This is a genomic window from Antiquaquibacter oligotrophicus (genome assembly GCF_020535405.1).
GTDB classification, from domain to species: domain Bacteria; phylum Actinomycetota; class Actinomycetes; order Actinomycetales; family Microbacteriaceae; genus Rhodoglobus; species Rhodoglobus oligotrophicus.
Genome location: NZ_CP085036.1, coordinates 458803 through 686002 on the forward strand (window position 1 = coordinate 458803; position 227200 = coordinate 686002).

Genomic DNA, 227200 nt, shown 5'->3' on the forward strand with positions numbered 1-227200 from the left:
GCCCACCGGAGTGGGCGAGGAGGAATCGATCACCGACAGAACTCGGAGCCTGAATCCGCGCGCCTGCCGCCGAGGGAACGAATTCGCTCAGATCGATCGAGCCCTGCTCCGTCGTCACCGTTCTGGACGCCGAGTTCCACAGGGCCCAGCGGTCGGCGACCGAGGTCAGCGTCAGGGAGCCTGGCACCGCCTCCACCTGTACGGACCCCACGGTCTGAGCGACCTCCGATGAGCTCGCCTCGAGTCGGTACAGGGCGCCGGTTGCGGCGGCCCAACCGAATAGCGTTCCGTCCGGTTCGACGGTGACAAGAGCATCGGGGCCGAGTTCTAGGACGGCCGGGGCCTGCGAATCGAATCCGGCAACATCGTCAACGGGTACGACCCAGACACGACCCGACCCCGCCTCGAAGATGACGGTGTTTGGTCCCGCTGTCCACACTTCCGGGCGCTCAGGTGGGAGCACAACGCTGTCGACGGATTCCGACGTAGCAGGGTCGATAACCTCGAGGCGCGCCTCCGATCGATCCACGAGCAGCACGGAGGAGCCATCCTGGACGACCGAGAGGTCGCTTCCGGTCGTGGGGACAACCGAGTTCAGTTCGAGGATTTCGGTATTCGCACGACCGATTGCCTGCTGGGCATTGTTTGGCACCCAGACGGACCCGTCACCCAGGTCGAATCGTTGAGCCGTGTAGCCCGTCGACACGATGGCCACACCCGCGATGAGTGCAGCGATGACCGTCCCGCTCGCGACACTCGCTGTCAGCGATCGGTGAGAAGAGAACCATTGCCTGATCACGGAGCACCCACTATTCCGGCACGTCCGCACACTTTTGAGCGCTCGGGGGACCTACTCTGCCCGCGCTGTTGACGGCGACGGTGATACACACGCGATCGCCCGGCTCTGCTGCCACAACAAAGGTGCTTGTCCTCTGCTGCACCGGCGGGGCCGAATCCGCCGAAACCTGGAACGTATCGGCGGATCCGATGCCCGGATCTGACCAGGAGAATTCGACGGTGTCACCCTCGACGCGCGCCTCGATGTCCGATACAGCCAAGGTGCCGGTTCCCGCCGACTGAACGAGGATGACCGTCGCGAACACACCGAGCCCGACAACGAGCGCGGCGACTCCGACAAGAGCCCACGCGAGCGCCGTCAACCCGCGGCCCGCGACGGGGCGCAAAGAGTTGCCACTCGGCGCTGCGACGGGGTCTTCCTTGATGATCGTGCCGACGGAACTGAACTCAGTGTCGCCACCGCGACGGCGACGGCGCCGCTGGGCAACCGACGATGGTGTGGGGTTGCCTCCCTTGATGACCGTGCGGTCTTCGAGATCGGCGACAGTCGAGGACGCCCAATCGTCCACGGCGATCTCGATGGGTGTCTGTGCGACACCCATCTCGCTCTCAACGCTCTGCAGTTCGCGCACGAGTTCCATGACGCTCGCCTGTCGGGACTCGGGACGCCTCGACATCGCTCGCGCCAGTGCTCGCTCGAGCGACGGAGGAACGTCGGGCCTGCCGATGGGCAAGACCTTCGCGCGATTGATCCGAGAGATCAGATCGGCGGATTTATTGGATTGACCGGGAACCTCGAACGGGGAGCGTCCGGCCAGAAGCGAATACACCGTGGCTGCGAAGGCCCACACCTCACTCGCGATGGTGCCAGCCGTCTCATCCATGAGCACTTCGGGCGCCGACCACGGTATCGACATGCCGACGGCTTCCCGCTCACCGGATTCGGCGAGCGTCGCGGCGATTCCGAAGTCCGAGAGAACCGGATGCCCGTAGGCCGTCACGAGGATGTTGGACGGCTTGATGTCCCGGTGGAGCACACCGGCGCGATGCGCGGTCTCGATGGCGCTTCCGATTTTGACACCGATCCGCAGCACGTCGGCCACGGGGAGCCGCTCGCTGCGATAGCGCTGACTGAGCGACGAGGAACACAACTCCATGACGAGATACGGCCGACCGTCGGACGACACCCCAGCCTGGTACACGGTGAGGATCGACGGATGCGCCGACAGCTGCGCCATGAGATTCGCCTCCGCTTGGAACATCTGGCGAACCTGATCGTTGACCACCTCGGCGAGCATGACTTTGACGGCGACCTGTCGTCGCGGCATGTTCTGCTCGAAAAGGAACACGTCGGCGAATCCACCGGACCCGAGCACGTGCACGTGCGAGAACCCCGGGAGGATGGGTGGTTGAGAGGGCAGTCTGCGCGCCACAAACACCCCCTGGACACTCCGGACGACTTCCCTAGTGTAAGTCGCCGTATTCCAGGCGCGGGCCTGTGTCCTCTGAAATGAGGACACAGCAGTCCCCCCACTTCGGGGCTAGGGCGACACTTCCGCCCGAGGTTGGGTGTCCTCGAAGTCCGACGGCTCCGGCGCAGACAGCACATCAACGACAATCGCCGTGATGTTGTCCCTGCCACCTTCGGCGAGCGCGGCATCGATGAGGGCCCCCGCAGTCTCCTCCGGAGATAGCCCGGCCGCGAGGTGCAAGCGGATGCGATCCGCGGAGACTTCCTTGGTCAGCCCGTCGGAGCACACGAGCAAGCGCAGGCCCGTTCTGGCGGGAATCATCCAGTAATCCGCCATGGGCGGCACACCGAACCCGACCGCGCGTGTGATGACGTTGCTGTCGGGGTGGAACTCGGCGTCCTCGGCAGACAGTGCACCGGACTCGATGAGTTCCTGCACAACCGAGTGGTCCACGGTGACCTGTGTGAGCTCGTTGCGCTCGAAGGCGTAGACCCGGCTATCGCCGATGTTGAAGACGGCGAAGAATGGGTCTCCCGATTCGAGGACGAGTACCGCCCCGGTTGCCGTCGTGCCAACGCCGAGAAGACTGTCCGCCGCGATCACCGTAATGTCGTCGGTTGCCGCGGTGAGGGCTCGCTCAACGTCGGCGAGCGTAGTGAAATCTCCGACGACCGTTTCGGCGAGACGCTCGACAACCGCAGCACTCGCGAGGTCGCCGGCGGAGTGACCGCCCATTCCGTCGGCTACAACAAAAGCGGGAGCCTGTGCGAGAAAGCTGTCCTCGTTGGCGGTGCGCCGCTTGCCCGTGTCCGTCGCGGCCGCCCACGAGAGTGTCACGACGCCGTCCGAGCCGGGAACCGCGACAGTGTGAGCGATCGCGGACGCGCCGATCTCCGTCACGCGTGTGCCCCCGTCATTCCCGTGGCAACCGGAGTGGGCGCCACTACGTATACGACGATATCGTCTCCGAGGTCGATGCGTGTGCCAGCTGACACGGTGACGGACTCGCGCTGGCGAAGGGTGCGCGGCACAAGCCCCGGTACGTGGACTACCGTCCCGTTGGTTGATCCGAGATCGGTCACCACGATGGCGCCGCCCACCTGTCTCAGCTCGACGTGGGTGGACGAGACCTCTCTTCGGGGAGATTCGACGGTCACCAGTCGCGGTGGCAGTCCCGTGATGATTCTCGGAGCGCGAGGGCGCCGACCGATGAGGCTCGGAACGTCGAGCGGGATGAGAGCACCCGCTTCGCCGATGCGAATGGCGAAGTGTCGCGAGGATCCGCGCGGGGCGGACGTGAGTTTCGGGGGCGCGGGAGCGTCGGGAGGCGGCGATTCCTGAGCGGACTGCTGCTGCGGGGGCGCATCTTCCACGGGCTGGCTCGCGGGGCGAGGACCGCGCACGACCGTGTCATCGAGATCGGTGCCATCAATGGATGGCGACGTCCCTCGCACACGGATGACCGTGTCGTCGAAGTCCTCGGTCATGACGTCAGCTTAGGCAGTGCGGAAGGAACGTGCGTCAGCCGATGAACGACATGACGTGCTTGATCCTCGTGTAGTCCTCGAATCCGTAGCTCGACAGGTCCTTGCCGTATCCCGAGTGCTTGAACCCACCGTGCGGCATCTCGGCAACAAGCGGAATGTGCGTGTTGATCCACACACATCCGAAGTCGAGGTGCTTGGCGAAGCGCATGGCACGGGCGTGATCCTTCGTCCAGACACTCGACGAGAGGCCGTAGCTGACACCGTTGGCCCACTCCAGTGCCTGCTTCTCGTCCGTAAAGCTCTGGACGGTGATGACGGGTCCGAAGATTTCGTTCTGGATCGCGTCATCCGTTTGCTCGAGACCCGAGACAATAGTCGCCTCGAGAAAGTACCCCTTGTCACCCTGACGCTTGCCGCCGAGCTCCACGATTGCGTGGTCGGGAAGGGCATCGATGACACCCGACACACGCTCGAACTGGCTGGCATTGTTGACGGGACCAAACAGGATGCCGTCGTCGCTCGGAGCACCCGTCTTGGCATTGTCACGGGCCCAGGCGACCATGGCTGCGACAAATTCGTCGTGAATCGACTGGTGCACGAGCACACGGGTCGCGGCCGTGCAGTCCTGGCCGGCGTTGAAGTACCCGGCGATGCCGATGCCCTCGACGGTGGCTTCGATGTCGGCGTCTTCGAAGACCACAACGGGGGCCTTGCCACCCAGCTCCAAATGAACCCGCTTGAGATCGGATGCGGCAGCCTTCGCGACCTCCATACCTGCGCGCACCGAGCCCGTGATCGAGACCATCTGCGGAGTGCGGTGATCGATCATGCGGGCGCCCGTGGTCCGGTCTCCCGTGATGACGTTGAGCACACCGGGCGGAAGGAACTCGGCCGCGACCTCCGCGAGGAGGAGTGTCGACGATGGCGTCGTGTCACTCGGCTTCAGCACGGTTGTGTTTCCCGCGGCGATCGCCGGTGCGAACTTCCAGACGGCCATGTTGAGCGGGTAGTTCCACGGAGTCACCTGGCCGATAACGCCGATGGGCTCGCGACGGATGCTCGACGTGTGGTCCTTCATGTACTCGGCCGTCGCCATCCCGGAGAGGTGGCGAGCCTCACCCGCGAAGAAGCGGATCTGGTCGACCGAAAGCATGATCTCGTCCTCGACGAGGGATGCCCGGGGCTTGCCGGTGTCCTTCGATTCGACATCGGCGAACTCTTCGGCGCGGGCCTCCATGGCATCGGCGATACGGAACAACGCGAGTTGTCGCTCGGCGGGAGTCGTCTCCCCCCACTCCTCGAACGCGGCAGCGGCCGCCGCGAACGCGTCATCGACATCGGCCTGGCCGGACACCGGCGAGCTCGCGTACTGCTCCTCCGTGGCGGGGTCGATGACGGCGAAACTCTCGTCGCCCTTGGCCGATACGAACTGACCGTTGATGAAGTTCTTGATCTCCGATGCGCTCATGGCACTAACCTAACGCGCGCGTCGGCCGTGGGCCACCCTCCTGGCTATCGATTTCAGCAGAAAAAGTGCTCGACTCGTGCGGAATCGCTTGTATGCAGCCTTTCTCGCTGACAGAATCAAGCCATGAGCGCTGCTCCCCGTCCTTCGACGTCCAAGCCGGTACAGCTCGACGATGTCTCCAAGGGCATCATCGAGCAATTGCAGAACGATGGACGCCGGTCCTACGCCGAGATCGGCAAGGCGGTGGGGCTGAGCGAGGCGGCCGTCCGGCAGCGGGTCCAGAAGCTCACCGAAGCGGGAGTGATGCAGGTCGTCGCTGTGACCGATCCGATGCAGCTGGGTTTTTATCGCCAAGCGATGGTCGGAATCTGCGTCACCGGCGACACCACCCGCGTCGCCGAGCAATTGGGCCAGCTCGCAGCGGTCGATTACGTCGTTCTGACGGCTGGCAGTTTCGACATTCTCGCCGAAGTCGTGTGCGAGAACGATGACGACCTCATCGACCTGCTCAACAAACAGATCCGCAATATCGAAGGCGTGCAGTCGACAGAGACCTTTGTGTACCTCCGACTGCACAAGCAGTTCTACAACTGGGGAACTCGCTAGGTCCCTGACGAAACAGAAAGAACGATAACCATGGCCGACATCGACGAGGCCTCGCTCCAGCAGAAGGCCAAAGACCACCTCTGGATGCACTTCTCCCGGCAATCCGTGATGGAGGACGGTCACGGCGTGCCCATCATCACGCGCGGTGAAGGTCACCACATCTGGGACTCCGCCGGGCGAAAGTACATCGACGGCCTGAGCGGCCTCTTTGTCGTCAACGCGGGGCACGGCCGACGGCGCCTCGCGGAGGTCGCTGCCCGGCAGGCGGAAGAACTCGCGTTCTTCCCGATCTGGTCGTACGCGCATCCGAGTGCCATCGAACTCGCCGATCGCCTCGCGGACTACGCTCCCGGCGACCTCAATCGAGTTTTTTTCTCCACGGGCGGCGGCGAGGCCGTTGAGACGGCCTTCAAACTCGCGAAGTACTACTGGAAGCTCCAGGGACGACCAACGAAGCACAAGGTCATCTCGCGCTCCATCGCCTATCACGGCACCCCGCAGGGTGCTCTCGCAATCACGGGCATCCCCGCGATGAAGGAAATGTTCGAACCGGTCACCCCTGGCGGCTTTCGGGTGCCGAACACCAACTTCTATCGGGCCGAGGAGATGGGTTTTGTGCCGTCCGGTACCGGAGACGACGAGTACGAGTTCGGGCAGTGGGCCGCGGGGCGCATTGAAGAGATGATCCACTTCGAGGGCCCGGAGACCGTCGCAGCAGTCTTCCTCGAACCGGTGCAGAACTCCGGTGGATGCTTCCCCCCGCCGCGAGGCTACTTCGAGCGGGTGCGCGAAATCTGCAACAAATACGACGTGCTTCTCGTCAGCGACGAGGTGATCTGTGCATTCGGGCGCATCGGTCAGGTTTTCGCGTGTGACGCGTACGGCTACGTACCCGACATGATCACGTGCGCGAAAGGGATGACGAGTGGCTACTCCCCCATCGGTGCCACCATCGTGTCCGACCGGGTGTATGAGCCCTTCCGTCACGGCAACACCGCCTTCTATCACGGCTACACCTTCGGCGGACATCCGGTCTCGGCAGCGGTCGCCCTCGAAAACCTCACCATCTTCGAGGAAGAGGGTCTCAACGAGCGTGTTCGCGAGAACTCGCCACTGTTCCGTGCAGCCCTCGAGCGTCTGAACGATCTCCCGATCGTCGGGGACGTGCGAGGCGACGGGTACTTCTTCGGAATCGAACTCGTCAAAGACAAGGCAACAAAACAGACCTTCGACGAGGACGAGTCGGAGCGGCTGCTGCGAGGTTTCCTCTCCAAAGCCCTGTTTGATGCCGGTTTGTACTGTCGAGCAGACGACCGCGGTGATCCCGTGATCCAGCTGGCACCGCCGCTGACCATCGGTCCCGCCGAGTTCGACGAGATCGAGGGGATTCTGCGCGGGGTCCTCACGGAGGCATGGACGCGGCTGTAGGGCGCTACCGAGGTCTCAGCTTCTGGCACGACTCTGTACCGGACGACCTCACGCCCCGAGCGCCGCTCCCCGGCGACATCGACGCCGATGTCGCCATCATCGGTGGAGGTCTCACGGGTCTCTGGACGGCGTGGTACCTGCTCGATCGCGACCCGACACTTCGCGTTGTTGTACTCGAGAAGGAGGTCGTCGGATTCGGCGCGTCGGGGCGAAACGGCGGATGGTGCAGTGCCCTCTTCCCGCGCAGCACCGAATCGCTCGTACGCGCTCACGGCCTCGAGGCCGCGCTGGCCATGCGCAGGGCGATGATCGAGACGGTCGACGAAGTTGGCCTGGTCACGGCATCCGCTGGCCTGGATATCAACTACGTCAAGGGTGGCACCGTCGCGTTCGCGCGCTCTGCCGCGCAGTGGCGATCCGCCCAGGATGAGGTGGCGGATGCCGCGCGTTACGGCGTCGATCAGCTCGAGCTCTGGGGGCCCGAGAGAGTTCGGGCGGCGGGAGCTCGCGGCGCGAGCTTCGATCCGGCGTGCGCCCGCATCCATCCCGCTCGGCTCGTTCGGGGACTGGGGCGCCTCCTTGAGGGCCGCGGGGCGACGATCTTCGAAGGCACCGAGGTCACCGGTTATACGGCCGGGGAGGTCACGACGGCGGGCGGGCGCGTACGGGCCGAGACGGTCGTGAGAGCCCTCGAGGGCTATACGGCCTCACTTCGCCAAGATCATCGCGCGATTCTCCCCCTGTACTCGCTCATGATCGCGACCGAACCGTTGAGCGAGGCCGTGTGGGATGAGATGGGCATCTCGCACGGCCAGACCTTCACCGACCATCGGCACCTCGTGATCTACGGTCAGCGCACCGCCGACAACCGGATCGCCTTCGGGGGACGAGGCGCCCGATACCACTGGGGCAGCGCGATTCGCGACGGATACGATCGTGTGGATCGTGTGTTCGATCACCTCTCCAACACGCTCCGATCGCTCTTTCCCGGGATCGGGTCGCCGGAAGTCACACACCGCTGGGGCGGTCCACTCGGTGTCCCGCGGGATTGGCACGCCTCGGTGACGTGGGACCGTCGCACGCGCATCGCCACCGCCGGTGGTTATGTGGGTGATGGGCTGAGCACAACAAACCTCGCGGGTCGCACACTCGCCGATCTCATCGTCGGACACTCGACAAACCTGACACGACTTCCCTGGGTAGACCATCACTCGCCGACGTGGGAACCCGAACCACTGCGGTTCATCGGAGCGAATGCGGGTCTCCTCGCCATGACCGCGGCCGACGCGGAAGAGCGGGTGACAGGAAAGCCGTCCATCGCGGCTCGGGTGATGGCACCGTTGGTCGGTGGCTCCTAAAAATTCTCGTTGACGCGTCCACTTTTTTGGGAATGTTCTCAAACTCCATGTACTTGCATGGAAGTATGACTATCACCACGGACATCCATCCCCAGTACACCGTCGGCACCTGGAAGCTTGACCCCACCCACTCCGAGGTTTCCTTTTCGGTCAAGCACCTCATGATTTCGAAGGTGCGCGGCACGTTCGAAACCTTCGACGTGACGATCGTGACGGCCGAGAACCCGGCAGACAGCACCATCGACGCCACAATCGACGTGGCATCGGTGAACACCGGTGTCGAGGCGCGCGACCAGCACCTTCGTACGAGCGATTTTTTCCTCGTCGAGGAGCACCCCGAGATGGTTTTCCACTCGACCGAGTTCACGGGAACCCCTGACAACTTCACCGTGACCGGAGACCTCACCCTTCGCGGCGTGACCAAGCCCGTTGTACTCACGGGAGAGTTCGGCGGACTCATCGTTGACGGATACGGACAGACGAGGGCCGGAGCGACCGCGACAACCAAGATCAACCGCCACGACTTCGGCGTCAGTTGGAACAACGCGCTCGAGGGTGGCGGCGTCACCCTCGGAGACGACGTGACCATCAATCTCGACCTTCAGGTAGTTCTCCAGCCGTAGCGGCTTCTCGTCGGGGTCGAGGGCGATCCTCGGCCCCGACGAGTTCTACGGCTCCTCCCCCATCGAGCAGGCGTGACGTCGATCCTCAGGTCCGATATCCGCGAGAAGCACGTCGGTTGAGGGCGTTAGCCTCGTCCCATGCCCAGCCGAACCCTTCGTCCAAGTCCACCTCCGTTCCTGCGCCGAATCGACTCCCCGATCGGCCGTATCGAGATCGGTAGCGACGGTCAGTCGATCGTGTCGCTCTCGATCGAACGCGACGGACATCTGCCGTGGGAAGAGAAAGACGAGGCGAACGCGCCCGTTCTCGACGGCGCAATAACGCAGCTTCGCGAGTACTTCGTGGGGCAACGTCGCGAGTTCGATCTGCCCGTTGTTATGGTGGGCACCGAGTTCCAGCGGTCCATCTGGGATCAGCTGTCGAACGTTCCGTTCGGCGAGGTGGCATCGTATGGCGAGCTCGGCATTGCCACCGGTCGAGCGACCGCCGGTCGCGCCGTCGGCGGAGCGGTCGGCGCCAACCCCATCCCCCTTATCGTGCCGTGCCATCGTGTGCTCGCCTCGAACGGCAAGATCACCGGATACAGCGGAGGCAACGGCATCCCCACCAAAGTGTGGCTCCTCGACCACGAGGGGATACCGCATCTGTGAGCGGCGTCACGGTGGGGGCCGACGGAATTTCACGCTGCGCGTGGGCCGGGAACGACTCGGAATACCTTCGCTACCACGACGAAGAGTGGGGCTATCCCCTCCACGGTGACCGGCCGCTCTTTGAGAAGATTTCGTTGGAAGCGTTCCAAGCTGGTCTGTCCTGGATCACAATTCTCAAACGTCGAGACGGTTTTCGCGCCGCGTTTGACGGCTTCGACGCCGCGATCGTGGCGGGCTACGGCGAGGATGACATCGCACGACTCATGGCGAACGAGCGCATCATCCGTAATCGCGCCAAGATCCTTGCCACCATCGGCAACGCACGGGCTACGCGTCGACTCGCGGAGGAGGGCGACAACGCGCTCGACGAACTCATCTGGTCCTTCGCACCGCCCGAGCGTGCAAAGCGACCATCATCGCTCGCCGAGATTCCTGCTGTGACCGCCGAGTCCACTGCCCTCAGCGCCGAACTTCGCGCCCGCGGATTCCGATTCGTCGGCCCCACAACGATGTACGCACTCATGCAATCGGCAGGACTCGTCGATGATCACGTCGTGGGATGCTTCCGAGCCCGCTAAACCGCGACGAGCTCCAGCTCACCCTCGCGACCGCGCTCCAGCCGATGACCCGAGCCGTGTGCCCATTCGAGCAAACTCTCCGCGGTCGGATGCTCGACCCCAGCCTCGACGATCGCCCGAACGAACTCGCCCTTCGCCTTCTTGTTGAAGTGGCTGAGTGCCTTTCTGCGGCCGTCGGCGCCCTCGCTCACCACGCGCACATAAAGCCCGTCGGACGACACCGGGCCGAGCGCGGCGTACGCCTCAGAACGCAGGTCGATCACGAGGCCGCGGCGTAGCGCAAGAATCTCCGAGATAGGCCCACGCCAAAGGCCCCGCAGGGGTGTCTTCGGAAGTCTCGAATTGTGCGAGAGCCGATACGCGGGAATCCGGTCGTCGGCCGACAGCAGCCCAAAGAGAGCCGAGTGAATCGCGACATGCTCGCGCGCGAACGCACGCGCCGCGTCACTCAACTCGCCGGCCGCGAGTCCGTCGTACAGCACGCCGGTATAGCGATCGATCGCCGGCATCGTTGCGGAACTCGTGAGGGCACGATTGCGCTCCACCTCAATACCCTGCTGAGGACCGAGCCCGAGAGCGGTGAACGAGCGTTCCGAATCGGTCGAGAGTTCAACGAGCGCCGACACTGCGCGAGATCGCGGCTCCGTCAGTTCCGGGAACGACAGCGAGCCGAGATCGAGCGGAAGACCGTCGCCTCCGTCACGCTTCGTCTCGGACGGAGGAAGAAGGACAAGCACCTAGGACTGGAGAAACGCGACGGCGCGTTCGACGTTGGTGCCAAGAGGCTCGACCGAATCCAGAGTGATGCGTGCGATCGCAGCGCTCTCCCCGGTCCACTCGGAGTAGTCGTCGAGACTCTGCTCGACCGCGTTCCACGTGAGCTGAATGTGCGGCATACTCCGCCGCCACGATTCGATCCGCTCGCGGTGCAAGTCGGGGTCCGAGCAGACAACCTCGATGAACCGGATGGGCTCGCCGGTGCGAGCAGCCAGGTGCACCCATTGCTCGCGAGCGGGGGCAACCGCGTTCACCGCATCGATGAGGACTCCGGTGCCAGCCTCCAGCACGCGCTCCGCGAGCGTTTCCGCCACGAGATATGCCGCGAGACCGGTTGGCTGGTCGCTCGCGATCCCCGCTTGAAGGATCGCCGTCTCGATCGGGTCGACCGGCACGACGGGGATGCCCAGACGGCTCGCCACAACCTGACCGATCGTGGACTTACCAGTGCCGGGCAAACCCGCCATGACCACAAGCATGACTAGACCGTAGTCGCCAATTCGGCGTCGCGCGCGACAACCGTGACCGTGTCGTGCTCGACCGAAAGGAATCCATCGTCGGCGCTCGCGCGAACAACGCTGCCGTCGACCGTCGTGACACGGACCTCACCGGTCGCGAGGATCGCGAGAAGAGGCTCGTGACCGGGCAGGATTCCAATCTCACCCTCGGTCGTGCGCGCGATGATCTGCTTCGCCTTGCCCGACCACACCTCGTGGTCGGCAGAGACAACGCTCACGGTGAGTTCGGCCATGATTAGCCGTTCTCCTTCTGGATGCGAGCCCACGCCTCTTCGACGTCCGAGATCGCACCGACGTTGAAGAACGCCTGCTCTGCCACGTGGTCGAAGTCACCGCGAACGATCGCGTCGAACGACTCGATGGTCTCCTTGAGCGGAACGGTCGAACCCTCGACACCCGTGAACTTCTTGGCCATGTAGGTGTTCTGCGAGAGAAACTGCTGGATGCGGCGCGCACGCGACACCGTGATCTTGTCCTCTTCGGAGAGCTCGTCGACACCGAGGATGGCGATGATCTCCTGGAGTTCCTTGTTCTTCTGCAGGATCGCCTTGACGCTGGTCGCGACGCGGTAGTGGTCCTCACCCAAGTAACGGGGGTCCATGATGCGGCTCGTCGAGGTCAGGGGGTCCACCGCAGGGTAGAGACCCTTCGACGCGATCTCACGGCTGAGCTCCGTGGTCGCATCGAGGTGCGCGAACGTCGTTGCCGGAGCCGGGTCGGTGTAGTCGTCAGCAGGAACGTAGATCGCCTGGAGCGACGTGATCGAGTGACCACGAGTCGAGGTGATGCGCTCCTGAAGGAGACCCATCTCGTCGGCGAGGTTCGGCTGGTATCCCACGGCCGACGGCATACGACCGAGAAGGGTCGACACCTCGGAACCGGCCTGCGTGAAGCGGAAGATGTTGTCGATGAAGAGCAGAACATCCTGCTTCTGCACGTCACGGAAGTACTCGGCCATCGTGAGCGCGGAGAGCGCGACACGAAGTCGCGTTCCCGGCGGCTCATCCATCTGACCGAAGACAAGTGCCGTCTTGTCGAAGACGCCCGCCTCTTCCATCTCACCGATGAGGTCGTTGCCCTCACGGGTGCGCTCGCCGACACCGGCGAACACGGACACACCACCGTGGTCCTGCGCGACGCGCTGAATCATTTCCTGGATGAGCACGGTCTTACCGACACCGGCACCACCGAAGAGGCCGATCTTTCCACCCTGCACGTAGGGGGTGAGGAGGTCGATGACCTTGATGCCGGTCTCGAAGAGCTCGGTCTTCGACTCGAGCTGGTCGAATGCCGGGGGCTTGCGGTGGATCGGCCAGCGCTCGGTAATCTCGAGCTTCTCGCCGGGCTCACCGTTGAGCACCTCACCGATGACGTTGAACACCTTGCCCTTGGTGATGTCGCCAACGGGAACCGTGATCGGCTCGCCCGTGTCGCGCACCTCCTGGCCACGAACGAGGCCGTCGGTCGGCTTCAGTGCGATGGCGCGGACCAGGTCGTCACCGAGGTGCTGTGCTACCTCGAGCGTGATCTCCTGCGTGCCCTCACCGAGAGTGACGGTGGTCTTGAGCGCGTTGTAGATGCCGGGAATCGCGTCGTGCGGGAACTCGATATCGACAACGGGGCCGGTGACGCGCGCAATACGCCCGACGCCGGTCACTGCGCCGGCCTCTGGGGCCTTCTTCGTAGCGGTAGCCATGATCTGTTCTCTTCCTTGTATGAACTACTTCGCCGAGGCGAGGGCGTCTGCGCCGCCCACGATCTCGGAAATCTGCTGGGTGATCTCGGACTGGCGCGCGTTGTTGGCCAGCGTCGTGTACGTCTTGATGAGCTTGTCTGCGTTGTCGCTCGCGGCCTTCATCGCCTTCTGCGTCGCGGCGTGCTTAGCAGCGGCCGACTGGAGCATGGCGTTGAAGATGCGGCTTTCGATGTAGACGGGAAGCAGGGCATCCAGCACATCGCCAACTTCGGGCTCGAACTCGTAGAGAGGCAGCACTTCGCTCTCGGCGGGAGCCTCAACACCCTCGACGACCTCGAGCGGGAGGAGGCGGACAACCTCGGGCTCCTGGACCAGCATGCTGACAAAGCGGTTGTAGACGATGTGAATCTCGTCGACTCCGCCTTCGCTGGCAGGCTGAAGGAACTTGGCCACAACCGCGTCACCGATCTCTTTCGCAGTAGCGAACTCCGGAGAATCCGTTCCCCCGGTCCAGATCTGCTCCGCATCACGACGACGGAAGGCGAAGTACCCGGCGGCCTTACGACCGACGAGGTAGTAGACGACCTCCTTGCCCTCACCCTGCAGGCGCGCAGCGAGCTCGCCTGCCTCGCGAAGCACGTTCGCGTTGAACGCTCCCGCGAGACCACGGTCCGAGGAGAAGATGACGATCGCGGCGCGATCGATCGTCTCCGGCTCGGTCGTCAAGATGTGGTCGACGTTCGAGAAGGTCGCGACCGCCGAGACCGCGCGCGTGACGGCACGGGAGTAGGGGCCGGATGCCGCCACCCGCTGCTGCGCCTTCTGAATGCGCGACGCGGAGATGAGCTCCATGGCCCGAGTGATCTTCTTGGTCGTCTGGGCAGCACGGATTTTCTGCCGGTAGACCCGAAGTTGCGCTCCCATGTCTTACTTGCTTTCCCTTGAGTGTGGTTGCCGGTTGATAATCAGCGCTTTTGCTTGACGATGCGCTCTTGCTCGATCTCCTCGGGCTCGATCTCCTCGAAGACCTCGGTACCCACGGAGTTCAGCGGCTTGCCCTCACCGGTCTGGAACTCGAGCTTGAACTTGTCGACCGCCGCCTCGAGCTCAGCAACCGTGTTGTCGTCGAGGACGTTCGTGTCGCGGAGGGTGTCGAGCACCTTCGTGTTGCGGCCCAGGTAGTCGTGGAGTTCTGCCTCAAAACGAAGGATGTCCTCAACCGGGACCTCGTCGAGCTTGCCGTTCGTGCCTGCCCAGATCGAGACGACCTGCTTCTCAACCGGGAACGGCGAGTACTGCGGCTGGCGGAGCAGCTCGGTGAGGCGTGCACCGCGAGCGAGCTGACGGCGGGACGTGGCATCCAGGTCGCTTGCGAACATCGCGAATGCCTCGAGCGAGCGGTACTGGGCGAGCTCGAGCTTGAGTGTTCCCGAGACCTTCTTGATCGACTTGACCTGAGCGTCACCACCGACGCGCGACACCGAGATACCGACGTCCACGGCGGGGCGCTGGTTGGCGTTGAACAGGTCGGACTGAAGGAAGATCTGGCCGTCGGTGATCGAGATCACGTTGGTGGGAATGTACGCGGAGACGTCGTTGGCCTTGGTCTCGATGATCGGAAGACCGGTCATCGAACCCGCACCGAGCTCGTCGGAGAGCTTGGCGCAACGCTCGAGCAGACGGGAGTGCAGGTAGAAGACGTCACCCGGGTAGGCCTCACGTCCCGGCGGACGACGCAGGAGGAGCGAAACGGCGCGGTAGGCCTCGGCCTGCTTCGACAGGTCATCGAAGATGATGAGGACGTGCTTGCCGCCGTACATCCAGTGCTGGCCGATGGCCGAACCGGTGTAGGGGGCGAGGTACTTGAACCCGGCGGGGTCGGATGCCGGAGCAGCAACGATCGTTGTGTACTCCATGGCGCCGGCCTCTTCGAGCGCACCCTTGACGGCCGCGATCGTCGAGCCCTTCTGACCGATGGCGACGTAGATGCAACGAACCTGCTTGTTCGTGTCGCCCGACTCCCAGTTGGCCTTCTGGTTGATGATCGTGTCGATCGCGATGGCCGTCTTGCCGGTCTGGCGGTCACCGATGATGAGCTGGCGCTGGCCGCGGCCGATCGGGATCATGGCGTCGATGGCCTTGATACCGGTCTGCATGGGCTCGTGCACACTCTTACGCTGCATGACGCCGGGAGCCTGGAGCTCGAGCTCACGACGACCCTCCGACGCGATCTCGCCGAGACCGTCAATGGGCGCTCCGAGCGGGTCGACTACGCGGCCGAGGAAGCCGTCGCCGACGGGAACGGAGAGGACGTCACCCGTGCGGGTAACCTCCTGGCCCTCCACGATGCCGGTGAACTCACCGAGCACGATGGCGCCGATCTCGTTCTCGTCGAGGTTGAGGGCGAGGCCCGCTGTTCCGTCCGCGAAGCGGAGGAGCTCGTTGGCCATCGCGCCCGGGAGGCCCTCGATGTGGGCGATGCCGTCACCGGCATCCACGACGGTGCCGACCTCGGTCGCCGCCGCCTTGCCGGGCTCGTACGCCTTGACGAAGTCCTGGAGCGCATCGCGGATCTGATCCGGGCTGATGCTGAGTTCTGCCATTGTGGTTGTGCCTTCCGTGGAAAGTGACGGCCGCTAGGACGCGAGCCGAATCCTGAGGTCTGTGAGGCGGGTGGAGACGCTGCCGTCGATGACATCGTCACCGATCTGAACGCGGAGACCGCCGATGATCGAGGGGTCGATGACCTGGTTGATGAGCAGGTCGCGACCGTGCTGCTTGGCCAGACCGGCACGAAGGCGGTCGAGCTGAGCTGCGCTGAGAGGGGCTGCCGACACAACAGTCGCGACGGAGAGGCCCGCCTCATCCGCGACGATGGATGCGGCGCTGCGCACGAGTTCGCCGATGCGACGGCCACGCGGCTGCTGCACGAGGTGATTGACGATCGCGACGGTCTGCTTGCTCGCGCCGCCGAGGAGCGAAGTCACCAGGCGTGACTTCGACTCGGGAGAACCGAGCTTGCTGCCGACGGCGAGTTCGAGTTGTGCATCCGACGACACCGCGGAGCCGAACGAGAAGAGCTCGTTCTCGACCGAGACACCCTTGGCTGCCGATCGAGCGGCCGCGCGAATGGCGATCTCCTCGATCCCGGAGAGCAGGTCGTCCTGCGTCGACCAGCGCGACCCCGCGATCTCCGCGAGGAGCGTGACGGCAGGAGCCGAAAGTGAGGAGAAGAGGCTCGAAATAACGGCCTTCTTGTTCTCAGCGGCAGCCGCCGGGTCGGCGAGCACGGCGCGCAGTTGCGCCGACGTGCCGATGACCCGTCCGGCCTCGAACAGGTCGTTCGCCGTCGTCAGGCCGTCAGTGGAGGGCACGGCCGACAGCGCGGACCGCGCGGCCTCCAGTGCTTCCCTCGTCGCTGAACCCATTTACTTCGCCTTGCTCTTCTCGTCGTTCTCCAGGTCGGCCAGGAACTGGTCGACGAGGGCTGCAGCCTTCTTGTCGTCGCTCAGGCTCTGCCCGATGACACCCGATGCCAGGTCGATCGCAAGCGATCCGACCTCGGTGCGCAGGGATGCGACAGCTGCCTGACGCTCTGCCTCGATCTGGGCCTGAGCCGTCGCGGTCACGCGCGCGGCCTCGACCGACGCCTGCTCCTTGAGCTCAGCGATGATCTTGTTGCCGTCGGCGCGAGCCTGCTCACGAATGGCGGCAGCCTCGGCGCGACCCTCCGCAAGCTTCGCGTTGTACTCCTCGAGGGCGGCGGCAGCTTCGGCCTGAGCGATCTCGGCCTTCTTGATGCCGCCTTCGATGGCCTCCGCGCGGGCATCCAGCGTCTTGTTGATCGTGGGAAGGAACTTCCACACGAAGAAGATGAGGATGATCGCGAAGCAGACAGCGGACCAGATGATGTCGTAGACCGCCGGGATCAGCGGGTTCGGCGACTCTTCTGCTGCTGCGGCGAGGATTGCGGTGAGCATCCTTGCCTCCTTTGCGGGTACTGAGGCTTACGGGAAGGGGATGAAGGCGACGGCGATCGCGATGAACGCCAGGGCCTCGGTGAAGGCGATACCGAGGAACATGAGGCCGGTGAGGCGACCCTGCAGCTCGGGCTGGCGGGCGACCGACTCGACGGTCTTGCCAACCACGATTCCCACGCCGATGGCGGGGCCGATGGTCGCGATGCCGAAGGCGATCGGGGCGATGTGACCTGTCAGTTCAGCGAGGTTCACGAGTGTTTCCTTCCGTGGATATGACCTTGGCGGTTGCCAGGGCCGGCTTAGTGCTCTTCAGCCAGCGCGAGCTGGATGTAGACGGCGGTGAGGTAGGTGAAGACGTAGGCCTGCAGCACGGCGACGAGAAGCTCGAAGATCGTGAAGATGAAGCCGAAGGCGAGGGTTCCCGCACCGAACAGGGTGAAGGGCAGGTCGGTCGAGAAGAAGAAGAACTGCGTCGCCGAGAAACACAGCACGAGCAGCATGTGGCCCGCGACCATGTTCATGAGAAGACGAATCGAGAGGGTGACCGGCCGAAGGATGAAGGTCGAGAGGAACTCGATGGGCGTGATGATGAAGTACAGCGGCCACGGCACACCCGACGGGAAGAGCGAGTTCTTGAAGAACGCGCCGGGGTGCTTCTTGATTCCCGCGTACATGAAGGCGACGTAGGACACGATCGCGAGCACGATGGGCAGACCGAATACCGAGCTACCGGCGAGGTTGATACCCGGGATGATTCCCGTGAGGTTCATTCCCACGATGAAGAAGAACATCGTCACGAGCAGCGGAAGGAATCGCTTGCCGTCCTTCTCTCCGAGGGCGCCGTAGACGATGTTGTCGCGCACGAAGCCGTAGGCGAACTCCAGCACGGACTGACCGCGACCCGGGATGACCTTCATTCGACGAGTGCCGAGCCAGAACAGCAGCAGCAACACGGCGACAACGAAGAACCGGATCAGGATGACACGGTTGATCTCGAAGACCGTGCCCTCGAAGAAGATGACAGGCGGGAAGAAATCCTCCAGCGAGGGCCCGTGGAACTCTCCGCCGGATCCGTCATCTGTGGCGAACGGGGCGAGGAGAGTGAGAGCGTGGTGTAGCAGCGCTATCTCCGAAAATCGGGGCGTGTTACCACGCGGCGATGAGAAGGGGGATGTTCGCGTCAAACACTATCAAGAGATAGCGCCCTGACCCAATCGGGGACGCATTCACTATTACTTAGGGGTCGTGCGCGATTCATTCGAGGGATCACCGGGCAACGGGACGTCCCCGACGTAGGGCACTCGCGCCCCAACGAAGGCGATGACATCGACCACCAGGCTGCCGATGACGGCCGCGAGGATCGCGAAGAAGAACACGAGCGGCTCGAGGAAAGGCTGGCCCCGCAGCAGCAGCAGGATCGCGATGAACAACACGAACTTGATGAGCCAGCCGCCGAGAACGATGCCGAAAAACAGGACGCTCGACGGCTCGTTTTTCGTGACCTTCGCGCCAACGACGATCGTGGCGGCCGTCAGAGCCATGAACAACGCCGTGAGACCGGCTCCGAGCAGTCCGGAGACGAGGCCGGGTGTACCCGCGACGAGGAAGCCCACGATCGAGCCGACAATGGCGATCGCCACCGTGAGAATCGCACCGAAGACGAGGGCGCGAGCAAGGATGGTCGCGGATTTCATGATGTGGCCTTTCGGGGCGCGGTTTGGGGTGCCGTGGAGTCGAGGTCGAGATCATCGTCGGATTCGGATTCGGATGCAGCGTCGAGACCGTCGAAGCGCGCATCATCCGACCCCTCCTTCGCCGCTGCCTGGGCGGCGAGCTCGAGCGCCTTGTGGCGACTGAGCGGCGCGAGCGTGATCACGGTGCAGATGGCGAGGCCCACGGCAATGAACAGCGTGGGGAGATACCAGGGCAGAAACACGTAGCCGAGGGACCCGACCGCCACCACGAGAGTCCAGCCGTAGAAGAGCAGCACGGCGTGGAGGTGCGAGTGCCCCATGTCGAGGAGGCGGTGATGCAGGTGCTTTCGGTCCGCGGAGAAGGGCGACTTGCCAGCCCTCAAGCGGCGGACGATGGCCATCCCGAAATCCAGCAACGGCACGATGAGCACAGCGAAAGGCAGAAGGATCGGAATGTAGGCCGCTAGGAAGTAGGCGTTGAAGATATCCGGTTGCGCGATGATGCCGGGGTCAACGGCACCGGTCACCGAGATGGCAGATGCCGCCATGAGGAGTCCGACCAGGAGAGCTCCAGCGTCACCCATGAACAACTTGGCCGGGTGGAAATTGAGCGGCAGGAAGCCGATACACGCGCCAATGAGCACCGCGGTCGTGAGCGAGGCGAGATTGAAGTACTCGGTCTGCGCTCGCGCCTGCAGGATGTAGACGTACACGAAGAACACACCGTTGGCGATGAGTGCGACACCGGCAACGAGACCGTCGAGACCGTCGATGAAGTTGATCGCATTCATCACGAGCACGATCGCCAAGATCGTGATGATGAGGGACACGTAGGGCGAGACAATCACCTGGCCGCCGATGGGCAACGTCGACAGCTGGAAGCCCTGCCAGGCGAGGAGACCGGCCGCAATGATCTGGCCGGCGAGTTTGGTGAGCCAATCCAGATCCCACAGGTCGTCGGCGACACCGAGGAGCACGATGATGAGGGCAGCACCGAGAAGGCCAAGCACCGGGGCCGGGTCCGCGTACACGAGGCTCAGTTGTGGGATGAACGATGCCGCACCGAAGGCGGCGAGCACACCAAGAAACATGGCGACGCCACCCAACCGGGGCGTAGGCGTCGTGTGAACGTCACGTTCCCGGATGCCCGGATAGAGCTTGTACTTCGTCGACAGACGCCAGATCAACCACGCGAGCCCGAAGGTCACGACGGCCGAAATGCCCGTCACGAGCACGTAAAAAACTATTCGCACCGGTCCCCCAGGATCGCCCGGATGTCCGACGACGGGATGGCACCCTCCCGCACGATGCGCGCGCGCCCACCGGGAGTGCTGAGGCCCGTGGCATCCACGATGGTGGAGGCCACCGTTCCGCCGAGGCCGCCGTCGAGGTAGACGGCAACCGAGTCGCCGAGCATCCGTTCCGCTTCTTCTGCCGTCGTCGCGGCGGGGTCACCGGTCGTGTTGGCGCTGGAGACGGCAAGGGGGCCGGTCTCCGAGAGCAGTTCGAGCGCGATCGGATGCGACGGCATCCGCAAGGCGACCGTGCCCTTGGTCTCGCCCAAATTCCAGTTCAGGGTGCTGCGTGCGGTGAGGATCACGGTGAGCCCTCCGGGCCAGTACTCCGCCACGAGCGCTCGCACCTCGTCGGGGACCGACTCGGCGAGGGCATCGAGTGTGGGAATACCCGGAATGAGCACGGGAGGCGGGGCAGCAAGCGTGCGGCCCTTGGCGGTAACGAGCTTCTCCACGGCGCTCGGCGAGAACGCGTCGGCGGCGACTCCGTACACGGTGTCGGTGGGGATAACGACGAGATCGCCGCGGCCGATGGCCGCACGCGCCAAGCGCATGCCGGTGAGAAGTTCAGCCTCCACCGAGCAATCGAAAACTGGGGCCATGGTGCCCTCATCGTACCGGCAGGCGCACCGAGGGACCTGTGACGGCGCCCACTGCTGGCAGACTGATGGGGCCGTGGACTACTACTTCTTCGATCTCGACAAGACGCTGTACGCGTACGATTTCCGCCGACGACTCCCTGCGCTGGCCGAGCTCACCGGCTCGAGCCAGTACCACCTCGCCCGTTCGTGGTGGGCAGACGGGTACGAAGCACGCGCAGAGGTCGGCGAGTGGGGAACGGCCGACGAATACCTCGACCACTTTGCACTCGTCACGCACACACGGAGGCTGTCGCTCGAGGAGTGGGCATCGGCGCGGGCTCGAGCAATGACACGCATCGACGGCAGCGTCGCGGCGCTCAGGAGGGCCTCACAGCTCGGAGCGGTGTCGCTGCTCTCCAACAACCCCGCGGCGACCGCGGCCGCACTCCCCCTGCTGGTGCCCGACGTCATCGAGATACTCGGGGGCAACGTGCTCGTGAGTTCCTCGCTCGGAGCAAAGAAGCCCGACGAACTCGCCTACCTCCGCGCGCTAGGCGCGTACGGCATCGAATCGAAGGATGCCTTCTTCGCCGACGACTCCGCAGCCAATTGTGCGGGTGCAGCCGCCGTCGGGATCACCGCACACCACTTCACTCAGCTCAACGGCGTTTACCAGACAGACGCTCTGCTCACCGCGATCGAGGAGTTCGCCGCCCGATGACTCTGCTGTTCATCTTCGACATGGACGACGTGCTGTACGACTACGACTGGAGTGTGCGGATGCGCGCACTCACCGATCTGACGGGCCACGACCTCGCCGAGCTGCGGCGACGATGGTGGCATGACGACGGCGAGTGGGCAGCGGAGGCTGGCCGCTTCGCGTCGCCGGATGACTACCTCGACGCGGTGCGCCGTGCGCTGGAGTTCGACATCGACGAGGACGAGTGGGTGCGCATCCGCGGAGCCGCGATGACGCCGTTCCCGGAGTCGATCGACGCCGTACGCCGCGCGGCCGAGCTCGGGCAGGTCACACTCCTCACCAACAACGGACCGCTCATCTCCAAACACCTGCGCACGGTTGCTCCCGCGCTGACGGACGTGTTCGGCGAGCACCTGTTCACCTCCAGCGACTACGGAGCGCGCAAGCCCGAGCGGGAGGTGTTCGAGCGCGTACTCGAGTCGTATGGTGTGCCGGCATCCGACGCCTTCTTCGCTGACGACCTCGCCATCAATATCGCGGGTGCTCGGAGCGTTGGCATCACCTCGCACCTTTTCACGGAACCGTCCGGCATGCGCCGGGCAATCGAGGAGTTCGCCGCCGCGCACGCGTGATGGCGCTGCGAGCAGCAGATTTGGTTGCGCGAAGGTTTGGGTTCGTCGCGCTCGTATGAACTCACGCGCAGTGAACAAACCTGCGCGCGCGGTGCGACGCTGAGCGACGTCCCCGTGGTTAGCGGAGGGCCGTCGTCGCTCGGTCGCGGCCGGTGAGGTCGCGGTGGTGGGCTACCGCGGTCCACCCGTCCGCGCTGAGGAGCGCGGCGATCGGCGCGGCCTGCAACTCGCCGTGCTCGAGAACGAGAGTGCCACCCGGGCGGAGCAGGTCCAGCGCCCGACGCGAAACCTGCCGCACGACATCCAGGCCGTCCTCGCCGCCGTAGAGGGCTAGCTCCGGATCGTGGAAACGAACCTCCGGATCGCGCGGAATAGCGCGCTGCGGGATGTAGGGGGGATTCGAGATGACGACATCCACGAGACCGTTGAGTTCGGGGAGAGCCTCGGCAAGGTCGTGGAAGACGGGAGTGGCGTTGTCGGCACCGACGGAGCGGAAGTTCTGGCGCGTCCACACATACGCCTTGGGTGATACTTCGACCCCGAAGACCCGCGCGTGCGGAACTTCCGTCGCCATAGCTAGAGCGATCGCGCCGCTACCCGTGCCCAAGTCGACAGCGACGGGCTCGGCGGATGCAACGGACCGAAGAGCATCGATGGCGTACTGCACCACGACTTCCGTTTCGGGCCGAGGCACAAAGACCCCGGGACCGACCGCCAGTTCGAGTGAACGGAAATATGCCACACCGGTGATGTGCTGCAGAGGCTCCCGTGCTGCGCGGCGCTCAACGAACTCAGCGAACGCGATCGCCTCGTCGGGGCCGAGGGCGGCCTCCGTGATAACGCGAGCCTGAACACCACCCCGGCTGATGCCCAGCACGTGCCCGACGAGGAGTTCGGCATCCACGCGCGCACCGGGCACTCCGGCACTCTCGAGGATCGCGGTGGCGCGGTCTACGGAATCTCTGAGGTTCATTGCGGGAAGGGCGAGCGCCCGTGGGGTTCGGGTTAGGAGTCGTTTCCGAGGTCGGCGAGACGCGCTTCCTCGTCCGCTGTGATGCAGGACTGGATGACGGGCTCGAGCGCGCCGTTCATCACGGCGTCGAGGTTGTAGGCCTTGTATCCGGTGCGGTGATCGGCGATGCGGTTCTCGGGGAAGTTGTACGTGCGGATACGCTCCGAGCGATCCATCGTGCGAATCTGACCCTTGCGGAACTCGGCGGCCTCGGCGTCGGCCTTCTCCTGGTGGTGGGCGAGGATGCGAGCGCGCAGGACGCGCATCGCGGCCTCACGGTTCTGGAGCTGGCTCTTCTCGTTCTGCATGGCCACGACGATCCCGGTCGGGAGGTGCGTGATGCGCACCGCAGAGTCCGTCGTGTTGACGGACTGGCCACCGGGGCCGCTCGAACGGTAGACGTCGATCTTGAGATCGTTCTGGTTGATCTCGACCTCTTCGGGCTCGTCCACCTCGGGGAAGACGAGCACGCCGGCAGCCGAAGTGTGAATGCGGCCCTGCGACTCCGTCGCGGGCACACGCTGCACGCGGTGGACACCACCCTCGTACTTGAGGTGGGCCCACACACCCTCGGCGGGGTCGCTCGAGGTGCCCTTGAACGCGACCTGGACGTCCTTGATGCCACCGAGATCGCTCGAGGTCTGCTCAATGATCTCGGTCTTCCACTTCTTCGACTCGGCGTAGTGGAGGTACATCCGCAGGAGGTCACCGGCAAAGAGCGCCGACTCGGCACCACCCTCGCCCATCTTGATCTCCATGATGACGTCACGGGAATCGTTGGGGTCGCGCGGGATCAGGAGGCGTCGAAGCTTTTCCTGTGCCACTTCGAGCGATTCGGTCAGACCGGGGATCTCGGCTGCGAAGGACTCGTCCTCCGCCGCCATCTCGGTGGCAGCGGCGAGATCATCCGTCAGCTGGTTCCACTCGCGGTACGCGGCAGCGATGCGCGACAACTCGGCATAGCGGCGGTTGACCTTTTTGGCCCTGACCGGGTCTGAGTGGAGATCGGGGTCAGCGAGCTGGCCCTCTAGCTCATCATGTTCGGCCAGCAGCGGTTGCACTGACTCGAACATGACTAGTCCTCCTTGTGACCGTTGGTGCTCGGCATCGACTTCTGCACGAGCATGAGGAACTCGACGTTCGACTGAGTCTCCTTGAGCTTGCCGAGAACGATCTCGAGCGCCTGCTGCTGGTCGAGACCGGCAAGGGCGCGACGCAGCTTCCAGGTGACCTTGACCTCTTCGGCGCCGAGCAGCATCTCCTCGCGACGAGTACCAGAGGCGTTCACGTCGACGGCCGGGAAGATGCGCTTGTCGGCAAGGTGACGCGACAGGCGAAGCTCCATGTTGCCGGTGCCCTTGAACTCCTCGAAGATGACCTCGTCCATCTTGGAACCGGTCTCGACCAGGGCCGTGGCGATGATGGTGAGCGAACCACCCTCCTCGATGTTGCGAGCAGCACCGAAGAAGCGCTTGGGCGGGTAGAGCGCCGACGAGTCGACACCACCCGAGAGAACACGACCGGATGCGGGTGCCGAGAGGTTGTACGCACGACCGAGTCGAGTGATCGAGTCGAGGAGCACAACAACATCGTGGCCGAGTTCGACGAGACGCTTGGCACGCTCGATGGCGAGCTCGGCGACCGTGGTGTGGTCTTCGGCCGGACGGTCGAAGGTCGAGGCGATGACCTCACCCTTGACCGTGCGCTGCATGTCGGTGACCTCTTCGGGGCGCTCGTCGACGAGCACAACCATGAGGTGAACCTCGGGGTTGTTCTTGGAGATCGCGTTGGCGATGGCCTGCAGCACGAGCGTCTTGCCCGCCTTGGGCGGCGAGACGATGAGTCCGCGCTGACCCTTACCGATCGGCGACACGAGGTCAATGATGCGGGTCGAGAGCTTCTGCGGCTCCGTCTCCAGGCGCAGACGCTCCTGGGGGTAGAGCGGGGTGAGCTTGCCGAACTCGACGCGGTTCGCGGCTTCCTCGACGGCCTGGCCGTTGATCGAGTCGATCTTCACGATCGCGTTGTACTTCTGGCGGCCCTGGCCCTGCTCGCCCTCACGCGGCTGGCGGATGGCGCCGACCACGGCGTCTCCCTTGCGCAGGTTGTACTTCTTGACCTGGCCGAGCGAGACGTAGACATCGTTGTTGCCCGGGAGGTAACCGGTGGTGCGCACGAAGGCGTAGTTGTCGAGAACATCGAGGATGCCCGCGACGGGGATGAGGATGTCGTCTTCGGTGATCTCGGGCTCGAAGTCGTCGGCGAGGGCTCCCCCGCGTCCGCGCTTGCGGTCGCGGTACCGGTTACGGCCGGAGCGCTCCTGCTGCTCGGCATCCACCTCAGAGCGCTGCTGGCCCTGCTGGCGGTTGTTCTGGCGCTCGCCCTGCTGGCGATCGTTGTTGCGATCGTTCTGCTGGCGGTCGCCGTTGCGATCACCCTGCTGGCGGTCACCGTTGCGATCGTTCTGCTGACGGTCACCGTTGCGGTCGTTCTGCTGACGGTCACCGCGGTCGCCGCGATTGCGGTTGCGACCGCGGCCGCGACCCTGGGTGTTCTCACCCTCGGCGTCGTCGGAGTTGTCGCTCTCGGCGGGCGGTGTGTGCCCGGTGGGACCCTCGGGAAGTTCGATACCCAGGTCGGTGGTGACGAGCTTGGACGCGCGGCGAGGAGCGATCGCCTCGGCGGGAAGATCGACGATCGGGGCACCCGCGAGCACGGGCGCGGCGGCGATGACCTCGGTGTCAGCGCTCGTCACTCGGCGGGAGGTGCGCTTACGTGCGACCGGCTCGGCCGCGGTCTGCGACGGCGCAGTCTCGCCGGCGGGCTGCTGAGTGTCGGCGGGCTGCTCCGTCGTGGCAGGCTGCTCCGTGGCGGTGGGCTCGGTGCTCGCACCGGTGGACGGGGCGCCGTTCTCGGTGATGGCCTTCACGAGCTCGCCCTTACGCAGCTTGGAGGCGCCGCTGATGCCGAGCGAAGCGGCGAGAGTCTGAAGCTCTGCGAGTTTGAGGGTGCTCAGGTTGGACGTGTTGACGTCGGTCACGATGTGTGGGGTTCCTTTCCCCTGCGGGTATGTGATTCATCCCTGCGGGAGAGCTGATCGCTGCCCACCGCGAGCGAGTGCACGGGAATGGCGGGCGGAGCGAGGGTGATGGTGCGTAGTGAGGGAGTGTCGGCTAGGCCGGTTCTGCTACCTCGTGCGAAAACACTGTAGCACCTTTGAAGTCCACGGCGAGCATCAGGGCCTCCCAGGGGTTCGCCGACTGCTCCGAGACGAGCTCCGCCGCTCGCGCGCGCTGCGACGGATCACTTCCGAGAACGAGGATCGAGGGTCCTGCGCCCGAGACGACAGCCGCGAGACCCTGCGAACGCAACAGCCGGACGAGCTCGTTGGTCTCCGGCATGGCGCTGGCTCGGTAGTCCTGATGCAGTCGGTCCTCGGTGGCTTCAAGAAGCAATTCGGGGCTCTGGATGAGCGCAGCGATCAGCAGGGCGGACCGCGACAGGTTGAAGACGGCATCCGCATGCGGAACCGACTCGGGCTGCAGGCTCCGAGCCAGCGCCGTCGACATGGTCGCGGCCGGCACGAGCACAACGGGCGAGACACCGCGATGGACGATGAGTTTCTTGGCGCGCGGTCCGTCCGGGGTGACCCATGCAATGGTCAGGCCGCCGAAGATCGCGGGTGCGACGTTGTCGGGATGCCCTTCCAGCTCGGTCGCGAGCGTAAGCAGATCGTCGGAGTCGATGTCGACAACACCCTCGAGCAGCCCCTTGGCGGCCATCACACCGGCGACGATCGCCGCACCGGACGAACCCATGCCCCGCCCGTGAGGAATCGCGTTGTGCGCGACCAGGCGAATGCCGGGCATCGGGATCGAGTAGTGATCGAACGCGTGCTTGATCGAACGGATGACGAGATGCGAGTCATCCGTCGGAACCTCGCCCGCTCCGACGCCGTGCACCTCGATCTCGACCCCGGACTCGATTGCCGTGACATCGAGCTCGTCGTAGAGCGCGAGAGCGAGTCCGAGCGTGTCGAAACCGGGCCCGAGGTTGGCCGACGTGGCGGGCACACGAACGTGAACCGAACGACCGACGAGGCTCGTCATCAGCCGACGAGTCCCAGAACGGAGGCGACCTCTGCCGTGTCGACCGGCACGATGGTGGGTGTCACATCGTCACCGCTCGCGGTCTTGAGCGCCCACTGCGGATCCTTGAGACCGTGACCGGTGACCGTGAGCACAACCGTCGAATCCTTCGGGATGGCTCCGGCCTCGGCACGCTCGAGCAGTCCGGCGACACTGATCGCCGACGCCGGCTCAACGAAGATGCCGACCTCGGCCGACAGGATGCGGTGCGCCTCGAGGATCTTCTCGTCGCTGATGGCACCGAAGTAGCCGTCGCTGTTGTCACGGGCGGCAAGGGCCAGTTCCCAGCTCGCCGGGTTGCCGATACGGATGGCCGAGGCAATCGTGTCCGGATTCTTGACGATCTCGCCCGCGACGATGGGGGCGCTACCCGCGGCCTGGAAACCGAACATCCTCGGCATCTTCGTGGTGGCACCCACGGCGAGCTCCTCGGTGTAGCCACGGTGGTATGCCGTGTAGTTACCGGCGTTGCCGACGGGCACGATGTGGAAGTCCGGCGCGTCACCGAGAACCTCGACGACCTCGAAAGCAGCCGTCTTCTGTCCCTCGATGCGGTCGTTGTTGACCGAGTTGACGAGGTGGACTGGGTAGTTCTCGGCGAGTTCGCGAGCGATCTCGAGACAGTCGTCGAAGTTGCCCTGCAACTGAATGAGCTGACCGTTGTGGGCGATGGCCTGGCTGAGCTTGCCCATGGCGATCTTGCCCTCGGGAACGAGCACGGCTGCCGTGATGCCCGCGTGCGCCGCGTAGGCCGCGGCGGACGCCGACGTGTTACCGGTCGAGGCGCAGATGATGGCCTTCGCTCCATGCTCGACAGCCTTGGACACGGCCATCGTCATCCCGCGATCCTTGAACGACCCGGTGGGGTTCATTCCTTCGAACTTGACCCACACATTCGCGCCCGTTCGACGGTTCAGCGCCGCAGCGGGAATGAGCGGCGTGCCGCCCTCCCCGAGGGTCACGATGGGGGTCGCCTCAGAGATGTCGAGGCGGTCGGCATATTCGCGGAGAACTCCGCGCCACTGGTGGGCCACGTTCTGGTTATCCTTCAACTCGCAGGACGGATACGACGCTGGAGACGACAGGACTCGCCGCGAGCGACGTCACGGTCGCGGCCAGAGCTGACTCGGCCGCTTCGTGCGTAACAATGACAAGGGTAGCGGTGGGTCGCGAGCCCTCCTGACCGTCTGGCACGGTTTGCGACACCGCTTCAACGGAAACGTCGTGCTCACTGAAGAGCTGTGCGATGGTCGCGAGCACACCCGGCTCGTCTGCCACCTCGAGGATCACGTGGTACCGCGTGGTCGCGCTGGAGATGGGCAGAATCGGCAGGTTTGCGTGAGTCGACTCTGCGACTCCGGGGCCACCGGCGACGTGACGTCGCGCCGCGGAGACGACATCGCCGAGGACGGCCGATGCCGTGGGGACACCGCCGGCGCCGGCTCCGTAGAACATAAGGCTGCCCGCGGCCTCTGCCTCGACGAAGACCGCGTTGTTGGCTCCGTGCACCGCAGCGAGCGGGTGCGACAGCGGCACGAGCGCGGGATGCACGCGAGCAGACACACCCTCGACCCCGTCAGCGTCGATCCGCTCGCATACGGCCAGGAGCTTCACGACGTACCCGGCCTCGCGCGCGGAGAGGACCTCGTCGCGGGTGAGCGCGGTGATGCCCTCGCGGTGCACGGCATCCAGTGGAACTGTGGTGTGGAAGGCGAGGCTCGCAAGGATCGCGGCCTTCGCCGCGGCGTCGTAGCCCTCGATGTCCGCGGTGGGATCGGCCTCCGCGTACCCGAGCCTTGTCGCCTCGGCGAGCGCCTCCTCGAGGCTGTCCCCCTGGGTGTCCATGCGGTCGAGAATGTAGTTGGTCGTGCCATTGACAATGCCGAGGATCCGTTTGACCCGGTCGCCGGCGAGGCTGTCGCGAAGCGGTCGGATGATCGGAATCGCCCCACCGACGGCCGCCTCGTAGTACAGCTGGGCGCCAACCTGCTCTGCGGCCTCGAAGAGTTCGGGACCGTGGCTCGCGAGCACCGCCTTGTTCGCCGTGATGACGTCGGCACCCGACCCGAGCGCCCCGAGGATGAGGGTGCGGGCCGGCTCGATTCCGCCGATGAGCTCGACAACGATGTCGGCACCGAGGATGAGGGCATCCGCGTCGGTCGTGATCAACTCACGTGGGATGTCAGTGTCGCGCGCCGCATCCGGGTTGCGTACGGCCACTCCGACGAGCTCGAGTCCGGCTCCCGCGCGTGCGGCGAGCTCCTCGCGGTGCTCCAGCAGAAGACTTGCGACTTGGGACCCAACGGATCCACCGCCCAGGACGGCTACTCGGAGGTTTCGGTATTCGATCATTCTCGCTCCAGGTTCGGTGCGGGCGCGGCGGCGATGCCGGCATCCCGCGAGAGAAGGTCGGACTCGGTTTCGCCGCGGACGATCACTCGCGCGCGACCATCGCGCACGGCCACGACGGGTGGCCGCGCGAGGTAGTTGTAGTTGCTGGCCATCGCCCACCCGTAGGCGCCTGTTGCCGGAACCGCGAGCAGGTCATCGGGTGCCACATCCGCCGGAAGGTACTCGGCGTGCACAACGATGTCGCCCGACTCGCAATGTTTACCGGCGACCCGCACGAGGGCTGGCTCAGCGCTGGAGAAGCGACTCGCGATGCGGGCTGAGTAGTCTGCGCCGTAGAGGGAGGGGCGGATGTTGTCGCTCATCCCACCGTCGACGGAAACGTACTTGCGCACCGCGCTCGACTGCTCCGCCTGCTCGGGCTGGCCGGGAACCGTGACCTCGACGTCCTTGATCGTGCCGACGCGGTACAGCGTCGTGGTCGAGGGGCCGATGACGGACCGCCCCGGTTCGATGGCGACGATCGGCACGGGGACCCCGAACGATGCGGCGCCCTCCGCCACGATGTCGGCGAAACGCTTCGCGATCTCCTCGACGTCGAGAGGCTCATCGACCGAGGTGTAGGCGATACCGAAACCGCCGCCCAGGTTGAGTTCTGGAACGGGACCACCCTCGAGGAGTCGAGCGTGCAGGTCGAACAGGCGGTGGGCGGCCTCGGCGAAGCCATCGGACTCGAAGATCTGCGAGCCGATGTGCGAGTGGAGCCCGAGGAACTCGAGTTCGGGGTGCGTACGGATCTGCGCCACAACGGCGGGGGCATCCGCGAGCGGGATGCCGAACTTCTGGTCCTCACGGGCGGTCGCGAGGTATTCGTGGGTCGAGGCGTGGACTCCGCTGTTGATGCGAAGGCGGACGCGCTGGACGACTCCGCGCCGGGCAGCGGCCTGCGCTACACGCTCGATTTCGACGACACTGTCGATGACGATCGCACCGACACCCACCTCGACGGCACGGTCGATCTCGGCGAGGCTCTTGTTGTTGCCGTGCAGGCCGAGCCTGGCAGCGTCGACGCCCGCAGCGAGAGCCACCGCGAGCTCCCCGCCACTCGCGACATCGATGTTGAGGCCCTCCTCGGTCACCCACCGAGCGACCTCGGTCGACAGGAACGCCTTACCCGCGTAGTAGACCTTCGCGGAGCTTCCGACCCGAGCGAACTCGCGGTCGAAGGACGTGCGGATGCGCGAGGCACGGGTGCGGGCATCCGCCTCGTCCACGACGTACAGGGGTGTACCGAACTCGGCCGCGAGGTCGGATGCCCGTACCCCGGCGATCACGAGTTCACCGCTGGAGTCACGCGAAGCACCCATCGACCACACGTTCTCGGGAAGCGCGTTGGCGTCCGCGGGCACACGCAGCCACGACGGCGCGAGCGGATTGCTGGACACGATGACCTCACGAGGCGGTTCGAACGGGTGAGGCGAGCGGACCCGGATTGGTCCCTGAAGCCGCAACCAGTGTACCGGGGCGTCGCGACCCGTGACGGCGCTAAGGGCAGGTGCCCGTCTGTAGCAGCGCCGGATCCCCGAACGCGATACCGTCACCCTCGATCGTCGCCACGAGATCGCTTCCCTCGACGGCCACATCGGTCACCGAGAACGCTGCGGGCAGCGAGTCGGCGATACAGAAGGTCTGCGAATTCAGGAGACTGCCCGCCAGACTCGAGACGAGGGGGTTGGACCGCAAGTCATCAACTGAGATCGCCTGACCCTCGAGGGTGATCGTCTCCGGGGAGAACGCGATGCCGCCGTCGGCCGCCGACGGCGCCAAGCCGATGGAGACCGGGAGTTGCACCAGCACGAGGTCGAGCGTTGTAGTGACGGTGATCAACCCTCCCCCGAGTTCAATCGACTCGAGGTCGATGCCGCTGAGGTAGGACGAGAGTGTCTGAACGCCCGACTCGGGGATACGTACGTCGATGCGCAGGGCATCCGTCGGCTGTGTCTCGTCGAGCGGGATGCCGCGCGCACTCACCTCGGCAGAACCCGACACCCCTCCGACGACGAACTCGGGGATCGTCGCATCGATCTCCGTCATGCGGCCGGCGAGCGCCTGCAGGAGCACGGGGCCTCCCCCGACCCGCACGTCGATGGGCGTCGACGGGTCAACGGGCAAGGACTCGAGGATGCGGTCGCGCACGTAGTCCTGGGCATAGGCCCGCGCGAGCGATTCGCCGACGATCGCGGCCACCGCGAGGAGCACGACAACGACGAGCAGGCCGATGAGCACACCAACACCCCGTCGCTTGCGGCGTGGCGCCGGCACCACGATCGTGGGGCCGGGTTCACGCGCTGCGAGGGGCTCGGTCATGTCACATGCGTTCTGGGGCGGTTACGCCGAGCAGGCCGAGCGCGTTGGCGAGCACCTGGCCGACAGCGTCGTTGAGCCACAACCGCGTGCGGTGCACATCGGTGATTGGTTCGTCGCCCTGCGGGGTGACACGGCAGCTCGAATACCAGCTGTGATAGGCGCCGGCGAGCTCTTCGGCGTACCGGGCGACACGGTGCGGCTCCCGCAACTCCGCCGCCTGGCGCACGATACGCGGGAACTCGGCAAGAACACCGAGCAGAACACTCTCGGACTCGTGGCTCAGCAGACTCGCATCGAACGCCGAGCGGTCGACGCCGTACTCTGCCGCGTTCCGAGCGACCGAGTGGGTGCGCGCATGCGCATACTGAACGTAGAACACCGGATTGTCCGGGGTGTGCTTGCCCCAGAGCTCGAGATCGATGTCGACTTGGGAGTCGATGGATGACCGCACGAGCGCGTATCGCCCGGCATCCACTCCGACCGCTTCGACCAGATCCTCGAGCGTCACAACCGTGCCAGCGCGCTTCGACATCCGCATGGGTTCGCCGTCACGTACGAGGTTTACGAGCTGACCGATGAGGATCTCCAGGTTGACGTAGGGTTCGTCGCCGAAGGCCTTCGTCATCGCCATGAGTCGCTGCACGTAGCCGTGGTGGTCGGCACCGAGCATGATGAGGTTGCGCTCGAAACCGCGCTCGCGCTTGTTCAAGTAGTAGGCGAGATCACCAGAGATATAGCCGGCCTCGCCATCGGACTTGATGACAACACGGTCCTTATCGTCGCCGAAGTCGGTCGAGCGGAACCAAACCGCGCCGTCCTTCTCGTAGATCGTGCCGAGGTCGCGCAGACGCTGGATGGCCCGCTCCACCGCTCCGGAGTCGTGCAGTTCGTTCTCGTGGAAGTAGACGTCGAAGTCGACACCGAAATCGTGGAGGCTCGCCTTGATGTCGCCGAACATGAGCTCGACGCCGACCGCGCGGAAAACCTCCTGCTGTTCCTCGCGCGGAATGTGGAACAGGTCTCCGGGGTAGTCGGCGATCACGCGAGCAGCGATATCGGAGATGTACTGACCGCCGTACCCGTCCTCGGGCGTTGGCTCGCCGAGCCAGCTTGCGAGAAGGCTGCGGGCGAAACGGTCGATCTGGGCGCCGTGATCGTTGAAGTAGTACTCGCGCGTGACGTCGGCACCCTCGAACTCGAAGATACGCGCGAGGCTGTCACCGACGGCAGCCCAACGGACCCCGCCGATGTGAATCGGCCCAGTGGGGTTCGCGGAGACGAACTCGAGATTGATGGGGACTCCCGCGTAGAGGTCGCCGCGCCCGTAGTCCGCGCCCTCCTCCACGATGCGCTTGGCCAGCGCACCGGCGGCCGCCGCGTCGAGGGTGATGTTGAGAAAGCCGGGGCCCGCGACATCCGCCGACGCAACACCATCGATGGCGCGGGCGCCGGAAGCGATCTCCTCGGCGAGTTCCCGCGGGTTCACGCCGAGGGGCTTCGCCAACCGCATCGCGATGTTTGTTGCCCAATCACCGTGTTCCCGATTACGGGGCCGCTCGAGCGGAACGTCCGTGGGGGCCAGATCCGAACCGCGGTCCGCAACGACCTTCTGGACGACAACGAGAAGGGCGGAGGAGAGCTCGGCAGGATTCACGATCCCCAAGAGTACCGCCCAGCCACGGCATGTCGTCGGGCCTGGCGACGCGCGGCCAACCTGCCCCCCGCCACGGTGCGGGCGGGTGAGGATGAACGCATGTTCTCCGTGCGCGCAGCGATCGCTCTCCCCGTGCTGGCCATCACCGCGCTCACCCTGAGCGCCTGCGTTCCCACCCAAGAACCGAGCGACCGCCCGACGCCGAGCGCCTCCACGACGCGCACCCCCGGTGCCGCACCGTCGAGCACTCCCACTCCGACACCCACCCCGGACGGGCCGATTCCGTATTCGGTTTCGTGCGACGAGCTCCTCTCCCCCGACACGCTCTACGGTCTCGACCCCAACTTCTCGTCGCTCGGACCAGCCGAACCCGCGGCCGGATCTCTCGCCGCGACGGCTGTCGCCGACGGCGGAACCGCGTGCCGGTGGATCCACGAGACGAGCTCGGTCACCATCGACATCGCGGTCGCTGAACTGACACCGGATGCCGCGGCCAGCCGCCGGGCATCCGCCGACGCGTCCGGCACGGCCGTTGCCGACTTCGGCGACGCCGGGTACTTCGCGAGCGACAGCGGAGCGCAGGTCTTTCGCGGGCCCTACTGGATCACGGTGTCGTCGAGCATGTTCGCGTCGGCCGCGGATGCCGCACCGTTCGTCAACGCGGTGACCGCCGGCTACTGACGCTTCCCGTCAACCGAGCTGAACCGGCTGCTCACCATCGTCGTACGGGAGCTCATCGACCACGGCGAGCACCTCCATGGTGAGCAGCGTCAGGTCTGACCCGTGGTTGGTGAGGAAAGCGACATCCGCCGCGTCCCGGCCCGTCGAGATGCGGAGCATGCTCTGGCGGGGAGCCAGTCTCGTTGCATCCACGAGCCACCACTGACCGTCGATGTGGGCTTCAACGACGGCATGGAAGTCCATGGGTGAGAGGCCGGGGGCGTAGACGGCAACCATGCGCGCCGGGATGTCGAGCGCGCGCAGGAGGGCGATGACCAGGTGGGCGTAGTCCCGACATACTCCGCGGCGGTCGGCGAGGGTCTGGACGGCACCGTCGGTGGGTTCGCTCGAGCCGGAGACGTAGGTGAGGTGCGAACTGACCCAGTCGACGACGGAGGTCAGCAGCGCGTGTCCGGACAGTCCCGAAAAGGTTTGTCGCGCCATGGGTGTGAGGCTGTCCGATTCGCAGTAGCGGCTCGGCCGCAGGTACCGGATGAGATCGAGGCGATCCGTCGGCGCTGGTTCTGCTCGCCCCTCGACCTCCAGGCGGTAGTCGACGCTGAGTCGACCGGGTTCGGCGTCGGCGACGTGGAGCCGGCTTCCGTGAGTGTCGATGAGTTCATCCACGGCGAGCGCCGCCGTCGAGAACTCGAGATTCTCCGCGCGAATGGCCGCGCCCTGGGCTGCGGCAATGCCGAAAACCAGGTTGGTGGCGCCGCCGAGTTCAAGGTCGAGGTGTACTGCCACATTCCTGATCATGGGTCGATACTGTCACGGGGATCGCCCAGCACTCGGCGCTGGTACTGTGGAGTCACCCTGGCCCCCATAGCTCAGGGGATAGAGCGTCTGCCTCCGGAGCAGAAGGCCGCAGGTTCAAATCCTGCTGGGGGCACCAATGGGAGAGGCTCCGCCCAGAGGGTGGGGCCTCTTCCCATTTGTACCGTTAGCCGGACGCGAGGCTGTTCCTGGGGTCCCCCGCCGCGCCGGTTCCGGCGCACGGCGCAGCCGTGTGACGGCCGTGCCGGTGGGGAGTCAAATCCTGCTGGGGGCACCAATGGGGAGAGGCTCCGCCCATCGGGTGGGGCCTTTCACCTTTCGGAACACTCGCACCACCTACTTACGCGCCGCGAGCACCCTTCCCACGGTGATGAGGAGCACAAGGTCGAGCACTCCGACCGCAATGAGGGTGATGCCGAAGAAGATCGCGTAGGCGATGGTGACGCCGTCAGCGAAGAGGATGACGAGCACCCCGGCGAGGGCGATGAGGATGCCGATGACGATCGTCACCCCCGAACCGTTGCCGCGCGCCGTGTCGATGAGGGTTGCGACCCCCTCGAAGATCCACGAGACACCGATGAGGATGACGATGAAAACCGCGGTCTCGAACGGGTTGCGAATGACGATGACCCCCGCCGCGAGAATGACCGCACCAAGGATGAAGTTGGCGGCCTTCCCGCCTCCGTTGAGGTCTTTGTCGATGAAGCCCTGAACGATGCGGATGATGCCCAGAATGACGAAGTAGATACCGAGGATGACCGCCAGCACGTTCACCGTCGATTGGGGCCAGACGAGCACGAGGATGCCGAGGATGAGGGCCGCGGCGGCGCGCAACCCCCACACGATCCGTGTCTGACGGAAGAACCCGGTCAGTTCAGTTGTGCCTGCTTGTCGTGCCATGGCCAGCCCCAGCCTCTCGTCGCGGCCCGCGTCGATGCGGACCGATGCACCACACGTTAGCGCTCGCCGAGCATCCTGACGCCTCTGTCACACAACGTTTTCGCCGAGCTGTGCGTCTTATCGAGTGTGAGTACAACGGTGACGGCACGCGCCGGTACGGTGTCGGGAGCGACTGGGGTTCCGAGGAGGGGCGGCGTGACGACGGATGAGGCGAGCCCTCCCACGTGGGAGCAGGTTGTCACGCGTCTCGTGGCCGACCGTGGCGACGCCCTCACGAGGTACGCCTTTCTCATCTGCGGCGATCGGGACGAGGCATCCGATCTCGTCCAAGACGCGCTCGTCAAAACGTTCGGGCGGCTGCGCAACGGCTTCAGCATTGCCAGCGCCGAGGCCTACGTGAGACGCACCATTCTGAACAGCTACCTAGACGCGGGGCGGAGAGTTTCCCGCTGGCGTCGCATCGCTCACCTGGAGGCCACGCCGGAGCAGGACGACGCGCGCACGGGCGGTGTCGACTCGCACATCGACGTGCAGGCGGAGTTGCGCAAACTCGCGCCGCGCGAGCGCGCGTGCGTCGTGCTGAGGTACTACGAGGATCTCAAGGTCGATGACATCGCCGAATGGTTGGGCATCAGCCCCGGAGCCGTAAAGCGGTACCTGAGCGACGCGCTCGCCAAGCTGGCGGTCTCCATGTCGGATGAGGAGGTGACACGGGATGCGCGATGAGGATGATCTCCGCAAGCTCCTCGCGGGGGCGGAAGCACCCGGAGGGCTCGACGCGAACGCTGTGATCGCTCGTAGTCGGCGCCGCAGGCTGCCCCGCCAACTGGCCGCTGGCGGGATCGGTGTGCTCGCCCTTGCCGGAGTGGGCGTGGTGGCCGTCAACGCCTCACTCCTCGCGCCCGTCGGCTCGTCGGGTGGTGCTGATTCCGCCGTGATGAGCGAGGAGTCCGGCGACCTGGAGACGATGAAGCAGTTTGGTGCGATCGAGTCGCTCGCGTGCGGCGCAGCAGTGGACAGCGTTCCCGCGGCGGCGAGCGGGTTGGAGCTCACGAGCACGTTCCCGGCAGTGGCATCCGTCGACGACGGTACGGTGCCGGGCCGTGTCGCCGTCACGAACACGTCGACCGAATCCGTGTCCGGGGTGTTGACGACCGCACCGGTCGCGGCCCTTGCTCAGGCGGGCGTGATCGTCGCGGTCGGCTCACCCGAGTACACCGGTACGGATGTGGATCTCGCCGGCGGCGAGTCGATCGACCTCGCAGCATCCCTCGCCCTCACCGGATGCTCGAGCGAACCGCTCGCGCCCGGGAGCTACGACATCGTGGTCGCCGTCGATTTTGCGCCCGCGGGCGTCATCGCGGCGCCGACCGTCGCAATCACCTTGGAGTGACCGTCGACAGTGGTGGCGATTTCGCCCCGGCGGTAGGTTTCTAGCACGGTCGCGATTGTCTCGATCCCGTCGGTCGACCCCACACGAAAGGCACGATTCATGGCCAAGCAGTCCATCCTCGGTCGCATCACCCAGCTCCTCAAGGCAAACATCAATGCGCTCCTCGATCAGGCGGAGGACCCGCAGTTGCTCTTGGACCAGTTGGTGCGTGACTACACGAACTCGATCGCGGAAGCCGAGAGCGCCGTCGCTCAGACCATCGGCAACCTGCGTCTCATGGAGCAGGACCACGCGGAGGATGTCGCAGCCGCCGAGGATTGGGGCCGCAAGGCTCTCGCGGCGAGCGCCAAAGCCGACGAGCTGCGCGCGGCAGGCAACACCACCGACGCGGACAAGTTCGACAACCTCGCCAAGATCGCACTCGGCAAGCAGGTCTCGTCGGAGAACGAGGCGCGCAACGCGGAGCCGACTATCGCGTCGCAGACGGCCGTCGTCGAACAGCTCAAGAAGGGCCTCGACGGCATGCGGTCGAAGCTCAACGAGCTCACCTCCAAGCGGGACGAGCTCGTCGCTCGCGCCAAAACGGCCGAAGCCCAGAAGCAGGTGCACGAGGCGATCGGATCCATCGACCTACTCGACCCGACGAGCGAGATCAGCCGCTTCGAAGACAAAATTCGTCGCGAGGAAGCGAAGGTACTCGGCCACCAGGAGCTCGCGGCGTCCCGCCTCGACGCCCAGTTCGAGTCCCTCGAAGACCTGAGTGCGCAAGCCGAGATCGAGACCAGGCTCGCGCAGCTCAAAGCGGGAGGGAGCCCGAAGGCGGTCACGTCGGGCGAGTGAGTCGTGCCGTCGACCTTTCTCATCGTTCCCCAGTGGCAGGGCTCGGGATCGTCTCGGGCCATGCGGCTCGTCGATGGTGCCGAAACGATCTCCGGCGACCTGCCGTCGAGCACAACAGCGCGCGTCGAGGTACCGCTCGAGGCAGGTGACGCGCTCGGTTCGAGCGTTCTTCGATTGAGTTCCCTGACCACCGTCGCCGAGCGTGTTCGTGAACACGTGACTCGGGCGACCGACCCGGTCATCGTCATCGGCGGAGACTGCGGAATCGAAGCCGGGGCCATAGCGCCCGTCATCGCGCCGGATGTCGCGGTGGTCTGGTTCGACGCCCACCCCGACCTGAACACTCCAGAGTCGAGTCCTTCTGGCGCGTTCGGCGGCATGGTCCTGCGCACGCTCCTGGGTGACGGCCCCGCGAACCTGGTGCCCGCAGCGCCACTCTCACCCGAGCGCGTCATCCTCGCTGGAGCACGAGCATTCGACGCACACGAGGAGGAATACCTCGACCAGACCGCCATGGCCGTGCTCGGGCCAGAGCAGGTGACCGCCGCGCGACTCCTGGAGGCTGTCGAAGCGACGGGCGCGAGCCGCGTTTACGTGCACATCGACCTCGACGTTCTGGACCCGGCGGAGTTCGAGAGCCTCACCGCTCCGCAGCCGTTCGGGGTGCCGACGAGAGAGTTGGTGGCGGGCATCCGGGCACTCACGGAACGGTTCGAGCTCGCGGGGGCCGGTATCACCGCCTTCGCGCCGGCGAACGCTATGGATGCCGCGGACGACATGCCGACCGTGTTGCGTCTCATCGCTGCCCTGACATCGCGGCGCTCGACCTAGGCTGAGGCCATGTCTGACGAATACGACGTCATCGTGATCGGGGCCGGCGCCGTCGGCGAGAATGTGGCGGACCGGGCCGTGCAGGGCGGACTGACCGCCGTTCTCATTGAGAGCGAGCTGGTCGGCGGGGAGTGCTCGTACTGGGCGTGTATGCCGTCGAAGGCGCTCATCCGCAGCGGCTCGGCTCTCCGCGCGGCGCAGCGCCTCGAGGGTGCGCGGGAGGCAGTGACGGGGGCGCTCGATGCGAGCGCCGTGCTCCACCGTCGATCGCGGATCGTTCACGACTGGGACGATTCGAGCCAGGTCGAGTGGGTTGACGGGGCGGGCATCTCCCTCGTGCGCGGTCACGGCCGGATCGTCGGCGAGCGCACCGTCGAGGTCACGGATAGTTCGGGAACCACCACGACCCTGCGCGCGCGGCAGGCGGTGGTGGTGAGCACGGGCTCGGATCCGCTGCTTCCCGATATCCCAGGGCTTCTCGACGCCAACCCGTGGACCGCCCGAGACGCGACGAGCGCGAAGGTTGTTCCCCCGAGCCTCGCGATCATCGGCGGTGGCGTTGTCGCGGTGGAGATGGCGACGGCGTACGCGAGTTTTGGTACCACGGTGACCGTTTTCGCGCGCAGCGGTCTGCTCTCTCACGAAGAGGATTTCGCGGGAGAGATGGTGGCGGACGGTCTGCGCGAGCTCGGCGTCGACATCCGTTCGACCTCGCCGAGTCGTGTCGAGCGCACGGATGCCGGAGTCGTTCTGCACTCCGACGGCGATCCCGTCACCGCGTCTGAGGTGCTCGTGGCCACCGGTCGTGTGCCCCGCACGACGGACATCGGGCTCGAGTCTGTTGGCCTGAAGCCTGGCGAGTGGATCGAGGTGGATGACACGCTGCGGGTGCCCGGTATCGATTGGTTGTACGCAACCGGCGACGTCAACCATCGCGCTCTCCTCACCCATCAGGGCAAGTACCAGGCTCGCGCTGCCGGCGACGTCATCGCGGCGCGCGCGAAGGGTGCCGAGGTGGATGACGCACCGTGGGGTCGCCATGTCGCGACGGCCGATCATCTTGCCGTTCCCCAGGTGACGTTCTCCGACCCGGAGGTCGCCTCCGTCGGGCTGACCTCCACGCGAGCGGAGAAGGAGGGATTGCGCGTCCGCACCGTCGACTACGACCTCTCGTGGGTTGCCGGCGCCACGATTCAGGCCGATCACTACCGAGGCAAGGCCCGCATGGTCGTGGACGAGGATCGCAAGGTCATCGTGGGAGTGACGTTCGTAGGACAGGACGTCAGCGAACTCGTCCAGGCGGCGACGATGGCCATCGTCGGCGAAATCCCGCTCGATCGGCTGTGGCACGCCGTTCCCGCCTACCCGACCCTGAGCGAGATCTGGTTGCGGTTACTCGAGACCTACGGCCGCGATTCGTGAGGCAGGGGCTTCTCGTCCGGCTATCTCGTGTGCGCTGGCTCCGCGCAGTGCTGTTGAGTCGTGTTGTGGCATTGCCGGGGTACTGGTTCGCGACCGCCATGGGTTTCGTGTGGGGTGCCCTCCTCAGCGGATTCCGAATCTCGCGGCGTGGTGGTGTTGTTGTCGCTCGAGGGATGCCCGGCTGGGCGTTCGGGCGAGGTGGCACCACGATCGGCGCCGTCTACCTCACGTCGTCGACCCTGTCGGATTCTGTGCTCGAGCACGAAGCGGTGCACCGTGCCCAGTGGCGTAGGTATGGTCTCGCCTTCATCCCGCTCTATCTGATGGCGGGACAGGACCCCCTAAAAAATCGCTTCGAGATCGAGGCTGGACTCGCGAAGGCAGGATACCGATGACACGTGTGGCCGTCGTGACGGGTGCCAGCTCGGGTATTGGAGCGGTCGCCGCGAGACGCCTGTCAGAGAACGGTTTCGAGGTAGCCGTGGTGGGGAGGAACCCTGAACGAACCCTCGCGGTGGCATCCGACATCGGAGCGCGATCGTTTCTCGCGGACTTCGACGATCTGAGCTCGGTCAGGCGTTTGGCCTCCGAGCTACGCGACGCGTACCCGACGATTGACGTACTAGCCAACAACGCTGGCGGTCTCATTCACACGAGGGCTACCTCGACCGATGGGATCGAGCGAACGATCCAACTCAATCTGCTGGCGCCGTTCCTCCTCACGAACCTCCTCCTGCCGCAGCTCACCAAGGCCCGTGTCATCTCGACGGCGAGTATCGCCAATCGCTTCGGCAACCTGCGACTCGACGATCTGCAGTGGAGACGACGCCCGTGGTTCGGCGGTTGGCGAGCGTACGGCACAAGCAAGATCGCCACGATCGTCTTCGCGCGGGAACTCGCGGAACGCACGGGCATCGAGTCGTACTCTTTCCACCCCGGATACGTCGCGACGAGTTTTGCCGCGGAATCGCCGCTCATGCGCGCGGGCAACCGCATCACCCCAGGGCGGATCGCCATCACGGCCGAGGAGGGTGCAGTGCCCCTCGTCGAACTGGCGACCGCGGCATCCCTCGACGTCCCGAACGGAACCTACTTCGACAGGCTTCGACCGTTCGGGCGAGTCCACCGCTCAGGCAGAAAGCCGGGAGTCGGCTCTCGGTTGTGGCTCGAGGCGGAAAAGCTGACGGGGCTCAGTTCGAGCTGAGGAGTCGCGCCGGCCCCTGCGAGGCGATCCACGCGTAGACGGTGCTTTCGGTGAATGCGGAGATGGGAAGCATCTCGCTCAACCACGCGTCGACGGAGCGTGCCAGGTCCTGACCGCGATCGCGGCGAAGCCACGTGACCGTGAAACGTCCTGGTGCCTCGAGCACCTCGATCTCGGAGTCCGACGACACCTCGACAAAAACTTGGCCGCGTGCCGTGACAGGCAATTGCGACAAGATGGCGCGCAATTCGGGGAGCGCGCGCTCGTCACCTGCCAAGAGCAAGCGGTGGGCAGCTGCGGCGTCCCACGAGGCGGGAAGGGGGGAGGTCATATCCCTCTCAGTATAGGCATGCCTTACCTAAGACGTATAGACCCCATCACCACCCGGGAGGGTGACGATAATGCCAGCCGATACGTCGTTCGAGCTGCGCACCGAGTGCGAGCAGCACGTCCTCGCCACCCGGACGCCCGATGAGTTGAACACCCATGGGAAGTCCGTCGGCCGTGAGGGACACCGGCAGGACGATAGCGGGAAGGCCCGCCACGTTCACGAAACTCGTCCACGGTGTGTATTCGACCTGCTGGTCGAAGTTGCGCACCGGATCGACAGCGTCATACCAGCCAATCGGTCGCGGCGTGAGCGCCAGTGCGGGTGTGAGAACCGCATCGAAGGGCGCGAACTGACGGATGATTCGGCGCTCGTATCCCGACAGCCACGCGAGCGCCTCCGCGAGGTCTCGCGCGCTCAAGGCTCGACCGCGTTCGACGAGCCAGCGGGTCAGCGGCTCCAGCAACTCCAACCGCTCCCCCTCGACGGGGACTCCGGCCGCGGACGCCTGCCAGATGATCGAGAAGTGCTCCCCGTACGGCTCCGGCTCAAGGGAGAGCGACTCGAGGCCGTGCCCGATGGCCTCGAGGTGTGTCGTGGCGACGGTGAGGGCATCCGTCGCCTCGGGCGAGACATGAATGTCGCGACTGGTGTCCCACGGGGAACTCGTCATGACGGCGAGCTGGAAGCGCCCCTCCCCGCGAGTAGCCGCACCCAACCATGGCCCCTCATCCCACGTCGGCGGACCGACCGACCACGGCGACGGCCCGGCGATCGCGTCGAGGATGAGAGCTACGTCGGCGACACGTCGCCCCAGGGCCCCGTAGGTCACCAGGCCGGCAAGACTCGTAAAGCCCGACCCCGACGGCACACGCCCCCTCGATGGCTTGAGTCCAACGAGTCCGGTCGCGGCGGCAGGGATACGAATCGACCCCCCGCCGTCGGAGCCTGGGGCGACCGGGAGTAGACCTGCGGCCACCGCGGCCGCCGCTCCCCCACTGCTTCCGCCCGCTCCGAGGTGCGGGGCCCACGGGGTACGCGTCGGCGCGGACACCATCGATTCGGTGTGGGAAGCGAGACCGAACTCGGGGGTCGCGGTTTTACCGAGGCTCACCGAGCCCGCGTCATCGAGCACGGTGGTGATCTCGTCGGAGACCTCGGGCACGAAGTCTGCGAACGCTCGAGAGCCAAAGGTGGTCGGCACCCCAGCACGATTCCAGAGGTCCTTCTCCGCGAGGGGTAAGCCCCACAGTGCCGCCGCGCGGGGGGTGCGCTCAAGATCTCGCGCGTGGGCGATGGCATGTTCCGCCGTCACCGTCGTGAACGCTCCCAGGCCTGCGTCCTTCTCGGCGATGCGCGCGAGGTAGTGGCGCGTGAGTTCTTCGGGAGTGATGGTCCCCCGTCGAAGCGCATCGAGCTGCTCGATCGCGAAGAGGTCGTGCAGCTCGGACATTCTTCGAGCCTAGGACTTGACAGCATCCTTTCTACCTGGTTAGTTAGTCAGTGAAGTAACTAACCACATAACCGAGGAGGCGCGATGGACGACGGGAAACCGATCTTCACCCAGATCGCCGAGCAGCTCGAAAACGACATCATCGCTGGCACCTTCCCAGAAGAGACCCAGGTGCCATCGATCAACGAGTTCGCCGGGTTCTACCGCATCAACCCGGCCACAGCCCTGAAGGGGGTGAACGTCTTGGTAGACGCCGGCGTCCTCTACAAGAAGCGCGGAATCGGGATGTTCGTGGCCGAGGGTTCACGTTCGCGGCTCATCGCCGAGCGGCGAGCCCAGTTCTCGACCGACTACGTGCGGCCACTCGCTGTCGAAGCCCAGAAGCTCGGCATCTCCGTGGACGAACTGACCGACATGATTCGAAAGGAAACAGCACAATGACCGACCACGTGATCGAGGCCAACGGTCTCACGAGGAGGTTCGGGTCGCTCACCGCAGTTGACGGCGCCACCTTCACCATGGATGCCGGCAAGATCTACGGTCTTCTCGGCCGCAACGGCGCCGGCAAAACAACCCTCATGCAGCTCATGACGGGGCAGGACTTTGCGACCGATGGCACGGTTCGGGTGTTCGGTCAGTCGCCCGTCGAGAACGCGAGTGTTCTCCAGCGCACGTCGTTTATCAAAGAAAGCCAGCGCTACCCGGACGACTTCCGCGTCAAGCATGTCTTCCGAAGCGCACCGTGGTTCTTCGCGAACTGGGACGCCGAGTACGCCGAGCGGCTCATCGACGATTTCCGACTGCCCACCACCCAGCGTGTGAAGAAGCTCTCTCGGGGCCAGCTCTCCTCGATCGGTGTCATCGTCGGACTCGCGTCGCGCGCTCCCCTCACGTTCTTCGACGAGCCGTACCTCGGCCTCGATGCTGTCGCGCGGCAGATCTTCTACGACCGTCTGCTCGAGGACTATGCCGAGCATCCGCGCACGATCGTGCTCTCCACACACCTCATCGACGAGGTGGCCGATCTTCTCGAGCACGTGCTCGTCATCGACCAGGGGCGCATCATCATCGACCAGGCGGCGGAGGACCTGCGCGGCACCGCCACAGCCGTCGTCGGCACGTCGACCGCAGTCAACGCGTTCGTCGAGGGACGCGAGATTCTGCAACGCGACGGGATCGGCGGACTTGCCTCCGTAACCGTGGCCGGCCTCAGTGAAGCCGATCGCGCAGCCGCAACGGCGGCAGGTCTCGAACTGACCGCCGTGTCGCTGCAGCAACTCATCGTCAGAAGGACCACCACCGTGAATGAACTGGAGCAGAGCGCATGAGCACCATCACCGCACCCAGTGCCGTCGGCCCGCTCGGCCGCATCGTCAACGTCGTCAAGCTGAACACGGTCAACCCGTGGACGACGATCACCCTGCCGTGGATGATCCTTGGCTTCATCTTTCTGGCCAATCTCGTCATCTGGATGATCATTTTCGAGTCCGTCGGGCCCGAGAGTGTCGCGGACGTGGCGGAAGGGCTCCAGTATTCGGGGGCCACGACGTGGATCTTCGTCTACATGATGATTGTGGCGATCCAAGCCATTAACCTGACGTTCCCGCTCGCTCTCGGCTACGGCGTCACGCGACGTGACTTCTGGCTCGGCAGCGGATTGACCTTCATCGCACTGTCGGCCATGTACTCGATCGGACTCACAATCCTGTCGATCATCGAAGAAGCCACGGGCGGCTGGGGTCTCCACGGGCGTATGTTCACGGCCGTCTGGTTCGGCGAGACCTGGCCAGAACGCCTCTTCGTGTTTTTCACGCTCTTTATGGTCGCGTTCTTCTTCGGAGCCGCGATCGCCACCGTCTACGTACGCTGGAAGTCCAACGGAGTATCCGCGTTCTTCCTGGTCCTGTCGGTGCTGCTCATCGGGGCCGCCGCGCTCGTGACGTTCACGTCGAACTGGCCCGCGGTCGGACACTTTTTTGTCACCACTGGCACAACGGGAGTAATCGCGTGGACCTACGTGATCACCCTGGCCTCGGCGTTGTTCGGTTACCTCATCCTTCGACGGGCCACACCGAAGGGCTGAGGGGCACGCGAGACGGATGCCCGGCGTGAGCGATCGCGCCGGGCATCCGTTCTGTGCGAGAGGATCGAGGCATGGGCTACCTGTTCCTCGCACTGGCCATCGCCGGAGAAGTCATCGCGACTACCTTTCTGAAGTTCACCTCGGGTGATCGCGCCGTGTGGTGGGCTTACCCGATCGTCGGGGTCGGATACGTCTTCGCCTTCTGGATGCTCTCGCTCACGCTGAATCGAGGTGTTCCACTCGGCATCGCGTACGCCGTCTGGGCCGGGGTCGGTGTCGTTCTCGTCGCCATCATCAGCTGGCTTGCGTTCGGTGAGCTTCTGACGTGGCCGCAGGTAGCCGGAATTGCGCTCATTGTCGCCGGCGTCGCACTTCTCGAACTCGGCGGCAAACACGCCTGACCTGATGGCTACTTGAGGGATTTCTGCAGGAGCACGGTTCCGAGCCATCGGCCGAACTTGAATCCGACCTTGCCCATGTGGCCGATCTCTTTGAAACCGAAGTCTTTGTGAAGCGCGATGGATGCGTCGGCACCCTTGTCTGCGATCACCGCGATGATCTCCTTGATCCCCGCGGCTCGTGATCGATCGATCAGCTCGCGGAGGAGCACACGGCCGAGGCCCTTCCCCGTGGCGGCTGGCCCGAGGTAGATCGAGTTCTCGACGGTGTAGCGGTAGGCCGCCTTCTCCTTCCACGGGTACACGTAGGCGTACCCGAGGAGCTGACCTTTTGGATTCTCGGCCACGATGAAGGGCATCTTCTTTTCGGTGACCTTCGCGAACTTCTTACGCAGTTCACGCAAGGTCATTGCCGACTCATCGAAGGTGACCGTCGAGTTCATGACGTAGTGGTTGTAGATCTCGAGCACGTGCGGCAGGTCGCGCTCGGTGGCTTCTCGGACCGTGTACTCGAACGGCGTTTCGGGCACCGCACCCGGCCGCAAATGCGGGGGCAGCGTGCGTCGCGTGCTGTATTCCTCTTCGAGCACGGACTCTCCTCCCTCGGCCTGCTTCGAGCCTACGTGCAAAGTGTGGCCGCCGGGCTCGGGTCAGCTGACGTCTTTACGCCATGTCGTGAGCGAACCGGCCACCGCGATCACCACCGCGTAGGCGGCGAGCACGAGTCCGCCCTGCCACCACTCGAGTGGCTCGGTGCCGGTGGACGTGCCGCCGAGCGATGTGAACACACTCGCACCGACGAGTGCGTCGCTCGCTGCGCCGGGAAGGAACTTGCCGACCTCCGCTGTCCAGTCAATGAACGACGTACCGAAACGGAGGATGGGTTCGACAAATTGTGTGAATGCGAGCACAACGACGATCGACGCGACCTGGTTGGGAATGAGTGTTCCGAGTCCGACGCCGATGGTCGCCCACAGCGCCATGGCCAGCACCGCCCTGGCGGCGAGCAGCCACGTCTCCTGATCACCGAGCCCGGTCTCGATTCCGAACGCTCCCAGAATCGGAGCGCCCAGGCCGATGGATGCCACGAGCCCAGCGACACCGTAGAGCGCTCCGGCGACCGCGAGCACAACTGCCTTGGCCCCGAGCACCACTCCGCGTCGCGGCTGTGCGAGGAACGTCGGGGTCACCGTCTGGTAGCGGAACTCGCTCGTCACGGCCAGCGCGCCGAGGATGAGCGGAAACGCGTACCCAACGGCGGTGACCGAACTGTAGACGATCGGGGGAAGGAGGTCGGCGGGCAGCGCCGGCGCTCCCGGTGTTGCCGTCTGATCGCTGATCGCGCCAAAAATCCCGGCGACGAGGGCCGCGGTGAACGCGACATAGACGACAAGAATGAGCAGGAGAATCCACCACAGCCGCACCGAGGTGAGCTTGAGCATTTCGGATCGGAGCGCAGCGATCACGGGGTGACCTCCGAACTCGTCGTGGGCGGCACCGGTGTGGGCTCCGGGTAGCCCGGCGGTGGCGCACCCGCACTCCCCTGCGCCGGATCGGGGGCGGGGGTGACGAGGCTGAGGAAGGCATCCTCGAGTCCGGCCCGCTCCGCGACGAGAAGGTTCAGCGGGATGCCCGCCAGAAGTGCCAGCTTCCCCACCTCTTCGGCTGTCGCCCCGCTCACGACCAGCGCGTCGTCTGTGGGGCGCACGTCGAATCCGGCCACGGCGAGCGCCGCGGCCAGGCCGCGACGATCGGCAGCATCGACGCGCACCGCGCTGTCGCTGTCGAGTGCATCGAGTGAGCCCTGGTAGACGGCGCGTCCGCGCGAAATGATCACAACCTGGTCGACGCTCTGCTGGACTTCGGAGAGCACGTGGGAGGACACGAGCACCGTGCGGCCCTCCGCTGCGCGATCGCGGAGGAAGCCGCGCATCCATCGGATGCCCTCGGGGTCGAGTCCGTTCGTCGGTTCGTCGAGCACGAGCACGCCGGGGTCGCCGAGGAGTGCCGAGGCGAGTCCGAGACGCTGGCGCATTCCCAGGGAGAACCCACCGACGCGGCGGTCCGCGTAGGTCTGCATTCCCGCGAGGGCGAGCACCGCGTCGACACGCGTCGAGGGGATGCCCGCCGCTGCCGCGTAGACGGCGAGGTGTTTGCGAGCCGTGCGGCCGGGGTGGAAGCTCGACGCCTCGAGCGCGGTGCCGACAGTCGCGAGGGGTCGTTCGAGGTCGCGGTACGCGGTACCGCCGAATGTCGCCGAGCCGCTCGTCGGCCGCACGAGACCGAGCAGCATCCTGAGGCTCGTGGTTTTGCCCGCGCCGTTCGGTCCGAGGAACCCCGTGACGACTCCCGGCTCAACGCTGAAGGTGAGATCACTGACCGCGGCCACGGCGCCGAAGGTCTTGGAAAGTCCGGAGAACTCGATCGTTGTTCTATTCGGCATAGAACAACTCTATCGACCTGTCAGGTGAGCCGCCAGTCGACGGGCGAGCCTCCCGCAGCGACCAGGAGTTCGTTGGCTCGCGAGAACGGGCGCGATCCGAAGAATCCTCCGTGAGCAGAAAGAGGGCTCGGATGTGCCGATCGGATGATCGGGGTGTCACCCAGCATGGGCTCGAGGGTCGCGGCATCCCGCCCCCACAGCACAGCGACGAGCGGGCCGCCGCGCGTCACGAGCGCGCGAATCGCCGTCTCCGTCACACGCTCCCAGCCCTTGCCGCGGTGTGATCCTGCGGCCCCCGCCCGCACCGTCAACACACGATTGAGCAACATGACCCCGCCCTGCGCCCACGCGGTCAGATCGCCGTGCTCGGGCGGCTCGATGCCGAGATCGTCTCGGAGCTCCCGATAGATGTTCTGAAGACTCCTCGGCACGGGACGCACGTGCCGGTCAACGGCGAAGGAGAGCCCGATCGGATGCCCGGGTGTCGGGTAGGGGTCTTGCCCGACGATGAGCACCCTGACCTCGCTCAACGGATACGTGAACGCGCGGAGGACGTTTTCGCCGGCAGGAAGGTAACGGCGACCGGCCTCGGTCTCCGCTCGGAGGAAGTCGCCCATCCTCGCAATGTCGTCCGCGACGGGCTCGAGCGCTGCGGCCCAGTCCGGAGTGACGAGCTCGCTGAGCGGCTTCGGTGTCACGGTCAGGCGTCGAGGACGATGCCCGACGCTGCCTCGTCCGCGGTCACCGGCGGGAGCGCCGACCACGGGAACACGATCCACCGATCGGTGCGCCGCCACGTGTAGTCGGGTTCGTGAACGGTGCCGGGCTTCGAGTAGAGGCACACCGTGCGAACCTCGGCACCCGCCGTCTCGAGCAGACCCACGACCATGGCGAGAGTGCGACCCGAGTCGGAGACGTCATCAACCAGAAGCACGCGCTTGCCCACGATCGACGCCTCGTCGAGGAGCGGCGGAAGCATGATCGGCTCTGGTAGGCGCGTGCCGACACCCGTGTAGAACTCGGCGTTGACCGCGCCGCAACTCTTGATCCCCAACGCATAGGCGATGCCACCGGCGAGCAGCAGACCGCCGCGAGCGACCGCGACGACGAGCTCCGGCCGGTAGTCGCTGCGGATGACGTCGGCCGCCAGTTCGCGGGATGCACTCCCGAAGTCGTTCCAGGTCAGGATTTCGCGTGCCTCAGCAGTCATGAGACCACGCTACTGCGGCGCGAGACCTACTAGCATCCGTTCATGTCTGTCGTACGCGGTCGGGCCGGAGCCATCACCTTCGCCCTAGTGGGCTATCTGTTCCTCGTCGAACTCGTGAGCGGAATCCTCCAGGGGTTTTATGTTCCCCTCATCCCCGACCTCGTGGAGCATCTCGGAATCCGCGACGCCGACTTCAACTGGTTCGAGGCGGCACAGTTGCTCCTCAGCGCGATCGTTGTGCCCTTCCTCGCCAAACTCGGCGACATGTATGGCCACAAGAAGATTCTCCTCGTGTCCACGGCGCTCACTGCCGCGGCCACGTGGGCCCTGGCCTTCACGGGTGACTTTACGACATTCCTCATCGCCTGGGCGCTGCAGGGTTTTTACGTCGTGTGGCTGCCGCTCGAGGTTGCGCTCATCTTCGACAGGGGGCGCGCGACCGGTACGGCGGCATCGCAGACGAGACGCGCTGCCGGCTATCTCGTTGTCGCCCTCGAGGCTGGCGCCATCCTTGGCGCCCTCGGCGGCGGTCGCATTTTCGTGGCGCTCGGCGGCGATGTCCAGACCACACTTATGGTCCCCGCCATCGCCGTGACACTCGTCTTTTTCGCCATCGCCTTCGGCGTGCCCGAGTCGACCCCCATCCCCGGTCGGCGCCTCGACTTCGTGGGCTTCGTGGTGCTCACGCTCGGACTTCTCCTCATCACCTCCGGCCTGACCTTCCTGCGCATCAACGGACCCGGCGCGTGGTGGGTCTACCTCCTCATGGCCGCGGGCGTGCTCGTCTTCGTCCCGTGGGGTCGGTTCGAGTTGCGGCAGAAGGACCCCGCCATCGACCTGCGTGTGTTGCGCCAGCCGTCGATGTGGCCGATCCAGCTCACGGCGGGACTCGTCGGCATCAGCATCCTCGGCGCCCAGGCACCCCTGTCGACGTTCGCGGGGACCGACCCGGAGAACGGTTTCGGCCTGGGGCTCGACGCATCCGAAATCTCGTACATCATCGGCGCCTACCTCGTCTCGATGATCATCGGAGCGTTGATCTTCCCGGCACTCTCGCGATGGACGAGTCCGCGTATCGCCCTCATCGTCGCGACGTTTTTTGTCGCCGTGGGCTACCTGCTCTTCCTCCCGAACCACACGACCGTTGTCGGTGTCTTCATCAACATGGCTATCGCGGGTCTCGGTTCGGGCGCCCTCGTCGGGGCACTTCCCGCTGCCGCCGCGGCCGCAGCACCACGCGGCCAAACGGGTGTGGCGACGGGTCTCACCAACACGACAAAAACGATCGGTGGATCGTTCGCGTCTGCCGTGTTCGCCATCGTGCTCACGGCTGGTGCGGCGAGCGCCATCTCGGAGACCGCATCGAGCCTCACGGGCTACCTCACCGTGTTCGCCATCTGCGGCGGTGCCGCCGTTGTCGCGGCCGTTTTGCTTTTCCTCGTGCCGAAGTTGGCCTTCGCCGACGTCGACGTTGACGAGTACGCGGGCTACGTGGACGAACCCGAGAGCTAAGCCTTCGGCGTGAGCGTGCCGCGGACCACCTTGTGCGGCGCCGCCTGAGCGACCGGCTTGATGGTCACGAGGTCCAGATCGACAAAGGGCGGAAGCTCGATGGAGTGCACGATCGCCTCGGCAATGTCCTCCGCGTAGAGCGGGTCCGGCACGTTGTCGTAGACCGCGTCGGCCCGCTGCTGATCGCCGCCGAAACGCACGAGAGAGAACTCCTCGGTCTTGACCATGCCGGGGGCGATCTCGATGACCCTGATCGGCTCCCCGGCGAGCTCGAGCCGCAGAACACCGGTGAGCGCGTGCTCCGCAAACTTCGCAGCGTTGTAACCACCGCCGCCCTCGTAGAGCACGTGTCCAGCAATCGAGGTGACCATCACGATGCTCGCCGTCGAACCTTCCTCGATACCGGCGCGCAGGAGCGGAAGGAGGGCGGATGTGACGCGCTTGGTGCCGACCACATTGACCTCGAACATCCGCAGCCAGTCGTCGGCGTCGCTGTCCTCCACGGAGGCGAAGCCGAACGCACCGCCAGCATTGTTGATGAGGGCGTGAACTCCGCCGGTCGATGCGACGTGATCGCGGAGCGCGTCCACGTCGGACTGGTCGGTGATGTCCGCCACGAACGCTTCGGCTCCGGTCTCTGCGGCGAGCGCCTCCAGTCTGTCCGCCCGTCGCGCCACGGCAACCACGAGCCATCCGTGCTGACGGAGGAGTCGAACCGTCGCGGCCCCGATTCCCGAACTGGCCCCGGTCACTACTGCGCGTCGCTCTCCCATCGCCCCAAAATACCGCGGATAGGCTGGGCCGGATGACCGAGACTTCCACCACGACGTCGGCCCCCGTCACGCGACGTGTGCCGTTCTGGGACAACGCGCGCTTCGCCGCCGTCACCCTCGTCGTTATCGGTCACGGCATTCAACGACTCACGCCGGCCGACGACACGGCACTCGTCGTCTATCTACTGATCTACTCGTTCCACATCCCCGCATTCGCGATCATCAGCGGCTACTTCTCGGCCTCGGGGCCGCCTACGGTTCGCCACATGAAGCGGGTGCTGACCGACCTGATCCTGCCTTACCTGATCATGGAGACGATCTGGACGATCGTGCAGTTTGTCGTGGAGGGTCGGCGGGAGTTCAATCCGACGACCGCCAGTTGGACACTCTGGTTCCTTCTCGCGTTGGCGATCTTCCGACTTGTACTCCCCTACCTCGCTCTGCTCCGGTGGCCACTGCTGTGGTCGGTGGTGCTCTCGATCGGTGTCGGCTACCTACCCAACGTCGACTCGACGTTCTCCCTGTCCCGCGCGATCGGACTCCTGCCGTTTTTTGTCCTCGGCTGGAAACTGAAGGAGTGGGGGCTGGTGGACCGTTGGCGCCTCGCGGAGAGGGTGCCGTGGGCCCTGCGCGCAGCCTCGATCGGGGCGTTCGTGGCGTGGACAGCTGTGCTCATTGTCTTCATCCAGCCATTCCGCGACGCCGATCTGCGCTACTGGATGTTCTACCTCGATCCCTACGTAGACCTCGGCAACTCCGAGTGGTGGGCCGGGCTCCTGCGCCTCGGACTCATCGTGGTTGCCGTCATCCTCAGCGCCGCATTCCTCCTTCTCGTACCGCGATCGGCCTCGTGGATCAGCACACTCGGCCAGGGGACGATGTACGTCTACCTGCTGCATAGCTTTGTGCTGTATCCGGTTCGCGAAAGCGGCATCCTGAGCGGCGACGTCGCGTCGCCGTGGGTTCTCATCGCCGTCATCATCGGATGCATCGGAGTGTCGATCGTTCTCGCCACGGCGCCAGTACGCACGATCTTCCGGCCGCTCATCGAGCCGCGCGCGACCTGGCTCTTCCGCAACGACAAGACGACGTAGACGGCCCTGTTACGCCGCGTGTCACCATCCGTTGACCACCCCGCGGCGCCTACCTAGGCTCGCTGTGCGACGGGCAAGCCGCCGCCCGTCCCCAGGATTCCTAGGAGTACACATGTCTGACTGGAAGTTTGAGACCAAGCAGGTTCACGCCGGGGCCAAAGCCGACCCCACGACGAACGCACGCGCAACCCCGATCTACAAGACGACGTCGTACGTCTTCAACGACACTGCTCACGCGCAGAACCTGTTCGCGCTCGCCGAGTTCGGCAACATCTACACGCGTCTCATGAACCCGACGACCGATGTCGTCGAGCAGCGGGTTGCCGCGCTCGAGGGCGGGACCGCGGCTCTCGCCGTGGCATCCGGCTCGTCCGCCATCACGTACGCGGTTCTGAACATCGCCAGCGCCGGCGACCACATCGTCTCGTCATCGTCGATCTACGGCGGAACGTACAACCTGTTCAAGTACACCCTCGCCAAGCTCGGCATCGAGGTCACCTTCGTCGAGAACCAGGACGACGAGGCAGAGTGGCAGGCCGCCGTACGACCCAACACGAAGCTGTTCTTCGCCGAGACCATCGGAAACCCGAAGATCAACATCCTCGACATCGCCAAGGTCGCGGGTGTCGCGCACGAGAACAACCTCCCGCTCATCGTCGACAACACGATCGCGACCCCGTACCTGATCCGTCCGTTCGAGCACGGCGCAGACATCGTCGTCCACTCGGCCACCAAGTTCCTCGGTGGTCACGGAACGGTCATCGCCGGTGTCATCGTCGACGGCGGAAAGTTCGCCTGGTCGGAGAACGTCGAGAAGTTCCCGGGCCTCACCGAGCCCGACCCCAGCTACCACGGTGCCAGCTACACGGGTGTTCTGGGCGACGCCATCGCATACGTCATCAAGATCCGTGTCCAGCTCCTGCGCGACACGGGTGCTGCCCTCTCCCCCGACAGCGCTTTCGCGCTCATCCAGGGAATCGAGACCCTCAGCCTGCGCATCGAGCGTCACACGCAGAACGCCCAGGAGATCGCGGAGTGGCTCGAGAACCACCCGGATGTCGCGTCCGTCAACTACTCGGGCCTGCCCTCGAGCCCGTGGTACGCCGCCGCAAACAAGTACGCCCCCAAGGGTGTCGGCGCGGTGCTCTCCTTCGAGCTCAAGGGCGGTGTGGACGCCGGTCGCGCCCTCGTTGAAAGTGTCGAGCTGTTCAGCCACCTCGCCAACATCGGCGACGTGCGCAGCCTCATCATCCACCCCGCGTCCACGACGCACTCGCAGCTGACCCCCGAGCAGCAGCTCACCACGGGCGTCACGCCCGGCCTCGTGCGCCTCTCCGTCGGCATCGAGAACGTCGAGGACCTCAAGGCCGACCTCGAGGCCGGATTCGCTGCGGCCCGCAAGGTCGCGGCGGCCAACGCCTCCGCCTAATCCTCCTCACGGCCAGAGCCCCGACGCGTAACATGCGTCGGGGCTCTGGCCGTTTCGGGGATACTTGACTCGACATGGACTGGCAGACCCCCGAGGACACCGTTCCCTCAGCCTTCATTACCGAGGCGAACGCGCGATCTCTCGCAGGCAAGCCTCCGGTGACCGGCGCCTGGCGCGAGGGAGACCCCGCCGGCAACCGGCAGTTCGCCTCCATCGGGGCCATGACGCTCGAGCGGGGCGGCGAGCTTCCCGTCGTCCGTGTCGCGTACGAGACCTTCGGCACGCTCAACGCCGACGGCAGCAATGCGGTCCTCGTGGTGCACGCCCTGACGGGCGACAGTCACCTCGTGGGAGACCCGGGGCCCGGGCATCCGACGGGCGGCTGGTGGAACGGCATGGTCGGGCCGGGCAAAGCGATCGACACCGACAGGTGGTTCGTCGTCGCTCCGAACATGCTCGGCGGCTGCCAGGGCACCACCGGTCCCGCGTCGTTTGCCCCCGACGGACGCGAGTGGGGTTCGCGGTTCCCCTTCGTCACGATCCGTGACCAAGTGGCGGCGCAGGTCGCGTTGTCCGATGCTCTCGGGATCTCGCGGTGGGCCGCCGTCATCGGCGGGTCGATGGGCGGCATGCAAGCCCTCGAGTGGGCGATCGAGCATCCAGAACGCGTCGAGCGACTTGCTTTGCTCGCGGCACCCGCCATCTCCAACGCCGACCAGATCGCCTTGAACTCGGTTCAACTCGAAGCCATCCGTATGGATCCCGCGTTCGCTGGCGGCGACTACTACGACAGCGACGAAGGGCCACATCAGGGGCTCGCCCTCGCCAGGCGCATGGCGCTTCTCAACTACCGCTCCCCGACGGAACTCAACGATCGTTTCGCGCGCAGTTGGCAGAGCGGCCTCAACCCCATGGGTGGCGGCGGCCGGTACGCCGTGGAAAGTTACCTCGACTACCACGGCAATAAGTTCACGCGCCGATTCGATGCCAATAGCTACCTGACCGTTGTCGAGGCGATGAGCTCTCACGACGTTGGGCGTGGGCGAGGCGGCACCGTCGAGGCGCTTCGCCGCGTGACCGCGCGGACTCTCGTCCTCGGCATCGACTCAGACCGACTCTTCCCTGTCAGCGACCAACAACACATCGCGGCACACATATCGGGGAACATCGACGGAACCGAACCCCACGTGATCAGTTCGCCCTTCGGCCACGATGGCTTCCTCATCGAGGACGCGCTCGTGGGCTCTCAACTCAAGAGGCTTTTGCGCTCCTAGACAGGTTTGTACCCCGATGTCGGTGTGCCACCCCCACGTGTGGGGGATCGCTATGCCAGCATGAGCGCAATGGACCTCATCGCCAAGGAGCGCGACCGCCTGCTCCAACGCACCGCACGCGTTTACGGTGTGAGCTTCACCCTGGTCTCCCTCGTGTGTCTCACCCTGCCGGGCAGCGTCGACATCGTCACGTGGATCCTGTGCGCTCCCCTATACGCGGTATTGGGGTTCTGCCAGTTCCGCATCGGCCGCAGCCGCTCCCTCGGATGGGTTGTGCTCGGGATGGGTGCCGGCGTCGGCATCGTCTTCGTCATCACCGGCCTCAGCACGGTTGGGCCCGGGCCCTCCGCGATCTCGGCGGTAGCGCAATTAGCGGCCGGTTCTCTCGCCTCCTTCGCCGTTGTCCTCACGACGGATGCCCTCCGCAGGGTCGTGCTCGGTGCATCCTTCATCGTGGTCAGCGGCTCGACGGCCCTGGCTCTCGCTCCGTACCAGGGTCCTATCAGGACGCTCGCACTCCTGCTCCTGGGGTGGGCGATCGCGACAATCATCGGCGCCTGGGTGAGCGCGGCGGTGCCTCAGGCGGCGAGGAGTATCGCGAGCATCGGTCGCGCACACCGGGCGGAACGCCACGCGAGCGAGACGGAGGCGCAGCGTCGGCAGGGCGCCCGTCTTCTGCACGACACGGTGCTCGCGACGCTCACGCTGCTTGCTCATTCTGGTGTCGGAGTTTCACCGGTCGCCCTCCGCGAGCAGGCTGCCGATGATGCCAGGCTCTTGCGCCAGCTGCGGTTGGGCGCGACGCCTTCTCCCCAGTCCTCGGGGGTGTACCAGCTCGAGTCGACGGAGGACACGGTCCTCGGCACCACGCTCGAGTCGGTGAAGCAACGCTTCGGCCGCATGGGGCTCGAGGTCAGTTGGCACGGCACGGGACAGGTGCTGCTGCCGAGCCACGTGCTCGACGCGTTTTTGTTGGCGCTCGCCGAGTGCCTGGAGAACGTACGACGCCACTCCGGGGTGACCGAAGCACACGTGACGATCACCGATGACGAAACGACCGTTCGCGCGATGATCACCGATTCAGGGGTCGGGTTCGACCTCGACGACGTCGATTCGGCGAGGCTCGGCTTCAAGGAGTCGGTAGTCGGTCGCCTGCGGGAGGTTGGGGGCCGAGCGAGGCTGTTCTCCTCCCCCGGTGCCGGTACGACGGTTGTGCTCGAGGTTCCGAAATGACGATCCTTCCCGAGGAGAACACGCTCGGCGTGGTTGTCGGTCGGGCCGCGCGGCGGCGCGAGGCCGATGCGACTCGACGTGTCATCCGGGCGGCCGCACCGCATCGCTCGAGCCTCGGCACGGGCTTCATCGGCATCGGTGCCACGATCGTGCTTGCCCTCCGTGCCCTGTACGGCCTCGGCTGGTTTATTGGCTTATGGCCGACCTACCCGAACCCCTATCTCGCGCTCGCGGCGTGGCTTGTACTCGCTGTCACTCTCGTCGCGGGCTTCGTGGCCATCCGTGTGCTCGGTGAGTTGCCGACGTGGGCATTTGTGCTCTTCGTGTCTGGCCTCGGGGCTGCGATGTCTCTCGATCTCGCGGCGATCTGGGAACTGCATGACGTCGGACACTACGCGACCGCCGCGGTGACCGCGGTCATGGGCTTGCTCGTCGCACTCACCACTCGCCGGACAGGGGATCTGATAGTCGCGACCGCAACGCTCGGTGCGGGTTTGCTTTCGGCGATGATCGTTGGCACGTCATGGAGCGCCGACACGGCGAGCGCCCAGGTGACGGCACTGGCCTTCGCGGTCTTGCCGTCGGCCATCGGCATCGTGCTCATCTCCGGTTTCCGCCGACTCGTTCAGGTCGAACTGGACAGGGTACTTGTGCAGAGCACCGTGTCCGCGCCGCGGTTCGCGGTCGGGATGCTCGCCTCGGAGGAACTCGCGCGCCTCGACCTCGCCGCTGAGGAACTGCTCGACTCCGTCGCTACCGGCCGGGTGCGTCTGCCTCTCGACCCGAAGTCGGCGTCGGTCGCGGCATCCCTCGCCACCGAGTTGCGACTGCACCTCATCGAGGGCCGACGCGAGACATGGCTCTTCCACGCCATCTCCGAGTCCGATCTGCTCGGCAAGTCCGTCACTCTCGTGGACAGGGGAAGCCTCGCCGGACTGCTCGACCCCGCCCAGCGCGACGGTCTGCTGTCCACCACGTGGCTGCTGGTTGCCGACCATTCGGCGAGGTCGAATTCGCCGCGAACGGTGAAGCTCACCATCGGCCCGGCCACATCATCCGTCGATACACCCTCCGGCAAAATCCGGGTGCCCATCGTCATCACCACGACGGGCGTGCCGCGAAACCGCGTCGACCCGGCGACGTGGGAAGCTATCGGTCGCGTGGGCAACTACAGCGACTCGACAGAAAACCAAAGCCTTCGAGTGGATGTCAACGCACTGGTTGACAATCCCGCCGACCAATAAGAAGACCGCTGAACCAAGGGATGGGGACCTCACGTGACTGACACTGCGATTCGACTCGCGCTCGTCGACGACCACAAGATGCTGCTGGGAGCGCTGACCGAATGGATCCGCAATGCGGCAGCCGACATCGACATGGTTGCTGCCGTGGCGAGTTGGCCGGAGCTCACGATTCACCCGGAGTTTCCCGTCGACGTTGTGCTCCTCGACCTCGATCTCAAAGACAACATTCCTGTCTCCCTCAAGATCAACACACTCAAAACGATGGGTGTGAAGGTTGTGCTCATGAGCACCTACTCTGAGCCGAACGTCGTGCGCGAGGCCCTCGCCGCTGGTGCCCTCGGCTACCTCGTCAAGAGCGAGGATGCCGACATGATCGTCGAGGCCATCCGTGCAGCAGCCAAGGGCGAGCCGTTCGTCTCAGCCGAACTCGACCTCGCGCTCAGCGCTGGGGAGGTCGGCGGGGCCCCCAAACTGAGCGCGCAGGAACGCCGTGTCATGGCTCTCTACGGTGGCGGCGAACCGGTCAAGGCGGTCGCGTACCAGTTGAGCATCTCCGAGGAGACCGCCAAGTCCTACCTCAAGCGCATTCGTGAGAAGTACCGTGTCGCCGGTATCGACGTCGGAACGAAGGTCGCCCTACGTAAGCGGGCGATCGAGGACGGCATCCTCCTCGAGGGCGACACCCCGCGCCAGTTCTGATCGAGCCGCTCGGCGCTCGACCAGAACACTCGTGACGGCGAGGGCGACTCCCGGCACAACGAGGATGAGCCCAACCCACGTTGGCGAGAGGTAGCCGAACCCTGCGGCGATGGTGACACCACCGAGGTAGGCCCCGAGACTGTTGCCGATGTTGAGGGAGGCGTGGTTGATGGCAGCGGCGAGCGACTGGCCGTCGCCCGCGACATCCATGAGCCTCGTCTGAATCGCGGGCGAGAGTGCGGAGGCCGCAACACCCACGAGAAACGCGAAGAAAAACAGCCCGACCGGCGAACTTGCGGTGAGTGCGAGACCCGCGAGAGAGACTCCGAGAGCGGCGAAGCAGACAAAGAGCGTGCGGATGACGCTGCTGTCGGCACCGCGGCCACCGAGGAAGTTGCCGATCGTCATGCCGATGCCGATCGCCACCAACACCCACGGAACCACAGTCGCGTCGAGTCCCGCGACGGATGTGACGACCGGAGCGATGTACGTGTAGACCGCGAAGAACCCGCCGAAGCCAATCGAGCCGACGAGAAGGGCAAGCCATACCTGGGGACGCCGGAAGATCGTGAGTTCACGGCGGACCGTCGCTGCCGGATCCCCCGGCTGAAGGGGAACGGCGAGAAGTACCGCGAGGAACGTCGCCGCGAAGACCGCTGCGACCACGAGGTAGGCGATACGCCAGCCGGCGACCTGCCCGAGGTAGGTGATCGTCGGTACACCGATGACGTTGGCGATGGTAAGCCCCGAGAGGACGAGGGCCACTCCCCTACCCCGCTTGCCGGGACCCATGAGGGAGGCAGCGACGAGCGCCGCGATGCCGAAGTAGGCCCCGTGAGGAAGGGCCGCGAGGAACCGGGCAGCGAGCACAAGTTCGAAGGTCGGCAGAACGGCCGCCGCCAGTGTTCCGAGCGTGAAGAGAGCCACACAGCCGAGTAGGAGTTGTTTGCGCGGCAGTCGCGCAGCGAGGGCGGCGATCGTCGGTGCGCCGACCACAACACCGAGGGCGTAGGCGGAGATCAACCAGCCCGCTTGCGCGTTGGCCCGCTCGTGCGACACCGACCAGATGTCGGGGAGGAGGTCGGCGGCGAGGTCGGGCAACAAACCCATCGCAACGAACTCGGTGAGTCCGATGCCGAATCCACCCAGGGCAAGGGCGAGGAGGGCGAGACGAACGCGGGTGGGACTCAATGACATGCAGGGGCCGATCGGGGGTAGGGGCAGAGACCGCTCCCCGTCGAGCTAGCCAAGTCTACGACTCGAGAACGAGCCGATCAGTCGAGCTGGGCCTCACGCTCGAGGGCCTGCTCGAGACGCTCCACCTTGCCGATGAGCTCCCCCGTGTGACCGGGTCGAATGTCGGCTTTCAGTACGAGTGAGACGCGTGTGCCGAACGCGCCGACGGCATCCGTCGCGTCCTTGATGACGGCGAACACTTCGTCCCATTCGCCCTCGATCGTTGTGAACATGGCGTCCGTGTGATTGGGCAACCCGGATGCCCGCACCACGGCCACCGCGGCGGCAACGGCGTCGTGTACCGAATCACCTCCGCCGGCTCCACCGCTCGGTGCTACCGAGAACGCTACGAGCATGATTACTCCTTGTCTGCGAGCACCACGCCCGCGAGGGTCGAGGGTCGCTGCAGTGCGACCTCCGTGCTGGTACGGGCTTCTCGTGTGGACGTGACGATCGCGTGGATCGCCCAACCGAGCACCACAAAGTAGAGGACGTTTCGTGCGGTGATGACCGAAAGCATGGGCACGTCGAGTGCGAGAAGCCAGCCGTAGAAGTACGGGTAAATCAGTTGGGTGAGCGCCGCGATGATGACGGCCAGAGTGGCGGGGACTGCGAAGGACCGACCAATGCCGGAGGCGTGGGCGACGAGCCCAACGATGATCGGCACGGCGAACCACGCGACGAACTGGGGTGAACCGACCTTATTGAAGGCGATGAGCGCCGTCACGAGGGCGAGGGATCCGGGCGCGAGCAGGTCACTCGGGTGTGCGCCCGCCCTCACGGCTCGAATCATAAGCAGCGCGACAATCGCGACGGCTACGGCCATGAGGGGCGTCATGATGGCGGCAGCGGCACTCGAGCCCGGGCCGAGTACCTGGAAGGTGAGGATGTCGTCGTCGTAGTACACGAGGCTTCCTGGTACCTCGGCCCTGGCCATCCACATCCAGATTGTGCTCACGGGCGCCTCCACCTGCAGACCCCGCCCGGTCTGCTCGGTGACGAAGCTCAGGACGCTGCCGCCCCCACCGAGGGCGATCGCGCCGAGCAACACGACAAGTGTCACGAGGACCGCGCCCAACACCACGCGCGCCCGCTCGCGCAGCGCGATGACACACGCCAGAACGAGGGCCGCCGGCCACACCTTGATCCAGGCCGCGACCGCGAGGAGCGCTCCGCCCAGCAGGGGCCTGGCGACAACGACCAACATCGCGACGATGGCGACAGGCACCGTTATCGAGTCGATACGACCCACCGCGATCGGACCGAGGCACAGGAGGAAGGCAATCCACCACCACGCGGCGACGCTGCGGTCACGACGGCGACCCCACCCGATGAGCACACCGAAGGCGACGGCATTGAGGATGCCGACGATCCACAACCACGTCACCGCGTACAGATCGAAGCCGAGCGCTGTCGCACCGATCATCGGCAAAATCGCGAGGATCGGGTACACCCACACCGAATCGATCCCGACCCAGAACCCGTTCTGGAACGCCTGCTCCATCCAGAACTTGTACACGAGCGTGACGTCGCCGAGCGGCAAACCCCACGCGGTCAGGCCGATGAACGCGAGCAGAACGTTGGTGCCGACGAAGGCAACCGCGAGAACGATGGGGTGTGTGACGAAGGCCCGGATGCCCGTGGCCCTGGACAACTCGGGCGCGGCATCCGTCATGTGAGCCAAGCGTAATCGGTAACAAATCGACCGATGACCGGGCACCACTGCGGTGTGCGGGAAGATGGGAAGCACAGCATCCCTGACCCAGCACCCAGAAGGAGACCCGATGTCACTGAATCCTGCGTCACGCATCATCGCCGGTGTCGGAGCCGCCGCCCTTGCCGCCAGCCTCGTCGCCTGCGCCCCGGCCGCCGCACCGAGCGAGTACGTCACCGAAGGCAAGCTGACCATCGGCACCGGTGAGCCCGCCTACTTCCCGTGGGTGCTGGAGGATGCCCCCGAGTCGGGTGAAGGATTCGAGGCCGCCGTCGGCTACGCCGTCGCCGAAGAGCTCGGCTTTGCGGCCGAGGACGTCGTGTGGGTGCGCACCACCTTCGACGAGGCGATCGCTCCCGGCCCCAAGAACTTCGACTTCAACCTGCAGCAGTTCTCCATCACGGAGGAGCGCGCCGAGAACGTCGACTTCTCCTCGCCGTACTACGAGACCACGCAGGCGATCATCACGGTCGCCGGTTCCCCCGCAGCCGACGCCACCTCGGTCGCCGACCTGGGGGATCTCCTCATCGGCGCGGCGACGGGCACCACGAGTTTCGCTGCCATCGAGCAGCAGATCGCTCCCACCGCGGGCGCGCAGGCCTTCAATACCAACGATGACGCCAAGCTCGCGCTCGAGAGCGGACAGGTCGACGCGATCGTCGTCGACCTGCCGACCGCCTTCTACCTCACGGGTGTGGAACTGACGGACGGCGTGATCGTCGGACAACTCCCGCTCGAGGATGGCACGGGCGACCTGTTCGGTCTCGTGCTCCCCAAGGACAGCCCGCTCACCGAGCGTGTGAGCGCCGCCGTCGATGCCCTGCGCGACTCCGGTGCACTGGCCGACCTCGAGTCTGAGTGGCTCTCGGAGTCGGTGTCGGTGCCCGTGCTGCAATAGCTTTTCGTAGGTGACCAACGACGAGGCCCGTGCGCCCAGCCCGATTGAGCTGGAGCGCCGGGCCTTTCGTCGTCGGCAGAGCATCCGCTCGGTGCTGATCAGCGCGATCTCGACGATCGTGCTCGCCGTTGTTCTATGGCTCACCGTCATCAACACCCCAGGCTGGGCTCAGGTGCAGCGCACCTTCTTCGACCCTGAGGTGTTTGTCGCCTCGATCCCTCGCGTGTGGGATGGCTTTCTGCTGAACCTGAGGGTGCTGTTTTTCGCCGTCATCGGTGTACTCATCGTGAGCCTCCTGTTGGCGGTGCTGCGCACCCTCCGCGGACCGGTGTTCTTCCCGCTCCGCGCCCTGGCATCGGGATACACCGACCTCTTCCGCGGGATTCCGCTCATCATCGTCCTCTACCTCGTGGGTTACGGGATCCCCGGTCTGCAAGGGCCTACGGGAGCACGCATCCCCGCGGCCGTGCTCGGTACCATCGCGCTCATCCTCGTGTACTCGGCTTACGTGTCCGAGGTGTTCCGCGCGGGTATCGAGGCCGTGCATCCGTCTCAACGCCTTGCGGCACGCTCCCTCGGTCTCAGCCACGGCAAGACGCTCCGCCTCGTTGTGCTTCCGCAAGCGGTGCGCAAAGTGACACCCGCGCTCATGAACGATTTCATCGCCATGCAGAAAGACGTGGGGCTCATCTCCGTGCTGGGAGCGGTGGATGCCGTCCGCGCTGCCCAGATCCAGGTGGCGCAGTACTACAACTTCACGCCCTACGTGGTGGCGGGCCTACTTTTTGTTGTTCTCGCCCTGCCCCTCATCCGGCTGACCGACTGGTACTCCGCGAGGCTCCGTGCCCGCGAGCAGGTGGGGAGCATCGTATGAGCACGGATGCCGTGCTCTCCCTCAGGGGGATCCACAAGTCCTTCGGCGACCGAACCGTGCTCCGCGGTATCGACCTCGACATCGCCGCGCACGAAGTTGTCGCCCTCATCGGTGCGAGCGGATCCGGCAAGTCGACGCTCCTGCGCACCGTCAACCTCCTCGAGCGGATCGACGACGGGCAGATCTTTCTCCGCGGCCAGGACATCAGCGATCCGCGTGTCGCGGTCGATACCGTGCGCGCCCGCATCGGGGTTGTCTTTCAGCACTACAACCTGTTTCCGCACCTCTCCGTTCTCGACAATGTGACACTCGCCTCGCGGCACGTCTTCGGCACCTCCCGGTCGGCCGCCGAGAAACGCGGGCGCGAACTCCTGGCACGCATCGGCCTCGCCGACCAGGCGGACTCCTTCCCCGATCGGCTCTCCGGGGGGCAACAGCAGAGGGCCGCCATTGTGCGTGCGATCGCGACCTCCCCCGAGCTCCTCCTCCTCGACGAGATCACGAGCGCGCTCGACCCCGAACTGGTCGCCGAAGTACTCGACCTCGTGCGCGAACTCGGCGACGAAGGCACGACCATCCTCATGGCCACACACGAGATGGCCTTCGCGCGGGACGTCGCCGACCGGGTCGTGTTCCTTGACCAGGGCCTCATCGTCGAAGAGGGAAGCGCCGAACAGGTTTTCAGCTCACCACGCAACCCACGAACGAGAGAGTTTCTGTCGCGCTTCCTGACGTGAGCCTGCCGCGCTACTGGCGCACCAGGTCGGCGACCACACTCGGCAGCTGAGCGCACAGATCGAGGATCGTGAGTGGGCCGCCGGCGCTCGCGCGCGCGGCGGCGTGACCGTGGATGAGTGCAGCGGTCGCCGCGAGCCGGGCGGGGAGTTGCTCGTCGGCTGCGGCATCCGTCGACCGCGTCGCGAGGAGAGCTCCGAGCACACCCCCGAGCGCGTCACCCGCGCCCGCGGTCGCGAGCCAGGCAGGGGCGCCCGTGACGGAAAGGGCGATACCGGGGCCCGCGACGTACGTTGTTGTGCCCTTCAGGAGCACCGTTGCGCCCAGCTCATCGGATGCCCGGCGAGCCCACGACGCGGGCGCGAGAGCAACCTCCCCGGGGTCGGTATCGAGGAGCCGCGCGAGTTCGCGGAAGTGCGGCGTGAGCACAACCGGGGAGGTCGCGTGCCGCACGAGATCGAGAGCCCCGCCGTCGAGCACCGAGGGAACACCCTCGTCGAGCGCGGCGATGAGGGGGGCATCCTCGCGGTGGTCGGCATCCATGCCCGAACCGATGAGCCACGCCTGCACGCGACCCGGAGCGGTCACGGCCTCTGGCCTGCGCTGGAGCACGAGGTCAGAGGGGCGCGCGGGGCCGACGTAGCGGACCATCCCGACGCCCGTGCGAAGTGCGGCCTCCACCCCCAGGACGGCGGCGCCCGGGTACCGATCGGATCCCGTGCGGATGCCGAGAACCCCGCGGCTGTACTTGTCATCCTCGGGGCGGGGCACGGCGATGACCGATGCTGCATCCGCGCTCGTCCATGCCGTGAAGTCGGTCACCTCACTCACGATAGTTTGAAGTGATGACCTCCCTCTTCACCCCGCTGACGATTCGTGACACCCAGTTCCGAAATCGACTATGGGTCGCACCCCTCTGCCAGTACTCCGTCGATCAGCAGGACGGCGTGCCCGTGGATTGGCACCTCGTGCACCTCGGCAGCTTCGCACTGGGTGGAGCCGGGCTCGTTATGACGGAGGCGACCGCCGTGAACCCGGAGGGACGCATCTCACCTCAGGACACCGGCATCTGGAACGACGAACAGGCGCAGGCCTGGGAGCGAATCGTGCGCTTCATCCGCTCGCAGGGTGCGGTCGCCGGAATTCAACTCGCCCACGCCGGACGCAAGGGTTCGACGTGGCTCGAATGGGACGAGCGGCACGGCACCGTGCCCGCGTCGGAGGGCGGCTGGGAACCCGTCGCACCCTCGGCGGTACCCTTCCCCGGTTACGCGACCCCGCGAAGCCTCGATACGGACGAGATCGACGACATCGTCACCGACTTCGTTGCCGCCGCGCGTCGATCACTCGATGCGGGCTTCCAGTTGCTCGAAATCCATGCCGCGCACGGGTATCTGCTCCACGAGTTTCTGTCGCCGCTGTCGAACCTCCGGGAGGACGAGTACGGCGGCCCGCTGGAGAATCGCGCACGACTGCTCCTACGTATCGTGCGAGCGGTGCGCGCCGAGGTCGGCGAGGGTGTGCCGATCTTCGTGCGCTTCTCCGCGACGGACTGGGCCGACGACGGGTGGGAAGTCGAGCAGACCGGGACCGTCGCCGGGTGGGCAAAGGATGCCGGCGCCGACCTGTTTGACATCTCCTCCGGGGGACTCCTCAGTGGGGTTCACATCCCCACCGGACCGGGATATCAGGTGCCGTTCGCGGAGCGAGTCAAGGATGCAGCCGACGCCGATGTGAGCGCAGTCGGACTCATCACCACCCCGCAGCAGGCCAACGAGATCGTGTCATCCGGTCGCGCCGACGCCGTCATGATGGGTCGCCAACTCATGCGAGAGCCGCACTTCGCGTGGCGCGCGGCGCACGAACTCGGAGCGACAGTGGAGTACCCGCCGCAGTACGAGCGGGCGCGCTGGAGGTAGCACGGTCATCCGTGGCGTCACCTGCGCTGGGTGGCGTCCTGCACCTCACCGACGAGTTCCTCGATGATGTCCTCGAGGAACACCACGCCGAGCGTTGCACCGTTTTCATCGAACACGCGCGCGACGTGAACACCGACGCGACGCATCGTGGCCAGGGCATCCTCGAGGTCCGTGTCGCGGAAGATCGAGATGAGCTGACGGATGCGCTTGGGCGGCACCGGTTCGGAGTACTCGTCCTCGTCGAGATCGATGACGTCCTTGAGGTGGAGGTACCCGGTCGGTTCACCGTTGTCATTGACGAGGATGTACCGCGAGAACCCGCGCTGGGCGACCGCCTTTTCGAGGTCGACCGGTGCGGCATCCTCGGGAAGGGTCGTCAGCGAGTCCATCGAGACGAGGATGTCCTTGACCTTCTTCGACGTGAACTCGAAGGCCGCCGTGAGCGTGCCACCCTCGTCGCGGAGCATTCCCTCACGCTTGGACTGGGCGACGATCGTCGCCACCTCGTCGAGCGTGAAGACACTCGTTGCCTCGCTCTTCGGTTCGACGCGGAAGAGACGCAGCACACCGTTCGCGGTCGCGTTGAGCCCCGCGATGATCGGGTTGAACACGCGTGCGATAAACACGAGCGGCGGGGCCAGAATCAGCACCGCGCGGTCGGGTAGCGAGAACGACAGATTCTTGGGCACCATCTCGCCGAAGACCACGTGCAAGAACGACACAAGCAGGAGCGCGATGATGAACGCGATTGTGCTGATGACGTCCTCCGACCATCCGGTGAGCGCGAGCGGGTACTCGAGCAGGTGGTGGATGGCCGGCTCCGAGACATTCAGGATGAGCAGCGAGCACACGGTGATACCCAGCTGACAGGCCGCCAGCATGAGCGTGGCGTGCTCCATCGCCCACAGCGCGGTCTTTGCCGCGCGGGAGCCGGCCTCCGCGCGAGGCTCGATTTGGGAGCGGCGCGCCGAAATAACCGCGAACTCCGCCCCGACGAAGAAAGCGTTCGCCGCGAGGAGCACAAAAAGCCAGGCGATTCCCCACCAGTCCATCAGCGCTCACCCTCCGCGAGTTCCTCGACCGGTCGCGGCGTGAACCGCACGCGGTCGATGCGGCGACCATCGAGGCGTTCGATGCGGAAGGTGCCGAGGTCGATCTCGACCTCGTCACCCGCCACCGGTAGACGGCCGAGCTCGCTCATGAGCCATCCCGCGACGGTCTCGTAGGGACCCTCCTCCGGCACGGCCACACCGGTTCGCTCGCGGAGCTCATCGGGGCGAAGGATGCCGGGGAACGTAAACCAGTCGCGTGAGCGCACGACGTCGGGTTTGCTCCTGTCGTGCTCGTCGGAGACTTCGCCGACGAGTTCCTCCACGAGGTCCTCGAGGGTGGCAACCCCGGCCGTTCCGCCGTACTCGTCGACGACAACAGCCATCTGGTAGCCGCGCCCGCGGAGCTCGGCGAGGAGGAAGTCGAGCTTCATCGTCTCGGGCACACGGAGGGCATCCGACTGCAGAGCGGATGCCGGGACCTCCGCCCTTTTCTCCCGTGGCACAGCCACGGCCTGCTTCACGTGGACGATGCCCACGACGTCGTCGACGGAGCCGTCGATCACGGGGAATCGCGAGAGCCCCGTCGTGCGCGCGAGCTCGATGACGTCCTGCGCAGTGTCTTTACGGTCGACGAAGGCAAGGCGCGGACGCGGGGTCATGACGTCTTGAGCGGTCAGATCGGAGAACGCGAGTGTGCGTGCCAGGAGTGTCGCGGTGTCGAGTTCGAGGGATCCCTCACTCGCTGAACGGCGCACGAGGGACGCGAGTTCCTCGGCACTCCGCGCTCCGGACAGTTCTTCCTTGGGCTCGATACCGATGCCACGGAGCACCGCATTGGCGGTGTTGTTCAGGAGCGCAACCGCGGGACGGAACACCGTCGTGAAGAGCACCTGGAACGGCACAACAACTTTGGCGGTCGCGCGCGGAATCGACAGTGCGAGGTTTTTGGGTACGAGCTCACCCACGATCATCGACAGCAGGGTCGCCAGCGTAATGGCGAGAATCGTTGCCACGACGCGTGCACCGCCCTCGCCGAGGGGAAGGGCCGCGAGCGGCACAGCGAGCCACGTGCTGAGCGCCGGCTCGAGGGTGTAACCCGTGAGCAGTGTCGTCAACGTGATGCCGAGCTGTGCGCTCGAGAGGTGGGTCGAGGTGTGCTTGAGCGCCCCGATGGTCATGCCGAGACCGCGCTCACCCCGTTCCTGTCGAGCTTCGAGATCGGAGCGGTCGAGATTGACGAGGGCGAATTCGGATGCAACGAAGAATCCGGTTCCGACCGTGAGCGTGATGCCGATGGCCAGCATGATCCACTCATACATCGTGGACACCGCCAGCCGGACTGGGTGAGGGAGGGTCATCCATAGGTAGCTGGATTCTACAGAGTTTCTCTCGGGACGCGCCTAACGCGGTCGTTTGAGCAACGCGCGGCACCTCCGAAGGGGTGCGGGTTGCGCAAAGTACCGCGCATCGCTTTTCCACCGGGGCAGGCGTCTCGGTGTTCGGCGGGACCTGAGCGGAGGCGCGCGGCGTGGTTCGCTCGTCCGCGTTCGGAGGGGAGCGTACGTGGATGCCGCGACGTGGAACGCGGCGGGCCCTCGAGCCCGACACATCCTGAGCCTGAAATCGGCTGCCCACGCCGCCCGCGTTCCCCTCGTGTTTTCACATGTCTCTGCCGCGGCCCTCTGGGGGCTTCCCATACTCGGACAGTGGCACGGATCCCCCGTTCATCTCGTTGTCGGTACGTCGACGGGAGGCCGATCATCGCGAGGGATTCGCCGCCATTGCGTCGACATGACGCTCGCGGCGACAGCGGTCGTGCATGGTTTACTCGCAACGTCGATCGAGCGAACCCTCATCGATCTTGCAGTTTCGACGCCCTTCGCCTCCGCCGTGATGGCGTGGGATTTCGCCATCGAGCATCCGTCTCCTCTGACGACGAAGGAGAACATTCGCGGTGAGTTGGAGCGTCTGGCAATTACTCGGGGACGCAAGCGGATCGAAACCGTTCTCGCCTTCGCCGTAACCAATAGCGGCTCACCCGGCGAGTCCCTCAGTCGAGCGAGGTTCCTCGAACTGGGATTCCCTGCGCCCGCCCTCCAGGTGAAGTTCCGTCACCACACCGGCGTCGTTGACAGGGTCGATTTCGACTGGGAAGAGTTCGACCATATCGGCGAGTTCGACGGCCTCGGGAAGTACCGGAACCCGCGATTCATGTCGGGTCTGACGGCGGAGGAGGTCGTGATCCGCGAAAAGCAGCGCGAGGATCGCCTGCGGACCAAGCGCTCGCACGTCACTCGGTGGGAGTGGGCGGATGCCCTGCATCCGGAACGTCTGGCGGCGATCCTCACCGACGCGGGCCTCCCGCGCCGGAGAGTGCGCGCCTAACGCGGTCGTTTGAGCAACTCGCGGCACCTCCGAAGGGGTGCGGGTTGCGCAAAATACCGCGTCACCACGAGACGTACCGCGTCACCACGAGACGGGCAGCGCCTTGCCCTCCTCGTAGCCGGCGGCCGATTGGATGCCCACGAGGGCGCGCTCGTGGAATTCCTCCAGCGATGTCGCACCCGCGTAGCTGAACGAGCTACGCACACCAGACGTGATCATGTCGAGGAGATCCTCGAGGGAGGGGCGCAGCGGGTCGAGGTAGATCTTCGAGCTGGAGATGCCCTCCGCGAAGAGGGTCTTGCGCGCCAGTTCGTAGGCATCGAGTCGGTCGAAACGCTCCTTGACGGCCTTGGTGGAGGCCATCCCCCAGCTTTCCTTGTAGGCGCGCCCCTGGTCGTCGACGGCGAGCGTGCCCGGCGCCTCAATCGTGCCCGCGAACCAGGATCCGATCATGACGGATGCCGCACCCGCAGCAAGAGCGAGTGCAACGTCGCGGGGGTAGCGCACTCCGCCATCCGCCCACACGTGGGCTCCGAGCTTGCGGGCCTCTTCCGCGGTCTCCAGCACTGCGGAGAATTGCGGACGACCGACCGCCGTCATCATGCGTGTTGTGCACATGGCGCCCGGCCCCACACCGACCTTGATGATGGTCGCTCCCGCCTCGACGAGATCACGTACCGCTTCTGCCGTCACGACGTTGCCGGCCACGATGGGCACACCGAGGCCGAGGGCTGCGACCTCGCGGATGGCGCGAACCATCCCCTCCTGGTGGCCGTGCGCGGTGTCGATCACGATGACGTCCACTCCGGCTTCGATGATCGCGCGCGCTTTGCCTGCCACATCGCCGTTGATCCCGATGGCCGCGGCGACTCGCAACCGGCCCTGGTCGTCGAGGGCCGGTGTGTACAGGGTGGAGCGGAGCGCGCCCTTTCTGCTGAGCGTGCCGACGACTTTGCCCTGGTGGAGCACGGGAGCGAACTCGATCCCCGCCTCCACCATGAGGTCGAAGGCGGCACGGGGACCGGTGAGTTCATCGACGTCGATCGAAGGACCCTGGGGTCCGATGAGGTCGCGGATGGGGGCATCCGGTAACGCGTCCGCGAGGCGCTCGGCGGGAACGGCCCCGAGGTAAGTGCCCGAGGCATCGTGCACAACGAGTCCGTGCCCGGCGATGGGTGGCAGCTGTTCGCGGGCCTCGGCCACGGTGGTGTCCGCGAGGAGGTCGACGGCGGCGTCCCACCCCACCGGTTGGGCCTTGACCCAGCGGATGGCCGCATCGAGGTCCTGGGGGTGCATGTCCTGCGGCAGCACCCCGAGACCGCCCCGCCGCGCAAGGGCTGCGGCCAGCCGCGGCCCCGTCACCGAGTTCATGTTGGCGGAGACGATGGGGATGCTCGCGCCGGTGCCGTCGGTGGGTGCGAGCGACACGTTGAGCCTGCTCCCGACATCCGATCGCGACGGCACCAGGAACACGTCGGAATAGGTGAGATCGTGCGTCGGAGTCGTCTCGTAGAAGCGCATGGTCACACGCTACTCGCAGGCCCGCAAGGGCAGCCGAGACTCAGGAAAAACAAGTACGCTAGACGCCGGTGTGTTCTGCGCCAGAAGCACCGTAAGTCAGTCGCGACGAGAGAACCGGAAGTGGGCGGTCGGCTGTGTCAAGCCAAATGACCGGAATTGCTCCGGAGGGTGATTCCTCCGGCGAATTCGGGGCCAACGAGTGGCTCGTAGATGAAATGTACGAGCGCTACCTTCAAGACAAGAATTCGGTTGACCAGAGTTGGTGGCCGATTCTCGAGAACTACCACCCGTCGGTTGATCCGACACCCACGGGCGCGATTCCCGTGGTGGGCCAGCAGGCGGCGGCACCTGAGCCGCCCGCGTCTGAGTCCCCGGTCGAGGCCGACTCGCAGGTCGGCGGCGAGGCGCAGATCCCCGACGAGGTGACGGATGCCGCGGCCGCCGAGCCTACGCCGGAGCCGGCACCGGCTCCCGCTTCGGAGCCCGCTGCCACGACGGGCTCGCAGCCCGTGTCGCGCACCACTTCGGCACCGGCTCAGCCGCAGCCGATCCCGGCGGACGCGCCAGCGACCTCCCCCATCCCGGCTCAGACCGCGAAGCCCGAAGACGATGCCGAACCCGAGAACGCGGTCGCTGTTCTCAAGGGTGCCGCCAAGAGTCTTGCGGCGAACATGGACGCGAGCCTCACGGTGCCCACGGCCACGAGTGTTCGCACCATCCCCGCCAAGCTCATGATCGATAACCGCATCGTGATCAACAACCACATGAAGCGGGCGCGCGGCGGCAAGGTCTCCTTCACCCACCTCATCGCGTGGGCGATCGTGAAGACGCTCAAGGAGTTCCCGAGCCAGAACGTCTACTACGACGAGGTCGACGGCAAGCCTGCCGTGGTCACCCCGGCGCACATCAATCTCGGTATCGCGATCGATATCCCCAAGCCCGACGGCTCTCGCGCACTCGTCGTCCCCGGCATCAAGCGTGCGGACACGATGGGCTTTGGCGAGTTCCTCGTCGCCTACGAGGACGTCGTGGCCCGTGGCCGCTCCGGCAAGCTCACGGCCGCAGACTTCCAGGGCAACACCATCTCGCTCACCAACCCGGGCGGCATCGGAACTGAGCACTCGGTTCCGCGTCTCATGAAGGGCGCGGGATGCATCGTCGGTGCGGGTGCCCTCGAGTATCCGGCCGAGTTCCAGGGCGCGAGCCCCAAAACCCTCGCCGAGTTGGCGATCGGTAAGACGATCACCCTCACGAGCACGTACGACCACCGCGTCATCCAGGGTGCCGGGTCGGGCGAGTTCCTCAAGAAGATCCACGAGCTCCTCATCGGCGAGCGGGACTTCTACCAGGAGATCTTCGCGGCACTGCGTATTCCGTATGACCCGATCCACTGGGCATCCGACATCAACGTCGACCTCGCCGACAACGTCGACAAGACGGCGCGCGTGCAGGAGCTCATCAACGCGTTCCGTGTGCGCGGTCACCTCATGGCCGACACCGATCCGCTGGAATACCGCCAGCGTTCGCACCCGGACCTCGACATCTCGAGCCACGGCCTGACCTTCTGGGATCTCGACCGTGAGTTCGTCACGGGCGGATTCGGCGGCAAGCGCACGATGCTGCTGCGCGAGATCCTCGGTGTTCTTCGTGATTCGTACTGCCGCACCATCGGACTCGAATACATGCACATCCAGGACCCGGCGCAGCGTCGCTGGTTCCAGGAGCACGTGGAGCAGAAGTACACCAAGCCCGGCCACGACGAGCAGCTGCGCATCCTCGGCAAGCTCAACGAGGCCGAGGCCTTCGAGACCTTCCTGCAGACCAAGTACGTCGGCCAGAAGCGCTTCAGCCTCGAGGGTGGGGAGTCGCTTGTCGCCCTCCTCGACGCGGTACTGCAGAACGCCGCGACCGAGAGCCTCGAAGAGGTCGCCATCGGCATGGCCCACCGTGGTCGCCTGAACGTGCTCACGAACATCGCGGGCAAGACTTACGGCCAGATCTTCCGCGAGTTTGAGGGCACCCAGGACCCGAAGACCGTCCAGGGCTCCGGGGATGTGAAGTACCACCTCGGCACCGAAGGCACCTTCACCGCGGCTGGCGGCGAGAAGATCCCGGTCTACCTCGCAGCCAACCCTTCGCACCTCGAGGCTGTCGACGGTGTGCTCGAGGGCATCGTTCGCGCCAAGCAGGATCGCGGACCGATCGGCAGCTTCGGAGTTCTGCCGATCATGGTTCATGGTGACGCTGCCATGGCCGGTCAGGGCATCGTCGTCGAGATCCTGCAGATGTCGCAGTTGCGTGCCTACCGTACGGGCGGCACCATCCACATCAACATCAATAACCAGGTCGGTTTCACCACACCGCCGAAGGAGGGTCGCACGTCGACCTATTCGACGGATGTCGCGAAGACCATCCAGGCCCCGATCCTCCACGTCAACGGGGACGACCCCGAGGCTGTCGTGCGTGTTGCGGAACTCGCCTTCGCGTATCGCCAGGCATTCCACCGCGACGTCGTCATCGACCTCATCTGCTACCGCCGACGCGGGCACAACGAGGGCGACGACCCGTCGATGACGCAGCCGCTCATGTACAACCTCATCGAGGCGAAGCGTTCCGTGCGCACCCTGTACACGGAGGCCCTCGTCGGTCGTGGCGACATCACGCAGGAGGAGTACGAGGCCGCTCACCGCAGCTTCCAGGACAACCTCGAGCGCGCGTTCGCCGAAACCCATGCGGCCCAGACCGGATCGATGCCGGTGATCACGGCGGACGGCGAAGCGGTCGCAGACCTCGAGAAGCCGGATTCGCAGCGCGGAGAGACCCTCGCCGGCGAGCCGGAGTCGACGGGTGTGCCGGAGTCGGTCATCCATCTCATCGGTGACGCACAGGACAACCCGCCAGCCGGTTTTACCGTGCACCCGAAGCTCCAGGCCTTGCTCAAGAAGCGCGTCGACATGAGCCGCAACGGCAACATCGACTGGGCCTTCGGCGAACTCCTCGCGCTCGGATCCCTCCTCGTCGAGGGGACCCCGGTGCGTATGGCCGGGCAGGACACCCGTCGCGGCACCTTCGTGCAGCGCCACGCCGTGCTCCACGACCGTCAGAACGGCCAGGAGTGGCTTCCGCTGGCCAACCTCACCGAGAACCAGGCGAAGTTCTGGATCTACGACTCGCTGCTCAGCGAGTACGCGGCGATGGGCTTCGAGTACGGGTATTCGGTTGAGCGCGCGGATGCCCTCGTGCTCTGGGAGGCTCAGTTCGGCGACTTCGCCAACGGTGCCCAGACGGTCATCGACGAGTTCATCTCCAGCGCCGAGCAGAAGTGGGGCCAGCGTTCGAGTGTTGTGCTCCTGCTCCCCCACGGTTACGAGGGACAGGGGCCCGATCACTCGTCCGCGAGGATCGAGCGCTACCTCCAGCTGTGCGCCGAGAACAACATGACCGTGGCGCGGCCGTCCACCCCCGCGTCGTACTTCCACCTTCTGCGTCGTCAGGCGTACGAGCGTCCGCGCACGCCGCTCATCGTCTTCACTCCGAAGGCGATGCTGCGCATGCGCGGAGCCACGAGCGACGTCGCGGAGTTCACGTCGGGCAAGTTCGAGCCGATCATCGACGACACACGGGTCGCCGACAAGGCAGCGGTGAAGCGTGTGCTTCTCACGGCCGGCAAGATCTACTACGACCTCATCGCGGAACTCGACAAGCGCCAGATCGACAACATCGCCGTGGTGCGGATGGAGCAGTTCTACCCGATCCCGGGAGCCTCGCTCAACACCGTGCTTCAGCAGTACCCGAACGCCGACCTGGTGTGGACGCAGGACGAGCCCGAAAACCAGGGTGCGTGGCCGTTCCTGTGCCTCGAGGTCGTGCGGCACCTGAAAGGTCGCACCATCAAGGTGGCATCGCGCCCGGCATCCGCGTCGCCTGCGACCGGATCCTCGAAGCGCAGCGCCATCGAGCAGGCCGACCTCATCGACCGGGCGCTCTCGATCTAAGCCGTCGTCGCTCGCGGGGGGCCTGAACCTAAATCCTCGGTCGCAGGCTCCCTCGGCGCTGGCGTCGCGGAAACGCTAACGCGTTTCTCCCAGCTCCAGCGCGCCGGTCGGAACGATCTCCTTGCCGAGCGGGGCGAGCGAGATGGAGATCATCTTGAAGTCGGCGAGCGCCAGCGGAATGCCGATGATGGTGATCGCCAACGCGACACCGGAGACGATGTGCCCAATCGCGAGCCAGAGCCCAGCGAAGATGAACCAAATGACATTGCCGATAAACGAGAAAGCCCCCGCGGTCGGCTTCTGGACAACCTGGCGACCGAACGGCCACAGCACGTAGTTGGCCATGCGGAATGAGGCGATGCCCCAGGGGATGGTCACGATCAGGATGCAGCAGATGATGCCAGCGAGAACGTAACCGAGGAAGAGCCAGAAGCCCGAGAACACCAACCAGATGATGTTCAGGAGCGTCTTCACCGAGCGCCCTCCAGCCGGGCGAGGATCGCCGCGCGCAACTCCTCCGGTGCCTTCTCTTGGCAAGCCTTCTGCATCTTCATCGTGAGTGTGATGCCGATGAGGTGCTCGGTGGAGCAGTCCTCGCAGTTCTCGAGATGGTCGGTGATGTCCTGGAAGTCCGTTGGGGACAGCTCGCGGTGCAGATACTCTTCGAGTTCGGCCTTGGCTTTGTCACATCCGCAGTCGGTCATTTCGTGCTCCTGGGAGAGGTGGGGGCGGCAGCGATGCCGCGTTCACGTGCGTAGTCGGAGAGAAGGTCGCGCAGCATCCGTCGTCCTCGGTGCAGGCGGCTCATCACGGTTCCGACGGGGGTCTTCATGATGTCGGCGATCTCCTGGTAGGAGAACCCTTCGACATCGGCGAGGTACACCGCGAGCCGGAAATCCTCGGGTACCGCTTGGAGGGCATCCTTGACGGCGCTATCGGGGAGGTGGTCGATCGCCTCGGCCTCGGCCGATCGAGTCGACAACGACTGGGTCACCGACTCGGCACCACCGACCTGCCAATCCTCGAGCTCATCAACGCTCCCCTGGAACGGGTCGCGCTGCTTTTTGCGATACGAGTTGATGAAGGTGTTGGTCTGAATCCGGTACAGCCACGCCTTGAGGTTGGTGCCCTGCTGGAACTGACCGAATGCCTGATAGGCCTTGACGAAGGTCTCCTGCACCAGATCTGCCGCATCCGCCGGGTTGCGCGTCATCCGCATTGCTGCGGCATACAGCTGGTCCATGAACGGCAGAGCTTGCTCCTCGAACAGGTCCCTCAGGTCACCCTGCTCGTCATCGCCACCCGGTGTTTCTGTAGTCATCAGCGACCAGTCTAGGTCGCCGACCACATCGGGCAGCGGCTCCGCGAGCGGTGCGAGCATGCGTCGGACTCCTTTCGTGGTCGTTCAGGCCGATACTCTGGTAACCGATGCAGGTCTTCAGGTATTCCGGTCCAGAGTTCAGCCCCTACGGCGATGACGAGCTCGTCGCAACCGACGACACAGGCACCTGGTCGGCACCCACCGCCAGCGGCCCTCTGGATGCTCGCCTGCAACTTCCCGGATCCAAGAGCCTCACCAACCGCGAGCTCGTCCTCTCTGCCCTCGCGGCGGAGCCGACACTCATCCGCCGACCGCTGCACTCGCGTGACTCCGCGCTCATGATCGAAGCCCTGCGCAACCTCGGCACCACGATCGAGGAAGTCGAGGGTGACGGCGAGTTCGGCAGCGATCTTCTCGTCACCCCGGGCGAACTGGTCGGCAGCTCGACCATCGACTGCGGTCTCGCTGGCACCGTCATGCGTTTCGCGCCGCCGGTCGCGGCCCTCTCTCTCGGTCCGGTCGTCTTCGACGGCGACGCGAGCGCCCGTCGTCGGCCCATGCGCACGATGATCGACGCGCTTCGCACTCTCGGTGTCGACGTCAACGACGACGGTCGCGGCGCACTGCCCTTCAGCGTGTACGGAACCGGAGCGGTCGAAGGAGGCGAACTCGAGATCGACGCATCCGCCTCCAGTCAGTTCGTGTCGGGCCTGCTGCTGTCGGCCCCGCGCTTTACCAAGGGGCTGCGACTTCGCCACGTGGGCGAGCATCTGCCGAGCATGCCGCACATCGAGATGACGATCGAGTGCCTCGCCGCCCGCGGCGTCACCGTCGAGTCGCCCGAGGTGGGTGTGTGGACCGTCGCACCGCAAACGATCCGCGGCGGGGAGATCGCGATCGAACCAGACCTCTCCAATGCGGCCCCGTTCCTGGCCGCCGCCATCGTCGCCGGCGGAACGGTCACCGTCGACGGGTGGCCGGATGCGACAACCCAGGTCGGCGCTCATCTCGAGCACATCCTCCCGTTGTTCGGCGCCACCGTAACGCGGGGTGACGGCTGGCTGACCGTCGACGGCGGTGCCGGTCTCCTCGGGGGCAAAGACATCCCCGGAATCGACCTCGACCTCTCCGCGGGTGGAGAACTGGCCCCCGCCATCGTGGGGCTCGCCGCTCTGGCCAGCACACCCAGTCGCATCACCGGCATCGGGCACCTCCGCGGACACGAGACCGACCGTCTCGCAGCTCTCGCTGCCGAGATCAACGGCCTCGGTGGCTCGGTCACCGAACTCGACGACGGCCTCGACATCACACCGGCGCCGTTGACGGGTGGCCTGTGGCACACCTACGAGGACCACCGGATGGCGACGACCGGCGCCATCATCGGACTCGCCGTTCCGGGGGTCGTGATCGAAGACATCACCACCACATCCAAGACGCTCCCCCAGTTCGCCGAACTGTGGACACAGCGCACCCTCGTCTCGCCGAGCGGTCAGACGGAGACTCTGTAGCACCATGAGCTGGCTCACCGACTCCGACGACGAGGGCGACTGGGCGGAGTACGACGAGTCGGATGCCCGCGTGCGCCCGAACCCGAAAGGCAACAAGCCGCGCAGCAAACGGCGCCCCGACCACAGCGACGCGGTACCTGGCCGCGTGTTCAGTGTTGACCGGGGGCGCTACGGAGTGTGGGTGGGTGAAGGCACCGCCGAGGAACGGCAACTCGTCGCGACCCGAGCGCGCGAGCTCGGGCGTAAAGCCATCGTCACAGGCGACCGCGTCGACCTCGTCGGCGACACGTCGGGAGACGAGGGTTCCCTCGCCAGAGTGGTGCGCATTCAGCCCCGAACCACACTTCTGCGCCGCAGCGCCGACGACACCGACGCCGTCGAACGTGTGATCGTCGCCAACGCCGATCAGATGCTCATCGTGGTCGCGGCCGCGAACCCGGAGCCCCGTCCACGGCTCGTGGACCGGTACCTCGTCGCGGCCTACGATGCGGGCATCCATCCGATCCTGTGTGTGACCAAGACCGACCTCGCCGACCCGGCAGAGTTTCTCGCGAACTTCGCCGGACTCGATCTGACCATCGTGACGAGCCGCTCCGACGACGTGCCCGTCGACGAACTGCGGCAGCTGCTGGAGGGACACACGACTGTTGCCGTCGGCCACTCCGGTGTCGGCAAATCGACACTCGTGAACGCCCTCGTACCCGATGCGAATCGGGCAACGGGTCGCGTCAACGACGTGACGGGACGCGGCAGGCACACGTCGTCGTCCACGGTGTCGTACCGGCTGGGCAGCGGATGGATCGTGGACACCCCCGGTGTGCGCTCCTTCGGACTGGGCCATGTCGACCCCGCGAGCATCCTCGCGTCCTTCACGGACCTCGCCGCCCTCGCCGAAGACTGCCCCCGTGGGTGCACACACCTGCCGGATGCCCCAGACTGCGCGATCATCGAAGCCGTCGAGCGCGGCGACCTCGGCGAAGCGGGGCGCGAGCGACTCGATTCGTTCCAACGCCTCATCGCTACGCTGGGATCGTGACCGACACCGCGCCCCAGTACACCCCAGCCGACGACCTCTCCCTCGCCCTGTCACTCGCGGGCAACGCAGACCTCATCTCGCTCGAACGATTCCGGTCGGTCGATCTCGTCGTCACCACCAAGCCGGACCGCACGCCCGTCACCGATGCCGACCAGGCCGTGGAGCGCAGCATCCGAACCGGCATCGAAGCCGCACGGCCCCACGACTCGATCCTCGGCGAAGAATATGGAACACAGGGATCCGGCAGCCGCCAGTGGATCATCGATCCGATCGACGGCACCGCGAACTTCCTCCGCGGAGTGCCCATCTGGGGCACCCTCATCTCGCTGGCGGTCGACGGTGTTCCCGTCGTGGGAGTCGTGAGTGCACCCGCGCTCGGGCGACGCTGGTACGCGGCAACCGGCCTCGGCGCGTGGGGCATGGCTCACGGCGAAGAGCCGGAGCGACTGCGGGTGAGCGGAGTGACCGAACTCGCGGATGCCTCGCTGAGCTACAACAGCCTGCAGGGCTGGGACGGCGAGGGCCGGATCGACGACGTCATCGCGCTCTCTCGCGCCGTGTGGCGGTCGCGGGCAATCGGCGACATGTGGTCGTACATGTTGCTCGCGGAGGGCGCGCTCGACATCGTCGGCGAGTTCGACCTACAGCCCTACGACATGGCGGCGCTCATCCCGATCATCGAAGAAGCGGGGGGCCGCTTCACGTCCGTCGATGGACAACCGGGACCCTGGTCGGGATCCGCCCTCGCAACCAACGGAGTGCTCCACGAAACCGTGCTCGCGGCATTACACTCGCGGTAGAACGACGATTCCTCCACACGCATAAGGGGCACCGGTGGCGACGACAATTCTGGGTAGCATCGCGGCGCGCAGCCTTGCGGCTCTCGCACTCATCGGCGCATCCGTCGCCCTCGCCGGCTGCGCACCCACGGCGCCCCAGAACACGGAGACATCCGCCCCAGAAGAGGTGGAGACGGATGCCTTTGCCATCGCCGTCGGCGACTGCCTCAACGACATGGGCGAAGGCGAAGTAACAACCATCCCCAAGGTGGACTGCGACGAGCCACACGAAACCGAGGTATACGGCTCCTCGACCATCTCCGACGGCGACTTCCCCGGCAACGACGCCATCGTCGCGCAAGCCGACGTCGACTGCACCGAACTCTTCGCCAACTATGTGGGAGCGGCAGCCGAAGACTCGAAGTACTCGATCGGGTACTACTTCCCCACCGAAGAGAGCTGGGAAAACGGGGACCGCGAGATCCTCTGCTACGTCTTCGACGAAGCAGGGCGAATCACCGGGTCCGTGATGGGGGTTGCGGAGTAGGTTTTGCGCTGCGCGACCCGGGGGCGGCGTGTCGAGATGGGGGAATGGATCCCCGATTGGTCGCGTGGAGATGGGGGGAATTGACTCCCCGCCGGCACGGCCGCCACGTTGCTACGCAACGCGTCGGAACCGGCGCGGCGGGGGCCCCAAGAAGAGTTCGCGCGACCCCGCAACGCGACAACGACCCTTGACCCCCGCCCCCGGCGGGGGTCAAGGGTCGTTGTGGAGATGGGGGGAATTGAACCCCCGTCCACTGCTGTAATCCTGCGCCTTCTACGGGCGTAGCTTGTGAAAGCGTTCTACTCGGCCCCGACCTTTGCCACAAGCACCTAAGTCGACAGGCCCAGCCCTAGTGCAAGTCCCGCGCGGTCCCAAGGCGTAACCGCGCAGCAATCCCTCTAGATGACGTCAGGACCCGGATAGAGGGCATCCCCGGGCTGACGGTCTCTTTTAGTGGGTAAGGAGACTACGCCGCGAGGGCGAAGTCGGCCTTAGCCGAGACAGTGCTCTTAGTATCGGCACTTATTGGTTTACAGAGATCGTTAACGAGATAACTCTGCATCCTCGACCCGCTTCTCGCAGTTTTGCAGGCAATGTCGAAACCGATCATCCCCGTGCGTGGGTCGTTGTCGCGCTGTGGAGTTGTCAAACAACCGCCAACCATCGAAGGGAAGGCGGCCTTACAGTTTACGCCTGTTCTCGCAGCAACGCTATGCGAGTATGTGCACGCATCCATCGCACCAACTCTGGAGGACACGTGGCCGACACCATCATCACCGTGCAGGGCGAACATTCGGCCTGGTATCCCGCCGAGCGCGCCACCGTCTCCGCATCCGTCCACGCGTGGGGCGACACACGCGAGGACGTGTTTCAGCGGGCGACAACCGCGACGGAGTCGCTCCGCGCTCTCGTCGAGCCGCTGCACAACACGACGTCGGGACCGATCACGTGGTGGTCGTCGGATTCGGTGCGTGTGTGGACGGAACGACCCTGGAACAACGAGGGCGCCCAACTGGATCCCGTCTTTCACGCGGCCGTCGACTTCTCCGTCAAGTTCAGCGACTTCGGCGCACTCGCGGAGTGGGTGGAGGCCGCAGCATCCATTCCGGACACAGCCATCGGCGGCATCCAGTGGGATCTGACCGAGGCGACACGAACGTCGGTCACCACCGAAGTGCGCTCGCGAGCGGTGAAGGATGCCGTCTCCAAGGCCGCGATCTTCGCGCAGAGCATCGGGCTCGGCTCGGTCAAAGCCATCGCCCTCGCCGACCCGGGGATGCTCGGCGACCCGGCAGGAGTCGCCGGCGGGATGCCCGCCCCCATGCTCCGCGGGGCGATGAAGGCGTCCGCCGATTTCGGTGGGGCTCCGGCCCTTGCCCTCAAGCCAGAGGAGATCGCGGTTTCCGCTGTCGTCGACGCGCGGTTCGTAGCGAGCTAGGGTTACTCCCCCATGTTGTTGCGGGAGCGCATGGCACGTTCGGCCTCCCGCTTGTCCTGACGCTCGCGGAGGGTCTGACGTTTGTCGTACTCGCGCTTACCCTTGGCGACCGCGATCTCGACCTTCGCGTTGCCGTCGGAGAAGTAAATCGACAGCGGCACGAGAGTGTAACCACCATCCTTGATCTTGTTGGCGATCTTCACGATCTGCGCCTTGTGGAGGAGCATCTTGCGCTTGCGACGCGGAGGGTGGTTGTTCCACGAACCCTGGTTGAATTCGGGAATGTGGACGGCATCGAGCCATGCCTCACCGCCGTCGATGAAGCCGTAACCGTCGATGAGGCTCGCGCGACCCTGACGCAGCGACTTCACTTCCGTGCCCGTCAGTACGAGGCCCGCCTCGTACGTGTCCTCGATGAGGTAGTCGTGGCGAGCCTTGCGGTTACTGGCCACAACCTTCTGGCCGCGTTCCCTGGGCATGATCGTCTCCGTGTGATGGTGCTCGGTGCGAGCAGCCGTTCAGTCTACCGGAGGGTCAGACGTAGTCCACGTCTCCCGTGTCCTTGCTGATCAGCAGGGCGATAAGCGTGATCACACCCATCGCGGAGAGGTAGACGCCCACGAGCACGGGACTTCCCGCGGCGGCGGCCCACAGGGCGACCGCGATGAAGGGCGCGACTGCCGCACCGAGGATGCTCGACAGGTTGTAACTGATCGCCGAACCCGTATAACGAACGTTGGTCGGGAAGAGCTCCGGCAGCACAGCAGCCATCGGGCCGAAGGTCAATCCCATGAGTGTGAAACCCAGGATGAGCAGCGCCATGACGCCAACGATCCCGCCGCTGAACAGCGGCACGAAGAGGAAACCGAACACGATGATCGCGATAGTTGTCGCGATGAGGAGCCTGCGCCGACCCCACCGTTCGGCGAGCGGCCCCGAGATGATCGTGAAGGCACCGAAAAACAGCACACCGAGGATGAGCATGAGGAGGAAGTCGTTGCGCGTGTAGCCAAGGCCCGCGGTCGCGGCATCCGTCGGCGTCGTGCCGAAGGTGAGCGTGAACGTCGTCATCAGGTAGAAGAGCGTGTAGGTGGCGAGCATGATGAAGGTGCCCAGGATGAGCGGACGCCAACTCGTGCGGAACACGCGGGCCAGCGGCACCGCCGCGACGTCGCCCTGGTCCACCACTTTCTGGAACGCCGGGGTCTCGACGAGTTTGAATCGAACGTAGAGCCCGACAACAACGAGGATCGCGCTCGCGAGGAAGGGCACACGCCAACCCCACTCGATGAAGTGGTCGTTGTCCATCGTCGAGGCGAGCACAAGAAAAACACCGTTGGCGAGGATGAATCCGATCGGTGCGCCCAGCTGAGGGAACGTGCCGTAGATCGCGCGTTTGCCGGCGGGGGCGTTCTCGGTCGCCAGCAGGGCCGCACCGCTCCACTCGCCACCGAGGCCAAGCCCCTGGGCGAAGCGCAGGAGCACGAGGAACGCGGGGGCGAGGATCTCCCAGCCGGGAGTCAGCGCGGTCGGTAGTGCGCCGATGAGAACCGTCGCGACACCCATCGTGAGCAGCGAGGCGACAAGTGTTCCCTTGCGACCGATGCGGTCACCGAAATGGCCGAACACGATAGACCCGATGGGACGAGCGATGAAGGCGACCCCGAAGACGGCGAACGACGCGAGGAGCGCGACCGTCGGGTCCTCGTTGGCGAAAAAGAGCGTCGGGAAAACGAGAACGGCTGCTGTCGCGTAGACGTAGAAGTCGTAGAACTCGATCGAAGTTCCGACGAGACTCGCGACGATGACACGGGAACGCGGGTTCGTCTGCGTCGTGGACATTTAGACCTTCAGATAGCGACTGATGGCGACACCCGCGGATGCCGCCGCTAACGCCGCACCCACGATCACCAGGATCGGCACAACGATCGCCGCATCACTCACACCCACGAGAGTGGTGGTCGCCTGGAGCGTCGACTGCAAATAGCCCTGCACGAAGAACTGCACGATAGCCACGATCGCGCCGCCGGCAAGCAGCGAACCGATGAGGGCAGCGAAGACCCCCTCCAGGATGAACGGTGTTTGGATGAAGCGATTGGATGCGCCGACGAGCCTCATGATGCCGAGCTCTCGTCTGCGCGAGAAGGCGCTCAGCCTGATGGTGGTCGCGATGAGGAGGACGGCGGCGATAAGCATGAGCGCGGCGACACCGATCGCCGTGTAGCTCGCCGCGTTGAGGACCGAGAAGATCTGGTCGAGGTAACCACGTTGATCCTCGACGTTTTGCACGCCGGCGGAACCGGACAGACTCTCGATGAGGATGTCGGCATCCGCCGGATTGATCAGGTTCACGCGGAAGCTCTCGTTGAGCGTCTCCGGCGTCACGAACGCTGCGATGGGGCTGTCCGCGAACTGGTTCTGGAAGTTCTCGTACGCCTGCTCGTGGGTTTCGAACTCGTAGCGCTCGATGTAGGGAGACAGGGCGGGACCGTCGAGCTGGTCCTGAACCGCAGCGATCTGGGCATCCGTCGCCGCCGTCTGCGTGCAATTGCCGGTGGTGTCGACGTCGGTGCACATGTAGACCGCGACCTGGGCCCGGTCATACCAGTAGCCCTTCATCTGACCGATCTGCATCTGCAGGAGGATGGCCGCACCCACGAAGGTGAGCGAGATGAAGGTCACGAGCACAACCGAGATGACCATGCTGACGTTGCGACGCAGGCCGTTGGCGACCTCGCCGAGAATCAGTCCGACCCTCATGATGCGACCTCCGTGGCGGGACGCTGCACGGGCACTGCCTGGGTCTGGTAGCCGCCCTGGCGCTCGTCGCGCACGATCTGACCGCTCGTGAGCTCGATGACGCGGCGCTTCATCTGGTCGACGATGCCGGCGTCGTGTGTGGCCATGACTACCGTGGTGCCGCCGAGGTTGATGCGCTCGAGGAGGGTCATGATGCCCGCGGAGGTGGCGGGGTCAAGGTTACCCGTCGGCTCGTCGGCGAGCAGGATTGCAGGCTTGTTCACTACTGCTCGGGCGATGGCAACACGCTGCTGCTCACCACCGGAGAGTTCGTGCGGGAGGCGCCCCGCCTTGCCAGCGAGGCCGACCATCTTGAGGGCATCCGGAACGGCCTCCTGAATGAAGCCGCGCGATTTGCCGATCACCTGGAGCGTGAAGGCGACGTTGTCGAAAACTGTCTTGTTGGGGAGCAGACGAAAGTCCTGGAACACGACGCCGAGATTGCGGCGGAAGTACGGAACCTTGCGGCTGGCCAGTGTGTTGAGGTGCTGGCCGAGCACGTGGATCGCGCCGCTGGTCGGCGTCTCCTCCTTGAGGATGAGACGCAAGAAACTCGACTTGCCGGAGCCGGAGGCACCGACGAGGAAGACAAACTCCCCCTTCAGTATCTCGAGGCTGACGTTGTTGAGCGCTGGCCGCGAGGTGCCGGGGTATGCCTTGGTGACGGAATCAAAGCGAATCATGACGGGGTCAGCCTAAGTTGACGTATCAAAATCCGCCGCAACGACACCCGCTCGCCGGTATTTCCCAGCAACTCGGCCGCTGTGCTCAGTGCAGCCGACTCACCAGATCGACAACCTCGTCACGCGTCAAGTAGTCGGGAAACGCTCGGCGGCTCGAGCCAAAGGGGTTGTCGGGGAGGGCGATGGACGTTTTGGGGATGATCGTAAGCAGTGTCGCGCGGGTGAGCGCGGGCATCCGCTCCTCTCCACTCAGCGGCACAAGAAACTCGAACCGCTCGCGCGCCGAGAGTCGAAGCCACGCGGTGCCGTCATCATCGAGCCGTCGCGCGCGGTCCACATCCTGGACATCGACGATGCGTCGTCCACGCCGCAGCCGGAAGGTGTCCAGATCAACCTCCACGGCTCCCCCCTCGGCGAACAACCAGGCGATCAGCTGAAACGGGAGGGTGAAAGGCAAGAGGAGAACGTCGACGAACGTCGCGGCACCACGTGAGAGTTGGGCAACACGCTTGCTCCCCTCAAGCGGCACCCACTCGGTCATTTCAGCGAAGCGACGCGAGCGGCAAGTGTGTGCGGGTCGGCCACAAAATCGGTGACTTCCGCCCGCGACAGGGCGGGCCTCACGGCCTGCGGAGGAATCGAGGTGAGGGGAATCAGTTGCAGGAGCAGCTGTCGCGTGACCTCGTGCAGCACGGGGCGGGCACCGTCGTGCAGGAGGATACGAGCCGAGAATCCGGATGCCGCATCCAACACCAACACGAGTGCGCCGTCGTAGGTGCGCTCGAGGGCGGCGGAAACGAACTCGCGCAGCGGAGCAACCTCACTACCGCGTCGGATCAGTTCCTGCTCGAGATTCACGCTGAGGGGTCGCGCAACGACCAGGCCCGTGGAGGTGCCCGGCAACATCGTCCATTGCCCGCTCATCACGTCAGTCCTCGACCGCTCGCTTGCGCCACTTGATGCCCGCTGCGATGAAACCGTCGAGGTCGCCGTCGAACACGTCGTCGGGTTTGGACACCTCGTACTCGGTGCGGAGATCTTTGACCATCTGGTACGGAGCGAGCACGTAGGAGCGCATCTGGTCACCCCAGCTCGCCGTGATGTTGCCTGCGAGTTCCTTCTTCGTCGCCGCTTCCTGTTCGCGCTGGAGGATGAGCAGTCGCGACTGGAGCACGCGCATTGCCGCGGCGCGGTTCTGGATCTGGCTCTTCTCGTTCTGCATCGATACGACGATGCCCGTCGGGAGGTGGGTAATACGCACTGCGGAGTCCGTCGTGTTGACCGACTGACCGCCGGGGCCGCTAGAGCGGAATACGTCGACGCGGATATCGGACTCGGGGATGTCGACGGTTGTCGCCTCTTCGAGAAGCGGGATCACCTCGACCGCCGCGAAACTCGTCTGGCGCTTGCCCGCGGCTCCGAAGGGGCTCATACGCACGAGGCGATGGGTGCCGGCCTCCACGCTGAGCGTGCCGAACGCGTACGGGGCATCAACCTCGAAGGTCGCGGACTTGATGCCCGCCTCCTCCGCGTAGCTTGTGTCCATGACGGTCACGGGGTACTTGTGCTTCTCTGCCCAGCGAAGGTACATACGCAGCAGCATGTCGGCGAAGTCCGCGGCATCCACACCGCCGGCGCCTGCCCGGATGGTGATGACGGCAGGCTTGTCGTCGTACTCGCCGTCGAGGAGGGTCTGCACCTCAAGGTCACCGAGGGTGGCGGAGATCGCGGCGAGCTCGGCACGCGCGTCGGCTGCGGCCGCGGCATCCTGCTCCTCGTTGGCGAGCTGAACCATGATCTCGAGGTCATCCAGACGCGACTCGATGCTCGTGATACGCGCGAGTTCCGACTGGCGGTGACTGAGTGCGCTCGTGACCTTCTGCGCCTTCTCCGGGTCATCCCAGAGGTCGGGCGCACCGGCCTGCTCGCTCAGGCTGGCGATCTCCTTCTGGAGTGCCTCGACCCCGACAACGCTGCGGATGTCCGCGAAAGTCGAGCGGAGGGCGGCGATGTCGTCTGTGATGTCCAACTCGTCCATGTCCCGCCCAGCCTACCGGGCGGCGCCTGGGCGGAAGCCGGAGCGCGACCGAAACCCGCGCTACCAGAAGGCTGTTCGCGCGGTCGAGGTCACCTCGAGGCGTAGTCCCTCCCTCACGAATGGGGCCAGCACTGGCGGTCGCCACTGGGCAGACACGGTGACGGTGGCGCTTCGCCCGTCCGAGGTGGCCGCATTCTCCACTCGGAGATCCTCGAACGCGTCCCTCGGTGTTGCGCCCACGTAGTCGGTTACGGCCGCGAGAACCGTTTTGTCGACCAGCACCGGTCGCACGGTGTCCTGGTTGACGATCACGGAGTCGAGTTCGAACGACTCGGCACCGGCGAGCGCCGCACCGTCAGCGAGAGTAAGGAGGCGTTTGCGTTCGATGTAGAGCGAGGTCGCCGCTGCAACAACAAGCACGATCGCCAGTGCGAGGGCGACGTAGCCTGCGAGGAGCGGGAGAATCGAACCCTCGTCGTCGTGGAGGGTGTGCCGAGTCATCCGCCCGCCCATCGCGAGACCTGCTGGGTGGCCGACGCCGCCACGGGGATGGTGGGAGGCGAGACGCCGGGGAACACTGGTACGAGGGGAAGCGGCACCGCGAGTTCGACGCTCACGCGCGTGAAGTCCCCTCGCTGCGAACACGGCGGCGGGCCGGAGCACGCGACTTCAACGCGGATATTCGACGGGGTGACTCCGTGATCGGCCAGGGCGAATTCGACGGCACGCTCGAGTGTGCCGTTGCCGTACGGCGCTTCACCTGTCGCGAGGAGGCGCACAGCATGCCGGGCCCCACCCTCCGCGGCGAGGGCCGCCGATTGGATCGCGCCGATGACGAGCACGAGGTACACAAGTGGGATCAGAAGGATCACACCGACCGTGATGAACTCCAGGGATGCAGTTCCCGCATCACTCCCCCAGTGTTTGCCGCGCGGCATGGCCGGATACCTCCAGCCCACCACTTGGCCCGAAGAGCGCGACAACCGGTAGCTCGCCACGCACGGTAACGCGCACCGCAGGGTGGCCGAGGAACGTCGACTCTGCGACCTCCACGTCGATCGGATAGCCGGGGCCGAGAGCGGCGGCTACGAGTTCGCGCGTTCGAATTGCGCCGTCGTCAAGGGAGGAGTCGGCGAGCGCCGCGAAGCGAGCACCCTCGGCCGCCGCGTCGACGAGAGTCGTCCTCACGTGGAGAGCGAGCGCGAGCTGCACCACGGCGAGCGCGAGAACCGTAAGAAGCGCACCCACCATCACGAACTCGGCGACCGCGGAGCCGTTCTCGTCGCGCAGTTCAGAACCGGACGACACGCTCGATCGCCTGCTCGAAAACCGAACTCAGCGCGGGCCCGGCCGCCGCCCAGATGAGCACAACGAGCCCCGCGGTCATGAGTGTTACAAGTACCCAGCCGGGTACGTCACCGCGGTCGTGACGGGCCAAATCCGCAAGCTGCTGCTTGATCGATTTCATGACCGCATGGTGCCCGGACTCCCCGGCACTGCAGGGAACCTGTCCACAGCCCTCGCGAACTCAGCGAGGCTATCGGATGGGCTTTACATCCCAGCGGTCTAGGAGTGTCCGCAGAAGGGACTCGTACTCGACGCGGTTGAATATCAGCGAGAACGCCGGGCCGCCGTCGGACAGCACAGCCCCTGTCACGCCGTCCTGATACGAGACGGCCCGCCACTCAACGAGTTCGTCGCCGAACACGACTTTGGCACTCACCGCTCCACAGCCCAGATCGCCGCACAGATGACAGAACAGGAGCCCCGCGCGACCATCGACAAACTCAACCCATGGGTCGAGTCCCGAGTGGCTCACTCCGAGCAACGCCTTCAGGCTCTCGATAGCGAAGCGATCTCCCTCGGAGTGTTCAACGAGGAACGTGACGTCGTCGCAAGGAATCCCGCCGTTAATCACCAGCCGGTCCCGTAACGCCTCACCGTCAATAGTCCAATCCAGGAAACGAATGGGCGGCGACGCGACCGTTTTCGAGCGGAGACCGAGAAAGCCGAAACTTTCAATCTCGTTCTTTCGGTACTCCGACCAGCGAGTGCCGAGCACGGAAACGGAACCGGGATTGCTCAGCATGCACTGAAGAATATCGACCGAACGAGTACGGTCTGAGACCGTCTGGACGAGCCCTCGACGAACGACCCGTCACGTGCCGATTCGTGTACCAGCCAGCCTGGTGCGTAACCCGCTCCTTCATACGCGAGTTTGGCGATTAGTTGAGATCAGGACTGCACCCGCGCGGTGACCTCGATCTCGATCTTCATGTCGCGGTTCGCGAGGCCCGCCTCGAACATCGTCGCTGCGGGACGGATCTCCCCGAAGACCTCCTGAAGCGCAGGCCAGCAGGCTTCGAAGTCATCCGCGCTGGGGAGGATGTAGTGCACACGCACGACGTCGGCGAACGTGGCACCGGCCTCGGAGAGGGCGGCCCCGATGTTGCGGAGGGACTGCGCTGCCTGCTCCGCGACATCCGGAGACAGGGTCATGGTCTCGTAGTCGTAACCGGTGGTTCCGGAGACGAACACCCAGTCACCGTCGACAACGGCACGTGAGTACCCCATCTGTGCTTCGAAAGGCGAACCGGAATTGATGAGGCGACGAGACACGTGGGATCCATTTCTTGAGGGAGCGGGCTGACAGCTTAGCGGCGCGGTCGCTGCGACTACGGTCGTCGGAGGTCGGGAGCATACCCACAGTCGGCTCAACGACGTTCCGCCGAACGGTTTGGCCCCCGTTTCGGAGTGATCCGAAACGGGATCGGCGGCATTAGTGTGTGGTCGAGCGCGACCGAATCCGGGCCGTTGCCGGTGCACCGAGGAGGAACGCGTGGGTTCGACAGCCGTCGTTGTTGTGTCGGGCGGGGACGCCGTCAGTCCATTCACGACTCCCACCGACGCCTGCTCGATTGGGCTCGCGGCAGGCAACACCGACACCGCCATCCGCGAGTACTTGCTGAATCAGGGTCACGAGGTCTTCACGTCACCGGCGATGAACGCTCGAGGACCCGTCGTCGACCAACTGGGCGGGTTCGGAAAATTTGGGGGGATGCCCTTCGAGCTGCCTGCGCACCTGACCGTCAACTCGACCGGCGATATTGACCTCGCCGGTGAACATTTGGCGCGGTTCCTGGGTTACTTGGGCGACACGTACGGGGTGACGCAGCTCCATTTGGTCGCCCATTCGATGGGCGGGCTGTTCTCACGTGCGGCGATCAGCGTGCTGAAGGCGACCGAGTCCCCGCTGAGTGTCGCTTCGCTCACCACGTTGGGCACACCCTGGAACGGCTCCCTTGTTGGCGACTTCGTCGTCGGTGACGCAACCCTCCAGGACTGCGCGGGCGACCCGGCGACAGAGCGAGTCGTCACCGAGTTTCGCAAGCGTGCCGACGAGTTGCCGGTCGGTGCTGCCCAACAAGTGACCGCGCGCTATCTCGGCGGCCCGGACGGCTGGAACGAAGCCCAGAAAGGGGTGCTTGACGACATCCCGGTCACGCTCATCGGCGGCAGCTATCTGCACGCTGCCGGCGAAAACCGTTACTGGCCCCACGACGGTTTCGTCTCGGAGTGGAGCGCGCTTGCGACGGATGTTTCGACCGAGGTGCTGGCGCATCGAACTACCCACTCGTTCCCCCTTACGCACAGCATCTTCACCTCCGACCTCCTGGGTCTGCCGTGGGAAACCGCCATGACGTGGAACTCCGAGGTACTCGAGCTCGTGCACACCGCGATCACCGCGGCGCGCTAGTCAGAACCCCACCCTGAGGGCGACCAACCCAGGGAACACGGCGAAGAGCACCGTGACCGGCAGCACCCCGAACACCAACGGGAACAGCATGGCGATCTCGCGCCTGCCTGCGGCCTCGAGCTCTTTGCGGTACTGCGCGTCGCGCGCCTCCTGCGCCTGAGCGCGCAGCACCTCGGTCACGGGTGCTCCGCGCTCAGCCGCCGCCGCGAGCTGGTCGACGCAACGGGTGAACGCGGGCAGGTCTAGGTCACGAGCGAGCATGTGCAACGAGCGGGCGAGCGTGAGTCCGGCCGCGACATCCGTCACGACGATCGACAGCTCACGCGCCATCTCTCCGCTGCCGTAGACCGCGATACGGCGGATGGCGCCCAGGATGCCCTCACCCGCCGTCAGGCTCAGCGCAAGAAACTCGAGCACCGACGGAAGCTCCGCGTCCAGCCGCGCAAGCCGGCGGGACGCCGCGCGGGCCAGGGCCGCTCTCGGAGCCAGTACACCGACCGCGAGCCCCGCAGCGCCGAGGAGGGACGCGGCTGGGACTGACACCCCGGGGATGCTGAGGGATGTCGCCGTTCCCACGCAGACGCCGACCACGGCAGCGACCGCTTGCTGCGAGCGGACCCGAATTAGCGAGGCACCCGTGCCACTCTGCCGCGCCAGTCGAGCAATGAGTGCGTCTCCACCGGCGACCGCACCCCAGCGAGAAAACAACCTCGTCAGTGGGAGGACACCTTTGGCTCCGGGCGCGGCCGACCGAAGCATCGCTCTGGCGTCGGCCGAAACATCCGCCGCGTATGGCGCCAGGCGCCGTAGTACACGCCGCGGTCGCCAGCGGGGAAAAAAGCTGAGCACGCACCATGCACCGATGGCAAAAACGATGCCAGTGACCACGCCCCACGCCTGGAGTGAGGTCATGCGAACCATCGACGTTCGCGCGACGGCGTGCCAATACGGATCATCACGGCGTAGGCGATCGCGGTGAGAGCGAGACCACCCAGCACAAGCACAATGCCCTCCCCCGTGTTGTACGCGGCCGCCGCCTCCGGCCGCATGCTGAGGAGAACGAGCACGACCCACGGAGCCGCCACTCCGAGCCGGGCGGCTCCAACAATCCACGATCGTCGAGCGGCCACCTCAGATCTGATAGCGAACTCCTGGCGCACGTCGACGGCCAACGAGCGCAACACTCCCGGGAGGCCCGTGCCGCCGACCTCCCTACCCAGCCGCAGTGTCTCGAGGACCCGATCGGCGACGGGGTCGGCGGCCTCCCGCTTCGCAGCGTCGATGGACGCCGAGAAGTCGCCGGATGCCCGGACCACTCTCTCGCTCGCGCCGAAAGCCGCACGGGCGGCAACCGGCCCGGTGGCGGCGACTTCCGCGATGGCGTCGGGCACGGTCATGCCCGATCGGATCGCTGAAACGAGGAGGTCGATGACGTCGGGCCAGAGTGCACGATGCCCGTCCGCGACCTGACGACCCCGACGCCCCACCGCCCATATGGGCGCCGCGAATCCGACAAGGCCGCTGGCCACCGCGAGCGGTACGACGCCGAGCAACGCGAATGCCGCCGCCGAGAGCGCAACACCCGTCGCAAGACACAACCCAAGAAGAACAACCGGATGCATGCTCCCGAGGCCCACCCGCTCCGTCGCGACACGCAGAAGCCCCCGTCGATCCTGGGCGCCAGCTGTCTGGGGCCAGAGAACGGGTGCAAGACAGAGCAGCAGTCCCGTACCGAAGGCAAGCCCGAGCCACGCGCTCACCGGTGCTCCAACAGCGCCCGGATGTCGAGGCCTGCCGAGTCAAACTTCGACGTTCGAGTTGGGGCCACGCCTGTCGCCTCGAGCTGACCACGATCTCGGCGGAAGAGCGACTCGACTTCTCTTCCGGAACCGGTGAGCGCGACGATCTCGTCGACGCTGCGATGTCCACTCCGATCGATTGTGCAGTGCACCACAACGTCGACGACCGCCGCGACCGTCGACGTGACGAAGGGGATGTCGACGTTGCCTCCCGCAAGCAGCGCGAGCGTGGAAAGTTTGGCGAGGGCATCCTGGGCACCGTTGGCGTGAATGCTCGAGATGCCCGGCACACCAGAGTTCAGGGCGATGAGAAGGTCGAACGCTTCGGCTCCCCTCACTTCACCGAGCGCAATACGATCCGGCCGCATGCGCAGCGATTCGCGCACGAGGTGGCGAAGGGTGATCTCGCCCGAGCCCTCGAGGCTGGGTTGTCGGCACTGGAGCGCCACCCAGTCGTCGATGGCCGGCGCAAGTTCGAAGGTCTCCTCAACCGTGACGACGCGACTGTGGGCCGGTCCAGCGCCGAGAAGAGCACCGATCAGGGTCGTTTTGCCGGTGTGGGTTGCCCCAGAAACGAGGATGTTGGCGCCGGCGATCATGCTCATGCGCAGAAACTCCCCGGCGTGCCGCGTCAGGGCGCCTTCGCGAACCAACGAGTTGAGGGTGCGTACTCGAGGCACGAACTTACGGATGTTGATCGCCCAGTGCCGCGCCGTCACCTCCGGAATCACGACGTGCAGGCGTGAACCGTCTGGCAGTGACGCGTCGACGAAGGGGGAACTCAGGTCTAGTCGACGACCGGTTGTGGCGAGCATCCGTTCCACGAGGTCACGCACAGTGTCGGAGGTGAGCTCGATCGGAGCATTCGCTTTCACACCACCTCGCGCCACGAAGATCGTGTCGGGAGCATTAATCCAGATCTCCTCGATCTCGGGGTCGTCGAGGAGCGGTTGAAGCGCACCGAAGCCCGTGATCTGAGCCAGCACGTCGCGGCGTGTACCTGCTTCGTCGGGAAGGGTCGCGTCTACGTCGCCCAGGGCGTGCTCGCTGTAGCGGCGGACCTCTTCGCCCACGTACGCTGCCGCGGCTTGGGGGTCGAGCGTGACGCCGTCCCGTCGCACTCGAGCGCGAACCCGCTCGGCTAGCTCATCGTGCAGTGGGGGCATCGCCCGAGTGTGCGCGAGCGGCGCAACATTGTGCGGCCGCTCTCCACAGGGCTGCTACCAGCCGCCCTGCCGCGGAGCTTCTCCCCCGCCGATGCCGGTGAGGCTCGTGGCTGCGCCGAACCCCGTTCCGCCGTCGAGGGCGAACCCGATCGCGATTCCGACGATGAGCGCTCCGACCCCGACGACCCACACGATCCAGTAGCGCTCGAAGTGTTCGGCGACGGATGCTCGCAGCTGGAGGGCGGTGCTCATGGCACAGCAGCCTACGCCTTAAGCTGTTGGGGCCAGCGGAAGTGGTGAAATTGGCAGACACGCAGGATTTAGGTTCCTGTGCCCTAGGGCGTGCGGGTTCAAGTCCCGCCTTCCGCACCGAGCGACGGTCGGCCCGTCGGGCCGGGCGGCGCTCGGTTCTGAGGCGGGCGCGAAACGTACCGGGGCCCCCGCCGCGCAGTCCGACACAGCGCGAAGCGATGTGTCGGCGGCTCGGTGGGGAGGGGTTCAAGTCCCGCCTTCCGCACCGAGCGACGGCCGTGCCGGCGGGGAGGGGTTCAAGTCCCGCCTTCCGCACCAGGGTTCAGGTCCCGCCTTCCGCGCAGCGAATAGCATTAGTTTTACGACGGCTATTTGCCGTGCAGCAGAAGTGCGAGGCAGGACATGGGACGACCTAAGGTTTCACTTCTCTCCCGGGAGCGCATTGCGCGTGCCGCACTGGAGGTCGCGGACGACCACGGCAGGCTGACGCTCACCCAGCTGGCGAAGCATCTCGGGGTCACCTCGCCTTCGCTCTACAACTATGTTGGCGGACTCGATGAGGTCCTCGAGCTGATGCGCGAAACGATCCACCGGGAGCAGGGGCCGAAGATCGATCGCTCATGGCCCTGGCAGGAGGTACTGCGCCACGTCGCGTACCACGACCGCAATTCGATCGGCCAGCATCCGTGGCTTGCTGCTGATCTCATGATCTCGGAGATGACGGCCGAGGAGCCGATCGCATCCGTCGTCGACTTCGCTGAGGTGCTTCGCGGTGCCGGATTCACGTCAGAGGAGGTCTACCAGGTCATCGGCACTGTCGATCTTCTCACCGCGGGGGGTGCTCTCGACCTGGGTGCACCCGATCAGGTTTTCCCGGTCGAGACCGAGTCCGCTGACCATGCCCTTGGCGAGTCATTGCGCGCCAATCCGAAGGGGCGCGGTCGCGCAGATGCGGTCTTCGACTTCGCCGTGGAGTCTCTGATCTCTGCTCTCGAGCTGCGCTTGGCGTCGCGCTAGCGCCGAACCCGCCGTGGCATGTCGATGCCACGGCATTTTTCGGCTCTTCACAAACTAATTGTCTTTGTTTTAGTGTCGTGACGAACCTTCGGCTCTTGCCTCACACTTCTTCCGCCTCGTGAAAGGCCAATCATGATCGCAGTACTCTTCGGCGCGCTCAGCGCCGTATTCTTCGGAGCCGGAGACTTCGTCGGCGGCTTCGCGTCTCGACGCGTCACAGCGATGCTCGTAACCGGCCTTGCCGCTCTGGCCGGGGTCATCGCGCTCACGATCGCGGCCCCGTTCGACGGCGGCGTGTGGCACGCCGAGACCTGGGCGGGCGGCGTTGGGACGGGCATCACCTCGTGCCTGGGCATCTGGCTCCTCTATTCGGCATACTCCGTCGGCCCCATGACAACCCTCGCGCCGGCCGTTGCGATCGTCTCCACGCTGGTGCCGATGGCCGCGGGCCTTCTCACGGGCGAGACCTTCAGTTCCCTCGGATGGGCATCCGTCGCAATAGGACTCATAGCGATCGCACTCGTTGCAGCGGCCCCGGATTCTCGTGCCTCGAAAGCCCGCCCCATCGACATGGTTAAAGCCTCTGTGGCGGGAGCGTTTCTCGGACTCTTTTACATTTATCTGGACGGCGGGTTCGGCAACGTCTACGTAGACGAAGCAGGACTCACGCCGATCATGGCCAACCGCATCACCTGCGTCGTCATTGCTTTCCTCGTCGTCGCCCTCCTGGCCGCGCGCGGCCGACGGATCCTCGTGGACGAGCGATTGACTCAGACGAAGCCTCCGCTTCGCTTCACCGTCGGCACCTCATCCCGCGGCCCGGCCGTTGTCGAACCCACGAATGCGCTTCCCGCAGCAACCGCGACCCTCACGCGCGAGCGTCCGACCGCGAGCGCGGCCAACAGGTCGAAGGTCAAGCGCATCGTGCTCGCATCCGCTGTCGGCCTCGCGATGCTCAGCGGCACCTTCGATGCCACTGCCAACGCTCTTTTCACTGTCGGTCTCGGCTTCGGCGATCTCGCTGTGCTGTCGGTCGTGAGCGGCTTCTACCCGGCCGTCACCATCGGGCTCGCGTTTCTGATCCTCCGGGAGCGACCCAACCGCCTGCAGACCGTCGGCATCGTGCTCTCCCTCATCGCCCTCGTCGGCATCTCGCTCGCGTGATAATGAGCCTGTACTCGGTTCCTCCCGAGATCTCCGCCCGCATTAGCGCCCTCGAAAGCCTCGTCTTCGAGCTCTCCAGCTCGGGATCACCCTGCAGGATGCCACGCTGAGGGTGGACGGCTATCTGCGTTCACTCGGGCGCTGACCGCGCGCTCCTCCGCCGACGACGGCTTCAGGCCGTGGGCTGCTGCTGAGTGATGCAGTGGATACCGCCGCCGAGCGCGAAGATGGGCCGCGCATCGATTCCGATGACCTGGCGACCCGGGTAGGCGTCCCGCAGGATTCCACGTGCCACCGAATCATGGGGGTCGTCGAACTCCCCCATGATGACGGCGCCGTTCACGACGGCGTGATTGGCGTAGTTGTAGTCCACCCACCCCTCCGCGTCGCGGAGCACGGTAGGCGCGGGAAGCGAGACCGTCGTCAGAGGTACACCCGAAGCATCCCGCTCGCCCGACAGTCGCGCGTGTAGCGCCATCGAAACCGAGCGGTCCGGATGCCCGTCGTCTCGCTGATCGTGCACGAGAAGCACGCCGGGCTCGCTGAAAGTCGCCATCATGTCGACGTGACCTCGGGTGCCGAGTGGCCCGTAGTCGCGCGTGAGACCGCGTTCGATCCAGATCACGCGACGCGCACCGATGGTGCGCTCGAGCTCGGCTTCGACGTTCTCGCGGCTCCAGCCGGGGTTGCGGCGAGGGTCGAGCTGCACCGTTGCGGTGACGAGCGCGGTACCCCGACCGTCGACGTGGATGCCGCCACCTTCGTTGACCATGCTCGAGTGCAGCACGGGAGCATCAGCGAAACCCGCAACGCGAGCAGCGATCGCGTTGTCTGCAGCGGTTTCGGCGAGTTCCAGCCCACCCCACGCATTGAACTGCCAGTTCACGGCCGGGGTAACTCCAGGGCGCGTGCTGTCGCGCACGAACGTCGGGCCGCTGTCGCGCATCCATGCGTCATCGACAGGCACGACGTGGCGCTCAATGATGTCGGAGAGGTAGCGGCGAGCAACCTGTTCCTGGCTGGGTTCGACGAGAATCGAGACCGCCTGAAACGCGGCGATGGCGTGAGCCACGTCGGCCCATGCCCGCCACACCGCTTCGACTGGTGCGTACGTACCATCGAGCATGTAGTCGGCCGCGGGCCAGATCATCCACGTCCGCACCTGCGGTGAGCACTCGTGTGGCATGACGTAACGCGGGTGCGCGTTCTCGCCCGACTCGGGCGCGTGTGAAGCTAGCGCTCTTTCTTGCCTTGAGGCGGTCGGTGCCGTCACAGCGCATGCCCCTCGATGGGCTTCGATTCATGAACCACGCCTCGCGTTCGCTTCGCCGACGCAGTGTTGCGAGTGAAGGTGGCGAGGCCACCGGCCACGGAGACGCACACCATTCCGACAAGCGTGATGCCGTCGAGGTGTTCGCCGAGGGTGGTCGCGCCAATGATGGCGGCGAGAACGGGGTCGAGGGAGAGAAGGATCGCCACCGCGCGGGCTCCGGCGACCTTGACAGCAAGGAAGTCGACAGAGAACGCGAGCACCACCCCGAGAAGCGCTGATGCGGCGAGGATCGGCAGATCGCCGAGAACTACTGAGCCGGCCGCGGTGACCGCGAACGGAGAGGTCACGGCTGCAGCGACACAGAGAGCGAGGGCGAGTTCCGGCGAGCCCCCTCCGCGTCGCCCAATACGATCAGCGATCACGATGTAGCCGGCGAGCGACGCTGCGGCGAGAGCGCCGCAGACGATTCCCACCATGTCGAACGTTGCGGTTGGCCGAACAATCAGGATGATCCCGACGAGTCCGATGATCGCAAACAGCGCTTGTCGCGGCCTGCGTGATGCGAGCAGCGCGATGGCGAATGGGCCGAGGAACTCCATGGTGATAGCTACGCCGAGGGGCAGGAAGGACAGCGCCTGGTACATGAACACGTTCATGGCGGCGATGGAGAGGCCGTAAAGCACTATCGAAAACCACTCCGCTCGACTGCGGCCAGCAATTCGCGGCCTCATAAGGAGGAGCATGACCAGGGCGGCGATGGCGAAACGCAGTCCACTCACCCCCAGCGGGCCGAGACGGTCGAACAGCGAGTGGCTGAGCGCCGCTGAGATCTGCACACTCGACGACGCGAGTACTACGAGAACCGTGCCGAGGAGCGCACGCGAGGTCGCGCGGGACTGGATGACGTTGAGCACGAGGGTGCGAACTGACGGGGACATGGCGGCCTCTCTCCGATATCTGCATCCCTAAACTAATCTAATTAAGTTAATTGAATAGGGCAGATACCGGCCATGGCACCGAACGGCCACGCAGTCCGGTCTGCAGCTCGCGAACTCTCGCTCAGCTTCGCCCGGTACGCTGAGAGTTCCGCATTCGCCACTAAGAGGGGTCGCACTCGTGCACTTGAGCATCGGCTTCTTCGACATCGAGTCGCTCATCACCGACGCCGGTGTGTGGGGTCTCTTGGTGGTGTGCGCGATCGTCTTCGTCGAGACCGGTTTGCTCATCGGGTTCCTGCTCCCGGGCGACACCCTTCTCGTCATCACGGGAGTGCTCACCTTCACCGGCGTGATCCCGTTCCCCATCTGGCTTGTTGTGCTCGCGATTTTTGTCTCCGCCGTCGCGGGTGATCAGCTCGGATACTTCATCGGGCATAAATCCGGCCCGGCGATCTTCGAGCGAAAATCGAACGGGTTCTTCTCGAAGAAGAGCGTCGCGCGCACCCAACACTTCTTCGACAAGTACGGAGGGTGGGCGGTGACGATTGCCCGCTTCATCGGCGTCGTGCGCACGATTGCCCCGGTCGCGGCTGGCGTCGGCAAGATGCACTACCGACGCTTCTTGTTGTTCAACGTGATCGGCGCACTGGCGTGGGGCGTTGGTCTCACGCTGCTCGGATGGGGTGTTGCCCACATCCCCGGTGTGGCCGAGATCGTGACCGAGTACATCGAGCTGGTGCTCCTCGGCGTCATCACTATCGCCATCATCGGCATCGTGTACCACGTCGTCTCGGAGCGCATCAAGATGCGCTCCGAGGAGCGCGCTGAGGCGGCATCCGCTGCGGCGTCGAAGGACGACGCCCCCGCAGCCTGATTTCCTGGAGTTTTTTATCTCTTCTGCACGACGCGTTATTCGCCCTGTTCTTGATGCCGTCCGCGGCGGTCTTATCGGCATCGTGGAGGTCATTCCGGGAGTGAGCGGCGGCACCATCGCGCTCATCCTCGGGGTCTACGACACCCTCATCGATGGCGCTGGCCACCTCGCGCGCGGTGTGGTGCGCCTCATCTCCGACGGCCTTCGAGGGCGGGGCACGTCGCGCGCAGTGGAGCATTTTCGGTCGGTGCGCTGGGTGGTGGTGATCCCGATCGGGGTCGGGATGCTCGCTGCCGTGGTGATCGGGGCGCGGTTTGTTGCACCGCTCGTGGAGGAGCATCCGGTCGAGACGAAGGCACTCTTCGCGGGACTGATCGCGGCATCTCTTATCGTGCCGATACGTATGGTCGGCGGCCGGTGGCGCGTGCACGAGGTGGCGGTCGTGTTGGCGGCCGCAGCGCTCACGTTCTTTTTGACGGGGCTCCCCCCGGCCGGCGATGCGAACCCGCCGCTGTGGGTGGTCGCCATTGCCGCGGCTTTCGCGGTGTGTGCCCTCGTGCTCCCCGGGGTTTCGGGGTCGTACCTTCTCCTTACGGTGGGAATGTATGCACCGACGCTGGCCGCGGTCAACGACAGAAATCTCGCCTACGTGGCGGTGTTTGCCCTTGGCGCGATCGTCGGACTCGGGCTGTTCGTCTCGGGACTGCAGTGGCTTCTTTCTCGCCACCGCCGCATCACCCTGATTGTCGTGACGGGCCTCATGCTGGGTTCTCTCCGCTCGATGTGGCCGTGGCAGAGCGAGGAGAACGCTCTTCTCCCTGCGGGCCCTGAAGCGCTCACCGCTGTGACCCTCTTCGCGGTCGGCGTGTTGGCGGTGCTCGTGCTGCTCATCGTGGAGGCGATCCTGGTCAGGCGTCACGTGCTGAGCGAGGACACCGTAAGCGACCCGACGCCCCACCCGGTCGATCCGGAGAGATAGCGGCGATTTAGCGCCATATCGGTGCACACTGACTGCCACATTCGATGCAGCCCGCCGCGAAAGGCAGTGTCGACCGCTAGCGTCGCAGCATGACAGACACCGCCGCCATCCTGGCCCACTTCGAGGCGAAGCTGCGCTTCGAGACCGACCCCTCCGACGTGCGTGCGGCACAGGCGGCCGGCGAGAGTTTCGCGTTCATCGATACACGTGGGGACGCCGCGTGGGCACAGGGTCGCGCCGAGGGTGCTGTGCACCTTCCGACCGCGCAGATCGCCGAACGGGCCAAGGATCTCGTGGCTCCCGGCACACCGGTCGTTGTGTACTGCTGGGGCCCTGCCTGCAACGGCGCGACGAAGGCTGCGATCGAGTTCGCGCGCCTCGGGTACAGCGTTCGCGAGATGATCGGCGGGTTTGAGTACTGGGCACGCGAGGGTCTCCCGGTGCTGACGGATGCCGGACACGTGCACCGCGACGTCGACACCCTCACCGCCCCCGCTTTCGCGGTGAGCTGCGACTGCTAGTAGCTCAGTCCGGGATCACCCAGATCGCATCGAGCGCGTCCGTGGGCATCTCGCCCCGGCGCTGCGCGGTCAGTCGAGCTCCGATGGAGAGCCCCTCGGCCGCAAGGTACCGCAGCAACATGGGGTCGCGATCACTTACGCGCGCGATGGTCCCGCCGGATTCCGCGGTACTGAGGAGCACGGCATCCGGCATCACGACGTCGAGGTCCGACGTGGGAATGGGGTCGCCGTGGGGGTCGCTTGTCGGATGCCCGAGGCGGGCGTCTAACGCATCGAGCAGTCGATCGCTCACGGCGTGCTCGAGCACCTCCGCCTCGTCGTGCACCTCATCCCAGCGATAGCCGAGTTGCTCGACGAGCCACGTTTCGATGAGGCGGTGTCGACGCACGATGCCGAGGGCGAGCCGCCGCCCGGACGGGGTGAGTTCGATTGCACCGTACGGTTCGTGGAGTACTAGTCCCTGCACAACGAGTTTTTTGATCATCTCGGTTACCGACGATGCGGCAAGTCCGAGGCGAGCAGCGAGCACCGAGCTGGTGATGGGTTCGCTCTGCCATTCGGTGTGGGCGTAGATGACTTTGACGTAGTCCTCGATCGCACTCGCGCTGACGGGCATGTCACCCACCCGTCACAACGAGCACGATCAGGAGCACGTTGAGCGCACTGATAACAACGGCTGACGCCCAACCGGCCCAGCGTAACCACGGTGCGTTCACGAACTCGCCGAGATGCTTGCGCGAGCTCGCGATCCACACGAGCGGCACGAGTGCGAACGGGATGCCGAAGCTCAGCACCACTTGGCTGAGCACGAGCGCTTGTGTGGGGTCAAAGCCGATGGTGAGGATCACGAGGGCCGGCACAAGCGTGATGACTCTCCGGAGCAGGAGCGGCACCCGCACCTTGAGCAGTCCCCCCATGATGGACGACCCAGCGTAGGTGCCCACACTCGTGGATGCGAGCCCCGACGCGAGTAGCCCTACGGCGAAGATCACACCGACCGCGGGCCCGAGGGTTGCCACGACGGCAGCGTGCGCTCCTTCGATGGTGTCGGTGCCGTCGAGTCCACGAAGAGAGGATGCCGCGAGCAGGAGCATCGAGATGTTGACCGCACCGGCGACCACGAGCGCCGCACCGACGTCCCAGCGTGTTGCGCGGAGTAGGCGCCGGATGCCCGCAGCGTCGTGTCCGACTCCGTGGCGGTCGCGCGCGAGGGCCGAGTGGAGGTAGATGACGTGGGGCATGACGGTGGCACCGAGCATGCTCGTCGCCAGCAGCACCGAATCGACCCCCTCGAAGCGGGGAACGATGCCGAGCACTGCTTCGCCTGGGTCGATTCCGGAGAACAGCAGCCCCGACATGAAGCCGACAACGATGACCGCGAGGAGCGTGACGATGACGATCTCGAACGCGTGTTGGCCCCGGCGGGATTGCACCGACAGCAGCACCATGGAGGCGATGCCGACGATGAGGCCGCCGAGTGGGAGTGGGATGCCGAACAGCAGGTAGAGCGCGATGGCTCCACCCAGCACTTCCGCGACGTCGGTGGCCGCTGCGACGAGTTCGGCCTGAACCCAATACAGACGGCGCGGCGCGGTTGGCAGACGCTCACCGAGGATCTCGGAGAGGCTTTTGCCGGTGACGAGGCCGACCTTCGCCGACTGATACTGCACGAGAACCGCGATGGCGTTAGCGAGAACGAGTACCCACAGCAGCAGGTACCCGTATCGCGCTCCCGCGGTCAGGTTGGCTGCAACGTTGCCGGGGTCGACGTAGGCGATCGCGGCGACGAACGCCGGGCCGAGGAGCATGAGTGTTGCACGGGACCGGGGCTTCGATGCATCCGTGAACTGCGATTTCGGCACACCGAAATCTTACGCACAATCTCGCGGGGACTACGACGTGACGAGACGCTCCCGCACCTGGGGCATAAGCACACCGAAGGCCAGGGCGCGGTGGCTGATCGCATTCTTCTCGTCCGGGCGCAGTTCAGCAGCACTCACCGAGAGACCCTCCGGCTTGAAGATGGGGTCGTAACCGAAGCCCCCGCCGCCTACCGGCTCGGAGAGCACGGTTCCCGGCCACAGGGCCAGCTCCACCAACTCGTCGTCGCCGTCAACGAACGCAGCCGCGCACGCGAACTGCGCCGATCGATCGGATGCGTCACCCAACTGTTCGAGCAGGTGCGCAACGTTGTCGGCGTCCACGCGTGTGCCCGCGTACCGGGCCGAGTGGATGCCGGGTGCGCCGTCGAGAGCGTCGACACAGATCCCGGAATCGTCGGCGAGCGCCGGCAGACCGGTGTGTGCCGCCGCCGCGCGAGCTTTGATGAGGGCATTCTCCTGGAAGGTCGCGCCGTCCTCGACGGGTTCTGGCCCGTCGTAGGCGACGAGCTCCAGGCCGTCCAGGGCGGGGCCGAGGATGCGCGTGAGCTCCTCGACCTTGTGCGCGTTGTGAGTTGCCAAAACGATACGACGTGGCTGCATGTGCGCCCTTCCGTGGCTAGCGGGAATGTGCCGGGTGTGGAGCTATGACGATAGTGCAGAGGTCTGCAGTGCCGTGAGTTCGGTGCCGCCGCTCAGTGCGAGATCGAGGAGGGAATCCAGTTCTCGTCGGTCGAATGGAGCGCCCTCGGCGGTGCCCTGCACCTCCACGAAGAGCCCTCGACCGGTCATCACGACGTTCATGTCCGTTTCCGCTCTGACATCCTCGACGTAGGCGAGGTCGAGCAGCGGTTCGCCGTCAACGATCCCGACACTCACGGCAGCGACGGAGTCGATGACCGCCTTGGCGTTTTTGCCGATGAACCCCTTCGAGCGTCCCCACTCGATCGCGTCGACGAGGGCGACGTAGGCACCCGTAATGGCCGCGGTGCGTGTTCCGCCGTCGGCCTGCAGCACGTCGCAGTCGATCACGATCGTGTTCTCACCGAGAGCCTTCGTGTCGATCACCGCGCGGAGGCTCCGGCCGATGAGGCGTGAGATCTCGTGGGTGCGTCCGCCGATCTTTCCCTTGACGGATTCCCGGTCCATCCGGTCGTTGGTGGAACGCGGCAGCATCGCGTACTCCGCCGTCACCCAGCCTTTGCCCTTGCCTGCAAGCCAGCGGGGAACACCATTGGTGAAGCTCGCGGTGCACAGCACCTTCGTACGTCCGAAGGAGATGAGGGCGCTACCCTCGGCCTGCTCACTCCACCCGCGCTCGATCGTCACCGAGCGAAGTTCGTTCGCTTCGCGTCCGTCTTTCCTAGTCATCGTCTCTCCTGTCGCGGCAGCGAGATCGCTCCCGTGTCGAATGTCTCCACGCGCACAACCTCGGGCCCGAGAAAGCGCGAGGCGAGTCGTTTGAAGTCGTCCTTGTCGGGCCCGGTGGCCTCGAAGTCGTAGCGAGGCGCGGCCGTCGCGGTGCGCTCGATGCCGTGCTGAACGAGCGTGCGGTAGACATCGAAGGCCGTCTCCTCCGCGCTCGATACCAGCGTCACGTCATCGCCGACCACGTACTGGATGGCGGCTGCGAGAAGCGGATAGTGCGTGCATCCGAGCACCAGGGTGTCGATGTGAGCCGACTTGAGGGGTGCGAGGTACTCCTCCGCGACGGCGAAGAGTTCTGGGCCACTGGTGACCCCCGCCTCGACGAACTCCACAAAACGCGGGCACGACCTCGTGATGAGTTCGAGGTCGGATGCCGCGGCAAAGGCATCCTCGTAGGCTTTCGACTTGATCGTTCCGACCGTGCCGATCACACCCACCCGTCGATTGCGGGTTTGCCGCACCGCCGCCCGCACGGCGGGCTGAATCACTTCGACGACGGGAATCCCGTGGCCATCCGTGTAGCGCTCCCGGGCATCCCGAAGCACGGCGGCGGATGCCGTGTTGCAGGCAATCACGAGGAGTTTGACGCCCTGCGCCACGAGGTCATCCATCACGGCGAGCGCGTACTCGCGCACGGCGGCGATGGGTTTGGGCCCATACGGGGAGTGGATCGTGTCGCCGACGTAGAGGATCGACTCGTGTGGGAGTTGATCGATGATCGCGCGGGCCACCGTGAGCCCACCGACACCGCTGTCGAAAACTCCGATCGGCGCATCACTCATCGCCGACCAGCCTAACCGGGAGCGCGACCCCGGCGCGGCCTATCCTTGAGCGCATGAGCACCGCGCTGCTGACGGATCGTTACGAGCTCACCATGATCGATGCCGCGATCGGGAGCGGAACACACGATCGCGAGTGCGTCTTCGAAGTCTTCGCAAGGCGCCTACCGGAGACTCGACGCTTCGGTATCGTCGCGGGCACCGGCAGACTCCTCGACGCGATCGGCGAGTTCCGTTTTCAAGACGAGCAGTTGGCCTGGCTGAAGGCGAACGGTGTTGTCCGCGACCGCACCCTGGAGTGGCTCGCCGACTACCGCTTCCGCGGCACGATCAGCGGTTATCGGGAGGGTGAGGCCTACTTCCCTGGCTCCCCCATCCTCGTCGTCGAAGGCACCTTCGCCGAGGCCGTGATCCTTGAAACCCTCGCGCTGAGTGTGCTCAATTACGACAGCGCGATCGCTTCCGCCGCGTCGCGTATGGTTGCCGCCGCCGAGGGAAAGCCACTCGCGGAGATGGGGTCCCGCAGGGCCAACGAGAGCGCTGCGATCGCCGCCGCCCGCGCCGCGTACATCGCGGGCTTCAGCGCCACCAGCAATCTGGAGGCGGGGCGGCGGTGGGGCATCCCCACCATGGGCACGGCAGCACACTCGTTCACCCTGCTCCACGACAGCGAAGAAGACGCCTTCCGCGCGCAGGTCGAGGCGCTCGGCCCCGGCACCACACTGCTCGTGGACACGTTCGACATCGAACGCGGCGTTGAGCTCGCAGTACGCGTCGCGGGCACCGGACTCGGCGCGGTGCGCATCGACTCCGGGGACCTTCCGACACAGGTTGCGGCGGTGCGCGCTCAATTGGATGCCCTGGGCGCGACGTCCACGCGCATTACCGTGACCAACGACCTCGACGAGTACACGATCGCTGCCCTGCGCGCAGCACCGGTCGACTCGTTCGGGGTCGGTACCTCCGTGGTGACGGGGTCCGGGCATCCGGCATCCGGTTTCGTCTACAAACTCGTCGCGCATCGGGACGACGCTGGCGCGTGGATTCCCGTCGCCAAAAAGTCGGCCGAGAAGGCGACGGTCGGTGGCCGCAAGCGCGGGGTTCGCACCCTGGACGGTGGTGTCGCGATCGCGGAGACCATCGTCGTGGGCGATGGAGGGGTATCCGTCGACGGCCGGGAGTTGAGTGTGCCGCTCGTTGTCGACGGCGCACCCATCGAACGCTATCGGGGCAAAGATGGCACCGAACGAGCGCGCGAACACCGGGCGATGGCGATCGCCGAACTGCCGGAGGATGCCCTGCGCCTCGGCCGCGGTGAGCCGGCGATCCCGACCCGTTACGCCTGAATCACTTCAGGGTCTCGTAGATCTCCTTGCACGTCGGGCAGATGGGGAACTTCTCGGGATCGCGCCCCGGAGTCCACAACTTGCCGCACAGCGCCTTGACCGGCTTGCCGGTGAGTGCGGACTCGAGGATCGCGTTTTTCGGTGCGTAGTGGGAGAAGCGCTCGTGATCGCCTTCCTCGACGACCTCACGCGTGAGAAGTTGTTCGATTTCGCGGTCGAGGGTGTCGGTTCCGCCGCCGGTGTGATCGGTGTCCGCCATGACGACAGTGTACGTCGCGCCGAGTACACGACGCCGTGAGCCGGCTCAGTTCTGGAGGGTGAACTCGAGCAGTTCCGGGGCGCGGCGATCGACGATGGAGCCGCCCCACAGCACACCGCCGATAAGGGCGACGAGGCCGATGCCGAGCCCAACGAAGAATGCCGTACCGAAGTCGCCCGTATCGAGGATCCCCGTCACAACGAACCAGACGACGGGTGCCGCGAGAAGGAGCGGGAGAACAAACGCCGCGACCTGCACGACCGAGCTCGCGGAACTCGTGCGCTGGGGCTGGGCGAACGGATTGGCACCCGGCAGAACAGCCGGATAGGGGAACGCAGCCGAGAACACACTCGCGACACCGAGCGCGCTGAAGAGCACACACGCCGAAAGTCCCAGCACCCCGAGCAAGAACTCCGGGTGTCCCGTGACCCACACGGTGATGAACGAACCCGCAACCACCAGGGGGAGGCCGATCAGGAGCGGAGGGACTATGCGACCCAGACGGTCGGCGTAGCCAGCGGTACTCGTGGAGAGGTGCAACCAGAACGCAGTGGAGTCCTGCGCGACATCGTTGTGAACGATCCAGCCGAGGAACAGACACATGATTGGGACGGGAATCCACGCGATGATCTCGCCCGGCACACCGGCGATCACGAGCGTCCCGACGACGACGAGAGCGACAACCGGGACGACAGCGATACTCACGAGGTACCGCGGGTCCCGGCCCCAATAGCTGAGGCTCCGCGCCGCGACAGCCGTGAGGGGGGAGGCGGGAAGTGCACCGAACCATCCGAGGCCCCGGTACGGTCGGCGGCGCTCCTGCAACTGCGGGGAGACGAGCATCCGCCCCACGAGCAGGCGCCACACGAGCGCGAGCAGCACGAGGAACCCGAGCGCGATGCCGAGCTTGAGGAGCGCGTCATCCGTGCGCCCGATGGCGGCGTCCGCCGGCACGCTCCACGCCGCACCGAAGGGTGTCCAGGTCGCGACGGCGGCGATGCGGCGGATGATCGGCAGCCCGTGGCTGCCCCAGTCCACCGCGGACAGGGCAGCGATCCCCGGTGCCGCCACAACAACGGTCGCAAACGCGATGAGACCGACCACCTCGCGGCGTCGCTGCGTGGACAGATACAGTGCCGCGATCGCCGAACCCACACGCCCCAGCAGCGCACTCGTGGCGACGATGATCGGCACAACGAGCACCGCATAACCGATCGCGGCGGGATTCTCGCTCCACCCGACGACCTGCGCGAAGCTCAGCGTCAGCACCGAAAGCACCGGAATGCTCACGAGGGAGGCAATACCGATCATGACCGTGAGTCGTGTCGGCGGGATGCCCAACAGCGCGAACCGGCGGGGCTCGAGTGAATCGTCCGCACCGAAAGCCAGTGCACCGAGCGCGAAAATGAGGGACACCACGCTGCCCACGGTGATGACCACCGCCCTGGCGATATCGGGCGATTCGTCGCGCAGCGAGCCGAGAACGCCGGCAGTGAAGACAACGAGGGCCAGGCCGGCGAGGATGCCGATCGTCATCCCGAAGGCTTGGAGTGGGGGGCGACGGATGAGGTTGCCGAGCGTCTCCAGCCTCAGTCGGAGAAACTGTGCAACCACTCGATCCCCTCCTGCGGAACCCCGCTCGTCGAAAGCTCGATGAAACGGTCTTCGAGACTCTCGCCGTCTCGCACCTCGTCAACGGTTCCGTCGGCGAGCACGGTGCCGCCAACCACCACGGCGACACGATCGCACGTTCGCTCGACGAGGGCCATGCTGTGGCTGGACAGCACGACGGTTCCTCCCGCTGCCGTGTAGCTGCGCAGGATGCCCGTGACGGTCGCCGCGGAGACGGGGTCGACCGACTCGAACGGCTCGTCGAGAACGAGGAGCCGTGGCGAGTGGATCATGGCCGCCGCGAGGGCGATCTTTTTGGTCATACCGGCGGAGTAGTCGCCCACGAGTCTTCCGAGGGCTTCCTCGAGGCCGAAGGCCCTCGCGAGGTCGGTGCTGCGTTTGCGCGCCTCAGCATTGTCGAGGCCGCGCAGCACGCCGGAATAGTAGAGGAGCTGCGAACCGGTGAGCCGGTCGAAGAGTCGCAGCCGATCGGGAAGGACTCCCATGTTGCGCTTTGCCGCGACGGGGTCGTTCCACACGTCCGCGTCGTGGACGGTGACGGTTCCGGAGTCCGGTCGCAGCAGGCCCGTGATCATGGAAAGCGTTGTGGTCTTTCCCGCGCCGTTGGGGCCGACGATGCCGTAGATGGTGCCAGCCGGAACGTCGAGGTCGATGTCGTCGACGGCGAGGGTGGAGCCGTAGTGCTTGGTGAGTCCCCGGACACTGAGGACGGCATCCTTGACTGGCTTCTTTTTCGCCTTGGGCTTGGACGCGGGCCCCGGCTTCGCGACAGGCTTAGGTTTGACGGGCGTCTTGCGCACGGGAGCCGTCGCGGACTTGGGCTTGGGCTTGGGCGCGGGCTTGGCTTCGGGCTCGGGCTTCGCTGCAGGCTCGGGCTCGGGCTCGGGCTCGGGCTCGGGCTCAGGTTCCGGCTCTGGCTCAGATTCCGGCTCCGGCTCGACGTTTTCCTCGACCTTGGCCTCGGCCTCGGCCTCGACAGTTGCAACGGGTTCCGAGGTCGTCGACTCCTCCGCGGGTGCCTCGACGTCGGGTGCCTCGACAGCGGGTGCCTCGGCGGAGTCCTGCTCGGCTGGCTTGTCGGTTTTGCCCTCGGCCTCGTCGGTCGCGTCACCGCGAAGCAGACTTCCGACCGCACGGGACGCCCGGGCGATACCGCTCGGCAGTTTGAGCTTCGGCGCGGTGAGCTTCGGCACGCTGAAGCCGACGCGCGGTCGGTCCGCGGCGGCCGCGTCATCCGTCGTCGACGGGGGCACCTCGGCCGCCGTCTCGGGCGTCGACTCTGCTGCACTCTCGTCAGCGGCATCGGCCGCCTCGGTCACGTCGGGGATCGACTCACTGACGATCGACTCTTCGGCCACCGTGGTATCGGCCGCCAACTCCTCCGACGCTGCCGTGTCCGGCTCTGCTGTGTCGGTCGCTGCCTTGGTTGTGGTCGCCTTGGCTGTGCCCGCCTTGGCTGTGGCCGCTTTGGTCGCGGCAGGCTTCTTGGCTGCTGGTTTTCTCGCGGGAGACTTGCTCGCTGCAGCCTTGCCGGTTGCGGCCTTGCCGGACGTTGTTTTGCTCGCGGTCGACTTGGATGCCGGCGTGCGCGGAGTGGCGGAGGTCGAAGCCTTCTCTTGTGCGCTGGATTCAGGGTCAGCGGCCGACGAGGGCGACGGCTTTGTCGCGGACGCGGGCTTCGCTGCCGGAGTCCGCTTTGCCGCTGGAGCCGGCTTGGCCGTCGGCGTTGGTTTGGCACGCGGGGCGGGTTTTTTGCCCGTCCGGGCCTGTGGAGGCTTCGCTGACGACGAGGTGCTCACGTCAGGAGCGGGCTCCCCTGCGGGCTTACGGGCACCCGTGGTCTTACGCACCGGAGTTTTCGGGCGGGCCGGTGCCCGCTTTTTGGGCGCGCCCGACTCGGGCTCAGGGGCGTTTTCCACCGTACAAACCTACCAACGTCCAAGGGAACCTCACGTCAGGATCACGAATCAACAACGAACGCGTGATTCTGAGCCCCGCTCGGGGGTGATTGGCTACTCTGGAACGAGCACAACGGCGTGTCCGACCATCAACTCTGCGGTAAACATAAGCCAAATTCTCGCGGACGCGATTTCTCAACTTCGAAGGAGACCGCTGTGACGCAGATCGTCATTCTCGCCGCCGGTATGGGCAGTCGGCTCGGCCGATCGCTGCCGAAGCCGCTCACCGAGCTCGCGGACGGCCGCACGATCATGCAGCAGCAGTTCGACAACATCCGGTTCGCCTTCGGCTCCAACGCCCAGGTGACCATCGTTGTCGGCTACAAGCTCGAGCACATCATCGAGGCGTTCCCCGAGGCATCCTTCGTCTACAACGAGCAGTACGACCAGACCAACACCTCGAAGAGCCTCATGCGTGCGCTCCAGGCATCCGCTCCGGGCGGCGTGCTGTGGATGAACGGCGATGTCGTTTTCGACCCGATGGCCCTCGAGCGTGCCGCTGCTCTTGTGGCACGCGAGCAGTCCTTCGTGTCGGTCAACACCGCGAAGGTGTCCGACGAGGAGGTCAAGTACACGACCACCGCCGAGGGTTACATCAAGGAGCTCTCGAAGGCGGTTGTCGGCGGACACGGCGAGGCAGTCGGTATCAACTACGTCTCGCGCGACGACAAGGCCACGCTCCTGCGCCAGCTCAAGCGTGTGGGAGACCAGGACTACTTCGAGCGCGGCATCGAGCTCGCGATCGAGGAAGACGGTCTGCGTTTCGAGCCCGTCGATATCTCTGACCTCTACGCGGTCGAGATCGACTTCGCCGAGGACCTCGAGCGGGCGAACCTCTTCGTCTAAGGCTGTCGACACCGGCGCACCCTACGATAGGGGCGTGTCATCCACCGCGCTGCCCGCTCGGCACTGGTCGCCGCTAGCGCGGTACCGCCGTTCGTTGTGGCTACTCACCGTGCGCGACCTGCGCGTGCGATATTCGACGTCGGCGCTCGGATATTTGTGGTCGATCCTCGACCCACTTGTCATGGCCGGTATCTACTGGTTCGTGTTCACCCAGGTGTTTGCGCGGCCGGTCGGCACCGAGCCGTACATCGTTTTTTTGCTTAGTGCCCTCCTCCCGTGGATGTGGTTCAACGGCGCCATCTCGGATTCCACGCGCGCATTCTTGCGTGAGTCGAAGCTGATCCGATCTACCAAGATCCCTCGCACGATCTGGGTCGGTCGGCTCGTGCTGTCCAAGGGCATCGAGTTCGTAGCAAGCCTGCCCGTGCTCGCGGTTTTCGCCATCGCCACCGGGGCCGTCGTGCACTGGGAGGCCGTGTACTTTGTGCTGGGCATCCTGCTCCAACTTGTGCTCACGCTCGGAGTCGGACTCATCGTCGCTCCGCTTGTCGTGTTCTTCCGCGACCTCGAGAGGGCGACCAAGCTCGCACTTCGTTTCGCTTTTTACGCGAGCCCCATCATCTACGGGCTGTCAGACCTGCCGAGCAACTTGCAGGCGATCGCGCCCATCAATCCCCTGTTCGGTATCTTCTCGCTCTACCGGGCGGCATTCTTCCCCGAACAACTCAACTGGTACGCCGTGCTCGTGGCGGCGATCGTGAGTGTTGCGCTGCTCGTCGTCGGTCTGCTCGTCTTCTCGCGCACCGAGCGCGCGGTACTCAAGGCGATCTGACATGGACAACAGCTTCGTGATCTCCGTGCGGGACGCCGGCATCCGGTTCCGCCGCAACCGCCGGTCGAGCCGCAACTTCAAGGACCTCTTCTCGGCGCGGTCGCGCCGCACGCGTCCCGGCGAGTTCTGGGCCTTGCGCAACGTGAGCTTCGACGTGCGCGCGGGAGAGTCGATCGGAGTGGTCGGGCGCAACGGGCAAGGCAAATCGACGCTGCTGAAACTCGTGGCCGAGGTCCTCCTCCCTGACGAGGGCAGCGTGACCGTGGCGCAGGGTGTTGCACCACTCATCGAGATCACCGGCGGATTCGTCGGCGATCTCACGGTTCGCGACAACGTGTACCTGACCGCAGGTTTGCATGGCATGACCAAAGCGGAGATCGACGAACGATTCGCGGAAATCATCGCGTTCGCCGAAATCGAGGACTTCGTCGACACACCGTACAAGCATCTGTCGAGCGGCATGAAGGTGCGTATCGCGTTCGCCGTCATCTCGCGTCTGGAGGAGCCGATCATCCTCGTCGACGAGGTTCTCGCGGTGGGTGACAAGGCCTTCCGCGACAAGTGCTACCGCCGCATCCAGGAGCTGCTGGATGGCGGCAGAACACTATTTTTCGTCTCCCACAACGAGCGGGACCTTCGGCGATTCTGCACACGCGGTCTGTATCTCGACAAGGGCGCGCTCGTCATGGATGCCCCTATCGCCGAGGTTCTCGAGCGTTATAACGCCGACTACGGCGTCTGAGCAACCTCCCCGGCTCCCAGGCTGGCTCGGGTACGGTTAGCCGCATGGCGACATCGTCAGAGATCACGCCCTCGAACCCCATGGTGGTGAGAGGCATCGATCGGGTGTTGACGGTGCAGCGGCCCGTCGTGATCGCCCATATCCGCAGCATCCGTCGATCCCGACCGACCGCGAGCCCGTCCGAGATCATTCGTATTCTCGAACGTCGGTACCTGGCCGCCGTGACAACCGGGGGCGCAGCGGTGGGGGCATCCGCCGTCATCCCCGCCGTCGGCGTCGGCACGTCGCTCGCGCTGTCAGGGGTCGAAACGGCTGGCTTCCTCGAGGCAAGCGCACTCTTTGCGCAATCGATCGCCGAAATTCACGGCATCGTTGTCGAAGACCCCGACCGCGCACGAGCGCTCGTCATGACCATGGTGCTGGGGACCGCCGGTACCGACCTCATACGGCAACTCGCGGGCCAAGCCGCAGGTGGGCCGGCACGATCGGCGTTCTGGGGCGAGACGCTCACGAAGTCGTTGCCCCGGGCCGTCGTCGGGCCCATTGCCGACCAGCTGAAGAAGACGTTCATCAAGAAGTTCTCGGTCGCGCAGGGCACAAACGTTATTGGACGCATGATCCCGTTCGGGATCGGAGCTGTCATCGGCGGTGGCGGAAACCACCTGCTCGGTCGCCAGATCGTGCGCGCGTCGCGATCCGCTTTTGCTGCGGCACCGGAGGTGTTCCCCGAGTGGCTGAGCGTTGTGCCCAAGCAGCCCAAACAGCCCAAACAGCCCAAACAGCCCAAGGCTCTCAGGCCACCTAAACCGAAGCGAGAGAAGCGCCGCCGCGAACTCGATCCGCCCGGCGACGCAGGCTGACTCCTCCCCAGCGGTTCTCGCGAGAGGCCCATCACAGGGCGTCTGTCGTGGTCCCTAACGTGATGGCATGCGCTCCGACACTGCCTATCGAGTACCCCTCCGACTCGAACGAGCGGGAGGTCATCTCTTCCGCTTCACGAATACGAGTGACGAGACACTGCGGGGTGTCGCGCTCACCCTGCACGGCTCCGGAGTCATGGGGGCTAACGCACCGGCTCGGCTCCAGCCGGGCGAGACGCTCGAAGTAGACATCAAGGGCAGATCGCTCGCGCGGGACGCGATCCTCGTCGTGCGTTGGTTTCGCCCCGACGGCACCGAGTATCTCTGGCGAGTGAGCTTCTGACGGGGGCCTCAGCGCAAAGGCGCCGTACGTCGCTTCGTGCGCTCGAGCACAAAATCGCGGGCCGTGAACGTCTCGACCTCGGGAGGAAGGGAGTCTTCGCTCAAACCGCTGACGAGTTCACCCGGATCGATCCCCAGTACCGACGCGATCTTGATGATCGTGTGAAACGTGGGGTTGCTCAGGCCGCGTTCGATCTTGCCGTAGTTGGAGACGTTCATTCCCGCGAGGTTGGCCACGTCATCCTGGCTGATGGCGAACGTCAGCCGCTGCGCCCGGATCCGCTCCCCCAGAACGCGAGCGGCGGGAGAGAGGTACGCGGGCATGACTCATTGCTACTTGCCGCATTGCCACACCACCAGAGCGTGCACGAGTGAGCGTTATATGCCTCACATCATTCGCGCGGCACACCCTCGTCATCATCGTCTGAGAACGGGTCGACCTCGCTGTCGAGGCGGTCGCCCGCGTGGATGGCCCGGTGGCGCTCCCACTCACCCATGAGGTGGCGAATCGCTCCGCGGAACCTCTCGGTGGCAGCGCCCTGTGTGGTGTCGCCGAAATGACGCGCGGCCCAGAAGTCCAGGGTGGCGCGGGCATCCGGGTCATTCTGCACACGGTCGATGACATCGATGACAGCACCCGCTTGGTCCGCGGTGAGCCACTGACACGAGCCCAGAAAACCGGATTCGTCGACGTCCGCGAGGGGTGAGGCCGGGCGAGTGACGATGATGGGCTTGCCCGTGGCGAGGCGGTCGTAGACCATCGCCGAAATGTCGGTGATCGCGACATCCGCCGCGGCGAGTTGCCAGCCGAGCGCCGGCTTGTCGTCGTAGACGTGGTGGGCGGTGGCGTCTGCGGCGTTGGCGGCCTCCAACGCCGCGACGATGTCCCGATGGGCTCTGGCGTAGTCGGGATCGAGCACGCCACTGCGAGGGTGGGGTCGATAGATGACCCGATACGCCGTCGAGGCGAGAAGTGCCTTCACGAGCGAGACGCCGTGCGACGCGATCGAACCGTACGCTGCCGCCGCCCTGTCGCCCTCCCAGGTGGGGGCGTAGAGAACGACGGTGCGGTCATCGGGTGTGTACGGCAACTCGCCAGCAAAGTGGTCGGCCTGAGGGCGACCAATGGGGATGGCGCGCTTCTGAAGGTCGAAATCCCACAGTTTGTGCGACAGACGGTCGATGGCCGCGTCGCCAGCAACCAGGCTGTAGTCGTAGGCCTTGAACTGGTTGGTGGTCATGTACATCTTGTCGGACTCGCCGTGGTTGATGAACACGTGCCACATGCGGCCGTATCGGAACATCTGGAAGTTGCGAGCGTTCTGGTTGACGTAGAACACGATGCGGATGTCCTGCGAGTGAACGAAGTGCTCCAGGTCGGCCACCTGCCGCAAGTACACAACGGGTACGGGCGATTCCTCCCACAGGGGAAGCACGGCGCTGGGGCTCCGCGAAATGATGGCCACCGGCCACTCCCCCGCGATGTCAGCGAGAGGGGCGAGCCACTGTCGCACCTGATAGAGGTTGACCTTCGCGTCGGCGAAGTAGAGAGCGATCTTGATTGTGCCGGGCTCCGGCAGGGGGTGGTTCGGAAGATCCTGCGCGACGAGCCGACGAGTGCGTCGCGAGCGAAGGATGTTCTGCAGAACCTTTCGCGCCGTCTTGATGTCGTGCAGCAGCGGCATGCGCCGCCTCCTTTCCTGTGCTCGGTGAGGTGCCGAGAGGGCATGACCCCAGTGAGATTAGACCAGCGGAGGGCGGCCGGCGCGCGTCATCCGCCAGACCGTTACCCATCCGATGCTGCGGCGGCCGCCCGGCGACGTCCGGATGCCCTCCGCTAGGCCACCCAGCCATGCGGCGAGCGCGCGCGGTCGCCTGATCCACCGCAGCACCTGGATGCCCGTCCAGCTCGCGACGTACAGGGGCGCAATGACCCAGGGCAGGTTGCGCTTGGCCAGCCAGACCCGATTGCGGGCGTTCAGGCGGTAGTAGTACGAGTGCCGCGTCGGCTCGATTGCCGGGTGATGAGCGATGAGATCGCCCGCGTACCAGGTCCTGCGGCCGGCTGCCCACACACGCCAGGCGAGTTCGATGCCCTCGTGCGCGTAGAAAAAGGGCTCGGCCCACCCACCGGTCTCGTCGAAGACGCTCCGCGGTAACAGGGTCGCGCCTTCCCACACCGAGAACACCGGTCCGGGTTGCGCCGGGTCCCCCTTGCGGATACGCGGGACCCAGCGGCGGGGGTTGGCCTTGCCGGTGGGGTCCACAACTCTCGGTTGCAGGAGACCGATCGTGGGATCGGCGCGCATCTGCTCGATCGCGTCGATCAGGAAGCGCGGCGACGGGATGCTCGCATCATCGTCGAGGAAGAAGATGTACTCCCCACCCACCACCTCGGCTCCACGATTGCGTCCGGCCGGGATACCCAGGTTCTCCGGGAGAGCGAGAGTTCGAACATCCTCGGGGATCCCTGTCGGCTTCCACCCATTGCCCACCACAACGATGTCGAGTTCGACACCCTCTTGCGCACGAAGACTCGCGAGGCCCGCCGCGAGGTCGCTCGGGCGTGTGCCCTGGGTCAGGGACACAACGCCGACAGTGGGAGCAGGTGTCACGCGCGCACGCGCTTCGAGGCGATGATCGCCACGAAGTGACCCGCGAGGGCCAGGAGGGCGAGCGGAAGGAGAACAAGCAGGAGCACTCGATCGGCGAGGAGCGGATCGGGTAGGAAGAGTCCGACGATCGACGCGACGAAGATGAGAATCGTCAGTTCCACCGAGTGGTACAGCCGGTGGAAGGGCACAAATCGGGCGGCTCGCCGCAGTCGTGCGACGAGTGCCTGGCTGGGCTCGGCTTCACCCTTGCGATCACTCAGCTTTTCGAGGCCAGCATTGGCACGAGCGACGTGCACCATGTCATTGAGCGCCTTGTTGAGCACGATGATGAGCGCGAGCGCGAATCCGGCGGTGGTCCAGGCGAAGTCGGCCGGAAACTCGAGGGGCCACCCCGCCGCACGGATGCCGAGGATCACGGGTATCAGGGCCTCGGTTGTGTAGTGACCGACCTTGTCGAGGAACACGCCGGCCGGCGACCGGGTGTTGCGCCACCGCGCGACCTCGCCGTCGCTGCAGTCGACGAGCATCTGGAGCTGACCGAGGACGAGTGCGAGCGCAGCTCCTGCCACCCCCGGGATGAGAAGGGCGGCCGCGGTCGACCAGCCGACGAGGATCATGAGGCCCGTGACACCGTTGGCCGAGATGCTCGTCTTCAACAGCACCCATGTGAGGTACGGGGAGATGTCGCGAAGATAGAGGGATGCCGTCCAGTGCTCGGCATTGGCTCGTTGCCGCACTTCGGGCGGCTGAGTCACCGTGCGCAGTTGCGCCAACGATTCGGGGCGGGAGTCGGCCACGCGGTCACCTTCCCGTGTACTGCTTGATGTTCTTCGTGATGCCCAGGAAGCCGAGGAGAAAACCGGTTCCCCAGGCGAAGTGGATGCAGGGCAAGACTACGAGATACCAGGCCGCCGTGCCGAGACCGTGCCGCGCGGCACGAACAGCAGCCACGATCACGAGCACCAGGTAGGCAGCGGGTGCGAGGTAAGCACACTGAAACCACCAGATGCCCGTCGCCGACCCGACGATGCCGAGAACAAGACCCGCGAGGATACCGATCACCGCGAGCGGCGGAACGAAATACCGCAACGAGTTGGCACTACCGAATCGCCGGGCGAGCTCACCCCGCCAGATGCCGGTGGCGACGAACTGACGGATGAGGCGGCGCAGCGACGACCGCGGACGGTATTCGACCTCGAGCGCCGGGGTGAACCACACCGTGCCCCCGGTCGCGCGTAGTCGGCGGTTGAGTTCCCAGTCCTGGCCACGCTTGATGTCCTCGTCGAAGAGGCCGACCTCGAGCAGGCGATCACGTCGGAACACCCCGAGGTAGGCGGTTTCCGCGGGTCCGGCCTGACCACCGACGTGGTGCTGGGTCCCCCCTAGACCTTCGGGAGAACCGTATGCGTGAGCGACGGCCTTCTCGAAGGCGGTGCGGCCGACCGCTTTCATGATGCCGCCGACGTTGTCAGCTCCTGTTGCGAGGAGAGTCTCGACGGCGACCCGTGCGTAGTCGGGGGGAAGCACCGAATGAGCATCAACACGAATGACGACGGGGTAGCTCGATGCACGGATCGCGACGTTCAGACCCGAGGGGGTGGAGCCCGCCTCATTGCGGATGGAACGGATGCGCGGATCCGCTGCGGAGAGACGGGAGATCACATCATCCGTACCGTCGACACTCGGGCCGAGAGCGATGACGATCTCCGATGGGCCGGTGTAGTCCTGACTCGTGAGACTCAGGACGGCGGCCTCGATGTGGTCGACCTCATTGAGGACGGGCATGACATACGAGACACCGGGGAGGGCGTCAGACTGCGCAGTCATGTGGTCCGTTACGTCGTGGCGGTGAGGGTCGGTAAAGCCTAACGCCCACCGCCACGACGGCGGATCAGAGCGAGCCCAGAGTCACGTCGACCGTGTCGGACTTGCCGTTGCGCACGAAGGAGATGGTGGCCTCGGATCCACCCGCGAGCGCCCGAACCTGTGCGGTCAGGTCGTTGCGGTTCGTCACGGGGAGGCCGTTGATCGCCGTGACGATGTCACCGACCTTGAGACCGGCGGCCTCGGCCGCGCCGCCCGGGACGATCTCGACGATGCTCGCACCGGCGATACCCGCGTCGACCTGTGCCTCGTCATCCCCGACATCCGCGACGCTGGCGCCAAGGAGGCCGTGGGTCGCCGAGCCGTTCTCGATGAGTTCCTGCGAGACACGCTTGGCGACGTTCGACGGGATGGAGAAGCCAACACCGATGCTTCCGGCTGCCTCGCCGCCGCTCGCGGTCGCAATGGCCACGTTGATGCCGATGAGCTCGCCGTCGGAGTTGAGGAGCGCGCCACCCGAGTTGCCGGGGTTGATCGCGGCATCCGTCTGGATGACCGACAACGAGATCGTGGACGACGATGACGGTGCCTGCTGCTGCGGGAGCTGCTGGTCGGGGCCGAGGTCGAAGTTCCAGAAGTCGAACGGGTCCTGACCCGGGTCTTCGGGCATCTGCTCGTCGGGAGCCTGCTCCTCGGGCACAGCCGACGAGGCAACCGTGATGCTGCGGTTGAGTGCGCTGACGATTCCGTTGGTCACCGTGCCAGCGAGTCCGAGCGGTGCGCCGATCGCGATCGCGGTGTCGCCGACGTTGAGGTCGGATGAGTCGGCGAACGTGATCGCGGGAAGCGGGTCATCCGTCTCCACCTTGATCACCGCGAGGTCGTAGATGGGGTCGACTCCGACAACGGTCGCGTCGAGGATCCGACCGTCGTTCGTCTGCACCTCGACAACGGGGTTCGCGGTCGCACCGTCGAGGGTGACGACGTGGGCGTTGGTGAGGATGTAACCGTCGCTGTCGATGACAACACCCGAGCCGGAGCCTGCCGCCGTCTCCGAGGAGACCGAGATCGTCACGACGGAGGGTGCAGCCTGTGCGGCCACCGCGGTGATGAGGTTGGCGTCGTCGGCGTCGTTGACGGTGATCGTCGCTGGGCCAGCAACGGTGCCGGGCTCGTTGCCCTGCAGGCCGACAGCCCACAGCGCGACTCCCGCACCGGAGACGCCACCGACGAGGGCCGCTGCCGCAATCGCAGCGACAACACCGACGGTGATGCCGCGGCGCTGGGGACGAGCGAGTGCGGGGTGCTGAGCGGGGTCGATCGGGGCACCCGCGACGGGAGGGGTCGTCGGGGGAACACCGGGAGGTGCCGTCTGCGCGGACGGCGCGGGGTACTGGAACGTCGGTGCGGTGTGCGACGCGGGCGGGGTGGGCGCAGCCGGTGCTTGCGGCGCGCTGTGTGTTACCGGTGCGACCGGCTCGGCGGCTGCGGCGGGCGCCACCGGTGCGACGGCGGCCTCCGCAGCGGGCGGCTGCACTGCCACGGCGGCGGACGGTGCCGCCTCGGCCGCGGGAGTGGACGGGGCGGAGGGGGCGGCCGGAAGCGCGATCGCGGAATTCTCGCTCGACGCGGTCTGCTCGGCTGGCGCGCTCTCGACGGGCTCGGCGGGCGTGTGAGCGGTCGGCGTGCTCTCGCCGGCGTCGTTGCCTGCGCCGTCGTTGCGCGGGGCGTCGGGGGTCTCGGGGGACTCGGGCATGGGTGTGCTCCTTTCAGCGCTGCAAGCATCCATCGCCAAGCTGAGGGTTGTATATGGACGCGCTGTAAGCCATCTATCGGTTCTTTCTGCGAACGATTTAGGCTCTGACGCGTGACTGTCTCGGGTAGTTGGGAGCGCGCCGCGCGCGGCGCCATGCTCATCGCGGGCGACGGAGAATTGCGCCCCACCATCTTTGCGGAGATGTCCGCCCTCGCTGCGCACACCGGGGCGATCAACCTTGGGCAGGGCTTCCCCGACGACAACGCACCAGCGGACGTACTCGAGGCGGCACGAGAGGCGATTGCCGCAGGACTCAATCAATACCCGCCGGGGCTCGGGATGCCCGATCTGCGCGCCGCGATCGCCGAACACCAGGCGCACTTCTACGACCTCGAGGTCGATCCGGACACGGAGGTGCTCGTCACGGCTGGCGCCACGGAGGCGCTCGCCGCCACGATCCTCGCCCTCACGCAACCCGGCGACCGCGTTGTCGTGTTCGAACCGTTCTACGACGCATACGGGGCCGTGGCAGCCCTCGCTGACACCGAGTTCGTGACCGTTCCCCTACGAGCTCCCGACTTCGCCCCGGACCTGGATGCCCTGCGCGATGCTGTGACCGACTCGACGCGCCTCATCATCGTCAACACACCGCACAACCCGACCGGCGCCGTGTTCTCCGACGAGGTACTCACACTCATCGTCGAGCTGGCGCACCACCACGACGCGATCATCGTCACGGACGAGGTCTACGAGCACCTCACGTTCGGGGTGCCGCACCGCCCCGTCGCGACGTTGGCTGGGGCATCCGATCGCACGGTGTCCATCTCGAGTGCGGGCAAGACCTTCAGTGTCACCGGCTGGAAGATCGGTTGGATCACGGCGCGACCAGAGCTCCTGCGGGCGATCACCGCCGTCAAGCAGTACCTCACCTACGTCAACGGTGGTCCGTTCCAGCCCGCCGTCGCGACCGGGCTGCGCCTACCCGATTCCTATTTCGTGGGCGCAGCCCAGTCGCTCGAAAGTCGGTGCCGGTTGCTGTCAGCGGGGCTCGAAGCGGCGGGCTTCGGCGTGCTGTCGCCGCGCGCCGGCTACTTCGTGATCGCGGATGCCGCGCCCCTCGGCATCACGGACGCCGACACGTTCTGCCGCGAACTACCCGCCCGCGCCGGCGTTGCGGCCGTACCGGTGACGGCATTCGTGCGCGAAGGCAACCGCGACCAGTTCCGCTCCCTCGTGCGGTTCGCATTCTGCAAGCAGGAAGGTGTGCTGCGCACCGCGAGCGAACGGCTCGCTGAACTGCGCCTCTAGAGCCTGCGCAGCGTGAGAGCGGGGTTCACCTCGCGCACCGCGGCAATACGCTCGGCCGACACTTCGGCGACCGCGATCCCGCGCGTCTCCCCCAGCCCGGCAAGCTCGACACCCATGGGGTCAACGATCATGCTGTTGCCGACACCGATCGGCGGAGTGTGGTCGGAGGCCGCCAGGTACAGGGTGTTCTCCAATGCCCGCGCGGTGATGAGGGTGCGCCAGTGGTGCTCCTTGAGCGGACCACGCACCCACTCCGATGGCACGGCGACAATGTCGGCGCCGGCGTCGACGAGTCGCCGGGTCACCTCCGGAAAACGCAGGTCGTAGCAGGTCTGCAGACCGACAACGAGGCCGTCCCACTCGAAGGTCTCCGGCGGATCGAGGTCGCCGGGCTCGACCCAGTCGGATTCGCGCTGCCCGAACGCGTCGTAGAGGTGGATCTTGCGGTAGGTGGCCACGTGACCCTCGCTCGGCGAGACGGCGACCACGGTGTTCGAGACACGGCGCTCGCTCGCGTGCTCGAGCATCCCGGCGATGAGATGGATGCCGAGCTCACGTGACAGCGAAGTGAGACCAGACACGAACGCACCGTCGAGAGCCTCCGCGCCCTCGAGCCACGCCTCCCCCAGGTCCGGCGCGAACCAGGACGAGTACTCCGGCAGCACGATGAGCCCGGCCCCGCGCCCTGCGGCATCCGCGGCGAGAGCGGCAATGTCGTCGAGGTTCGCGGCGCGATCCGTGCCGGGCGCGAACTGTGCGACCGCGAGTAGGCTCACCCGCGCCACCAGTCGTCGAACATTGTCACAGGCTCCGAACGCTTGTGCTGCGTCATCGCGTAGCGCTGCTCGATCGCCTCGGCGACGGCGGGGTCGATGTCTTCTCCGAGGAGGAACGCATCGATATCGGCGTAGGTGAGACCCAGGTTCGCTTCATCCGTCTGACCGGGGGTGTCATCGAGGAGGTCGGCCGTTGGTGCCTTCAGGTAGAGGCGCTCGGGGGCGCCGAGCTCCTGCAGCAACTGTTTGCCCTGGCCTTTGGTGAGGCCGCTGAGCGGAAGGATGTCCGCTCCCCCGTCACCGAACTTGGTGAAGAATCCGGTGACCGCCTCGGCGGCGTGGTCGGTCCCGACGACAAGGTAGCCCGACTGACCAGCGATCGCGTACTGGGCGATCATACGCGCGCGAGCCTTCACGTTGCCTTTGGTGAAGTCGCTCATCTCGTGGCCAAGCGCGTCACCGTATTCATCCTCGAAGCCGTCGACGGCGCGGTGGATGTTGAAGGTGACGCGTTGATCTGGAGCGATGAAGCCGAGCGCGAGCTGGGCATCCTCTTCGTCACGCTGCACCTGGTACGGCAGACGCACGGCGACGAAGGTCGCTTCCGCTCCCTCGGCGCGCAGCTCCTCGCTCGCGAGCTGGCAAATCCGACCGGCGAGCGACGAGTCCTGTCCACCGCTGATGCCGAGCACGAGACCTTTGGCCCCGGAGGCGCGCACATACTCCTTCACGAAGTCGATACGCGCGCGCACCTCAGCAGCCGGGTCGATCTCGGGCCGCACGTTGAGTGCCTGGATGATGTGTGCCTGACGCTCTCGCATGCCTTCGAATCTACCCCTCGGGCAACAAGCTCGGCAGGGGTTACGCGGCCTTTGCCGTCTCCCCCAGCACGTCACTGGTCACGACCGTATCGCGCGGGATGCGCGCCCCGTCGGCAATACGCACGCCGTCACTCACGCGGCTGCCGCTCCCGACACGGGCCTGTCGACCCACGTGGGCGGAGTTGCCGATGTGCACGTTGCTGCCGATGAATGCACCCGCGGCGATAAACGCCGAGCGGTCGATCCAGCTGCCAGCGCCGATGTAGACGCCGGCGGCGATCTCCGCGCCGGGCTCAACGTAGGCTGTCTCAATAATTTCGGCCGTGGGGTGCGCAGTCGCTTTGAGTGCGACATAGCCCCGACCGTTGTTGTGCTTGCGGTACCGAGTCACCTCGCCCGCATCCGATTCCACGTCCTCATAAACCTTTTGCATGTCATCAATAACGCGAGGGGTGCGGAAAATAATCCCGAACGCGGGAGTGTTTTGCTCAAGTAGGGGTACTCTCTGCCCGTGCGCATCGTGGTGTCGGGAACACCGCTCTCGCGGCTGTCGACAATTTTCGACCTGAGCGAGCTGGCGCGACGTTCTACGCGATCTCGGACGCCCTAAGCCGCTGCTTCCCGGCACCCTCCGCAAGAACCTTGAGGTGGTCGTGAATCGGCCGCCCTTCTGTTCCCCGGGGGCCAAAGAGGCCGACGGCGACGTCAACCCGCTACGCGTATTGCTGGGGCCGCTCTCGCGTCAGTCTTGTTCGAGTACCCGCGAGATGTCTTCGACCAGTTTCGCCACCCGACTTTCGGAGGCAGGAAACATGCCGCCCAACCCACCACCAAAGATTGGGAGCGGCACAACGACCGACCCCGTTGCGCCACCACGCACACACACCTCTATTCCCTTTTGGATCGTGTAGGTGCCTTTCACTCGCGCCCGGCGGACCTCAATGAACTCAGAACGTGGTATCCGGAAGTGGACTCTCAGGCGTGCCTCATCCCCGCTCACGATTTCCAGTCCATCAGAGTCCAAAACGGCACTGAGCATCAGAGGCAATCCACTAACCTCACTACCCTTCAGCTCCGACAGCGCAGTCGTCAGGCCGTGGTCGAGGCCGGTGGTCCACGAAACTCGAGTCGTCGAACCTTCCGTCAGGGCTTCATTCCGCTTTCGCGCGCTGCGCCCAAGGCCCAGCAAGATCAACGCGAGAACGGCCAGAAATCCTACTATCCCAACGGCGAGGTTCAGTCCGAGGTGCGGTGAGCCCGATCGCTCCGCATTCACGAATACGTTGATGAGCGATAACACAATGAAGGCAACCCAAAGCGCCCCAATGATCCATCGAAGAGCCATCTCTGATCCTAGTCCGCGTGCCCGTATCCGACTCTCCATCCGGGTCAGTCGCTGCCGAGACTATCGCGGAACTGTAGCGGCAAACGGACGGGAATCGCTCGTCATCCAAATCAGACTCGATCGATATTTCGCCTGTTGGGGCTGATCTGGAGGAGCAGCTGCGGTCACCAGCATCATCGTCGTGCCAGAGATGGGGAACATGGCGTCGAGCAGCCCGAGAGCAAGCAACAACCCTACGGACGTGCCAATGACTCGTCGCATTTCTCGTAACCTCCACCGTTTGCGCGAGCGAAGGAACACACTCGCTCTGCACCGTGACGTAACGATATCCGCGAAGGGAACGCAAGCATGGCGCTCGAGATCGTGCACGGGCCCTCTGAGAACGCAGAGACGGCCCGACAACGTGCCGAACTGCCTCGGCCTCTCATCGAGGTCGGGGTTCAGCCGCTTCACGGCGCCCGGGGCCCCTCGCGCGGCGGGGCCCTGCTGACTCCTCACGGAAATGAAGAGAGCCCGGTCGATGACCGGGCTCTCTTCATGTGGTTGCGGGGACAGGATTTGAACCTGCGACCTCTGGGTTATGAGCCCAGCGAGCTACCGAACTGCTCCACCCCGCGGCGTGAGATCTAGCCTACCACGGAGTTCACGGAGGACTGACGCGGGGGCGACCCTTCGAGACGCGGCTGCGCCGCTCCTCAGGGTGCGGTAGGGACGCGGCTGCGCCGCTCCTCAGGGTGCGGTAGGGACGAGCCGGGCAGTGTCTCGCGGAGTAGTAGGGACGCGGCTGCGCCGCCCCTAAACGCTGCGGTACGGCCGCAGCAGCAGAGCTCCTCGGGGTTGCGGTCGGGCCGCACCCCCGAGGTGCAGGTGGCTACTCGGAAGCCGCGATGGCTCGCTCGATGGCGTCCTGCATGCGGGCGTCGGCCTCGGCCGCTGCCACCAGGTCGTTGGCGGCGTACGCGGCCTGACGGTCGGCGAGAGCCTCCTGGTAGTCGGAGAGCGCCTGCTGCAGGGCCGCGCTACCGGTGCTCGGCGTCGACGGCTGCTCCGGGGCATCCGGATCGGCCGGCGTCGTCGGCTCCGTCGGGGTCTCCTCCACGGGCACATCACCGTCACCGGCCGACGCTCCAGAGTCTCCGCCGAAGAGGGTGTCGAGAGCTCCATCGAGGGTGTCCTCGAAGGCGATCTGGTCACCGAACGAGACGAGCACCTTACGCAGCAGCGGGTAGATCGTTCCACTCGTCGACTGCACGTACACCGGTTGCACGTAGAGCAGACCGCCACCGACCGGAAGGGTCAACAGGTTGCCTCGGCGAACCTCGGTTTGCCCTCGTTCGAGCAGAGCCAACTGGTTGGCGACGGCCGTATCGGTGGTGAAGTTGTTCTGCACCTGACCGGGGCCCGGCACGGTCGACTGTTTCGGCAGCGTCAGCAGGGTGAGTTTGCCGTAGTCGTCACCCGCGTCCGCATTCACCGCCAGATAGCCGGTGAGAACGTTGCGTGTGGAGTCGCCGGCGCCGCGGGGGATGAACGTCGAGTACAGCGTGAAGGCCGGCTCATCCGTTCCCGGAACCTGCATCGTCAAGTAGTACGGGGGCTGCAGCGCAGCCGTCGCACCACCCACCGGGTCGTCGGGGGTGATCCACTGGTCGTCGCTCGAGAAGAACGAACCGGCATCCGTCACGTGGTACGACCCGAGGATGGCCCGCTGCATCTTGAACAGGTCGCTCGGGTAGCGCACGTGGTCGAGAAGCTCATCGCTCATCTCGCTCATGGGCTTGATCGTCGACGGGAAGATCTTGGACCACGTGCTGAGCACCGGGTCCTCGTCGTCCCACGCGTACAGGGTCACCGAACCGTCGTACGCGTCGACGGTCGCCTTCACCGAGTTGCGGATGTAGTTGATCTGATCCACCGCGAAGCCCGGGTCTGGCGTGTACGTGTCGGCAATCGCCTCCGAAAGCGACTCGACCTGCGAGTACGGGTAACTCGATCCCGTTGTGTACGCGTCGACGATCCACACGATCCGTCCGTCGACGATCGCGGGATAGGTGTCGCTGTCGAGCGTCAGGTACGGAGCGACCTTCGCCACACGCTCCTTCGGGCTGCGGTCGTAGAGGATCTGCGATTCCTCGTTGACGGCATCCGAGAGCACGATCTCCTCGGACTGGAACTTGATCGCGTAGATGAGCTGCTTGAACAGGTTGTCGAGCGCAGGACCGCCCTCGCCGCTGAAGGTCGTGGTTGTAGCCAGATCGCTGTCCTCGCCACCCGACGGGTAGTCGAGTTCGAGTTCGGGGGCACCCTCGGGAGCACCGACGATCGAGTACTCGGGCGAACCCTCACCGAAGTAGACGCGAGGCTCGAACTCACCGAGCGCACCCGTGCTCGGGATGCCCGACTCGAGGAACACCGGCTCACCGTCGGCCGCGCGCTGGTTGCCGTAGGCGGCAACCACACCGTAACCGTGCGTGTAGACGACCGTGTTGTTGTACCAGTTTTGCGAATCCCCGAGCCCGGACTGGTTGAGCTCACGTACTGCGATCACGGTGTCCTGCGACTTGCCATCGATCTCGTAGCGGTCCACATCGAGGTGACGACCGAACTGGTAGTACTGCTTGAACTGCTCGAGCTGCGCGAACGCGAGAGGCGCGATCGCGGGGTCAAGGATGCGGATGTTGGCCGTCGTCTCGGCGTCCTCACGGAGTGCGCCTGGCTCGGCATCCGTCTCCGCACTGTAGGGCACCTCTTCGATGCCGTCGACGCCGTAGGCAGCTCTCGTCGCTTCGATCGATCTGTTGATGTATTCGGACTCGAGCACACGAGCGTTCGGCTCCACCTGGAAGCGCTGCACGATCCAGGGGTAGACGCTCCCGACGATGAGCCCACTCACGAGAAGCAGGGCCGTGCCGATGATGGGCAGGCGCCAGCGGCCGATGATCGCGGTAACGATGAAGAGCACGGCGACGAGAGCTGCGATACCCGCGAGGATGGCGCGACCGGGGATGGTCGCGTTCGCCTCGGTGTAACCGGCCCCCGTAGCGAGGAAGCCTTGGCTGCCGCCGTAGAGGGTTGTGTACTGGTCGAGCCAGAGGCTCACGGCCTGAAGGAGCAGGTAGAGGGCCGCCGTGATCGCGAGCTGCACGCGCGCCATACGCGAGATGCGCACCTCTCGACCGCTGAATCGGATGGCACCGTAGAGGTAGCTCGTGGCCAGGGCCGCGATACCCGCGAGAAGCACCACAGCCGACGCGAAGCCGACGACACCGTGCCACAACGGCAGGTCGTAGAAGTAGAAGGAGATATCCAGACCGAACTGGGGATCGGTCTCACCAAACGGCGTCTTGTTGAGCCACTGCAGTACGAGGGGCCATCGTGTTGCGGTCGAGACACCGGCGAAGATTCCGATGACCGCGGGGATGCCGAACATCGCCACACGACGAAGCGGCTCGATCACCTGCTGATAGCGGTCCAGTTGCGAGTTCAACTTGGCGTACACCGGCCGAGCGCGGAACGCGATCTCGATGCTCAACCACACGGGGATCGCCATCGCGAAGAACCCGATCAAGAACATGACGCCGGCGGCGATCCACTGCGTGGTCAGCACCGGCAGGTAGCCGAGCTGGTCGTACCACAGCACATCGGTGTAGAGACCGGAGATCACGAAGAAGGCGATCACGATGACGGCGATGACAACTGCCGTGATCGTGAGCGTCACCCTCGTGCGACTGGTCGAACGTGCGGGGGTCGAAGAAGTGCTTGACACTCGGTGGCTCCTGCTGTTGGGGTGCGACAACCGGTGAGGAAGTCCACACCATCTTAAGGCGCAATGCTGCGAGATCGCCCGGGCTAGGGGGCGGAGCAGGTCGGCAGCTCGTCGAGCCCCTCCCCCGAGCTGATGGCCTCGAGAGCCGTGAGCGCGTCGTCGAGGGTCTCGACGGAGAACACTCGAAGATCGGCGGGGACGTGACCGTCGACCTCGCCACAGTTCGCGGACGGCGCGAGGAACCAGTCGGCGCCCGCATTCTCCGCTCCCCACATCTTCTGCACAATGCCGCCGATGGGGCCGACCTCACCCGTCGAGGTGATCGTGCCTGTTCCGGCGATGTTCTCGCCGCCCGTGAGGGGGCCCTCGGTGAGTTTGTCGATGATGCCGAGCGCGAACATCATTCCCGCACTCGGTCCGCCCACGTTCTCGAGCTGGATCGTGACCGTGAACGGGAACTCGAAGTCGCTGCCTACGATGATGCCGACGACCGGCTGAGGCTCCGCCTCGTCGCTCATAACCGGTGTGATGCTGAGCGTTTGCGCTTGGCCGTCACGGATGATGCCAACGCGCGCCGCGGAGTCGAGACCGTTCTCGGCGATGAGTGCGCGGAGCTCCGTGACATCCGCCGGGGTCTCACCGTTGACGGTTGTGATGATGTCATCCGCCTCGAGAACCCCGTCGGCCGGCGAGTCAGTCGCGGTGTCGAGAACCGTGAGGGTGCTCGGAAAGTCGTAGTCGAGGTGTGTGAGCGCTGCCGCGATCGCCTCCTTCTGCGAGTTCTCCATGTCGATGCGCCCCTGCTCGTTGGAGTCCTCGAGACTCGTGCCGGGCGGGTACACGAGATCCATGGGGAGAATCGCCTTGCTCGGGTCAACGTATGCGGTTGCGATGTCGAACCAGCTCGGCGGCCGGCTCGGGCTTCCGCTGACGTTCACGGTGAGCATGTCTAGGGACCCCTGGGTGGGATAGGTCTCTTCTACGGGGATCTGGATCATCGGCACATCCTCGCCGTCGATCTCGACGTCGCCGAGGGTGTCGAAGACCGGTCCCGGGCGCTCGATCACGTAGGGCGCCGGCAGCATCGCGATGATGATGAGCGCCGCGAGCGCGAATCCGAGCAGCCCCCAGCCGAGCCATCCGCGCCCACGACGAGACGGCGCCGGATCGGGCGCGAGGTCGTTAAAGAGGGCCACCGAGGTCCTTCGATGTTTCGGGATGAAGCAGTGTTCGCCACGGGCGCACTGCGCGCCCAGCCAGCCTAGGCGAAAAGCCAGGATGCTCGATGGCGCACGGGCTACCGTAGATTGCATGCCTGAGAATCAGCGGGACGACGACGGTTCGGAGCGTCCCGAGGACGAGTTCCGAGACATGCTGCGCGAGTTTCTCTCGGGCAACGGGGAGATCGACCCGGCGCAGCTCGCCGGAGCCGCTGGCCTTCCCAACGACCCAGAGGTGATCGCCCAGCTCATCTCCCAGCTGCAGAACGCCCTGCAGTCCTCCGGTGACGACGTCAACTGGGGCCTCGCGCTCGAGCAGGCGAAGACCCTTGCCGCGAGGTCGAGTGTGCCATCGCTGCCGCAGGAGCGGTCGCAACTCGAGCAGGCCATGCACGTGGCATCTCTGTGGCTCGACGAGGCCACCGCGATCGGCGAATTGACGTCCGAGCCGCGACTCATGAGCCGGCAGGAGTGGGTGGCGGCGACGATGCCCGTGTGGACTCAACTCGCGGAGCCGGTGGCATCCTCGATCGCGAACTCGCTCACCGAGGTGCTGCGCGAGAACGCGCCGGAAGACATGGACGACATGCTCGCCGGAGCCAGCCAGGTGATGCGCAATGTCGGCGGCACCCTCTTCGCCATGCAGCTCGGGCAGGTTGTCGGGCAGCTGTCGAGCGAGGCCGTTTCCGGCGGCGACATCGGCATCCCGCTCCTTGAGGGAGCGGAGGCGGCGGTCGTTCCGCAGAACATGGTCGCGTTCGGCGCCGGCCTCGACATCCCGCTCGACCAGGTCGAGCTCTACCTCTCGGTTCGCGAGCTCGCCCATGCTCGACTGTTCCGTCATGCGCGCTGGTTGCGGCTTCAACTCCTCACCTCGATCACCGAGTTCGCGCGCGGCATCCACATCGACACCGAGCCCCTCGAGCGTCTCGCGGCCGACTTCGACCCCTCGAACCCCGAGGAGCTGCGTCAGGCGATGTCCAGCGGCGCTCTCATCCCGCCGAAGACGGAGGAGCAGCTCGCCGCGCTCGCTCGACTGGAAACGATGCTCGCCCTCATCGAGGGCTGGGTCGATGTTGTGACCGCAGAAGCGACGAAGCGTTTGCCGTCGAGCGGCGCGATCGCCGAAACGGTGCGTCGTCGTCGCGCGTCGGGTGGGCCGGCCGAGTCGGCGTTCGCCACGCTGGTCGGCCTTGAGTTGCGCCCGCGCCGCCTGCGCGAGGCGGCAGCCATGTGGCAGGCGGTGACGGATGCCGTGGGTGTCGAGGCACGCGACGCGCTCTGGTCGCACCCCGACCTGGTGCCCGTCGCCTCCGATATTGACGACCCGGCCGCGCTCATCGCGAGGATCACGGCGGGCCCGCCGGAGCCCGACGAGTTCGACAAGGCTCTCGAGGATCTGCTGGACGACGAGGGCGGCGACCGACCGGTCGAGTAGGGGCATCCGTCCCCGCCTGTGGACGGCGGGCGCCGAGGCTCGGCACGCCCGCCAACACTGTGTCGATGACGATCAGAATCGACCCGCGGTGGCCTCTCGTCTGGCGTGACCCATTCACGCTGCAGATCGGCATCGATCCGCCGCGAGTGGTGCTGGAACATGTCACGACCCTCGAGGAGCGGGTCATCTCCGCCCTCCGGATCGGGGCTACCCGCGGGGGCCTTGTGGTCGTCGCCGACGGGCAGACCGCAGTGGTGGAGTCGTTGCTGGAACGGCTGACCCCGGTGCTGCGTGCCCCTTCACCCCAGGACCGGGTCTGGGCGGTCGCTGTCACGGGCAGGGGGCGATTCGTGGAGCTCTGCAGCGCCGTGCTCGCCGACGCCGGTGTTCGGGTCCTAGTCGCCGAGCGAGCACTCGATCTGCGCGAAGAGCACGTCGATCTCGCCGTCGCGACGGGACACGGAGTGCTCGCGCCCGACGCTCATTCAGCGTGGTTGCGCCGTGACATCCCCCACCTTCCCGTCGTTTTCACCGACTCGGCAGTGCACTTGGGGCCCTTCGTTGAGCCGGGTTCCGGGCCGTGCCTCGTCTGTGTCGAACTGCATCGACGTGACGCCGACCATGCCTGGCCGGCGATTGCGACCCAATTACTGCAGCAGTATGCGGTCCGGCAGCCGCCCGTCGTCGTCGCCGAGGCTGCAGCGGAGTGCGCTCGGCTTGTCCTCGCGCGAGTCGCTGGCGCCCGTTCCCGTGGCGAGTCGCTGCGCATCTCCTACACCGGCGAGCGCGAGTGCACCCGATGGCCGGCGCACCCGGAGTGCGGATGCCGCGGGCTTTCGCCTGGCGACGCTACTCCAACCGGTCGAGAAATCGGCTCATTCGACGAGCCGACCGCAACCCCGTCGACCCAGCAGCCCAGGACATCGCGAGACGCTCACGCGCACGTGTGATCCCGACATAGAGCAGGCGCTTCTCTTCCGCGATGGCTCGATCGTCTTTGGCATAGCTCAGCGGCAGGAGGCCCTCGGCGAGGCCGACGAGATACACCGATCCCCACTCGAGGCCCTTCGCCGAGTGGATGGTCGTGAGCGTCACCGCGGAGAGGGTCGGCTCGTGCTGCGCGGCCTGACGCTCGGTGAGATCATCCACGAACGCACGCAGGCTCGTTCCGGGTGGTGCCTCGCGTGCGAGCCCGAGGAGCGCATCGAGCGACTCCCAGCGCGATCGCACGGCTCCGGCGGCCTCCGGCGGCGTCGGCGTCCACCCGAGGGAACTGAGCACGTCACTCACCGATCGCTCGAGCGGGGCATCCGTTGCTCCGAGCGTGGCGCCGCGCAGAAGCATGATCGCCTCGACGACCTCACGTTGCTCGAAGAACCTCGTCGCCCCGCGCACCTGATAGGGCACTCCCGCGGCGTCGAGGGCCGCCTCGAGCGCCTGCGATTGGGCGTTGATCCTGAAGAGCACCGCGATATCGGATGCATCGGCCCCCGCGTCGAGCTGGCCCCGTATTGCCGCGGCAATCCCTCGAGCCTCCGCCTGGTCGGTCTCGTAGGCGGTGATCGTGGGTTCGGGCCCGGGCGACGCCGCCGCAACAAGATGGAGGGCGCCCGGCTCCCCCTTCATGAGGCGATTCGCGGCGCCCACGACTTCGGGCGTCGAGCGGTAGTTGTGCTCGAGTCGGAGCACGGATGCCTCGGAGAACTCGGTCGCGAACCCGAGAAGGTAATCGGGGCTCGCCCCAGCGAACGTGTAGATCGTCTGGCTGACATCGCCAACAACACACACGTCGGTGCGCGGGCCGAGCCAGAGCCGCAGCAGGTCGTGCTGGAGCGGCGAGACATCCTGGTATTCATCGACGATGAAGAATCGGTACTGCTCGCGAACCTGTTGGGCGACCCGCGGTTCGGATTCGATCATTCCTGCAGCGGCGAGGAGAACGTCCTCGAAATCGAGCTGACGTCGGTCGTCTTTCACCCGCTCGTAGGCGGTCTGCAGGTCCACAACACGGTCGGCACTGAGCGACGCCAGTGCTGGTCGCTCGCGAGCGGCGTACTCGTCGATGGTGAGTCGCGATGTTTTGCGCCACTCGATCTCGGCGGCCACATCACGCAGTGTCGCCGTGTCCAGCCGCAATCGGAGTTCGTCGGCCGCGTGAGCGAGAAGCCGGGCCTTGCTGTCGAGGAGTCTCGGCATGGTTCCGCCGATGACCTGCGGCCAGAAGTAGTTGAGCTGCGAGAGTGCCGAGGCGTGGAAGGTGCGAGCCGCGACACCTTCGACCCCGAGGCCACGCAGACGCACGCGCAGCTCGCCGGCAGCCCGAGCCGTGAACGTGAGTGCCATCACTCGCCCCGGGGGGTAGACACCGCTAGCCACGCCATAGGCGATGCGGTGGGTGACCGCCCGCGTCTTGCCGGTGCCGGCTCCGGCGAGGATGCAGACCGGCCCGAGCAGTGCCTCCGCCGCAGCGCGTTGCTGGTCGTCGAGCGATGCGAGAAGGTCAGCCGCCGTGCTCACGCGCGCCCGTCATCGATCGCGCCGCCGAACCACTCCTCGATGATCGCCCGCGCGATCGACGTGCGCCCCGGCAGGCGGATCTCGTCGAGCGCACCCGCGAGTTCGTCGCGAGTGAACCAGCGCAGGTCGAGGATCTCCGTGCCGTCGGGTGTCGCCTCGCCGGCGAAGTCCTCCTCGACGCGAGCGGTGAAGCCCACCATGACCGAGGCAGGGAACGGCCAGGGCTGACTGCCGAGATACACCGGATCGGTAACCCGCAGGCCAGACTCCTCGTGGATCTCCCGGAGGACCGCGGCCTCGAAGGACTCCCCGGGCTCGACGAACCCGGCGAGCAGACTGTAGCGATTGGACTCCCAGAGCGCGTTGGATCCGAGGAGCAAGCGGTCGGCGGCATCCGTCACCCCGCCGATGACCGCGGGGTCGGTCCGCGGAAACACCTCGAGCCCCGTGATGGGGTCGCGCCGCACCCACCCGCCCTTCTCGGGAACGGTGGCCTCACCCGTGCGTGGGGAGAAACGGTGAGAGTCGTGCCAGTTGAGGATGGCGATCGCCTCGGTGAGGAGGCCCGCATCCCGGTCGCTCAGGGCGGTCCCCATCTGCCGAAGGTTCGCCCAGTCCCATTCCGCGAGATGTCGCGCATCGGTGAGCTCGACGGCCACGACGGGTGTTCCGACCGGTTCGGGGCTCGTGAGGGACAGGGAGCGACCGAGGTAGACGCGTGTCTCCCACGGCGGCACGGCATCGATCGGCAGGAGCGCGAGTCCGCCGTGCTCGTCGAGCAGACCGGTGCCCTGGAAGATCGGCAGGATGCGTGTGCTCGGGTCACTCCACAGCTCGTCCCACAACAACTCGCGCTCGCGGGCGGCGTGATCGCGGTCGACCTCGAACCGCGCGAGCGGCAGATTCCGGAGGAAACTCTGCGACATGGATGACCCGTCGGAAATGCGTGGCGTACAGCGAATGACAGCACCCCGCGACCTACCCTGTTGGGTATGGCGAGGTCCCATCTCACTCTAGCTGCGCTGGCAGCATCGGCCGTGCCCGACCTGGATGCCGTTGCGGCCGCCCCGTTCGGTTCGGGCAGCGGCGACGTGGAGAGCGCGATCATCACCGCGCGCGACGGCAGCCACTGGTTGGTGAAAGTGCCAACGACCCCGCACGCCGAGGCGGAGCAGTCGGCCGATCTGGTCGCACTTCGCGCCCTCAGTCAGGGTGTGCGTGCTCGGCTGCCCTTCGCGGTCGCCCAGTTCGCCGGACAGGTGCCGGTGAGCGGCACCCGCGCGGTGGTCTACTCCTTCGTGTACGGCGCGAAGGTTCCCCTCGCGTCGTGGGATGCGACACTCGCGGCATCCGTCGGCGCCGCCATCGGGAGCATCCATGCCCTCCCCTCCAGTGTTGTCTCCGACGCCGGCCTCCCCTCGATGACCGCGGCGGAGTGCCAGCGTGCGTGCGTGTCCATCGCCGATCGCGCGGCAGCGACCGGCCTGCTTCCCGCAGCACTCGTGGGTCGTTGGGAACGAGGGCTCGAGGATGCCCGGCTCTGGCAGTTCCAACCATCCGTGATTCACGGCTCCCTGGCCTCCGAGTCGATCCTCTCCGCGGGCGGCACAGTCACCGGCATCCTCGGCTGGCACGACCTCCGTGTCGGTGACCCGGCGAAGGATCTCCAGTTTGTGCTTGGCACGCGTAGCGAGTCGCTCGTCGAGAGCGCACTCGGTGCCTACCAGCGTGCGCGCGGGGCTCACGACCGCGAGTTGCTGCAGCGCGCTCGTCTCTATTCGGAACTGGAACTCGCACAGTGGCTGTTGCACGGCACCGAGATCCACAGCACCGAGATCGTCGACGACGCGGTGGAGCTGCTGACGGGGTTGGCCGACAGTCTCCGCACGGACGTCGTGAATCCTCTCGGCGCCCAGACGATGCCGACCATGGCCGTTGATGAGGTCGAAGCTCTTCTGGAGCGCACGCGCCGCGCGGTCTGACCCGCTGTGGACAGTCGCGCTGCTCGGGCCGCGGGCTGCTAGGTTGACCCCATGTCCGAGAACATCCCTCAGTTTGGCGTGCGCGTATCGCCCGAAAACAACCCGTACCAGCCCAGCGCTCCATACTCCCCTGTCGGGTCGAACTACCAGGCGCCGGTCGCTCCCCCCAAGAAGCCGGGGCTCGGGATCGCGGCTCTGATCCTCTCGATTGTCGTTTTTGTCGGTTCACTCGTGTGGTCGATCGCCAATGGCATCGCATCGTGGGAGATCGAGATTCCGACCGGGTCGAGTTTCGAGGAGATCATGCAAGAAAGCATGACCTCGGAGATGAGCATGCAAGACACCCTGTTTGGTCTCAGCACGATGGCCCACCTCGGCGTTGGCACTCTCCTCGGGGTGGGCGCGCTCGTCATGGGCATCATCGCCATCTCTACCAAGAGGGGTCGTGTGCAGGGAATCGTCGCGACGATCATCGCGGCTCTGGCGCCGCTCGTCTCATACCTCGTCTACAGCGTCGTCGCTGCGCTGGGGATGGTGTAGCCCTAGCGACTCACGCGACTACCGCACGCCACCGGGTGAGGAGGGCAGCCTCGTCGTCGAGACGGTCGGGACGGATGACACGATCCTCGGCCACGTAGTAGAACACCGCGTCGATCCGATCCGGGTCGATTCCCTTCCACTTCGCGTAGGCGAGACGGTAGAGGGCCAGCTGCAGTTGTTTCTCGTCGAGTTCGGCTGCGGTCTTCGGCGCCTTTCCGGTCTTCCAGTCCACGATTTCGAATCGATCGTCGTCGAGCGCGTACACGGCGTCGATCTTGCAGATGACGATGCGCCCGGCGAAGGGAAGGTGGATCTCTCGTTCCACGTCGACAGGGCGACGAGAGGCCCACGGGCTCGCCTCGAAGATCGCGCGAAGGCGATCCAGATCGAGGTCAGCGACGTCGTCGATGTCGAGTTCGGTGACGTCGGCATCCAGCTCGGCAGCATCACCACCGACGCCGTAACGGTTCTCGACCCACGAGTGAAAGAGGGTGCCCAGTTGCGTCGCACGGAAGGGACGCTCGGGCATGGGTCGCCTGAGCGCCGAAGCGACGGATGCCGGGTCATCCACGTAGTCCTTGAATCTCGACGCCGGCACGCGTACTGGCACATCGACACGCGAGTCCCCCTCGAGACGTTCGCGTCGCTCCGCAATGAGGAGTTGCACGTCTGACGCCCAGGGGCCGGACAGCGCCGGCTCTGCCTCGCGCACGGCTCGCGCGGCGGCCTCCACCGCGGGCCGTCGTGAGCCGAGCGGGTCGCGCGGCCACGTGATCCGTTCGAGGTCGTCGCCAAGCGGGTTGGCCTCGAGCTCGCTCGTGTCAGGAATCGCGTCGATCAGGTCCGCCTGGGCGAGTTCGCGCAAATACGTGCTGGGTTTACGGGGTGCCGACTGGGTGGCCCAGAACGACCCCGTCAGGAGGAGGGCATGTCGCGCGCGCGTGACCGCGACGTAGGCCAAACGCCGCTCCTCGCGCAGCAGGTGTTCCTTGACGCGCGCCTTGAAATCGTTCTGGGCGTCGCGGAGTTCGACACGGGTTGTCGCCGCCTCCCACTCGAACTCGGGCAGTTCGGCCGCGTCACCTCGGAACGGCCACGGAAGTTGACCGAACGCGAGCCAGCCCTGGTAGCCACCCTCGGCTGGCCTTCCGGGCAGCTCGTCCTCGACGAGGCGCGGGACGGCGACGACATCCCACTCGAGACCCTTCGAGCCGTGGATGGTGAGCACCTGCACCGTGCCGGGCTCCGGATCTTCGGGGCGCGGGGACAGATCCTCACGCTGCTCCGCTTCGCGCAGCCAGGAGAGGAAGCCGCCGAGGGTCGCGACGTCTTCCAGCGCGACGTAGCTTCCGACGGCGTCGAAGAAGGCGTCGATCGTGGCCGACCCGAGCGGCCGGAACTCATTCGCGGCGATCTCGATGTCGAGGCGCAGCTCTTGGAGCACAACCGCAACGAACTCCGGTAGGTCGAGCCCGGCGCACGAGCGTAGGCGCGCGAGGAGGTCGGCGGCGTCGCGCATCCTCTCGAGTCCCTCGTCGCTGAACTCGGAGAGCGCCCCGTGACCGGGCTTCGCGGTGCCGACGAAGTCGAGCGCGTCCACGATCGAGCCGCCCTCGCCCGGCGCGATCGAGGCGGCAAGAGCCTCCGCCACCACTTCGTCGTAGCGCTGGTGAGCGTAGTCACGGTCTCGCAGCCACGACGCGAGACGCCGCAGCGCCCACAGGTCTCTCACTCCGATCCGCCAGCGCGCACCGGCAAGCAGTCGGATCAACTCGAGCCCCGCGGAGGGATCGTGCACCACGGTCAATGCACTCACGAGGTCGGCGACCTCGGGTTCGGCAAGCAGCCCACCGATACCGAGAACGTGGAACGGGATGTCGTGGCGGCGAAGCGCTTCGAGAAAGAACCCCTGCGACTTGCGCGTACGCAAAAGGATCGCCGCCGACGGCGGAGTCGACGAGCGGAGCTTGGGCGCGAGCCACGACGCGACGGCCTCCGCCTCGTCGACAACCGATTCGAGCATGCGCACCTCGACGGGCAGCGAACTCGCCGTCGGACTCGCCTCGAGGCGCTCGACCACAGCACGACCCTGGGCGAAGGGAGCGACGATCTGGTTCGCCGCCTCGAGAATGCGAGTGCCGTTGCGCCAACTCGTCGATAGCGCGTAGCGCGACCCTTCCGCGCCGAACGCCCTCGCAAAGTCGTCGAGGTTCGATGCGCTCGCGCCGCGCCAGCCGTAGATCGACTGGTTGGGGTCACCAACGGCCATAACCGGATGCCCGCCATACAGTGCCGCCAACAGTCGGGTCTGCACAACCGACGTGTCCTGGTACTCGTCGAGCAGCACAACCTTGTAGCGCTCCCGCTCCACGTCGGCGACAGACGGACGCAACTCGAGGATGCGCAGGGCCAGGGCGACCTGATCGGAGTACTCCACGAGCCCGCGGGCGCTTTTGGCGGCCTCGTACTCGGCGGCGAGGTCGACCAACACGTCGAGGGAGCCGACGTTCTCGGCGATGCGCGCCACCTCGGGGTACTCACCGCGACCACCGGGCGGCAAGTCGGCGAGGCTACGCATGCGGAGCGCAAACGCCCGCACCGCCTCCGGGTCGGCGACGTTCTCGGCGAGCGCCCGTGCGATCGACAACACCGCGCGCGTGATCGGATCGAGGTTCTTGCCGAGCCCCGCGAGGCGTGCGTCAGTGCTGCGAATCACGGTCGACCGCGCGAGTTGCCATGCGGCCGCCTCACCCAGGACGGCACCGTCGGCCTCACGTCCGAGGACGGCCGCGTTATCCCGATACAGCGCGTTCGCGTAGGAGTTGTAGGTTGCGACGGACGGCGCATCAAACGGGTCGTAGTCGTCGCCGAGCATCCCCGCCGCCGCGAGGTCACCGATGCGCTCGCGGATGCGCTGCGCGAGCTCGCCAGCGGCCTTGCGGGTGAACGTGAGGCCAAGGATCTCACCCGGCGCCACAATGCCGTTGGCGAGCAACCAGAGAACCCGGCCCGCCATCGTCTCCGTTTTACCCGATCCGGCGCCTGCCACAACGAGCGCTGGACCGAGTGGCGACTCGATGACGGAACGCTGCTGCGGAGTGGGTCTCGGCCTGCCGAGAGCGTCGGCGATGTCATCCGCCGTGAATCGCACACCATGCTCAGTCACTGGACACCTCCCGCACCCGGTGCAACCGCAGTCGCGACGTGTCGGAGCGGAACGTGTCGAGTTCCACGGGCCCCACGAACTCGGCCGCGGCGATAAGCGCTGCCGCCGCCTCCACCCGCTGCCGGAACTTCTCCAGTGCTTCCGCGTCGAAGGCGGACTGCGTCGCCTCCCGGTACTTTCTGCCCCGGATGCCCTGCTTGACGTACAGGAGTTTGGCTCCCCCAGCTCGGTGCTCCCCGTGGGGCGCGAGAGCCTCGTCCAGCAGGCCGGACGAGTACGCGAGCTGGTAGGCACCGAGCTGCGGATGCTCGGCGATCGCCGCCGCGCGCGTCTCCGGTGTGCCGGTCTTGAGGTCGACGATCACCACGTCGCCGTCGCGCGTGCGCTCCACCCTGTCGATCGAGCCGCTGAGCAGGGCACGGCCGACCTCGAGGGTGAAACGGCTCTCCTTGCCGACGAGCGTTTTGCCGTCTCGTCGGAAGTCTGCGAGGTACTCCGCAAGGGCCTCGATGAACCCGCGAGCGATCACGCGCTGCCTGTCGGCGAGCCATGGCGCGTCGAAAAGCAGTTCGCTCCAGCGTTTCTCGACCGCCTCCCAGAGGGCGTCGACCGTGATGTCGTCCGCGGTCTCCATCGCCCAGTGGATGATCGTGCCCACCCCCGCGATCACCCCGGACTCCGAACCGGCGACACGATCGAGGAACCAATCCAGGGGGCTCGCGAGCAGCGACTCGATCGCCGAGGGCGAGACGGGCACCGGGGAGTCCTCAAAGAGCGGCGCCTCCGTGGAGAGATCGAGGAGACCCAACCACTCGTCGGGTTCCGCTCCGGGAACACCCTCGACGGCGAGCGCCGCGAGCGTGTTCGCGGCGGCCGAGTCCGCGGGGTTGCGCGCCAGGCGCTGCCGGAGCCTACCCACCTGTGCCCGCAGAGTCATGGGTGGCACCGAGGTGTCGAGGGCGGGGGCATCCGGGGCGAGGCCCAAGAGTACACTCGGCGCCTCGTCGTCGTTGGCCACCGCCGCGAGCACGACTCGGTGGCGGGCGCGAGAGACGGCGAGCGCGAACATCCGCAATTCGTCGCCCAACACCTGGCGGCGTTCGTCGATCGCCTCGGCGTCGACACCCATGACCGCGCTGGCGAGCTGCTGCGGCGCGAGAAGTGAGCCGCGGAGGCGGAGGTTCGGCCACACCCCGTCTTGAAGCCCACCAACAACAACGGTGTCGAATTCGAGGCCCACCGTGGCCGATGGCGTTGTCAGCAGAACGGCGCTCTCGTACGACTGCGGGGACAGGGTGTCCTCCGGCACCTCTGCGCCGAGCACATCGTCGAGGTACAGTCGCGGCGAGTCACCGGGGCGGGTCTCGGCGAACCGTTTGGCCGACGTGAAGAGCGCGACGATACCGTCGAGGTTGCGATTGGCCTCCGACGCTGCGATCCCGTGGGAGAGAGCCTGCGTGTACCAGGTGCGTGCCAGGCGGCTTCGCTCCCAGACGAGCCACAGGAGTTCCTCGATCGACCCATCGCTCGATCTCAGCTGGGCAAGGGTTTCGGCGAGACGTTCGGCAATGCGGGCGACCCGATGGTCGATCGTGACGAACCGCCCCGGCTGCGCCAGGGCCTCGACAACAAGATCGTCCGCGGGTCGAGTGCCGCCACCGGCGACCTCCTCGGCGCGCAGTGCGATGCGAAGCCTCCGGAGCCCCAGCCTGTCGAGCCCCCCGAACGGACTCAACAGCAGCTCGGTCGCCAGCTCGGGAGTCAGCTCCACGTGTCCGATCCCCGCCTGGACCACGCGCAGAAGCGCCCGGGCCGCCGCGTCGTCGCGCAGTGCGCGCCCGCCCACCGTCGTTCGAGTCGGCACCTCGGAGAACGCCAACGCACGCTCGGCTGCCGCGATCTGGGCGCCACTGCGCACAATCACCGCCATGTCGCGGTACGGCACCCCGCGGCGCAAGTGCTCCTCACGGAGGATCCGCGCGACGGTCGCCCACTCGCGCGCCACACTCGGCGCCTCAACGCGGACGACCGGATGCTCCGGCTCGCTACCACCGGCGGTCGCACGACGCTGTCGTCCCGCCGCCGCGGCGCCGATGCGCTTCGTGACCGCACCGAGCAGCCCGCGCACGACCATACCGTGCCGGTAACTCGTCGAGAGCACGAGGGTCTCTGCGGGAACACCGAGCACACTCGAGAGCCGCCCGAGCGCGTCGGGCTCGCCACCACGGAAGGCGTTGGCCGCGACATCCGGGTCCCCGAAGGCCACAACCGCGATGCCGCGCTCGGCGAGCGCCGCGAGGAGCGACAGGGTGGTCTCGGTCGCTTCCTGCAGGTCGTCGATCACCACGAGACGAAGGGCGGCGACACGCTCGCCACCGTCCCCCCGGCGGATCGCGGCGACCGCAAAGCGGACGAGCTCCGCCTGGTCGAGCCGCGTCTCGCTCGAGTAGGACAGCACCTGCTCGTACTCCTCGATGAGGTCGGCTGCGGCACGCCACTCAGGATGTCCGTGCGCGTCGCCGAGGCGACGCAGTTGCTCGGGGCGCACGTCGTGTTCCGTCGCCCTCGTCATGAGTTCGCGGAGTTCGGTGCGGAAGCGCCGGAGTTGTCGCACCTCCGGCCCGAGCGACTCCGGCCACTCCGGGCCGCCACCGTCGAGGATGTGGCCCTCGAGAAGGGAGGCGAGCTCGGCATCCTGCTCGCCGCCGCTGACGAGGCGCGGTGGCGGTTCGCCCGCGGCGCGAGCGGCATCACGCACGATCTCGAACGCGAGCGAGTTCACGCTGCGTGCGAGCGCACCCGTCGTGGGGAGGCTGAGACGCAGGGCCAGCGCATCTCGGAGCCTGGTCGCGGTGGCTCGGCTCGTCGTGAGCGCGAGCACGGCATCCGGGCCCCAGCCGCGACCGATGACACGATCGGCGACGAGTTCGACAAGAGTTGTCGTTTTGCCGGTGCCGGGCGCCCCCAAGACGGCAGCGGATGCCGCGACATCGAGATCGAGCACACCGCGCTGGGATTCGTCGAGTTCTGGGATCACGTTCTCGGAGCCGCTGGGAGCACGGAATCCGGTGATCGTCACCCGCCAACGCTAACGCCGTGCGCTGACAGAGAACGACGCAACGGTGCCGCCGCGATGTGCCGTAATCTGTGTCCGTGGACATTCGCATCGGTATCGCCAACAGCCCCCGTGAGCTCAGCTTCGAGTCAGCGCAGACCTCGAACGACGTGGAGAAGATCGTCGCCGAAGCCCTCGATGGCAAGGCGACCTTCCTCAAGCTCGCCGATGACAAGGGCAAGATCTACATCGTGCCGACCGCATCCCTCTCGTACGTCGAGGTGGGCTCCGAGGAGTCCCGCCGGATCGGATTTGTGGCCTGACATGGAAATCATCTACGTCACCGTGATCGGGGCGGCGCTCGCCCTCATTCTCCGTTACGTGTTGCCGAAGCGTGAGACCTACGGGGTCGCACTCCTTCCCGCGCTCGGCGCAGCAGTGACCGCTGGCGCGTGGGTTTCGCTCACGTGGCTCGGTCTCAAGCCCGACGCACCTTGGATCTGGCTCATCAGCCTCGTCGCGCCGGTTGTTGTCGCGCTGCTGACGGCGCTGCTCATCCCGGGTCGTCGCGCCCAGAGTGACGCCGCGCTCTTCGAGAAGCTCGCCACCACCACGGCGTAGTGCCGCGGGAGCCGCTCAGGCGGTGAGGCCCAGGGCATCCATTCGTCGCGTGTGAGCGGCGATCAGTTCGGTGAACACCGGTTCGACACGTACCGCGTTGGCCTTTGACACGGTGTCCATCGACAGCGCAGAACGGGCCACGAGCATCGTGTCACCGACGAGTCGCCGCCCCCACATCGCCAGTCGCGCCGCGAGCCTCGTGTTCGACGAGAGTGCTTCGGTGAGCTGCTCCGCGAGGATCTTCTCGCCAGATCGGTCGGCGTAGATCGTGTCGACCCGAGCTTGCTCGTCGGCGGGAAGGCCCGAGGCCAACCGCGCGAAGAAGTCGTCGAGGAAGCCTGCCGTGATGTAGGCGGTCATGAGGGTCTCGAACCAGTCGGCGCCGCGAGTGCGTCGATCGAACTCATCGACGGATGCCGTGTACGGCTCCATCGCGTCGGCCACACTGGCACCAACGCGCTCCAACTCCGCGGCGAGCGCACGGTGCTTGGCGATGGACAATTCCGCCGCCGCACCAATGGCTGCTTTGCCTGCGGTGGTCGGCGCGGACGCAACAGCACGAGAGAGGTTCTCGAAGATCGTGAGCTGCACGTAAGCGGCCCGCCCGAGGAACTCCTGAACGGGAGGAGCGAACTCGTGGAGGTCGAGCCGAGTCGCCGCGAGGTCCTCTGAGCGAGGTCGGATCCTCGGCGCTTCGGTGCGCCGCGACCGGCGTCTGAACCACTGTGCCACGACGACAAGCTTAGGGCTCGGGAGCTCGCAAGCCCGACGTTCCGCGGCCCAGCAGCGTTCTCCCGCTAAACTGGTGGCATGCCCCCCGCTTCTGGAGGGGGCCATACGCCCTACGACAACGCGGGCGTACCTCGCAATTCCGACAGGGTGCACATACTTTGACATTTTCAGACCTGGGCATTGAGCAGGACATCGTCGACGCTCTCGCCTCCAAGGGCATTACCGAGCCCTTCCCCATTCAGAGCCAGACCATCCCCATGGGACTCGGCAAGCAGGACATCATCGGCCAGGCCAAGACCGGCACCGGCAAGACCTTCGGATTCGGTCTGCCGCTCATCCAGGCCCTCGGGCCAGACCCGGAGCCTGGCGTCAAGGCTCTCGTTGTTGTTCCCACGCGCGAGTTGTGCGTGCAGGTCGCCGAGGACCTCGTGCTCGCGACATCCAACCGCAACACCAAGGTCGCGGCGATCTACGGCGGTAAGGCCTACGAGGGCCAGATCGAGGAACTCAAGGCAGGGGCGCAGATCGTCGTCGGCACACCGGGCCGCCTGCTCGACCTCGCCAGCCAGCGACTGCTCTCCCTGTCTGACGTGCAGGTGATGGTGCTCGACGAGGCGGACAAGATGCTCGACCTCGGCTTCCTCGCCGACATCGAGAAGCTGTTCGCGCAGACACCTGCGACCCGCCACACCATGCTTTTCTCGGCCACCATGCCGGGGCCGATCGTCGCCCTCGCGCGTCGCTTCATGAACCGGCCCATCCACATCCGCGCGACGGACCCCGACGAGGGCCTCACACAGGCCAACATCAAGCACGTCATCTACCGTGCCCACAACCTCGACAAAGATGAGGTCATCGGCCGCATCCTCCAGGCCGAGGGTCGCGGCAAGACGGTCATCTTCACGCGTACCAAGCGTGCAGCAGCGCGACTCGTCGAGGAACTGAACGACCGCGGCTTCAATGCAGCAGCCGTGCACGGCGACCTCGGTCAGGAGCAGCGTGAGCGCGCCATGGCCGCCTTCAAGGCCGGCAAGAAGGACATCCTCATCGCCACGGATGTCGCGGCTCGCGGTATCGACGTCAACGACGTCACCCACGTGATCAACCACACGGTGCCCGACGACCACGACACGTACCTGCACCGCGCGGGACGTACCGGCCGCGCCGGCAAGACCGGAATCGCCGTAACGTTCGTCGACTGGGACGATATGCACAAGTGGGCGCTCATCAACCGTGCCCTCGAGATGGGTGTTCCGGAGCCGGTGGAGACGTACTCGTCGAGCCCGCACCTGTACACGGACCTGGACATCCCGGAGGGCACCAAGGGTCGCCTGCCCGGTGCACACGCGCCGAGCGTGAAGGACCCGTCATCCCGTCCCCCGCGCCAGGGTGGACGCAGCAGTTCGGGTGATCGCCCCCAGCGTCAGCGCACCGACGGGCCGCGAAAGGACAGCGCCGAGGGTGGCGGAACGCACGACGGTGCAGCACCGCGCCGCCGTCGCAACCGCACGCGCACGCGTCGCCCGAGCACGGGCGGCACCCCCACCGCGTAACACTTTGGGCAGGTTTCGAGACGCCGCCTCCGGCGGCTCCTCAACCAGCAGGACAGGAGTCACCTTGGTGGTTGAGTAGCCGCGGCGCAGCCCGGCGTCATCGAAACCACCACCCTGCGCAACACGGCGCAACACCCCACGCTGGGGGCGTGACATAGACTCAACGTTCTGCCATGCTCCTCGCATGACTGATACCGCACTTTCCCAGCCCCTGTACGGCGCCAGCTTCGGCCAGGCCGTGAGCCGATTCTTCAAGAAGTACGCCACCGTAAGCGGTCGCGCGAGCCGCAGCGAGTACTGGTGGGCGGCTCTGTTCAACGTTCTGGTGAGCGCCGTGTTCGCGATCATCCTGGTCATCGTGCTCTCGACCACGGGCGAGCAGACGAGCACGGGTGTTCGCGGCACTGGACCAGAGATCGCGGTGCTCGTCGTCTGGGGCATCGTCGTGCTCGGCCTGATCATTCCCCACATCGCCGTGACGGTTCGCCGCCTTCACGACGGCAACTTCACGGGTTGGCTCTACCTCCTGAACCTCATCCCGTCGGTTGGCGGCATCATCGTCTTCATCCTCGCGCTGCTTCCCTCGAACCCCGAGGGCGCCAAGTACGACCGCGCTGCCGGTATCTAGCGGAACGCGGGGCGGGTTCCCGACGCTCGAGCGATGAGTTTCTCGAGCACCTCCGGCGCGGTGGTGTTCTCGCCGAGACGGTTGGGTTTGCCCGCCCCGTGGTAGTCGCTCGCGCCCGTGATCTCGAGGCCGTAGCGGGCGGCGAGCTGGCGCAGGTCGCGCTTGCCCTCCTCGGTGTTGTCTCGGTGGTCGAGTTCGAGACCGAAGAGACCCTCGTCTGCCAGTTCGCGGATGACGGCATCCGACATCGGGCGATAGCGACCGTGGGTGGCCGGATGCGCGAGCACGGGCACACCGCCCGCCGCCACGATCATGCGCACCCCCTCGAGCGGTGAAGGTGCGTAGTACTTCTCGTAGTACCCGCTGCGCCAGTGCAGGATCGATTCGAACGCCGCGCTGCGATCGGGAACGTATCCTTTGCGCACGAGGGCGTCAGCAATGTGCGGTCGACCCAGGGTCGAGTCATCCGTCGCTTCGGCGAGAACGTCGTCCCACGTGAGGTCGTAGTCGGCGGCGATGCGTTCGACGATGCGCTCGGCGCGATGCAGTCGCCCCTCGCGGATGCGCGCCGTCTCGGCGATGATCGCCCCGTCGAGCGGGTCGAAAAGGTAGGCGAGCATGTGGACGCTCGCGGGACCGTAGTTGGTGCTGAGCTCCATGCCGGGGATGATGGTGATCCCCGTGCCTGCGGCCGTCTCAATCGCCTCGACCCAGCCCGCGGTGGAGTCGTGGTCGGTGATCGCGAGAGTCCCGATACCGGCTGCGACGGCCGCCCGGACGAGTTCGGCCGGAGTCTCGGTGCCATCGGATACCGCGCTGTGGGCGTGGAGGTCGATGGGAGTTCCCGGCATCCTGCCACTCTATTCGTCTAAGCTCATGCAGCCCCTCGCCCCGAGCCGGAACCTCACCCATGCCACGTTTCATCGCCGCGATCATCGTTGTGCTCGCTGCCGCGGTCGCGCTCGTCTTCGCGTGGCCGCAGCTCTTTGGGCTCGCATGGGCACCGGGCGTTGCCCAGGTTGTTGCGCTTCGTGCACTCGCGGCTGCCGGCGGACTCGTGCTCGCACTGGTGCTCACCGTGATAGCACTGCTGTGGGTGGGCGCTCGCCGCTTCCTGGCCAGCCTTGCTGTGATCGCACTCGCCTTCGCCGGCATCAACACGGCGGTGCTCGCCAGCCGCGGGTTCGGTGACATCTCGTTCCCCACGGCGGCCCCCGGTGACATCACAGTGCTCGCCTGGAACACCCTGGGCGACGAACCGGGAGCCGACACGATCGCACGCCTCGCCCTCGACAACAACGCCGACGTGCTCGCCCTCCCCGAAACGACCAACGAACTCGGCTTGGAGATTGCCGCCATCATGAAGGCGGAGGGCCGCCCCATGTGGGTGCACACGGTCGCCTACGACGAGGTGTCCAAGGCACGATCCACGACTCTCCTCATCAGCGCCGACCTCGGCGAGTACAACGTCGACACGCAAGCGGAGACGACCGCGGTACTCCCCTCCGTGGTCGCGACCCCCATCGACGGCGACGGCCCCACCTTCGTTGCGGTACACACGGTCGCCCCGCTCCCGCCCATGGAGGTCACCTGGCAGGCTGACCTCCGCTGGGTCGCACAAACCTGCGCCGAGGGTGAGGTCATCATGGCGGGCGACTTCAACGCCACCCTCGACCACTTCTCCGGCATGCCCCGCAGCGACGGTGGTGACCTCGGCACGTGTCGGGACGCGGCGGATGCCACGGACAACGCCGCGGTGGGCACCTGGCCTTCCCGCCTCCCCGCACTCCTCGGTGCCCCCATCGACCACGTCATGGCCTCGCCGCAGTGGACGGCGACCGGGATGCGCGTCATCGAGTCGGAGGACGCCGCGGGCAGCGACCACCGCCCCGTACTCGTGCAGTACACGCCGACGACCTGAGGTAGCCCGCCCACTCCGGGGGACAATAGGGGCATGTCCGACACCTCGACACCCGCCCGCGCGACAGCCAACCGTTCCACGACCCCACGGTCGGAGACGTTCGCCCAGTACATCTCGTCGCAGTGGGCGGACCGGGTGGAGGAGGTGCCGGAGCTCCGACCGCTCGCGGCAGCCGCGGCCCGGCGCCGCGAGCGCATCTCGGCGTTGCATCCGGGCGCTCGCCTCATCATTCCGGCAGGCGGGCCGAAGCAGCGCTCCAACGACACGGATTACCCGTTCCGTGCGCACTCCGCCTTCGCGCACCTCACCGGCTGGGGCGCCGATTCGGTACCTGGTGCCGTGCTGGTGATGGAACCGAGTGGTGACGGGCATGACAGCACGCTCTACTTCCGTGAGGCCGCCGGTCGCGACACCGACGAGTTCTACGCGAACTCCGACATCGGCGAATTCTGGACGGGATCTCGCCCGTCATTGGTTCATGTGTCGGCCGAACTGGGACTCGAAACGCGAGCCATTGGCGAACTGGCGACCGTGCTCGAGACGACGGATGCCACAACCCGCATCGTGCGCGAAGCCGACCGTGACCTCACCGACCAGGTCGATGCCCGACGCTTCGATGCCACCGATGTGGATGCCGCGTTCGACGCCGACCTCGAACGAGACCTCAGCGAACTGCGCCTCGTGAAGGACGAGCTGGAGATCGCCGAGCTGCGGGCCGCCGTCGCCGCCACCAAACACGGCTTCGACGATGTCATCGCCGACCTCCCCGAGGTCATCGCGCATTCGCGAGGCGAGCGACTCGTCGAGGGCACCTTCAACCGCCGGGCGCGGGCCGAAGGCAACACGGTGGGGTACGACACGATCGCAGCCTCGGGACCGCACGCGTGCATCCTGCACTGGACACGCAACGACGGACCGGTTGTGCCAGGAGACCTCATCCTCATCGATGCGGGCATCGAACTGGAGAGCTACTACACCGCGGATATCACCCGCACGCTGCCGGTGTCCGGCCGCTTCACGGCGATCCAGCGCCAGATCTACGAAGCGGTGCTGGACGCGGCCGATGCAGCCTTCTCGATCGTTCGGCCGGGCATCCGGTTCCGCGAGATCCACGCCGCGGCGATGGCGGTGATCGCCGAGCGCACCGCCGAGTGGGGTCTGCTGCCGGTGACCGCCGAGGAGTCGCTGCAGCCCGATCACCAGTACCACCGCCGCTACATGGTGCACGGAACGTCCCATCACCTGGGACTCGACGTACACGATTGCGCGCAGGCCCGCCGCGAGCTCTACCTCGACGGGGTGCTCGAGGAGGGCATGGTGTTCACGATCGAGCCGGGGCTGTACTTCCAGCCCGACGACCTGAGCGTTCCGGAGATCTACCGCGGCATCGGGGTGCGCATCGAGGACAACATCCTGGTGACGGCGGATGGCGCGGAGAACCTCTCGGCGGGCATCCCCCGCACCGCCGACGACGTGGAGGCCTGGCTCCGCCGCTGACGGCCACGGCCCGCGCACCGGCACCACATTCCAAGCTCCCGAGAGGTTTTTTGACTCTTTTCCGGAGCTTTTGGCGTCACATCACACTGGTTACAGGATCTGGGCCGATTTCGGCCCAACCCTCCGGAAAAGTGCTCGATAGCTCGAGAGGGAGCGGCGGTTGGGGGCTCCGCGAGTGGCGCGAGCCCGAGCATCCGCCCCGCATCCCAAATGCAGGAGATGTGCCCGCCTACCGCGCGGCAACGGGCACGTAGGTACCGGATGCCACGAATCTCCTGCATTTGGCATAGCCCGGGTGGCGGGGTACCGACCCCAACGGCGCGCTAGTCCTGGCGGGGGTGCTCCGCGAGGGTCTGCTGCGCCTTGGCGGTGAGCTCCGGCGAGATGATGATCTGGTAGTTCGACGCGAGCACCTGGTGTGTGGAGGTGAAGTCGCGACGGCGTCGGGTGACCGCGTAGCTGACGATGCCAAAGATCATGCCGAATCCGGCACCGATGAGCAGCGCCGCACCCACGATGGAGAAGGACTGCGGCGAGGGCGGCGAGAAGATCGACAGCACGAGGCCGAAGAAGAGTCCCAGCCACGCTCCGGAGGCCGCACCGGCGAGCGCCGCACGGCCGTAGGTGAGCTTGCCGGTGACGTGCTCGACCGTCTTCAGGTCGTTGCCGACGATGCTCAGGTCTTTGACGTCGAACTCGGCTTTCGAGAGCCTGTCCACCACGGATTGCGCCTCGGCGTAGGTCTCGTAGGTACCGAGAACGTCACCCTTGGGGAGGGCCGGAGTAAGGGGCTTGCGACCGAAGCCGCTCGGTGTGCTCACGGAGGCATTCTCCCACGCGGGAGTAGGGTTTATGCGTGAGTACGACGAGAGCTTTCGCCGCCCGGCTGGTGGGTTGCTCCGTTTTCGACCCCAACGGCGACAAGGTCGGCAAGGTCCGCGACATCCTCGTCGTCAATCGCGCTAAGGCTTCGCCTCGTGTCGTCGGCATGATCGTGGAGGTGCCCGGCAAGCGCCGCGTCTTCTTGTCGATCGGTCGCATCACGAGCATCGGTTCGGGCCAGATCATCACGACGGGCCTCATCAACCTGCGCCGTTTCGAGCAGCGCGGTGGTGAGGTGCGTGTCATCGCCGAGTTGCTCGGTCGCCGCGTGAGCCTCGCCGACGGTTCCGGCACGGCCCAGATTGAGGATGTCGCGATCGAGGAGGTCGGCCTCGGCGACTGGGAGATCGGTCAGGTCTTTCTCCGCCGCCCCCGCACCGGCCCGTCGCCGTTCGGCAAGGGCGCGACCGTGTTCGCGTCGTGGTCGGAGATCGCGGATGACACAGCCCCGGGTGAGGCGCAGTCCGCCACCCAGCTCGTGGCGAGCTTCGCGGACCTCCTGCCCGCCGACCTCGCCAACGTCATGCTCGACCTCCCGGAAACCCGCATGATCGAGGTCGCCGAGGAACTCTCCGACGACCGTCTCGCCGACGTGCTGGAGGAGATGCCCGAGGCTGAGCAGGTGGACATCCTCGCCCACCTCGATGATGAGCGCGCCGCCGACGTGCTCGACCAGATGCAACCGGATGACGCGGCCGACCTCATCGCGCAGCTCTCCAGTGAGCGCGGCGAGGCCCTGCTCGACCTCATGGAGCCCGAAGAGGCCGAGGATGTGCGCTTCCTCCTCACCTACGCCCCCGATACGGCGGGTGGCCTCATGACGAACGAGCCCATCATCGTCTCTTCCGACGCGACGGTCGCCGAGGGTCTCGCCCTCATCCGCCGCCACGAGTTGGCGCCGGCGCTCGGTGCTGCCGTGTGCGTCACCCTGCCGCCGTACGAGGCACCGACGGGCCGATTCCTCGGGATCGTGCACTTCCAGCGGATGCTGCGCTACCCGCCGAGCGAACGCCTCGGCACCCTCATCGATGCCACCCTCGAGCCGGTTCACGCGGATACGAGCGCGGCGGAGGTGTCGCGCATCCTCGCGAGCTACAACCTGGTCTCGGTTCCCGTCGTCGACGAGAACCACCGTCTGGTCGGGGTGGTGACCATTGACGATGTCCTCGACTACCTCCTGCCGGACGACTGGCGAAGTACCAACGACGAACCCGAGTTGCAACCGACGACGACAGCATCCGTACCCGTGAAGGGAAGGAGGACCCGCAATGGCACGCGTTAGCCGAAACGACAATCGACTCGACTCCCCGAAGGGCCTGCGTTCAGCCCTCCCCCGCTTCGAAAGCCGCGACCGAACGGGTCGATTCTCGGAGGCTTTCGCGCGCGCGATGGGCACCCCGTGGTTCCTCATCGGCCTGACGGTGTTCGTGACCGTGTGGCTCGTCTACAACTCGGTGGCTCCGCTCGAGTACCAGTTCGACCCGCGGCTCACCAACTTCACGCTCCTGACGCTCATCCTCTCCCTGCAGGCGTCGTATGCCGCGCCGCTCATCCTGTTGGCACAGAACCGGCAGGATGACCGCGACCGTGTGCAGATCGAGCAGGATCGTCAGCGCGCCGAGCGCAACCTCAACGACACCGAGTACCTCGCGCGCGAGGTGGTGGCGCTGCGCCTCGCCGTGAAGGATCTGGCCAGCAAGGACTTCTTGCGCGCCGAACTGCGCTCGCTGCTTGAGGAGCTCGACAAGGCAAAGTCCGACGAAGCGGATGCCGTCAAGGATGCCCCGCAGAAGGACACCGCCGGGTGACCGATCGTTCGCGCCTGATCCACGCGGCGCTCTCCCGCGTCGTCGACCCCGAGATCCGTAAACCCATCACCGAGCTCGACATGGTCGGTGCTATCGAGGTGGCGGGGAGCACGGCATCCGTCGATCTGAAGCTCACGATTGTGGGCTGCCCTGCCGCCGACACGATCGAGCGTGATGTGCGCGCTGCCGTGCTCGGCGTGGAAGGCATCGAGGCGATCGACCTCACCGTGGGTGTCATGAGTCGCGAGCAACGCGACGCCCTGACCGCCCGACTGAAGGGCAATCGAACGTCGGCGTTCGGACCCGATTCCCTCACGCGGGTCGTGTGCGTCACGAGCGGCAAGGGCGGCGTCGGCAAGTCGTCGCTCACCGCGGGGCTCGCGGTGTCGCTCGCGCAGAGCGGTTTGCGGGTCGGGCTCATGGATGCCGATGTCTTCGGTTTCTCGATCCCCGGGCTGCTCGGCATCCCGCACGCCAAGCCCACCCGCGTCGGTGAGCTCATCCTGCCCCCCGTCGCTCACGGCGTGAAGGTGATCTCGATCGGCATGTTCACGGAGCCCGGTACCGCTGTGTCATGGCGCGGACCGATGCTGCACCGCACGATGCAGCAGTTCTTGACCGATGTCTTTTTCGGCGACCTTGACGTCTTGCTCATCGACCTGCCGCCCGGCACGGGCGATGTGGCAATCTCGCTCGGGCAATTGCTGCCGCAAGCGGAGGTTCTCGTGGTGACGACACCGCAGGCCGCTGCGGCCGACGTCGCCGAACGTAGTGCGATCGTGGCCCGTCAGACCGGCCAGACGGTGATCGGCGTCGTCGAGAACATGGCGGGTCTGGTGCAACCGGACGGCTCTGTGCTCGATGTTTTCGGTGCGGGTGGTGGAGAGGCGGTCGCGTCGCGGCTGGACGTTCCGCTCCTGGGGTCGATTCCGCTGAGTGTTGCCCTGCGCGAGGGCGGGGACTCAGGGATGCCCGTGGTGCTGGCGAACCCCGACGACCCCGCCGCGCGGGCGATCACCGAGCTGGCCGCGACCGTCGCTGGGCGTGGTCGCGGCCTCGCGGGGCGCAAGCTCGGGCTGAGCGTCACCTAGCCGTTAGCGCACCCACCGGCGGGTCGGTACGGGTCCGTATCCATCGCGGGAGACGGAGCGGATGACGGCGACGATCGCCGTGGCGGATAGGGCTGCGAGAAGGATCATGGTGAAAGTCATGTATCCATTTGACGCCGTCCCAAACTTAAGAACAAGCTCGTATTACTGAACTGACGATGTAGTTTAGCTACATGGACATCAGGCGCTTGGAGTTGCTCCGTGAGCTGGCCGACCGTGGCTCGGTGACCGCGGTCGCACGGGCCACACATCGCACGGCATCCGCGGTGTCGCAGCAGCTCAAGGTGCTCGAGCGCGAGGCCGGTGTGCCGCTCACGGAGCGCTCGGGGAGGGGCATCCATCTCACCGCCGCCGGACGCGAACTCGCCCGCACGGCGACCGATGTGGCGATCGCCATCGAGCGGGCGGAGGCGGTGTGGGAGGACTTCCGATCCCAGCCGCGGGGAGAAGTGACGCTGGCAACCTTTCCCTCGGGTGGCCAGATGCTGCTGCCCGGCCTTCTGACCGCGGTGGATGCCCTGCCCGGTCTCACCCTGGCGTGCAGCGATCTCGATCATTTCCTCGACGAGCCCGAAGATCTCACCGCCGACTTCGACGTCGTGGTGATCGACTCCCCCGACCTGCAGCCCGAGTGGACACACAAACGTCTGAGTGTGACGGAGCTCATGTGGGAGCCGCTCGACGTCGCTCTGCCCGAGAATCATCCGCTGGGCTCGAAGCGCGCGCTGAAGCCCGGAGACCTCACCGACGAGACCTGGATCGGAGTGCCAGCGGGTCTCCCCTTCGATCGAATCCTGCGCGACATCGAAGCCGCGAACGGAACCCCCGCGCGCATTGCCCAGCGCATTGCCGACAACGGTGTTGTGGAGGCGCTCGTCGCGGCCGGGCACGGCATCGCGATCCTTCCCCGTTTCACAACCCGCGACCGCGAGAACGGGCTCATCACGCGGCCGCTGGAGGGCATCCGTTCGCGTCGTCTCATCTCGGCTCTCACCCGGCCGGACCGCGCGGAGCGACCCTCTGTTCGTGCCGTTGTGAGAGCGCTCAGCGATATCGCGTCGCGGTTCGCGCGCGATCACGCCACCGGATGACCCTCCCCCGAGTTTCTCGGGCGCGCGGGCGTACTCTGTCCCCATGACTGACACCGCCGTTGCTTCCGCCTACGACGATCTGACCGCCGACCTCGTGGCGACCTCGGGCGAGACCGTGACCGTGATCGCCCCCTTCACGGGCGAGCCCCTCGTCGAGTTGCCGCAGTCGTCTGAGACGGATGTCGCGTCGGCCGCCGAGGCGGCGCGGGAGGCGCAGGTCGCATGGTTCGCGGCCGGTGCTGCGTACCGTCGAGAGGTACTGCTGCGCGGCCACGATCTGCTCCTCGAGCGTCGCCGAACCCTGCTCGACCTCAACCAGCTCGAGACCGGCAAGACCCGTGCTCAGGCGTTCGAGGAGGTTGTGCAGGCCGCCAACACCGCGCGATACGTGGCTCTCACGGCGCCCGCCCTGCTCCGCCCGCAGCGGCGCAAGGGTGTGCTGCCGGTCGTCACACGCGCGAGCGTCGACTACGTGCCGAAGGGCGTGATCGGCATCATCACACCCTGGAACTACCCCGTGTCGCTCGCCGGGATGGACGTGCTCCCCGCACTCGCGGCAGGCAACGCCGTCGTGCAGAAGGCCGACAACCAGGCGGCACTGAGCGTTCTCGCGCTGCGGCGTGCGTTCGTCGACGCCGGAGTACCGGAAGCGCTGTGGAGCGTGGTCGCGGGGCCTGGGGACACGGTGGGTAACGCTGTGGTCGATGTGTCCGACTATGTGTGTTTCACCGGTTCTACGGCGACGGGACGCAAGGTCGCGGAGCGTGCTGCGCGGGCTTTGCACGGGGCATCCCTCGAACTGGGCGGCAAGAACCCCATCATCGTGCTCGACGACGCGGACCTCGAGAAGGCCGCCGCGGGTGTCGCCTTCGGCGCGTTCAGCGCGCTCGGCCAGCTGTGCGTCTCGATGGAGCGCGTGTATGTGGAGAGGGGCATCGCCGACGCCTTCATCCCGCTGCTCGTCGAACGCGTGAAGGCGCTGCACCAGGGCCCCGCGCTCGACTACAGCACGGATGTCGGCTCCCTCACCTCCGCGGCACAGCTCGAGCGCGTCGAGGCACACGTGTCCGACGCGGTCTCGAAGGGCGCGACGGTGCTGGCCGGCGGCACGCGCCGCGAGGACCTCGGCCCGTTCTTCTACGAGCCGACGGTGCTCACGGATGTCACGCCCGACATGTCGTGCTTCGCTGGCGAGACCTTCGGCCCTGTGCTGTCGGTGTACATCGTGGACGACGAGGATGACGCGATCCGACGCGCAAACGACTCCGAGTACGGCCTCAACGCGTCCGTCTTCAGCCGATCCCTCACGCGTGCCCACGCCGTCGCGCGACAGCTGGACGCGGGCATCGTGAACCTCAACGAGCCCTACCGCGCCGCCTTCGGCAGCGTGGATGCACCGATGGGCGGCATGAAGGCATCAGGCCTCGGTCGGAGAAACGGGCCGGAGGGGATCCTCCGCTTCGTCGACACCCGCACGATCGGGGAGGCGACCGTGCTGTTCCAGATGCCGCGCACCGGCCGCGAGATGGAGCAGCTACTACCCGTGGTGATGACGCTGCTCAAGACGATGCGCACCCTCCGCTTGCGCTGACCTCCCGCCAACGGCGCGAAACTCCCGATAATCCCGTAATGCGCCACGCCAGAGCGGGATTTTCGGCGCACTCGATACGCCGAAGGCAGCTACTCAGGTCTCGGACTCTGCACGGAGGCAATCAACTCTCGGATGACTGAGGTGTCGTACCCGTACCTTCGCTTTGCCACCCACGCATCAACCTCACGCACCGACGCGTCGAGCAACTGCTCCAGCGCCTCTACCGCGCTCGGCGGGCAGACTTGGGGAAGCCCGATCTGGACTTTGAGCCAATGATCGCGTTTTCGAAAGTATCCCGTGCGAACGCCCTCGAACTCCGGCCTCCACAGGTCACGCCAATATGGACCTCAAAGTTGACCTTCAGCTCAGAAGCCGAGACCTCGTCGCCGCGGCTGTCACGATTCGCAACTAGTCGGGTCCGCACATCGTGTGTCGCTTGCTTCCAACATTCAGCGTCGGCCGTCGTCCCGCCAATGATGGTCCCGATGGAAACTACCGGTATTTGCTCATTACTCACTTGAAGTCCCAGGTAGTCGTCACTCCTTAAGTTTTCGCCGTTGCGTCGTGAGCCATCGTGGCGCGATCCAGTACTCGGGGCGGAGCGGTGTGAGATTCGCGAGCTCGCTTGCGTCCTCTGCCGTGAGGGGCGCCCTCTGCAGACCAAGCGCATCGCTGAGGTGATCGTCCAGCCATCTGTAACTTACAAGCCCCCAGGAGCCACACCGCTCCACGTCCGCAGGGACAGGAATCTTGTCCCGCCGATCGTCGACGTAACTCCGCTTGGGAGCGTCCCAGTAGCACGGATCGACTACATAGTCGTCTGAACTTACTTCGCTTGTGCCCGCGGCCTGAAAGTACCCCTTCGTCCACGGCATCCGATTGATGAACACGGGCGGCATTGCAAGTCCCTGGGGAGAGAACTGCGAAACGTCAGGCGTGGGCTCGTCGGAGACCACGTTGTAGATGTAGATGAGGTAGCAGTTTGGCATGGGCGCCGCAGCCAGGTCGTGTTCGTCCCCCATCACCCGACCAAACAAGTACCCCACCTGGGGCATCAACAACGTGAAGACGTCACCAGTGCTCGGCACCTTACGCGAGCCCCTCAACTTCGCCAGATTTGTTTCTTGCTCGGTCACGGTAATCCATTCTGCTTGAGCCAGTTCTGACCCCAGGCAACAGCATCGTCGTAGTAGGAATGCTTCGGGGAAATACTGTTAATGATGTTGTCATAGTTGTTCGACACGATCATTGCTTGCTCGACTGCGCGAGCTTCGCCTCGCGTGAGACCGCTCCCCATCACTGTCAGTTCGTCGAAGCGAGTCCCATGCTCCGACGTTCGCCGGACAACATTGTTCGTGATTCCAACGTAAATGTCCTCTCCGCCTTTCACGCCCTGATAGACGCTGTTGTTCGCTGGCCCGCCAGCGAGTTGACTCGGAAGCTTCGGTGCGGGCCGAGCGACGGCCGACTTGACGCTCGAAATCGCTGTGTTAACTCCGGACCGAATTGAACTTGAGGCCGAGGAAACAGCTTGTGTCACGAGTCCATCGAGCTGTTTCGCCACAGTCGGTAGAACCTTGCCCAGTGCGCCGCCGACGCCGGGTATGGCTCCTCCGATGGCACCTCCCAGTACCGCCTGGCCGAGGCCTTCGGCGCTCTTCTCGCCACTTGGAGGCCGTAGGTGACTGCGGCGCCCGCTGCTCCGGCGGCGATTCCGACACCGATGATGACCGCGCCACACACTCCGAAAGTGACGGCGGTGCAACCGACCGCCCCAACTACGGCAGCGGTGAGGGCAATCGTGACGGCAATTCCGGCAGCCATGGCGCCGACGTCTTGCCAGGTGTCACCGGACCAGGTGAATGGGTTCCACCACTGCGGCTCCCCGCCGCCTTCACCACCGCCGCTGCCGTTACCCGGGGAACCCGGCGCATCCGAACCACCGCCCCCGCCGTCGCCGCCACCGCCCTTGAGGCTCTCGTGGTACTTCTTCCAGCTGTCGGTGTAGTGATCGCACGCCTTCTTATCCATTGGCGTGTAACAAAGACCCGACGCGTCAGCGTTAGCGACAGGATTGTTCGCTGCGTACGAGTACCCGTTGTTCTGCTGCGGATTCATCGGCGCCAACACCGGATCAACAGAGATGAACCGTCCCCGTGCCGGGTCGTATTCGCGTGCCCCCAACCTGGTCAGCCCAGTCGTGTCGGACTCGGGTGCGTTCAAATACCCGTGGCTGGACGGCCACGGCGTGCTGAACGATGACGGGTTCGTCGACACACCGAACGGGTCCGTGTGACGCCTGGTCGCAGCACCCGTGGTGGCATCAATGGACACTTTGGACGTGCCCACAACATCCATCGACAACCACCGCAGCGTGAACCCGGAAACACCAGCAGTCGCCTCCCGCTCAGCCACCGTCTGCCCGGCAATCGAATACGTGCGCAACGCCGACACCGTCGACGACCCCGCAGGAATATTCAGCTCAGTCGACCCCAAATACAGAGTCGTCCCCTCAACACTGTCCTGCCGCAACAACAGACCACCACTAGCGGAGTAGACATTGTCCTGCTCCTCGGATGTGTCGGTCTCGATCTTCTCCAACCGGTTCTGCGCATCCCACGTCAACGACAGATTGTCGCTCTCGACCAGATTGCCGGACTCGTCGTACGTGAACGCTTGCGCCGTCGGGGCACCCCCATCCACCGACGTGGAAATACCCGTCAAAGTGTGCGGCTGATCACCCGTAGTCGGGTAGCTGTACGTGTCCACCGTGTCGACACCAGCACCACCGGAGTAATGATCGATGAGCTCCTCACGGTTACCCGTGACCGGATCAACCGACCAACTCTTCCAATAGGGCGCCGCCGAACCCAACGTCGTCGGAGTAGGAGTTGCATAACAATACGGATAACCAGCAGTCCACGCCTGCGTGAGATTCTGCAAGTAGTCGCACAGACGTCACTGCATCTCACTAGAGCTGTCAAGGCACTCGGCACAGTGCAGTCAACCGCGAGGACGTCGGCCCGTTCTTCTACGAGCCGACGGTGCTCACGGATGTCACGCCCGACATGTCGTGCTTCGCCGGCGAGACCTTCGGCCCCGTGCTGTCGGTGTACATCGTGGACGACGAGGATGACGCGATCCGACGCGCCAACGACTCCGAGTACGGCCTCAACGCGTCCGTCTTCAGCCGATCCCTCACGCGCGGCCGCGCCGTCGCGCGACAGCTGGACGCGGGCATCGTGAACCTCAACGAGCCCTACCGCGCCGCCTTCGGCAGTGTGGATGCACCGATGGGCGGTATGAAGGCATCAGGTCTCGGCCGGAGAAACGGGCCGGAGGGCATCCTCCGCTTCGTCGACACCCGCACGATCGGCGAGGCGACGGTGCTGTTCCAGCTGCCGCGCACCGGCCGCGAGATGGAGCAGCTGCTCCCGGTGGTGATGACGCTGCTGAAGACGATGCGCACGCTGCGCTTGCGCTGAGCTCCCTAATCACGCTCACCGCGTCATGTCGCGGGAGACGACGCCCTCGGTACAAGCCCGCCAAACTTATACGGATGAGTGCCCTGTTCTCCGCTGAGCGCCGGCCTGACCTCAGTACCTCGACCGCATCTTCGATCCCCATCACGGCGGCCCCGACTAGCTTCGCTAGGTGGTTGGGAAAGTTGTCAGTTGGTCGTTTAGCGACACCTGTTCGCCGATGTCGATGACGAGTCGGCCGTGGAGCTCGAACGACTTCGACACCACCTCCACCTGCGCACCTACCGCCAACTCACGGACGTGGAGCTTGACAACCTTGTAGCGCACCAAGACAGCTCGATCCTCGCGGTCACGCCAGCGAATGTACACATACTCGGCAAACTGGTCCCAGCCGACATAGACGATCGAACCGTCTCCAGCAACGAACTCGACTGAGGCATCCCACGGTTCATCCCCGTACTCGAACGCGACTCCCATTGCGTCCAGTACATATCGGTCCGGCAAGATGACTTCTGTTACCACCGTTCACCCCACTACAAGTTCTTACCCACGCTCTAATCATGGCTTGTGCCGCAGCTTTCTAGCTTTCTCAAGCGGATTCGGTGGGAGACTTCGTGGCCCCAATCAGCGCGCAAGGTCGGCGAGCCCAGAATGCGCAAGCCGATCGAGGTCCGCCGACCGCCGGACATGAAACCGGATATGCGCGAGAACCAGCCTGCTCATTCTGGGCCGAACTCGCTCCGACTTCCACAACATCGTCGGTGGAGCGATTCTCCACAAATTGTTTAGGCGCTGAACATTGAAAGTGTTTATCGCCTAAATTACGATCGTGAATGCGCGCGACGTCAACCGACGAATCGAGGAGCGAGGTGGTGTCGTACTCCGACAGAAGGGGTCACACCGCTTCTACCGCGTCGAGGTTGATGGAGCGATTGCGCATACGACGGTTCCACAACACGCTGGCGACATCCCGAAAGGATTACTCGCCAAGATCCAGCGGGACATGGAGCCTGCACTCGGGAAGGGATGGCTGCGGTGAAGTACACGGTGGTAGTGACCCGCGAAGGAACCTCGTGGATAGCCGAAGTTGTAAACCTCTCCGGCGCGCATACCTATGCGGGCAATCTCGCCGCGCTCGATGCCGCAGTGCGTGAAGTCATCGCACTCGTGGCAGACCTACCGGACGATGCGCCGTTCGACGTGGAGTATTCGTTCGAGGGCGTGGACGATCGATTCGTTGACGCCGCGCAACTCGGAGCCCGCCGCGCGCAGGCAGAAATCGAGCGCGCTACCCTCGCCGACTCCGCAGCTCACACAGCCGCTGCACTCGCCGCCGCTGGATACTCCCAGCGCGATATTGCTTGGCTGCTCCGCATGACCGTGGGCAGGGTGTCCCAAATACTGTCGGAGCACGCCGCGTAGCGAACCCCTACGTAGCCTCCGCGTCGAACGGGGCCGCCTCGGCCTCACGCAGCTTGCGCTGACGCTGCGCGTACGCGGACTCGCGCGGGGCGCGCACGACGGGTTTCGGTTCGTCCTCCTCGACGAGGGCGTCGCGGATGATGCGGCGCGGGTCGTACTGGCGGGGGTCGAGCTTCTTCCAGTCGATGTCGTCGAAGTCGGGGCCCATCTCGTCGCGCATACGCTCCTTGGCTCCGTTAGCCATGTTGCGGAGGTTTCGGACGAGTCGAGCGAGCTGTGACGCGTAGTAGGGCAGACGCTCAGGCCCGAGCAGAAAGACAGCGATGATCCCGATGATCAGCAGTTTGTCGAAGGTCAGGCCGAAGGACACTCGATCAGGATAGCCGCCGCGGCTGCGTGCGCCCTCTACAGTGGTCGGGAAGGAGAACCGCACCTGTGTCAGACAAGAAGCTGAGCCTGAAGTTCGCCGAGGATTCCATCATCGAACCCGAGGTGATCGCTGCCGCGCGCACGCACTCCCTCGAGTTGGGTGTGGAGCCCGTCACCCCCGCCGTCGGGTCGCACCTTGCGCTGCTCGCCGCGGCGACCGGGGCGAAGACCATCATCGAGGTGGGCACGGGTGTCGGCGTGAGCGGCCTGTGGTTGCTGCGCGGAGCACCGGATGCCGTACTCACGACCATCGACATCGAGGTCGACCACCAGCAGTCGGCGCGCCAGGCGTTCGCGGACGCCGGCATCGCGGCCAAGCAGACGCGACTGATCACCGGCCGGGCATCCGACGTACTCCCCCGCATGAATGAGGGCAGCTACGACATCGCCTTCATCGACGCAGACTCCGCATCGATTCTCGACTACGTGCAGCACGGGCTGCGGATGGTGCGCACCGGCGGCACCGTGATCGTCGCGCACGCGCTGTGGCGCGGGCGTGTGGCCGACCCGGCTCAGCGTGATGAGACGGTGGCGAACTTCCGGCTGCTGCTCAAGGAGACCCTGGCATCGGACGCGGTGCTGAGCGCCCTGTCACCTGTCGGTGATGGGCTGTTGATGCTCACGAAGGTGGGCGAGTAACGCTCGCCCCGGCGGCTCAGGAGGCCGACACAACTCCGGCGAGTGCGTCGTGAAGCTCCTTGGCCTCGGCGTCGTTCACCGAGACAACAAGACGACCGCCGCCCTCAAGCGGAACACGAACGATGATGAGGCGACCCTCCTTGACAGCCTCCATCGGTCCGTCACCGGTCCTCGGCTTCATGGCTGCCATGAACTGTCCCCTTTCGATGGTTACTCAACCATTATCCCGCATCCCGCGGACATCATTAAATCGTGTGAACGATCACGGCGGCGTCCAGTCGGAGCCGTCCACCCACCACGCCATGTACACCCACGCGACCTGGCCGAGGATGAACAGCACAACGATGCTCACGCGATAGACCGGCGACCGCGGCGCTGCGACGGCCCCGAGAGCCGGAAACAAGGGCAGGAGCAGGCGTAACGTGCTCGACTGCGGAAAGAACACCGCAAGCAGGTAGAGGCTGTAACTGACGAGCCAAAACCGGATGTCCACCCCGAGGCGACGCATGGCGGGCAAGAACAACGCTGCCCCGACCAGCACGAGCAGAAGCACAAGCGCGACGATGAGCAACCACGGCGGGATGCCCCACCACGAAGCCCACCACTCGGCGGCACGGAACCACGGCGTAAACGGCACGAGCTCGTCGTAGCCGATGTAGGCGGAACGCCACGCGAGTTCCGTCTCCAGATACGCCATGGGCCGGCCCGTGACGATGCCGGCAATCACGAGCCACGCGACGCCCGATGCGGCGCTCACGAGACCGGCAGCACACGCGAGAATCCGCTCCCGCCACGGGAACGGCTCTCGCCCGCGGCGATCCATCCACCACCGGTAGCTCACGTGCAGCAGGAGCGTGAGGGCGAAGGCGAGCCCACTCGGGCGCGTGAAGGCCATCACGACGATCACCGGGATGAGGAGCGCGTAGCGCCGCTCGACGAGGAGCAGGAGAGCCAGCATCAGCAGGAAGGCGTGCATCGACTCCGCATACGCGACCTGCAGGATAGGCGAAACGGGCGCAACACAGAACAGCACCACGGCAAAGAGCGCCGAGCCCGGCGGCAAAAACTTCGCCATGAGCCGGTAGAAGACGAGCGCCGCACCCAGCGCGAACGCGACAGAGACGAAGACCGCGACGACGCCGAAATCGGCTCCCGGCAGTAGGAACAGCCGCACGATCGAGGGGTAGGCGGGCATAAACGCCCACGCGCTCTCGCCCACGTGCCCGTCCGCGGTCATGGGCAAGCTGCTCGGGTATCCGGTGGCGGCGATGATGAAATACCAGTGGCCGTCCCAGATGCGGGCGAAATCGAAGTACCCGGGCGAGGCGCCCGTCCACGCATTCGGTTGCTGGATGCTGGCGAACCAGAGCAGGATGCCCGTCGAGATGACTCGCGAGACAGCGAACACCACAACCACCCGCAGCCACCACGGGCTCAGCCGATAGCGCACACGCAGCGCCACCGACATCGGGGAACGGCTCAGTGTGTGCCCAGCCACGCCCGCAGGCCCTGCTCGCACGCGATGATCTCCGCGATGTTCACGCGCTCGTCGTCGGCGTGGGCGCGAAGAGGGTCGCCGGGGCCGTAGTTGACGGCGGGCACTCCGTGGGCGGAGAAGCGGGCGACATCCGTCCAGCCGTATTTGGGGTGGGCGACGCCGCCGACCGCAGCGAGGAAGTCCTGCGCGAGCGGCTCGTCGAGCCCGGGCCTGGCACCCTCGGCGAGGTCGGTCACCGTGAGCTCGTAGCCGTCGAAGAGTTCGCGCAGGTGTGCGATGGCTTGCTCACCGGAGCGGCTCGGCGCGAAACGGTAGTTGATGGTCACCACGGCCTGGTCGGGGATGACGTTGCCCGCAACACCCCCGGTGATCGCCACCGCGTTGAGCCCCTCGCGGTACACGAGGCCGTCGACCTCGAGTTGTTCGGGCTCGTAGTCCTTGAGGATGCGCAGCACCTCCGCCGCGTCGTGGATGGCGTTGTGGCCCACCCACGAGCGCGCCGAGTGCGCGCGGATGCCCGACAGTCGCACCTCGACGCGGGCCGTGCCGTTGCATCCGCCCTCCACGGTGGCGCTTGTCGGCTCGCCGAGGATCGCGAAGTCGCCGGCGAGCAGCTCCGGTCGCGTGCGAGCGAGACGGCCGAGCCCGTTGAGGTCGCTCGAGACCTCCTCGTTGTCGTAGAAGATCCACGTGAGGTCGACGGGCGGTTCGCTGAGGTCGGCGGCGAGCACAAGCGCAACGGCGACACCCGCCTTCATGTCGACGGTTCCGCGGCCGATGAGCTCGTCGCCCTCGCGACGCACGGGGAGGTTCGCGTTGACGGGCACGGTGTCGATGTGGCCGGCGATCACAACACGGGATGCCCGGCCGAGGTTCGTGCGGGCGACGACCGCATCACCGTCCCGAATGACCTCCAGGTGCGGGTAGATCGCGAGGCTCGCCTCGATCGCGTCGGCGATGGCGGCCTCGTTGCCCGACACCGATTCGATGTCGCACAGGGCAACCGTGAGGTCGACGGCAGACCCGGCAAGGTCGAGCACGGGCAGGTCTGAGTCGCGGGCAGGCACCATGCCAGTTTAGGTAGCCTGAGAGTCATGAGCTCTCGCACTGCATGGGGATACGGTCTGGTCACGGTTTCGACGAGCGGGGTGGCACTCGACACGTGGTTCCCGGCCCCGAAGCTCGGCTCGCTGCCCGAGGGAACCGACCCGTACATTGCCCCCGCCGAATTCGAGGACCTCATCGGGTCGGACACCCGTCGCGCCGTTGAGCTTCGCTTCGAGACGGTGGAGATCGACCTGGATGCTGCTCCCGCCTCCACCCCGGATGCCTACCTCCGCCTGCACCTGCTCAGCCACCTGCTGGTGCAGCCCAACGACATCAACCTCGACGGCCTCTTCCCGCACCTGCCCATCGTCGTGTGGACGAACGCGGGCCCCGTGCATCCGGACGACTTCGACCGCTTGCGCCCCTCGCTGCAGCGCGCGGGTATCGCGCCGACGGGCATCGACAAGTTCCCGAGGCTCATCGACTACGTCACCCCCGAGCGCGTGCGCATCGCGGATGCTTCGCGCGTTCGCCTCGGAGCGCACCTGGCACCCGGCACCACCGTCATGCACGAAGGTTTCGTGAACTTCAACGCCGGCACGCTCGGCACCTCCATGGTGGAGGGCCGCATCTCCCAGGGTGTTGTTGTTGGGGACGGCGCGGATATCGGTGGCGGGGCATCCATCATGGGCACCCTCTCCGGTGGCGGCACCGAGCGTGTCGCGATCGGCGCTCGCGCCCTGCTCGGAGCGAACTCGGGTGTTGGTATCTCGATCGGCGAGGACAGCGTTGTGGAGGCTGGCCTCTACGTGACGGCGGGCACCAAGGTGACGATCCTCGACGGCACGGGTGAGCCGCGCACGGCGAAGGCCTCGGAGCTGAGTGGTGTGCCGAACCTGCTGTTCCGTCGCAACTCGGTGAACGGTGCCGTGGAGGTACTCCCCCGCAGCGGCGCGGGCATCACCCTCAACAGCGCCCTCCACGCGTAGCGACAAGTGCCCCGCTGTTTGAGGAGCGCGCGCAGCGCGCGTCTCGAAACCTGCGACCCCGCGAGGCGGGGATAAGGCGCGCAGGGCGCGCGCTACGTTCCCAATTCGCGTCGCTGTTGCGACCTCGATTGTGAACGTCACGTAAATTCAACTCAATTTCACGACGAAACGACATTTTCGGAAATGAGCGTTCGTTATGGTGAGTGTGACGAATTCTTACAACTACCCGACCGACCCCGTTAACAAGGTCGACCTCACCGGGCAATTTGAGTGGGATTGGAACACCGCCGGGGAGGTCGCCGATTTCGCCGCAGGTGCGCTTGGCGTGTTGGCACTGTTTGGTTGCGCCGCATGCGGTGTGATTTCGGCGGGCATTTCACTCGTTACCGGGGTAGCTCGTCTTGCAACCGGAAATCAGGAAGGATGGGTTGACCTAATCGGGGCCGCGACGTTTGGTGCATCGACTGGGGTTGTCATGGTTGCTAAGTCGGTGACGAAGGCCGCATTGAAGCAGACGCCCCGGTTCGTGCGAGGAACGCCAAACATTCCGGCGCGAAATGCTATCCGGCGCGACGGGTGCCTCTGGAGGTCCAATTACGAGCGAGGCGGGATCTACCTCGGCGCGCAAATATATGGTGCGTTTGAGACAGGAAGGTTCTTTATCGAGTTGGCTTCTGGAAAGTATGACCCTTCGATCCTGTGGAGAGGGCGTCTTGCCTAATGGGATTCTGGACTTTCTTCGTTCGCCGCTGGAGTTGGGCGCTGCTCCTGCCTCTCGTGGTGGTGCCCCTTCTGGGAGCTGACTACCAAGTGTTGATTCGTGTGTACGCCGCGTTCCTACCTGTTGTGGTCCTCGCCGCCTGGATATCCTTTCGCCGGACGAGGCGGAACGCAGTCACGGCCCATTCGTCAGTTCGCCGGTCAATCCAACTAAGCGGTGTTGACGAGCGAAATGAACCATTGATCGCGGTAGTACAGAACGAGAGCGAGGTCACGTATTTCGCCATCGTTGGGTGGGAAATTGATGGGGAAGAATGTGTGCTTCTTGCGAGGAGCACCGGCCAAGAACTGCGAGAAGACGACCTGCAGTATCTCCCGACCGTGAAAGAGGCGTACTCGCGACTGGACGCGCTTCATGCGCGATATCTCCCTCGGGATTCGTACGCCAACGCGGTACTGAAGCAGTACTTTCCTTGGATAATTCGCCTCGCATAGGTGGGGCGAGCCGCGCTCTTCAGGGAGCATTGACCTACCCTCAGCGGTTTTCCGGGGGTGTGACCTGCAGCATGAGGAGGTCGTTCTTCACGTTGCGCATGCGGTCGGCGCGCAGCTCGCGGTATTCCTCGGTGTCCTGCATCCGCTCGGCCAGGGACACCGCGTCTGCGGATGCCGCCAGGTCCTCGAGGGCCTCACCGCGTGAGGACGCCACGAGGTCGCGCACCCACTCGTCGTCGTCCGCGAGTGACCGCAGCCGCCGCGCTAGCTGGCGCAGCACCTGCTCGCGCCGGCTGAGCCTGTCGGTGTCGACCTCGCGGTAGTCGGCGTGGTGGGTCGCCTTGCCGGTGCGGCCGGCCGCGTCATCCGACAGGCGGGCGACACGCATCGCGTCGCCGTCCTTCTCGTCGGCGAGGTTCTGCAGCTCCTCACGCACGGCGGTCACGTAGCGCTCTTCGTCGTAATTCAAGCCATCCCGAACCGAGCGCAGCACCATGAGGTTCTTGACCGCGAGCCGCACCGCTGCGGCGGCAATGAGCACACCCTCATCGATGAGGTCCTGCAGCGGCGCCTCCGGTTGTTGCTTCGGGGCGACGTACTTACCGAGATCGAGTTTCTTGCGGCGCCTGAAGAACCGCATACGGCCTCCTAGCGGCTGGGCCAATCCCGTGCGGGCGATCCCGTGAACAGCTGCTGCGGGCGCCCGATCTTGGTGCGCGGGTCCTCGTTCATCTCACGCCAGTTGGCGATCCAGCCGGGCAGGCGGCCGATCGCAAAGAGCACGGTGAACATACGCGTCGGGAACCCCATCGCCTTGTAGATGACACCCGTGTAGAAGTCCACGTTGGGGTAGAGCTTGCGCTCGATGAAGTAGTCGTCGGCGAGGGCGACCTGCTCGAGTTCCTTGGCGATGTCGAGCAGCGGGTCCTGCACACCGAGCGACTCGAGCACCTCGTCTGCGCTCTCCTTGACGAGCTTGGCGCGCGGATCGAAGCTCTTGTAGACGCGGTGCCCGAACCCCATGAGGCGGATGCCGTCCTCCTTGTTCTTCACACGCTCGACGAACTTCTTCACCCCCTCGCCGGAGTCCTGGATCTCGCTGAGCATCCGGAGCACTGCCTCGTTGGCACCACCGTGGAGCGGGCCGTAGAGCGCATTGATGCCCGCGGAGACGGACGCGAAGATGTTCGCCTCCGTGGAGCCCACGAGACGCACCGTCGAGGTCGACGCGTTCTGCTCGTGGTCCTCGTGGAGGATGAGGAGACGGTCGAGCGCCTTGGTGAGCACGGGGTTCACCTCGAACGGCTCGGCCATCGTGCCGAAGTTGAGCTTCAGGAAGTTGTCGACGAAGCTCAGGCTGTTGTCCGGGTAGAGGAACGCCTGGCCGAGGCTCTTCTTGTGCGCGTACGCGGCGATGACGGGAAGCTTGGCGAGCAGGCGGATCGTCGAGATCTCGACCTGCTCGGGGTCGTGCACGTCGAGGGAGTCCTCGTAGTACGTGGAGAGCGCGGAGACGGCACTCGAGAGCACCGACATGGGGTGCGCGTTGTGCGGAAGGGCGTCGAAGAAGCGTCGAAGGTCTTCGTGGAGGAGGGTGTGACGGCGGATGCGCTCGTCGAACTCGGCAAGCTCGCTCGCCGACGGCAGCTCGCCGTAGATGAGCAGCCACGCCACCTCGAGGAAGGTGGAGTTCTTCGCGACATCCTCGATGGCGTATCCGCGGTAGCGCAGGATGCCCTTGTCACCGTCAATGAAGGTGATCGCGCTGCGCGTCGAGGCGGTATTTACGAAGCCCTGATCGAGCGCGGTGTAGCCGGTCTGCTTGGTCAGCGTGGAGATGTCTATCGAGTCGTGACCGGCGGTGCCCCGAACGATGGGGAACGCAGCCGTTCCCCCGGGAAACTGCAGGGTGGCCTTCTCGGGTGGGGAGGTCGCTTCAGTCACCGTTACAGCTTAGGGTGCGCCTCAGACCACTGTCACATGCCGCAAGAACGAGCCGATTTGCTTGGAGGCAGTCGACATTCAGGAGAGCAGGTCGAGCCGTGCCACGGCCTCGGCGATGTTGGCGTCGGATGCCGTGAGCGCGACCCGCACGTGGGTTGCTGGCTCCTCCCCGTAGAAGGAGCCGGGCACAACGAGAACCCCGGCATCCGCGAGCTCGGAAACGGTCGCCCACGCGTCGAGCCCCTTTGTTGCCCACAGGTAGAGGCCGGCCTCGCTGTCGTCGATGCGGTATCCAGCGCGCTGCAGCGCCGGCACAAGCTTTGCGCGGCGCGCGCGATACAGCTCGCGCTGGTGTGCGACGTGCTCCTCGTCGGCGAGCGCCGCGATCATGGCGGCCTGCACGGGGGCGGGCGGGATGAGTCCGAGGTGCTTGCGCACCGCGAGGATCTCGCCGATGAGGTTGCTGCACCCCGCGACAAACGCGGCGCGATAGCCGGCAAGGTTCGACTGCTTGCTGAGCGAGTAGACGGAGAGCACATTGCTGCGCACCCCCTCGATCACCCGGTAATCGAGGATCGAGGGCGCCGGCTCCGAGGAGTCCCACACGAGCTCCGCGTAACACTCGTCGTTGACGATCACCGCACCGAGTTCACGAGCCCGCGCAACGGCCGCGCGTAGTTGCTCGACGCTGAGCACCGAGCCCGTCGGGTTACCGGGGCTGTTGAGCCACACGAGTTTCGTCTCCGCCGGCCACTCCGCGGGGTCATCGGATGCCACGGCGCGAGCACCGACGACGGCCGCACCGATCGCGTACGTGGGGTAGGCAATCGCGGGGTGGACAACCACATCGCCCGGGCCGAGCCCGAGTAGCAATGGCAACAGCCCAACGAGTTCCTTGGAGCCGATCGTCGGCATGACGTTGGCGACCGTGAGGTCGTCAGCTCCGCGCCGACGGGCGTACCAGTCGACGATGGCCTCGCGCAGCGCGGGGGTGCCGGCCGTCTGAGGGTAGGCGTGGGCATCCGTCGCCTCGGCCAACGCCCGCGCTACGACCGCGGGAGTCGGATCGACGGGTGAGCCGACGGAGAGGTCGACGAAGCCGTCAGGGTGCGACCGCGCGCGATCGGCGAACGGGGTGAGCGAATCCCAGGGGAAGTCGGGCAGCGCCAGGGGCGTGCGCGGCACGCTACTCGCCGCCGACCGGGAGGGCGGTAATGAGCGGGTGGTCCTTGTGGATCACGCCGACCTTGGCGGCACCACCGGGCGAGCCGATGTCGTCGAAGAACTCGACGTTGGCCTTGTAGTAGTCGGCCCACTTATCGGGGAGGTCGTCTTCGTAGTAGATCGCCTCGACGGGGCACACCGGTTCACACGCTCCACAGTCGACACATTCGTCGGGTTGGATGTAGAGCATTCGGTCACCCTCGTAGATGCAGTCGACGGGGCATTCATCGATGCACGCGCGGTCCTTGAGGTCGACACAGGGCTGTGCGATGACGTAGGTCACGGGCGATCTAACCTTTCGCGGCGGGAGTTCTCATCCTACCGCCGCGCGACGTTGGCAAGCGCGGCCACGCCAGCACGACGGCGACGATGAGCACCGATCCAATCGTCCACACGGTGCCCGCGAGATTGTCGACGACGAGGATGCTGCCCGAGGGTGTGCCGAGGGCCAGAAGCGCTTCGGCTCCGAGGAGGCCAGCGGCGGCGACCCCCGCGACGATACGTGTCTCGTAGACGATTCGCAGACCGGCGAGGAGGGCGGCGCTGATCACAAGAGCGGCGATGAGCCCCCACGGCACGGGAACCGAACCCACAACAACCGACGACTGGTGGATGACCGTGAGCACCGCACCGGCCACTCCCCCGACAACAAACGCGAACACACACGCGATGATGCGCGACAGCAAGCCGAAGCCACCGAAACCGCGAGCGGGCGGCCGCAAGCGCGCAAAACGCTCGGGTGCGGCGATCGGTACGGGCGCGCCGGATGCCCGACTGAACGTCTCGCCCGACACCACGATCGTGCTCCCGTAGGCACCGAGAGCTTCCCGCTTGCGCCCGAGCGACTCGGGGTCATCGACTCGCACCGAGCCGCGGCCGGCGTAGTCACCGAGCACGTAGAGCGGAACACCGAGCACCTCCGCGGCCCACCGGGTCGCGTCGTGCACACGCCGAGAATCGGGCGCCCCCGCGAGCCCCTCCGGCCCGTAGGTGACCACAACATCGGGTCGGTTGCGCATGATCGCCGCGGCGATATCGGATGCGACCTCCCCGAGGTCGGCACGCGTGAGCGCGTTCGCGGGCGCATCGGGCCGGGGCTCCGGCCCCGCAGCACCCCACGTGGTGCCGGAGTCCGCGTACTGCCGCGGCGGGAGGCCGCTCCACCGTGCACCGGGTTCTCCGAGCATCCGGTAGTCCTCGACGCCGAGGGTCGCCATCGCGCGGGTGAATTCGTCGACGTGGAGGTTGCCCAGCGCAGCACGATCGGCGGTCGGCTGGAGTGTGGGGAGCAGTTCGTCGAACTCGCCGCGAGTACACGTGACGACGGTGACCGGGGCACCGGAGCGCACGAGCCGCGCGATCGTGGCACCGGTCGCGGTCGTCTCGTCGCTGGGATGCGCGTGCACGAAGAGCACTCGCTCCATGACTGGTTCCCGCTTCTCTGTCTGTGCCGAGTTGTTACGGAGTGACGGCGGGGGTGACCGTGTAGTTCGCGACCCAGCCGTTGGTGCCGTCCTCAGAGACAACAACGAGCACACCCCACGCGTCGCTGGTGCCGACGAACGTTCCGGCTGCGGCACCGCCGACGTCGGCCTGGGCGACAATACCCGCGCCTTCGAGTTGTGCGCGAATGTCGTCGATGGCCGTCTCGCCCGAGACGCGAATCGTGACGTTGAAGACCTTGCTGTCTCCACTGCCGAGGCCTCCGCCGAAGAGGATCTCACCGTCGATGACGGGCACTTCTTGCTCCGGGTAGCCGGACGGCAGCGACGAGCCGCCGAGGTCGACCTCGCCGCCCGTGGCCCCTTCGATGACGGATTCGATGGGGTTGCCCATGCATCCGGAGAGGAGTGGCACGAGCGCGATCGAGAGCGCGAGTGCGACGGGTGCTGCGATGCGACGTGCTGACGTCATGGTCGTCCCCTTCGAATGGCGGATGTCGCGCCAATTCTAGCGAGCGGGCACCGGGCGAGTCTGGATGAGCCGAACTCAACGAAATGCTTGCGAAACGTAAGGAAATACTTGCGAAACGAAACGGAAACCCCGCGAACATCACACCTCTCTAACGTCAGGCGAACCCCTGACCTGCGACGCGAACACAGAGGACGCATCTCATGAACCCCGCACACACCACTCGCACCCGACGTCGAACGGCGGTGATCGCCGGAGCCCTCGGACTCGGACTCGCCCTCGTCGGTGTCATCCCCGCGGCGGCAGCACCGACCGTCGGCACCGTCACTCTCGGTCTCAGCGCCACGACGCTCGAGATCGGTGACACTGTCACCGCGACAGCCACCCTCCCCGCCACGACCGACGTTTTCGCCTACGAGGTGACCTTCGCCTTCGACGCCGAACTCTTCGAGTACGTCGACGACAGCGCGACCGGCCCCGACGGCGGATTCGACGCTGTCACCGAGGGCGACGGAACAATCACCGTCACGCACACGCGCCTCGGGACCTCCCCCGCGCTGAGCGGCGACCTTGTCGTCACCGCCGACTTCGAGGCCATCAGCGACGGTGAGACGACGATCGAGATCCCCGCGATCACACTCGTCGACAGCGAATCGGCGACCACACCGCTTGAGGATGCCGCGAGCGCCGAGGTCACCATCGAGGCTGACGAGGTAGTCGTCCCCTCGCCGTCGCCCTCCCCCTCGGCATCCGCTGGCGCTGGCGATGGTGAAGGCGGACCGCTCGCCTTCACGGGAAGCACACTCGCGAGCAACATCGCGATCATCGTTGTCGTCGCCCTCGCGGCCCTCACCCTCGGCTTCGTGCTCGTGCGTCGCCGGATTGCGGGCACCCGATGAGCGCGACGCCAACCACTCGAACCGTTCGAACCGACTCAACGAGGAACTCAGTGAAGACTCGACGCATCAGCACCGCGATCGCGGCGACAACGGGCATCGCCTCGCTCGTCGCCGTGGGCGCACTGACGGCGACTCCCGCCGTCGCCGTACCCGACCCGGCGCCCCTGCTGGCGCCGTTCTACACCGAGCTCGACCTCACGGGAGACCAGCAGGTCACCTCCGCCGACCTCGACCTCCTGGCGGCGAACATGGGGGCGACCCCCGAGGCTGCCGCCTGGGCATCCGTCGAGGTTGCCGATGTCGACGGAAACGACATCATCACCATCACCGACCTGGTCGCCGTGTCGCAGCGAATGGTCTACGACGATGGCCCGTTCGAGATCGTCGAGGCCTCGGCGATCGACATGCAGGCCGCGATGAACGCCGGAGTCACCACCTCCGTCGAGCTCACCCAGACGTACCTCGACCGCATCGCCGCCTACGACAAGGTGCTCGTCGACCAAGGTGCGGGCGGTCGTCCGCTCAACTCGGTCATGACGACGAGTTCCGTCGCTCTCGCAGCGGCAGCAGCAGCGGATGCTGAGCGTGCCGAATCCGGAATGACGAGCACACTCCTCGGTATCCCCGTTGCCCTCAAGGACAACTACAACACCAAGGACATGCCCACGACCGCCGGTTGTGACTGCTGGGTGGACAACCAGACCGAGACCGACGCGTTTATGGTCGAGGGCCTGCGCGACGCCGGCGCGGTCATCATCGCGAAGCTGACACTCGACGAGTGGGCCTATGGCTTCTCCTCGGAGTACTCCGTTGGCCAGGTCAACGAGCAGTCGATCCGGGTCGCCAACCCGTACAACACGACGAAGACGGCCGGAGGCTCGAGCGGTGGAACGGGTGCCGCGATCGCGGCGAACCTCGCCGGCATCGGCTTCGGTACCGACACCGGAGGCTCGATTCGTGTTCCCGCTTCCTACAACCAGCTCGTGGGCATCCGCCCATCGGTGGGCCTTGCGAGCCGTGACGGAATCGTGCCCCTTGCGCTCAGCCAAGACACGGGTGGGCCCATCACACGTTCGGTCACGGATGCCGCGATCGCGCTCGACGCCGTCACGGGTGTCGACGAGAGCGACCCGGTCACCTCGGCACAGACCGGTCTCGTGCCCGAGTCCTACACGAAGTTCCTCGACGAGGACTCGCTCGAGGGTGCGCGCATCGGATTTGTCCCCTCTATGATCGGCAGCAACGCGGCAACGGTTCGCCTCTGGAACGAGGCACGAGCGGCAATGGAAGCCAAGGGCGCGACATTTGTGCAGCTCACGGCGCCGCAGGGCTTCTCGAACGTGCTCAACGAGGGAAGCGGCAGCAAGAACGAGTTCAAGCACGACCTCAACGGCTACATCGACGCCCACCTCGACCCCGATGTGACGCTCCGCTCGTTGGAAGCGATCGTCGATTCCCGTCGACTCGTCACTGGCCGTATCGGAGTGTACGAGGAGCGCGACGCCATCACCGAGGAGACCTACCAGGCGTGGGCCGGCCCCACTGGCTCGCACACCCTGCAGCTCGCCGCGGGTCGCGTGCTCGTGACTGCGCTGCTCAACGACCCGGACGGCAACCCCGCGACGGATGACGCCATCGATGCGATCGTCTACCCCTCGGGCAACCCGTACAGCACTCAGAGCACCAACCTGCGGCTCAGCCCCAACACGGGCCTGCCGTCGGTGTCCGTGCCGATGGGCCAGGCGGCCGCAAGTGACGCGAATGTTGGCACGAACGCGGGCGGTGGCGTGAACCTCGAGTTCCTGGGTCGCATGTTCGACGAAGGCACCCTCATCGGGCTGACTTATGCGTTCGAGCAGGAGACGCAGAAGCGCACCACGCCGGCGCTCTACGGTCCGCTCCCGCAGTAACGAGATCCATCCACGGCGGAGGCCGCGACCCCCTCGGGTCGCGGCCTCCGCGCTGTTGTGCCGCCGAATGGACAGCATGGACGCAGCAGGTCTAGAGTGAGCCGAGTTAGGTAAGGCTAACCATCCCCACTCGATCAGAAAGCTCTCCTTGCTCGCCAATTTTGTCATCGGTCTGCGCGAAGGCCTCGAGGCCGCACTCGTCATCGGGATCGTCATCGCCTACCTCCGACGCAGCGGGCGCGAGCAGCACATTCGCACCGTGTGGTTCGGCGTGGCGATCGCCGTCGCACTCTCGCTCCTCCTCGGCGCGATTCTCACGTTCGGAGCCTACGGGCTGAGCTTCGAAGCGCAGGAGATCATCGGGGGCAGCCTCTCGATTGTCGCCGTCGGATTTGTCACCTGGATGATCTTCTGGATGCTGCGCACCGCTGGCAGCATGAAGTCCGAGCTCGAGAGCGGCATCGACCGAGCGCTCGAGCGCAGCGCGTGGGGGCTTGTGCTCCTGGCATTCCTCTCGGTCGCGCGCGAGGGCATCGAAACGGCGCTGTTCATCTGGTCGGCTGCACGTTCCTCGGGTGAGGCACCTCTCGCCCTCGCGGGCGCGGTGCTGGGCATCCTCACGGCGGCCTTCCTCGGTTGGCTCATCTATCGCGGGATGATCCGCATCAACCTGTCCCTGTTCTTCACGTGGACGGGCGCCCTTCTCATCGTTGTCGCGGCCGGCGTTCTCGCGTACGGCATTCACGACCTGCAGGAAGCGCGAGTGCTTCCCGGTCCCTTCCAGCCCATGCCATCGGGTGTACCGGCGGGCCTCGAGTGGCTGTGGGGCTGGGCGTTCCAGATTCCGCACGTCATCGCACCCGACAGTGTTCTCGCAGCCGTCCTCAAGGGTGTGGTCGGCTTCTCCCCCGAGATGACCTGGCTCGAGGTCATCGCCTGGGCGATCTACGTCGGGGTTGTGCTCACCCTGTTCCTGCGCAGGGTCGCCGATCAACGCCGTGCCCGGTTGGCGCGAACGATCGCCGCCAACGTCCCCGTCCCACAAGGAGAACGATGAAGCCCAGAATCCCGCTCTATCTGCTCGCCCTCGCCGGCGGCACCGCCCTGCTCGCGGGGTGTGTTCCAAACCCGGGCACCGACGCTGCCGCCACGGTCATCGCCGTCGACAGCACCGAGAGCGGCTGCACTGTCGAGACCGACACGGTCGCGAGCGGCACCGTCACGTTCCGCGTGAACAACAGCGGTGAGCGCATCACCGAGTTCTACCTGCTCGGCGACGACGAGCTGTCGATCGTGTCCGAGGTCGAGAACATCGCGCCCGGGGCATCCCGCGACCTCACCGTGCTCGCCCAGCCCGGCTCCTACTTCACCGTCTGCAAGCCGGGCATGATCGGTGCCGGTATCGGTCAGGCTCCCTTCACGGTGACAGGCGAAACCGTTGCGGTATCGGAGGACAAGGAGGCCGCAATTGCCGAGGCGGTCACAAACTACACCGCCTACGTGAAGACTCAGGCTGCGGAGCTCGTGCCGAATGTGCAGGAGTTCGTGGACGCCTACCTCGCGGGCAACGACGACGAGGCTCGTCGTCTGTTCCCGCTCGTACGCATCAATTACGAGCGCATCGAGCCGACCGCAGCACAGTTCGGCGACCTCGACCCGGCCATCGACTACCGCAAGCCGGGCGCCGAGGCGGAGGGCCTCGAGTTCACGGGTTTCCACCGCATTGAGATGGACCTGTGGCTGGATGCCGCTGCCGCCAACTACCCCGACGAGACGATCACTGCGCTCGACCCCGCCGGGCGCGCTGAGATCGGAAACAAGCTCGTGGCGGATGTCACGGCCCTCTACGACGCCGTGCACGCCGACGAGTTCGAGCTCAGCGTGAGCGACATCACCAATGGAGCGATCGGCCTCCTCGACGAGGTAGCCGCGCCCGACGGCAAGCTGCCGGGCGAAGAAAACGAGTTTGCGCACACCGACCTCTACGACTTTTACGCCAACGTCGAGGGTGCCGAGGTCGCCTACAACGCCGTGCGTCAGATCGCACTCGACTCCGGTGCGGATGGCGAGGCGCTTGTCGCGGAACTCGACGAACAGTTCGCCGCAATGAAGGATCTACTCTCGACCTATGGCGACTACGAGAGCGGCTTCGTGTTCTACGACACGGTGAGCCAGAGCGAGCGCAACGAGCTCGGCGCACAGCTCAACGCGCTCAGCGAGCCACTGGCCCAACTCACCCACGCGGTGCTGGGGGTCGACCCGGCCGCGTGAGCGACAACACCGATGGTGCCGTGGGCGCTGCGGGAGACGACGAGTCGCTCGCAGCGCCCACAGGTGTGTCCCGTCGCGGGCTGCTCGGCCTCGTGGCGGCGGGGGTCGGCACGGGCGCGCTCATCGGTGGTTCGGCGGTCGCGGCATCCCGCGTATCCCCCTCCGTCGACGCGGCCGGTCAGTACGCGTTCCGCGGGGAGCATCAGGCCGGCATCGTCACTCCGGCGCAGGATCGTCTGCACTTCGCCGCGTTCGACCTGACGAGCACGGCAACACGCGACGACCTCATCCAACTGCTCAAGGACTGGACCGCGGCCGCCGAACGGCTGACCCAGGGCCTCGACGTGTCCGAGAGCGGCTCCGTGGGAGGACCCGAACTGTTGCCGCCGGATGACACGGGAGAGGCTCAGGGCCTTGCTGCGAGCGGCCTCACCATCACCTTCGGATTCGGGCCGAGCCTCTTCCGCACCGCAGACGGCACGGATCGGTTCGGGCTCGCCGACCGCCAGCCCGCCGAACTCGCGACGCTACCGCTGTTCGCATTCGACCTCCTCGAGGAATCGGCCAGCGACGGAGATCTGTGCATCCAGGCCTGTGCCAACGATCCCCAAGTTGCCGTCCACGCGATTCGAAACCTCAGTCGGATCGCCTTCGGCACCGCCCGCATCCGCTGGAGTCAACTCGGCTTCGGTCGCACGTCGTCGACGTCGACCACGCAAGCCACACCCCGCAACCTTTTCGGCTTCAAAGACGGCACCGCGAACGTCAAAGCCGAAGAGACCGAAGCGCTGCGCGACTTCGTGTGGGTCGGCGATGACGAACCGCAGACGTGGATGCACGGCGGCAGTTACCTCGTGACCCGGACCATCCTCATGACCATCGAGAACTGGGACAGGGTAAGTCTCGGCGAACAGAACGCGATCATCGGGCGCGACAAGGGCGAAGGTGCGCCATTGTCGGGAGGTTCCGAGTTCAGCGAGCCCGACTTCGAGCTGCGGAGCACCAGCGGAGAGCCCGCGATTCCCGAGGACGCGCACGTTCGGCTCGCGCATCCGACACAGACGGGAACACGGATGCTCCGCCGGGGCTACAACTTCGTCGACGGGTCCAACGAACTGGGGCAGCTCCGCGCCGGGCTCTTCTTCATGAGCTACCAGCGCTCACCGCAACAGTTCATCGACGTGCAGTCTGCGCTCGCGAAGGACTCGATGAACGAGTACATCCGCCACGTCGGCTCGGCGATATTCGCCGTGCCGCCGGGCACTCGAGCGGGCGAGTTCGTCGGCTCCGCGCTGTTCGCCTAAACGATCAGGCGTTCTGCTTCTTGCGACGCGACGTCTCGCGGGCACGGACCACCGAGTCGAGCTCGACCTTGCGGATGCGGATCACCTCGGGTGTGACCTCGACACACTCGTCCTCGCGAGCGAACTCGAGCGACTCCTCGAGCGTGAGCTTGCGCGGGGGCACGAGCTTCTCGAAGTTGTCGGCCGTGGAGGAGCGCATGTTGGTGAGCTGCTTCTCCTTGGTGATGTTCACGTCCATGTCCTCGGCGCGGGAGTTCTCGCCGACGACCATGCCCTCGTAGACCTCCTGCGTCGGCTCCACGAAGAAGCTCATACGCTCCTGGAGCGCGATCATCGCGAAGGGGGTCACAGAACCGGCGCGGTCGGCGACGATCGAACCGTTGGTACGCGTCTCGATCGCACCGGCCCACGGCTCGTAGCCGTGCGAGATCGCGTTCGCGATACCCGTTCCACGCGTGATGGTGAGGAACTCGGTGCGGAAACCGATGAGACCGCGCGAGGGAACGATGAACTCCATACGCACCCAACCGGTGCCGTGGTTGGTCATGCCGTCCATACGGCCCTTGCGGGCGGCAAGCAGCTGCGTGATCGCACCGAGGTACTCCTCGGGAGCGTCGATTGTCAGGTGCTCGTACGGCTCGTGCAGCTTGCCGTCAATGGTCTTCGTGACCACCTGCGGCTTGCCAACGGTGAGCTCGAAGCCCTCACGACGCATGTTCTCGACGAGGATGGCGAGAGCCAGCTCTCCGCGGCCCTGGATCTCCCAGGCATCCGGGCGCCCGATGTCGACGAGCTTGATCGAGACGTTACCGATGAGCTCGCGGTCGAGGCGGTCCTTGACCATACGCGCGGTGAGCTTGTGGCCCTTGACCTTGCCGATGAGCGGGCTCGTGTTGGTGCCGATCGTCATCGAGATGGCGGGGTCGTCGACCGTGATCGTCGGGAGCGGTCGAACATCCTCGGGGTCGGCGAGGGTCTCACCGATCGTGATGTCCTCGAAACCGGCGACAGCGACGATGTCGCCGGGGCCGCCCGACTCGGCGGGGTAACGGTCGAGCGCCTTCGTCATGAGCAGTTCGGTGACGCGCACGTTGGAGACCGAGCCGTCGTGCTTGACCCACGCGACCGTCTGCCCCTTCTTGATGGTGCCCTGGAAGATGCGCAGAAGCGCGAGGCGACCGAGGAACGGGCTCGAGTCGAGGTTCGTCACCCAGGCCTGGAGGGGGTGCTCGTCGTCGTAGGTCGGCGCGGGGATGTGCTTGAGGATCGCGTCGAACAGCGGCTCAAGGTCCTCGTTGTCGGGGAGCTCGCCATCGGCGGGCTTGGTCCAGCTCGCGGCACCGTTACGGCCCGAGGCGTACACAACGGGAACGTCGAGAACGGCGTCGAGGTCGAGGTCCGGCACGTCGTCGGCCAGGTCGCTCGCGAGGCCGAGCAGCAGATCCTGGCTCTCGGAGACGACCTCGTCGATGCGGGCATCCGGGCGGTCGGTCTTGTTGACCAGCAGCACAACGGGAAGCTTCGACTCGAGTGCCTTACGCAGCACAAAACGCGTCTGCGGCAGCGGGCCCTCACTCGCATCGACGAGCAGCACAACACCGTCGACCATCGACAAACCGCGCTCGACCTCGCCACCGAAGTCGGCGTGGCCCGGGGTGTCGATGACGTTGATGGTCACGGCGCCGTCGGTCGCGTGCTTGCCGTTGTAGGTGATCGCCGTGTTCTTGGCGAGAATCGTGATGCCCTTCTCGCGCTCCAGGTCGTTGGAGTCCATGGCGCGGTCCTCGAGGTGAGCGTGCGCGTCGAACGAGTTGGTCTGACGGAGCATGGCATCGACGAGGGTCGTCTTGCCGTGGTCGACGTGCGCCACGATGGCCACATTGCGCAGGTCGGAACGTGTGGCGATCGCCATGGCGTGTCCTTAGGGTTCAGGGTGGAACGGCGCACGGTGGCGCTTCGAGCGGGGTACGCGATCATTCGAGCGACCCGCAGGACAGCATCCGGCGCCGTATAAGTTCAAGGGGAGCGCAGCATCGACCTCGCGATTTGCGCTCGCCTAGTCTACCGCCCCCGCACGATGCGACCGGCGACGGGCCGAATCAGGATGCCGGAGCCCAATCCCAGATATTCCAGAAAGCCCGGGGAGGCACCGGCGACGGCGAGATTCCGGTCACAACGGACTGGTCGTAGGCGGCAATCATGGGGTTCGAATAGAACGGCACACCGTAGAAGTCGCCCCACACGAGCTCGTCGATCTCGGTGAGGAGTTCGACCTGACGCTCGGGGTCGAACTCGACGGTCAACTCGTCGATGAGCGCGTCCACCTCGGGGTTGCTGTAGAAGTTGCGGTTCGTTGGCCCGTCGGTCGCGAACGTGTTCGGAGCACCCTTGAGGATGCCGAGGCTCGTGACCTCCCAGCCGTAGATCGCGGCGTCGTACGAGCCCGCCGTGCCAAGCAGATCCTGCCAATCGGCACTCGAACAGTCGGTGACGTTGAAGCCCGCCTGCGCCGCCGATTGCTGGATGAAGAGGAACTCGTTGGATCGACGGGGGTTCGTCGGGCTGTAGAGAATGCACACCTCGGGGTTCGGGTTGCCTGCCTCCGCGAGGAGCTCCTTGGCTCCCTCGACGTCGACCGAGGCGAACTCGGATGACCCGTTAGCGGCGACGGATGCTTCGTACCCGGCCGCACCCGGAACGAACACCTGCGAATCGCGGAGCTCGGTGGACCCCGTCAACGGCGTGATGAGCTTGTCGACGATCTCCTGGCGCGGAACCACCTTGAGGAACGCCTCGCGCACGAGTGGATCGTCAAAGCTGCCGGACTTCGACTGCGCGAACTGCAGGTCGAGGTGCTCGAAGTTCGCCTCTCCCCCACCGACGACGGTGCCCTCGAGACCGCTCAGGGCAGTCCAGACATCCGCGGTCGCCTGGGGCACGATGACCTGGAGCTCACTGTTCTGGAACGCCTGCACCTGCGCGAGTGGCTCGCTGAGGTAGCGGATGGTGACCTCTTCGATCTTCGGCTGGCGAGACCCGCGGTACTCCGAGTTCGCCGAGAGGGTGACGTACTGGTCGAGAACGAAGTCGGTGACGACGTAGGGGCCACTCGAGAGCAGCAGGCTCTCGTCATCCGGCATCTCCTCGAAGTTGAAGCCGGTGTTCCAGAACCGCGAGAGAGCCGCGAGCGCCTCCTCGTCTTCGGTCTCGATGGCCTCGTAGACGGCTTCCTTCGCCTCCTGCACGTCGTCGATGTCGAGCGCGTTCGCGGCCACCACGTGAGCCGGAAGCGGCGCTGGCATCGCAAGAGCAAAATCGATGAACGGCTCGTCGAACGCCATCGTCATCGACTTCTTGTCCTCGCTCACCGTGGGTGTCTCGGTGACGAGCCCCAGGCCGAACTCAGGGTCGGCTCCGGAATCGAAGTAGACGACGTCTGTGGGGAACTCGTCAGTGAACTGGCGAGTGTCGGGGTCGACGAACTCGCTCGCATCGAAGTCCGGCTCGTTGAAAGCACCCGACAGGGCCGCCCACTCCAGCAGCAGGTCGGCTGCGTCGATCGCGGTGCCGTCCGACCACGTGACACCGTCGGCGACGGTGAACCGCACGACAAGAGGATCCTCCGAGAGCACCTCGTAGCGGCCGAACGAGTCGTCCTCGACGACTTCCGGCACATCGTTCGTGAAGGTGAAGCCCGAGAGTGTCGCCCCTGCCACGGCGGGGTTGGCGCCCCGATTGCCGTACGACGTAAGCGAGTTGTACGACGTGAAGCTCTGGTTCCAGCCGACGTCGATGCTCGAGCCCTGCACCACTTGCGAGGCGGGCGCCGTGCATCCCGTGAGGGCCAGAGCGGCGAGAGCGAGGGTGGCGGCGGCAGCTACTCGTGGTCGGGTCATCACGCCCCCACGATACCGGCCCGCCGCCACCGCGCCGCTACGCGCCGAGGGCTATCGATCGACCAGGAATGGCCTCGAGCAGCTCTCGTGTGTAGTCGTCCTTCGGATGCTCAAACACCTCGTCGACGGTCGCTGCCTCGACGATGCGTCCCTGGCGCATGACACAGACGTGGTCCGCGATCACTCGAACGACCGCGAGGTCGTGGGTGATGAACAGGTAGGTCAGCCCGAGTTCGGCCTGCAGATCCGCGAGAAGGTTCAGCACCTGCGCCTGGACGAGCACGTCGAGCGCCGATACCGCCTCATCGAGAACCACGATGTCCGGCTTGAGCGCCAACGCGCGGGCGATGGCCACACGTTGCCGCTGACCACCCGACAGCTCGTTCGGGTATCGGGTCGCCACGGATGTCGGCAAGGAGACCTGATCGAGCACCTCGAGCACGCGTGCGCGGCGGCTGGCCGAATCCCCGACCTTGTGCACAACGAGTGGTTCGGCGATCGTGTTGCCGATGTTGCGCAGCGGGTCGAGCGAGGCGTACGGATCTTGGAACACCGGCTGCATCGTGCGGCGAAGGTCGAAGATCTGCCGACGACTGAGAGTGTCGGTGTCGGTTCCTCCGACGAGAATCGAGCCCGCGGTCTTCTCTTCGAGGCGCAGCAGCAACTTCGCCGCCGTCGACTTGCCAGAACCGGACTCGCCGACGAGTGCGAGCGTCGTGCCGCGCGCCACACTGAACGACACGTCGTCGACAGCCGCGAAATCGGTGCGACCGAACCCGCTCGGCTTACGCAGGGAGAACACCTTCGTGACATTGCGGAACTCGATGGCGGGCGCTCCCGCCTCCGCGGAGGCGTGCTGCACACGCTCGGCCGCGTGACCGAGGTCGAGACTCTCGCTCGGGCTTGCGAGTTCGATCGGCTCGTCGCGCACGACCGCCGACTGGATTCGCTTTGACGCGAGACTCGGCGCCGCGCCAACCAGACGCTGGGTGTACGGGTGGCGCGGATCCTGCAGGATCTCGAGCGCGGGACCAGCCTCGACGATCGTGCCGCGGTTCATCACGATGATGTTCTCGGCACGCTCCGCCGCGAGACCCAGGTCGTGCGTGATGAGGATCATCGCCGTCTGGTGCTGCGTCGTGAGGGTGTCGAGGTGATCCAGGATGCGCCGCTGCACCGTTACATCGAGGGCCGAGGTCGGCTCGTCCGCGATGAGGAGCTGCGGGTTACCCGACAGTGCGATGCCGATGAGTACGCGCTGGCGCATTCCGCCGGAGAACTGGTGCGGGTACTGACCGAGCCGGGAGTCGGCATCCTGCAGTCCAGCCTCACGCAGCACCTCGATGGCGCGCTTGCGCACCTCGCGCTTGCCCGAGGCCACGCCGTTGGCGCGAATGGTCTCCTCGACCTGGAAGCCAATGTTCCATACGGGGTTGAGGCTCTGCATCGGATCCTGCGGCACAAGACCGATGCGGCGACCGCGGATGCTCTCCATCTCGCGCTTGGACACCTTCGTGAGTTCGATCCCGTCGAAGATCACGGAGCCACCCGTCACCCGACCGTTACCGGCGAGCAGGTTGATGATCGCGTGCGCCGTCGTGGACTTGCCGGAACCAGACTCACCCACGATCGCGAGGGTCTCACCGGGGTAGATGTCGAAGTCGACACCGCGTACCGCCGGGACCATGCCGTCTGGTGTGCGGAATCCGACCTCGAGTCCGCGGACCTGGAGTAGGGGCTGTGCGTCGGTCATCGTGATGCCCTCGCCTTCGGGTCGAGCGCATCCCGCACGGTCTCGCCCAGCATGATGAAGGCAAGCACCGTGAGGGACAGCGCGATCGAGGGGTAGATGAGAGTCATCGGGTGCGTGCGCAGGTCGCCCTGGGCCGCGGAGATGTCGTTGCCCCACGACATGTAGAGGTTGTTGGGCAAGCCAACACCGAGGAACGACAGGGTCGCCTCGGCCGTGATGGCCGCGGCAAGACCGACGGTCGTGACGACGATGACCGGTGCAATGGAGTTCGGCAGCACGTGCACAAACATCGTGCGGGCCCTCGAGAGCCCGAGCGCGGTCGACGCGGTCACGTACTCGGATTGTTTGACCCTCAGCACCTCGGATCTGAGGATTCTCGCCGTCGCTGGCCACGCGAAGAAACCGATGGCGAGCGAGATGATCCAGATGTTTCGGTCATCCAGGAAGATCGACATGATGACGACCGCCGCGAGGATGTAGGGGATCGCGAAGAACATGTCACCAAGGCGCATGAGCAGCGAGTCGAGCCATCCACCGAAGAATCCGGCGAAGGCACCAACGACGATGCCGATCACGGTCACGATGACGCTCACGATGAGACCCACCGACAGCGAGGTCGAGGTTCCGTGAACGATGCGGGAGAACACGTCGCAGCCCTGCTTGGTGAAGCCGAGCGGATGCCCGGGCTCGGGCGCCCCGTTGCTGTTCGAGAGGAAGCAGTCATCGTTCGGCGGCACACTCGTGAAAAGAGTGGGGAACAGTGCGACCACGATGACAAGGAGGATGACCGCGGCCGAGGCCCAGAACATCCATCGCCCACGCACGTCGCGCCAGGCGTCGAGCCACAGGTTGCTCGTGCGATCGCTCACGCGCACCGCGTCGACGGCGCCGAGTTCGTAGTCCTTGGTGTCCGCGACGTAACGCGGCATCTGACGAATGGGGTTCTTACTTGACATAGCGGATCCTCGGGTCCAGGACGCCGTACAGGAGGTCGATGAGCAGGTTCACGAGAACGTAGATGATCACGAGGATGGTCACGATCGAGACGATCTCGGGGCTGTCGTGGCGGTTGATCGCCTTGAACAGTTCGTTGCCGACACCCGGCACGTTGAAGATTCCCTCGGTGACGGTTGCGCCAACGATGAGGATTCCGAAGTCGGCGGCGAGGTTGGTTGTCACGGGAATGAGCGAATTGCGCAACACGTGCACGGGGATGACGCGGCGACCGGGAAGTCCCTTGCCGTAGGCCATACGTACGAAGTCCTGCTGGCTGGTCTCGATGACGGATGCCCGGGTCAACCTCACCACATAGGCGAAGTTCAGCGCCGCGAGCACGATCGCCGGGAGTATCAGGTCTGCCCATGGAGCTCCCGGCCCGACAGTTGGTCGGAAGATGCCGAGCTGAATTCCGAGGACGAACTGCGCGACGAAGGCCAGCACGAACACGGGGAGCGAAATGAGCACGAGGCTGATGAGCAGCGAGGCGTGGTCGAAGATGCTGCCCTTGCGCAGTCCGGAGACGAGGCCTACGAGCACACCGAAGAGCAATTGGATGACCACGGCGAGCAGGGCGAGGCGCAGAGTGTTCGGGAAGGTCCGCAGGAGGATCTCGTTGACCGACTGACCCGAGAAGGTAGTGCCCAGGTTGCCCTGGAAGAGGTCGCCGAGGTAGCTGAAGTACCGGACGAAGAAGTTGTCGCCCAGCTGGTAGCGCTCCTGGAGCGCGGCGAGTTGCTCGGGAGTCGGCGTTCGGTCGCCGAACATCGCGAGGATGGGATCACCGGGGAGGGCGAAGACCATCGCATAGATGAGCAGCGTCGACCCGAAGAAGACGGGAATGGCTTGGAGAAGCCGTCGGAGTATGTACGCGGTCATGTGTGACGCACCGATCGACCCGGCAAGGCCGGTGTGGCCAGTCTGAACTGGACCACACCGGCCTTACCGGGAAACGACGGGCCTATTCGGCCTTGTTCACCTTGTAGAGGATCGGCCAGCTGTCCCACCCGATCTCGACGTCGCTCACGACCGTCGAGTGTCCGGCGTTGACCGACTGGTACCACAGCGGGATCGCGGGCATGTCCTCGAAGAGGATCTCCTGCGCCTGCTGGTAGAAGCCATTGGCCTCCTCGATGGAGTCAGCGGTCGAGCCGGAGCGGATGAGCTCGTCGTACTCGGGGTTGCTGTAACGGGCGTCGTTCGTCGCCGAACCGGTGATGTAGAGCGCACCGAGAATGTTGAACAGACCCGGGTAGTCGAACTGCCATCCGGTGCGGAACGCGCCGCCGATCGTGTCGTTGTTGACCTCGGTACGCAGCGAGGCGAGGTCGGGGAACGGCACACCGACCGCGTCGATGCTCAGCGTGTTGCGGATCGAGTTCACGGTTGCGTCGACCCATGCCTGGTGGTCACCATCGGCGTTGTAGGCGAGGGTGAACTGGCCAGACCACGGCGCGATGGCGTCGGCCTGAGCCCACAGGTCCTGAGCGAGCTCGGGGTCGTACTCGAGAACGTCACTGCCCTCGACGTCGTCCGACCAGCCGTCGATGACGGGCGAGGTGAAGTCGACGGCAGGCTGACGGGTGCCCTCGAAGATGACATCCGTGATCTCTTCGCGGTTGATGGCGTGGGAAATCGCAGCGCGACGCAGCTTGCCCTCCTCGTCCATGCCGAAGTGCTCCTGACCGACCTGGATCGTGAAGGACTGGAAGATCGCGGCCGGCTGGTCGATCGCGCGGTCGCCGAGGTCATCGGCGACAGTCGCGAGGGATCCCGCGGGGATCTGCTGGATGATGTCGAGGTTGTCCGACAGCAGGTCGGCGTACGCGGCCTCCTGCGTTGCATACACAACGAGGTCGATTCCACCGTTGACCGGCTCACGCGGACCCTCGTAGTCGGGGTTCACGACCATCGAGATGCGCTCGTCGTGCACCCATCCGGTGTCGCTCAGCATGTACGGACCGTTGCCGATGGGGGCCTCACCGAAGGCTGCCGTGTCCTCGTAGAAGGCCTCGGGCAGCGGGAAGTACACGGTGTAGCCGAGGCTCAGCGGGAAGTCCGACTGAGGAGCGACGAGGTTGACGGTGAAGGTCTTGTCGTCGATGACCTCGAGAGCGAGCGAGTCCTCGCCACCCTCGGGCGAGTAACCCTCGATGTTGGCGAACCACCACTGGTTGAGCAGCTCGGGGTCAGCTGCGCCCCACTGCCACGCCTTCACGAACGACTCGGCCGTCACGGGGGTGCCGTCGGTGAACGTCTTGCCCTCCTTGAGGGTGATCGTCCAGAGCTGGTTGTCCTCGGACTCGATGGATTCGGCCACGTCGTAGCCGAGCGATCCGTCCGCTTCGTAGTAGACGAGGCCAGCGAACAGGTTGTTGAGTGCGAGACCGCCACCGACCTCGTTGGTGTCGGCGGGGATGAGCGCGTGCTCAGGCTCGTTGATGTTTGTGGTCACGATCGCGCTGGAGCTGCCGCCACCGTCACCACCGGTGCTGGGCGCGCATCCTGCGAGCGCGAGGACAGTCGCGACGGAGAGCGCTCCTGTCGCTGCGAGAAGACGTGGAATTCGCAAGTTTCCTCCTGAAACGTGAGAGCAGGTCCGAGCGCTACCAGCACCGGGACCTGCGGGATGGATGCCACCCTAAGTGGGGGTTGCGGATGCACCCAAACATCCTGAGCTTCTCGTTACCGACTGGAAACCAAAGCTGCGTTTTTTTGCAACCTGGGCAAAAAAACGCAGCTAGTTGACGCGTCACGCAACCGATGAGGCATCTCGTGGCGAAGTTTGCTAAAAGATGAAAGCGACGCTGGTTTAGGGTTGTCGGCAACCTTCAGATGCGCCCCCGACGTAGTGTGGAAGCGTTTGCAGTTGTCTACAAAAAATCGACGGGTGTGAGATGAAAAAGTTTGGTGCGGGAGACTTTCCGCTCCCCGAAACGATCGCCTCGCGACGTCGAGTGTGGTGGGAGATCGGCATCGTGCTCGGGCTCTCGCTGGGGGCATCCGCCGCCTACTCGATCGTCTCGATCGTCAACCGCACAACGCGAGACGAGACGCTCGCGAGCCAGACCGCGACGATCAACCAGTCGCTCAGTGAGCGGCCCATCTTCGACCTCATCTATCAGCTGATGGGCATTTTCTTCGACCTCGTGCCGGTCGCCCTCGTCGCTTTCCTGCTGTGGCAGGTCGCACGTCCACACCTGGCGCGGCTCGGTATTGACGGCGCACACCCCGCTCGCGACGTTCTGCACGGCGTCGCACTCGCGCTCGTCATCGGGGTGCCCGGCATCGGCGTGTACCTCGCCGGGCGCGCCCTCGGGATTACCGTGGCCGTCAATCCGGCAGGTCTCGACGCCTACTGGTGGACGGTGCCCGTATTGCTTCTTTCTGCGTTGCGCGCCGGTGTCACCGAAGAGGTCATCGTCATCGGTTACCTCTTCGCACGCCTCCGCGACCTCGGCTGGGGGTCGTGGCCGATCATCCTCACGAGTGCGCTGCTCAGGGGCAGCTACCACCTGTATCAGGGGTTCGGTGCATTCGTGGGCAACGTGGCGATGGGCATCCTTTTCGGCTGGCTCTACGCGCGAACCGGTCGAGTACTGCCCTTCGTCATCGCCCACGTGCTCATCGACGCGACCATCTTCGTCGGTTACCCGTGGGCAGCGGCAACGTTCCCCGCGCTCTTCGGAGTACCCGCGTAGGGCATCCGCCCCATCCCAAATACAGGAGTGTGCACTCCCCCGGCCCTGCACTCCCGCATGATCTGGCGTACGAGGCGCGAAACTCCTGTATTTGGGATGAGCAGGACGGGTTAGGCGAAGGCCTCGATCGGCGGGCACGCACACATGAGGTTGCGGTCACCGTAGGCGTTGTCGACGCGGCGCACGGGAGGCCAATACTTCTGACGGATGATGCTGCGCAGCGGATACACGGCCAGCTCCCGCGAATAGGCGTGCTGCCACTCCCCCTCGATCACCGACACCGCGGTGTGCGGCGAGTTCACGAGCGGGTTGTCGTTTGCCGGCCACACGCCGGCGGCCACGGCATCCGCCTCCTCCTTGATCGCGATCATCGCATCGATGAAGCGGTCGATCTCGGCGAGGTCCTCGCTTTCGGTCGGTTCGACCATGAGCGTGCCCGCCACCGGGAACGACATGGTCGGCGCGTGGAACCCGTAGTCGATGAGCCGCTTGGCGACATCGTTGTTGTCGATCCCCGTCGCAGCCTTGAGCGGACGCAGGTCGAGGATGCACTCGTGCGCCACGAGTCCGTTATCGCCCGAGTACAACACCGGGAAGTGGTCCCGCAGACGCACCGCCACGTAGTTGGCCGCGAGCACCGCGGCACCCGTCGCCTTCGTGAGACCCTCCGTGCCCATCATCCGCACGTAGGCCCAGGAGATCGGCAGGATGCCCGCACTCCCGTACGGCGCAGAGCTGACGGGATTTTCGCTGCCTCGCGGCAGGAACTCCGCCAGGTGCGCTTTCGCGGCCACGGGACCGACACCCGGCCCGCCACCCCCGTGTGGGATGCAGAACGTCTTGTGCAGGTTGAGGTGCGAGACGTCCCCGCCGAAGTCACCGAAGCGCGCGTAACCGAGGAGAGCGTTGAGGTTGGCGCCGTCGACGTACACCTGTCCCCCGGCCTCGTGGACAGCGGCCGTGATGTCGAGCACGTCGTGCTCGTACACCCCGTGGGTCGACGGGTAGGTGATCATGAGGGCGGCGAGCTCGTCGGCGTGCTGGGCGATCTTGGCACGGAGGTCGTCGAGGTCGACATTGCCGAGGTCGTCGCACGCGACAACAACAACCCGCATTCCGGCGAGGACGGCACTCGCGGCGTTCGTGCCGTGGGCACTCGACGGGATGAGGCACACCGTGCGCTGGTTGTCGCCTCGGGAGCGGTGGTAGCCGCGGATCGCGAGAAGCCCCGCGAGTTCACCCTGACTTCCCGCGTTCGGCTGCAGCGAGACCGCGTCGTAGCCCGTTACCTCGGCAAGCCAGTCCTCCAACTCACCGACGAGTTCGCGGTACCCCTCGGTGTCGCTGTCGGGAGCGAACGGGTGGATGTTCGCGAACTCCGGCCACGTAATGGAGGCCATCTCGGTCGCCGCATTGAGTTTCATCGTGCACGAGCCGAGGGGGATCATGCCGCGGTCGAGGGCGTAATCCTTGTCGGCGAGGTACTTGAGGTAGCGCATCATCGACGTCTCGCTACGGTGCGTCGAGAACACGGGGTGGGTGAGGTACGGGCTCGACCGGGCAAGCTCCGGCGGGTACTCGTGGGCGGTGAGCGGCGAGAATGCGAACCAGCGCTCCTCGTCGGGCGCGAAGACCCCCTCCCCGTCCAGCGGTCCGCGTTCCACACCCGGCGCGAGAGACTCGAGGAGGGCTGGCAGCACCTCGGCCAGATCGTCGGCCGAGACCTCGTCGAACGCGAGCGACACCGTCGCGTCGTCGATGGCGGTGAGAAGGATGCCACGTTCACCCGCCGCGGTGACGACGGCCGCGGCATCCGTCACCCGCACGGCGAGGGTGTCGAAGAAGTGCGCGTGGACGAGCTCGAGCCCGCGGGCCTTCAGCTCCTTGGCGGCGAGGACGGCCGCGCCGTGCACGTGCTGGGCGATCCGCTTCAGCCCGTCCGGCCCGTGGTAGACCGCGTACATTGACGCCATCACGGCGAGGAGCACCTGCGCGGTGCAGATGTTCGATGTCGCCTTCTCACGGCGGATGTGCTGCTCCCGCGCTTGCAACGACAGGCGGTACGCGGGCTGGCCAGACGCGTCCTGGGATACTCCGACGAGGCGACCCGGCAACTGGCGTTCGAGCCCTGAGCGCACCGCCATGAATCCAGCGTGCGGGCCGCCGAATCCCATCGGCACACCGAACCGCTGCGAGGTTCCGACGGCGACGTCCGCCCCCAGGTCACCCGGGGAGGCGAGGAGGGTGAGGGCCAGGAGGTCGGCGGCCACCACGGCGACACCGCCGTGCTCCTTGATGGCCGCGATCGCGGCCGATGGGTCGACGACACGACCGGAAGCACCCGGGTACTGGATGACTCCACCGAAGGCTTCGGGGAGTTCAGCGCCAATGGAGAACTCCTGGAGCTGGATGCCCACCGCCTCGGCACGGTGTGCGAGCAGACGTTTGGTCTGTGGGAGGGCATCCGCGTCCACCAGGAACACGTTCGACGACGAACCGGACACCCGTCGTGCAAGGAGCATCGCCTCGACGACGGCCGTGCCCTCATCGAGCATGGACGCGTTCGCGGTCGCAAGCCCCGTGAGGTCGGCGATCATCGTCTGGAAGTTGATGAGAGCCTCGAGGCGCCCCTGGGAGATCTCCGGCTGGTAGGGCGTGTACGCCGTATACCAACTCGGGTTTTCGAGTACGTTGCGCTGAATCACGGCTGGTGTGATCGTGTCGTAGTAGCCGAGACCGATCATCGACCGGCGTACACGATTACGCGACGCGATCGCGCGCAACTCGGTGAGGGCCTGGCGTTCACTCGCGGCCGGCGGAATGGTGGAATGCTCCACCGGGGATGCCTGGATCGCGGTCGGAACCGCGGCACGAACCAGCTCATCGACCGACGAGTAACCGACTGCGGCGAGCATCGTCGCCTCAGCGTCGCGATCCAGGCCGATGTGACGGGAAACGAACGGCTCAGTCACGCGTGAGATCCTCGTACGCCTCGAGCGTGAGCAGTTCGGGAAGCGACTCGAACGACACACGAATGAGCCAACCCTCCCCGAACGGGTCGCTGCCGATGAGCTCGGGGCTCGCAATCACCGCCTCGTTGATCTCGAGCACGGTCCCATCGACGGGCGCGAACAGCTCCCCGACCGACTTCGTCGACTCGATCTCGCCCACGACCGCTCCGTGGCTGATCGTCGCGCCCACCGACGGAAGGTCGGCGTACACGATGTCGCCGAGCTTCTCCGCCGCGTACGCGGTGATACCAATCGTGGCCGTCGAACCGTCCACGAGTACCCACTCATGCTCGGCGGTGAACTGGAATGCGCTGAGGTCGGTCATGAGCTGTGCTCCTTCGAAGTGGACTGTCTTGAGTAGAACGGCAGAGAAACGACGGTCGCGTGGATGCGAGAGCCGCGAACATCGATGTCGAGCGAGGTGCCGACCGCGCTCACGGCGGGATCGACAAGGGCCATGGCGATCGGATGCCCGAGCGTCGGCGACAGCGCCCCGCTCGTGATTTCCCCAACCTGCTCCGTGCCCGCGTAGATCGGGTACCCCGCTCGGCCGGCGCGCTTACCCTCGGAGACGAGGCCCACGAGCACACGGGCATCCGGTGCCGCGCCCTTCTCGAGGGCGGCACGACCCACGAAGTCTGCCGACTTCGTGTTCAGCGGGATGACGCGACCGAGCCCGACCTGAGCCGGTTGCACGTCGAGCGACAGCTCGTGACCGTAGAGGGGCATGCCGGCCTCGAGACGCAGGGTGTCACGAGCCGCGAGACCGCAGGCGACAAGGCCGAAACGCTCCCCCGCGACGAGGAGAGCAGACCAGAGGGATGCAGCATCCCCCGCTCCGACAAAGAGTTCGAAGCCGTCCTCGCCCGTGTACCCGGTGCGGGCGACCAGCACCGCTCGCCCCTCGAAACGCATGCCCATACACGCGTAGTACGGGAGGGTCGCGAGCGTGTGACCCATCGCCGACTCCGGTGCCGCGGCGAGCCCCTTGGTGTGCTCGAGCACCGAACGAGCGGCAGGACCCTGAACGGCGATGAGCGCGATGGCCTCGGTGCCGTCGGTCAACGCGGCATCGAAGCCGTGAATGCGCTCCTTCAGCGCCGCCACAACCGGGACACGATTGCCGGCGTTGGCAACCACCAGGTACTCCCCCGGGGCGTTCTGGTACACGATGAGGTCGTCGATGATGCCGCCGCTCTCGTCGAGGATCATGGTGTACTTCGCACGGGAAACGGGGAGGGCGGAGACGTTGGCCGCCAGTGCGTAGTCGAGGAACGCGGCCGCCTGCGGCCCCGTAACACTGAGCTCCGCCATGTGCGAGATATCGAACAGGCCCGCTCCGGTGCGAACAGCGTGGTGCTCAGCAAGGTCGGAGCCGTAACGTACCGGCATTTGCCATCCGGCAAAGTCGGTGAAGGATGCCCCAGCCGCAGTGTGGGTCGCGTGAAGGGGGCTGAGCGTGGTGGAACTATCGGTCACAGAGTTCTCCTGGCTGATGCGCGGAAAGAACTCCCCCTCTGTCATCGGTGCCTGAGAGTTTCGCGCCTGAGCGCTTTCACCATCGGCGGCTCGAACCTTGCACGGATGGGTTTCGAGACGCGCTTTGCGCGCTCCTCAACCTGCTCCGCGCTCCGCGCGGAGCACTTTCCAGAGTGGCCTCGTCGATGCGGTACTGGACCTGAGAGATTGGCGGGGAGGCTTGCTCCTTCGGTGCTCCCGGGGGAGCTCTCCCGCATCGAGTGTGCGGCCGATATTCGATTGTGGGGCCAGTCTAGCGCCGCGGATGTTTCGGCAGCGTGAACTTCGTGCGCGCGTGGTGCTCGGCGCTCGTTCAGCAGAACTCGCGCGGGATGGCGTCGGCGTAGGACACCGTGATCGCGACCACGCGATCCGACTCCACAACAAACAGCCGATAGGGGCTCGCCGAACCGGTGCGGTAGACCACGGATGCGGGATCGTCGCGAACGATCTCGGCGTCAGGGAGCGCTGCGACCAACTCATCTCGGGTGGAACCGATGCCGACGCCTTCCGAGGTTCGCGGTGACGCATCAGCCAGGACGGTTGGATCCTGTGGCATACCTGCCGACTTCGAGGTGATCGTGATTGCCTCGATTGCGCCGTCAGAGCCGGGGCTGAGCACCACGCCGGGCAGACCGGGGGCGTCGAGGAAGATCACCGGGCAATCACCGAGGGCCTCTCCTCGCCCGTAGCTCGTGAGAGCGTCCGCCGCATCCGCGGCGGCATCGCCGAGTGCGATCGGCCCGACGGCAGCAGACTCGATCACCCAGGTCGACGGGTCGGTGGGATCGGGCGCGTCATCCGTCGGGAGCGCGGAGGGTTCAGCGGTGGAGCTCGACGCCGGAGTGGGAGTGGCGGTCGGCGAGGCGACGGGCGTGCATCCCGCAAGAAGCGCGACGGTAACGATGGCAAACGCAGCGAACTTCATGGGGTCTCCTCAGTTTCACTCAGTCTACGTCGACACAAAAGAATCGACGGGCCCGTCGAAACGGACCCGTCGATTCAGGAAGAAACGGCAGCTATGCCTGGCGCGAACGGCGTGCGAGGAGCACTCCACCAGCCGCGAGGAGGAGCAGCCCGCCCGCCGCGAACGGCGTCACGTCAACGCCGGTTGCCGCGAGTACGGGCTCGGGCGCCGGTGCGGGAGCCGGCTCGCCGATGATGGCGACCCACCATCCCTCGTAGTCGTCACCGGTCTCCCCGATCGTGATGTTGCCCGACAATTCGACGGTCGTGCCGAAAGTCGCTAGGGGGGTGCTCCAGAGTGCCGAGTACGCCTCGTCACCCGGGTACTCAACGACCCACGCCGTTCCGTTGCTGTCGATGGCGAGACCGTAGGTGTAGGAAGCGCCCTCGGAGAACGACCAGTTGGCGACCCCCGTTGCAGTGACCGCAGCAGGGTCGACGGTGTAGAGCTCGCCACCCTCGGTGAGCAGGTAGAGAAGGCCAGAGGTTGGGTCGACAGCGAAGCCCCACGCCGAGTCCTCGAATTCGAGGTCACCCAGGTAGGTCGCAGCACCGGTCGTCAGGTCAATCGAGTAGAGGTCGTCGTATTCGACGAAGTAACCCTTGCCGTCGAGCGAGACAACGAGCGAGTAGACGTTCGGCGCCTCGTCGCCTGCCGTGATGTCGCCGATCGTCGTGACCGAGTTGGTGGCCGGGTCGTAGCTGTGGAGCACCGAGAAGCTGGCGTCCCACGTCGTGAAGTAGAACTTGTGGGTGACACGGTCCCAGCCACCCTGGTATCCGCAGTAAGCGCCGTCCGCGCTCGCGAGTTGGGTACTCGTACCCGTCGCGGCGTCGACCTCGAACAATCCGAGGTCCGGGAAGGTCTCGCTGTCACACGTTGTCGCGACGAGGTGCTCGCCTGCCGGGAGCGCCGGAGGAGCGGCATGTGCGGGCGCCGCCAGAGCAACGAGGCCGAGGCTGAGCGCGGCGACAAGAACGATTCGGGTTGACTTCACGGGGGTCCCCTTCCAGGGAAGTCTCAGAGAGATGGGTTAGTGCACACTATCGCACTGAAACACCATGCCGCGGCATCCCGTATATCGGGGTCATCCCTTCGTCGCGACACCGTAGGAGACGTAGCGCCAGCTCGGCGGGGTGAGCCGATCCGCAAAAGCGTCATCGACCGCGGCGAGCGCTCCGCGTTGACCCTCCGTCACGCCGAAGAGCGCAAGCGACCCGGTCGTATACAACTCATGTTCCCGGAAGCCGCTCAAGAGCTGGTGCATTTCCCGAACCGACATGAAGCGCCAGGATGATCCGCGAATTCGATACGCGATCGCCCGTGCCGCCCGGTGAAACCAGGTGCTCCTCAAGTTCTCGGCGAAGAACAACCGGCCGCCCGGCTTCAACGCCCTGAGCATCCCGGCCATCGCCCGCTGCTGGGCCTCGAACTCACGCCCCACGCCACCCAGCACCGACTTGAAGATCACGAGATCAAACTCGTTCTCGAACGGAATGGCGGTCGCGTCGACGTCTTGATACGTGATTCCAGTGACCCCGTACCGGTCGTGGAGGGGCCGCGCCTGACCCTCGGTGTTCTGGAAGTTGGTGCACACGACGGTGTGCCCTTGCAGCGCCAACCAGAGTGAGGGACCGCCGGGGCCCGCACCCACCTCGAGGCAGCGGAGCGGGGCATCCGTCGGGCCGAGGTGGTCATTCCAGAACTCGACCGCCGTCGACCAGGTGCGAACATCCCACCCGACGATGTCGCGCATCAACTCCGCGTCGATGCCCGTGCCCATCGTCTCAGGCTACTGGGTGACCGAGGCACGCCACGACGGGTGCTACTCCGTGAGACCCGCACTGTAGATGGCCGCCGCCCACACGACGGAGGTCGCCAGCAGCAGCCCGAGCACCACCGCTGCCGAACCGAGCACGCGGGTGAGCGCGTTCGGACGACGCAACGAGATCGCCCCGAAGACCATGCCGGTGACCCAGGCAAAACCCAGCCAGAAGGCAGGACCGGAGAGGTACATAAAACGCAGCGTCGCCCCCGTCGTCGCATTGTCGACGAGAGTGATCGGCACGGTGAGCAGCCAAATCACGGACGGGATCGCCGTCATCAGCACGCCGATGATCGCGAGCGGGCCGACCTTCTCGGGGCGCACGGGGACCCCGGGGGCGGTGGCGGCAAGAACAGCGAAGACCACAAGCGCGATGGCACCGAGAACCAACGCGACCGTCACCCCGAAGTTCATGAACATCTCGACGGGGGCATTGCTCGGAAAACCCGCGCCAGCAACCTGGCCCGCGATGGCAGCGGCAACCATGAGGCCAGCGACGACGCTGCGCACCACGGCCTGCGTGCGATTGCGCGGCTGCGGGGTGGCGAAGGATGTCGCGGACCACTGCACGTTCACACCCTCAGCGGTCGACGCGGCACCATACGGAGCTCCACCGACCACGGGCTCCGGAGTGACCGGGCCGGAACCCTGGGGCGCTTGCGGTTCGTTGGTGCTCGATGCGTCCGACATGAGTCCAGGCTATGCGCTCAACCTCGGGATTCGCCTCTCGTTCGCGGGAGCGCGACCCACACCCGCGTTCCACCGGACGGAGAGTCGTCGATCCCGATACCGCCGCCGTGAGCTCGAGCGATGCGTTGGCACGTGGAGAGACCGATTCCCAGCCCCGGAACCGCTCCCGTGCCCGCGCGCTGCGAACGTCCGAAGACGCGGACCCGATCCGCAGGAGCGATTCCCGGCCCGTTGTCGTCCACGGCGATGCGCCATCCGTCGTCGAGTTCCTCGACACCGACGACGATGTGCGGTGTCGTGCCGCCCGCCGCGGTGAACTTGATGGCGTTGGCAATGAGGTTCTGAAGCAGCACGGCCAGGAGCGACGGGTCGGCGACAAGCCGGGCATCCGAGCTCACCGTCACACGGGCGCCGGAGTCTGCGAGGGGCTTCGCCAGGTCGTCAATCACCGAGCTGACGACTCCGCTCAGTTCCACGGTCTCGGCGTGAGGAGCTGCCCCCTCGGAGCGAGCAAAGTCGACGAGCCCACTGACCATAGCCATCACCCGGGCGGTAGCCGACTCTGCTCGCGTGAGTACCTCGACGGCGAACGGCGCCTTCTCCAGGTCGGGGTCGTCGATCGCCAGTTCCAGAAAACCCGCAACGGCCGATAGTGGGTTGCGCAAGTCGTGCCCCAGTTGGCTTGCGACCTGGGTCAACCGGTCGTTGGTGACACGCAGGGACCGCGACAGGCGGCTCAGTTCGAGCACGTCAACGATCTGCGTTGCGAGGATGCCCAGAGCCTCCTGCTGGGTCAGGCTCAGGTCGCCCGGCTCATCGCCGAAGACGCACAGAGTCCCGATCGGGACCCCCTCCGGAGTGACGAGCGGACTCGACGCGTACAACCGCACGGTGGCGATCTCACCCGTAACAAACGGGTTGGTGGCGAAGCGGGCATCCGTTCTCGCGTCCGACACCACCACGAGCTCGCCACGCTCGAACACTGCAGCGCACATCGAGTCCTCGCGGGCGCAGACGTCCGGTTCGAAACCGATCGCTGCGATCTGATGCTGGTGGCGGTCGTCGATGATGTTGATGACCGCGGCCGACACCGCGCACAGGGTCGCCGCCAACTGCACGACGCCACGGAGATCGGGTGGTGGCTCCTCGTCGAGCACTCCGTAGTCGGCAATTGCGCTCACCCGCGCAAGGTCACGTGCAGTGGTCACCACATCTCCCCCTCAGACGTGACTCCATCGTGCCAGTCAGACCCGCGCCGGTCGATCAGTGACCTGCGTCGCTCACGAGTTTGAGTCCGACGATGCATCCGACAAGTCCCACAAGGAGGAGAACCTTGATGGTGGAGACGGGCTCAGCGCCCGTGACCATCGCGAACGCGACCGTGAGGGCGGCGCCGATGCCGACCCAGACCGCGTACCCGGTGCCCGTGGGAATCTCGCGGAGCGCTATGGCGAGCCCCGCCATACTCGCGACTAGTGCAACCCCGAACACAACCGTCGGCGCGAGCTTGGTGAATCCCTCGCTCTTACCGAGCGCTGTGGCCCACACGGCCTCGAGAATTCCGGACACAACAAGAATCAGCCACGACATGACGAGCTCCTTGGCCAGTCTTGTCGCGTTCCGGGTACTGAACCGTCGTCCGGGAGGCGGTGCTGCCTCTGGGGCGAGCGTAGCAACGCAACCTGTGCAGATCTGGAACACGGCTCGTAGTCTTCAGGGATGACTGCGGATGTCGTTTCCCTCGTTCGGGCACTCATCGAGATCAACTCGGTCAACCCGCATATCGACCCTCGCGCGAACGGTGAGGTGGACATCGCGGCATTCTGCTCAGAGTGGCTCGCGCGTCGCGGGTTCACCGTGGAGCGACTCGAAGCTCACCCCGGGCGCCCCTCCGTCGTCGCGATTCTGCGCGGAACCGGCGGCGGCCAGTCGCTCATGCTCAACGGCCACCTCGACACCGTCGGTGTCTCCACCTACCGCGGCGACGCCTTCGCGGCTCGCCTCGAGGACGACACAGTGTTCGGCCGGGGCGCGTTCGACATGAAGGGTGGCATCGCAGCGATCCTCGTGGCCGCCGACCGCGCGTCGACCGAGCCCCTCCGGGGTGACCTCATCGTCGCGCTCGTCGCTGACGAGGAGTTCGGCAGCCTCGGCACGTCCGAGGTGCTGGCGCGATTCGGGGCCGATGCAGCCATCGTCGCCGAACCGAGCGAACTCGAACTCACCCTCGCGCACCGAGGCTTCGCGTGGTTCGAAGCGGAATTCACGGGGGTCGCCGCGCACGGGTCGATGCCCGAGCAGGGGGTGGACGCCATTGCGGGTGCCAGCGCTCTGTTGGCGTCGGTCGATGAGCTTCGGTTGCGGCTCGAGGGGATGCCGCGGCATCCGTTGCTCGGGCACGGCACCGTTCGCGTCGCGACCATATCGGGCGGGGTGGATGCCGCGACTGTCGCCCCGTCGTGCACCCTCACCCTCGAGCGCCGCACCCTGCCGGGCGAGACCATCGACGAGGTCGAAACGGAACTGCGCGCTCTCGTCACGGCCGCTGCAGACTCCGTTCCGGGGCTGACCGCGACGCTGACGCGGCTGGTGGGCCGTGGTGCGTTCGAGGCAGATCCCGCGTCGCGCATCGTCACGACCGTGGGGCGTGCCTTCGAGTCCGTGACCGGCGCCGCGCCAGGTGTGCGCGGCGAGCCGTTCTGGACGGACGCCGGGCTCTACGCTGAGGCGGGCATCCCGTGCCTGGTCTTCGGTGTGGACGGGGGCGGCGCGCATGCCGACGAGGAGTGGGTCACCGTTGCCTCGCTCGAGACGCTCACCGACGTGCTGGAGCGCACGATCCGCGAGTTCTGCGGTTGACCTCCCCACGCCCGGGTGGTCACATTGTCGACATGGCACGCGGATTGACGCCCCTCTTCTTCGTCTACCTCGCGCTCTCGATCGCCGGGCTCGCAATCACGTGGACCTTCAACGGCCTCGCTATCGCCCAGGGCAGCGCGTGGTTCGGCGAGTGGTTCAGCAACGGCGCGGCGACGCAGTCGTTGCAGTGGGACCTCGTAGTGCTGGCTACGGCAGCGAGCGTGTTCGTGATCGTCGAAAGCAGACGCCTCGGCATGCGACGGGCATGGATGCTCGTGCCCCTGTCATTCCTCACGGCGGTCGCGTTCACGGTGCCGCTCTTCCTGGCGCTACGCGAGCGGCACCTCACGCGCCTCCGCGGTGGCGAGCTGCCACGAACCGACCCAAAACCCGCCGCGTAACGTCGATTTGCGTCAACTCGGCGAGGCAAGGCTTGGTATCAAGTTTGGTATCATCTGAGGATGGCCATGACTCTGAGACTCGACGAGAACGAAACCGCAGCGCTCCGAAAACGAGCCGAGATTGAGGGGCGCTCCATGCAGGACGTCGCGCGTGACGCAGTCCGCTCATATATCGAAACAACAAGCAAGCGCGACCTCATCGACTCGGTGCTCGACACTGAACTGCCGCGCTACGCCGAAGCGCTAGACCGCCTCGGCCGCTAGAGACCAGCGTGATTTACCTCGACCTGGAAGACCTCCTGCACATCGCACGGCGGACACTCGAAGCTGAACCCGTTGTCCGCGATCTTGGCCTTCTGGAGTCCGCCGCTGCTCGCCCGAGCGCGACCCTGTTCGGGAAAGATGCCTATCCCGACTTGGAGACGAAGGCCGCGGCCTTGACCCAATCGATCGTGAACAACCACGCATTGGTCGATGGGAACAAGCGCCTGGGGCTCGCCACGCTCTTCACGTTTTTGGGGATCAACGGCGCCCGATTGAGATGGACTAACGACGAGGCCTACGACTTCATCATTGCGATCTCGTCAGGAGCGGCAAGTGACGTCACGGCGATGGCCTCAAGGATCGCGGCGGCGATCAGTGCTTAGGCGCGTCGAAGCTGCATGATCGAGACCCCGGTGATCGCAACGCCAGCTACGAGCATCACCCATCCCAGGATCGGCTCGTTGCTGCCAAGGATGCCCCAGATACCAACCCCGACGAGTGCAAGCGAAAAGACAAGACCGAGGATCATGTAGATGCGATAGCGCGTTGGGCCCATCTGCGACTCAGGTTCCATGAAGGGAACGCTAGCGAGCGCGAGCCGGTCACCGCGCGCCCCTGTCCGGGGGCGGGAGCGAGAGGAATCGCTCAGCTCGTAGAGCGGGCATCCTCGACGGAGGTGATCGCCCAATTCACGAAGGGGACGATCCAGCCGAGGTCACCACTCATCCACCGTTTGGCGACAGAGCTGATCGGGAAGAAGGTGAGCTCTCGTATCTCACCACGGATGGCGAGGTCGCTCCCGTACTCGTCCGTCACGACTCCCCAGCCAAATCCGAGCCTCTCTGCAACCACAGCGCCGACCCCCGCTCCGATGCGGGTAATCGTGGCGCTCGGGTCTGGTCGCGCGTCTTCTGCTAGTGCGGCCCACGCGCCCCATTCGTTGTCGAAGTACTGGGACAGGTCTTCGGGGCTGAGATCGATTCCGGCGGCCACAAGCTCGTCGAGCAGGCTCGCGAGCCACGCGGACTCTGCTTCGTTCAGCTCGCTGAATGTTTGATCGGACACGCGCCAAGACTACTCAGCGGGCTGAGCTAGCTGATCGCCGATCATGAGGCTGTGGGTTCGAGTTGGCTGAGCCGATCAGCTATGAGTTCGGCGAACGTCGCAACGTCTCGCTCGAGGATGCGACCGTCAGTGAGCACACGAACTTGGACGACGAGATTGCCCCGCTGCAGATCCCATACGTACGACCGCCACCGAGCACCTGGGCTGCCTTCCCGAACCCAGCCCACCGCCGCAACCTCGTCCGGCACGGCGATGGCCGCCTGCGAGGTGATCTGCACGAGGCTCGTATCGATGCTGCCCGGCGCGCGAATGTCCAAGTCCTGCCACGGACAGGCGATGACTCGATCGTGAAGGTCGTGCATGAACGCGGTCGCGCTCTCCGTTGCGGGGAAAACGCGCGCCGCAATGTCCACCACCTCATCGCCGGTTTGCCAGGCTTGGACCCAGCTGATCGGGTCCTGTGAGGTGCTGTCCGGTCCGACGGAGATATACGGCGCGCTCGCGGTGACGAAAGCACATTCCGCGTCTCCACCGACAGCCAGCCACTGCTCGCCGCCCGCTGGTGCGTCGTCGGCGACCGTGCTCGCGTCGAGTTCTCCGGCTCCGTAGAGCTCATCAGCGATCGACAGCGAGGACACATCGCCGGCCGAGACCGCCAACGTGGCCGCGTCATCGAGGCCGAAGCATGGCTCGACACACGGAAGCGGCGAACGGGCATCGGGATCTTGGGCGGGGCCGTCGAGAAATGGCTGGTCTGGGCTCGTCTCTCTGATGCTGTGGTTGACGTACGCGAAGAAGCCCAAGACGGGGAGGCACAAGATGCCGATGACGGCGAGCACTCCTGCGGCAATCAAAGCCCACGACCACCACCGCATCCCGCGTTGACGTGCAGGTTTGGGGGATGGAAAGGCCGCGCTCATGCGACCATCCTGGCGCAGCCGCCGCACGTTGCCCACTACTGATGCTCCCGCCTACGCCCGACCAACCTGCACGTCGAACGCGGACCCGTCACTGCAGCGCTAGCAACTCCACCGGCTGACCGGTGACTTGGGCGATCAGTTCAAAGTCTTCATCGACCGCGAGCACAGTCAGTCCGGCCTTCTCAGCTGTTGCCGCAATCAGGAGGTCGGGAATGGACGGTGCGCGATGTTGTCCACGATCAGCGAGCAGCATCTGAACTTCGAACGCGCGGTCTTCCATCGCGGGGCTCAGGTGCTCGACGGGCATAAGCGACAGCGGCGGCAGACTGAAGGTCTGACGAGTTGCTTCGCCCGAACGCGCGGAGAAGCCGAGCTCCAACTTTGTCACGGTGGAGAGGCGGACCAAGCCGCGCTCAATTCGCGCGTTCCACTCGTCGATCTTCGCCGCCTGTCCGGTCTGCATTCGCACAAAGGCTGACTTGTCGATGAGCCAGTGCGTCACCGCCACGCAGCATCCATTGTCTCTGGGTCAGCAAGGTCACCGAAGGTCGTTGCAGATCGGGTCCAATCATCGGCGGTGATCGTGGCTGCAACGGACATCGAGGCTTCCGTCTCGAGCCTGCGACGCAGGAACTCGTTTCGAGATAGACCGAGCGCTGCTGCCTCTGAATCAATACGCTCGACGGCGGCGGCGCTCAATCCACGAATGAGTACGTTCGTCATAGCCATCTCCCCAACGTTCCGGTGATATCACGATATCACCGGCCTCGCGCACTCTCCGGCGCGGTCGAGCATCACGCCCAACTTGTACCCGGGGCGGGCTGGAGCCAGCCGGGCTTCGAGTAGCCGGGCTGGCCCGGAAACGCACCATTGACGTCCCACGTCAGTTGGAATGCAGGAACGGATGCTTCGTCGGGTCGCTGATAGAAGCGGTTGGCTGTGAAGATCAATTCGGCAGGATTTGGAAGTACCTCGATCCGCACGCGAGTATCGGTCCCCTCCCAGAGCACGACATCGCCGTGCAACAAGTCGTCACCCTCCCGCACCTTTGTGCCCATGTAGTTGAGAAGGCCAATCGCGGACGAGTAGTCGAGTCCAAAGACGATGAGCTCTGGATGATTGAGCCCGAAAAGGCCGACGGTATAGGCGAAGGGAGGCGTAGTGCCCTCCCCATTGACATACTGCACGGCCCAGCCATCTTGACGAACGATCTGGGTGATCATCCGATCTTGTTCCTCAAGCCACGCCACGATCTGATCGTCCGATCCGGTGTTCATAGGGGGACGGTACGCTCTCCGCCACGTGGCCGAGAACTGGTCATCGGGATTGGGTAATGTGGGCGCCTTTCCTTCCTTGGGAGGAGAGGTCGGCGTAGCCGCGTCACCGCGCTGCGGATCGCGGCGAACGGTCAGTGAGCAGTGCGGCATCCGCCTCGTGGCGCAGTTCGAGCGTGATTGCTCAGAACGGAGCGCCCCTCGGCGCGGACTCACGCTAGTCGTGCCCTTCAGAGCCCTAGTTGTTGAACCGGAACTCCACCACGTCGCCGTCCTGCATCACGTAGTCCTTGCCTTCGATGCGGGCCTTGCCCTTGGCGCGGGCTTCCGCGATCGAGCCGGTCTCGACGAGGTCGTCGAAACCGATGACCTCCGCCTTGATGAAGCCCTTCTCGAAATCGGTGTGGATCACGCCGGCCGCCTGAGGTGCCTTCCAGCCCTTGCCGATCGTCCAGGCGCGGGCCTCCTTCGGTCCGGCCGTGAGATAGGTCTGCAGTCCAAGCGTGTCGAATCCGATGCGCGCGAGCTGGTCGAGGCCGGACTCGGTCTGGCCGGTGGATGCGAGGAGCTCCGCGGCATCCTCCGGGTCGAGGTCGATGAGCTCGGACTCGATCTTCGCGTCGAGGAAGACGGCCTGGGCCGGAGCGACTAGGGCCGCCAGCGCGGCCTTGGCCGTGTCATCCGTGAGCACCTCGTCGTCGACGTTGAAGACGTAAATGAAGGGCTTCGAGGTGAGCAGGCCCAGTTCGCGAATGGGCTCAGTGTCGATGCCGGATGCTGACAGGGGCGTCCCCTCGTTGAGCACCTTCTGGGCGGCGAGCGCGGTCTCCAGCACCACCGGCTCAAGCTTTTTGGCTTTGACCTCTTTCTCGTAGCGCGCAATCGACTTCTCGAGTGTCTGCAGGTCGGCGAGAATGAGCTCGGTGTTGATGGTCTCCATGTCGGATGCCGCGTCCACGCGTCCGTCGACGTGCACAACATCCGGGTCGCTGAACCCGCGGATGACCTGCGCGATCGCGTCGGCCTCGCGGATGTTGGCGAGGAACTTGTTGCCGAGCCCCTCTCCCTCACTCGCGCCCTTGACGATGCCCGCGATGTCGACGAACGACACGGGTGCCGGGAGGATGCGCTCGCTCCCGAACAGTTCCGCGAGCACGTTCAGGCGAGGGTCCGGAAGGTTGACGACACCCACGTTCGGTTCGATCGTCGCGAACGGGTAGTTCGCCGCGAGAACCGTGTTGCGCGTGAGGGCGTTGAACAGGGTCGACTTTCCGACGTTGGGCAGACCGACGATTGCGATAGTGAGAGCCACGGCAGACCAGCCTAGGCGGTGCGCGGAGCGGGCGCGCGCCGCAAGCGCGGCGGCACGGGCGACGGCGCGGTGGTGACCACACCGTTGCGGTGACCCCAGCGCCAACTGATGAGGGCGGCGAGCACACACATGATCATCGGGAACAGCATGAACGGCCCACCCGTGCCCTCGCTGCGGTCGATGCCCTGCTCGAGCTGCCCGTATAGCACCGCCGGAATGAACAGCAGCACGTTATTTGTGGCGTGCACGAGCACGGGAGCCTCGAGGCCCCCCGTGAGGCGAGCGGCGAGCGCCGCGGATGCCCCGAACACGAAGTAATACGCGATCAGCCACCAGTCCGCAGCGAGGTGCGCCAACGAAAACACCGCACTCGAGATGACCAGGCCAACAACAAACGCGACCGTCGGATTACGGAACCACGACTCCGCCGCACGCAGGATGAGCCCCCGCGCACCGTACTCCTCCCCCGCGGACTGCAGCGGGGTGGTGAGCACAACGATCGCGAGCATGATGATGACGCCAGCGTCGATGCGCACTTCGCCGGCCGGTTCCACCACGATCGAGATGCCCACGTACAGCGCCCACACGGGAACGATGATGAGCGCGAGCCGCAGCATCCATCGCCACCGGATGCGACCCACCACCGATGACAGGGACCCGACGCGTGCCCCGAAGAACAACCGCTGAAGCACAAGGGCGAGCGGGATGCACGCGGCCAACGACAGGTTGTTCACGAGCATGATCACCGGGGTAAACGGGATGAGACCCGACTCGAGCTGCTCGAGCGTCAACTCCCCGCGCGCGAACTCGATCGCAAACCCGACGGCGCCGAGAACAGCGGAAACCGCGAGGTAGGCGGCCACGAACACAACGATCGCAAGTGCGCCTCGCCACCAGCCTCGGGCAGGGCTCAGAGCGTGGGCATAGTCCAACGGAGGGTCGCTCACGCGCGAGCGGAAACAGTGCGTGACATAGGGCAACACAAATTCGCTCCGCCCTGCAGTATCGGGATGCGTCGCGAGAAGTTCGTCGATGGCTGCCACCACCCGGGCGCGCTCGGTCTCGTCCGCCGTGATGTACGAACTGCGCGAGGCAGCAAGCCGCACGAGATCATCTCGAGTAACCGTGGTCGACCACCGGAACTCGGCACGTTCTAGTTCCCCGAACGGAGGCTCAACCCGTGCGACCTCCTCGAAGCGCGCCTCCGCATTGCTCTGGCCGATCGTGCGCCCGAGAGCTGCCACCCAGTCGACCGAGTCGTCACGGATGTTCCACACGAGGCCGAACGTGCCCCCGGGCCGCAGTACCCGGGCAACTTCTGTGAGGCCGGCCTCGGCATCCGCCCAGTGCCATGACTGAGCTGCAACAACTGCATCCACGCTCGCGTCGGGGAGGGGGATCTGCTCGAAGGTTCCCGGGCGCGCGTCGACCGTCGGCAGCAACGTGTGGAGGCGCTCGAGCATGACCGGATCCGGGTCCACGGCGACCGTAGTGCGGCCGGACTCGACAATGAGGCGCGTGAACTTGCCCGTCCCCGCTCCGAGGTCAACGACCTCGCGCGCGCTTCTGGGCACAACCCACTCGAGGGCTTCGCGGGGGTACTCGGGGCGCGCCGCGTCGTAGACGTCGACCGCGGCGCCGAACGATGTTGCCTCGGGATTGCTCATCGATCCAGCCTACGTCGGCGATTTATGAGCGCAGAAAAGCCGGGCGACCCAGCGGTCGCCCGGCTTTCTCCGCGACTATTAGGCCCGACGTGCGCGGCGCGCGAGGATCAGTGCGCCGAACCCCGAGAGCAGCACGACGCCTGCGATCGGCAGAACCGCGGTGGGGGTCGACCCGGTTGCGGCCAGCTGCGGGCCGGGCGCGGGAGCGGGCTGCGGTGCCGGAGCGACACCGGGCTGCGTGATGAACATGGCGTAGGCATTCAGGCAGTCATCGCCCGCGAAGAAGTCGCCCTGGAACGTGGCTGTACCGGTGGGGTCGCCGAGGTCGAGCGAGCCCAGCCCCTGGCACGCGTCACCGTCGGTGCTGTACCAGAGCGTGTTGGCGCTGTCGAACGACGCCGTCTCGATGTAGTCGAGAGGCTGCGCGATGAACTCCGCGACACCCGTCGCGACGTCCAGCGAGTAGATCGCACCGTCGTAACCACCGAGGTAGAACTCACCTGTTGTCGTCTGGTCGATGAAGGACAGGTAGTCAGCGCCGTCGATGGGAAGCGATGACAGTACGGCACCCGTCGACTTGTCAACGGTGACGATCACGGCGTCCTGATCGATGATGCGAAGTGTTCCGTCAAGGGCGACATTGAGCCCGTCGCACTCGTCGATCGATTCGTGAGCGACCGGTCCAACAAGTGTCGAAGCACCGGTGGCGGGGTCGAGTGTGTAGAGGTCACACGCTACGGGAGTGGCCGCGAAGTAGTAGGCAACGCCGGTTGCGGGGTCGTAATCCGCACCGTACTTGCCGCCTTCTGACTCGAGGTCGGCAACAAAAGTGGAAGCGCCCGTGGACGTCGAGGTGTACAGGGCCTCGCGGGTGATCGGGTGGAGCACGTCCGTCTCGGGCAGTTCGGCTGCGCCGGCGGGAGAAACGCCGACGAACACGAGTCCGAGGGCGGCGATGATGGCGGCGGACGAGGCTGCGGAGGCACGACGGCGCATAGGGATTCCTTTCCGGATTTGGTTCACCATAGTGGACAGTGAACGGGGCGCTCCACTCGGCCACGTGGGCGGCGTCGTTGCTTCGCAGGACATCGGCGCGCCCCGTGGGCGGCGTCGGAGGCACGTGTGAGCATCGGGTTGTGCCACTGGATTTCACTGCGATCGACTTCGAGACCGCCAACAACTCTGCGGCGAGCGCCTGCTCTGTCGGCATGGTCAAGGTACGCGACGGTCGCGTCGTGGATTCGGCCTACTGGCTGATCAAGCCCCCGCTCGGCCACGACGCCTTCCTCGAGTGGAACGTGAGGATCCACGGCATCATGGCGGCGGATGTTGTGGACGCGCTCCTGTGGAGCGAGCAGCTCCCCGATCTCACCGCGTTCGCCGAGAACGACACTCTCGTGGCCCACAACGCCCGATTCGACATGGGGGTCATCGACGCCGCCAGCCGCGCGAGCTACATTCCGACGCCGTCGTACGACTATCTGTGCAGCCTCCAGATTGCGCGCAAGACCTACCACCTCGACTCCTACCGCCTGCCGTCAGCAGCGATGGCGGCCGGCTTCGAGGATTTCGCCCACCACAATGCGTTGGCGGATGCCCAGGCTTGCGCCGCGATCATCGTGCACGCCGCGGACCGTCACGGCGCAGCATCCGTGCGCGACCTTGCAGAACTCACCGGTGCCAAGGTGGGGCGCATCGGCTCTCCGGTCGAGCAACTCGACGTCGCGTCCCTGTAGTTCGGGGGCACGGCCCTGGCGGGGCGCGCTGAGCGACGTCCTATCTAGCCGTTCTGGGGGAAGCCCAGGTTGATGCCGCCGTGCGAGGGGTCCAGCCAGCGGCTCGTGACCGCCTTCTCGCGCGTGAAGAAGTTGATCGAGTGCGGACCGTACGCCTTGGCGTCTCCGAAGAGCGAGTCCTTCCAGCCGCCGAACGAGAAGTAGCCGACCGGCACGGGAATCGGCACGTTGATACCGACCATGCCGACAGTCACCTCGCGCTGGAAGCGACGTGCCGCTCCCCCATCGTTGGTGAAGATCGCCGTTCCGTTGCCGTACTGGGAGCCATTGATCAGCGCGAGACCCTCCTCGTAGGTCTTCACGCGCACCACCGACAACACCGGTCCGAAGATCTCGTGGGTGTACACGTCGGATGACGTCGGCACCTTGTCGATGAGAGTCGGGCCCAACCAGAACCCGTTCGCTCCACCATCGGCCTTCACGCCGCGGCCGTCGACGACAACCTCCGCGCCGTCCGCGATGGCGACATCGATGTACCCGGCGACCTTGTCGCGATGCTCCTTCGTAATGAGCGGCCCCATGTCGCAACCCTTGGTGCCGTCACCGACGGTGAGACCCGACATACGCGACTGGATCTTCGCGATGAGCTCGTCGGCGACAGGCTCGACCGCGACAACAACCGAAATCGCCATGCAGCGCTCGCCCGCTGAGCCGAAGCCCGCATTGACGGCGGAGTCCGCCACGAGGTCGAGGTCGGCATCCGGAAGCACCAGCATGTGGTTTTTGGCGCCACCGAGTGCCTGCACACGCTTGCCAGCCTTCGATGCGGTCTCGTAGATGTACTTGGCGATCGGGGTCGAGCCGACGAACGAGATGGATGCCACGTCCTCGTGCTCGAGAAGTGCATCCACCGACTCCTTGTCGCCGTGGACGACGTTGAACACGCCGTCGGGCAGACCAGCCTCCTTGAGGAGCTCCGCCATCCAGATCGCGGCGGACGGGTCCTTCTCGGAGGGCTTGAGCACAACCGTGTTGCCCGCGGCGATCGCGACGGGGAAGAACCAGAGCGGCACCATCGCCGGGAAGTTGAACGGGCTGATGATGCCGACGACACCGAGCGCCTGCTTGACCGAGTACACGTCGACGCCGGTGGAGACGTTCTGAACGATCTCGCCCTTGAGCAGGTGCGGGATGCCCGTGGCGAACTCGACAACCTCGAGGCCGCGAGCAACTTCGCCGAGGGCGTCGGAGGTCACCTTGCCGTGCTCGTTGGTGAGGATCGCCGCGACCTCGCCCTTGCGCGCGTTGAGGAGCTCGCGGAAGGAGAAGAGCACAGACTGCCGTTTGGCCACTGATGCCTCAGACCATTCCGGGAACGCGGCCTTCGCTGCCTGGACGGCGCTGTCGACGTCGGCGACGGACGCGAGACGCACCTCGCGGGAGACGGAACCCTCCGCCGGGTTGTAGACGGGGGACGTGCGGGTGGATGCTCCGGCGAACGCGGCACCGTTCACCCAGTGGTCGAGGATCTCAGTCATATGCCCAGTGTGCGCGTGCCGGCATCTGCAATCAAGGGCCGATGGCGCACACCCGATCTGCGTTTATGCGCCTACTGCGGCACGAGTTCATGAGCTCGGGCGGCTACCTCCTCCAGGAGCGCGTCTCGCACCAGGCGAACCGCGTCCACGGTGAGGGCATCCCGCCGCACCGAGAGAGAGAACTGCACCCGAAAATCGACCTCGTTCGCAAGCACCGGCACGAGGTCGGGCTCGCGGTCCGCCATGAAGGCGTGCAGCAGACCGATGCCTGCACCCTCCCTCGTGGCTGCGAGTTGGGCGAACGCGTTCGTCGAGCCGAAACGCACGTGCATCCCGCCGAGGACCGGCGCGAGGTCGAGCTCGCGCACCGTCAGAAGCGCATCGACATAGAAGATGAGCGGGTGGCGCTCGAGGTCCGCGAGAGTGGTGATGGGCGGATGTTTCGCGACGTACTCTCGCGCGGCGTACAGCCGAACCGAATAGGGCGCGAGGGTTTCGCTGGCGAGGCGCGAACTCGTCGCGGAGCCGACGGTCACCGCGAGATCGAAACCAGAGCCTCGGAGGCTGAGCGGCCGTGTCGATGTCACGAGCTCGACCGTGATACCCGGATGCTCGGCCTGCACTCGCGCGAGTGCGGGCACCACAAAGAGCGTGCCGAAGGCCTCCGGTGCCACCAGTCGCACCGTGCCGCGCAGCGCTTCCGGCCCGCCGGAGGCAGCCCCGAGCACATCGTCGACGAGGTGCTCGAGGGGCGCCGCCCGCGCCGCGACGTCCCTACCGATGGCGGTCAGCTCCCAGCCGTCCGCGCCACGATCGAGAAGTCGCACCCCGAGTGCCGCTTCGAGCCTGTCGAGCCTGCGTCGCACGGTGGTGTGGTCCACCCCCAGGAGGGTTGCCGCCGAGACGAGTCGACCCGTGCGCGCAACCGCGAGAAGGTAGCGCAGGTCGTCCGTCGAGACGCCGTGCGGGTCGGGAGCCATGGAATCACCCTAGGCCGGGCATCCATCGGCGGTGCACCCCGGTAATGTCGCCGGCCGCTGCGACACTGTCGGCATGGACCCCATCGTCTCGCTGCTCCTTGGCCTCGTCATCGGTGTTGCTCTCGGAATCGGGGGCGGTTTCCTGATCGCCCGCACCCGCTCGACCGCGGTCGACCCGGCTCTGCTCACGGCACGTCACGATGCGGTCGTCGCGGAGGTTCGCGCCCAGGAAGCCTCTGTCCGCGCCGAGCTTCAGGCGCAGCTCGCCGCCGCGAGCGCGAGTGTCGACGGGTTCCGCAGCCAGCTCGCGGACGCGCAAGAGCAGTACCGTCTGCTGGTCGAGCGTCAGCGCACGGATGCCCAGGCTCAAGCCGAGCGGGAGGCTCGCGACTCCAAGGTGCTCCAGGCGCTCACGCCCGTACAGGAGACACTGCGCACCATGCAGAGCAAGGTCACCGAGTTGGAGGCACAGCGCGCACAGCAGCACGGAGAGCTCGCCCAGCAGTTGAAGTCGGCCACGGAGTCGGAGGAGCGCTTGCGCTCGACCGCCGAGTCGCTCGCCTCCGCTCTCCGGAGCAATTCGACGCGAGGCGTGTGGGGTGAGACTCAGTTGCGCAACGTCGTGCAGGCTGCGGGGCTCATCGAGCGCGTTGACTTCGATGTGCAGTCCAGCATCAGCTCGGACGCCGGGGCCGGCCGGCCCGACATGGTCATCCACCTCCCGGGTGGCAAGAACATCGCCGTCGACGCCAAGGTGCCCTTCACCGCCTACCTCGAGGCGAACCAGATCCCCGCGACCGCGACGGGAGAGGAGGCCGCGCGCCGGGAGGCTCTCCTCAAACAGCATGTGAAGGTCATCCGTGGCCACATCGACGCGCTCGCGAGCAAGGCGTACTGGGCCGGTCTCGAGGCGTCCCCCGAGCTTGTGATCGCCTTCATCCCCAGCGAATCGCTTGTGTCCTCGGCGCTCGAGGCAGACCCCGGTGTGATGGACTACGCCTTCGCGAAGCGGGTCGCCCTTGCCTCGCCCGTGACCCTGTGGTCGGTGCTCAAGACGGTGGCGTTCTCGTGGCAGCAGGACGTATTGACCGACCAGGCCAAGACGCTCTTCGACCTCGGCAAGGAGCTGTATGGACGGATGTCGACACTCGCCGAACACGCCGACAAGCTCCGCCGCTCCCTCGACTCGACGGTCAACAGCTACAACCAGTTCGCTAACTCGCTCGAAACTCGTGTGCTGGTCACGGCGCGCAAGCTCAACGCGCTCGACGAGTCGAAGGTCATCGGCACGGCAAAGACGATCGAGCAGTCGCCAAAGCAGCTCACTGCTGTGGAACTCGAGCTGGGCGCCCTCGATGAACTCGAAGGGGTTCACCGCGCGGAGCTGGAGCTGCCCGACATCGCACACCCCGAGGGCAACGCCAAGTCGGCATAGCCGCCCGTGGGCTTTTTGCTGCCCCGCGCTGTGGTTGCTCGCGCGCGCTGGTGTTTGAACGTACGCGTGCTCGTCAAACCTCCGCGCGGCGAGCGGCGCTGAGCGACGTCCACCCCATCGGGCAGGGGAAACGCGAGTCCCGCGGGTTCAATAGACTCGGAGGCGGTCGACATCTACGACCGAATCTTTCGAGGAGACTTTCGCGATGCCCGTAGCCACCCCAGACCAGTACGCAGAGATGCTCGACAAGGCCAAGAAGGGCGGCTTCGCCTACCCGGCGATCAACGTGTCGAGCTCGTCGACGATCAATTCCGTCCTCCAGGGTTTGAGCGACGCGGGTTCGGACGGCATCATCCAGGTCACCACCGGTGGCGCGGACTACTTCGCCGGCCAGAGCGTTAAGGCACGTGCATCCGGAGCGCTCGCGTTCGCCGCATTCGCGACCGAGGTCGCCAAGAACTACCCGGTGACCGTCGCACTCCACACGGACCACTGCCCGAAAGACGCGCTCGACGGTTTCGTGCTTCCGCTCATCGCTGCCTCCGAGGCCGAGGTCAAGGCTGGCCGTAACCCGATCTTCCAGTCCCACATGTGGGATGGTTCGGCTGTTCCTCTCACGGAGAACCTCGAGATCGCCAAGGAAATCCTTCCCCGCATGAAGGCGATCAACGCCATCCTCGAGGTCGAGATCGGTGTTGTCGGCGGCGAGGAAGACGGCGTCAGCCACGACATCAACGAGCACCTCTACACGACGCTCGACGATGCGATCGCTACCGTTGAGGCTCTCGGCCTCGGTGAGCAGGGCCGTTACATGGCGGCACTCACCTTCGGAAACGTGCACGGCGTTTACAAGCCCGGAAACGTGCAGCTCAAGCCCGAACTGCTCAAAGAGATTCAGGATGGCCTTGCCGCTAAGTACGGCACAGGGCCGAAGCCTCTCGACCTCGTGTTCCACGGGGGCTCCGGTTCGACTGACGAGGAGATCGCGACGGCAGTCGCCAACGGCGTCGTGAAGATGAACATCGACACGGACACGCAGTACGCCTACAGCCGGTCGCTGGCGGACACCGTGTTCCGCAACTACGACGGCTTCCTCAAGGTCGACGGCGAGGTCGGCAACAAGAAGATCTACGACCCGCGCGCGTGGGGCAAGCTTGCGGAAACTGCGATGGCCGCTCGTGTCGTCGAGGCCACCCAGCAGCTCGGTTCCGCCGGTCACTCTGGCAAGTAACCACGCCCCCGAGGGTCATTGACGCTAGCGCGTTTGTGACTCGGATCCGAAGCTGAACGTAAGCCGGTCCCGATCGAATTCGAGGTCGTCCACCGCGGTACCCAGTGTCAGGTAGTACGGCGCAAGGTGCATGATTCGTCGACCCTCGGGAAGGTCGAGGTCCATACTCATCGCGACCGCCGTTGCGCCATCATCCGCTGCCCGCAGTTCGACCATGAGTGCCCCGGCGTCGGCTTCGGGGAGTTCGAGGATGGCACGCAACAGTGCCATCAGCGCGGTGCGCTGGGCGTTGCTCATGCGACGAGCGAGCCGGTCCGGGTCGACGACGAGCACACCCAGATCCTGGCCAGCACGATCAAGCCAGGTCTCGTTCGCCTGGGTGACGAGGTCATCTCGCAGTCGCCTCGCGAGTTGCCCGGCGAGAGCGCGATCCTCAGGGGTCACTTTGCCTTGCTCCGCGAGATCGAGGAGAAACGGGGTCGCTCGCGCCGTAAGACGTGCGAGGGTCTTGTTTTCGAGTTCTGCCACGGCGTCATCGTGACTGGCATCTCTCACGCGTAGCGCCCGATCGGGGTTTTCAAGGGTTGCTGTCGCTGTGGAGACGATCGAATACGAGAAGAGGGCAGAACCGACGGCCGCCATCGCAGGCGGGTAGGCGAAAACCAGTGCCGTGGTGATCGGCGCCTCGGCGAGTTGGGCCGGCTGGAGCAGACCGACAGCAATGGTTACGACGGCCACCGTGGTGCCGATCCCCAGCACGATGAGCCGTCGTGTCGAGACATACGGCGACAGACCGATGAGAATAAACGCCGGCCCCGCAGGCCCCCACCACAAACCGAAGTTGAAGTCGACGTCGCGGTAGTCGAATGCGGAGAGAGCCAAACCGGCGATCGCGGTCGCGAGAGCCAGGGTCGAGGTGCCCCAGCCGATGGGTGGGGTGAACGGTCGCGAACGAACGTGAACGAGCAGCCCCGCGACGACGCACAACCACAGCGCTGCGAGTTGCAGCCAAGGATTGGGGCTCGCATCCCAGGTCAGGAGCGTGACGATGGTGCCGAAGACAAAAATTCCACCGGCGAAGGTGAGCGGGAGGTAGGGCCCGGTGAACCAGCTCAAGGGGTCGGCTTGCTGGGCGGAGGTCAGGAGGTAGCGCCTATTAGGCATCGACAGCCACCTCCCGGGGCAAAGGAAGGTGAAGCACCACGGATGTTCCCTGCCCTGGTGTCGACCAGACGCGCGCCGAACCGCCGATGCCGTTCATCCGTTCGATCACCGACGCTCGAAGTCCGATGCGATCGCTCGCGATCGCCCTCGGGTCGAACCCAGACCCCTGATCGGTGACCACGATGCTGAGGTCCGTGTCCGAGTGGCTGAGGTCGACCTCGGCGACCGAGGTTCCGGAATGCTTGAGCACGTTCTCGAGGCAAGCGCGCACGACGCCAACGAGCACGTCTGCCGAGCCCGGTGGCAGCGGTACGTAACTCGAGTCGGTGCCGGTGATGCGCACGGTCAAGCCACGCCACTGGAGATCGCTGAGCATCCGGAGGATATCGTTGCGCAACTGCGAGTCACCTCGCTCCACCTTGTCGGAGCCGGCCTCCTCGGGCCATTCCGCGCTCGCGAGAGTTCGGGCATCCTGACGCAATCGGGCAACCATGCGCGCGTCGAGCTCATCGGGTGCGTTGATAACGAGGGCGAGACCGTTGAGAAGCGTGTCGTGCACGTTGGCGGCGACGCGAACCCGGAGTTCGTCCTCGAGGGTGGCTCGTCGGGAGAGGTTTTCGACCTCTTCGAAGTCAGGAACTCGACGCCGTAGGCTCCACTGGATCGCGGCAAGCGACGTGTAGGCGATGGTGGTGGCGATGAGGTTGAGGAGCGCGCCGTAGCCGGGAGTGAATGGCACAGTCGCGATCACGGCTACGGCCAACGCGACGAGCGTCGAGAGCCCGAACCCAACGAGGGACCACGCAAATCCCTGGCGCACCGTGGACGCCGTCACCCCGACGAGAACGAGGGCCACCGCGGGGCGATTGAGGATGTACAGACCTTCGACGAGGAAGTCGGGATAGACACTCACGAGGATGAGTTCGTAGACAACGGCCCCAACCGTTCCCACCACAAGAAAGATGGTGAGCGACATCCGCTGGGGACGGAGCACACACAAGAGCGCCGCACCGATGAGCGCCGCGAGAATGAGGAGCGGCGCCGGCAACGCTGCCGCGAGACCGCGATGGGTCATGAACTCGACGAGCATGGGAATGCTCAGCACGAGGCTCGTGACGTTGATGGCGGCGAAGGCGCGCGCGAGCGCGGTGGTGATGATGCGCGAGGCGACTTCCCGCGGTAGCACGGCGACGCGCATGATCAGTTCTGCTGCACGGTGCGGCCGACGAAGTCGACGAATGCCGGATCATTCACCATGACGGATGCCGACAACACCAGCAGCACGATGATGGCGAGTGCGCCGCCGACCAACGGCACCCAGAATGCGATACGGCCGCGACTGATGAGAATGAGCGACACCACAATGGTGATGACGAGGATCGCCGCGCGGGAGATGTTCATCCACAGACCGACCGCCGCAGCCTCGTCGTAGGAGGTGAACTCATCGAGACCTTGGAAGGCGAAGGCCTCGGCGAGAACACTTCCGAAGCCGAGGTACTCCTGCCACCGCGAGGCGACGTCCCAGACGCCGACGAGTAAGAGTGCGGTCGTGATGATCAGATCACGCGTGTTGTAGCGAGGCTTCGGTTCTGGCTCAGGCTCGACCGGGGTCGGTGGCGGCAGGGGCGGATCCTCGACCCGAGGAGCGCCGGGCGCGTACTCGCCGTAACGGGGTGCCGGCCGCTCGTCACTCATGGTGTTCCGGATTGCCAGTCGAGTTTGCGTACTCGCCCGCCGAGTCCCCTTTCGTCGGGGTTACCCGCAGCATCGGTGCGGAGTTCTTTGGGTAGCGAGAACATAAGGTCCTCTTCCGCTGTGACGACGGTCGAGACATCCGCGAAGCCCGCGTCGGCAAGGTCGGTGAGCACCTCTTGCACGAGGACTTCCGGAACGGATGCTCCGCTCGTCACGCCGATCGTGGAGACACCGTCGAGCCACTCCTGCTTGATCTCGCTCGCGTAGTCGACGCGATACGCCGCTTTCGCGCCGTTTTCGAGCGCGACGTCGACCAGTCGAACGGTGTTGGAGCTGTTCGCGCTGCCGACGACGATGACGAGTTCGGCTTCTTCTGCAACCTTCTTGATGGCAACCTGGCGGTTCTGGGTGGCGTAGCAGATGTCGTCGCTCGGGGGGTCCTGCAGAGTGGGGAATCGCTCCCTCAGGAGACGCACCGTTTCCATCGTCTCGTCGACACTCAGGGTGGTCTGGGAGAGCCACACGAGACGTTCAACGTCGTCGACCTCGACGAAGGGAACATCCTCTGGCCCGTTGACGAGGATGGTGCGCTCGGGGGCGTGCCCCATCGTGCCCTCGACCTCTTCGTGGCCGGCATGACCGATGAGCAGGATCTGGTAGTCGTCGCGAGAGAATCGTGTCGCCTCCCGGTGCACTTTCGTGACGAGAGGGCAGGTGGCATCGATGGCCTGGAGATTGCGGTCGGCGGCACCCTGGACGACCGCGGGCGACACGCCATGGGCGCTGAACACCACGTGGGCGCCCTCGGGCACCTCGGTGACGTCGTCGACGAAGATTGCACCCTGCCGCTCGAGGGTGGAGACAACGTGGATGTTGTGGACGATCTGCTTACGCACGTAGACGGGCTCTCCGAAGTTGCGCAGTGCCTTCTCGACGGCGATGACGGCTCTATCCACACCCGCGCAGTATCCACGGGGAGCAGCGAGAACCACCCTCTTCGCGCGGGGCGCCGGGGTATCCTTGAGCCGCTCCCGACGCGCGGGAACCGCAGGCAAGTCGAGTGTCGCCTTGGCGCCGTTGGAGATTGTGCCCACACGACAATTCTAGGTGGCGCGCGGCGATTTCCCCTGAGAGAGAGCGATAGGCACGATGGCAGCAGACGAGGCCCCGTCCTCCCTGGACGCTCCGTGGCCGGTCGCGCTCCTCGCCTCCAAGCTCAAAGGCTGGATCGAGCGACTCGGCACCGCGTGGGTGGAGGGCGAGATCACCCAGTGGGGGGTATCGGGAGGCAACGTCTACGGCAAGCTCAAAGATCTCGAGGACGACGTCACCGTCTCGTTCACGGTCTGGTCGTCGGTTCGCGCACGGATTCCCGCCGACCTCAAGCAGGGCGATCACGTGATCGCCGCGGTGCGGCCGTCCTATTGGCTCAAGGGCGGCTCACTCACCATGCAGGTGTCCGACATGCGGCACGTCGGCATCGGAGACCTCCTCGAACGCCTCGAGAGGTTGCGGCAGAAGCTCAAAGCCGAGGGACTGTTCGACAACAAGAAGCCCTTGCCGTTCCTCCCGCATTGCATTGGACTCGTGACCGGCAAAGACAGCGACGCCGAGAAGGATGTGCTCCGTAATGCGCGTCTGCGGTGGCCCGCAGTGGAGTTCCGTGTGCGGCACGCAGCCGTTCAGGGCGATCGCGCGGCAGCGGACGTTGCGGCCGCGATCCGCGAACTCGACGCGGACCCGGAGGTCGACGTCATCATCGTGGCGCGCGGGGGCGGCGACTTCCAGAACCTTCTCGCCTTCAGCGACGAGAACCTCGTGCGCACCGCGGCCGCGGCGATAACACCGATCGTGAGCGCGATCGGGCACGAGGCCGATCGCCCCCTGCTCGACGAGGTGGCCGACCTGCGGGCATCCACCCCCACCGACGCAGCCAAACGTGTGGTTCCGGATGTCACGGAAGAACTCGCTCGTGTGCAGCAGGCGCGCGCGACCATCCGCTCCCGTGTCACCCAACGCATCAGCACGGAGGTCGAACGAATCGAGTCCCTCCGCTCTCGACCGGTTCTCGCCAATTCGACGTGGCTCGTGGATTCCCGAGCGGACGAGCTCGGTCGATATGTCGAGCGCGGGCGAGAGTTGAGCCTGCGCCTCCTGGAGACCGCGAGCAATCGGGTCACTGAGCTTGCTGGCCATCTCCGGGCACTCTCGCCGCAACGCACCCTCGACCGCGGGTACGCGATCGCGCAGCTGTCGGACGGTCACATTCTGCGCTCGGCAGAAGACGTCTCGGCGGGCGATGCGCTCACACTGACCCTCGCCGAAGGCACGGTCGATGCCAAGGTCGATCCCACCCCCTCGCGATAGGATTCTGCCTGTGTCCAACCCCTCCCCGACCGATGTCGACGAGCTCAGCTACGAGCAAGCACGCGACGAGCTCGTGCGGGTCGTTCAGCAGCTCGAACAGGGTGCGGCAACACTCGAGGAGTCACTCGCTCTGTGGGAGCGCGGAGAGCTCCTCGCCTCGCGCTGCGAGGAGTGGTTGAAGGGCGCGCGGGCCAGGCTCGACGCGGCTCGATCGACTGCGACGGAGTGACGATGGCCGAACCAAGGATCGTCGCCGAACTGGGTCGCCCCGAGACGCCGCAGGAGACCGCGGATCGCAAAGCCGCGGCATCGGCCAAGCGTCGCGCGAACCAGACGCTCTTCAACCTTGTTGTCGCAACGGTGGCCTCGCTCGGAATCGTGCTGCTTCTCGTCATCGTTGTCGTGCGCCCCACCCCGGAGGCCGCTCCGCCGATCGATGTATCGAGTGTTGCGTCGTCCGCTGAATCAACGGCCGGCACGTCCCTCCTGGACCCGGACCTGCCCGAAGGGTGGAGCGCGAACGCTGCACGCTTCGGCACGGTCGACCAGGTCCCGACCTGGTATGTGGGGTACGTAACTCCGGGAGTTCAGTTCATTGCCGTCAACCAGGGCATCGACGCGAACGCGACGTGGTTGGCCGCGGTTGTCGACGATGTGGAGGCGAGCGGATCCGCCACGATCGACGGTGTCGCCTGGACTCTGTACGACAACCGTGGGGCGGACGACCCCGGCAACCACGCTTTCGCGATGTCGGCCGAGCTGGGCACGTCCACGATCGTGCTGCACGGTACGGCGTCCGACGCGGAGTTCCAGACTCTCGCGGCGGCGATCTCCGCGATGTCAGACGAGCTCGAGTAGTTCCCACCCACACTCCGAGACGAACGAGAGGACGAGAATGTCGAAGACGACCCCAGCCGAGGCGTGGGCCGAGATGGTGCGCGGCAACGAGCGTTTTGTCGCAGGCGAGCCTCAGCATCCGCGTCAGGATGTGGATCGTCGCACCGAGGTGGCCCCGGCCCAGTTCCCGGACGCCGCGCTATTCGGCTGCAGCGATTCGCGCCTCGCCGCCGAGATCATCTTCGACAAGGGCCTCGGTGATCTCTTCGTCGTCCGTAACGCGGGCCAGGTCATCTCCGAGTCGGTTGTCGGGTCTCTCGAATACGCCGTCGGGGTGCTCGGCGTGCCGCTCATCGTTGTTCTCGGCCACGACGAGTGCGGGGCCGTTCGTGCCGCAATCGACTCGCAGGGCGCGGATGCCCCGCAGCTGTCACCCCACATCTCCAACCTGATCGCCCCGATCCTGCCGGCGGTGCGCCGCGTCGCGCAATACCGTCGTGTCGACCCGCTGTCGATCGATGCGCAGGCCGTAGGTCGCGAACACTTGCGCGACACTATCGAGGAACTCCTAGAGTCGTCGGAGATGATTCGCGAGGCGGTGGCAAGCGGTTCGCTCGCGATCGTCGGCGCCAACTACCAATTGCGTGAGGGACGCGCTCAGCCCGACGTGACGGTCGGCCTCGGCGACACACCGACCGGCCTCTGAGACAACCACCGAACCAGCGAAACAAAGGATGCACGCGAAGTGAGCGACTACCGTATCGAGCACGACACCATGGGCGAGGTGCGGGTTCCCGCCGCCGCCCTCTACGGGGCGCAGACCCAGCGGGCCGTCGAGAACTTCCCGATCTCGGGGGACGGCCTCGAGCCAGCACAGATCATCGCGCTCGCGCGCATCAAGCGTGCAGCGGCGATCGTCAACGGTGAACTCGGCATCATCGACGAATCGATCGCCAAGGCCATCGTTGCGGCTGCCGACGAGATCATCGCGGGTGAGCACCTCGGTGACTTCCCCATCGACGTCTATCAGACGGGCTCCGGCACCTCCTCGAACATGAACATGAACGAGGTGATCGCGCGACTGGCGAGCACGTCGCTCGGGTCGACGGTGCACCCCAACGACCATGTGAATGCCTCGCAGTCCTCGAACGATGTTTTCCCGACATCCGTACATCTCGCCGTCACCGGCGCCCTCGTGGTTGACCTCATTCCGTCGCTCGAACACCTCGCCACTGCCCTCGAGACCAAAGCCGAGCTGTGGAAGACCGTCGTCAAGTCGGGCCGCACGCACCTCATGGACGCCACCCCCGTCACACTCGGGCAGGAATTCGCCGGCTATGCACGTCAGGTGCGACTGGGCATCGAACGAGTGCGGGCCACTATCCCCCGCGTCGCCGAGGTTCCGCTCGGTGGTACGGCGACGGGCACGGGCATCAATACGCCCGTGGGCTTCCCCCAGCGCGTGATCTCAGTGCTGGCCGCCGATGCGCAGCTGCCGATCACGGAGGCCGTCGACCATTTTGAGGCTCAGGGCGCGCGCGACGCTCTTGTTGAAACCTCCGGCGCGCTCCGCGTCATCGCGGTGTCGCTCACGAAGATCTGCAACGACCTGCGCTGGATGGGTTCTGGCCCGAACACGGGGCTTGCCGAACTCCACATCCCCGACCTGCAGCCGGGATCATCGATCATGCCCGGCAAGGTCAACCCTGTTGTGCCGGAGGCAGTGCTCATGGTGTGTGCCCGCGTCATCGGAAACGACGCGACGATCGCCTGGTCAGGAGCATCGGGCAACTTCGAACTGAACGTCGCGATTCCGGTGATGGGTACCGCGCTGCTCGAGTCGATCCGTCTTCTCTCCACCTCAACCGTTGTGCTGGCGGACAAGACCATCGAGGGCCTCATTGCGAACGAGGCCCGCGCCAAGGCACTCGCCGAGTCCTCGCCTTCGATCGTCACCCCGCTCAACAAGATCATCGGATACGAGGCTGCGGCGAAGATCGCTAAGCATTCGGTCGCGGAAGGCATCACCGTCCGGGAGGCCGTCATCGCTCTAGGGTTCGTGGATCGCGGTGAGGTCACGCTCGAGCAGCTCGATTCCGCGCTCGACGTGATGTCGATGACGCATCCCGGCTAGGCCCACGCCGCCGCGGCGGTCACCGTGGTCCAATAGCCCGCGAGCAGAGACGGCCCGAACGGGATGCTGCGCTCCCGGTGACGGCGAGCAGCCACGGCCTGGAGTCCGCCGAGAAAAAACGCCACGCCGACACTCGCGATGGCCGCCTCCGCACCGAGCGCTCCGGCCGAGAGCCCGAGGAGGCCTGCGAGTTTGACGTCACCCATCCCCATACCCCCGGCGAGGGCGAGCACCAGAAAAAGGGTGAACATCACGCCACCCGCGCCGAGAGCGACCCAGGGAACCTCGCCTCGAGGTAGTGCCGCGGCGAAGAGGGATGCGATCGCGAGCGGATAACCAGGAACTATCAGCCGGTTGGGGAGGCGGTGTTCCAGCACGTCGTGACGGTACAAGCGCGGTGTGACGATGGCGAGGCACGCGGCAAGGGCAACGAGTGGCGAATCACCGAACCCGGCGAAGGCGACAGTGAGGAGCAGCGCGACAATCGGTAGGTCGCGGGACGCGGGGGTGCCGAACGCTGCGTGCATTCGGCGACCGTACTTGCGTCGCGCGCCGGTGAGGAGGAACCCTCCACAGCCGCACGAGCTCAGTCGATGAGCCCGACCTCGTCGATGGGCTCGCCGCCCAGCGTCAGCACGGGCCGACCGTCGAGCGGGGCACCGAGCTGCAGCGGAATGAGCACCGATGTTGTCACGGATGCCGTGGTCGGGCATCCGGCGACACTGTCGTTCTCGGTGCCGTCAGGGTTCGACGGCAGACCGTAGAAGACGCCCACCCGGACGTCGTCCGCCGATTCGACGAGCACAATTTCGCGCGGTACACACAGCAGCGGCGCACGAACGTTCAACACGATATCGGCGAAGTCCATCGCGCCGTTGCCGATGGGAGGCAGATCGCCCACCATCCCCGGAGGTGTGTCGCGGCCGAGCAGCCGGAAGTCCTGGAGGCGACTGACGTAGTTGGGGGTGCCGTCGGCGAAACTCTGGTATCCGAGCACGGGCATCTCGGGGAAAGCCCCAGACGGCGCCCCGCTCGGCACGATGATGCGGTTGATGACCACCGGCTGGACAGGGCCCCACATGAGCTCGATCGGCGAGGCGACGTGGGTCGGGGCTGCAGCGGTCTGGTCGCGAATGAACGGCGCTGCGGCGAAACCGGCGACCGTCAGGATGCCGAGAAGGCTGATGGCCGCCCCGAGGCGGCGAAGTGCGTAACCGGTGCCGCTTGGCTCATCCCGATGGATGTCTCGGACACTCCACCCGACGAGGGCGCGCCACTGGCCGCGGGGAGAGATGAGGGTCCAGAGAAGGAACACGGTGAGGCCGACCGCCACCACTCCAAAGACCCATGCCACGCATCGACCTTACGGGGTCGCGCCCGCTACCGCCGAAACGACGCGAGCGCGACCCCGTTCGGGCCGACGATCACGCCAGTTCGTTGCTCTCGAGCATCTCCGTGACGAGCGCTGCGATTGCCGAGCGCTCCGATCGGGTGAGCGTGATGTGACCGAAGAGGGAGTGTCCCTTCAGGGTCTCGATGACGGAGGCGACACCATCGTGACGACCGACGCGGAGGTTGTCGCGCTGGGCGACGTCGTGCGTGAGAACGACCCGCGAGTTCTGGCCGATTCTGCTGAGCACCGTGAGGAGTACGTTGCGCTCGAGCGACTGCGCCTCATCGACGATCACGAACGCGTCGTGGAGGGAGCGGCCACGGATGTGGGTCAGGGGCAGCACCTCGAGCATCCCGCGGTCGATGACCTCGTCGAGCACGTTCTGGGAGACGACCGAACCGAGGGTGTCGAAGGTTGCCTGCGCCCACGGGTTCATCTTCTCCGCCGCGTCGCCGGGCAGGTAACCGAGCTCCTGGCCTCCTACCGCGTAGAGCGGGCGGAACACCATGATCTTGCGATGCTGCTGTTTTTCCAGCACGGCTTCGAGCCCGGCGCACAGCGCGAGCGCCGACTTACCCGTGCCGGCACGGCCGCCGAGGGAGACGATGCCCACCTCGGGGTCCAGGAGCAGGTCGATCGCGAGGCGTTGTTCGGCGGAGCGGCCGTGGAGACCAAAAATGTCCCGGTCGCCCCGCACGAGCTTGAACTGGCCGCGCCCGGTCACCCGGCCGAGAGCGGACCCGCGGTCCGAATGCACGATGAGGCCGGTGTTGATGGGAAGGTCTTCGACGGCGCGCGTGGAGAGTTGCTCGTCGTCGTACAGCTTTGCCATCTGATCGGAACCGAGATCGATTTCGACCTGACCGGTCCACCCGGAGTCGACAGCGAGTTCTGCGCGGTACTCCTCGGCGGAGAGGCCGATGGATGCCGCCTTGACACGCAATGGCAGATCCTTCGATACGACCGTGACCGACAGTCCCTCGGAGGCGAGGTTCATCGCCACGGCAAGGATGCGAGAGTCGTTGTCGGCGACCTGGAGCCCAGACGGCAGCGACGCCATGCTGGAGTGGTTCAGCTCCACTCGAAGAGTGCCGCCATCGCCGACGGCGATCGGGAAGTCGAGGCGCTCGTGCTGGATTCGCAGCTCATCGAGGTTACGCAGTGCCTGACGTGCGAAGTATCCGATCTCCGGATCGTTGCGCTTGGCCTCGAGTTCGGTGATCACCACCACGGGAAGCACCACGTGATGCTCGGCGAAACGGAAGACCGCCTTCGGGTCTGACAGGAGCACCGACGTGTCGAGCACATAGGTGCGCTCGATCGTATCCGAGCCCCCCGCCTGTGCTGTGGTGTTCTTCTGCTTTGGCTGGGCTAGCTCGGCCACGTGCGCTCCATCCCCGGAGATCTACTCCAGATCCGTATCCGCAAGACGGCCGCTGTGGGTTTAGCACAGATCCCGAGACGAACTTAGGTGGCCGTCTCGATCAGGCGCCATACCTGATGTCTTGACGCTAGGCGGCTTTGGTTACAGCGGTGGGACGACACGCCCTCCGGATATGACAGTCAGGTTAACGCGATGGTTCACCCTCGCGTCGTCCGCGTAGGTCAGGGCGCGACGGTGCCGAAGGAGATGAGGGCCGCCCGCAGCATTGCGAACGTCTCCTCGTCCGCAGTCGCGGGCGGCGAGAGGCGCACACGCCCATTGCGTGTTGTTGCCGTGATGCCGTGATTGTGGAGCGACGCAGCGAGATAGGTGAGGGCGCCGTCCTCCGGTTCCAGCACCACGATGCCCGCGCGCTCGGACTCATCGCGCGGCGAAACCACGGGGAGGGCGAATTCGTCGGCGAGGTCGATAATGCGTGTCACGTTCTCGGCGATCGCCGAGGCGACCGACGAGACACCGATGGCGACCAACTCCTCGATGGATGCCGAGAGCCGAGCCTCGGCGACGGGGTCCGGTCTCGTCAACTGGAACGATCGCGCCACCCGCGCGGGCGGCGGGGCAACGATGGGGTCTACGTTGTCCGTGTCGATGCCGGCGAAGCCGCTGAGCACGGGCTCCAGTCGTTCGAGTGCCCTGTCGCTCAGCGCCAGGAATCCGGTGCCGAATCCGGCACGTAGCCATTTCTGTCCGCCGGCGGCGATGACGTCGGCGACCTGCCACGGTGCGTCCACGGCGCCGAGCCCCTGAACCGCATCAACGAGGAGGAGTCGATCTCCGATGACCTCGCGCACGGCATCCAGATCGATGCGGTAACCGGTACGGAAATCAACGAGGCTGACGACAACCGCCGCCGTGTCGGGAGTGAGCTCGTCCCGGAGCGCCTCCGGGGTAACGTGACCGCTTTCGGGCGTGAACCAGCGCACCTCGCGGCCTAGCACCCCGCCTGCCCGCTCCGCGGCAACGGTGATGCCGGGGTACTCATTCGTCGAGAGGAGCAGTTCGCCCTCAACCCCGAAGATCGCCTGGGTCATGGCTTGTGTTGTGCTCGGTTGGAACACGACGGAGTCGCTCCCGAATCCGGTGAGCGAGGCCACGGCCTCGCGCGCCCGAGCATCCTGCTCCAGAAGGGAGGGAATTGTTCCGAATCGGGCTCGGCCGAGGAGGCTCGACTGGGCCGACTCGTCGTCACGTGCGGGCCGCCCGAGCGGACCCACAGCCGCCATGTCGAGGTATCCCGGCTCATCGCTGAACTGTTCGCTGAATTCTGCAAGCGACTCCGTTGTCACTGGCCGAACCTCCTGTGTCGTGTTCCGTAGGCCCGCATCGCGCGGAGGAAGTCGACCTCGCGCAGATCAGGGCCGAGCGCCTCAACGAAGTACAGCTCGCTGTGCGCGCTCTGCCACAGCATGAAGTCGCTGATGCGCTGCTCCCCCGAGGTTCGGATGATGAGATCCGGATCGGGCTGGCCGCCCGTGTAGAGGTGCTCGCTGATCAGTTCGGGGGTGAGGAGCTCTGCAAGAGCGTCCAGGGTTCCACCCGAGCTTTCGTGCTTCTGCACGATACTGCGCATAGCGTCGGCGATTTCGCGTCGCCCGCCGTAGCCGATGGCGAGATTCACATGGAGCCCGGTGTTGGAGGCCGTGCGGGCCTGCGCATCGGCGAGACGCTGGCGGAGGCCCTCCGGTAGGCCTTCGCTCGAGCCCACGTGCTGGATACGCCAGTCGCGCACGTGCGAGAGTTCGTCGGCAAGGTCACCAATGATCTCGAAGAGTCCCTCGAGTTCCTCACCGGTGCGACCCGTGAGGTTGTCCGTCGAGAGAAGGTAGAGCGTCGCGACGCCAATTCCGAGATCATCGCACCATTCGAGGAACGCCCGGTACTTCGCGGCGCCGGCGCGATGACCGTGGGCGGCGGTTTCCAGTTCGCGCAGCTTGGCCCACCGGCGGTTGCCGTCGATGATCATCGCTACGTGGTGTGGAAGTTCGACCGCGGACAGCTGCCGACGGATCCGATTCTGGTACAGCCCGTACAGAAGCCCGCGCCCGAAAGTCACTCGGCGCTCACTCACACGCCTACGCTAGTCCACTCGCGTGCCCAGCTTGCGGGCAGGGCGACGCTCTACACTGGCGCGGTGCCCGTGAGAGATACAGAACCAGCAGCCGATCTGCCGAACCTGCCCCTCCTCGACGAAGCGATCGACCACGAGAAAATAGACCTCAAACCGACGTGGCGAGGATGGATCCACGCGGCGACCTTCCCGGTCGCCATAGCACTGGGTGTTGTGCTCGTGGTTCTCGCCGACGGGGTCGCCGCGAAAGCGAGCTCTGCGGTGTTCTTCGCGAGCTCACTCCTCCTGTTCGGCACTTCTGCGCTGTATCACCGCATCAACTGGAGCCCCCGCGTCAAGGCGATCTTCAAGCGCATCGACCATGCGAACATCTTCCTGTTGATCGCCGGTTCGTACACCCCGATCTCGGTGCTCTGCCTCCCGACGGACAAGGCGATCATCCTGCTGTCGCTGGTTTGGGGTGGCGCCCTCCTCGGAATCGGCTTCCGCGTGTTCTGGATCGGTGCGCCTCGCTGGCTTTACGTTCCCCTCTACGTGCTCCTGGGGTGGGCGGCCGTCATGTTCATCGTCGACTTCTTCCAGTCAGCACCGGTCACGATGACCCTCATCATCATCGGCGGCCTGCTCTACACCGTCGGCGCGGTCTTCTACGGCCTCAAGCGTCCCAACCCATGGCCGGGACACTTCGGATTCCACGAGCTCTTCCACCTGTGCACCCTGTTGGCGTTCCTGTGCCACTGGGTTGGCATCTTCCTCGTGGCGATCAACCCACCGATGCTGGCCTAGGCGTCGCGGTTCTTGCTCTCTGCAGCCTGCTCGGCCTCGAGCTCCGCGCGAACCTCGTCGCGGTAGCGGATGCGACGAACACGGCGCACCATGTCCATGACAAGAAACACGGTGACGATCGCGATCAGGAACGTCGCGCCGAAGCCGATGACTCCGGGGGTGACGATATTGGGGTCCCCGTCGAATGCCGGGAGAGGTGTCGGAGTGGGATCGATCGTCCACAGGGTGATCATCGTGTTGCCTGACTCCGTCCGGGTTAGCCTTGGATAAGCC

General features: G+C 65.6%; 233 protein-coding genes, 3 tRNA genes, 1 other RNA gene, 1 pseudogene and 3 riboswitches (1 of these 241 cut by a window edge). Of the genes and pseudogenes, 93 read left to right on the forward strand and 145 right to left on the reverse strand.

The window, feature by feature from the left end:
* The 5 genes from LH407_RS02230 to LH407_RS02250 all read right to left on the reverse strand — a co-directional run.
* Positions 1–799, reverse strand: partial view of an Ig-like domain-containing protein gene (locus LH407_RS02230; protein ID WP_322132919.1) — the start only. The gene continues 5075 nt to the left of window position 1, outside the view; only the first 799 of its 5874 coding nucleotides appear in the window; the start codon lies at positions 797–799; its stop codon lies off the left edge, out of view.
* A gap of 10 nt (positions 800–809) precedes the next feature.
* A complete protein-coding gene (locus LH407_RS02235; RefSeq protein ID WP_322132918.1) occupies positions 810–2231 on the reverse strand; it encodes a serine/threonine-protein kinase in 1422 nt (473 codons plus the stop codon).
* A 108-nt stretch (positions 2232–2339) separates the two neighbouring features.
* Complete coding sequence (locus LH407_RS02240) at positions 2340–3170, reverse strand: PP2C family protein-serine/threonine phosphatase (protein ID WP_322132917.1); 831 nt, start codon at positions 3168–3170, stop codon at positions 2340–2342.
* Positions 3167–3757 carry an FHA domain-containing protein gene (locus LH407_RS02245; RefSeq protein ID WP_322132916.1) on the reverse strand — a complete coding sequence of 197 codons (591 nt, stop codon included), beginning with the start codon at positions 3755–3757 and terminating at the stop codon, positions 3167–3169. The genes LH407_RS02240 and LH407_RS02245 overlap by 4 nt, the downstream gene beginning before the upstream one ends.
* A gap of 34 nt (positions 3758–3791) precedes the next feature.
* Positions 3792–5225, reverse strand: coding sequence for a gamma-aminobutyraldehyde dehydrogenase (locus LH407_RS02250; protein WP_322132915.1), 1434 nt, complete (start codon positions 5223–5225; stop codon positions 3792–3794).
* A 123-nt stretch (positions 5226–5348) separates the two neighbouring features.
* Here LH407_RS02250 and LH407_RS02255 point away from each other — a divergent pair, with 123 nt between their 5' ends.
* From LH407_RS02255 to LH407_RS02280, 6 genes are all read left to right on the forward strand, one after another.
* Positions 5349–5831: an Lrp/AsnC family transcriptional regulator gene (locus LH407_RS02255; protein WP_322132914.1), complete on the forward strand. Its 483-nt coding sequence runs from the start codon at positions 5349–5351 to the stop codon at positions 5829–5831.
* Between the two features lie 30 nt (positions 5832–5861).
* On the forward strand, positions 5862–7259 hold the full coding sequence (locus LH407_RS02260) for an aspartate aminotransferase family protein (RefSeq protein ID WP_322132913.1): 1398 nt from the start codon (positions 5862–5864) through the stop codon (positions 7257–7259).
* Positions 7244–8617 (forward strand): NAD(P)/FAD-dependent oxidoreductase, encoded by a 1374-nt coding sequence (locus LH407_RS02265; protein ID WP_322132912.1) that lies wholly within the window; start codon positions 7244–7246, stop codon positions 8615–8617. Before LH407_RS02260 ends, LH407_RS02265 begins: the two co-directional genes overlap by 16 nt.
* 65 nt (positions 8618–8682) lie before the next feature.
* Complete coding sequence (locus LH407_RS02270) at positions 8683–9240, forward strand: YceI family protein (RefSeq protein WP_322132911.1); 558 nt, start codon at positions 8683–8685, stop codon at positions 9238–9240.
* Positions 9241–9378: 138 nt separating this feature from the next.
* Complete coding sequence (locus LH407_RS02275) at positions 9379–9891, forward strand: methylated-DNA--[protein]-cysteine S-methyltransferase (protein ID WP_322132910.1); 513 nt, start codon at positions 9379–9381, stop codon at positions 9889–9891.
* Complete coding sequence (locus tag LH407_RS02280; RefSeq protein WP_322132909.1) at positions 9888–10469, forward strand: DNA-3-methyladenine glycosylase I; 582 nt, start codon at positions 9888–9890, stop codon at positions 10467–10469. Before LH407_RS02275 ends, LH407_RS02280 begins: the two co-directional genes overlap by 4 nt.
* Here LH407_RS02280 and LH407_RS02285 read toward each other — a convergent pair.
* The 13 genes from LH407_RS02285 to LH407_RS02345 are packed head-to-tail and all read right to left on the reverse strand — an operon-like array spanning position 10466 to position 21031.
* Positions 10466–11206: a YaaA family protein gene (locus LH407_RS02285; protein WP_322132908.1), complete on the reverse strand. Its 741-nt coding sequence runs from the start codon at positions 11204–11206 to the stop codon at positions 10466–10468. The two genes, LH407_RS02280 and LH407_RS02285, sit on opposite strands and share 4 nt — an antisense overlap.
* Entirely contained in the window at positions 11207–11725 is a 519-nt protein-coding gene (locus tag LH407_RS02290) for an AAA family ATPase (RefSeq protein WP_322132907.1), read from the reverse strand.
* A gap of 2 nt (positions 11726–11727) precedes the next feature.
* On the reverse strand, positions 11728–11997 hold the full coding sequence (locus LH407_RS02295) for a F0F1 ATP synthase subunit epsilon (protein WP_322132906.1): 270 nt from the start codon (positions 11995–11997) through the stop codon (positions 11728–11730).
* Positions 11998–11999: 2 nt separating this feature from the next.
* A complete protein-coding gene (gene atpD, locus LH407_RS02300; RefSeq protein ID WP_322132905.1) occupies positions 12000–13460 on the reverse strand; it encodes a F0F1 ATP synthase subunit beta in 1461 nt (486 codons plus the stop codon).
* A 24-nt stretch (positions 13461–13484) separates the two neighbouring features.
* Positions 13485–14384 (reverse strand): F0F1 ATP synthase subunit gamma, encoded by a 900-nt coding sequence (locus LH407_RS02305; protein ID WP_322132904.1) that lies wholly within the window; start codon positions 14382–14384, stop codon positions 13485–13487.
* A gap of 41 nt (positions 14385–14425) precedes the next feature.
* A complete protein-coding gene (atpA, locus tag LH407_RS02310; protein WP_322132903.1) occupies positions 14426–16063 on the reverse strand; it encodes a F0F1 ATP synthase subunit alpha in 1638 nt (545 codons plus the stop codon).
* Positions 16064–16096: 33 nt separating this feature from the next.
* Positions 16097–16888 (reverse strand): F0F1 ATP synthase subunit delta, encoded by a 792-nt coding sequence (locus LH407_RS02315; RefSeq protein ID WP_322132902.1) that lies wholly within the window; start codon positions 16886–16888, stop codon positions 16097–16099.
* On the reverse strand, positions 16889–17440 hold the full coding sequence (locus LH407_RS02320) for a F0F1 ATP synthase subunit B (protein ID WP_322132901.1): 552 nt from the start codon (positions 17438–17440) through the stop codon (positions 16889–16891). It lies immediately after the preceding gene.
* A gap of 27 nt (positions 17441–17467) precedes the next feature.
* Positions 17468–17692 (reverse strand): ATP synthase F0 subunit C, encoded by a 225-nt coding sequence (gene atpE / locus LH407_RS02325; RefSeq protein ID WP_179496337.1) that lies wholly within the window; start codon positions 17690–17692, stop codon positions 17468–17470.
* Positions 17693–17739: 47 nt separating this feature from the next.
* The gene (gene atpB / locus LH407_RS02330) at positions 17740–18624 is read right to left on the reverse strand and encodes a F0F1 ATP synthase subunit A (RefSeq protein WP_407650611.1); all 885 of its coding nucleotides are present in this window, start codon (positions 18622–18624) and stop codon (positions 17740–17742) included.
* A gap of 48 nt (positions 18625–18672) precedes the next feature.
* A complete protein-coding gene (locus tag LH407_RS02335) occupies positions 18673–19134 on the reverse strand; it encodes a hypothetical protein (RefSeq protein ID WP_322132900.1) in 462 nt (153 codons plus the stop codon).
* A complete protein-coding gene (locus LH407_RS02340) occupies positions 19131–20381 on the reverse strand; it encodes an MraY family glycosyltransferase (protein WP_407650653.1) in 1251 nt (416 codons plus the stop codon). The genes LH407_RS02335 and LH407_RS02340 overlap by 4 nt, the downstream gene beginning before the upstream one ends.
* On the reverse strand, positions 20378–21031 hold the full coding sequence (locus LH407_RS02345; protein ID WP_322132898.1) for an L-threonylcarbamoyladenylate synthase: 654 nt from the start codon (positions 21029–21031) through the stop codon (positions 20378–20380). Before LH407_RS02345 ends, LH407_RS02340 begins: the two co-directional genes overlap by 4 nt.
* 73 nt (positions 21032–21104) lie before the next feature.
* Here LH407_RS02345 and LH407_RS02350 point away from each other — a divergent pair, with 73 nt between their 5' ends.
* Both LH407_RS02350 and LH407_RS02355 read left to right on the forward strand, forming a co-directional pair.
* A complete protein-coding gene (locus tag LH407_RS02350) occupies positions 21105–21731 on the forward strand; it encodes an HAD-IA family hydrolase (RefSeq protein WP_322132897.1) in 627 nt (208 codons plus the stop codon).
* Positions 21728–22342 carry an HAD family hydrolase gene (locus LH407_RS02355; protein ID WP_322132896.1) on the forward strand — a complete coding sequence of 205 codons (615 nt, stop codon included), beginning with the start codon at positions 21728–21730 and terminating at the stop codon, positions 22340–22342. Before LH407_RS02350 ends, LH407_RS02355 begins: the two co-directional genes overlap by 4 nt.
* A 118-nt stretch (positions 22343–22460) precedes the next feature.
* Here the strand turns inward: LH407_RS02355 and prmC are convergent, their stop codons facing one another.
* The 9 genes from prmC to argS form a co-directional block, all read right to left on the reverse strand.
* Entirely contained in the window at positions 22461–23315 is an 855-nt protein-coding gene (gene prmC / locus LH407_RS02360; RefSeq protein WP_322132895.1) for a peptide chain release factor N(5)-glutamine methyltransferase, read from the reverse strand.
* A gap of 32 nt (positions 23316–23347) precedes the next feature.
* Positions 23348–24427, reverse strand: coding sequence for a peptide chain release factor 1 (prfA, locus tag LH407_RS02365; RefSeq protein WP_322132894.1), 1080 nt, complete (start codon positions 24425–24427; stop codon positions 23348–23350).
* Between the two features lie 2 nt (positions 24428–24429).
* Positions 24430–26394 carry a transcription termination factor Rho gene (gene rho / locus LH407_RS02370; RefSeq protein ID WP_322132893.1) on the reverse strand — a complete coding sequence of 655 codons (1965 nt, stop codon included), beginning with the start codon at positions 26392–26394 and terminating at the stop codon, positions 24430–24432.
* 133 nt (positions 26395–26527) lie between these two features.
* The gene (thrB, locus tag LH407_RS02375; RefSeq protein ID WP_322132892.1) at positions 26528–27463 is read right to left on the reverse strand and encodes a homoserine kinase; all 936 of its coding nucleotides are present in this window, start codon (positions 27461–27463) and stop codon (positions 26528–26530) included.
* Complete coding sequence (gene thrC, locus LH407_RS02380; RefSeq protein ID WP_322132891.1) at positions 27463–28536, reverse strand: threonine synthase; 1074 nt, start codon at positions 28534–28536, stop codon at positions 27463–27465. The genes thrB and thrC overlap by 1 nt, the downstream gene beginning before the upstream one ends.
* A gap of 7 nt (positions 28537–28543) precedes the next feature.
* Complete coding sequence (locus LH407_RS02385) at positions 28544–29854, reverse strand: homoserine dehydrogenase (RefSeq protein ID WP_322132890.1); 1311 nt, start codon at positions 29852–29854, stop codon at positions 28544–28546.
* The gene (lysA, locus tag LH407_RS02390; RefSeq protein ID WP_322132889.1) at positions 29851–31296 is read right to left on the reverse strand and encodes a diaminopimelate decarboxylase; all 1446 of its coding nucleotides are present in this window, start codon (positions 31294–31296) and stop codon (positions 29851–29853) included. Before lysA ends, LH407_RS02385 begins: the two co-directional genes overlap by 4 nt.
* Positions 31297–31396: 100 nt before the next feature.
* A complete protein-coding gene (locus tag LH407_RS02395; RefSeq protein ID WP_322132888.1) occupies positions 31397–32218 on the reverse strand; it encodes an LmeA family phospholipid-binding protein in 822 nt (273 codons plus the stop codon).
* 1 nt (position 32219) lies between these two features.
* Positions 32220–33872 (reverse strand): arginine--tRNA ligase, encoded by a 1653-nt coding sequence (argS, locus tag LH407_RS02400; protein ID WP_322132887.1) that lies wholly within the window; start codon positions 33870–33872, stop codon positions 32220–32222.
* 99 nt (positions 33873–33971) lie between these two features.
* On the opposite strand from argS, the gene LH407_RS02405 reads away from it, so the two are divergent.
* Complete coding sequence (locus LH407_RS02405; RefSeq protein ID WP_322132886.1) at positions 33972–34553, forward strand: hypothetical protein; 582 nt, start codon at positions 33972–33974, stop codon at positions 34551–34553.
* Positions 34554–34562: 9 nt separating this feature from the next.
* Here the strand turns inward: LH407_RS02405 and LH407_RS02410 are convergent, their stop codons facing one another.
* On the reverse strand, positions 34563–35351 hold the full coding sequence (locus LH407_RS02410; RefSeq protein ID WP_322132885.1) for a transglutaminase-like domain-containing protein: 789 nt from the start codon (positions 35349–35351) through the stop codon (positions 34563–34565).
* A gap of 60 nt (positions 35352–35411) precedes the next feature.
* On the opposite strand from LH407_RS02410, the gene LH407_RS02415 reads away from it, so the two are divergent.
* Positions 35412–35487 (forward strand) — tRNA-Arg (locus LH407_RS02415).
* 218 nt (positions 35488–35705) lie between these two features.
* On the opposite strand, the gene LH407_RS02420 is transcribed toward LH407_RS02415, so the two are convergent.
* Entirely contained in the window at positions 35706–36269 is a 564-nt protein-coding gene (locus tag LH407_RS02420; RefSeq protein WP_322132884.1) for an HdeD family acid-resistance protein, read from the reverse strand.
* A 195-nt stretch (positions 36270–36464) separates the two neighbouring features.
* Here LH407_RS02420 and LH407_RS02425 point away from each other — a divergent pair, with 195 nt between their 5' ends.
* From LH407_RS02425 to LH407_RS02455, 7 genes are all read left to right on the forward strand, one after another.
* Positions 36465–36995: a sigma-70 family RNA polymerase sigma factor gene (locus LH407_RS02425; protein WP_322132883.1), complete on the forward strand. Its 531-nt coding sequence runs from the start codon at positions 36465–36467 to the stop codon at positions 36993–36995.
* Positions 36985–37662 (forward strand): hypothetical protein, encoded by a 678-nt coding sequence (locus LH407_RS02430; RefSeq protein ID WP_322132882.1) that lies wholly within the window; start codon positions 36985–36987, stop codon positions 37660–37662. The genes LH407_RS02425 and LH407_RS02430 overlap by 11 nt, the downstream gene beginning before the upstream one ends.
* Positions 37663–37761: 99 nt before the next feature.
* Positions 37762–38502: a PspA/IM30 family protein gene (locus LH407_RS02435; RefSeq protein WP_322132881.1), complete on the forward strand. Its 741-nt coding sequence runs from the start codon at positions 37762–37764 to the stop codon at positions 38500–38502.
* A 3-nt stretch (positions 38503–38505) separates the two neighbouring features.
* The gene (locus LH407_RS02440) at positions 38506–39333 is read left to right on the forward strand and encodes an arginase family protein (protein WP_322132880.1); all 828 of its coding nucleotides are present in this window, start codon (positions 38506–38508) and stop codon (positions 39331–39333) included.
* A 9-nt stretch (positions 39334–39342) separates the two neighbouring features.
* Complete coding sequence (locus tag LH407_RS02445) at positions 39343–40755, forward strand: dihydrolipoyl dehydrogenase family protein (RefSeq protein ID WP_322132879.1); 1413 nt, start codon at positions 39343–39345, stop codon at positions 40753–40755.
* A 65-nt stretch (positions 40756–40820) separates the two neighbouring features.
* Positions 40821–41150 carry a Fe-S oxidoreductase gene (locus LH407_RS02450; protein WP_322132878.1) on the forward strand — a complete coding sequence of 110 codons (330 nt, stop codon included), beginning with the start codon at positions 40821–40823 and terminating at the stop codon, positions 41148–41150.
* Complete coding sequence (locus LH407_RS02455) at positions 41147–41959, forward strand: SDR family NAD(P)-dependent oxidoreductase (RefSeq protein ID WP_322132877.1); 813 nt, start codon at positions 41147–41149, stop codon at positions 41957–41959. The genes LH407_RS02450 and LH407_RS02455 overlap by 4 nt, the downstream gene beginning before the upstream one ends.
* On the opposite strand, the gene LH407_RS02460 is transcribed toward LH407_RS02455, so the two are convergent.
* Both LH407_RS02460 and LH407_RS02465 read right to left on the reverse strand, forming a co-directional pair.
* Positions 41946–42290: an SIP domain-containing protein gene (locus LH407_RS02460; protein ID WP_322132876.1), complete on the reverse strand. Its 345-nt coding sequence runs from the start codon at positions 42288–42290 to the stop codon at positions 41946–41948. The two genes, LH407_RS02455 and LH407_RS02460, sit on opposite strands and share 14 nt — an antisense overlap.
* 46 nt (positions 42291–42336) lie before the next feature.
* Complete coding sequence (locus tag LH407_RS02465; RefSeq protein WP_322132875.1) at positions 42337–43740, reverse strand: amidase; 1404 nt, start codon at positions 43738–43740, stop codon at positions 42337–42339.
* 84 nt (positions 43741–43824) lie between these two features.
* Between LH407_RS02465 and LH407_RS02470 the strand changes: the two genes are divergently transcribed.
* The 4 genes from LH407_RS02470 (at position 43825) to LH407_RS02485 (ending at position 46224) form a co-directional block, all read left to right on the forward strand.
* Positions 43825–44181, forward strand: coding sequence for a GntR family transcriptional regulator (locus LH407_RS02470; RefSeq protein ID WP_322132874.1), 357 nt, complete (start codon positions 43825–43827; stop codon positions 44179–44181).
* Positions 44178–45068, forward strand: a complete 891-nt coding sequence (locus tag LH407_RS02475) for an ABC transporter ATP-binding protein (RefSeq protein WP_322132873.1) — start codon at positions 44178–44180, stop codon at positions 45066–45068. Before LH407_RS02470 ends, LH407_RS02475 begins: the two co-directional genes overlap by 4 nt.
* Positions 45065–45823, forward strand: coding sequence for an ABC transporter permease (locus tag LH407_RS02480; RefSeq protein ID WP_322132872.1), 759 nt, complete (start codon positions 45065–45067; stop codon positions 45821–45823). The genes LH407_RS02475 and LH407_RS02480 overlap by 4 nt, the downstream gene beginning before the upstream one ends.
* Positions 45824–45894: 71 nt before the next feature.
* Positions 45895–46224 (forward strand): DMT family transporter, encoded by a 330-nt coding sequence (locus tag LH407_RS02485; RefSeq protein WP_322132871.1) that lies wholly within the window; start codon positions 45895–45897, stop codon positions 46222–46224.
* Positions 46225–46232: 8 nt separating this feature from the next.
* Here LH407_RS02485 and LH407_RS02490 read toward each other — a convergent pair whose 3' ends face one another.
* The 5 genes from LH407_RS02490 to LH407_RS02510 are packed head-to-tail and all read right to left on the reverse strand — an operon-like array spanning position 46233 to position 49874.
* A complete protein-coding gene (locus LH407_RS02490; RefSeq protein ID WP_322132870.1) occupies positions 46233–46811 on the reverse strand; it encodes a GNAT family N-acetyltransferase in 579 nt (192 codons plus the stop codon).
* Positions 46812–46871: 60 nt separating this feature from the next.
* Positions 46872–47687 (reverse strand): ABC transporter permease, encoded by an 816-nt coding sequence (locus LH407_RS02495; protein ID WP_322132869.1) that lies wholly within the window; start codon positions 47685–47687, stop codon positions 46872–46874.
* The gene (locus tag LH407_RS02500) at positions 47684–48664 is read right to left on the reverse strand and encodes an ABC transporter ATP-binding protein (protein ID WP_322132868.1); all 981 of its coding nucleotides are present in this window, start codon (positions 48662–48664) and stop codon (positions 47684–47686) included. Before LH407_RS02500 ends, LH407_RS02495 begins: the two co-directional genes overlap by 4 nt.
* Positions 48665–48684: 20 nt before the next feature.
* Positions 48685–49362, reverse strand: a complete 678-nt coding sequence (locus LH407_RS02505; RefSeq protein WP_322132867.1) for a uracil-DNA glycosylase — start codon at positions 49360–49362, stop codon at positions 48685–48687.
* 2 nt (positions 49363–49364) lie between these two features.
* A complete protein-coding gene (locus LH407_RS02510; RefSeq protein WP_322132866.1) occupies positions 49365–49874 on the reverse strand; it encodes a phosphoribosyltransferase in 510 nt (169 codons plus the stop codon).
* A gap of 42 nt (positions 49875–49916) precedes the next feature.
* On the opposite strand from LH407_RS02510, the gene LH407_RS02515 reads away from it, so the two are divergent.
* On the forward strand, positions 49917–51386 hold the full coding sequence (locus LH407_RS02515) for an MFS transporter (RefSeq protein ID WP_322132865.1): 1470 nt from the start codon (positions 49917–49919) through the stop codon (positions 51384–51386).
* On the opposite strand, the gene LH407_RS02520 is transcribed toward LH407_RS02515, so the two are convergent.
* Complete coding sequence (locus tag LH407_RS02520) at positions 51383–52159, reverse strand: SDR family oxidoreductase (protein WP_322132864.1); 777 nt, start codon at positions 52157–52159, stop codon at positions 51383–51385. The two genes, LH407_RS02515 and LH407_RS02520, sit on opposite strands and share 4 nt — an antisense overlap.
* A 32-nt stretch (positions 52160–52191) precedes the next feature.
* Here LH407_RS02520 and LH407_RS02525 point away from each other — a divergent pair, with 32 nt between their 5' ends.
* The 6 genes from LH407_RS02525 (at position 52192) to LH407_RS02550 (ending at position 59132) form a co-directional block, all read left to right on the forward strand.
* Positions 52192–53253, forward strand: a complete 1062-nt coding sequence (locus tag LH407_RS02525) for an acyltransferase family protein (RefSeq protein ID WP_322132863.1) — start codon at positions 52192–52194, stop codon at positions 53251–53253.
* Between the two features lie 112 nt (positions 53254–53365).
* On the forward strand, positions 53366–54682 hold the full coding sequence (locus LH407_RS02530; protein ID WP_322132862.1) for a bifunctional o-acetylhomoserine/o-acetylserine sulfhydrylase: 1317 nt from the start codon (positions 53366–53368) through the stop codon (positions 54680–54682).
* Positions 54683–54756: 74 nt separating this feature from the next.
* Positions 54757–55956, forward strand: a complete 1200-nt coding sequence (gene metX, locus LH407_RS02535) for a homoserine O-acetyltransferase MetX (RefSeq protein ID WP_322132861.1) — start codon at positions 54757–54759, stop codon at positions 55954–55956.
* 60 nt (positions 55957–56016) lie between these two features.
* Positions 56017–57189 (forward strand): sensor histidine kinase, encoded by a 1173-nt coding sequence (locus LH407_RS02540; RefSeq protein ID WP_407650613.1) that lies wholly within the window; start codon positions 56017–56019, stop codon positions 57187–57189.
* The gene (locus tag LH407_RS02545; RefSeq protein WP_322132860.1) at positions 57186–58433 is read left to right on the forward strand and encodes a hypothetical protein; all 1248 of its coding nucleotides are present in this window, start codon (positions 57186–57188) and stop codon (positions 58431–58433) included. Before LH407_RS02540 ends, LH407_RS02545 begins: the two co-directional genes overlap by 4 nt.
* 33 nt (positions 58434–58466) lie before the next feature.
* A complete protein-coding gene (locus LH407_RS02550) occupies positions 58467–59132 on the forward strand; it encodes a response regulator transcription factor (RefSeq protein WP_322132859.1) in 666 nt (221 codons plus the stop codon).
* Here LH407_RS02550 and LH407_RS02555 read toward each other — a convergent pair.
* The 3 genes from LH407_RS02555 to LH407_RS02565 all read right to left on the reverse strand — a co-directional run bounded on the left by LH407_RS02555 (position 59070) and on the right by LH407_RS02565 (position 62043).
* Positions 59070–60329, reverse strand: coding sequence for an MFS transporter (locus tag LH407_RS02555; protein WP_322132858.1), 1260 nt, complete (start codon positions 60327–60329; stop codon positions 59070–59072). The two genes, LH407_RS02550 and LH407_RS02555, sit on opposite strands and share 63 nt — an antisense overlap.
* A 77-nt stretch (positions 60330–60406) precedes the next feature.
* Positions 60407–60724, reverse strand: a complete 318-nt coding sequence (locus tag LH407_RS02560) for a thiamine-binding protein (RefSeq protein ID WP_322132857.1) — start codon at positions 60722–60724, stop codon at positions 60407–60409.
* Positions 60725–60726: 2 nt separating this feature from the next.
* Positions 60727–62043, reverse strand: coding sequence for a glycosyltransferase 87 family protein (locus tag LH407_RS02565; protein WP_322132856.1), 1317 nt, complete (start codon positions 62041–62043; stop codon positions 60727–60729).
* 109 nt (positions 62044–62152) lie between these two features.
* Here LH407_RS02565 and LH407_RS02570 point away from each other — a divergent pair, with 109 nt between their 5' ends.
* The 3 genes from LH407_RS02570 to LH407_RS02580 are packed head-to-tail and all read left to right on the forward strand — an operon-like array spanning position 62153 to position 64591.
* Positions 62153–62980, forward strand: coding sequence for an ABC transporter substrate-binding protein (locus LH407_RS02570; RefSeq protein ID WP_322132855.1), 828 nt, complete (start codon positions 62153–62155; stop codon positions 62978–62980).
* 10 nt (positions 62981–62990) lie between these two features.
* Positions 62991–63854 (forward strand): amino acid ABC transporter permease, encoded by an 864-nt coding sequence (locus LH407_RS02575; RefSeq protein ID WP_322132854.1) that lies wholly within the window; start codon positions 62991–62993, stop codon positions 63852–63854.
* Positions 63851–64591 carry an amino acid ABC transporter ATP-binding protein gene (locus LH407_RS02580; RefSeq protein WP_322132853.1) on the forward strand — a complete coding sequence of 247 codons (741 nt, stop codon included), beginning with the start codon at positions 63851–63853 and terminating at the stop codon, positions 64589–64591. The genes LH407_RS02575 and LH407_RS02580 overlap by 4 nt, the downstream gene beginning before the upstream one ends.
* A gap of 10 nt (positions 64592–64601) precedes the next feature.
* Here the strand turns inward: LH407_RS02580 and LH407_RS02585 are convergent, their stop codons facing one another.
* Positions 64602–65411, reverse strand: coding sequence for an ADP-dependent NAD(P)H-hydrate dehydratase (locus tag LH407_RS02585; RefSeq protein WP_322132852.1), 810 nt, complete (start codon positions 65409–65411; stop codon positions 64602–64604).
* A 23-nt stretch (positions 65412–65434) separates the two neighbouring features.
* On the opposite strand from LH407_RS02585, the gene LH407_RS02590 reads away from it, so the two are divergent.
* Positions 65435–66508 carry an NADH:flavin oxidoreductase/NADH oxidase gene (locus tag LH407_RS02590; protein ID WP_322132851.1) on the forward strand — a complete coding sequence of 358 codons (1074 nt, stop codon included), beginning with the start codon at positions 65435–65437 and terminating at the stop codon, positions 66506–66508.
* Positions 66509–66525: 17 nt separating this feature from the next.
* Here the strand turns inward: LH407_RS02590 and LH407_RS02595 are convergent, their stop codons facing one another.
* Entirely contained in the window at positions 66526–67560 is a 1035-nt protein-coding gene (locus tag LH407_RS02595; RefSeq protein WP_322132850.1) for a hemolysin family protein, read from the reverse strand.
* Positions 67560–68879 carry a hemolysin family protein gene (locus tag LH407_RS02600; protein ID WP_322132849.1) on the reverse strand — a complete coding sequence of 440 codons (1320 nt, stop codon included), beginning with the start codon at positions 68877–68879 and terminating at the stop codon, positions 67560–67562. The genes LH407_RS02595 and LH407_RS02600 overlap by 1 nt, the downstream gene beginning before the upstream one ends.
* A 472-nt stretch (positions 68880–69351) precedes the next feature.
* Here LH407_RS02600 and LH407_RS02605 point away from each other — a divergent pair, with 472 nt between their 5' ends.
* Positions 69352–69945 carry a hypothetical protein gene (locus tag LH407_RS02605; protein ID WP_322132848.1) on the forward strand — a complete coding sequence of 198 codons (594 nt, stop codon included), beginning with the start codon at positions 69352–69354 and terminating at the stop codon, positions 69943–69945.
* A gap of 81 nt (positions 69946–70026) precedes the next feature.
* Here the strand turns inward: LH407_RS02605 and guaB1 are convergent, their stop codons facing one another.
* Positions 70027–71466, reverse strand: a complete 1440-nt coding sequence (guaB1, locus tag LH407_RS02610) for a GMP reductase (protein WP_322132847.1) — start codon at positions 71464–71466, stop codon at positions 70027–70029.
* A gap of 146 nt (positions 71467–71612) precedes the next feature.
* Between guaB1 and LH407_RS02615 the strand changes: the two genes are divergently transcribed.
* Positions 71613–75461: a multifunctional oxoglutarate decarboxylase/oxoglutarate dehydrogenase thiamine pyrophosphate-binding subunit/dihydrolipoyllysine-residue succinyltransferase subunit gene (locus LH407_RS02615; protein WP_407650615.1), complete on the forward strand. Its 3849-nt coding sequence runs from the start codon at positions 71613–71615 to the stop codon at positions 75459–75461.
* 75 nt (positions 75462–75536) lie between these two features.
* Here LH407_RS02615 and LH407_RS02620 read toward each other — a convergent pair whose 3' ends face one another.
* Genes LH407_RS02620 through LH407_RS02630 form a run of 3 tightly spaced genes read right to left on the reverse strand, consistent with a single transcriptional unit; the run spans position 75537 to position 76842 of the window.
* The gene (locus LH407_RS02620) at positions 75537–75935 is read right to left on the reverse strand and encodes a YccF domain-containing protein (protein WP_322132845.1); all 399 of its coding nucleotides are present in this window, start codon (positions 75933–75935) and stop codon (positions 75537–75539) included.
* The gene (locus LH407_RS02625) at positions 75932–76165 is read right to left on the reverse strand and encodes a zf-HC2 domain-containing protein (protein WP_322132844.1); all 234 of its coding nucleotides are present in this window, start codon (positions 76163–76165) and stop codon (positions 75932–75934) included. Before LH407_RS02625 ends, LH407_RS02620 begins: the two co-directional genes overlap by 4 nt.
* Positions 76162–76842 (reverse strand): sigma-70 family RNA polymerase sigma factor, encoded by a 681-nt coding sequence (locus LH407_RS02630; RefSeq protein WP_407650617.1) that lies wholly within the window; start codon positions 76840–76842, stop codon positions 76162–76164. Before LH407_RS02630 ends, LH407_RS02625 begins: the two co-directional genes overlap by 4 nt.
* Positions 76843–76889: 47 nt before the next feature.
* On the opposite strand from LH407_RS02630, the gene aroA reads away from it, so the two are divergent.
* Genes aroA through LH407_RS02650 form a run of 4 tightly spaced genes read left to right on the forward strand, consistent with a single transcriptional unit; the run spans position 76890 to position 80652 of the window.
* A complete protein-coding gene (aroA, locus tag LH407_RS02635; protein ID WP_322132842.1) occupies positions 76890–78290 on the forward strand; it encodes a 3-phosphoshikimate 1-carboxyvinyltransferase in 1401 nt (466 codons plus the stop codon).
* 4 nt (positions 78291–78294) lie between these two features.
* Positions 78295–79326, forward strand: a complete 1032-nt coding sequence (rsgA, locus tag LH407_RS02640; protein ID WP_322132841.1) for a ribosome small subunit-dependent GTPase A — start codon at positions 78295–78297, stop codon at positions 79324–79326.
* On the forward strand, positions 79323–80126 hold the full coding sequence (locus LH407_RS02645) for an inositol monophosphatase family protein (protein ID WP_322132840.1): 804 nt from the start codon (positions 79323–79325) through the stop codon (positions 80124–80126). The genes rsgA and LH407_RS02645 overlap by 4 nt, the downstream gene beginning before the upstream one ends.
* Before the next feature lie 34 nt (positions 80127–80160).
* The gene (locus LH407_RS02650; protein WP_322132839.1) at positions 80161–80652 is read left to right on the forward strand and encodes a septum formation family protein; all 492 of its coding nucleotides are present in this window, start codon (positions 80161–80163) and stop codon (positions 80650–80652) included.
* Between the two features lie 220 nt (positions 80653–80872).
* Here the strand turns inward: LH407_RS02650 and ssrA are convergent.
* Positions 80873–81266: a transfer-messenger RNA gene (gene ssrA, locus LH407_RS02655) on the reverse strand.
* Positions 81267–81409: 143 nt separating this feature from the next.
* Between ssrA and LH407_RS02660 the strand changes: the two genes are divergently transcribed.
* Complete coding sequence (locus LH407_RS02660; protein ID WP_322132838.1) at positions 81410–82090, forward strand: SIMPL domain-containing protein; 681 nt, start codon at positions 81410–81412, stop codon at positions 82088–82090.
* A gap of 2 nt (positions 82091–82092) precedes the next feature.
* Here the strand turns inward: LH407_RS02660 and smpB are convergent, their stop codons facing one another.
* The 13 genes from smpB to LH407_RS02725 form a co-directional block, all read right to left on the reverse strand.
* Positions 82093–82569 (reverse strand): SsrA-binding protein SmpB, encoded by a 477-nt coding sequence (smpB, locus tag LH407_RS02665; protein WP_322132837.1) that lies wholly within the window; start codon positions 82567–82569, stop codon positions 82093–82095.
* A gap of 55 nt (positions 82570–82624) precedes the next feature.
* Complete coding sequence (locus tag LH407_RS02670; RefSeq protein WP_322132836.1) at positions 82625–83932, reverse strand: MFS transporter; 1308 nt, start codon at positions 83930–83932, stop codon at positions 82625–82627.
* The gene (gene ftsX, locus LH407_RS02675; protein ID WP_322132835.1) at positions 83933–84850 is read right to left on the reverse strand and encodes a permease-like cell division protein FtsX; all 918 of its coding nucleotides are present in this window, start codon (positions 84848–84850) and stop codon (positions 83933–83935) included.
* Positions 84847–85572 carry a cell division ATP-binding protein FtsE gene (gene ftsE, locus LH407_RS02680; protein ID WP_322132834.1) on the reverse strand — a complete coding sequence of 242 codons (726 nt, stop codon included), beginning with the start codon at positions 85570–85572 and terminating at the stop codon, positions 84847–84849. Before ftsE ends, ftsX begins: the two co-directional genes overlap by 4 nt.
* A gap of 85 nt (positions 85573–85657) precedes the next feature.
* Positions 85658–86113, reverse strand: coding sequence for a hypothetical protein (locus tag LH407_RS02685; protein WP_322132833.1), 456 nt, complete (start codon positions 86111–86113; stop codon positions 85658–85660).
* Complete coding sequence (locus LH407_RS02690; RefSeq protein ID WP_322132832.1) at positions 86110–86496, reverse strand: hypothetical protein; 387 nt, start codon at positions 86494–86496, stop codon at positions 86110–86112. The genes LH407_RS02685 and LH407_RS02690 overlap by 4 nt, the downstream gene beginning before the upstream one ends.
* A gap of 4 nt (positions 86497–86500) precedes the next feature.
* Positions 86501–87610, reverse strand: coding sequence for a peptide chain release factor 2 (prfB, locus tag LH407_RS02695; protein ID WP_322132831.1), 1110 nt, complete (start codon positions 87608–87610; stop codon positions 86501–86503).
* A 60-nt stretch (positions 87611–87670) separates the two neighbouring features.
* On the reverse strand, positions 87671–88111 hold the full coding sequence (locus LH407_RS02700; RefSeq protein ID WP_322132830.1) for a pilus assembly protein TadG-related protein: 441 nt from the start codon (positions 88109–88111) through the stop codon (positions 87671–87673).
* Complete coding sequence (locus LH407_RS02705) at positions 88108–88548, reverse strand: hypothetical protein (protein WP_322132829.1); 441 nt, start codon at positions 88546–88548, stop codon at positions 88108–88110. Before LH407_RS02705 ends, LH407_RS02700 begins: the two co-directional genes overlap by 4 nt.
* A complete protein-coding gene (locus LH407_RS02710; protein ID WP_322132828.1) occupies positions 88520–88918 on the reverse strand; it encodes a TadE/TadG family type IV pilus assembly protein in 399 nt (132 codons plus the stop codon). Before LH407_RS02710 ends, LH407_RS02705 begins: the two co-directional genes overlap by 29 nt.
* Positions 88902–89078, reverse strand: coding sequence for a hypothetical protein (locus tag LH407_RS02715; protein WP_322132827.1), 177 nt, complete (start codon positions 89076–89078; stop codon positions 88902–88904). The genes LH407_RS02710 and LH407_RS02715 overlap by 17 nt, the downstream gene beginning before the upstream one ends.
* A 69-nt stretch (positions 89079–89147) precedes the next feature.
* Entirely contained in the window at positions 89148–89672 is a 525-nt protein-coding gene (locus LH407_RS02720; RefSeq protein WP_322135034.1) for a hypothetical protein, read from the reverse strand.
* Between the two features lie 173 nt (positions 89673–89845).
* Positions 89846–90229 (reverse strand): RidA family protein, encoded by a 384-nt coding sequence (locus LH407_RS02725; protein WP_322132825.1) that lies wholly within the window; start codon positions 90227–90229, stop codon positions 89846–89848.
* A 220-nt stretch (positions 90230–90449) separates the two neighbouring features.
* Here LH407_RS02725 and LH407_RS02730 point away from each other — a divergent pair, with 220 nt between their 5' ends.
* On the forward strand, positions 90450–91367 hold the full coding sequence (locus tag LH407_RS02730) for an alpha/beta fold hydrolase (RefSeq protein ID WP_322132824.1): 918 nt from the start codon (positions 90450–90452) through the stop codon (positions 91365–91367).
* Here the strand turns inward: LH407_RS02730 and LH407_RS02735 are convergent, their stop codons facing one another.
* The 4 genes from LH407_RS02735 to LH407_RS02750 are packed head-to-tail and all read right to left on the reverse strand — an operon-like array spanning position 91368 to position 94584.
* Positions 91368–92279 (reverse strand): type II secretion system F family protein, encoded by a 912-nt coding sequence (locus LH407_RS02735; RefSeq protein ID WP_322132823.1) that lies wholly within the window; start codon positions 92277–92279, stop codon positions 91368–91370. It abuts the gene before it with no gap.
* Entirely contained in the window at positions 92276–93127 is an 852-nt protein-coding gene (locus LH407_RS02740) for a type II secretion system F family protein (RefSeq protein WP_322132822.1), read from the reverse strand. Before LH407_RS02740 ends, LH407_RS02735 begins: the two co-directional genes overlap by 4 nt.
* The gene (locus LH407_RS02745) at positions 93124–94332 is read right to left on the reverse strand and encodes a CpaF family protein (RefSeq protein WP_322132821.1); all 1209 of its coding nucleotides are present in this window, start codon (positions 94330–94332) and stop codon (positions 93124–93126) included. Before LH407_RS02745 ends, LH407_RS02740 begins: the two co-directional genes overlap by 4 nt.
* Positions 94333–94386: 54 nt before the next feature.
* On the reverse strand, positions 94387–94584 hold the full coding sequence (locus LH407_RS02750) for a hypothetical protein (RefSeq protein ID WP_322132820.1): 198 nt from the start codon (positions 94582–94584) through the stop codon (positions 94387–94389).
* Between the two features lie 35 nt (positions 94585–94619).
* Between LH407_RS02750 and LH407_RS02755 the strand changes: the two genes are divergently transcribed.
* From LH407_RS02755 to LH407_RS02765, 3 genes are all read left to right on the forward strand, one after another.
* Positions 94620–94701: transfer RNA gene (locus tag LH407_RS02755), tRNA-Leu, on the forward strand.
* Between the two features lie 285 nt (positions 94702–94986).
* Positions 94987–95601 (forward strand): TetR/AcrR family transcriptional regulator, encoded by a 615-nt coding sequence (locus LH407_RS02760; protein WP_322132819.1) that lies wholly within the window; start codon positions 94987–94989, stop codon positions 95599–95601.
* A gap of 132 nt (positions 95602–95733) precedes the next feature.
* Positions 95734–96765 carry a DMT family transporter gene (locus tag LH407_RS02765; protein WP_322132818.1) on the forward strand — a complete coding sequence of 344 codons (1032 nt, stop codon included), beginning with the start codon at positions 95734–95736 and terminating at the stop codon, positions 96763–96765.
* A gap of 172 nt (positions 96766–96937) precedes the next feature.
* On the opposite strand, the gene LH407_RS02770 is transcribed toward LH407_RS02765, so the two are convergent.
* Together LH407_RS02770 and LH407_RS02775 are read right to left on the reverse strand one after the other, a co-directional pair.
* Positions 96938–97951, reverse strand: coding sequence for an agmatine deiminase family protein (locus LH407_RS02770; protein ID WP_322132817.1), 1014 nt, complete (start codon positions 97949–97951; stop codon positions 96938–96940).
* Between the two features lie 83 nt (positions 97952–98034).
* A complete protein-coding gene (locus LH407_RS02775; protein WP_322132816.1) occupies positions 98035–98976 on the reverse strand; it encodes an EamA family transporter in 942 nt (313 codons plus the stop codon).
* Between the two features lie 178 nt (positions 98977–99154).
* Here LH407_RS02775 and LH407_RS02780 point away from each other — a divergent pair, with 178 nt between their 5' ends.
* The 3 genes from LH407_RS02780 to LH407_RS02790 all read left to right on the forward strand — a co-directional run bounded on the left by LH407_RS02780 (position 99155) and on the right by LH407_RS02790 (position 101350).
* A complete protein-coding gene (locus tag LH407_RS02780; RefSeq protein WP_322132815.1) occupies positions 99155–99850 on the forward strand; it encodes a DedA family protein in 696 nt (231 codons plus the stop codon).
* 82 nt (positions 99851–99932) lie between these two features.
* On the forward strand, positions 99933–100829 hold the full coding sequence (locus LH407_RS02785) for a DUF368 domain-containing protein (protein ID WP_322132814.1): 897 nt from the start codon (positions 99933–99935) through the stop codon (positions 100827–100829).
* Between the two features lie 89 nt (positions 100830–100918).
* Entirely contained in the window at positions 100919–101350 is a 432-nt protein-coding gene (locus LH407_RS02790; protein ID WP_322132813.1) for a rhodanese-like domain-containing protein, read from the forward strand.
* 4 nt (positions 101351–101354) lie between these two features.
* On the opposite strand, the gene LH407_RS02795 is transcribed toward LH407_RS02790, so the two are convergent.
* The 5 genes from LH407_RS02795 to murI all read right to left on the reverse strand — a co-directional run bounded on the left by LH407_RS02795 (position 101355) and on the right by murI (position 105440).
* Complete coding sequence (locus LH407_RS02795) at positions 101355–101966, reverse strand: metal-dependent transcriptional regulator (protein ID WP_322132812.1); 612 nt, start codon at positions 101964–101966, stop codon at positions 101355–101357.
* Between the two features lies 1 nt (position 101967).
* A complete protein-coding gene (locus LH407_RS02800) occupies positions 101968–103158 on the reverse strand; it encodes an Nramp family divalent metal transporter (protein ID WP_407650654.1) in 1191 nt (396 codons plus the stop codon).
* Positions 103159–103242: 84 nt separating this feature from the next.
* Positions 103243–103833 carry an RdgB/HAM1 family non-canonical purine NTP pyrophosphatase gene (gene rdgB, locus LH407_RS02805; RefSeq protein ID WP_322132810.1) on the reverse strand — a complete coding sequence of 197 codons (591 nt, stop codon included), beginning with the start codon at positions 103831–103833 and terminating at the stop codon, positions 103243–103245.
* A gap of 42 nt (positions 103834–103875) precedes the next feature.
* Positions 103876–104601 (reverse strand): ribonuclease PH, encoded by a 726-nt coding sequence (rph, locus tag LH407_RS02810; protein ID WP_322132809.1) that lies wholly within the window; start codon positions 104599–104601, stop codon positions 103876–103878.
* Positions 104598–105440 carry a glutamate racemase gene (murI, locus tag LH407_RS02815; RefSeq protein WP_322132808.1) on the reverse strand — a complete coding sequence of 281 codons (843 nt, stop codon included), beginning with the start codon at positions 105438–105440 and terminating at the stop codon, positions 104598–104600. The genes rph and murI overlap by 4 nt, the downstream gene beginning before the upstream one ends.
* A gap of 53 nt (positions 105441–105493) precedes the next feature.
* On the opposite strand from murI, the gene LH407_RS02820 reads away from it, so the two are divergent.
* Positions 105494–106783: a nicotinate phosphoribosyltransferase gene (locus LH407_RS02820; protein WP_322132807.1), complete on the forward strand. Its 1290-nt coding sequence runs from the start codon at positions 105494–105496 to the stop codon at positions 106781–106783.
* 1 nt (position 106784) lies between these two features.
* Here the strand turns inward: LH407_RS02820 and LH407_RS02825 are convergent, their stop codons facing one another.
* The 3 genes from LH407_RS02825 to LH407_RS02835 are packed head-to-tail and all read right to left on the reverse strand — an operon-like array spanning position 106785 to position 110593.
* Positions 106785–107042, reverse strand: coding sequence for a DUF3039 domain-containing protein (locus tag LH407_RS02825; RefSeq protein ID WP_322132806.1), 258 nt, complete (start codon positions 107040–107042; stop codon positions 106785–106787).
* Positions 107043–107087: 45 nt separating this feature from the next.
* Positions 107088–108656, reverse strand: coding sequence for a hypothetical protein (locus tag LH407_RS02830; RefSeq protein WP_322132805.1), 1569 nt, complete (start codon positions 108654–108656; stop codon positions 107088–107090).
* Positions 108632–110593, reverse strand: a complete 1962-nt coding sequence (locus tag LH407_RS02835; RefSeq protein ID WP_322132804.1) for an ATP-binding cassette domain-containing protein — start codon at positions 110591–110593, stop codon at positions 108632–108634. The genes LH407_RS02830 and LH407_RS02835 overlap by 25 nt, the downstream gene beginning before the upstream one ends.
* A 195-nt stretch (positions 110594–110788) precedes the next feature.
* On the opposite strand from LH407_RS02835, the gene LH407_RS02840 reads away from it, so the two are divergent.
* The 5 genes from LH407_RS02840 to LH407_RS02860 all read left to right on the forward strand — a co-directional run bounded on the left by LH407_RS02840 (position 110789) and on the right by LH407_RS02860 (position 114255).
* Positions 110789–111478: a phosphocholine cytidylyltransferase family protein gene (locus LH407_RS02840; protein WP_322132803.1), complete on the forward strand. Its 690-nt coding sequence runs from the start codon at positions 110789–110791 to the stop codon at positions 111476–111478.
* Positions 111479–111512: 34 nt separating this feature from the next.
* Complete coding sequence (locus LH407_RS02845; RefSeq protein WP_322132802.1) at positions 111513–112310, forward strand: ABC transporter permease; 798 nt, start codon at positions 111513–111515, stop codon at positions 112308–112310.
* Position 112311: 1 nt separating this feature from the next.
* Positions 112312–113052, forward strand: a complete 741-nt coding sequence (locus tag LH407_RS02850; RefSeq protein WP_322132801.1) for an ABC transporter ATP-binding protein — start codon at positions 112312–112314, stop codon at positions 113050–113052.
* A 44-nt stretch (positions 113053–113096) separates the two neighbouring features.
* On the forward strand, positions 113097–113912 hold the full coding sequence (locus tag LH407_RS02855; RefSeq protein ID WP_322132800.1) for a hypothetical protein: 816 nt from the start codon (positions 113097–113099) through the stop codon (positions 113910–113912).
* A gap of 67 nt (positions 113913–113979) precedes the next feature.
* On the forward strand, positions 113980–114255 hold the full coding sequence (locus LH407_RS02860) for a hypothetical protein (protein WP_322132799.1): 276 nt from the start codon (positions 113980–113982) through the stop codon (positions 114253–114255).
* Between the two features lie 8 nt (positions 114256–114263).
* Here the strand turns inward: LH407_RS02860 and LH407_RS02865 are convergent, their stop codons facing one another.
* From LH407_RS02865 to LH407_RS02890, 6 genes are all read right to left on the reverse strand, one after another.
* On the reverse strand, positions 114264–114578 hold the full coding sequence (locus LH407_RS02865; RefSeq protein WP_322132798.1) for a helix-turn-helix domain-containing protein: 315 nt from the start codon (positions 114576–114578) through the stop codon (positions 114264–114266).
* 68 nt (positions 114579–114646) lie between these two features.
* Positions 114647–115939 carry a CDP-glycerol glycerophosphotransferase family protein gene (locus tag LH407_RS02870; protein WP_322132797.1) on the reverse strand — a complete coding sequence of 431 codons (1293 nt, stop codon included), beginning with the start codon at positions 115937–115939 and terminating at the stop codon, positions 114647–114649.
* Between the two features lie 57 nt (positions 115940–115996).
* The gene (locus tag LH407_RS02875; protein ID WP_322132796.1) at positions 115997–116869 is read right to left on the reverse strand and encodes a glycosyltransferase family 2 protein; all 873 of its coding nucleotides are present in this window, start codon (positions 116867–116869) and stop codon (positions 115997–115999) included.
* Positions 116866–117666, reverse strand: a complete 801-nt coding sequence (locus LH407_RS02880) for a CDP-alcohol phosphatidyltransferase family protein (RefSeq protein ID WP_322132795.1) — start codon at positions 117664–117666, stop codon at positions 116866–116868. Before LH407_RS02880 ends, LH407_RS02875 begins: the two co-directional genes overlap by 4 nt.
* 4 nt (positions 117667–117670) lie before the next feature.
* On the reverse strand, positions 117671–118696 hold the full coding sequence (locus LH407_RS02885) for a glycosyltransferase family 2 protein (protein WP_322132794.1): 1026 nt from the start codon (positions 118694–118696) through the stop codon (positions 117671–117673).
* Between the two features lie 64 nt (positions 118697–118760).
* The gene (locus tag LH407_RS02890) at positions 118761–120449 is read right to left on the reverse strand and encodes a S1C family serine protease (protein ID WP_322132793.1); all 1689 of its coding nucleotides are present in this window, start codon (positions 120447–120449) and stop codon (positions 118761–118763) included.
* A 111-nt stretch (positions 120450–120560) separates the two neighbouring features.
* Between LH407_RS02890 and LH407_RS02895 the strand changes: the two genes are divergently transcribed.
* Entirely contained in the window at positions 120561–121757 is a 1197-nt protein-coding gene (locus tag LH407_RS02895; RefSeq protein WP_322132792.1) for an aminotransferase class I/II-fold pyridoxal phosphate-dependent enzyme, read from the forward strand.
* On the opposite strand, the gene LH407_RS02900 is transcribed toward LH407_RS02895, so the two are convergent.
* From LH407_RS02900 to LH407_RS02930, 7 genes are all read right to left on the reverse strand, one after another.
* Entirely contained in the window at positions 121754–122542 is a 789-nt protein-coding gene (locus tag LH407_RS02900) for a carbon-nitrogen hydrolase family protein (protein ID WP_322132791.1), read from the reverse strand. The genes LH407_RS02895 and LH407_RS02900 overlap by 4 nt on opposite strands.
* Positions 122530–123354: an ammonia-dependent NAD(+) synthetase gene (nadE, locus tag LH407_RS02905; RefSeq protein ID WP_322132790.1), complete on the reverse strand. Its 825-nt coding sequence runs from the start codon at positions 123352–123354 to the stop codon at positions 122530–122532. The genes LH407_RS02900 and nadE overlap by 13 nt, the downstream gene beginning before the upstream one ends.
* A 40-nt stretch (positions 123355–123394) precedes the next feature.
* Positions 123395–123787, reverse strand: coding sequence for a transferase (locus tag LH407_RS02910; RefSeq protein ID WP_322132789.1), 393 nt, complete (start codon positions 123785–123787; stop codon positions 123395–123397).
* A 309-nt stretch (positions 123788–124096) separates the two neighbouring features.
* Positions 124097–124699 (reverse strand): hypothetical protein, encoded by a 603-nt coding sequence (locus tag LH407_RS02915; protein ID WP_322132788.1) that lies wholly within the window; start codon positions 124697–124699, stop codon positions 124097–124099.
* A 540-nt stretch (positions 124700–125239) separates the two neighbouring features.
* Positions 125240–125316, reverse strand: a tRNA-Met gene (locus tag LH407_RS02920).
* A 254-nt stretch (positions 125317–125570) separates the two neighbouring features.
* Positions 125571–128465 carry a UPF0182 family membrane protein gene (locus LH407_RS02925; protein ID WP_322132787.1) on the reverse strand — a complete coding sequence of 965 codons (2895 nt, stop codon included), beginning with the start codon at positions 128463–128465 and terminating at the stop codon, positions 125571–125573.
* Between the two features lie 83 nt (positions 128466–128548).
* On the reverse strand, positions 128549–129661 hold the full coding sequence (locus tag LH407_RS02930) for a YlbL family protein (protein ID WP_322132786.1): 1113 nt from the start codon (positions 129659–129661) through the stop codon (positions 128549–128551).
* Positions 129662–129776: 115 nt separating this feature from the next.
* Between LH407_RS02930 and LH407_RS02935 the strand changes: the two genes are divergently transcribed.
* Complete coding sequence (locus LH407_RS02935; protein ID WP_322132785.1) at positions 129777–131123, forward strand: zinc-dependent metalloprotease; 1347 nt, start codon at positions 129777–129779, stop codon at positions 131121–131123.
* Between the two features lie 65 nt (positions 131124–131188).
* Positions 131189–132073, forward strand: a complete 885-nt coding sequence (locus LH407_RS02940) for a hypothetical protein (protein WP_322132784.1) — start codon at positions 131189–131191, stop codon at positions 132071–132073.
* Here the strand turns inward: LH407_RS02940 and LH407_RS02945 are convergent.
* On the reverse strand, positions 131973–133640 hold the full coding sequence (locus LH407_RS02945; RefSeq protein ID WP_322132783.1) for an ATP-dependent helicase: 1668 nt from the start codon (positions 133638–133640) through the stop codon (positions 131973–131975). The genes LH407_RS02940 and LH407_RS02945 overlap by 101 nt on opposite strands.
* Positions 133637–134566 carry an NAD(+) diphosphatase gene (gene nudC / locus LH407_RS02950; RefSeq protein WP_322132782.1) on the reverse strand — a complete coding sequence of 310 codons (930 nt, stop codon included), beginning with the start codon at positions 134564–134566 and terminating at the stop codon, positions 133637–133639. Before nudC ends, LH407_RS02945 begins: the two co-directional genes overlap by 4 nt.
* A 66-nt stretch (positions 134567–134632) precedes the next feature.
* On the opposite strand from nudC, the gene LH407_RS02955 reads away from it, so the two are divergent.
* Both LH407_RS02955 and LH407_RS02960 read left to right on the forward strand, forming a co-directional pair.
* A complete protein-coding gene (locus LH407_RS02955; RefSeq protein WP_322132781.1) occupies positions 134633–135622 on the forward strand; it encodes a phosphotransferase in 990 nt (329 codons plus the stop codon).
* A gap of 51 nt (positions 135623–135673) precedes the next feature.
* A complete protein-coding gene (locus LH407_RS02960) occupies positions 135674–136162 on the forward strand; it encodes a hypothetical protein (protein ID WP_322132780.1) in 489 nt (162 codons plus the stop codon).
* Positions 136163–136172: 10 nt separating this feature from the next.
* Here the strand turns inward: LH407_RS02960 and LH407_RS02965 are convergent, their stop codons facing one another.
* Both LH407_RS02965 and LH407_RS02970 read right to left on the reverse strand, forming a co-directional pair.
* Positions 136173–139328, reverse strand: a complete 3156-nt coding sequence (locus LH407_RS02965; RefSeq protein WP_322132779.1) for an ATP-dependent helicase — start codon at positions 139326–139328, stop codon at positions 136173–136175.
* Positions 139321–142407, reverse strand: coding sequence for an ATP-dependent DNA helicase (locus LH407_RS02970; RefSeq protein ID WP_322132778.1), 3087 nt, complete (start codon positions 142405–142407; stop codon positions 139321–139323). Before LH407_RS02970 ends, LH407_RS02965 begins: the two co-directional genes overlap by 8 nt.
* 74 nt (positions 142408–142481) lie before the next feature.
* On the opposite strand from LH407_RS02970, the gene LH407_RS02975 reads away from it, so the two are divergent.
* A complete protein-coding gene (locus tag LH407_RS02975) occupies positions 142482–142706 on the forward strand; it encodes a DUF3107 domain-containing protein (RefSeq protein ID WP_322132777.1) in 225 nt (74 codons plus the stop codon).
* Position 142707: 1 nt separating this feature from the next.
* The gene (locus LH407_RS02980; RefSeq protein WP_322132776.1) at positions 142708–143004 is read left to right on the forward strand and encodes a hypothetical protein; all 297 of its coding nucleotides are present in this window, start codon (positions 142708–142710) and stop codon (positions 143002–143004) included.
* 15 nt (positions 143005–143019) lie between these two features.
* Here the strand turns inward: LH407_RS02980 and LH407_RS02985 are convergent, their stop codons facing one another.
* Positions 143020–143736 carry a ferritin-like fold-containing protein gene (locus LH407_RS02985; RefSeq protein ID WP_322132775.1) on the reverse strand — a complete coding sequence of 239 codons (717 nt, stop codon included), beginning with the start codon at positions 143734–143736 and terminating at the stop codon, positions 143020–143022.
* Positions 143737–143894: 158 nt separating this feature from the next.
* On the opposite strand from LH407_RS02985, the gene LH407_RS02990 reads away from it, so the two are divergent.
* A complete protein-coding gene (locus LH407_RS02990; RefSeq protein ID WP_322132774.1) occupies positions 143895–145289 on the forward strand; it encodes a DEAD/DEAH box helicase in 1395 nt (464 codons plus the stop codon).
* 184 nt (positions 145290–145473) lie between these two features.
* The gene (locus LH407_RS02995) at positions 145474–145917 is read left to right on the forward strand and encodes a DUF805 domain-containing protein (RefSeq protein WP_322132773.1); all 444 of its coding nucleotides are present in this window, start codon (positions 145474–145476) and stop codon (positions 145915–145917) included.
* Here LH407_RS02995 and LH407_RS03000 read toward each other — a convergent pair.
* On the reverse strand, positions 145914–146768 hold the full coding sequence (locus LH407_RS03000) for a PHP domain-containing protein (RefSeq protein WP_322132772.1): 855 nt from the start codon (positions 146766–146768) through the stop codon (positions 145914–145916). The genes LH407_RS02995 and LH407_RS03000 overlap by 4 nt on opposite strands.
* A gap of 59 nt (positions 146769–146827) precedes the next feature.
* Between LH407_RS03000 and LH407_RS03005 the strand changes: the two genes are divergently transcribed.
* Together LH407_RS03005 and LH407_RS03010 are read left to right on the forward strand one after the other, a co-directional pair.
* Complete coding sequence (locus LH407_RS03005; protein ID WP_322132771.1) at positions 146828–147838, forward strand: endonuclease/exonuclease/phosphatase family protein; 1011 nt, start codon at positions 146828–146830, stop codon at positions 147836–147838.
* A gap of 33 nt (positions 147839–147871) precedes the next feature.
* The gene (locus LH407_RS03010; protein WP_322132770.1) at positions 147872–149335 is read left to right on the forward strand and encodes an aminopeptidase P family protein; all 1464 of its coding nucleotides are present in this window, start codon (positions 147872–147874) and stop codon (positions 149333–149335) included.
* 323 nt (positions 149336–149658) lie between these two features.
* Here LH407_RS03010 and LH407_RS03015 read toward each other — a convergent pair whose 3' ends face one another.
* On the reverse strand, positions 149659–150156 hold the full coding sequence (locus tag LH407_RS03015; protein ID WP_322132769.1) for a general stress protein: 498 nt from the start codon (positions 150154–150156) through the stop codon (positions 149659–149661).
* A gap of 35 nt (positions 150157–150191) precedes the next feature.
* Between LH407_RS03015 and LH407_RS03020 the strand changes: the two genes are divergently transcribed.
* The 5 genes from LH407_RS03020 to LH407_RS03040 all read left to right on the forward strand — a co-directional run bounded on the left by LH407_RS03020 (position 150192) and on the right by LH407_RS03040 (position 155816).
* Positions 150192–151499 (forward strand): magnesium transporter MgtE N-terminal domain-containing protein, encoded by a 1308-nt coding sequence (locus LH407_RS03020; protein ID WP_322132768.1) that lies wholly within the window; start codon positions 150192–150194, stop codon positions 151497–151499.
* A complete protein-coding gene (locus LH407_RS03025) occupies positions 151486–152025 on the forward strand; it encodes a DUF1003 domain-containing protein (RefSeq protein ID WP_322132767.1) in 540 nt (179 codons plus the stop codon). The genes LH407_RS03020 and LH407_RS03025 overlap by 14 nt, the downstream gene beginning before the upstream one ends.
* On the forward strand, positions 152022–153116 hold the full coding sequence (locus LH407_RS03030) for an Mrp/NBP35 family ATP-binding protein (RefSeq protein WP_322132766.1): 1095 nt from the start codon (positions 152022–152024) through the stop codon (positions 153114–153116). Before LH407_RS03025 ends, LH407_RS03030 begins: the two co-directional genes overlap by 4 nt.
* A gap of 191 nt (positions 153117–153307) precedes the next feature.
* Positions 153308–154225, forward strand: coding sequence for a LysR family transcriptional regulator (locus tag LH407_RS03035; RefSeq protein WP_322132765.1), 918 nt, complete (start codon positions 153308–153310; stop codon positions 154223–154225).
* Between the two features lie 43 nt (positions 154226–154268).
* Positions 154269–155816, forward strand: coding sequence for a succinic semialdehyde dehydrogenase (locus LH407_RS03040; protein ID WP_322132764.1), 1548 nt, complete (start codon positions 154269–154271; stop codon positions 155814–155816).
* Between the two features lie 536 nt (positions 155817–156352).
* Here LH407_RS03040 and LH407_RS03045 read toward each other — a convergent pair.
* Together LH407_RS03045 and LH407_RS03050 are read right to left on the reverse strand one after the other, a co-directional pair.
* A complete protein-coding gene (locus LH407_RS03045) occupies positions 156353–156952 on the reverse strand; it encodes an Imm26 family immunity protein (RefSeq protein WP_322132763.1) in 600 nt (199 codons plus the stop codon).
* Between the two features lie 400 nt (positions 156953–157352).
* Positions 157353–158759 carry an RHS repeat-associated core domain-containing protein gene (locus tag LH407_RS03050; RefSeq protein ID WP_322132762.1) on the reverse strand — a complete coding sequence of 469 codons (1407 nt, stop codon included), beginning with the start codon at positions 158757–158759 and terminating at the stop codon, positions 157353–157355.
* Positions 158760–158836: 77 nt separating this feature from the next.
* Between LH407_RS03050 and LH407_RS03055 the strand changes: the two are divergent.
* A pseudogene (locus LH407_RS03055) lies at positions 158837–159301 on the forward strand (aldehyde dehydrogenase family protein); the annotation flags it as partial.
* Between the two features lie 165 nt (positions 159302–159466).
* On the opposite strand, the gene LH407_RS03060 reads toward LH407_RS03055, so the two are convergent.
* The gene (locus LH407_RS03060) at positions 159467–159775 is read right to left on the reverse strand and encodes a hypothetical protein (protein WP_322132761.1); all 309 of its coding nucleotides are present in this window, start codon (positions 159773–159775) and stop codon (positions 159467–159469) included.
* A gap of 352 nt (positions 159776–160127) precedes the next feature.
* Between LH407_RS03060 and LH407_RS03065 the strand changes: the two genes are divergently transcribed.
* Positions 160128–160337, forward strand: coding sequence for a type II toxin-antitoxin system HicA family toxin (locus tag LH407_RS03065; RefSeq protein ID WP_322132760.1), 210 nt, complete (start codon positions 160128–160130; stop codon positions 160335–160337).
* 14 nt (positions 160338–160351) lie between these two features.
* Positions 160352–160720, forward strand: a complete 369-nt coding sequence (locus tag LH407_RS03070) for a hypothetical protein (RefSeq protein WP_322132759.1) — start codon at positions 160352–160354, stop codon at positions 160718–160720.
* 7 nt (positions 160721–160727) lie between these two features.
* Here the strand turns inward: LH407_RS03070 and LH407_RS03075 are convergent, their stop codons facing one another.
* The gene (locus tag LH407_RS03075; protein WP_322132758.1) at positions 160728–161090 is read right to left on the reverse strand and encodes a sec-independent translocase; all 363 of its coding nucleotides are present in this window, start codon (positions 161088–161090) and stop codon (positions 160728–160730) included.
* A gap of 65 nt (positions 161091–161155) precedes the next feature.
* Here LH407_RS03075 and LH407_RS03080 point away from each other — a divergent pair, with 65 nt between their 5' ends.
* Entirely contained in the window at positions 161156–161788 is a 633-nt protein-coding gene (locus LH407_RS03080) for an O-methyltransferase (protein ID WP_322132757.1), read from the forward strand.
* A 16-nt stretch (positions 161789–161804) separates the two neighbouring features.
* Here the strand turns inward: LH407_RS03080 and LH407_RS03085 are convergent, their stop codons facing one another.
* From LH407_RS03085 to dapE, 3 genes are all read right to left on the reverse strand, one after another.
* The gene (locus LH407_RS03085; RefSeq protein WP_322132756.1) at positions 161805–161978 is read right to left on the reverse strand and encodes a DUF3117 domain-containing protein; all 174 of its coding nucleotides are present in this window, start codon (positions 161976–161978) and stop codon (positions 161805–161807) included.
* Between the two features lie 72 nt (positions 161979–162050).
* On the reverse strand, positions 162051–163286 hold the full coding sequence (locus tag LH407_RS03090; protein ID WP_322132755.1) for a hypothetical protein: 1236 nt from the start codon (positions 163284–163286) through the stop codon (positions 162051–162053).
* On the reverse strand, positions 163268–164353 hold the full coding sequence (gene dapE / locus LH407_RS03095; RefSeq protein ID WP_407650622.1) for a succinyl-diaminopimelate desuccinylase: 1086 nt from the start codon (positions 164351–164353) through the stop codon (positions 163268–163270). The genes LH407_RS03090 and dapE overlap by 19 nt, the downstream gene beginning before the upstream one ends.
* A 27-nt stretch (positions 164354–164380) precedes the next feature.
* Between dapE and dapD the strand changes: the two genes are divergently transcribed.
* Together dapD and LH407_RS03105 are read left to right on the forward strand one after the other, a co-directional pair.
* Positions 164381–165322 carry a 2,3,4,5-tetrahydropyridine-2,6-dicarboxylate N-succinyltransferase gene (gene dapD, locus LH407_RS03100; protein ID WP_322132754.1) on the forward strand — a complete coding sequence of 314 codons (942 nt, stop codon included), beginning with the start codon at positions 164381–164383 and terminating at the stop codon, positions 165320–165322.
* 196 nt (positions 165323–165518) lie between these two features.
* Positions 165519–166043, forward strand: a complete 525-nt coding sequence (locus LH407_RS03105; RefSeq protein WP_322132753.1) for a hypothetical protein — start codon at positions 165519–165521, stop codon at positions 166041–166043.
* Positions 166044–166252: 209 nt separating this feature from the next.
* Here the strand turns inward: LH407_RS03105 and LH407_RS03110 are convergent, their stop codons facing one another.
* From LH407_RS03110 to LH407_RS03140, 7 genes are all read right to left on the reverse strand, one after another.
* Positions 166253–166459: a hypothetical protein gene (locus tag LH407_RS03110; protein ID WP_322132752.1), complete on the reverse strand. Its 207-nt coding sequence runs from the start codon at positions 166457–166459 to the stop codon at positions 166253–166255.
* Positions 166460–166577: 118 nt separating this feature from the next.
* Positions 166578–167177, reverse strand: a complete 600-nt coding sequence (locus tag LH407_RS03115; protein WP_322132751.1) for a hypothetical protein — start codon at positions 167175–167177, stop codon at positions 166578–166580.
* Between the two features lie 8 nt (positions 167178–167185).
* Positions 167186–168481 (reverse strand): citrate synthase, encoded by a 1296-nt coding sequence (locus LH407_RS03120; RefSeq protein ID WP_322132750.1) that lies wholly within the window; start codon positions 168479–168481, stop codon positions 167186–167188.
* Between the two features lie 78 nt (positions 168482–168559).
* On the reverse strand, positions 168560–169666 hold the full coding sequence (gene dapC / locus LH407_RS03125; RefSeq protein WP_322132749.1) for a succinyldiaminopimelate transaminase: 1107 nt from the start codon (positions 169664–169666) through the stop codon (positions 168560–168562).
* A 1-nt stretch (position 169667) separates the two neighbouring features.
* On the reverse strand, positions 169668–169988 hold the full coding sequence (fdxA, locus tag LH407_RS03130) for a ferredoxin (RefSeq protein ID WP_322132748.1): 321 nt from the start codon (positions 169986–169988) through the stop codon (positions 169668–169670).
* 7 nt (positions 169989–169995) lie between these two features.
* Entirely contained in the window at positions 169996–171129 is a 1134-nt protein-coding gene (locus LH407_RS03135; protein WP_322132747.1) for a PIG-L family deacetylase, read from the reverse strand.
* 34 nt (positions 171130–171163) lie between these two features.
* Complete coding sequence (locus tag LH407_RS03140; RefSeq protein ID WP_322132746.1) at positions 171164–171619, reverse strand: hypothetical protein; 456 nt, start codon at positions 171617–171619, stop codon at positions 171164–171166.
* 200 nt (positions 171620–171819) lie between these two features.
* Between LH407_RS03140 and LH407_RS03145 the strand changes: the two genes are divergently transcribed.
* From LH407_RS03145 to efeB, 5 genes are all read left to right on the forward strand, one after another.
* Positions 171820–172515: a cohesin domain-containing protein gene (locus LH407_RS03145; RefSeq protein WP_322132745.1), complete on the forward strand. Its 696-nt coding sequence runs from the start codon at positions 171820–171822 to the stop codon at positions 172513–172515.
* Positions 172516–172565: 50 nt separating this feature from the next.
* The gene (locus LH407_RS03150; protein ID WP_322132744.1) at positions 172566–174425 is read left to right on the forward strand and encodes an amidase family protein; all 1860 of its coding nucleotides are present in this window, start codon (positions 172566–172568) and stop codon (positions 174423–174425) included.
* Positions 174426–174573: 148 nt separating this feature from the next.
* On the forward strand, positions 174574–175482 hold the full coding sequence (efeU, locus tag LH407_RS03155; protein WP_322132743.1) for an iron uptake transporter permease EfeU: 909 nt from the start codon (positions 174574–174576) through the stop codon (positions 175480–175482).
* Positions 175479–176696: an iron uptake system protein EfeO gene (gene efeO, locus LH407_RS03160; protein ID WP_322132742.1), complete on the forward strand. Its 1218-nt coding sequence runs from the start codon at positions 175479–175481 to the stop codon at positions 176694–176696. Before efeU ends, efeO begins: the two co-directional genes overlap by 4 nt.
* Positions 176693–178000, forward strand: coding sequence for an iron uptake transporter deferrochelatase/peroxidase subunit (efeB, locus tag LH407_RS03165; protein WP_322132741.1), 1308 nt, complete (start codon positions 176693–176695; stop codon positions 177998–178000). The genes efeO and efeB overlap by 4 nt, the downstream gene beginning before the upstream one ends.
* Before the next feature lie 4 nt (positions 178001–178004).
* On the opposite strand, the gene typA is transcribed toward efeB, so the two are convergent.
* The 6 genes from typA to LH407_RS03195 all read right to left on the reverse strand — a co-directional run bounded on the left by typA (position 178005) and on the right by LH407_RS03195 (position 187217).
* Positions 178005–179912 carry a translational GTPase TypA gene (gene typA / locus LH407_RS03170; RefSeq protein ID WP_322132740.1) on the reverse strand — a complete coding sequence of 636 codons (1908 nt, stop codon included), beginning with the start codon at positions 179910–179912 and terminating at the stop codon, positions 178005–178007.
* 187 nt (positions 179913–180099) lie between these two features.
* Positions 180100–181896, reverse strand: a complete 1797-nt coding sequence (locus LH407_RS03175) for an ABC transporter family substrate-binding protein (RefSeq protein WP_322134904.1) — start codon at positions 181894–181896, stop codon at positions 180100–180102.
* Between the two features lie 37 nt (positions 181897–181933).
* Entirely contained in the window at positions 181934–183649 is a 1716-nt protein-coding gene (locus tag LH407_RS03180; RefSeq protein ID WP_322132739.1) for a dipeptide ABC transporter ATP-binding protein, read from the reverse strand.
* Positions 183646–184605 carry an ABC transporter permease gene (locus LH407_RS03185; protein WP_322132738.1) on the reverse strand — a complete coding sequence of 320 codons (960 nt, stop codon included), beginning with the start codon at positions 184603–184605 and terminating at the stop codon, positions 183646–183648. Before LH407_RS03185 ends, LH407_RS03180 begins: the two co-directional genes overlap by 4 nt.
* Complete coding sequence (locus tag LH407_RS03190) at positions 184595–185524, reverse strand: ABC transporter permease (protein ID WP_322132737.1); 930 nt, start codon at positions 185522–185524, stop codon at positions 184595–184597. The genes LH407_RS03185 and LH407_RS03190 overlap by 11 nt, the downstream gene beginning before the upstream one ends.
* A gap of 82 nt (positions 185525–185606) precedes the next feature.
* Complete coding sequence (locus LH407_RS03195) at positions 185607–187217, reverse strand: peptide ABC transporter substrate-binding protein (RefSeq protein WP_322132736.1); 1611 nt, start codon at positions 187215–187217, stop codon at positions 185607–185609.
* Between the two features lie 325 nt (positions 187218–187542).
* Between LH407_RS03195 and LH407_RS03200 the strand changes: the two genes are divergently transcribed.
* Complete coding sequence (locus tag LH407_RS03200; RefSeq protein ID WP_322132735.1) at positions 187543–188346, forward strand: CPBP family intramembrane glutamic endopeptidase; 804 nt, start codon at positions 187543–187545, stop codon at positions 188344–188346.
* Positions 188347–188456: 110 nt separating this feature from the next.
* Here the strand turns inward: LH407_RS03200 and gcvP are convergent, their stop codons facing one another.
* The 9 genes from gcvP to LH407_RS03245 all read right to left on the reverse strand — a co-directional run bounded on the left by gcvP (position 188457) and on the right by LH407_RS03245 (position 197947).
* On the reverse strand, positions 188457–191318 hold the full coding sequence (gene gcvP, locus LH407_RS03205) for an aminomethyl-transferring glycine dehydrogenase (RefSeq protein ID WP_322132734.1): 2862 nt from the start codon (positions 191316–191318) through the stop codon (positions 188457–188459).
* On the reverse strand, positions 191311–191682 hold the full coding sequence (gene gcvH / locus LH407_RS03210; RefSeq protein ID WP_322132733.1) for a glycine cleavage system protein GcvH: 372 nt from the start codon (positions 191680–191682) through the stop codon (positions 191311–191313). The genes gcvP and gcvH overlap by 8 nt, the downstream gene beginning before the upstream one ends.
* Positions 191679–192836 carry a glycine cleavage system aminomethyltransferase GcvT gene (gcvT, locus tag LH407_RS03215; RefSeq protein ID WP_322132732.1) on the reverse strand — a complete coding sequence of 386 codons (1158 nt, stop codon included), beginning with the start codon at positions 192834–192836 and terminating at the stop codon, positions 191679–191681. Before gcvT ends, gcvH begins: the two co-directional genes overlap by 4 nt.
* A gap of 31 nt (positions 192837–192867) precedes the next feature.
* Positions 192868–193013, reverse strand: a riboswitch (glycine riboswitch).
* Between the two features lies 1 nt (position 193014).
* Positions 193015–193100, reverse strand: a riboswitch (glycine riboswitch).
* 88 nt (positions 193101–193188) lie between these two features.
* Positions 193189–193803 (reverse strand): hypothetical protein, encoded by a 615-nt coding sequence (locus tag LH407_RS03220; RefSeq protein WP_322132731.1) that lies wholly within the window; start codon positions 193801–193803, stop codon positions 193189–193191.
* 91 nt (positions 193804–193894) lie between these two features.
* Positions 193895–194839 (reverse strand): LPXTG cell wall anchor domain-containing protein, encoded by a 945-nt coding sequence (locus LH407_RS03225; RefSeq protein ID WP_322132730.1) that lies wholly within the window; start codon positions 194837–194839, stop codon positions 193895–193897.
* A 90-nt stretch (positions 194840–194929) separates the two neighbouring features.
* Positions 194930–195625 (reverse strand): class I SAM-dependent methyltransferase, encoded by a 696-nt coding sequence (locus LH407_RS03230; protein ID WP_322132729.1) that lies wholly within the window; start codon positions 195623–195625, stop codon positions 194930–194932.
* Between the two features lie 42 nt (positions 195626–195667).
* A complete protein-coding gene (locus tag LH407_RS03235) occupies positions 195668–196357 on the reverse strand; it encodes a hypothetical protein (protein ID WP_322132728.1) in 690 nt (229 codons plus the stop codon).
* 17 nt (positions 196358–196374) lie between these two features.
* Positions 196375–197565: a sensor histidine kinase gene (locus LH407_RS03240; RefSeq protein ID WP_322132727.1), complete on the reverse strand. Its 1191-nt coding sequence runs from the start codon at positions 197563–197565 to the stop codon at positions 196375–196377.
* Positions 197566–197620: 55 nt separating this feature from the next.
* Positions 197621–197947, reverse strand: coding sequence for a DMT family transporter (locus LH407_RS03245; RefSeq protein ID WP_322132726.1), 327 nt, complete (start codon positions 197945–197947; stop codon positions 197621–197623).
* A 9-nt stretch (positions 197948–197956) separates the two neighbouring features.
* A riboswitch (guanidine-III (ykkC-III) riboswitch) is annotated at positions 197957–198019 on the reverse strand.
* Positions 198020–198076: 57 nt separating this feature from the next.
* Between LH407_RS03245 and LH407_RS03250 the strand changes: the two genes are divergently transcribed.
* The 4 genes from LH407_RS03250 to LH407_RS03265 all read left to right on the forward strand — a co-directional run bounded on the left by LH407_RS03250 (position 198077) and on the right by LH407_RS03265 (position 200264).
* The gene (locus LH407_RS03250) at positions 198077–199216 is read left to right on the forward strand and encodes an ArgE/DapE family deacylase (RefSeq protein ID WP_322132725.1); all 1140 of its coding nucleotides are present in this window, start codon (positions 198077–198079) and stop codon (positions 199214–199216) included.
* A 32-nt stretch (positions 199217–199248) separates the two neighbouring features.
* Entirely contained in the window at positions 199249–199617 is a 369-nt protein-coding gene (locus tag LH407_RS03255) for a DUF2834 domain-containing protein (protein ID WP_322132724.1), read from the forward strand.
* 66 nt (positions 199618–199683) lie between these two features.
* A complete protein-coding gene (locus LH407_RS03260; RefSeq protein WP_322132723.1) occupies positions 199684–199881 on the forward strand; it encodes a ribbon-helix-helix protein, CopG family in 198 nt (65 codons plus the stop codon).
* 8 nt (positions 199882–199889) lie between these two features.
* Positions 199890–200264 carry a type II toxin-antitoxin system death-on-curing family toxin gene (locus tag LH407_RS03265; RefSeq protein ID WP_322132722.1) on the forward strand — a complete coding sequence of 125 codons (375 nt, stop codon included), beginning with the start codon at positions 199890–199892 and terminating at the stop codon, positions 200262–200264.
* Here the strand turns inward: LH407_RS03265 and LH407_RS03270 are convergent.
* The 9 genes from LH407_RS03270 to LH407_RS03310 form a co-directional block, all read right to left on the reverse strand.
* Positions 200261–200455: a hypothetical protein gene (locus LH407_RS03270; RefSeq protein ID WP_322132721.1), complete on the reverse strand. Its 195-nt coding sequence runs from the start codon at positions 200453–200455 to the stop codon at positions 200261–200263. The genes LH407_RS03265 and LH407_RS03270 overlap by 4 nt on opposite strands.
* Positions 200456–200526: 71 nt before the next feature.
* Positions 200527–200946: a DUF3806 domain-containing protein gene (locus LH407_RS03275; protein ID WP_322132720.1), complete on the reverse strand. Its 420-nt coding sequence runs from the start codon at positions 200944–200946 to the stop codon at positions 200527–200529.
* Between the two features lie 41 nt (positions 200947–200987).
* On the reverse strand, positions 200988–201866 hold the full coding sequence (locus tag LH407_RS03280; protein WP_322132719.1) for a hypothetical protein: 879 nt from the start codon (positions 201864–201866) through the stop codon (positions 200988–200990).
* 88 nt (positions 201867–201954) lie between these two features.
* Positions 201955–202374 (reverse strand): PIN domain nuclease, encoded by a 420-nt coding sequence (locus tag LH407_RS03285; RefSeq protein WP_322132718.1) that lies wholly within the window; start codon positions 202372–202374, stop codon positions 201955–201957.
* The gene (gene vapB / locus LH407_RS03290; RefSeq protein WP_322132717.1) at positions 202365–202589 is read right to left on the reverse strand and encodes a type II toxin-antitoxin system VapB family antitoxin; all 225 of its coding nucleotides are present in this window, start codon (positions 202587–202589) and stop codon (positions 202365–202367) included. Before vapB ends, LH407_RS03285 begins: the two co-directional genes overlap by 10 nt.
* A 71-nt stretch (positions 202590–202660) precedes the next feature.
* Positions 202661–203143 (reverse strand): DUF4262 domain-containing protein, encoded by a 483-nt coding sequence (locus LH407_RS03295; RefSeq protein WP_322132716.1) that lies wholly within the window; start codon positions 203141–203143, stop codon positions 202661–202663.
* Positions 203144–203378: 235 nt separating this feature from the next.
* Positions 203379–204452 (reverse strand): redox-regulated ATPase YchF, encoded by a 1074-nt coding sequence (gene ychF, locus LH407_RS03300; RefSeq protein ID WP_322132715.1) that lies wholly within the window; start codon positions 204450–204452, stop codon positions 203379–203381.
* Positions 204453–204463: 11 nt separating this feature from the next.
* On the reverse strand, positions 204464–206119 hold the full coding sequence (locus LH407_RS03305) for a methyltransferase domain-containing protein (protein WP_322132714.1): 1656 nt from the start codon (positions 206117–206119) through the stop codon (positions 204464–204466).
* A 78-nt stretch (positions 206120–206197) separates the two neighbouring features.
* Positions 206198–207115: an LPXTG cell wall anchor domain-containing protein gene (locus LH407_RS03310; protein ID WP_322132713.1), complete on the reverse strand. Its 918-nt coding sequence runs from the start codon at positions 207113–207115 to the stop codon at positions 206198–206200.
* Positions 207116–207255: 140 nt separating this feature from the next.
* Between LH407_RS03310 and LH407_RS03315 the strand changes: the two genes are divergently transcribed.
* Positions 207256–207855 (forward strand): exonuclease domain-containing protein, encoded by a 600-nt coding sequence (locus LH407_RS03315; RefSeq protein ID WP_322134903.1) that lies wholly within the window; start codon positions 207256–207258, stop codon positions 207853–207855.
* Between the two features lie 44 nt (positions 207856–207899).
* On the opposite strand, the gene LH407_RS03320 is transcribed toward LH407_RS03315, so the two are convergent.
* Positions 207900–209393: a CoA-acylating methylmalonate-semialdehyde dehydrogenase gene (locus LH407_RS03320; RefSeq protein WP_322132712.1), complete on the reverse strand. Its 1494-nt coding sequence runs from the start codon at positions 209391–209393 to the stop codon at positions 207900–207902.
* 71 nt (positions 209394–209464) lie between these two features.
* Complete coding sequence (locus LH407_RS03325; RefSeq protein WP_322132711.1) at positions 209465–210373, reverse strand: LysR family transcriptional regulator; 909 nt, start codon at positions 210371–210373, stop codon at positions 209465–209467.
* Between the two features lie 73 nt (positions 210374–210446).
* Between LH407_RS03325 and LH407_RS03330 the strand changes: the two genes are divergently transcribed.
* Both LH407_RS03330 and fbaA read left to right on the forward strand, forming a co-directional pair.
* Positions 210447–211808 (forward strand): DNA recombination protein RmuC, encoded by a 1362-nt coding sequence (locus LH407_RS03330; protein ID WP_322132710.1) that lies wholly within the window; start codon positions 210447–210449, stop codon positions 211806–211808.
* Positions 211809–212013: 205 nt separating this feature from the next.
* Positions 212014–213039 (forward strand): class II fructose-bisphosphate aldolase, encoded by a 1026-nt coding sequence (gene fbaA, locus LH407_RS03335; protein WP_322132709.1) that lies wholly within the window; start codon positions 212014–212016, stop codon positions 213037–213039.
* Positions 213040–213063: 24 nt separating this feature from the next.
* Here the strand turns inward: fbaA and LH407_RS03340 are convergent, their stop codons facing one another.
* The 4 genes from LH407_RS03340 to LH407_RS03355 are packed head-to-tail and all read right to left on the reverse strand — an operon-like array spanning position 213064 to position 216992.
* A complete protein-coding gene (locus tag LH407_RS03340) occupies positions 213064–214203 on the reverse strand; it encodes a hypothetical protein (protein ID WP_322132708.1) in 1140 nt (379 codons plus the stop codon).
* Entirely contained in the window at positions 214196–215401 is a 1206-nt protein-coding gene (locus LH407_RS03345) for a sensor histidine kinase (RefSeq protein ID WP_322132707.1), read from the reverse strand. The genes LH407_RS03340 and LH407_RS03345 overlap by 8 nt, the downstream gene beginning before the upstream one ends.
* 2 nt (positions 215402–215403) lie before the next feature.
* Positions 215404–215898 carry a DUF6264 family protein gene (locus tag LH407_RS03350; RefSeq protein WP_322132706.1) on the reverse strand — a complete coding sequence of 165 codons (495 nt, stop codon included), beginning with the start codon at positions 215896–215898 and terminating at the stop codon, positions 215404–215406.
* The gene (locus tag LH407_RS03355; RefSeq protein ID WP_407650626.1) at positions 215895–216992 is read right to left on the reverse strand and encodes a 4-hydroxy-3-methylbut-2-enyl diphosphate reductase; all 1098 of its coding nucleotides are present in this window, start codon (positions 216990–216992) and stop codon (positions 215895–215897) included. Before LH407_RS03355 ends, LH407_RS03350 begins: the two co-directional genes overlap by 4 nt.
* 55 nt (positions 216993–217047) lie before the next feature.
* Here LH407_RS03355 and xseA point away from each other — a divergent pair, with 55 nt between their 5' ends.
* Genes xseA through LH407_RS03380 form a run of 5 tightly spaced genes read left to right on the forward strand, consistent with a single transcriptional unit; the run spans position 217048 to position 221236 of the window.
* Positions 217048–218265 (forward strand): exodeoxyribonuclease VII large subunit, encoded by a 1218-nt coding sequence (gene xseA / locus LH407_RS03360; RefSeq protein ID WP_322132705.1) that lies wholly within the window; start codon positions 217048–217050, stop codon positions 218263–218265.
* A complete protein-coding gene (locus LH407_RS03365; RefSeq protein ID WP_322132704.1) occupies positions 218234–218494 on the forward strand; it encodes an exodeoxyribonuclease VII small subunit in 261 nt (86 codons plus the stop codon). Before xseA ends, LH407_RS03365 begins: the two co-directional genes overlap by 32 nt.
* A gap of 2 nt (positions 218495–218496) precedes the next feature.
* Entirely contained in the window at positions 218497–219123 is a 627-nt protein-coding gene (locus LH407_RS03370) for a DUF4245 domain-containing protein (RefSeq protein WP_322132703.1), read from the forward strand.
* A 37-nt stretch (positions 219124–219160) separates the two neighbouring features.
* Entirely contained in the window at positions 219161–219808 is a 648-nt protein-coding gene (locus LH407_RS03375; RefSeq protein WP_322132702.1) for a carbonic anhydrase, read from the forward strand.
* Positions 219809–219847: 39 nt separating this feature from the next.
* A complete protein-coding gene (locus tag LH407_RS03380) occupies positions 219848–221236 on the forward strand; it encodes a class II fumarate hydratase (RefSeq protein WP_322132701.1) in 1389 nt (462 codons plus the stop codon).
* Here the strand turns inward: LH407_RS03380 and LH407_RS03385 are convergent.
* From LH407_RS03385 to LH407_RS03405, 5 genes are all read right to left on the reverse strand, one after another.
* The gene (locus LH407_RS03385) at positions 221233–221763 is read right to left on the reverse strand and encodes a prepilin peptidase (protein WP_322132700.1); all 531 of its coding nucleotides are present in this window, start codon (positions 221761–221763) and stop codon (positions 221233–221235) included. The genes LH407_RS03380 and LH407_RS03385 overlap by 4 nt on opposite strands.
* Positions 221764–221822: 59 nt before the next feature.
* The gene (locus tag LH407_RS03390; protein ID WP_322132699.1) at positions 221823–222590 is read right to left on the reverse strand and encodes a hypothetical protein; all 768 of its coding nucleotides are present in this window, start codon (positions 222588–222590) and stop codon (positions 221823–221825) included.
* Positions 222591–222660: 70 nt separating this feature from the next.
* Positions 222661–224013 (reverse strand): PhoH family protein, encoded by a 1353-nt coding sequence (locus tag LH407_RS03395; protein ID WP_407650628.1) that lies wholly within the window; start codon positions 224011–224013, stop codon positions 222661–222663.
* A gap of 221 nt (positions 224014–224234) precedes the next feature.
* The gene (locus LH407_RS03400) at positions 224235–225359 is read right to left on the reverse strand and encodes an aminotransferase class V-fold PLP-dependent enzyme (protein WP_322132698.1); all 1125 of its coding nucleotides are present in this window, start codon (positions 225357–225359) and stop codon (positions 224235–224237) included.
* On the reverse strand, positions 225356–226141 hold the full coding sequence (locus tag LH407_RS03405) for an isoprenyl transferase (protein WP_322132697.1): 786 nt from the start codon (positions 226139–226141) through the stop codon (positions 225356–225358). The genes LH407_RS03400 and LH407_RS03405 overlap by 4 nt, the downstream gene beginning before the upstream one ends.
* 69 nt (positions 226142–226210) lie before the next feature.
* On the opposite strand from LH407_RS03405, the gene trhA reads away from it, so the two are divergent.
* Positions 226211–226927: a PAQR family membrane homeostasis protein TrhA gene (trhA, locus tag LH407_RS03410; RefSeq protein WP_322134900.1), complete on the forward strand. Its 717-nt coding sequence runs from the start codon at positions 226211–226213 to the stop codon at positions 226925–226927.
* Here the strand turns inward: trhA and LH407_RS03415 are convergent.
* Complete coding sequence (locus LH407_RS03415) at positions 226924–227160, reverse strand: hypothetical protein (protein ID WP_322132696.1); 237 nt, start codon at positions 227158–227160, stop codon at positions 226924–226926. The genes trhA and LH407_RS03415 overlap by 4 nt on opposite strands.
* Positions 227161–227200 lie beyond the last annotated feature (40 nt).

Excerpts from the sequence above, each read along its gene's own strand:
- LH407_RS02625 (WP_322132844.1), bottom strand. The coding sequence starts at position 76,165 with ATGACCGACTGCGGATGTGACAAAGCCAAGGCCGAACTCGAAGAGTAT.
- LH407_RS03325 (WP_322132711.1), bottom strand. The coding sequence starts at position 210,373 with ATGGCTCCCGACCCGCACGGCGTCTCGACGGACGACCTGCGCTACCTT.
- LH407_RS02595 (WP_322132850.1), bottom strand. The coding sequence starts at position 67,560 with ATGGACTGGTGGGGAATCGCCTGGCTTTTTGTGCTCCTCGCGGCGAAC.
- prfB (WP_322132831.1), bottom strand. The coding sequence starts at position 87,610 with ATGGACGAGTTGGACATCACAGACGACATCGCCGCCCTCCGCTCGACT.
- LH407_RS02315 (WP_322132902.1), bottom strand. The coding sequence starts at position 16,888 with ATGGGTTCAGCGACGAGGGAAGCACTGGAGGCCGCGCGGTCCGCGCTG.
- LH407_RS03140 (WP_322132746.1), bottom strand. The coding sequence starts at position 171,619 with ATGACGTCAGCACGTCGCATCGCAGCACCCGTCGCACTCGCGCTCTCG.
- LH407_RS02410 (WP_322132885.1), bottom strand. The coding sequence starts at position 35,351 with ATGATCAGGAATGTGGCAGTACACCTCGACCTTGAACTCGGCGGCGCC.
- LH407_RS03415 (WP_322132696.1), bottom strand. The coding sequence starts at position 227,160 with ATGATCACCCTGTGGACGATCGATCCCACTCCGACACCTCTCCCGGCA.
- LH407_RS02295 (WP_322132906.1), bottom strand. The coding sequence starts at position 11,997 with ATGGCCGAACTCACCGTGAGCGTTGTCTCTGCCGACCACGAGGTGTGG.
- LH407_RS02760 (WP_322132819.1), top strand. The coding sequence starts at position 94,987 with ATGGGACGACCTAAGGTTTCACTTCTCTCCCGGGAGCGCATTGCGCGT.
- LH407_RS02745 (WP_322132821.1), bottom strand. The coding sequence starts at position 94,332 with ATGCCCCCACTGCACGATGAGCTAGCCGAGCGGGTTCGCGCTCGAGTG.
- LH407_RS02850 (WP_322132801.1), top strand. The coding sequence starts at position 112,312 with ATGGACAACAGCTTCGTGATCTCCGTGCGGGACGCCGGCATCCGGTTC.
- LH407_RS02510 (WP_322132866.1), bottom strand. The coding sequence starts at position 49,874 with ATGACTGCTGAGGCACGCGAAATCCTGACCTGGAACGACTTCGGGAGT.
- LH407_RS02800 (WP_407650654.1), bottom strand. The coding sequence starts at position 103,158 with ATGCTCCTCGGCCCGGCGTTCGTCGCCGCGATCGCCTACGTCGACCCC.
- LH407_RS03245 (WP_322132726.1), bottom strand. The coding sequence starts at position 197,947 with ATGTCGTGGCTGATTCTTGTTGTGTCCGGAATTCTCGAGGCCGTGTGG.
- LH407_RS02345 (WP_322132898.1), bottom strand. The coding sequence starts at position 21,031 with ATGGCCCCAGTTTTCGATTGCTCGGTGGAGGCTGAACTTCTCACCGGC.
- LH407_RS02270 (WP_322132911.1), top strand. The coding sequence starts at position 8,683 with ATGACTATCACCACGGACATCCATCCCCAGTACACCGTCGGCACCTGG.
- LH407_RS02485 (WP_322132871.1), top strand. The coding sequence starts at position 45,895 with ATGGGCTACCTGTTCCTCGCACTGGCCATCGCCGGAGAAGTCATCGCG.
- LH407_RS03370 (WP_322132703.1), top strand. The coding sequence starts at position 218,497 with ATGGCCGAACCAAGGATCGTCGCCGAACTGGGTCGCCCCGAGACGCCG.
- LH407_RS02705 (WP_322132829.1), bottom strand. The coding sequence starts at position 88,548 with ATGCCGCGCGGCAAACACTGGGGGAGTGATGCGGGAACTGCATCCCTG.
- LH407_RS02420 (WP_322132884.1), bottom strand. The coding sequence starts at position 36,269 with ATGGCACGACAAGCAGGCACAACTGAACTGACCGGGTTCTTCCGTCAG.
- LH407_RS02555 (WP_322132858.1), bottom strand. The coding sequence starts at position 60,329 with ATGTCATTGAGTCCCACCCGCGTTCGTCTCGCCCTCCTCGCCCTTGCC.
- LH407_RS02700 (WP_322132830.1), bottom strand. The coding sequence starts at position 88,111 with ATGACTCGGCACACCCTCCACGACGACGAGGGTTCGATTCTCCCGCTC.
- LH407_RS02795 (WP_322132812.1), bottom strand. The coding sequence starts at position 101,966 with ATGCCCGTCAGCGCGAGTGCGATCGAGGACTACGTCAAAGTCATCTAC.
- LH407_RS03220 (WP_322132731.1), bottom strand. The coding sequence starts at position 193,803 with ATGAAGTTCGCTGCGTTTGCCATCGTTACCGTCGCGCTTCTTGCGGGA.
- LH407_RS02825 (WP_322132806.1), bottom strand. The coding sequence starts at position 107,042 with ATGGCGGACACCGATCACACCGGCGGCGGAACCGACACCCTCGACCGC.
- LH407_RS03310 (WP_322132713.1), bottom strand. The coding sequence starts at position 207,115 with ATGCGCCGTCGTGCCTCCGCAGCCTCGTCCGCCGCCATCATCGCCGCC.
- LH407_RS03305 (WP_322132714.1), bottom strand. The coding sequence starts at position 206,119 with ATGAGCAATCCCGAGGCAACATCGTTCGGCGCCGCGGTCGACGTCTAC.
- dapD (WP_322132754.1), top strand. The coding sequence starts at position 164,381 with ATGAGCTCTCGCACTGCATGGGGATACGGTCTGGTCACGGTTTCGACG.
- LH407_RS02735 (WP_322132823.1), bottom strand. The coding sequence starts at position 92,279 with ATGACCTCACTCCAGGCGTGGGGCGTGGTCACTGGCATCGTTTTTGCC.
- LH407_RS02435 (WP_322132881.1), top strand. The coding sequence starts at position 37,762 with ATGGCCAAGCAGTCCATCCTCGGTCGCATCACCCAGCTCCTCAAGGCA.
- smpB (WP_322132837.1), bottom strand. The coding sequence starts at position 82,569 with ATGCCCAGGGAACGCGGCCAGAAGGTTGTGGCCAGTAACCGCAAGGCT.
- LH407_RS03180 (WP_322132739.1), bottom strand. The coding sequence starts at position 183,649 with ATGACCGACGCACAGCCCCTACTCCAGGTCCGCGGACTCGAGGTCGGA.
- nudC (WP_322132782.1), bottom strand. The coding sequence starts at position 134,566 with ATGTCGCAGAGTTTCCTCCGGAATCTGCCGCTCGCGCGGTTCGAGGTC.
- LH407_RS03340 (WP_322132708.1), bottom strand. The coding sequence starts at position 214,203 with ATGCCTAATAGGCGCTACCTCCTGACCTCCGCCCAGCAAGCCGACCCC.
- LH407_RS03185 (WP_322132738.1), bottom strand. The coding sequence starts at position 184,605 with ATGTCAAGTAAGAACCCCATTCGTCAGATGCCGCGTTACGTCGCGGAC.
- LH407_RS03025 (WP_322132767.1), top strand. The coding sequence starts at position 151,486 with ATGGCACGCGTTAGCCGAAACGACAATCGACTCGACTCCCCGAAGGGC.
- ftsX (WP_322132835.1), bottom strand. The coding sequence starts at position 84,850 with ATGAGGGTCGGACTGATTCTCGGCGAGGTCGCCAACGGCCTGCGTCGC.
- LH407_RS02855 (WP_322132800.1), top strand. The coding sequence starts at position 113,097 with ATGGCGACATCGTCAGAGATCACGCCCTCGAACCCCATGGTGGTGAGA.
- LH407_RS02865 (WP_322132798.1), bottom strand. The coding sequence starts at position 114,578 with ATGCCCGCGTACCTCTCTCCCGCCGCTCGCGTTCTGGGGGAGCGGATC.
- aroA (WP_322132842.1), top strand. The coding sequence starts at position 76,890 with ATGCAGGTCTTCAGGTATTCCGGTCCAGAGTTCAGCCCCTACGGCGAT.
- LH407_RS02600 (WP_322132849.1), bottom strand. The coding sequence starts at position 68,879 with ATGTATGAGTGGATCATGCTGGCCATCGGCATCACGCTCACGGTCGGA.
- LH407_RS02470 (WP_322132874.1), top strand. The coding sequence starts at position 43,825 with ATGGACGACGGGAAACCGATCTTCACCCAGATCGCCGAGCAGCTCGAA.
- LH407_RS03110 (WP_322132752.1), bottom strand. The coding sequence starts at position 166,459 with ATGAAGCGCGTCCAGTCGCGAGTACGCCTCTTTCACGGTCGGGAGATA.
- LH407_RS02480 (WP_322132872.1), top strand. The coding sequence starts at position 45,065 with ATGAGCACCATCACCGCACCCAGTGCCGTCGGCCCGCTCGGCCGCATC.
- LH407_RS03235 (WP_322132728.1), bottom strand. The coding sequence starts at position 196,357 with ATGTCGGACGCATCGAGCACCAACGAACCGCAAGCGCCCCAGGGTTCC.
- LH407_RS02395 (WP_322132888.1), bottom strand. The coding sequence starts at position 32,218 with ATGACCGAGCCCCTCGCAGCGCGTGAACCCGGCCCCACGATCGTGGTG.
- ftsE (WP_322132834.1), bottom strand. The coding sequence starts at position 85,572 with ATGATTCGCTTTGATTCCGTCACCAAGGCATACCCCGGCACCTCGCGG.
- LH407_RS03200 (WP_322132735.1), top strand. The coding sequence starts at position 187,543 with ATGAAAAAGTTTGGTGCGGGAGACTTTCCGCTCCCCGAAACGATCGCC.
- LH407_RS02530 (WP_322132862.1), top strand. The coding sequence starts at position 53,366 with ATGTCTGACTGGAAGTTTGAGACCAAGCAGGTTCACGCCGGGGCCAAA.
- LH407_RS03010 (WP_322132770.1), top strand. The coding sequence starts at position 147,872 with ATGTCCGACACCTCGACACCCGCCCGCGCGACAGCCAACCGTTCCACG.
- LH407_RS03105 (WP_322132753.1), top strand. The coding sequence starts at position 165,519 with ATGGTGAGTGTGACGAATTCTTACAACTACCCGACCGACCCCGTTAAC.
- LH407_RS03375 (WP_322132702.1), top strand. The coding sequence starts at position 219,161 with ATGTCGAAGACGACCCCAGCCGAGGCGTGGGCCGAGATGGTGCGCGGC.
- prfA (WP_322132894.1), bottom strand. The coding sequence starts at position 24,427 with ATGTTCGAGTCAGTGCAACCGCTGCTGGCCGAACATGATGAGCTAGAG.
- LH407_RS02820 (WP_322132807.1), top strand. The coding sequence starts at position 105,494 with ATGAGCACCGCGCTGCTGACGGATCGTTACGAGCTCACCATGATCGAT.
- LH407_RS03385 (WP_322132700.1), bottom strand. The coding sequence starts at position 221,763 with ATGCACGCAGCGTTCGGCACCCCCGCGTCCCGCGACCTACCGATTGTC.
- LH407_RS02685 (WP_322132833.1), bottom strand. The coding sequence starts at position 86,113 with ATGACCGAGTGGGTGCCGCTTGAGGGGAGCAAGCGTGTTGCCCAACTC.
- rph (WP_322132809.1), bottom strand. The coding sequence starts at position 104,601 with ATGACTAGGAAAGACGGACGCGAAGCGAACGAACTTCGCTCGGTGACG.
- LH407_RS03365 (WP_322132704.1), top strand. The coding sequence starts at position 218,234 with ATGCCAAGGTCGATCCCACCCCCTCGCGATAGGATTCTGCCTGTGTCC.
- LH407_RS02305 (WP_322132904.1), bottom strand. The coding sequence starts at position 14,384 with ATGGGAGCGCAACTTCGGGTCTACCGGCAGAAAATCCGTGCTGCCCAG.
- LH407_RS03085 (WP_322132756.1), bottom strand. The coding sequence starts at position 161,978 with ATGGCAGCCATGAAGCCGAGGACCGGTGACGGACCGATGGAGGCTGTC.
- LH407_RS02565 (WP_322132856.1), bottom strand. The coding sequence starts at position 62,043 with ATGACGGATGCCGCGCCCGAGTTGTCCAGGGCCACGGGCATCCGGGCC.
- LH407_RS02250 (WP_322132915.1), bottom strand. The coding sequence starts at position 5,225 with ATGAGCGCATCGGAGATCAAGAACTTCATCAACGGTCAGTTCGTATCG.
- LH407_RS02915 (WP_322132788.1), bottom strand. The coding sequence starts at position 124,699 with ATGGCTCTTCGATGGATCATTGGGGCGCTTTGGGTTGCCTTCATTGTG.
- LH407_RS02445 (WP_322132879.1), top strand. The coding sequence starts at position 39,343 with ATGTCTGACGAATACGACGTCATCGTGATCGGGGCCGGCGCCGTCGGC.
- guaB1 (WP_322132847.1), bottom strand. The coding sequence starts at position 71,466 with ATGCGCTTCTACGAGACGACTCCGACGCACGATCTCACCTATTCCGAC.
- LH407_RS02275 (WP_322132910.1), top strand. The coding sequence starts at position 9,379 with ATGCCCAGCCGAACCCTTCGTCCAAGTCCACCTCCGTTCCTGCGCCGA.
- LH407_RS02765 (WP_322132818.1), top strand. The coding sequence starts at position 95,734 with ATGATCGCAGTACTCTTCGGCGCGCTCAGCGCCGTATTCTTCGGAGCC.
- LH407_RS03040 (WP_322132764.1), top strand. The coding sequence starts at position 154,269 with ATGACTGACACCGCCGTTGCTTCCGCCTACGACGATCTGACCGCCGAC.
- LH407_RS02940 (WP_322132784.1), top strand. The coding sequence starts at position 131,189 with ATGACGATCAGAATCGACCCGCGGTGGCCTCTCGTCTGGCGTGACCCA.
- LH407_RS02605 (WP_322132848.1), top strand. The coding sequence starts at position 69,352 with ATGACGCTCGCGGCGACAGCGGTCGTGCATGGTTTACTCGCAACGTCG.
- LH407_RS02405 (WP_322132886.1), top strand. The coding sequence starts at position 33,972 with ATGTTCTCCGTGCGCGCAGCGATCGCTCTCCCCGTGCTGGCCATCACC.
- rsgA (WP_322132841.1), top strand. The coding sequence starts at position 78,295 with ATGAGCTGGCTCACCGACTCCGACGACGAGGGCGACTGGGCGGAGTAC.
- LH407_RS02385 (WP_322132890.1), bottom strand. The coding sequence starts at position 29,854 with ATGATCGAATACCGAAACCTCCGAGTAGCCGTCCTGGGCGGTGGATCC.
- LH407_RS03035 (WP_322132765.1), top strand. The coding sequence starts at position 153,308 with ATGGACATCAGGCGCTTGGAGTTGCTCCGTGAGCTGGCCGACCGTGGC.
- LH407_RS03060 (WP_322132761.1), bottom strand. The coding sequence starts at position 159,775 with ATGGGAGTCGCGTTCGAGTACGGGGATGAACCGTGGGATGCCTCAGTC.
- LH407_RS02545 (WP_322132860.1), top strand. The coding sequence starts at position 57,186 with ATGACGATCCTTCCCGAGGAGAACACGCTCGGCGTGGTTGTCGGTCGG.
- LH407_RS02615 (WP_407650615.1), top strand. The coding sequence starts at position 71,613 with ATGACCGGAATTGCTCCGGAGGGTGATTCCTCCGGCGAATTCGGGGCC.
- LH407_RS03250 (WP_322132725.1), top strand. The coding sequence starts at position 198,077 with ATGACTGCGGATGTCGTTTCCCTCGTTCGGGCACTCATCGAGATCAAC.
- LH407_RS02630 (WP_407650617.1), bottom strand. The coding sequence starts at position 76,842 with ATGCTCGCACCGCTCGCGGAGCCGCTGCCCGATGTGGTCGGCGACCTA.
- LH407_RS03190 (WP_322132737.1), bottom strand. The coding sequence starts at position 185,524 with ATGACCGCGTACATACTCCGACGGCTTCTCCAAGCCATTCCCGTCTTC.
- LH407_RS03005 (WP_322132771.1), top strand. The coding sequence starts at position 146,828 with ATGCCACGTTTCATCGCCGCGATCATCGTTGTGCTCGCTGCCGCGGTC.
- LH407_RS02935 (WP_322132785.1), top strand. The coding sequence starts at position 129,777 with ATGCCTGAGAATCAGCGGGACGACGACGGTTCGGAGCGTCCCGAGGAC.
- LH407_RS02455 (WP_322132877.1), top strand. The coding sequence starts at position 41,147 with ATGACACGTGTGGCCGTCGTGACGGGTGCCAGCTCGGGTATTGGAGCG.
- typA (WP_322132740.1), bottom strand. The coding sequence starts at position 179,912 with ATGGCGATCGCCACACGTTCCGACCTGCGCAATGTGGCCATCGTGGCG.
- LH407_RS02580 (WP_322132853.1), top strand. The coding sequence starts at position 63,851 with ATGAGCACGGATGCCGTGCTCTCCCTCAGGGGGATCCACAAGTCCTTC.
- LH407_RS03295 (WP_322132716.1), bottom strand. The coding sequence starts at position 203,143 with ATGAACACCGGATCGGACGATCAGATCGTGGCGTGGCTTGAGGAACAA.
- LH407_RS02260 (WP_322132913.1), top strand. The coding sequence starts at position 5,862 with ATGGCCGACATCGACGAGGCCTCGCTCCAGCAGAAGGCCAAAGACCAC.
- atpD (WP_322132905.1), bottom strand. The coding sequence starts at position 13,460 with ATGGCTACCGCTACGAAGAAGGCCCCAGAGGCCGGCGCAGTGACCGGC.
- LH407_RS02255 (WP_322132914.1), top strand. The coding sequence starts at position 5,349 with ATGAGCGCTGCTCCCCGTCCTTCGACGTCCAAGCCGGTACAGCTCGAC.
- LH407_RS02500 (WP_322132868.1), bottom strand. The coding sequence starts at position 48,664 with ATGCCGAATAGAACAACGATCGAGTTCTCCGGACTTTCCAAGACCTTC.
- LH407_RS02670 (WP_322132836.1), bottom strand. The coding sequence starts at position 83,932 with ATGTCCACGACGCAGACGAACCCGCGTTCCCGTGTCATCGTCGCGAGT.
- LH407_RS02245 (WP_322132916.1), bottom strand. The coding sequence starts at position 3,757 with ATGACCGAGGACTTCGACGACACGGTCATCCGTGTGCGAGGGACGTCG.
- LH407_RS02525 (WP_322132863.1), top strand. The coding sequence starts at position 52,192 with ATGACCGAGACTTCCACCACGACGTCGGCCCCCGTCACGCGACGTGTG.
- LH407_RS03350 (WP_322132706.1), bottom strand. The coding sequence starts at position 215,898 with ATGAGTGACGAGCGGCCGGCACCCCGTTACGGCGAGTACGCGCCCGGC.
- gcvH (WP_322132733.1), bottom strand. The coding sequence starts at position 191,682 with ATGACCGACCTCAGCGCATTCCAGTTCACCGCCGAGCATGAGTGGGTA.
- LH407_RS03255 (WP_322132724.1), top strand. The coding sequence starts at position 199,249 with ATGGCACGCGGATTGACGCCCCTCTTCTTCGTCTACCTCGCGCTCTCG.
- LH407_RS02790 (WP_322132813.1), top strand. The coding sequence starts at position 100,919 with ATGACAGACACCGCCGCCATCCTGGCCCACTTCGAGGCGAAGCTGCGC.
- atpA (WP_322132903.1), bottom strand. The coding sequence starts at position 16,063 with ATGGCAGAACTCAGCATCAGCCCGGATCAGATCCGCGATGCGCTCCAG.
- LH407_RS02540 (WP_407650613.1), top strand. The coding sequence starts at position 56,017 with ATGAGCGCAATGGACCTCATCGCCAAGGAGCGCGACCGCCTGCTCCAA.
- LH407_RS02770 (WP_322132817.1), bottom strand. The coding sequence starts at position 97,951 with ATGCCACACGAGTGCTCACCGCAGGTGCGGACGTGGATGATCTGGCCC.
- LH407_RS02515 (WP_322132865.1), top strand. The coding sequence starts at position 49,917 with ATGTCTGTCGTACGCGGTCGGGCCGGAGCCATCACCTTCGCCCTAGTG.
- LH407_RS02980 (WP_322132776.1), top strand. The coding sequence starts at position 142,708 with ATGGAAATCATCTACGTCACCGTGATCGGGGCGGCGCTCGCCCTCATT.
- LH407_RS03345 (WP_322132707.1), bottom strand. The coding sequence starts at position 215,401 with ATGCGCGTCGCCGTGCTACCGCGGGAAGTCGCCTCGCGCATCATCACC.
- LH407_RS02955 (WP_322132781.1), top strand. The coding sequence starts at position 134,633 with ATGGCGAGGTCCCATCTCACTCTAGCTGCGCTGGCAGCATCGGCCGTG.
- LH407_RS02465 (WP_322132875.1), bottom strand. The coding sequence starts at position 43,740 with ATGTCCGAGCTGCACGACCTCTTCGCGATCGAGCAGCTCGATGCGCTT.
- LH407_RS02430 (WP_322132882.1), top strand. The coding sequence starts at position 36,985 with ATGCGCGATGAGGATGATCTCCGCAAGCTCCTCGCGGGGGCGGAAGCA.
- LH407_RS02885 (WP_322132794.1), bottom strand. The coding sequence starts at position 118,696 with ATGACTGCGCAGTCTGACGCCCTCCCCGGTGTCTCGTATGTCATGCCC.
- LH407_RS02690 (WP_322132832.1), bottom strand. The coding sequence starts at position 86,496 with ATGAGCGGGCAATGGACGATGTTGCCGGGCACCTCCACGGGCCTGGTC.
- LH407_RS03280 (WP_322132719.1), bottom strand. The coding sequence starts at position 201,866 with ATGAGCGCGGCCTTTCCATCCCCCAAACCTGCACGTCAACGCGGGATG.
- LH407_RS02590 (WP_322132851.1), top strand. The coding sequence starts at position 65,435 with ATGACCTCCCTCTTCACCCCGCTGACGATTCGTGACACCCAGTTCCGA.
- LH407_RS02355 (WP_322132896.1), top strand. The coding sequence starts at position 21,728 with ATGACTCTGCTGTTCATCTTCGACATGGACGACGTGCTGTACGACTAC.
- rdgB (WP_322132810.1), bottom strand. The coding sequence starts at position 103,833 with ATGCAGCCACGTCGTATCGTTTTGGCAACTCACAACGCGCACAAGGTC.
- LH407_RS03330 (WP_322132710.1), top strand. The coding sequence starts at position 210,447 with ATGGACCCCATCGTCTCGCTGCTCCTTGGCCTCGTCATCGGTGTTGCT.
- efeO (WP_322132742.1), top strand. The coding sequence starts at position 175,479 with ATGAAGCCCAGAATCCCGCTCTATCTGCTCGCCCTCGCCGGCGGCACC.
- LH407_RS02290 (WP_322132907.1), bottom strand. The coding sequence starts at position 11,725 with ATGCTTGTGGTCATGGCGGGTTTGCCCGGCACTGGTAAGTCCACGATC.
- LH407_RS03000 (WP_322132772.1), bottom strand. The coding sequence starts at position 146,768 with ATGCCGGGAACTCCCATCGACCTCCACGCCCACAGCGCGGTATCCGAT.
- LH407_RS02995 (WP_322132773.1), top strand. The coding sequence starts at position 145,474 with ATGACTGATACCGCACTTTCCCAGCCCCTGTACGGCGCCAGCTTCGGC.
- prmC (WP_322132895.1), bottom strand. The coding sequence starts at position 23,315 with ATGAACCTCAGAGATTCCGTAGACCGCGCCACCGCGATCCTCGAGAGT.
- murI (WP_322132808.1), bottom strand. The coding sequence starts at position 105,440 with ATGAGTGATGCGCCGATCGGAGTTTTCGACAGCGGTGTCGGTGGGCTC.
- LH407_RS02890 (WP_322132793.1), bottom strand. The coding sequence starts at position 120,449 with ATGCCCGAGTCCCCCGAGACCCCCGACGCCCCGCGCAACGACGGCGCA.
- LH407_RS02265 (WP_322132912.1), top strand. The coding sequence starts at position 7,244 with ATGGACGCGGCTGTAGGGCGCTACCGAGGTCTCAGCTTCTGGCACGAC.
- LH407_RS02910 (WP_322132789.1), bottom strand. The coding sequence starts at position 123,787 with ATGCAAAAGGTTTATGAGGACGTGGAATCGGATGCGGGCGAGGTGACT.
- LH407_RS03175 (WP_322134904.1), bottom strand. The coding sequence starts at position 181,896 with ATGACCCGACCACGAGTAGCTGCCGCCGCCACCCTCGCTCTCGCCGCT.
- LH407_RS02960 (WP_322132780.1), top strand. The coding sequence starts at position 135,674 with ATGTCCGAGAACATCCCTCAGTTTGGCGTGCGCGTATCGCCCGAAAAC.
- LH407_RS03230 (WP_322132729.1), bottom strand. The coding sequence starts at position 195,625 with ATGGGCACGGGCATCGACGCGGAGTTGATGCGCGACATCGTCGGGTGG.
- LH407_RS02715 (WP_322132827.1), bottom strand. The coding sequence starts at position 89,078 with ATGAAATCGATCAAGCAGCAGCTTGCGGATTTGGCCCGTCACGACCGC.
- LH407_RS03145 (WP_322132745.1), top strand. The coding sequence starts at position 171,820 with ATGAACCCCGCACACACCACTCGCACCCGACGTCGAACGGCGGTGATC.
- LH407_RS02520 (WP_322132864.1), bottom strand. The coding sequence starts at position 52,159 with ATGGGAGAGCGACGCGCAGTAGTGACCGGGGCCAGTTCGGGAATCGGG.
- LH407_RS02320 (WP_322132901.1), bottom strand. The coding sequence starts at position 17,440 with ATGCTCACCGCAATCCTCGCCGCAGCAGCAGAAGAGTCGCCGAACCCG.
- LH407_RS02870 (WP_322132797.1), bottom strand. The coding sequence starts at position 115,939 with ATGCCGCTGCTGCACGACATCAAGACGGCGCGAAAGGTTCTGCAGAAC.
- LH407_RS02335 (WP_322132900.1), bottom strand. The coding sequence starts at position 19,134 with ATGAAATCCGCGACCATCCTTGCTCGCGCCCTCGTCTTCGGTGCGATT.
- metX (WP_322132861.1), top strand. The coding sequence starts at position 54,757 with ATGGACTGGCAGACCCCCGAGGACACCGTTCCCTCAGCCTTCATTACC.
- LH407_RS02475 (WP_322132873.1), top strand. The coding sequence starts at position 44,178 with ATGACCGACCACGTGATCGAGGCCAACGGTCTCACGAGGAGGTTCGGG.
- LH407_RS02775 (WP_322132816.1), bottom strand. The coding sequence starts at position 98,976 with ATGTCCCCGTCAGTTCGCACCCTCGTGCTCAACGTCATCCAGTCCCGC.
- LH407_RS03320 (WP_322132712.1), bottom strand. The coding sequence starts at position 209,393 with ATGACTGAGATCCTCGACCACTGGGTGAACGGTGCCGCGTTCGCCGGA.
- LH407_RS03135 (WP_322132747.1), bottom strand. The coding sequence starts at position 171,129 with ATGGAGCGAGTGCTCTTCGTGCACGCGCATCCCAGCGACGAGACGACC.
- LH407_RS02570 (WP_322132855.1), top strand. The coding sequence starts at position 62,153 with ATGTCACTGAATCCTGCGTCACGCATCATCGCCGGTGTCGGAGCCGCC.
- LH407_RS02860 (WP_322132799.1), top strand. The coding sequence starts at position 113,980 with ATGCGCTCCGACACTGCCTATCGAGTACCCCTCCGACTCGAACGAGCG.
- fbaA (WP_322132709.1), top strand. The coding sequence starts at position 212,014 with ATGCCCGTAGCCACCCCAGACCAGTACGCAGAGATGCTCGACAAGGCC.
- LH407_RS02560 (WP_322132857.1), bottom strand. The coding sequence starts at position 60,724 with ATGCTCGTAGCGTTCTCGGTAGCACCGAGCGGTGGAGCCGGCGGAGGT.
- LH407_RS02750 (WP_322132820.1), bottom strand. The coding sequence starts at position 94,584 with ATGAGCACCGCCCTCCAGCTGCGAGCATCCGTCGCCGAACACTTCGAG.
- LH407_RS03270 (WP_322132721.1), bottom strand. The coding sequence starts at position 200,455 with ATGGAACCTGAGTCGCAGATGGGCCCAACGCGCTATCGCATCTACATG.
- LH407_RS03260 (WP_322132723.1), top strand. The coding sequence starts at position 199,684 with ATGACTCTGAGACTCGACGAGAACGAAACCGCAGCGCTCCGAAAACGA.
- thrB (WP_322132892.1), bottom strand. The coding sequence starts at position 27,463 with ATGACGAGCCTCGTCGGTCGTTCGGTTCACGTTCGTGTGCCCGCCACG.
- LH407_RS03115 (WP_322132751.1), bottom strand. The coding sequence starts at position 167,177 with ATGCGGTTCTTCAGGCGCCGCAAGAAACTCGATCTCGGTAAGTACGTC.
- xseA (WP_322132705.1), top strand. The coding sequence starts at position 217,048 with ATGGCAGCAGACGAGGCCCCGTCCTCCCTGGACGCTCCGTGGCCGGTC.
- nadE (WP_322132790.1), bottom strand. The coding sequence starts at position 123,354 with ATGCGAGAGCGTCAGGCACACATCATCCAGGCACTCAACGTGCGGCCC.
- LH407_RS02460 (WP_322132876.1), bottom strand. The coding sequence starts at position 42,290 with ATGACCTCCCCCCTTCCCGCCTCGTGGGACGCCGCAGCTGCCCACCGC.
- vapB (WP_322132717.1), bottom strand. The coding sequence starts at position 202,589 with ATGACGAACGTACTCATTCGTGGATTGAGCGCCGCCGCCGTCGAGCGT.